We start from the raw sequence: 178,891 nt of genomic DNA on the forward strand, positions 1-178,891 counted from the left end.
GTAATTGTCGGCTTCGGGATAGGTCCAGTTGCGCAGCCGGCCGTCGGCATAGGTTTCGCGCAGTTCGCTGCGCGGGTAGATGGCGTTTTCGGTACGGGTACCGGTCACCGGGGACCAGAATTGCACGCTGCTGCCTTCGGCCTGGAAGTATTTGCCTTTGAAACCACTGAGCAGCTTGGGGGTGTCGATGGTGGCTGGCGGGGTGCCAACAGGGATGCTCAGGTTCCAGGTGGACAGATCAATCATGGGGTGCGCCTTTACTGTACGAAAGAAGGGTCAAAAGGCTTTGGCCCGTGGATTGGCGCGTTCTTTATAAGCGGCTGGTAACTGTTTGTTAACAAGTTTTAGGCGGTTTATTGGCGTCAATAGTCTGTCAAAAAGCCATCTTTCCCGTAGTCCGTGGGCTGTAGGCGCTGACCGTTAGTCGGTTGTGTGGCCTTTTGGCGCAATGATGGCATCGTCGCGCCTTCTGCTTTATTGGATCCAGGGCTAGAGTGACTCCACATTAAGTGTCCGGTTTTGTCGCAAAAATGACCGGAATGAACCCACAAGGAAGAGATGCAGCATGGAATCCGTTCCAACCCCGGCCGACGGCTGTTCAGTGCTCCTGGTGGTCGATGACTACCCGGAAAACCTGATCAGCATGCGCGCGCTCCTGCAGCGCGACGACTGGCAGGTGGTGACGGCGGCTTCCGGCGAGGAAGCCCTGGGGCTGCTGCTCGAACGTGACGTCGACCTGGTGCTGCTGGATGTGCGAATGCCGGGCATGGACGGCTTCGAAGTGGCGCGCTTGATGCGCGGCAGCCAGCGCACCCGCATGACTCCGATCATTTTCTTGAGTGCCAATGAGCAATCGCCCGCCGCCGTGCTGGAAGGCTATGCCAGCGGTGCCATCGACTACCTGTTCAAGCCATTCGACCCGCAGATCCTCAAGCCCAAGGTCCAGGCCTTGCTGGAGCATCAGCGCAACCGACGGGCCTTGCAGCGCTTGAGTCATGACCTGGAACTGGCCCGTGCCTTCAATGCCTCGGTGCTCGACAACGCCGCCGAGGGCATCCTGGTGGTGGGCGAAGACGGGGTGATCAGCTACGCCAACCCGGCTATTTCGCGATTGCTCAATGCCACGGTGGATGAACTGCAAGGCCGGGCGTTCCTCGGCTACCTGCAAAAACCCCATATGCCCGACTGGTTCGGCTGCGAGCTATACGCCGGCTACCTGCGCGGCGAAACCTGGCGCCTGCACGATGCGATCCTGCGTACCGCGCCCGGCCAGCAACTGCCGGTGGCGATGTCCTGTGCGCCCTTGCCCCGCGAGCAGAAGGCCATGGTGGTGACTGTGCAGGACATGTCGCAAGTACGGCACCTGCATCAGCAATTGGAGTCCCAGGCCGTCACCGACCCCCTCACCGGTCTGCTCAACCGGCGGGGTTTTTACCAGACCGTGGAGACGATCCTGCTGCGCAACGAGCGCAGCGAGCTGGCCACGGTGCTGCTGTACATGGACCTGGACGGCTTCAAGCGGGTCAATGATTCCGTGGGGCACGACGCCGGCGACCGGGTGCTGCGCTGGGTCTCGGAGCAGTTGGAGCTGTGCCTGCGCAGTTGCGACATTCTTGGCCGCCTTGGGGGGGATGAGTTTGTCGCGTTGCTGGAACTGCAATACCCGGAGCAGGCCGCCAAGCTCGCCGAACAACTGATCGAGCGAGTGTCGATCTGCCAGCAGGTAGACGGCCTGGAAGTGATGCTGGGGGTCAGTATCGGCATTGCCACTTTCCCCGATTGCGGGCGCGATCTCACTGGCCTGCTGCGCGCCGCCGACATCGCCATGTACGAAGCCAAGCGGGCAGGGCGTCAGCAATATCGCTATTACGATCAGGAAATGAACGGCCGGGCCCGCTCGCGCCTGATGCTAGAAAGCAGTGTGCGCGAGGCCATCGACAACAAGCAGGTGACGTTGGTGTACCAGCCCCAGGTGTCCCTGGTGGACGGGCACTTGCGCGGGGTCGAAGCTTTGTTGCGCTGGCAGCACCCCAGTGTTGGCGATGTGCCGCCCGGGTTGTTCCTGCCCTTGCTGGAAGAGGCGCGGTTGATTAGCCAGCTCAGCAGTTGGATCTACCACCAGGTGGCATTGGCGCGACAGGCCTGGGCCCCAGTCATGCGTGACGACTGGGTGCTCAGCGTGAGCCTGAGCAGCAGCCAGTTCAATATGCCCAACCTGGTGGCTCAACTGCAGCAGGCACTGGAGCGACATGGGCTGCACGGGCGACAACTGGAAGTGGAAATCGCCGAAGAAAGCCTGATGCACAACATTGAAGAGTCCATCAAGCAGCTCAAGCAGCTACGGCGCCTGGGCGTGCGCATAGCCTTGGATGACTTTGGTTCGGGCAACTGCTCCCTGGCGCATCTGCGTGACCTGGAGTTCGACACGCTCAAGCTCGACCCCGGCCTGGTCGCCCGCGTGCTCGGCTCGCCGCGGGAGGCGGCGCTGGCCCGCAGCATTATCGAGCTGTGCGGGCACTTCGGCTTGCTGGTGATCGCCGAAGGTGTGGAAACCCTGGAGCAATGCCACTGGCTGCAGGCCAATGGCTGCCAGTTTATCCAGGGACCGCTGGTGGCCCCGCCCCTGACGGCTGAGGATATTTGCCAGTGGCCGCAGCTTTTCGCGCTACGGGCAGGCCCTTGCTGAATTCGCTACACTGGCGGCCTCACGCCCCTGCCGTTCGAACCCATGACTGCGTTGAAATACCTCCAGGCCTATCCCGCCGCCCTGCAAGAGCAAGTGCGCCAAATGATCGCCAAGGATCAACTGGGCGACTACCTGCAACAGCGCTACCCCGAGCGTCATGGGGTGCAAAGTGACAAGGCGTTGTACAGCTACGCCCTGGCCCTGAAGCAGGAGCACCTGCGCAATGCGCCGGCCATCGACAAAGTGCTGTTCGACAACCGCCTGGACCTGACCCACCGCGCCCTGGGCCTGCACACCACGATCTCGCGGGTGCAGGGCGGCAATCTCAAGGCCAAGAAAGAGATCCGCATCGCCGCGTTGTTCAAGGACGCGGCGCCGCAGTTCCTGAAGATGATCGTTGTCCACGAACTGGCGCACTTCAAGGAATCGGACCACAACAAGGCGTTCTATAAACTTTGCGAATACATGTTGCCCGGCTACCACCAGGTGGAATTCGACCTGCGGGTGTACCTGACCTATCGCGACTTGCAAGGCGCGGCGCGGGATTGAATCGAGAGGAAGCGAGCATGGATGTCAGCAAGACCAAGAGCAGTTTCTACCGCCGCCTGTATGTGGCGTACCTGATCGATAGCCAATTGGCCAGCAGCGTCCCGGCGCTGACCGAGGTGACCGGCATGCCCCGGCGCACGGCGCAGGACACCATCGCCGCGTTGGCGGACCTGGATATCGTCTGTGAGTTCGAGCAGGAAGAGGGCGCCCGCAATCATGCCGGGCACTATCGGATTCGCGACTGGGGGGCGATTGACCGTGGCTGGATCGAGCGCAACCTGGTGCAGGTCAAGCAGGTGTTGGGTTATCCCTGAAATTGGGTTGGCAGGCCTGGCGCTATCGCGGGCAAGCCCGCTCCCACAGGCTGATTGCGTTCAAATGTGGGAGCGGGCTTGCCCGCGATGGCGATCTCAAGCGCGCCGCATCCCAATATGCGGAATTTCATCCTCCAGGTATTCCTCCCCCTCGACCTTGAACCCGTATCTTGCGTAGTACCCCTGCAAATGCGCCTGGGCTGAGAGAAAGATCGGCGTCTGCGGCCAGATATCGTCGATCTGCTTGAGGGTTTCCTCCAGCATCTCGTGCCCCAGGCCGGTACCCCGTGCCGCCTCGGCCACCAGCACGCGGCCGATCACCACGTCGCCGCCGTGCAGCTCCGGGTCGAGCAGGCGCAGGTAGGCCACCAGTTGATTGTCCTGCCAGGCCATCAGGTGGTGGGTATCGCCCTCCAGGTCCTGGTCATCGATATCCTGGTAGACGCATTTCTGCTCGACCACAAACACCGCTGCCCGCAGACGCAAAATGGCGTAGAGCTGTTCCTTGCCCAGATCATTGTGGTGCTTGCAAACCCAATCGACAGTCATCGTTCCATCTCGCATAAAGACCTGCCTGGATAGTAATGCCCTGACCGGCGACTGTCTTGGGCGGTGGTGCAAACACCTGCAAAACCACGTTTTTTGTGAGTGACGTCAATTTGCCATCATTGAGTGCTTTCGCGGCCGGGTTCTTTGTGTAATCTGCGGTACACCGCGAGCGATAAGCTAAAGTCAGAACCTGGAAGGATTCCCGCCAGGCGTCATCGCCCGCAAGGAACTGCCCGCTGTGCAAGGACATTAAGCATGCTGCGATTGTCTCGTGCCGTTGCTTTGATCGTATTGCTGTTGCTGGCCCCCACGGTGGCCGCGGAACGCTTGCGCCTGGTGGCGGATGCGTGGCCGCCGTTTACCGATGCGACCCTGGTCAATGGAGGCCTGGCCACCGATATCGTCAGCACTGCCCTGGCGCGTGCCGGCTATGCCAGTGATTTCGAGCAGGTGCCTTGGGCGCGGGCGCTGATGGGTGTAGGCGACGGGCGTTATGACGTACTGATCAATGCCTGGTACGACGAGGCGCGCACGCAGTTGGGGCAGTTTTCCGCCGAGTACCTGCTCAACCGCGTGCGTTTTATCAAGCGCCGCGACGATTCCATCGAGTTCCAGAACCTGCAGCAACTGCACGACTATCCCGTCGCCGTGGTACGCGGCTACGCCTATTCGGCCGAGTTCGATGCCGATCCCCAACTGCAAAAAGTCCCGGTGCATAACTTCGCCATGGCCGTGCGCATGCTCGCGGCCCGGCGGGTGCGGCTGACGGTCGAGGACGAATATGTCGCGCGCTTTTACCTGGCGCGGGAATCACCCAGGGTGCGCAGTGCGGTGGAGTTTTTGCCTAAGCCCTTGAGTGAGAACAGCCTGCATATTCTGGTCAGCCTGAAAAACCCCAGGCATGAGCAGATTGTTGCCGGGTTTGATCGGGAGATTGCCCGGATGAAAGTTGATGGCAGTTATGCGCGACTGCTCAAACAGCATGGGATGTAGTGGTCTTCAGGGCCTCATCGCAGGCAAGCCAGCTCCCACATGGGAATGCATTTCAAAGGTAGGCGCTGGCTCACCTGCGATGACGGCCTAAGCCGCACTGGTTTCCTTGATCAAATGCGCCGCCAAGGTACGCAGCGGCCCCAACTGCCGACAGATCAACCCCAACTGCGTTTGCACCAGGCGCTGTGCTTCGTCGATCTCATCCGGCATCTGCTCCAGCTCCACCGCCAGCGCTTCCTCGGCATCGCTTTGCACCGCGATCGGCTGCTTGTTCGCCAGCCCCGTGGCGATTTCGTCGATGCTCGTGGCGAGGGTCTTGCCCGCGCCTTCGATCAGGTGCTCGCGCACGTCTGCTGGCAGTTGGGTATCGCGGTGCGCGCCAAGCCCCGAGAGGTAACTGAGCAAGGTGTGGGACAGCACCAGGAAGCGGAAGCCTACGTCGGCTTCCTTACGGAAATGCCCAGGCTCCATCAGCATATTGGCCAGGGTGGTGGACAGCGCGGCGTCGGCGTTGTGTGCATTGCGCCGGGCCAGGCGGTAGGCCAGGTCGTCGCTCTTGCCGGCGGCATATTGCTGCATGATCTGGCGCAGGTAGATGCTGTTGCAGGTCAGGGTGTTGGCCAGCACTTTGTTCAGGCGCCGGCCTTGCCAGTCCGGCAGGAACAGGAACACCGCCAGCCCGGCGATCAGGCTGCCGAGCAGGGTATCGAACAAGCGCGGCAGGAACAGCCCGTAGCCATCGCCCACCTGGTTGAAGCAGAACAGCACCATCAGGGTAATGGCCGCAGTGGCCAGGGTGTAGCGGGTGGTGCGGTTGATAAAGAACACCAGCCCGGCGGCGATGGCGAACATCGATTGCACCAGGGGGCTGGGGAACAGATCGAACAGCGCCCAGGCCACTGTCAGGCCGATGGCTGTGCCGACGATCCGCTGGCCGAGCTTGCGCCGCGTAGCGCCGTAGTTGGGCTGGCAGACAAACAGGGTGGTGAGGATGATCCAGTAGCCCTGGGACGGGTGGATCAAATGCACCATGCCGTAGCCGACACTCAGCGCCAGCGGCAGGCGCAGGGCGTGACGGAACAGCAGCGAAGTCGGGGTCAGTTGGGTACGCAGGCGCGTCCACATTTCCTTGAGGTTGCGCGGCGAACGGTCCAGCAGGCTGCTGTCGCTGGCATCTGCCAGGCTGTCGGGGTTGCTGGCGTCACTGAGCAGGCGGTCGAGGGTCGACAGGTTGGCCGCCAGCGCGCGCAACGAACGCAGCAGCCCGCGCCAGGCCGGGTTGCTCTGGATGCGCAGGTGTTCGAGGGAGGCGTTCAGGTCGCCCAGGGCCTCGGCGAAGCTGTCGTCGTAGACGAATGGCTGGCGCAACTGGATCGACTCGGCGAGGGCCTGGCAGGCCTTGCCTTGCTGGCGCAGCAGGCGCTGGCAGCGGAACAGCACATCGCTGTGGAAGAACGCCTCGGCCAGGGCGTTGTAGGGGTAGTGGGAGGAGCTGGCGCGCTCGTGGATGTCCTGGGCCAGGAAGTACAGCTTGAGGTAGCGGCTGACCTTGGACCCCGGCCGGCCATTGCCGACACGGTGCAGGATGATTTCCTTGGCCGCATTGAGCGCCGCCACCACCCGGCCATTTTGTTGCGCCAGCTCCAGGCGCCGCGCTTCTACGTCCAGCTGGCGAATAGGCTCGAACAACGATGACTTGAGCTTGAGGTAACGCCCCAGCTCGCGAAACAGCCGGGCCAGGCTCTGTTGCACCGGCTGGTTGGAAAACATTGCCTGCCACAGCACCGACAGTGCGCCGTACCAGGCGGCACCGGCCACCAGCAGCAAAGGCTCGTGCCAGAAGTCGGTGACGGCACCGCCGCGCTGGTCCACGCCGATCATGGTGTAGACCGACAGGATCAAGGTGGCCGAGGCTATCGCCCCATAACGCTCGCCCAACGCGCCGAGCATGGTCAGGCAAAAACTCGCCAGGGCGATGGCGATGGCAAAAATCCACGGGTAGGGAAACAGCAACTCCACCGACAGCGCCGCCACGCTGAAACACACCAGCGTTACCGCCAGCGCATTGAGGCGGCCCTGCCAGCTGTCATCGGTCTCGGCCAGGGCGCTGGCGATAATCCCCAGGAACAGCGGGATCAGCAGCGACATTTCATCCTGATACCAGCACAGCGCCATGCTGCCGGTGAGGGCGATAAACACCCGTACGCTGTAACTGAACTTATCCAGTGCCCAAAGGCGCCGCATGGACTGCTTGAACGAGGTCGAGGACATGAAGTCTGGGGTCTTCCGGGACGATGCCGCTAAATTGAGCCAGTAATGACGCCACGGCAAGCGTGGCGATCACATTCATAAGCAAAAAATATCCCACGCACCGCAATCAACTGTAGGAGCTGGCTTGCCGGCGATAGCGGTGGGTCAACCGGCAAATGGGGCACTGATACACCGCTATCGCCGGCAAGCCGGCTCCTACAGTTTGATCGAGTAGATCCTTGGTTCAGGCGTACTGCGCCGCCGCATACCCCGAAGCCCAGGCCCACTGGAAGTTGAAGCCGCCCAGGTGCCCGGTCACGTCCAGCACTTCGCCGATAAAATACAGGCCGGGGCTTTTCAGCGATTCCATGGTCTTGGACGACACTTCCCGCGTATCCACCCCGCCCAGGGTGACTTCGGCGGTGCGGTAGCCTTCGGTGCCGGCCGGGACCAATTGCCAGCAGCCCAGCCGGGTGGCGATGTCCGCGAGTTCGGCGTGGGTGTACTGCTTCATCGGCTTGGACACAAACCACGTCTCGGCCAGCAGGTTGGCCATCTTCTTGGTGAAGATCTCGCCCAGCAGGGTCTTGAGCTCGCTGTTGGGGCGCTCGGCCTGTTGCTGTTGCAGCCAGGCGTGGGCGTCGTGGTCGGGCAGCAGGTTGATCTCAACCGTGTCGCCGGGCTCCCAGTACGAGGAAATCTGCAAAATCGCCGGCCCGCTCAGGCCGCGATGGGTAAACAGAATGTTCTCGCGAAAGCTCTGCTCGTTGCAGCTGACCAGGCAATCGACCGAGGTGCCGGACAGCTCGCCACACAGCTCCTTGAGCTGATCGGTGATGGTAAACGGCACCAGGCCTGCGCGGGTTGGCAGCAGTTCATGACCGAACTGCCTGGCAACCTGATAACCAAAGCCGGTGGCGCCCAGGGTCGGAATCGACAGGCCGCCGGTGGCAATCACTAGGGATTCGCAGCGCAACTCGCCGAGGGTGGTTTGCAGTTGGTAGCCGCTGTCGAGCCTGGCGATCTCCTGGATCGAGGTGTCCAGGTGCAGGCTCACGCCGGTCTGGATGCATTCGTCGAGCAGCATGCCGAGGATGTCGCTGGATTTGTTATCGCAGAACAGCTGACCGAGTTTTTTCTCGTGGTACGGCACGCCATGCTTGGCCACCAAGGCGATGAAATCCCACTGGGTGTAGCGGGCCAGGGCGGATTTGCAGAAGTGCGCATTGTGCGAGAGGAAGTTGGCCGGCTCGGTGTACATGTTGGTGAAGTTACAGCGGCCACCGCCGGACATCAGGATCTTCTTGCCGGCCTTGTTCGCATGGTCGATCAGCATCACCTTGCGCCCACGCCCGGCGGCGGTCAGCGCGCACATCAAGCCTGCGGCGCCAGCGCCAATGATCACAACTTCGGTCGAGCGCACAGCAATGTCCTCACAAAAACCTGATTTGAAATGCAATCAACTGTGGGAGCTGGCTTGCCTGCGATGGCATCAACTCGGTCAATCTGTCAGACCGAGTCGCCTGCATCGCGGGCAAGCCCGGCTCCCACATTGATTCGGTTCCTTCAACAGGAACGCGGTGTGCTTACAGGATCCGTACGCGCAACGAACGGCCCTTGATTTTGCCGTCGTTCAAGCGCTGCAACGCCTGCTTGGCGACGCTGCGCTCCACCGCCACGTAGGCCTGGAAGTCAAAGATCGCGATCTTGCCGACCTGGGCGCCCGGAATCCCGGCTTCACCGGTCAGCGCGCCAAGGATGTCACCTGGGCGGACCTTGTCTTTACGGCCGGCAGCAATGCACAACGTGCTCATCACCGGCAGCAGCGGCGCGCCGCCCTGGGACTTGAGGTTGCTCAGTTGGTCCCAGTTCAGCGGGGCCTTTTGCAGCAGTTCGATGGCCTGGGCGCGGTGCGCCTCGGACGGTGCCACCAGGCTGATGGCGATCCCGGTCTCACCGGCACGACCGGTACGGCCGACGCGGTGGATGTGGATTTCCGAATCGCGGGCCAGTTCGACGTTGATCACCATGTCCAGCGAGTCGATGTCCAGGCCACGGGCCGCCACGTCGGTGGCCACCAGTACCGAAGTACTGCGGTTGGCGAACATCGCCAGCACCTGGTCACGGTCGCGCTGTTCCAGGTCGCCATGCAGGCCGACCGCAGAAATGCCCTTGGCGGTCAGGTGATCCACGGTTTCCTGCACTTGCTGCTTGGTAAAGCAGAAGGCCACGCAAGAGGCCGGACGGAAGTGCGACAGCACCTTGGTCACCGCGTCCATGCGTTCTTCCGGGGAGATTTCGTAGAAACGCTGCTCGATCTGCTCATCGGAGTGGAACGCTTCGGCCTTGACCTGCTGCGGCGCGCGCATGAATTTGGACGCCAGTTGCTTGATGCTCACCGGGTAGGTGGCCGAGAACAACAGGGTCTGGCGACGGGCCGGGGTCTTGCTGATGATGTCTTCGATGGCGTCGTAGAAACCCATGTCGAGCATGCGGTCGGCTTCATCGAGGATCAGCGTGTTCAAGCCGTCCAGCACCAGCGAACCCTTGCGCAGGTGTTGCTGGATACGGCCAGGGGTGCCGACGATGACGTGGGCGCCATGTTCCAGGGAGGCGATCTGCGGGCCGAGGGACACGCCGCCGCACAGGGTCAGCACCTTGATGTTGTCTTCGGCGCGGGCCAGGCGACGGATTTCCTTGGCCACCTGGTCTGCCAGCTCGCGGGTCGGGCACATCACCAGGGCCTGGCAACCGAAGTAGCGCGGGTTGATCGGGTTCAGCAGGCCGATACCAAAGGCAGCGGTCTTGCCGCTGCCGGTCTTGGCCTGGGCGATCAGGTCCAGCCCCTTGAGGATCACCGGCAAGCTTTGCGCCTGGATCTGCGTCATCTCGGCATAACCCAGCGAGTCGAGGTTAGCCAGCATGGCGGCGGAGAGCGGCAAAGTATTAAAAGCGGTGGCGATGGTGGTCACGGGACTGGCTCTGCAAAACAAAATGTCGCGCAGTGTACCAGCCCCGTGGGAATTTCCCTGCAAGTTCTAGACGAGTCGCTGCTTAATGCTCAATGTCGTGCTCGCGGCTGACCACCCGTTTGCCGTCTTTTGGCGACAATTGCAGGAAGATCGCCGCCGCCAGCATCGCCATGATGCCCACGGTGAGGAACGTCAACTGGAATGCCTCAAGTACGGTGTTGACCCCATCGTTACCGGCTTCGGCAGTAAACCCGCCAAGCAGGGCACCGGCACAGGCCACCCCCAGGCTCAGGGCCAGTTGCGCCACCACTGACAGCAGGCTGTTGCCGCTGCTGGCCTGGGCGTCGTCGAGGTCGATCAGGGTCACGGTGTTCATCGCGGTAAATTGCAGGGAGTTGATCGCCCCCAGCACTGCGAGCATTGCCAGCAGCAGCGGGTACGGCGTCTGCTCGCTGACCAGGCCCATGCTCGCCAGCATGATCCCCAGCGCCAGGGTGTTGCCGGTGAGCACGATGCGATAGCCCAGGCGTTCGATCAGCGGCCGGGCGATGGACTTGGCGAGCATGGCCGCCGCCGCCAGGGGCAACATGCTCATCCCCGCCTGGGACGGCGAATAGCCCAGGGCGATCTGCAACAACAGCGGTACGAGAAACGGCAGGGCGCCGCTGCCCAGGCGCGCGAACAGGTTGCCGAGAATGCCCACGGCAAAGGTCCGGGTCTTGAACAGCACCGGCGAGAACAGTGGGTTTTCGATATGCCCGGCGCGCAGCCAGTAGGCCGCCAGGCACGCCATGCCGCCGAACAGCAGCAACATCACGCGCAAATGCGGCAAGTGCAGCTCACCCAGGCCTTCCATGGCAATGGTGATCAGCACCATCGCCGCGCCAAACAGCAAAAAGCCCAGGCTGTCGAAGCGTGTTCGCTCGCTGCCGCGCAGGTCGGGGATGAACTTCCACACGGCGTAGCAGCCGATCATGCCCACCGGCAGGTTGATCAGGAAGATCCAGTGCCAGGTCAGGTATTGCACCATCCAGCCGCCCATGGTCGGGCCGAGCAAGGGGCCGAGCAGGCCGGGGATGGTGATAAAGCCCATGATCCGCACCAGCTCCGAGCGCGGGTAGGCGCGCAGCACCACCAGCCGGCCGACCGGCAGCATCAGCGCACCGCCCAGGCCCTGGATCACCCGCGCGCCCACCAGCATGGTCAGGCTGCTGGACAGGGCGCACAGCAGCGAGCCGATGCTGAACAGCATGATCGCGCCAAAGAAAATCTTCTTGGTACCGAAACGGTCGGCGATCCAGCCCGAGGCCGGGATCAGCAGGGCCACGGTGAGCATGTAGGCGATGATCACGCCCTGCATGCGCAGCGGGTTTTCCGCCAGATCCTCGGCCATGGCGGGCAGTGCCGTGTTGAGAATCGTGCCGTCGAGCGACTGCATGAAGAAGGCAATCGCGACCACCCAGGGCAACCAGCGGGCAGTCTTGGCATCGAGCACGACACGATTGGGCATGGGATCCCTTTTTGTTAGCAGGCTATGTGTTGCCGATTATGCGCTAACCTCCGCCGGTTTTCCCACTGGCGGTTCGTCTATATCTGACAGGGGAACGTCTTTACCCACCAGGAAATCGATCAACGCCCGGTGCACCGCCAGCGCCGCCTCCCGCGACTCCAGGTCGAGCAAATGGCCGGTGTGCTCGGCGCTGGCGAAGCTGCTGCGGCCCACGTACTGCTTGAACAGTTGGGCTTCATTGGCCGGGGTGTATTCGTCCAGGGTGCCGTTGAGAAAATGCACCGGGGTTTCGATCTGGCGCAATTGCGGCAGGTAGTTGCCATCGCCCAGGGCCAGCACCTGATGAATATGAAAGCGCGCCTGGCGGTATTCGGTGGTGGCCATGGTCGACAGGTGCCGATGGTTATTGCGCTTGAGCCGGCTGGAGAGGAATTTGCCGACTGTTTCATTGAGCAGGTGGCCGACGGCGGACTTGTCATCGGCCTCGATCAGCACCCGCACGCGCTCCACGTATTCGAGCATCGCCTGGTTGAGATTGGGCGCCAGGGCCATCACCACCGAGCTTTCGATAGAAGGCGGGTTGCGCGCCAGGGTCAGCAGGGTCGAGATGCCACCCCAGGAGGCCGACACCAGGTGGTTGACCTGGAAACGCTCCACCAGCGCCCGCAGGATCTCGACTTCGTCGTCCTTGGTCACCAGGTCCAGATCGGTGTTGTGGGGGCGCGAATAACCGGAAAACGGCAAGTCGAACATCAACACATTGAAATGCTCGGCCAGGCACTTGCTGGTGCGGGCGAATGAGCGGGTGGTGGACAGCGCGCCGTTGACCAACAGCACGGTCTTGCGTTGCGGATCGTTACCCAGTTGCTCTACGTGAACGTTGTAGTGCTTGAACAACTTATCAATGACAAAACTTCCTTGGTACATGTCAACGCTCCGGCTCGCCCTATCCCGGGCGAGGTCATGCATCGCTTGCGCGCAAGCGGGTTGAAAGGTGGCGGGATGCCACCAACCGTTATAACGAGGTTTTGGAGTGTCGACAACAGCCCGCCAACCAACGGGGTGCGGCAAGGGACGGTTCATCAGAACCCAGGGCATTCCCCTGTAGGAGCCGGCTTGCCGGCGATCAGGCCCGGGAGCCTGACGGCGATCGTCTGGCCGCCATCGCCGCCAAGCCGGGCGTTTACAAGGTCAGGGTCAGACGTTTTACCAGCGCGCCGGGCAGCAGGTTGGACGAGGTATTACGCTCGCCATAGGTGCTGGCCGACAGCAACAACTCGCGCTCGGCAGTCAGCGCTTCCAACTGTGAGCCCAGCAGTTGGTAGACGCTATCGTCAAAACGCATGGTGCTGACCGGCGCCTTGATCTCACCGTCTTGCACCCAGAACGTGGCGAAGCGGGTCATGCCCGTCAGGCGCGCCGCCGGTTGGTCGGAGTAGTTCAGGTACCACAGGTTGCTGATGTACAGGCCGGTGCCCAGTTGCTTGAGGATATCGGCCTGGGCCAGGCTGCCGGCGGCCATCTGCAAGGCGCTGGGGGACTCATCGGCGCTGGCGCCGTTGGTGCTCAAGCCGTATTCGGCGGCGCTGCGCGAGTTGACCAGTTGCCCTTGCGCCTGGCCATTGGCGATCAAGGTCACGTCGCTGCGCGGGTAGCCGTCACGGGAGAACGCCGGGCTCAGGGAGGCCGTGATCTGTTCGCTCATGCCCACCAGCGGGCTCAGTGCCTGGTCGCCGGCATACAGGCGCTGCAACGGGCTGCCCTTGCTGGCGATGGCCTGCGCAGAAAAACCACCCCAGGCGAGCATGCCGATGATTTCTTCCATGGCCGCCGGTGCCAGGTACGCGCGGTATTGACCGGGCGCCAGGGTGTGCAAGGGCCGGCCAAGGAACTCCAGTTGTTCGCGGGCTTGCTGCAAGCGCTGGGCAAAGGCCGCGCTGTCCCAGGCATCGCCGGCGTAGCTGGCCTTGACCGCCTCGCCATTGGCATGGAACAGGCTGAAGTCAAAGTTGAAACTATTGGCCTGATGCCAGCCAAAAGCCCCCGACGAGCTGGCGAACCCACGGCTGATCGGCCCGGCGGCATAAATGCCGACCAGGTCGAAACCTTGGGCGCCCTGGCTGATTTCGCCCAGGACCTGATCGAGGTCCGGCAGCGCCTGAGCCTGCTCGCTGCTGTTTTGCCAGGCCGTGTGATTGAGCAGCAGGTAAGGATCCTTGGGCAGCAAGGGCAAGGTTTCGCGCAGTTGCTGCAGGCCCTCGGCCAGGCGCTGGCGGTCCACCTCGGGGTCTCCGGCCAGGGTGATACCGAGGTCGGCGTGCCGGCCATCGTTGATCAGCTTGAGGTTGACACTGGCCTGCTGTACCTGGCCGGCCTGGCGCACCTTGGCGTGGTTGAAACGCACGAATTCGGACGACTCCGCCGCGTAGTCCAGATGAAACTGTTCCCCTTCGGTGATGGCCCGCTTGAGCCACTCCACCAGGTCCTTGAAAGCCTTCATCAGGCGTCTCCCCCAAACACATCCACATCACTGAAGACACACGCCGGCGACGCATGGCCGACGCGGATCACCTGGTTCGGCTCGCCCTTGCCACAGTTGGGCGTGCCCAGCACCCTGAAGGTACTGGCATCGCCCACGGCGCTGAGCTTGCGCCAGAACTGCGCGGAAATCGCCCGGTAGTTGGGGTTCTTCACCACGCCCTTGAGTTCGCCATTCTCGATCAACTGGCCCCATTCGCAGCCGAACTGGAACTTGTTGCGCGCATCATCGATGGACCAGGAACGGTTGGTCGACATCAGGATGCCGTGCTCGATGCCGCCGATCAGTTGCCCCAGGCTCTGGTCGCCGGCCTCGATATTGAGGTTGGCCATGCGGTCGATGGGCGCGCGGTTCCAACTGCTGGCGCGGCTGTTGGCCACGCCGCCCATGCCCGAGCGGTATTGCGACAGCGCCCCGCCCAGGGGCTTGAGCAGCAGGCCGTTACGGATCAGGAACTGCTTGTTGGCGGGCGTGCCGTCATCGTCATGGGCGTAGCTGGCCAGTTGCTCGGGAATGTCGGGGTCAAAGGTCACGTTCAGCAGGTTGGAGCCGTATTGCAGGTGCCCGAAGTCGCTGGCCTTGACGAAGCTGGTGCCGGCGTAATTGCGCTCGTCGCCGAGAATGCGGTCCAGCTCCAGCGGGTGGCCGATGGACTCGTGGATCTGCAGGATCATCTGGTCGGGCATCAGCAGCAGATCGCGCGGGCCTTGGGGCGTGTTGGGGGCCAGCAGCAGTTGCAGGGCCTCGTCGGCAATTCGGGGTGCAGCACCTATCAGGCCGAAGCGGCTGATCACATCAAAGCCACCTTGCTGGCCAAAGTTGCTGCCACCCAGGGTGCGGGTCTGGCTGTCGTTGCCGTCGTAGGCGGTCACGTTGACGCCGGGGAACACAAAGCGCTGGGCCTGGCGCAACTCGGCGCCGGCGCTGTTGAGGTAAATCTGTTCAACGCGGGTGGTGCCCAGGCTGACCTCCCAGTTCACCAGGCGCTCGTCCTTGGGCACGGCGGCCGATTCGGCGCCGAGCAGTTGGTAGCAGTCGCTCAGGGACGGGAAGGGTTGGTCGAGTTCTGGCGACAGATAGTCGGCGACGTCGCTGGACACCGGCTGGTCGCGCAGGTCGAGCAGGGCGTGGGGCCTGATCCGCCGGGCTTGCTGCTCGGCACGCTCGAGGGCGGCTTGCAGGCCGGTCAGGGAAATATCATTCGTGGCCGCGTAGGCTTCGACCCCGTTGAGGCGCACGGTGAGCATGGCGCCTTCGTCGCGGCTCAGGTGTGGCGGTTCGGCAACGTTCTTGCGCACCGACAGGTACTGGCCAGACTCGCGCACGTAGCGCAGGGAAAAGAACTCGGCGCGGGTGCGCAGGGCGGCGAAATGTTGTTTGAGTTGCGGGTGTTTGTCGAACATGGGGCCTTCCTTGTGGGCGGTGATGGCTTTGAGGGCCCCATCGCGGGCAAGCCAGCTCCCACCTTTTGAATGTGTTCACAAATCAAAATGTGGGAGCTGGCTTGCCTGCGATGCTTTTGCCTTGGCTTTAGACCGGGCAACCCTTGGCGCGCAAAATCGCGTCAAAGCGATCAGGGTCCAGGGTGCCGGCTTCGATGGCGGCCAGTGTGGCTTTCTCGCGGGCCAGCAGGTCATGGCAGCGCACCAGCAATTCCGGCAGTTCGCTGCGCGAGGCGGCGACCACGCCGTCGCCGTCGCCGATCATCAGGTCGCCAGGCGCTACCAGCATGCCGGCGCAGGAGATCGGTACGTTGATCTCGCCGCCGCCGTCAGTGCTCGGGCCACGATGCACGCCGCCGATGGCGTAGGCTGGCAGTTCGCCGGTCTGCCATTCGTCGAGGTCGCGCAGGGCGCCGTTGATCACCACCCCGACAATACCGGCCTTCAGGGCCATGGCGCGCATGATGCCGCCGAACACCGCACGGGTCAGGTCGGCGCTGCCGTCGATCACCAGCACATCGCCCGGGCGGGCCATTTGCATGGCTTTGAGAATCATCAGGTTGTCACCGGGGCGCACTCGCACGGTCAGCGCGCTGCCGAGCATCGGTGCATTGCCGTGGAAGGCCTTCAGGCCCAGGCCACCGACGTTACGGCCCAGGCAGTCGCTGACGGCCGCGGCCGGAATCTTGCTGAATTCCTTCAGCCATTTCGGGTCCAGCGGTTCAACGTTTGGATTGATCAGGAAGCCGGTAGGCCATTTGCTCGAAGAAACGACATCAAACATGAGAAAGCCTCGTGGCCAGGCAGAAGCCGGCGTGTCGGTAGGAAGGTGAAACGTTTGCGCGAGGGACTAGATTAGGCCGGCGCGGGGGGTGGGATCAAGGGCGGGGCAGTGTAGGAAGAGTCTGGGAAGATGTGTGTTGGCTGGGCGGGCCTCATCGGGAGCAAGCCCCCTCCCACATTTTGATGGGTGAATACATTCAAATGTGGGAGCTGGCTTGCCTGCGATAGGAGCGCCGCGGTGTAACGCTTACCGCGCGGTCGGACCCACTTCACGCAACGGCTTGCCACGCACTGGCGCATCGCCGGCCACGTAGTAGTCCGCGGTGCTGCGCGGCAACTGGCGGCCACGCATCTTGTCGGCGATTTTCTCGGCGATCATGATGGTTGGCGCGTTCAGGTTGCCGGTGGTGATGATCGGCATGATCGATGCATCGACCACCCGCAGGCCCTGCATGCCATGCACGCGGCCTTCGCCATCGACCACGGCCATTTCGTCGGTGCCCATCTTGCACGAGCAGGAGGGGTGGAACGCGGTTTCGGCGTGTTCGCGGATGAACTTGTCCAGTTGCTCGTCGGTTTGCACGTCGATGCCCGGGCTGATCTCGCGGCCACGGTACGGGTCCAGTGCCGGCTGCTGCATGATTTCACGGGTCAGGCGGATGCCATCGCGAAACTCTTGCCAGTCCTGCTCGGTGGCCATGTAGTTGAAGAGGATGCTCGGGTAGTCCCGTGGGTTCTTCGACTTCACTTGCACACGGCCACGGCTCGGCGAACGCATGGAGCCCATGTGCGCCTGGAAGCCGTGCTCTTTCACACCGTTGCTGCCGTTGTAGTTAATCGCGACCGGTAGGAAGTGGTACTGGATGTTCGGCCATTCGAATTCTTCACGGGTACGGATAAAACCGCCCGCCTCGAACTGGTTGCTGGCGCCGATGCCGGTGCCGTTGAACAGCCATTCGGCACCAATGGCCGGCTGGTTGTACCAGAGCAGCGACGGGTACAGCGAGACCGGCTGGGTGCAGGCGTATTGCAGATACAGCTCCAGGTGGTCCTGCAGGTTTTCACCGACGCCTGGCAGGTCGTGGACCACCGGGATGTCGAGGCTTTCCAGGAGTTTGGCCGGGCCTACACCGGAGCGTTGCAGCAATTGCGGCGAAGCGATGGCGCCGCTGCACACCAGCACTTCCTTGCGCGCGCGGGCTTCAACACGTTCTTCGGCGGCACCGATCAGGTAACGCACGCCGACCGCACGCTTGCCTTCGAACAACACTTTGTCGGTCAGGGCATGGGTGACGATGGTCAGGGTCGAACGTTTCTTGGCGGTGTCCAGGTAGCCACGGGCGGTACTGGCGCGACGGCCTTTGGGCGTCACGGTACGGTCCATCGGGCCGAAGCCTTCTTGCTGGTAGCCGTTCAAGTCCTCGGTACGCGGGTAACCGGCCTGCACGCCGGCTTCAACCATGGCGTGGAACAGCGGGTTATTCCCGGCTTTAGGCGTGGTCACGCTGACCGGACCTTCGCCACCGTGGTAGTCGTTAGGGCCGATGTCGCGGGTTTCGGCCTTGCGGAAATACGGCAGGCAGTCGAGGTAGCTCCAGTCTTCCAGGCCTGGCAGCTTCGACCAGTTGTCGTAGTCCATGGCGTTGCCACGGATGTAGCACATGCCGTTGATCAGCGACGAGCCACCCAGGCCCTTGCCGCGCCCACATTCCATGCGGCGGCCGTCCATGTGTGGCTCTGGATCGGTTTCATAGGCCCAGTTGTAGCGGCGGCCTTGCAGCGGGAACGCCAGGGCGGCGGGCATCTGGGTACGGAAATCGAAACGGTAGTCCGGGCCGCCGGCTTCCAGCAGCAGGACGGTGACGCCTTCGTCTTCGGTCAGACGGGTCGCCAGGGTGTTACCGGCGGAACCGGCACCCACAATGATGTAGTCGTATTCTTGGGACATAAATGCACCCTCTTTGGAGATGGTCAGGTCAGGCGAGGGCGTTGCCCTCGATCGCCGGCAAGCCGGCTCCTACAGGTCGTGCGCAATTCTTGTAGGAGCCCGCTTGCGGGCGATTGGCGGTAGCCGGGTTAGAACACCGAGGCGTAGTCGCCCAGCTCAACCTGTACCGATTTGATGCGGGTGAAGTTGTTCAGCGAGCTGATGCCGTTCTCACGGCCAACACCCGACTGCTTGTAGCCGCCCACCGGCATCTTGGCGTCGGACTCGCCCCAGGCGTTGATCCAGCAGATACCGGCTTCCAACTGATGAATCACGCGGTGAGCGCGGTTCAGATCGCGGGTCACCAGGCCCGCGGCCAGGCCGAAGTCGGTGTCGTTGGCACGACGGATCACTTCTTCTTCGGTCTCGTAGGTGAGGATGCTCATTACCGGGCCAAAGATTTCTTCACGCACGATGGTCATTTCGTCGGTGCAGTCAGTGAACACGGTCGGTGCCACGAACGCGCCCTTGGCGAAGTCGCCGTCGGTCAGGCGGTCGCCGCCGCACAGCAGGCGTGCGCCTTCTTCCTTACCCTTGGCGATGTAGCCCAGCACGCTTTCCATGTGGGCGAAGCTGACCAGTGGGCCGAAGTTGGTGTTCTCGTCTTCTGGGTTGCCGACGCGGATGCGCGCAACACGCTCCACGATCTTGGCTTCAAAGGCAGCTTGCAGGTGCTTTGGAATAAACACGCGGGTGCCGTTGGTGCAGACCTGGCCGGAGCTGTAGAAGTTGGCCATCATCGCGGTGTCGGCGGCGCGATCCAGGTCGGCGTCGTCGAAGATGATCAGCGGGGATTTGCCGCCCAGTTCCATGGTCACGTCTTTGAGCGAGGAGCTCGAAGCGCTGGCCATGACCTTCTTGCCGGTGTCGGTGCCGCCGGTGAAGGAGATTTTTTCGATGCGTGGGTGCTCGGTCAGCCAGGTGCCGACTTCACGACCGCTGCCGGTCAGGACGTTGAACACGCCATCCGGAACGCCGGCTTCGGTGTAGATCTCGGCCAGTTTCAGGGTGGTCAGCGACGTCACTTCGCTTGGCTTGAAGATCATTGCGTTGCCGGCCGCCAGGGCTGGGGCAGACTTCCACAGGGCGATCTGGATCGGGTAGTTCCACGCGCCGATACCGGCGACCACGCCCAGCGGCTCGCGGCGGGTGTAGACGAACGAAGTGGTACGCAGCGGGATCTGCTCGCCTTCGATGGCGGGCACCAGGCCGGCGTAGTATTCCAGCACGTCGGCACCGGTGACGATGTCGACGTACTTGGTTTCAGAGAAGGATTTACCGGTGTCCAGGGTTTCCAGGGCGGCCAGTTCATCGTTGCGCTCACGCAGGATTTCCACGGCGCGACGCAGGATGCGCGAACGCTCCATGGCGGTCATCGCGGCCCAGATTTTCTGGCCCTTTTCGGCGCTGACCACCGCACGCTCAACGTCTTCGAACGTAGCGCGCTGCACGTTGGCGAGAACTTCACCGTTAGCCGGGTTGATGGCTTCGAAGGTGGCATCGCTGCCAGCGTCGCTGTAGCCGCCGTCAATGTAGAGTTTTTGCAGTTCGAAACGGGCCATAAAGTCCTCGCAAGTGCATAAGTGGTTGGCGTTAACCACTGAAGGGGCATAGCCCGCTCAGCAGCAGTTCAGGGGTTGAGCGTTTATGTGGGCTCTAACTCACCTGCTTGGCCAATTGGAAATCCATGTATTCGTAAGCGATCCGTTGCGCCTGCTCCGTGTCGAAAGCGTCTCCCGACAGGGCGCCGCGCAACCACAAGCCGTCGATCAGGGCCGCCAGGCCTCGGGCTGCGCTGCGTGCATCTTCCAGCGGCAGCACACGGCGGAACTGGCAGCACAGGTTGGAATACAGGCGGTGATCGTTGATCCGCTGCAACCTGTGCAAAGACGGGTGGTGCATGCTGGTGGCCCAGAAGGCCAGCCAGGTTTTCATTGCCGGGCCGTTGACCTGGCTGGCGTCGAAGTTGCCGCCAATAATCACTTGAAGGTGCGCCCGGGGGCTGTCTTCCTTCAATGCCTGCCGGCGTTCGTGGACGTTCTCGATCAGCACATTCATCAGGTACCGCATGGTTGCGGCGATCAGGCCATTCTTGTCCTGAAAGTAGTGACTGATGATGCCGTTCGAGACGCCGGCCAGACGGGCGATCAGCGCAATGCTGGCATCTCCCATCCCAACCTGATCGATGGCCGTCAATGTGGCTTCGATCAACTGCTGGCGGCGTATGGGTTGCATACCGACCTTGGGCATGTAGCACCTCTCCTTAGGCCTGCCGACGGGCGTAAACGTTCGTCGGCTTGAGGGCCAGTCTATTTTGTTTTGATTGAACGTTCAATCAACAAAGAATAAGATCTGCGACAAATGGTCGCTGCCTACAGGTATTTCCTACATGTCGGCAGGCACATCTGACATCCGTAAAAACCCTTGAAACCGCCCATGACCCTGGGTCGCTGGGGTTCGGGGATTTTCGGGATGTCTTTATAACACCCGTCCGTCGACTGCCGAAAAATCGATGGCGCGGGTCACGCGCTGCCTTGTGTCCTCTCTCGCACTGCCCGGAGCCTCTGTGCCATGAGTTCTGCCTCTCTTATAAAGACCCCACCGGAAAAGGTGCGGGTCAACGGTTGGGTGTTCTACACCTCCACCGCGCTGATCCTGTTGTTGACCGCCGTTCTGATCATCGCCCCGCAAGAGGCCGGCAGAATGCTGGGAGTCGCCCAGACCTGGCTCTCGAAGAGCTTTGGCTGGTACTACATGGTGGTTATCGCCGCCTACCTGGTATTTGTGGTGGGCCTGGCGTTTTCGTCCTACGGCAAATTGAAGCTGGGCAGCAAGGCCGATACCCCGGACTTCAGCTACGGCGCCTGGGCCGGCATGTTGTTCTCCTCGGGCATCGGCATCTCGTTGCTGTACTTCGGCGCGTCCGAGCCGTTGGACCACTACTTCAACCCGCCCGAAGGCGCCGCCGCCACCCATATGGCCGCGCGCCAGGCGTTGCAGTTGACCTTCCTGCACTGGGGCCTGCATGGCTGGGCGATCTATGCGCTGGTCGGCCTGGCCGTGGCGTACTTTGCTTACCGCCATAACCAGCCGCTGGCCCTGCGTTCGGCGCTGTACCCGTTGATGGGCGAGCGCTGGGTCAAGGGTGCGGCCGGTCATGCGGTGGATGGCTTCGGCATGTTCGTGACCCTGCTGGGCCTGGTGACGAACCTGGGGATTGGTTCGATGCAAGTGTCGTCCGGGCTGGAAAACCTGTTCGGCATGGAGCACAGCAACACCAACCTGCTGATCGTGATCATCGTGATGAGCACCGTGGCGACCATCGCCGCCGTGTCGGGTGTGGAGAATGGCATTCGCCGCCTGTCCAACCTGAACATCGCGCTGTTCAGCGGCCTGCTGATTTTCGTGCTGCTGTTTGGCCCGACCCTGCACCTGCTCAACGGCTTTGTGCAGAACCTGGGCGACTACATGAACGGCCTGGTGCTCAAAACCTTCGACCTCTACGTGTACGAAGGCGATGGCGAGAAGTCCGAGCGCTGGATGGGCCTGTGGACCCTGTTCTACTGGGCCTGGTGGATTTCCTGGGCACCGTTCGTAGGCATGTTCATCGCGCGTATTTCCCGTGGCCGTACCGTGCGTGAACTGGTGGCTGGCGTATTGCTGATCCCGCTGGGCTTTACCCTGGCGTGGCTGTCGATCTTCGGCAACTCGGCGTTGGACCTGGTGCTCAACCACGGTGCGGTGGAGCTGGGCAAGACCGCGCTGGAGCAGCCATCCATGGCGATCTACCAGTTGCTGGAATACTACCCGGCGTCGAAAGTGGTGATCGGCGTGTCGATCTTTGTCGGCTTTGTGCTGTTCCTGACGCCGGCGGATTCTGGCGCGGTGATGATGGCCAACCTGTCGTGCAAAGGTGGCAATGTGGATGAGGATGCGCCGCACTGGCTGCGGATCTTCTGGTCGGCGGTGATCACCCTGGTGACCATCGGCTTGCTGTTTGCCGGCAACTTTGAAGCCATGCAGACCATGGTGGTACTGGCGGGCCTGCCGTTCTCGGTGGTGCTGATCTTCTTTATGTTCGGTTTGCACAAGGCCATGCGCCAGGATGTGGCCATCGAACAGGAGCAGGCGCAATTGGCCGAACGCGGCCGTCGCGGTTTCAGCGAGCGCCTCACCGCCCAGGACCTGCAACCGAGCCAGGCGGTGGTGCAACGCTTTATGGACAAGAAAGTCACCCCGGCGCTGGAAGAAGCGGCCGTGGCATTGCGCGCCCAAGGGCTGGATGTGCAGACGCTGCTGGGTAAGTCCAAGCGCTGCATTGGCGTGCGGATCGAGATGGAAGGCAACCCGTTTGTCTACGAGGTGAGCCTGGACGGCTACCTGGCGGCGCCCAGTGAGTCGATCGAGGCGGACGAGGAGCGTGCGCGCTACTACCGCGCCGAGGTCTACCTGCACAACGGCGGCCAGGAATACGACCTGATGGGCTTCACCCAGGAGCAGATCACCCGGGATGTGCTCGATCAGTTTGAAAGCCATCGGCAGCTCCTTGGCCGTGTCTATAGCTGAAAAAAGCCGGCGGTGTCGTCACTGACACCGCCTGTTCAAACTTGGCAATGCGCTCAAATGTAGGAGCTGGCTTGCCAGCGATAGCGGTGTTGGATTCACTACCGCTATCGCTGGCAAGCCAGCTCCTACAATGACCCAGTTCCTTCAGTTGGGTCTTTAGCCCAGGTTCTTGCCCAGCAGGGCGTGGTACAGCTCGCTATCCCCCAGAATCCCGACCACCTTGTTGTTGTCGTGCAGCACCAGCTTGTTGCCGGTCTGGTAGCGAATCTGCAACGCATCGCGCATGCCGATATTCGAATCCACCAAGGTCGGCAACCGCCCCAGGCCTTCCACGGCTTGCCCTGGCGCCCAGTTCTGCAGGTTCATTGCCACGCCATTTTGCCGCGCGCCCTGGATGGTGTTGCCTTCGGCCAGGTCCAGCCATGAGTCGCCGCCTGGGTCCAGGCACACCGAGCCGTTGACCCGCTTGCAGTTGTCCAGGGTGCGCATCAGGCTGCGGCCGCACAACACGTTCAGCGGGTTGGTATGGGCGACGAAGGTGCGCACATAGTCATCCGCCGGGTTCAGCACAATCTCTTCCGGCACGCTGTACTGGATGATCTTGCCGTCTTTCATGATCGCGATCCGGCTACCGAGCTTGAGCGCCTCATCCAGGTCGTGGCTGACGAACACGATGGTCTTGCTCAGCTTGCGTTGCAGCTCCAGCAACTCATCCTGCAGGCCTTGGCGGATCAGGGGGTCGAGGGCCGAGAAGGGTTCGTCCATCAGCAGGATATCGGCGTCCATCGCCAGGGCGCGAGCCAGGCCGACGCGCTGTTGCATGCCGCCCGAGAGTTCGTCGGGCTTCTTGTTGCGCCATTGGGTCAGGCCCACCAGCTCAAGTTTTTCGTCCACCAGCTTGCGCCGCTCTTTCTCGGGGCGGCCCTGCATCTCCAGGCCAAAGCTGATGTTTTCGCGCACCGTGAGCCAGGGCATCAGGGCGAACTTCTGGAACACCATGGCGATGCGCTTGGTGCGCATCATTTTCAGCTCTGCCGGGGTGCATGAGGCGATGTCGATCTGGCGCCCTTCATGCTCGACAAACAACTGGCCACGGCTCACGGTGTTAAGGCCGTTGATACAGCGCAACAGGCTGGATTTGCCGGAGCCGGACAGGCCCATCAACACGCAGATCTCGCCTTTCTCGATATCCAGGCTGGCCTTTTCCACGCCGACGATCTGCCCGGTCTTTTTCAGGATTTCGTTGCGGTGCATCCCCTCGTCCAGCAGCTTGAGGGCTTCGCGTGGGTCTTTGGAGAAGATCACGTCGACATTGTCGAATCGGATAATGCTCATGCATCACCCCCTACTTTGGCGTCGGGTTGTTTGCAGATGCGGTCGAGCATGATGGCCAGCAGCACAATCGCCAGGCCGGCTTCAAAGCCCAGGGCAATGTCGGCGGTGTTCAGCGCGTTGACCACGGGTTTGCCGAGGCCGTCGGCGCCCACCAGGGCCGCGATCACCACCATCGACAACGACAGCATGATGCATTGGGTAATGCCGGCAGCAATGCTCGGCATGGCGTGGGGCAGTTCGATGCGCGAGAGCAACTGGCGGCGCGAGCAGCCAAAGGCCTTGCCGGCGTCCATCAACTCTTGCGGCACATCGCGGATGCCCAGGTAGGTCAGGCGGATCGGCGCGGCAATCGCGAACACCACCGTGGAGATCAGGCCAGGCACCACGCCCAGCCCGAAGAGGGTCAGGGTCGGGATGAGGTAGACGAAGGTTGGCACGGTCTGCATCAAATCGAGCACCGGGCGCATCATCGTGTAGAACATCGGCTTGTGCGCGGCAACTATGCCCAGCGGCACGCCGATCACCACGCAGACCAGGGTGGCGAACAGCACCTGCGCCAGGGTCTCCATGGTTTCCTGCCAGTACCCCAGGTTGAGGATCAGCAGGAAGGAGGCGATGACAAATACGGTCAGGCCCCACTTACGTTGAATGTAGTGAGCAAGCAGCGCAATCAGACCGATCAATGCCAGCGGATTGAACCAGGTCAGCGCAAACGTCACGCCGTGGATCATCGTTTCCAGTGTCGATGCGATCGCGTCGAAATAATCGGCGCCGTTCTGCGTCAACCATTCGACGAAGGCAGCGATGTACTGGCCTAGTGGGATTTTCTGTTCAGTCAGCATGGTAGTGAATGTCCACATGCGAAGAGGGAAAACATCCCGGGCCGGCACGCCGGCCCAGGGTCAGCGGTTACTTGTCGAGGTAGGCTTTCACGGCGGCAAGTCCTGGTTTGCCATCAAGGGTGGTGACCCCGGCGAGCCAGGTGTCGAGTACTTGCGGGTTCTTCTTCAGCCAGGCCTTGGCGGCTACGTCGGGTTTCATCTTGTCGTCGAGGACGTTGCCCATCAGGGTGCTTTCCATGTCCAGGGTGAACGACAGGTTTTTCAGCAGTTGGCCAACGTTGCTGCACTCCTGCACGTAGCCCTTGCGGGTGTTGGTGTAGATGGTGGCCTGGCCGTAGTTGGGGCCGAATGAATCGTCACCTCCAGTCAGGTACTTGAGTTTGAAGCGGGTGTTCATCGGGTGCGGTTCCCAGGCGAGGAACACAATGGCCTGGCCGCGCTTGGTGGCACGGTCCACTTGCGAGAGCATCCCCGCTTCGCTGGACTCCACCACCTTGAAGCCTGCGTCCTTCAAGCCGAACTGATTCTTGTCGATCACGCTCTGGATCGTACGGTTGCCGTCGTTGCCCGGTTCGATGCCGTAGATCTTGCCGCCCAGTTCGTCCTTGAATTTGACGATGTCGGCGAAGTCCTTCAGGCCCTTGTCGTACAGCGCTTGCGGCACGGCCAGGGTGTATTTGGCGTTTTCCAGGTTGGCGCGCACGGTTTCCACGGTGCCGGCATCACGATACTGCTTGATGTCGTTTTCCATGGTCGGCATCCAGTTGCCGAGGAAGATATCCATGTTCTTGCCGTCGGCCAGGGACTTGTAGGTCACGGGTACGGAAATCATCGTGGTGCGGGGCTTGTAGCCCAGGCCCTTGAGGACTTCGCTGGTGGTGGCGGTGGTGACGGTGATATCGGTCCAGCCGACATCGGAGAAGTTGACGGTGCTGCACTGCTCAGGATCAGCGGCGAGGGCCGCAAGGGGAAGACTCAGCATGGCGGCCAACAACAACGGGGGGGAACCTTTCATGGGTTTGGACTCCTGGTGTTTTTCCGGCGGTGCTTGACCGCGCTTATAAGTGTTGCAGTTGGGGCGTGCGAGCGATGTGCAGCCTCGGTGCCTTGCAAACGAGTCGAGACTGATCATGTACCAGTGAAAATCTGACGCCTACAGGGTGGGTCGTATCCAGTACAGGGATGGTCGTATCCAGTGTCGGTGACGTCGCTTACAGATTTTTCCATAGGCAAAACTGCACTTTTTCTCGATCTGCGCCGCAAAAAACGGCGATTACGTCCCATTGCACGGGGAAGACGCTGGTGAGCATGGGTATGTCGGTGTGAGACGCCGGACGGCGCAGTGAAAGCTTGATGATGCCGCCATCTGGGCGACTTGAGCGTAGCAGCTCCGCCACCAGGCGTTATTGCGCCTGGCCTGTGCTATCGAGGAGTTTCGCGCAATGGCTATCAGCGTTTTCGACCTGTTCAAGATCGGCATTGGGCCGTCCAGTTCCCACACCGTCGGCCCCATGCGCGCCGCGGCGTTATTCGTCCAGGGCTTGCGGGAACGTGCGCTTGTGGATCAGGTGCGGCGTGTCGAAGTGCAGCTGTATGGCTCGTTATCGGCCACCGGCATCGGCCACGGCAGCGACAACGCGGTGATCATGGGGCTGATGGGCGAGTGGCCAGACGCGATTGATCCATCGCAGATCGGCCTGCGTATCGAGGCCCTGCGTGAGACGCAGACGTTGCTGTTGGACAACCGCTTCCCGGTGCCGTTTGTGTGGTCGCGGGACATGCGCCTGATCGACGAAAACCTGCCATTCCATCCCAACGCCATGACCCTGGTGGTCTACGGCGCCCAGACCGAGTTGCATCGCGATACCTACTATTCGGTGGGCGGCGGCTTTGTGGTGGATGAAGCCCAGGCGCGCAGCGGCGTGGCAGATATGGACCGCACCGAACTGCCCTATGATTTCTCCAGCGCGGTGGAGTTGTTGCAGTTGTGCAAGACCCACAACCTGCGCGTCGCCGAACTGATGCTGGCCAATGAAAAGGTCTGGCGTTCCGAGGAAGAAATTCGCAGCGGCCTGATGAAACTCTGGCGTGCCATGCAGGACTGCGTCGAGCAGGGCCTCAAGCACGAAGGCATCCTGCCCGGCGGCTTGAATGTGCGCCGCCGCGCCGCCAAGTTGCACCGCAGCCTGCAGGAGTTGGGCAAGCCGAATGTGATCGGCTCGACCTTGAGCGCCATGGAGTGGGTCAACCTGTTCGCCCTGGCCGTCAACGAAGAAAACGCCGCCGGTGGGCGCATGGTCACGGCCCCGACCAACGGGGCGGCGGGGATCATTCCGGCGGTGCTGCACTACTTCATGAAGTTCAGCGAGCAAGTCACCGAGGCCAATGTGGTGGACTACTTTCTCGGTGCGGCGGCCATCGGCATTCTGTGCAAGAAGAATGCGTCGATCTCTGGCGCCGAAGTCGGTTGCCAGGGCGAAGTCGGCTCGGCCTGCGCCATGGCGGCGGCGGGGTTGGCAGAGATTCTCGGCGCCTCGCCGGAGCAGGTGTGCAACGCCGCCGAAATCGGCCTGGAGCACAACCTCGGCCTGACCTGCGACCCGGTGGGCGGCCTGGTGCAAGTGCCGTGCATCGAGCGCAATGCGATTGCAGCGGTCAAGGCAATCAATGCCGCGCAGATGGCGTTGCGTGGCGACGGCCAGCACTTTATCTCCCTGGACCGGGTAATCCGCACCATGCGCGATACCGGGGCGGATATGCATGACAAGTACAAGGAGACCTCGCGGGGAGGGTTGGCGGTGAGTGCTGTCGAGTGTTAAGCGAACCCAATGCTCAAAGCAGTGAAGATCCAATGTGGGAGCGGGCTTGCTCGCGAATGCGGTGTATCAGTCAACATCTTAATTGACTGACCCACCGCATTCGCGAGCAAGCCCGCTCCCACAGGGGATCTGCGCTTAACTGACTGGCATTGAGGCTTGCCCGCGATGACGCAGTGTCAAACCCCACTGCTCATAAAGTGAACACTTCACCCCCAACACGCCACCTTTTAGCGCGTCGCAAACAGATAAGTAGCCCCCAAACGATTTCCCTCCCGACCACCCGTCACCTGTGCGTGTGGTGACACACTTTTTCTACGCCCTGAAAGCGCCTTCCCACAAGTGCTACCGATCTGCTCACAGACCGTGAGCGTAGGCTTTTCCCGACTCATATCCTCACGCCGGGCGCGGGCTTATATAGACACCTCAATAGGTCGTTTTCAGGAGTTATTGAATACCTATTCAACTTTAGGCATGGCATTTGCTCTATCAATTCAAAGCCTCTCTCCTGACGGACGAAGAGTGCAATAACAAGAGCCTCGCCTGAGGCCATCACCTGCTTTGTGTGAGGAGATACCGCGATGACGTCGTTCAACTCCGGGGCTCAACCCCAGAACCGTGCGCCTCAATCCATCGGCTTTTTGCTGCTGGACAATTTCACGCTGATTTCCCTGGCGTCCGCAGTGGAGCCACTGCGCATGGCCAACCAATTGTCCGGTCGCGAGCTGTATCGCTGGACCACCTTGAGCGTCGACGGCAACCAGGTATGGGCCAGCGATGGCCTGCAAATCACCCCCGATTGCTCCATGCACAAAGCCCCGGCCCTGGACACCGTGATTGTCTGCGGCGGCGTGGGTATCCAGCGCACCGTGACCCGCGAACATGTGTCGTGGCTGCAAAGCCAGGCGCGCCAGTCCCGCCGCCTCGGCGCGGTGTGCACCGGCAGTTGGGCCCTGGCCTGCGCCGGCTTGCTCGACGGGTTTGATTGCAGCGTGCACTGGGAATGCCTGGCGTCGATGCAGGAAGCTTTCCCACGGGTGTCGATGAGCACGCGCCTGTTCACCCTCGACCGCAATCGCTTCACCAGTTCGGGCGGCACCGCGCCGCTGGACATGATGCTGCACCTGATCAGCCGCGACCACGGCCGTGAACTGTCGGCGGCGATTTCCGAGATGTTTGTGTACGAACGTATCCGCAATGAACAGGATCACCAGCGTGTGCCGCTCAAGCACATGCTCGGCACCAACCAGCCGAAGCTGCAGGAAATCGTCGCGCTGATGGAAGCCAACCTGGAGGAGCCGATCGACCTCGATGAACTGGCCGTCTACGTCGCCGTCTCGCGGCGCCAGCTGGAGCGCCTGTTCCAGAAATACCTGCACTGCTCGCCGTCGCGCTACTACCTCAAGCTGCGCCTGATCCGTGCCCGGCAGTTGCTCAAGCAAACGCCGATGTCGATCATCGAAGTTGCCTCGGTGTGCGGGTTTGTGTCCACGCCGCACTTCTCCAAGTGCTACCGCGAGTATTTCGGCATTCCGCCACGGGATGAACGCGTCGGTTCCAACACCACCCAGCAAGTGGCGATGATGCCGATTCCGCAGGCGTTGGTGTTGTCACCGTTGGCGGGGCCGATGTCGGCGTTGAGCCAGGCGCGCAATGAGTCGACGTTTGCCAGTGTAAGGCTGTAGACCGAGGCGCCTGCATCGCAGGCAAGCCAGCTCCCACATTTGGAATGCATTCCCCTGTGGGAGCGGGCTTGCCCGCGATAGCGGTGTATCAGGCCCCGGAACTCTTCCTGAATGCCACCAAAGCAGGCAACAACTGCTTATCAATCGCCTGGCGCACCGCCGGCAGAATCGTCGCGCTGCCGGTGTACATCTGCTCGACCATGCCCTTGAGTGCCTTGGCCCGCGCTTCACTCAAGCCGCGTACCGCACATTCACAGGCCTGCTCGGCAGTGGCGCCGCTGGACACCTCGAAACCCAGGGAGCGCAGTTGGCTCAGCAGGTCATCCTGATCAATCAAATCCGCGTGCATCATGATGTTCATCCTGGTTAGGGGAGACTTCGATCAGGTTCGATTCTGGTGGGCCGTCAGCGGGTCGGCAAGGCCTGAATGGCGCAATGGCTGGAACGACTATGAACAGGTCGTTTTCGGGCCAGTTGCCAAGGGTGGTTGCGGGCACACTTAGGCTCAAGCAAGCAGATTGAAGGTTTGGTCACCCTCGGCCCGCACGCTCGCACAAAGCACTCTGCCCCGATCCTGTCACGGCTGGATCGGGGCTTTTTTTATTTGACCGGCAGGCCGATGACACGCCCGAGCAGGGCAGGCCGGGGCAGGTCTGCCTGCTCGCTGCTGATTGCCGCCAGGCGCTGTGCCACCGCTGCGCTGAACGGTGCCGAGCGTGGCCCGGCAAGGTCGACATGCAGCAGCATCTGCTCATTGCCCGCCAGCTCCCGCTCTTCGCCCACCAGGTGCAGGCTGTGATACAGATGCAGGCGTTTGTTGTCATGGGCGATCAACTGGGTGCGCACCTCGACCTCGGCCCCGAGCTTCACTTCATGCAGGTAGTTCAGGTGCAGTTCCAGGGTAAACAACGAGTGGCCGCTGGCTTCGCGGTTGTCGCTGTCCAGGCCCAGGGTGTCCATCAACGCATCGGTGGCGTAGCTGAAGATCAGCAGGTAGAACGCATCCCGCAGGTGGCCGTTGTAATCGACCCAGTCGGGGATGATGTGGGTGGTGTAGGTCGTCAGTGCGGGCATGTCGTCAATTCCAGATCTGTACTCGGTCAGCTGTGGGAGCTGGCTTGCCTGCGATGGTAGTGGTCAATCCAACACCGTTATCCCAGGCAAGCCAGCTCCCACAGAAATAAACAGCCGTTATTCGGCGAAGCTCATGCCGTGTTTTTCCTTGGTGGTCTTCACCGCCTCCAGCACCGCCAGCAGGCAATCATCACGATAGCGCTCCAGCGCCGCAATGCTATGGCTGCCCAGCTGCTCGCGGGTGCCATCGACCACATCATCAATCAGTTTGTCCGTCAGTTCCGGTGCCGGCAGGTAGGTCCACGGCAGCTGCAACGCCGGGCCGAATTGCGCCATGAAATGCCGCATCCCGGCATCGCCGCCGGCCAAGGTATAGGTGAGGAACGTGCCCATGAACGACCAGCGCAAACCGGCGCCAAAGCGGATCGCATCGTCGATCTCGCCGGTGGTCGCTACACCGTCGTTGACCAGATGCAACGCCTCGCGCCACAGCGCCTCAAGCAAGCGGTCGGCGATAAAGCCGGGGACTTCCTTGCGCACATGCAGCGGGCGCATGCCCAGGGATTCGTAGACTTTTATCGCCGCCTGGATCGCTTCGGGCGCAGTGTGTTTGCCGCCGACCACTTCCACCAGCGGCAGCAGGTACACCGGGTTGAACGGGTGGCCGACCACGCAGCGCTGCGGGTGTGTGGCGCTTTCATAAAACTCGCTGGGCAAAAGCCCCGAAGTGCTGGAGCCGATCAACGCATTGGGCTTGGCTGCCGCGCTGATCTTGCTGTGCAGCTCCAGCTTCAGCTCCAGGCGTTCGGGGGCGCTTTCCTGGATGAAGTCGGCGTCTTGCACGCATTCTTCGATGGTCGCGACAAACCGCAGACGGTCCTGGGAGGCGCCCGGTGCCAGGCCCTGCTTTTCCAGGGCGGCCCAGGCATTGGCGACACGCTTGCGCAGGGCCGCTTCGGCGCCGGGCGCCGGGTCCCAGGCCACCACATCCAGGCCATGGGCGAGGGCGCGGGATACCCAGCCGCTGCCGATGACACCACTGCCCAGGGCGGCGAAGGTTTTGATTTCGGTGATAAAGCTCATTTCGGTAATTTCCAGTGCTAAAGAGGTTCATTGTGGGAGCTGGCTTGCCTGCGATAGCGGTGGGTCAGTGCCAAATGCATCAACTGATACACCGCTATCGCAGGCAAGCCAGCTCCTACATTTTTGAGCCGGTTGCGGCAGGGGATTAGCTACGTTTGGTCAGGCCCATCTTGGTTCGGCCTTCAGCCGGGGTCAGAACCCGCGCGCCCAGGCGGCTGAGGATTTCCCCGGCACGCTCCACCAGTTGCCCATTGGTCGCCAGCACGCCCTTGTCCAGCCACAAGTTGTCTTCCAACCCAACCCGCACATTGCCGCCCAGCAGCACCGCCTGCGCCGCCATCGGCATCTGCATGCGCCCGATACCAAAGCCGGCCCACACCGCGGCGGCGGGCAGGTTGTCGACCATGGCTTTCATGGTGGTGGTATCGGCCGGCGCACCCCAGGGGATGCCCAGGCACAGTTGGAACAGTGGGTTGTCGAGCAGGCCTTCCTTGATTAGTTGCTTGGCGAACCACAGGTGGCCGGTATCGAAAATCTCCAGCTCGGCCTTCACCCCCAGTTCCTGGATGCGCTTGGCGCCCGCCCGCAGCTGGGCCGGGGTGGACACATAAATAGTGTCGCCATCGCCAAAGTTCAGGGTGCCGCAGTCCAGGGTGCAGATTTCCGGCAGCAGTGCCTCGACGTGGGCCAGGCGGGTCAGCGGGCCGACCAGGTCGGTATTGGGGCCGAACGCCATGGGGTTCTCGCCACCGCCGATTTCCAGGTCGCCGCCCATGCCGGCGGTGAGGTTGACGATGATGTCGATGTCCGCCTCGCGGATGCGCTCCATCACCTCGCGGTACAGCGCCACGTCGCGGCTGAACTTGCCGGTGTGCGGGTCGCGCACATGGCAATGCACCACGGTGGCGCCGGCTTTGGCGGCCTCTACCGCAGCTGCAGCGATTTGCCTGGGGGTGACCGGCACGTGGGGGCTTCTGGCGGTCGTGTCGCCAGCACCGGTGAGTGCGCAGGTGATGATGACGTCGTGGTTCATGGGGCAGGTTCCTTACAGGCGTGGTAGTGCCGTTCGCGGCCGTTGTTGGCCGCGAAACGGTGATTCGGGAGAGGTTATTTGCTGGTCAATTGCAGATGGGCGGCAGCAGGCTTGCCGTCGAACGTGGTCACGCCCTCCAGCCAACGCTGCTGGTCCTGGGGGTGATCCTTGAGCCACTGGCGGGCCGACTCGAACGCATCTTTGTGCTCCAGCAACGGCTGCATCATCCGGCTCTCTTGGGCGGCGGTGAACGTCAGGTTGGTCAGCAACTTGTGCACATTCGGGCATTGCTCGGCATAGGTCGGGGTGGTCACTGTCCAGACCGTGGCCATGCCTTCATTGGGCCCCAGGGCGTCCTCGCTGCCGGACAGGTAGGTCATCTGCACATTGACGTTCATCGGGTGCGGCGCCCAGCCAAAGAACACCACGGCTTCGTTGCGGCGTACGGCGCGGTCCACGGCGGCGAGCATGCCGGCCTCGCTGGACTCCACCAACTGGAATTTGCCCAGGCCGAACTGGTTCTTGGCGATCATCGCCTTGATCTGGGTGTTGGCCCCGGAGCCTGGTTCGATGCCGTAGATCTTGCCGCCCAACTCTTTCTGGAACTTGGCAATGTCGGCGAAGGTTTTCAGGCCCTTGTCTGCCAGATAGGTCGGCACCGCCAGGGTCGCGCGGGCGTCCTTGAGGCTGGGCGCGTCGAGGACTTTGACCTGCCCGGCGTCGACGAACGGGGTGATGGTCTGGGTCATCAGCGGGTTCCAGTAACCGAGGAACAGGTCCAGGCGCTGGTCGCGAATGCCGGAGAAGATGATCTGCTGGGACGCACTGGTTTGCTTGGTGCTGTAGCCGAGGCCGTCGAGCAGCACCTGGGTCATGGCGCTGGTGGCGATCACGTCAGTCCAGTTCACCACGCCCATGCGCACGTTCTTACAGGAAGCGGCATCGGCGGCCCACAGGCTGGTGCTCAAGACGGCGCTGAGTGCGAGCACGCAGCGGCTGATCAGTCGGTTCATGATGGATCCCTCGGCAGGTCGTTATTGTGGGTTCCGGCGTCTTTGTGCACCGTGCCGCCAAGTTACCCAGCTTGCGGCGCGGCAAAACGCACGGCGGCGACCCACTTTTGCACTGCAGCGACCTGTGCCCTTGAATGGGCGCTGGAACTGGCGTATCACAGTGACCACGCTACCCGTCCCACGAGTGCGCACCATGTCCCAGGATTTCTACTTCCTGCTGATGCCGGGTTTCTCGGCCATCGGCTTTATCTCGGCCATCGAACCGCTGCGCGTGGCCAACCGCTTTCGCGGCGAGCTGTATCGCTGGCATGTGCTGAGCGCTGACGGTGGTGCAGTGCTGGCGAGCAACGGCATGTCGGTCAACGCCGACGCCGGGCTTGAGCCTCTGAAAAAAGGTGCGACTCTGTTGGTAGTTGCCGGCTTCGAGCCCCTGGAATTCGCCACGCCGGCCCTGGAGCACTGGCTGCGCCGCCTCGACCATGATGGCGTGACCCTCGGCGCTATCGACACCGGCAGTTTCGTCTTGGCCCAGGCCGGCCTGCTCGACGGCTACCGCCTGACCCTGCATTGGGAGGCCATCGATGCCTTCAAGGAATCCTATCCCGCACTGGCCGTGACCCAGGAACTGTTCGAGATCGACCGCCGGCGTATCACCTGCGCCGGCGGCACCGCGTCCATCGACCTGATGCTCGACCTGATCAGCCAGGCCCACGGCCCGGAGCTGGCGATCCAGGTTTCCGAGCAATTCGTGCTGGGCCGCATCCGCCCGCGCAAAGACCACCAGCGCATGCAGATCGCCACGCGCTACGGCATCAACAACCAGAAGCTGGTGCAGGTGATTGGCGAGATGGAACAACACACCGAACCGCCCCTGAGCACCCTGGCGCTGGCGCAGATGATCAAGGTCACACGGCGCCAGCTGGAGCGCCTGTTCCGCCTGCATCTCAATGACACCCCGAGCAACTTCTACCTCGGCCTGCGCCTGGAAAAAGCCCGGCAGTTACTGCGCCAGAGCGGCATGAGCGTGCTGGAAGTAAGCATTGCCTGTGGGTTCGAGTCGCCGTCGTATTTCACCCGAAGCTACCGGGCGCGGTTTGCCAAGTGCCCGCGGGAGGATCGGCGGCGGGAGGTGGTGTAAGTCTATTGCGCATACGCCGACCCCATGTAGGAGCTGGCTTGCCTGCGATAGCCGTGTATCAGTTGGCAGAATAAGTTGCTGACCCACCGCTATCGCAGGCAAGCCAGCTCCTACATCGGATTTGTGGTGGGGCTTACTTTTTTACCAAGGCCGAGCACGCGGTTTTAAACGCCTCATGCTGATACTTGTTCAGCGTCGCCGGCAACGCAAAGTCGTGCTTCTTGTTCTGCGCATTGATGGTCTGCGGCGACAGCAGTGTCACTTCAACGCAGTCCAGCAACTGCAGCACTCCCTCAATCTTGAACGTGGTCGGGCCGCCGGCGAATTCGCCTTTTTTGCTGCGTTTCTTGATCGCGATACGGGTGATGCCGTTGTCGCGTACAAACGCGGCCACCTGGCTGGCGAAAGCTTTGACGTTGGCCGCCTCGTCATCGTCCTCGAGGGCGATTTTCTTGGTGGCCAGGGCGACGTGGGCCAGATCCAGGGTGGCAACGGCGATGATGGCTTCGCTGCCTTTGATTTCGATGCCGCAGAGAGTCATGGGTGGCCTTGGTTCAGAGGAAAGGATGGGCGCGATTGTCGCTTATTCCTGCCCGATCGACTCCAAAAACTCCGACCGCTCATCACTCATCCGCGCCAGGCAGTCATTTTGCGCAATGGCGTAGGCCTTGGTGCCGGTGACTGCCGGGAAGGTGTCCACCGCGCAGTCGGCATCCCGCAGTTTTTCCCACTTCTGCTGGGCATCCTTCAGACGAGCGGTGATGTCCGCCAACTGCGCCTTGTTGCTGGCGTAGGTGGAACCCATGCGTTCCAGCAGGCCCTGGTAGTTATCCTTGAGCAACTGTTCGGCGGTGGTTTTGTTGTAGGAGGCGCATTCCAGGGTCTGTTTGTCGTTTTCGATGCCATCACACGGGGTGCTGTCGGTGTCTTCGGCTGCGTGGACGCCGGTGGCGAGGAGTGCCAAAGCCAGGAAAATCGGTTTCATTGCGCCTTCTCATATCAGTGGATGGGTCGAATTCTGGCTCAAGCGTAGGCCAAAGAACAGATGCAGGACAGACACCTGCGTGCACCCTTTGTCGTGGATTGACGCTTTCGGCAATTCCCCTGTCGTTTTTGCACCCGGCTCTGTCAGCCCCTGGGCATATGCTGGCCCCAAAGCGCCGGCAGACGATTCGGCGCATGAATCGCCAATAAGGGGACGCCTGATGAGCCCAGCCGAACTGCACGCCGACAGCATCGTTATCGACGGGCTGATCATTGCCAAGTGGAACCGCGACCTGTTCGAGGACATGCGCAAGGGTGGCCTGACCGCCGCCAACTGCACGGTGTCGGTGTGGGAAGGCTTCCAGGCCACCATCAATAACATCGTGGCCAGCCAGACCCTGATCCGCGAGAACAGCGACCTGGTGATCCCGGTGAAGACCACCGCCGACATCCGCCGCGCCAAGGAGCAGGGCAAGACCGGCATCATCTTCGGCTTCCAGAATGCCCATGCCTTTGAGGACCAGCTCGGCTACGTCGAGATCTTCAAGCAGCTCGGCGTCGGTGTGGTGCAGATGTGCTACAACACCCAGAACCTGGTGGGCACCGGCTGCTACGAGCGTGACGGCGGCCTGTCGGGCTTCGGGCGTGAGATCGTTGCTGAGATGAACCGTGTCGGGATCATGTGCGACCTGTCCCACGTCGGCTCCAAGACATCCGAAGAAGTCATCCTCGAATCGAAGAAACCGGTGTGCTACTCCCATTGCCTGCCGTCCGGCCTGAAAGAGCATCCGCGCAACAAGTCCGATGCAGAACTCAAGTTCATTGCCGACCACGGCGGGTTTGTCGGCGTGACCATGTTTGCACCGTTCCTGGCCAAGGGCATCGACTCGACCATCGACGACTACGCCGAAGCCATCGAGTACACCATGAACATCGTCGGCGAAGACGCCATCGGCATCGGCACCGACTTCACCCAGGGCCATGGCCAGGATTTCTTCGAAATGCTGACCCATGACAAGGGCTACGCCCGCCGCCTGACCAGCTTCGGCAAGATCATCAACCCGCTGGGCATCCGCACCGTGGGCGAGTTCCCCAACCTGACCGAGACCCTGCTCAAGCGCGGCCACAGCGAGCGCGTGGTGCGCAAGATCATGGGCGAGAACTGGGTCAACGTTCTCAAGGACGTCTGGGGCGAATAAGCCCTGCATTCTTTCCCGCTGCCATCCGTGCAGCGGGCACCAAACCGAATTTTCTGGAGTTGAGTTTCCATGGCCAAGATCGCCCCGCAATTGCCTATCGAAGTCGACAGCGAAACCGGTGTCTGGACTTCCGACGCCCTGCCGATGCTGTACGTGCCGCGCCATTTCTTCGTCAACAACCACATGGGTATCGAAGAGGTCCTGGGCGCTGACGCCTACGCCGAAATCCTCTACAAGGCCGGCTACAAATCCGCCTGGCACTGGTGTGAAAAAGAGGCCGAATGCCACGGCCTGGAAGGCGTCGCGGTGTTCGAACACTACATGAAGCGCCTGTCGCAGCGCGGCTGGGGCCTGTTCAAGATCCAGGACATCGACCTCGATAAAGGCACCGCCAGCGTCACCCTCGAACACTCGGCCTTCGTCTATGTGTACGGCAAGGTCGGGCGCAAGGTCGACTACATGTTCACCGGCTGGTTTGCCGGTGCCATGGACCAGATTCTGCAAGCGCGCGGCAGCAACATCCGCACCGTCGCCGAACAAGTCTACGGAGGCTCCGAAGAGGGCCACGACGACGGTCTGTTCACCGTCAAGCCGTTGTAAGCCGAGGACCGTGCCATGGCTTTCGAAGCAATGTTTGCGCCGATCCAGATCGGCAAACTGACCATCCGTAACCGCGTGCTCAGTACCGCCCACGCCGAGGTGTATGCCACCGACGGCGGGATGACCACCGAGCGCTACATCAGGTATTACGAAGAGAAAGCCAAGGGCGGCATTGGCCTGGCGATCTGTGGCGGCTCCTCGGTGGTGGCGATCGACAGCCCGCAGGAGTGGTGGAGTTCGGTGAACCTGTCCACCGACCGCATCATCCCGCACTTCCAGAACCTGGCTGACGCGATGCACAAGCATGGCGCCAAGATCATGATCCAGATTACCCACATGGGGCGCCGCTCGCGTTGGGACGGCTTCAACTGGCCGACCCTGATGTCACCCTCGGGCGTGCGTGAGCCGGTGCACCGTGCGACCTGCAAGACCATCGAGCCGGAAGAAATCTGGCGGGTGATCGGCAACTACGCCAGCGCCGCAGGCCGGGCCAAGGCCGGTGGCCTGGATGGCGTGGAACTGTCGGCGGTGCACCAGCACATGATCGACCAGTTCTGGAGCCCACGGGTCAACAAACGCACCGATGAATGGGGCGGCAGCTTTGAGAACCGCATGCGTTTCGGCCTGGAAGTGCTCAAGGCTGTGCGTGCGGAGGTCGGCCCGGACTTTTGCGTGGGTATCCGTTTGTGCGGGGATGAATTCCACCCGGACGGCCTGTCCCACGAGGACATGAAACAGATCGCCAAGTACTACGACGACACCGGCATGCTCGACTTCATCGGCGTGGTCGGCTCGGGTTGCGACACCCACAACACCCTGGCCAACGTGATCCCCAACATGAGTTATCCACCGGAGCCGTTCCTGCACCTGGCGGCCGGGATCAAGGAAGTGGTCAAGTCCCCGGTGCTGCACGCGCAGAACATCAAGGACCCGAACCAGGCCACGCGCATTCTCGAAGGCGGCTATGTGGACATGGTCGGCATGACCCGCGCGCACATGGCCGACCCGCACCTGATCGCCAAGATCAAGATGGGCCAGATCGACCAGATCAAGCAGTGCGTCGGCGCCAACTATTGCATCGACCGCCAGTATCAGGGCCTGGACGTGCTGTGTATCCAGAACGCGGCAACCTCCCGTGAATACATGGGCGTGCCGCACATCATCGAAAAATCCACCGGGCCCAAGCGCAAAGTGGTGGTGGTCGGTGCCGGCCCGGCCGGGATGGAAGCAGCGCGGGTCGCTGCCGAGCGCGGCCACGACGTGACTCTGTTCGAGAAAAAAGACTTTATCGGCGGGCAGATCACCACGGCGTCCAAGGCGCCGCAGCGCGACCAGATCGCCGGTATCACCCGCTGGTTCCAGCTGGAACTGGCACGGCTGAACGTCGACCTGCGCCTGGGCGTGGCGGCGGATGCCGCGACCATCCTCGACCTGCGCCCCGATGTGGTGGTGCTGGCGGTGGGCGGGCATCCGTTCATCGAGCAGAACGAACACTGGGGCGCGGCAGAAGGCCTGGTGGTCAGCAGCTGGGACGTGCTCGACGGCAAGGTGGCGCCGGGCAAGAACGTGCTGGTGTACGACACCATCTGCGAATTCACCGGTATGTCGGTGGCCGACTTTTTGGCCGACAAGGGCTGCCAGGTCGAGATCGTCACCGACGACATCAAGCCTGGCGTGGCCATCGGCGGTACGTCATTCCCGACCTACTACCGCAGCATGTATCCCAAGGAAGTGATCATGACCGGCGACATGATGCTGGAGAAGGTCTACCGCGAGGGCGACAAGCTGATAGCCGTGCTGGAGAACGAATACACCGGCGCCAAGGAAGAACGGGTGGTGGACCAGGTGGTGGTGGAGAACGGCGTGCGTCCGGACGAAGAAATCTACTACGCCCTCAAGCAAGGGGCGCGCAACAAGGGGCAGATGGACGTCGAGGCGCTGTTCGCGATCAAGCCGCAACCGTGCCTGAGCGAGCCGGGGGAAGGGTACTTGCTGTTCCGCATCGGTGACTGTGTGGCCCAGCGCAATACCCACGCTGCGATCTACGACGCCCTGCGCTTGTGCAAGGATTTCTGACCCAACACCGAACCAATGTGGACTCGGTCAAAAATGTGGGAGCTGCTTTATGTAGGAGCCGGGCTTGCCCGCGATGCAGGCAACTCGGTCTCGAGTGAGACCTGGGTGATGCCATCGCAGGCAAGCCAGCTCCCACATTGAGCCGGGTCCCACGCGAGACTTGCGTGGTCTGTGGGAGCTTCACCATGTTGAACACCTTGCTTCCTGTTCTTTTGTTCGCAGCGATAGGCCTGGCCGTCCTCGGTGCTGTGCGCCGGATGAACATGTGGCGCCGGGGCCGTGCTGCCAAGGTCGACCTGCTGGGCGGCCTGCTGGCCATGCCCAAGCGCTATATGGTCGACCTGCACCACGTGGTCGCCCGCGACAAATACATCGTCAACACCCACGTCGCCACGGCCCTGGGCTTTGTGCTGTCGGCATTGCTGGCGATCCTGGTGCACGGCTTCGGCCTGCATAACCGCATCCTCGGCTACGCCTTGCTGCTGGCGTCGGTGCTGATGTTTGTCGGCGCCACCTTCGTCTATCTGCGCCGGCGCGACCCGCCGTCGCGGCTGTCGAAAGGCCCGTGGATGCGCCTGCCGAAAAGCCTGATGGCGTTCTCGGTGAGCTTCTTCCTGTTGACCTTGCCGGTGGCCGGGATCCTGCCCGCCGACTTCGGTGGCTGGCTGTTGGCCGCGCTGCTTGGTGTGGGCGTGCTGTGGGGTGTGTCGGAAATGTTCTTTGGCATGACCTGGGGCGGGCCGATGAAACACGCCTTTGCCGGCGCTCTGCACCTGGCCTGGCACCGCCGCGCCGAACGCTTTGGCGGGGGCCGCTCTACCGGCTTGAAGCCGCTGGACCTGAGCGACAAGAGCGCGCCCCTGGGCGTGGAAAAACCCAAGGATTTCACCTGGAACCAACTGCTGGGCTTCGACGCCTGCGTGCAGTGCGGCAAGTGCGAAGCCGCGTGCCCGGCGTTTGCCGCCGGCCAGCCGCTGAACCCGAAAAAACTGATCCAGGACATGGTGGTCGGCCTGGCCGGCGGCACCGATGCCAAGTTCGCCGGCAGCCCTTACCCGGGCAAGGCCATCGGCGAACACAGCGGCAACCCGCACCAACCGATCGTCAATGGCCTGGTGGATGCCGAGACATTGTGGTCGTGTACCACCTGTCGTGCCTGCGTCGAAGAATGCCCGATGATGATCGAGCACGTAGATGCCATCGTCGATATGCGTCGCCACCTGACCCTGGAAAAAGGCGCGACCCCGAACAAGGGCGCCGAAGTCCTGGAGAACCTGATCGCCACCGACAACCCCGGCGGGTTCGCCCCGGGTGGGCGGATGAACTGGGCGGCGGACTTGAACCTGCCGCTGCTCGGCGATAAAGGCAGCACCGACGTGCTGTTCTGGGTCGGCGACGGCGCCTTCGACATGCGTAACCAGCGCACCCTGCGCGCCTTCGTCAAAGTGCTGAAGGCGGCGAAGGTCGACTTCGCCGTACTGGGCCTTGAGGAGCGTGACAGCGGCGACGTGGCCCGGCGTCTGGGCGATGAGGCAACGTTCCAGCTGCTGGCCGCGCGCAATATCCAGACCCTGGCCAAGTACCGCTTCCAGCGCATCGTCACCTGCGATCCCCATAGCTTCCATGTGCTGAAAAACGAATACGGCGCCTTCGACGGCAACTACCGGGTGCAGCACCACAGCACCTACATGGCCGAGCTGATCGACGCAGGCCTGCTGAACCTGGGCCAGCACAAAGGCAACAGCGTGACCTACCACGACCCGTGCTACCTGGGCCGCTATAACGGTGAGTACGAGGCACCGCGCCAAGTGCTGCGGGCGCTGGGGATCGAGGTCAAGGAGATGCAACGTTCGGGGTTCCGTTCCCGTTGTTGCGGTGGCGGTGGCGGCGCGCCGATCACCGATATTCCCGGTAAGCAGCGCATCCCCGACATGCGCATGGAAGACATCCGCGAGACCGGCGCCGAACTGGTGGCCGTGGGTTGTCCACAGTGCACGGCGATGCTCGAAGGGGTGGTCGAACCCCGCCCACTGATCAAGGACATTGCCGAGTTGGTGGCGGACGCCTTGCTCGAAGAGGCTGTACCGGCCAAGAACACGCGTGTACCAGCGGAGGTCCACTGATGAGCGACATTATCCGCCGCGACCCACGGGCCGAATGGATCGCCCGCAACCGCTTGCACCCGCTGCATGCGGCGATGCAACCGGAACAGCACAGCTGGATGGGGCCTAACGGCATCCTCCGTAAAAACGTGCATGGCATAGGTTTTATCGGGCCCAACGGCATCAAGCGTATCGACCGCAGCGGCGCCCAGCAGGGCGGTGCGACCAAACGTACGGCAGCGGCGCAAGTGCAGTTGCCGTTGCACCAGGTGCCAGCCCCGGCGTTCTACATCAACGTGGTGCCGGACATGGTCGGCGGCCGCCTGAGCAGCCACGACCGCGACTTGCTGGGCCTGGCGCGGCAACTGGCCGGCAGCGACGGCGCGGTGCTGGCGGTGGTGTTTGGCGAGCATAAGGAAAGTGCCTTCGACACGGCCGGCGTGGACCGCCTGCTGGTGCTCGACGGGCACGAATTCGACGGTTATTCACCGGAGCAGCGGGTCCATGGCCTGCGGGCTGTGGATAACCAGTTCAGCCCGCGTCATTGGCTGCTGCCCGACAGCCGCAGTGGCGGTGGCGAACTGGGGCGGCGCTTTGCCGCCAGCCTCAAGGAACGCCCGGCCACCCGGGTGTGGCAGATCAAGGGCTCTGAGTGCATCGGCCGTGCCGGCGCAGGCCGGGAAGACCTGGCGCGCGCGCTGCCACGGCTGATCCTGGCTGCTGTGGAATGCGCCGATCCGGTCAGCGATACGCGTCACGAAGTGTTGCCTGTGGAGTTATCCACAGCCCTGGCGCGCAGCTTGCCGCGTATCGAGGATTTGGGCGCGGTGGCGGTGGATCCCGGGGCGATTCCCATGGCCGAGGCCGAGTTTATTTTCTCCGGTGGCAACGGGGTCAAGGATTGGGACCTGTTCCACCAGACCGCCGCTGCCCTGGGCGCCACCGAAGGGGCGTCGCGGGTGGCGGTGGACGATGGTTTTATGGCCCGTGATCGCCAGGTCGGCGCCAGTGGTATCTGGGTCACCGCGCGGGTGTATGTGGCGGTGGGGATCTCCGGGGCGATCCAGCACCTGCAAGGCATCGGGGCCTGCGACAAGGTGGTGGCGATCAACCTCGATCCGGGTTGCGACATGATCAAGCGCGCCGACCTGTCGGTAATCGGCGACAGCGGTGACATTCTCCGGGCCTTGATTGCAGCGGTCCAGGCCCACCGCAACGGCGCCAAGCGCGATGCGGCTTAAACAAAGGATATGGCCATGACCACCCATGTAATCAGCCTGGTATCCATAGGCGCCCACCCGACCTCCGGCCGTCCGCGCCGCGCCGAACAGGATGCCCGCGCCGTCGAGCTGGGGCTGCAACTGGCTGGGGATAACCTGCAAGTCCTGCATGCCGGCGACATCGCCGAACCGACCCTGCGCGCCTACCTGGGCATGGGGCTGGCGCAGTTGCACGTGCTGGAACAACCGGCTGGCGCCGATGCCTTGCCGGTACTCGGTGACTACCTGCGGGACGCTGGCGCCCAGGTGGTGCTCACCGGCAGCCAGGCCGAAACCGGCGAAGGCTCGGGCATGTTGCCGTTCCTGTTGGCCGAGCAACTGGGCTGGCCGCTGATCGTCGGCCTGGCCCAGGTGGAGTCCATCGACAGCGGCGTGGCCCTTGTGCTGCAAGCGCTGCCTCGCGGGCAGCGGCGGCGCCTGAAGGTGCGCCTGCCCTTTTTGGCCACGGTGGATAACGCCGCGCCCAAGCCTCGGCAAAGCGCCTACGGCCCGGCCCAGCGTGGCGTGCTGCAGGAGCACGACGTGCAGGTGGTGGACGATGAGTTATTCACAGGCGCCGTGCTGCAACCGGCCAAGCCTCGGCCCAAGCGACTCAAGGTGATCAAGGCCAAGAGCGGCGCCGACCGCATGAAAGCCGCCACGGCCAAGGCCAGTGGTGGCGGTGGGCAGGTGCTCAAGGGGGTGAGCCCTGAGGCGGGTGCCGAGGCGATTCTCAAGCTGTTGGTCGAAGAGGGCGTGGTGCGCTGACCCTGTAGGAGCTGGCTTGCCTGCGATGGCGTCACCTGGGTGTAACTGAAAAACCGCGGTGCCTGCATCGCAGGCAAGCCAGCTCCCACAGGGTTTGCGGTGTTACCCACAATCCCTGTTAGCCCAGCTGTGGATAACCTGTTCGCGGCTGTCCACACCCCATGTAAATCAAGCCCTGTAGCCCTCTGTACGAAAAACAACCAACCTAAGCGACGGTTTTTACTGGGCTTTTTCTGTGGATAAGGAAAAAGCCCGGCTCGGAGTTGCCCCCAAAGTCTGTTGGTGCTTCTGTGGATAAGATGTTCGCTACCCGCTACAGGCCATGTTAATAGAGGCTTGCAGTGAATTGGTTGAAATATGATCAATATCGCCATTTCAATCGGTTTACGCGCATAAAGCCTCGATTTTGCTCGGTTGCAGGCGGTTTTCCACAGAATGGCCGAAGTTGCCCCCAAAGTCTGTTGGCGCTTCTGTGGATAAGGTGTTTGCGATCCGCTACAGGCCATATAAAACGTGGCCTGTAAGCTTCTGATTAAAAAATGATCAATGTTCGATCAAACCCGCTGCTTTGAATATGTCACGGATTTTCTTGGTTTTATTTCAAGGAGATAAGGCAGTTGCCCACAATTACTGTGGGTGGCTTTGTGGATAAGTTGTTGGGGGATGGCTGGAGGGCAGGGTAATAGCGGGCTGGAGGCGCGATGATTAATTTCTGACCAGATGAGTAACCAAATGTAGGAGCGGGCTTGCCCGCGATTACGGTGGGTCAGCCAACAAATCTGTGACTGATACACCGCTATCGCGGGCAAGCCCGCTCCCACACAAGCCCCACAGTTTGATCTCTGGTGTGTCCGTTATTCGTGAGCGGCGACACCTTTAAGGTACGGCGCCGGCGCCGCTCCTAGGTTGTTCAACATGCGCTCGCTGTACCAGTCCACAAAGTTCACCACACCAAACTCATAGGTCTTGGAGTACGGCCCCGGCTGGTAAGCGGTGGAGTTGATCCCGCGCTGGTTCTCTTCGGCCAGGCGCCGGTCCTGGTCGTTGGTGGCGTCCCACACCTGGCGCATGCGGTCGACGTCATAGTCCACGCCTTCCACGGCGTCCTTGTGGACAATCCATTTGGTGGTGACCATGGTTTCCTGGGCGCTGATCGGCCACACGGTAAACACGATGATGTGATCACCCATGCAGTGGTTCCACGAGTGGGGCAGGTGCAGGATGCGCATCGAGCCCAGGTCGGGGTTCTTGATCCGGCCCATCAGTTTCTTGCAGCCCTGCTTGCCGTCCAGGGTCATGGACACGGTGCCCTTGAGCAACGGCATGCGCACGATGCGGTTACGCAGGCCGAAGCTGGCGTGGGCGTAAGGGATCTTCTCGGCGTCCCAGGCGGCGGCGGAGGCGGCGACATGGTCCTTGAAGGCCTGGTCGGCCCGTGGGTCGGTGACGTCGTCCCATTCCAGCAGGGTTTTCAGCAGTTCGGGGTGCGAGGCGTTGCAGTGGTAGCACTCGCGGTTGTTTTCCAGCACCAGTTTCCAGTTGGCTTTTTCGAACAAGGTGGTCTGGATCGCCACCTTGGTGTTCTCCATGTCGTAGGGTTCCATGTAGTGGTTCAGCGTCGACAAAAAGTCATCGATGGCCGGCGGGTTCTCGGCCAGGCTGATGAAGATGTAGCCGCCGGCGGTCTTCACGTTCACCGGTTTGAGGCCGTACTGCTTCATGTCGAAGTCAGCGCCCATCTCGGTGCCGGCGAACAGCAGGCGCCCGTCCAGTTCGTAGGTCCACTGGTGGTAATGGCATACCAGCTTGGCGACCTTGCCCTTGTCGCTGGTGCACAAGCGCGAGCCGCGGTGGCGGCAGACGTTGTGGAAGGCATGCACCACGCCCTCGGCGCCACGGATCACGATGATCGGGTTCTTGCCGATCTGCAGGGTCAGGTAGTTGCCCTTGCTGGGGATCTCGCAGGTCATGCCGGCGATCAACCATTCCTTCTGGAAGATCTCCTGCATGTCGATATCGAACAGGCGCTGGTCAGAGTAAAACGGCTGGGGCAGTGAAAAAGTGCGCTCGCGCTCCTGCAGCATTTGCGCGGTGGCCTTGCGTGCGGGTTCCAGCGGATCGCCCAAGCTCAAGGTTGCGGTGACGTCCATCGTGTGTGTCCTCAAGGCCATTCTGTGTGGCCGCGATAAGTGGCTAATCAGGTTTGCAGCAAGGCGTAAAGAAAGCGTCGTTGTTGGCTGCGAGTGTGGGCCCGGCGCTGGCCGCAACCTTGTCCATTAACGACATGGCCCACTCTGTTCCCGACGCGCAACCCCAGTGGTATGGGGGCTGGTCGCGATAAGTATGCGAATGTCGCAGATAGGTAAATGGCAGGTTGCGGCCTTACGCAGAATCGCCAGCATCAAGCCGAACTACGGCCGTGGAGAACAGCATGTCCAACAGCTTCCTGAATCCTGTCACCACCCAGACCTGGGCCAATGGTCGGCACATCGTCCGTTGCGTCAAAGTCATCCAGGAAACCTGGGATGTGCGCACCTTCTGCTTTATGGCCGACCAGCCGATCCTGTTCTTTTTCAAGCCGGGGCAGTTCGTCACCCTGGAGCTGGAAATCGACGGCCAGCCGATCATGCGCTCGTACACCATCTCCAGCTCGCCGTCGGTGCCCTACAGCTTCTCGGTGACCATCAAGCGCGTGCCCGGTGGCAAGGTTTCCAACTGGCTGCACGACACCCTGCACGAAGGCCAGGAACTGGCAGTACACGGGCCGGTCGGGCTGTTCAACGCCATCGACTTCAGCAACCCCAAGGTGCTGTACCTGAGCGGCGGCGTGGGGATCACCCCGGTGATGTCCATGGCGCGCTGGTATTACGACACCAACGCCAATGTCGACATGGTGTTCGTGCACAGCGCCCGGTCACCCAAAGACATCATCTACCACCGCGAGCTGGAGCATATGGCCTCGCGCATCGAAAACTTCAGCCTGCACCTGATCTGCGAGAAGCACGGCCTGGGCGAACCGTGGGCCGGATATCGGGGCTACCTCAACCAGAAAATGCTCGAACTGATGGTGCCGGACTTCCTTGAGCGCGAAGTGTTCTGCTGCGGCCCTACGCCCTATATGAACGCGGTCAAGCGCCTGCTGGAAGCCAATGGCTTTGACATGACCCGCTACCACGAGGAGTCCTTCGGTGCGACCCCGCCAGAGGCGCGTGCCGATGCGGTGGAGCAAGCCGAACAGGCGGCCGATGCGCCAGAAATCGACCTGGCGGACTTGCACCAGGTGGAGTTTATCTCGTCGGGCAAAAGTATCCGTGTGGCCCCTGGGGAAACCGTGCATGCGGCAGCGGCCAAGCTCGGCCTGCTGATCCCCAAGGCCTGCGGCATGGGCATTTGCGGCACGTGCAAGGTGATGAAACTGGGCGGGGAAGTAGAAATGGAGCACAACGGCGGGATTACCGAGGAAGACGAAGCCGAGGGCTACATCCTGTCGTGCTGCAGCGTGCCGAAGGGCGATGTGCGGATCGAGTTCTGATAGATCGTGTGATCGTTCCCACGTGGCGCGTGGGAGCGATCAGGGGGGTAACGGGCGGATCAGTACAACTGCGGCCGACGGTCCTGGTGCACGTGGTTGTGCTCGCTGATGAACTTGTCCCTGGCCTGGGCCAGGGGCAGGTCGGCCACCAGGCGTTGTTCGTTCTGATGTGAGACCGCCCCGGCCAATGGGTAGCCATCGGCATCGACAATGACGGATCCCCCAATCCAGTTGACCCCCCGCTCTTCGCCATGGCGATCGCATGCGGCGATAAACATCCGGTTGACCGCCGCATTGGCCTGGACCCGCACGATTTCTGCCGGTCTTTCACCGGCTGGGCGCGGGCCGTCCGGCCAGTTCACCGGCACACAGAGCAGGTCAGCCCCGGCCAGGGCGGCCAGGCGTACCCACTCCGGCAGTTCCAGGTCGTAGCAGATCATGACAGCGATCCGTCCAGCGGCGGTTTCCACCACCGGTGGCGGTTCAGTTCCGGGGGTGAAGATCAATTTCTCGCGATCCCACAGGTGCGCCTTGCGATACACCGTCAGCCTGCCGCCCGGCTCTATCAGCGCGACGCTGTTGGCCACCTGGCCTGCCGCCAGGCGCTCACAAAAGCCGGCCACGACAATGATGCCCAGTTCGCTCGCGAGGGTTTTCCAGCGGGTGAGTGTCGGGCCGTCCAGCTCCTCGGACACTGCCAGGGCTTCCTCCCGGTCATTGAACGCGTAGCCGCTTTGCATCAGCTCCGGCAACACCAGCACCTGCGCGCCCAGCGCCGCCGCACCGCGAATGGCCTTGGCGCTGAGTGCGCGGTTGTGTTCCACATCGGCGATACGCGGGGCGAGTTGATCACAGACGACACGTAGGGTGTTCATGGCTTACCACCTTCCAACATGGCCTCGCTGGCGGCAATGGCACGGTGTTCGGCATCGCGGTCAAGGTTGCGGCTCATCAGGCAATAGATAAGCGCGGAAACGCCCAGGCCGATCACGAAGGCGATATCGGCCCCGCCCAGCGCCACGGCGGCCGGCCCTTCATAGAAACTCAACGACATGAACGGGATCATCGACACCAGGCCCAGGCAGTACGCGACCAAGCCCGCCTTGCCCCATAGGCCATAGATGCCGGCGGGGTTGAAGATATCGCTGATGGCGTATTGGCCTTTGCGCACCAGGTAGAAGTCGGCGAGGTTGACGGCAGTCCATGGCACCAGGAAGTACAACATCAGCAGCACGAACGTGTTGAAGCTGGCCAGATAGCTATCGGGAATGCTCAAGGCGATCAGGAAAATGATCACTGCCACCAGGCCGATGCCGATGACCCGGCTCTTGAGGCGCGGCTGGATTTTCACGAAACCGTCGATGGCACTGATGCCGGTCAGCATCGCGCCATAGCAATTGACCGCCATGATGCCAATCAGCGCCGGCACCGCGATTAGCACGGTCAAGGTGCCGAAGCCAGGAATCACCTGGTTGCCCACCGTGCGCACGCTGGCGATGGCATCGGGCGAGGGCAGGGCCGAGGCCAGGAACGCGCCCAGAGACATCAGCCACAGCGCCGAGCCGGCAGCCCCCAGGTAGGTCCAGAAAATCACCCGGCGCGACGGGGTTTGATGGGGCAGGTAGCGCGAGTAGTCCGATACATACACGGCGTAGCTGATCTGATAACCGGCAGCGGCGCTGAGCTGGATCAGGAACGCCGACCAGGAGAAATGCGCCTCGGCCACTGCGGCATCGGCCGACAGGCTCATCAGGGCGGCAACGGTCAGCACTGCGAATACGCTGATCATCACGTAGGTCAGCCAGCGTTGCACAGTGTGCAGCAGGTCATGGCCGATCACGGCAATCATCACCGCGAGGATGATCATCAACGCATACCACGGCGCCCGGCTGCCCGGCAGCACCGTGTTGATGGCGTCGGTGGCGAGAATCACGTTGAACACATTGAAGCCGATGTACACAAAGATCACCGCGACAAACGGCACGATAGCGCCGCGCAGGCCGAACTGGGCCCGTGACTGGATCATCTGCGGCAAGCCCATGCGCGGGCCCTGGTTGGCGTGGAAGGCCATGGCAAAGGTGCCCAGGCCCACGCCGATGACAATCGCCAGGATCGCGTAGACCAGGCTCAAGCCCAGTGCGGCGCCGGTGAACCCGGTGACCATGGTGGTGAGGACGAAGTTGCCGGTGAACCAGAAGGGTCCCTGATGCCAGACTTTGCCGTGCCGTTCGTTGCGCGGCACATAGTCAATGGAACGGGTCTCGATTTTTGGGCGAGGGGCGACGCAGGGAACCGTCTTGTCAGATAGGGCGTTCATAGATTCACGGCTTGTTTTTATAGTGAGTGCCGCAGCATCGGGCAACTGATGGCCCGATTAAATCCTGATCTATAAATAATCACTTCAGACTTTCCTTAAGTAATGGCTTTTGCGCGTGGGGGGCGATGGAGCCGTTCTTTCTTATTGCAAAGCGATCTAATTGTGGCGAGGACGGTCTACTAGGCTGGCTCTTAGTCTCGTCGCATTCGCCTTTAGCCTTGTAGTAGAGGGTGGACATTTACCCAACCTGCAAGGACGCCATCATGTCTGCGATTCCCTCCCGCTCCCAAGGTGCTCAGCGGCTTTTGAACAAAAATGTCACGGCGCTGATTCCTGACTTTCCGTTTCATTACGCCCGCTATTTATGGCAGGCCGCGATCCTTAAAAAGCCCCTGGCCCAAGTTGCCGCGCAGCATCTTGGCGAGCAGGTGTTGATCGTCGGTGCCGGCGTGTCCGGGCTGGTGGCAGCCTACGAGGCGATGCGCATGGGCCTGCATCCGATAGTGGTGGAAGCTTCGGGGCGCATTGGCGGGCGGCTCTATTCCCATGTGCTGGGTGATCGCAACGACCCACAAGGCCGGGTGATCTGTGAACTGGGGGCGATGCGCTTCCCCAAGTCCGGCAAGGCGTTGATGCACTACTTTGCCAAGGTCGGGATGAGCGCCAACTCGGCGGATTTCCCTAACCCCGGCTCGCCCGCCGCCCCCAGTACCCTCGTCGATTACGAGAACGAGCAGACCTACTACGAACGCAATGACCTGCCGCAAAAATACAGGCGAATCGAAGATATGTTCTTCGGCGAATTCCTTGAACAAGACCCGATCCGGTTCACCGACATGGAAAACGCGATGCAGGAAACGGCAGTGGACCAAGGTGAAATCAAAGCGATCTGGAATACGATCCTCAGGGCGGGCTGGGATGACCTGAGTTTCTATGCCGCCATGGTCGAGCAAGCCAAGTGGAGCCGCGAAGACATTGACCTGTTTGGCCAGATAGGCTTCGGCACTGGCGGCTGGAACACCGACTATCCGAACTGTTTCCTGGAAGTGTTGCGGGTGCTGTACACCGGCCTGGATACCAACCACACGTTGATGTATGACGGTTCCAGCGAGCTGCCCCTGCGCCTATGGAGCCGCACGCCGGCTTCGTTCGGCGACACCCAGGTCCATTGGCCGGCAGGCACGACGGTGGAGAGTTTGACGCGGCGGGAGATTGCTGACCCCCTCAACCAGGAAGTCCGGCAGATCCACCGCCTGGCCGATGGCACGTTCGATGTGTACCTGCATGACAACAAACAGGGTGGAGACACCCTGCGTAACTTTAAAAGTGTGATTTATACGCCTCACGTGCGGGTGCTCGACAAGTTCCGCTATATGGATGGCAAAGAGCGCTTTACGCCGATGAACAACTTACTGCCCCAGGCTACCTGGGAAGCGGTGATGTATACCCATTACATGCAATCGGCAAAGATCTTCGCCAACACTCGACGGCCGTTTTGGAATGATGTCGAGAACGGTCGCTACAAGATGAGTGTGACCTTGTCGGACCGCCTTACCCGTGGCACCTATCTGCTGGACTATGCCCCAAGCAACGGGGTGAACAAGGGCAGCGGCATGTTTCTCTCATATACCTGGAACGATGACAGCCTGAAGTTCCTTGGCGACCGCAGCGCGCCGTTGCCGTCTCATGTCGATTTGTGTACGACCTTACTCGATACGGTGTATGCCGACACGCAACTAAACCTGGCGGCCGAGTTCGGCATGGTTGACCCTTTTATCGAGATCAACTGGGAAAATGAGCCGTTCTACCTGTGTGCCTTCAAGATGAACCTGCCGGGGCAGTATGAGTATCAAAGACTGCTGTTTTCCCAGTTCATGAGTGGTGTAAAGGAGGGCGCGCCGGACGGTTTCATTCTGTCTGGAGATGATATTTCCTGGACCGGGGGCTGGGCCGAGGGCGGGGTGACGACGGCGTTGAATGCGGTGAACAAGTTGGCGGTCAAGTTTGGCGGTGGGACGATCGAACACAATCCCGGGCCGATTGATCAGTGGGACGCATTACAACCCCTCCAGTTGTAGGCAACAACGTGCCGGCGATGGCGCCCTCAGGGTCGCCATCGCCGGCACGCCGGCTACTTCGGGGGGGAGATCAGGCTCCCATCACCTCACGAATATCCGCCGCCAGTTCTCGTACCCGCTCTTCCTCGGTATCCCACGCACACATGAAGCGCGCGCCGCCCTTGCCGATGAAGGTGTAGAAGCGCCAGCCCTTGGCCGTCAGCGCGGCGATGGCCGGCTCCGAGAGTTGAAGGAACACGCCGTTGGCCTGCACCGGGAACATCAATTCCACGCCGGGAATATCCGCCACCAGGCTGCTGAGCAACTGGGCGCAGTGGTTGGCGTGGCGTGCATGTTTGAGCCAGGCGTCGTTTTCCAGCAGGCCGACCCACGGGGCTGACAAAAAGCGCATTTTCGACGCCAACTGGCCGGCCTGTTTGCAGCGGTAGTCGAAGTCTTCCGCCAGCTTGTGGTTGAAGAACAGGATCGCTTCACCCACCGCCATGCCGTTCTTGGTGCCGCCAAAGCACAGCACATCCACACCGGCTTTCCAGGTCAGGTCGGCAGGTGAGCAGCCGAGGAACGCGCAGGCGTTGGAGAAACGCGCACCGTCCATGTGCAGGTTCAGCCCCAGTTCCTTGCAGGTGACGCTGATGGCGCGGATTTCTTGCGGGGTGTACACGCTGCCCACTTCGGTGGCCTGGGTCAGGGTCACGACGCGTGGCTTGGGATAGTGGATGTCCTGGCGCTTGAGGGCGATCTCGCGGATGGATTCGGGGGTCAGCTTGCCGTTTTCGGTGCGCGCGGTGAGCAGCTTGGAGCCGTTGGAGAAAAACTCCGGTGCGCCACATTCGTCGGTCTCGACATGGGCGGTTTCCGAGCAAATCACGCTATGGTAGCTCTGGCACAAGGAAGACAGGGCCAGGGAGTTGGCCGCTGTTCCGTTGAAGGCGAAGAACACTTCACAGTCGGTTTCGAACAGTTTGCGGAAACCGTCGGCAGCACGATGGGTCCATTCATCATCGCCATAGGCGCGTTGATGGCCCTGGTTGGCGAGCTCCATGGCGGCCCAGGCTTCCGGACAGATCCCGGAATAGTTGTCGCTGGCAAATTGTTGGCTCTTGTCGGTCATGGCCCGTTCCTGTGGTCGATGTTGGTGCGCACTTTAACCAAGAATATCCGGCGGGCGCACGCACTGTTAATGCAAAGTCTCTGGGGAATTATGCACGGTACTGAAACGATTCCTTTGCAGCGCGGGCGCGATGGCGCTCTGGACCTGCTCAAATGGCTGGCGCTATTGAGCATGGTGCTGGACCACCTGCGTTATGTCGGTTTAAGCCTCGATGGCCTGTACGTGCCGGGGCGCCTGGCGTTCCCGTGGTTTTGCCTGGCGATTGCGGCCAATTTGCAGCGGGTCCGGGATGCACCGGTCAGCGGGCAATGGCGTTACCTGGGCTGGTTGCTGCTGTTCAGCGTGATCAGCGAGGTGCCGTATCGGATGTTTATCGACGATGCCGATACATTGAACGTGCTGCCGACCCTGGCGCTGGGGCTGCTGGTTGCCAGGGGATGGCAGCAGAAGACGCATTTTGACCGGGGATTGGCGTTGATCGCGCTGTTGATCGCCGGTACGTTCTCGGCGCAACTGATGTTCGGCTTTTTTGGTGTATTACTGCCGCTGGCGATGTTGCTGGTGTTCAGTCGCCCCTGGTATTTCAGCGTGTTGCCGGGTTTGGTGTGTGTAGCTGCCAATCAATGGCAGGTCTTACTCAATAGCGGCAATCTCGTCGCGATGCTCGGGTTGGCCGCATGCCTGATTGCGCCGCTCGCCGGGCTGGTCTTATTGCGACAGGTCACACATGTCTCACCGCCGGCTATGCGGCGCTGGGCGTATGCACTTTATCCCGCGCATTTCTTACTGCTGCTACTCCTTCGAAAGGTCATCACATAGTCCCTGTGGGAGCGGGCTTGCTCGCGAATGCGGTGGGCCAGCCAATGCATGTGCTGCCTGACACATCGAATTCGCGAGCAAGCCCGCTCCCACATTTGTTCGGTGTTGTTCTGGCCATGTCGTAAACGCACCTTTGCGTGGCGTGCGTAGGCATTTGACCTGCCTGCGCCAGCCCTACCATCGCATCAAAGGGCCCTGCACGGGCCTCAACAATACGAAAGGCTGGGAGAGACGCGATGTTCAGCAAACAAGACCAGATCCAGGGATATGACGACGCACTGCTGGCGGCCATGAATGCCGAGGAGCAGCGCCAGGAAGATCATATCGAGCTGATCGCGTCGGAGAACTACACCAGCAAGCGCGTGATGCAGGCCCAGGGCAGCGGCCTGACCAACAAATACGCCGAAGGCTACCCTGGCAAGCGCTACTACGGCGGCTGCGAGCATGTGGATAAGGTCGAGGCCCTGGCCATCGAGCGCGCCAAGCAACTGTTCGGCGCCGATTACGCCAACGTGCAGCCGCACTCCGGTTCGTCCGCCAACAGTGCGGTGTACCTGGCGCTGATCAATGCCGGTGACACCATCCTCGGCATGAGCCTGGCCCACGGCGGCCACCTGACCCACGGCGCCAAGGTGTCGTCCTCGGGCAAGCTGTACAACGCGGTGCAGTACGGCATCAACACCGACACCGGCCTGATCGACTACGACGAAGTCGAGCGCCTGGCCGTGGAACACAAACCGAAGATGGTCGTCGCCGGCTTCTCTGCCTACTCCAAGACCCTGGATTTCCCACGCTTTCGTCAGATTGCCGACAAGGTCGGCGCGCTGCTGTTCGTCGACATGGCCCACGTCGCCGGCCTGGTGGCGGCTGGCCTGTACCCGAACCCGCTGCCCTACGCCGATGTGGTCACCACCACCACCCACAAAACCCTGCGCGGTCCGCGGGGTGGCCTGATCCTGGCCAAGTCCAACGAAGAGATTGAGAAAAAACTCAACTCCGCGGTGTTCCCCGGCGCACAGGGTGGCCCGCTGATGCACGTGATCGCGGGCAAGGCTGTGTGCTTCAAGGAGGCGATGGAGCCAGGCTTCAAAGCCTATCAACAGCAGGTGATCGACAACGCCCAGGCCATGGCCAGCGTGTTTATCAAGCGTGGCTACGATGTAGTCTCCGGCGGCACCGATAACCACCTGTTCCTGGTCAGCCTGATCCGCCAGGGCCTCACCGGCAAGGACGCAGATGCCGCCCTCGGTCGCGCCCACATCACCGTCAACAAGAACGCGGTGCCCAACGACCCGCAGTCGCCGTTCGTGACCTCGGGCCTGCGCATCGGCACCCCGGCGGTGACCACCCGTGGCTTCAAGGTGGCGCAATGTGTGGAGCTGGCCGGCTGGATCTGCGACATCCTCGACAACCTCGGCGACGCCGACGTCGAGGCCAACGTGGCCAAGCACGTGTCTGCCCTGTGCGCGGATTTCCCGGTTTATCGCTGAGCGCGGTTTTGGAGTAATGCCTATGCAACGCTACTCGGGCTTCGGCCTCTTCAAACACTCCCTCAGCCACCACGAAAACTGGCAGAAGATGTGGCGCACGCCGACCCCGAAAAAGGTCTACGACGTGGTCATCGTCGGCGGCGGCGGGCATGGCCTGGCGACCGCTTACTACCTGGCCAAGGAGCACGGCATCACCAACGTGGCGGTGGTCGAGAAAGGCTGGCTGGGCGGCGGCAACACCGCGCGCAACACCACCATCGTGCGTTCCAACTACCTGTGGGACGAATCGGCGCACCTGTATGAGCACGCGATGAAGCTCTGGGAAGGTCTGTCCCAGGACCTGAACTACAACGTGATGTTCTCCCAGCGTGGTGTCTACAACCTGTGCCACACCCTGCAGGACATTCGCGATTCCGAGCGCCGCGTGAGTGCCAACCGCCTCAACGGCGTGGATGGCGAGCTGCTCAATGCCAAGCAGGTCGCGGACGAGATCCCATACCTCGACTGCTCGAAAAACACCCGCTACCCGGTCCTCGGCGCCACCGTGCAGCGGCGCGGCGGCGTGGCCCGTCACGATGCCGTGGCCTGGGGCTTTGCCCGTGCTGCCGATGCCTTGGGCGTGGACCTGATCCAGCAGACCGAGGTGATCGGCTTTCGTAAGGAAAACGGCGTGTGCATCGGCGTGGAGACCAACAAGGGCTTTATCGGCGCCAAGCGCGTTGGGGTGGTCACCGCAGGTAACTCCGGGCACATGGCTTCGCTGGCCGGGTTCCGCCTGCCGATCGAATCCCACCCGCTGCAAGCGCTGGTGTCGGAGCCGATCAAGCCGATTATCGACAGCGTGATCATGTCCAACGCCGTGCACGGCTACATCAGCCAGTCCGACAAGGGCGACCTGGTGATCGGCGCCGGTATCGACGGCTACAACGGCTACGGCCAGCGCGGCTCGTACCCGGTGATCGAACACACCATCCAGGCCATCGTCGAGATGTTCCCGGTGCTCTCGCGGGTGCGCATGAACCGCCAGTGGGGCGGCATCGTCGACACCACGCCGGACGCGTGCCCGATCATCTCCAAGACCCCGGTGCCGAACATGTTTTTCAACTGCGGCTGGGGCACCGGTGGCTTCAAGGCCACCCCCGGCTCAGGCAACGTATTTGCCGCGAGCCTGGCCAAGGGTGAGATGCACCCGCTGGCGGCACCTTTCTCCATCGACCGTTTCCACAACGGTGCGCTGATCGACGAACACGGCGCTGCGGCCGTCGCCCACTAACAGGAGAAATTCCCTATGTTGCATATCTTCTGTCCTCACTGTGGCGAACTGCGCTCCGAAGAGGAATTCCACGCCTCCGGCCAAGCGCACATCCCGCGCCCGCTGGACCCGAATGCCTGCACCGATCAAGAGTGGGGTGACTACATGTTCTTTCGCGATAACCCGCGCGGCCTGCACCACGAGCTGTGGATCCATGCCGCCGGTTGCCGCCAGTATTTCAACGCCACCCGCGACACCCTGACCTACGAAATTCTTGAAACCTACAAGATTGGCACCCAGCCGCAATTCACCGCCAAGGCTTCTGGAGAGAAGGTATGAGCCAGATCAATCGCCTGTCCAACGGTGGCCGCATCGACCGCAATAAAGTCCTGACGTTTACCTTCAACGGCCAGAGCTACAAAGGTTTTGAAGGCGACACCCTGGCCGCCGCCCTGCTGGCCAACGGCGTGGATATCATCGGCCGCAGCTTCAAGTACTCGCGCCCGCGCGGCATCTTTGCCGCCGGCGCCGAAGAACCGAACGCGGTGCTGCAGATCGGTGCCACCGAAGCCACGCAGATCCCCAACGTGCGCGCCACGCAACAGGCGTTGTACCAGGGCCTGGTGGCCACCAGCACCAACGGCTGGCCGAGCGTGAACAACGACATGATGGGCATCCTCGGCAAGGTCGGCGGCAAGCTGATGCCGCCGGGTTTCTACTACAAAACCTTCATGTACCCGCAATCGTTCTGGATGACCTACGAGAAGTACATCCGCAAGGCCGCCGGGCTTGGCCGCTCGCCGACCGAGAACGATCCGGACACCTACGACTACATGAACCGCCATTGCGACGTGCTGATCGTTGGCGCAGGCCCTGCGGGCCTGGCAGCGGCCCTGGCTGCTGCGCGCAGTGGGGCGCGGGTGATCATCGCCGATGAGCAGGAAGAATTCGGTGGGTCGCTGCTCGACTCGCGCGAAAGCCTCGACGGCAAGCCGGCGGCCGAGTGGGTCGCCAGCGTGATCGCCGAGCTCAAGGCCCTGCCGGATGTGGTGCTGCTGCCTCGCGCTACCGTCAATGGCTATCACGACCATAACTTCCTGACCATCCACGAGCGCCTCACCGATCACCTCGGCGACCGTGCGCCGATTGGCGTGGTACGCCAGCGTATCCACCGTGTGCGCGCCAAGCGTGTGGTGCTGGCGACCGGCGCCTGCGAGCGTCCGCTGGTGTACGGCAATAACGATGTGCCGGGCAATATGCTGGCGGGTGCGGTTTCGACCTACGTGCGCCGTTATGGCGTGGCGCCGGGTAAAAAGCTGCTGCTGTCGACCAACAATGATCACGCCTACCGTGTGGCGCTGGATTGGTTCGACGCTGGCCTCAGCGTGGTCGCGGTGGCCGATGCACGCCACAACCCACGCGGCGCGCTGGTGGAAGAGGCCCGCGCCAAAGGCATTCGCATCCTTACCGGCAGCGCCGTGATCGAAGCCCGTGGCAGCAAGCACGTCACTGGCGCCCGTGTGGCGGCCATCGACGTCAAAGCACATAAGGTCACCAGCCCCGGCGAGTGGCTGGACTGCGACCTGGTGGCCAGCTCCGGCGGCTACAGCCCGGTGGTTCACCTGGCCTCGCACCTGGGCGGCAAGCCAACCTGGCGTGAAGATATCCTCGGTTTTGTACCGGGCCAAGCACCGCAAAAACGCGTGTGCGTGGGCGGTATCAACGGTGTCTACGGCCTGGGTGATTCCCTGGCCGATGGCTTTGAAGGCGGCGTGCGCGCGGCCAGCGAGGCCGGGTTTGCCCCGGTGGAAGGTACGCTGCCCAAGGCCCTGACGCGCCTGGAAGAGCCGACCCTGGCCTTGTTCCAGGTGCCTCACGAAAAAGCCACTGCACGGGCGCCCAAGCAATTTGTCGACCTGCAGAACGACGTCACCGCCGCCGCCATCGAACTGGCGACCCGCGAAGGCTTCGAGTCGGTGGAACACGTCAAGCGCTACACCGCGCTGGGCTTTGGCACCGACCAGGGCAAGCTGGGTAACGTCAACGGCCTGGCGATTGCCGCGCGCTCGCTGAACGTGACCATCCCGCAGATGGGCACCACCATGTTCCGCCCCAACTACACGCCGGTGACCTTCGGCGCCGTGGCGGGCCGGCACTGCGGGCATATCTTCGAGCCGGTGCGCTACACCGCGCTGCAAGCCTGGCACGTAAAAAACGGCGCCGAGTTCGAAGATGTCGGCCAGTGGAAACGCCCATGGTACTTCCCGCGCAACGGTGAAGACCTGCATGCGGCAGTCAAACGCGAATGCCTGGCCGTGCGCGACAGCGTCGGCCTGCTGGACGCCTCGACCCTGGGCAAGATCGACATCCAGGGCCCGGATGCCCGGGAGTTCCTCAACCGCATCTATAGCAACGCCTGGACCAAGCTCGACGTGGGCAAGGCGCGCTACGGCCTGATGTGCAAGGAAGACGGCATGGTCTTCGACGACGGCGTCACCGCCTGCCTTGCCGACAACCACTTCCTGATGACCACCACCACCGGCGGCGCCGCCCGCGTGCTGCAGTGGCTGGAAATCTACCAGCAGACCGAATGGCCGGACCTCAAGGTGTACTTCACTTCGGTCACCGACCACTGGGCGACCATGACCCTGTCCGGGCCCAACAGCCGCAAGCTGTTGAGCGAGGTCACCGATATCGACCTGGACAAGGACGGCTTCCCGTTCATGACCTGGAAAGAAGGCCTGGTGGGCGGTGTGCCGGCGCGGGTGTTCCGGATCTCGTTTACCGGTGAGCTGTCGTACGAAGTCAACGTGCAGGCCGACTACGCCATGGGCGTGCTCGAACAGATCGTCGAGGCCGGCAAACAGTACAACCTGACCCCATATGGCACCGAGACCATGCACGTGCTGCGGGCCGAGAAGGGCTTCATCATCGTCGGCCAGGACACCGACGGCTCGATGACCCCGGACGACCTGAACATGGGCTGGTGCGTGGGCCGTACCAAACCGTTCTCGTGGATCGGCTGGCGTGGGATGAACCGTGAGGATTGCGTGCGTGAAGAGCGCAAGCAACTGGTGGGCTTGAAGCCGATCGATCCGAAGGTGTGGCTGCCGGAAGGCGCGCAACTGGTGTTTGATCCGAAGCAGAGCATCCCGATGAAGATGGTCGGCCACGTCACCTCCAGCTATGCGCACAACTCCCTCGGCTATTCGTTTGCGATGGCGGTGGTCAAGGGCGGCTTGAAGCGATTGGGCGAGCGGGTGTTCTCGCCCCAGGCCGATGGCAGCGTGATCGAGGCCGAGATCGTGTCTTCGGTGTTCTTCGACCCGAAAGGCGATCGCCAAAACATCTGACACCACTCCCTGTAGGAGCCGGCTTGCCGGCGATGGCGTTTCGGAAATCGCCGCCAGGCTTGAGGGCCTCATCGCCGGCAAGCCGGCTCCTACAGGGGTTGTGGTGTTCATTGGAATTCAGATAGGTGCTTTATGACAGCAGCCAATGTGTACCAACAACGCCCCACCTCCGGCGCCAAGGCCGAGTCGTCGCTGCACCATGCCGACCTCGCCAGCCAGGTGGGCAAGGGCCGCAAGAACGCCGGCGTGACCGTGCGTGAAAAGAAACTCCTCGGCCACCTGACCCTGCGAGGCGACGGCCACGATGCGGCCTTCGCCGCCGGCGTGCACAAGGCCCTGGGCATCGAACTGCCCGGCGCCCTGCAGGTCATCGTCAAAGGCGAAACCAGCCTGCAATGGCTCGGCCCGGATGAGTGGTTGCTGATCGTGCCAGGCGGTGAAGAATTTGCCGCCGAGCAAAACCTGCGGGCCGCCCTGGGCGATCTGCACATCCAGGTCGTCAACGTCAGCGGCGGCCAGCAGATCCTCGAACTCAGCGGCCCGAACGTGCGCGATGTGCTGATGAAGTCCACCAGCTACGACGTGCACCCCGACAACTTCCCGGTGGGCAAGGCAGTGGGCACGGTGTTCGCCAAGTCGCAGCTGGTGATCCGCCATACCGCCGAAGACACCTGGGAACTGCTGATTCGTCGCAGCTTCTCGGACTATTGGTGGTTGTGGCTGCAGGATGCCTCGGCCGAATTCGGCCTGAATGTCCAAGCCTGATGATCGTTCCCACGCGCTGCGTGGGAACGCATCCCTGAGGAGTCAACTGTAATGAGCCGCGCACCCGATACATGGATTTTGACCGCCGACTGCCCCAGCGTGCTCGGCACGGTGGACGCGGTCACCCGCTATCTGTTCGAGCAGGGCTGCTACGTCACCGAGCACCACTCGTTCGATGACCGCCTCTCGGGGCGCTTTTTTATCCGCGTGGAGTTCCGTCAGCCCGATGGCTTCGACGAGCAAGGTTTTCGCGATGGCCTGGCCACGCGAGGCGAAGCCTTTGGGATGATCTTCGAGCTGACGGCACCGAACTACCGGCCAAAAGTGGTGATCATGGTGTCCAAGGCCGATCACTGCCTTAACGACCTGCTGTACCGCCAGCGTATCGGCCAACTGTCGATGGATGTGGTCGCGGTGGTGTCCAACCACCCCGATCTCAAGCCGTTGGCCGACTGGCACCAGATTCCCTACTACCATTTCCCCCTCGACCCCAACGACAAGCCGTCCCAGGAGCGTCAGGTGTGGCAAGTGATTGAAGACGCGGGTGCCGAACTGGTGATCCTTGCGCGCTACATGCAAGTGCTGTCGCCGGAGCTGTGCCGCAAGCTCGATGGCAAGGCGATCAATATCCATCACTCATTGCTGCCGGGGTTCAAGGGCGCCAAGCCTTACCACCAGGCGTACAACAAGGGCGTGAAGTTGGTCGGCGCCACTGCGCACTACATCAACAACGACCTGGACGAAGGCCCGATCATCGCCCAGGGCGTGGAGGTGGTGGATCACAGCCACTATCCCGAGGACCTGATTGCCAAGGGGCGGGATATCGAAGGGCTGACATTGGCGCGGGCGGTGGGGTACCACATTGAGCGGCGGGTGTTCTTGAATGCCAATAGAACGGTGGTGCTCTGACTGACGCCATCGCAGGCAAGCCAGCTCCTACAGGGTGATGTGTGAACCCGACCAAATGTGAGAGCCAGCTCCCACAGGATGAAATGTGAACCCGATCAAATGTAGGAGCGGGCTTGCCCGCGATGAGGCCCTTACAAACAACGCAAAAACAGCATCTGTAACCCGAGCACTTAAACGCGCTGCCCACTCGAACGGGCACCGCAGTTCCATAAAAACAACAGCGAGGTGAAAGCATGTCTGGTAATCGTGGTGTCGTGTATCTCGGCAACGGTCAGGTCGAAGTACAGAAAATCGACTATCCCAAAATGCAGGACCCCCGTGGCAGGAAGATCGAGCACGGCGTCATCCTGCGCGTGGTCTCCACTAACATCTGCGGCTCCGACCAGCACATGGTGCGCGGCCGTACCACCGCCCAGACCGGCCTGGTGCTCGGTCACGAAATCACCGGCGAGGTGATCGAGAAGGGCAGCGACGTCGAGAACCTGAAGCTCGGCGACCTGGTGTCTGTGCCCTTCAACGTTGCTTGCGGCCGCTGCCGCTCCTGCAAGGAACAACACACCGGCGTCTGCCTGACCGTCAACCCGGCCCGTGCCGGTGGTGCCTACGGCTATGTCGACATGGGCGACTGGACCGGCGGCCAGGCCGAATACGTACTGGTGCCGTACGCCGACTTCAACCTGCTGAAACTGCCGGATCGCGACAAGGCCATGGAGAAAATCCGTGACCTGACGTGCCTCTCCGACATCCTGCCCACCGGCTATCACGGCGCCGTCACTGCTGGCGTTGGCCCTGGCAGTACCGTGTACATCGCCGGCGCCGGTCCTGTAGGCCTGGCGGCCGCCGCTTCGGCGCGTTTGCTGGGCGCGGCGGTGGTGATCATCGGTGACGTCAACCCGATCCGCCTGGCCCACGCCAAGGCCCAGGGTTTTGAAATCGCCGATTTGTCCAAGGACACGCCGCTGCACGAGCAGATCGCCGCGTTGCTGGGCGAGCCGGAAGTGGACTGTGCGGTGGACTGCGTGGGCTTTGAGGCGCGCGGCCACGGGCATGATGGCGTCAAGCACGAGGCGCCGGCCACGGTGCTCAACTCACTGATGGGGGTGGTGCGCGTCGCAGGCAAGATCGGCATCCCCGGCCTGTACGTCACCGAAGATCCAGGGGCGGTGGATGCCGCCGCGAAAATGGGCAGCCTGAGCATTCGTTTTGGCCTGGGCTGGGCCAAGTCCCATAGCTTCCACACCGGCCAGACCCCGGTGATGAAGTACAACCGCCAGTTGATGCAGGCGATCATGTGGGACCGCATCAACATCGCCGAGATCGTCGGCGTGCAGGTGATCAGCCTGGATGACGCGCCGCGTGGGTACGGCGAGTTCGATGCCGGGGTGCCGAAGAAGTTTGTGATTGATCCGCACAAGCTGTTCAGCGCGGCGTAGGCACTCGTAATACAAAACGGTGACCCGAGGTTAATGCCGACCAACCAAGAGCGAACAGCGGCCTGTCTGCGCCTTCTCTTGACTGATCGGCATTAGATCCAACGGTCATCGTTTTTGCGTTTTGATACCGGGGCGGACTACTCGGGGGCATGTAATTTCAGGAAGGGGTTGGAATAGACTTCTTTACCAGGTTCGCCCGCCTTCACCGCCTCGCCACCATAAATACATGTCAGCTTGCCATTTGCCTGGTTGAAGCCTTCAGCTTTGAGTTTGTATTTGGGATCAAGGTAGTCATCGTCGGTGCCGGCCGTTACGCCCTCCCACTTCTTGCCGTTGCTGCTGGCTTCGTATTTGAAACCATCAGCAAACGTTCCAAGCGCGGGGTCGCTGTAGGGTGACGATTTGATCGCGCTTACGTCGGGACAACTACTAATGTCTGCCGCCAGGGTCTGACCGGTCAGGGCCATGAAGACGAGTGCTCCGATTGCAATTTTGCTGTGCCTGATCAACGTTCCTTTGTTGTGGGAGGCTTCATGTTGCAACGGGAGTTGGAGGGTGCCTACTGTGGGAAATGACAGTTAGATAAAATCAAATACAATTAAAAGTACGTGTCTTATTTCAAACGCCGCGACTGCGACCGAGCAAATGCGCAGGCGCAAAAAAACCTGCAAAGGAGCAGGTTTTTTTTGCGAACTTCACGGCGCGTGCGCTATCACGGGCAAGCCCGTTTCCACAGTGTTTTTTGAGGGGAGGCAGGGCGGTTAGCGAATTGCCAGCGCGCCCTGGTACACCGTCGGGCCGGTAGGCTGCTTGCTCACCGAGCCACCTTTGGTTTCCGAACTGACCATTAACTCCACCGGCTGGCTGATGGTTTCCTGCTGGCGTGGGTTGAGGCCGATGATGCCTTTGCCATCTTCAGGCAACAGGCCCAAAGACACAGGCGTGCCGCCGGCCGGCAGGGCCCACAGTTCGAGGCTGCGGTCCGGCTCAGGCGCGGTGGCGGCGATGGGCTGGACTTCCAGGTAATCCTTGTGCGCCACAATTTGCGCCGCCGGTTGTTGGGTGCTGCTGACCAGGGTCGCGGCGGACTTGACGCTGTCCTGGGTGTAGAGCGCGCCGCCGATACCGGCAACCACCACCACGCAGACGCCGATGAACAGGCGCGGGCGGGTCCAGAATGAGGGCTTGTGCTCGATCACTGGGGGTTGGGACGCAGTCATAAGGCTCTTCCTGACAAGTTTTGTAGTGTGTTGATTGACCCTGTGGCAGGCGATGGGTTCCTAGTGGCAGTTTGATGGTGCCGGGCTTTGGTGCTTTTCTGAACAAATCTGTGACGTGGAACAACCTGTTGGATGCTGAGTCAAACGGCTGCTTTAGCTCCTACATTTACGAGGTTGTCTCGATGAAGATTTCACGCGGTTTTGCCCTGTCCTGCCTCCTGACCGTGGCGGCCAGCCCGGTATTTGCAGCAGGTTTCAGCCTGGGCGATGTGGCCAACGCCGTTTCTGGCGCCCAGGGCACCAACAAGGCCGCCGCCGCTGCGCCGACCTCACAGACCGCTGGCTTGCTGGGCGCACTGACCCAGCAACTGAATGTCACCCCGGAGCAGGCCGTCGGCGGTACCGGTGCGATGCTGGGCCTGGCCAAGAACCAACTGAGCAGCACCGATTATTCGCAGTTGGGCAAAAGCGTACCGGGCCTGGACAAGCTGTCGGGCAACAACGCATTGGGCAGCCTTGGCGCCTTGAGCGGCATGCTTGGCCAGAACGGTGGCAGCAAGACCAGCGGCCTGGACGGCGTGCTGGGTAACGTGAAGAACACCAACGACCTGAACACCGCGTTCAGCGCCTTGGGCATGGACAGCGGCATGATCGGCCAGTTTGCCCCGGTGATCCTGCAATACCTGGGCGGCCAGGGTGCCGACAGCTCACTGCTTGGCAAACTGGCCCAGGCCTGGGGTACCGGTAGCTAAGGTCGCTCGGCGCGCAGTTGGGCAATGCGCGCATCCTTCTCCATCCAGAGCTGGTTGACCCAGTTCTGGACGGTCTGGCGAAACGCCGGATCATTCTCGTAATCCCCCTGCCACAACGCCGGATCCAGCTCGCGGGTGCGGATATCAACAATGACGCGCGGCACCGCGCCGCTGATCAAGTCCCAGAACCCTGGAATCTTCTGCTGTGGATACACCACGGTCACGTCGAGGATCGCATCCAGCTGTTCGCCCATCGCGGCCAGCACAAACGCCACGCCACCGGCCTTGGGCTTGAGCAGGTGAGTGAAAGGTGAGCCCTGCTGGGCACGCTTGGCCTCGGTAAAACGCGTGCCTTCCAGGTAGTTGACCACCGTCACCGGCTGGCGCTTGAACAGCTCGCAGGCCTGTTTGGTGATCTTCAGGTCCTGGCCCGCCAGTTCCGGGTGCTTGGCCAGGAACGCCTTGCTGTAGCGCTTCATGAACGGGTAATCCAGGGCCCACCAGGCCAGGCCCAGGAACGGCACCCAGATCAGCTCCTTTTTCAGGAAGAACTTGAAGAACGGCGTGCGCCGGTTGAGGGTCTGGATCAGCGCCGGGATATCCACCCAGGACTGATGGTTGCTGATCACCAGGTATGAGGTATCGACCCTCAGCCCAGTGTCGCCGCGAATATCCCATTGGGTGGGGATGCACAGGGCAAAGATCAGCTTGTCGATCTCGGCCCAGGTCTCGGCGATCCACATCACGGCCCAGGAGGCGTAATCGCGTGACCGCCCGGGCGCCACCAGCTTGAGCAGGGCGAATACCAGCAGCGGGCCGATCAGGATCAGTGTGTTGAGTAACAGCAGCAGTGTGACGAAACAGCCGGTGAGCAGGCGGCGCATAAGCAACTCTTGCAAGCGATTGGACGGGCCATGATAAGCAGCTTGAGTCTAGAGGCCAAATCGCAAATGGCCTGACGAATGTTTCACTTTGTGTTGCGTATGCTGGGCAACGATCCAACTTTAGGCAGCGTTTGCAGTCTAGTATTCGTCTACTTACTTCAAGGAATCCTCCTACGTGAAATCCCTCCTTGCCCTATTAGCCGTGGTTGCCCTGCCCGTGATGGCCGCCGAGCCGACCCTGTACGGGCGCTACGAATATATCCAGTTGCCGGAAATCGGCGAGACCTTCAAGGCCAAGATGGACACCGGCGCGTTGACCGCCTCTCTGTCGGCCCGCGACATCGAGACCTTCACCCGAGATGGCGAGGACTGGGTGCGGTTCCGTCTCAGCGGCAAGGACGTGAGCAACAAGGTCTACGAACACAAAGTGGCGCGCATCAGCAAGATCAAGAACCGCGCCGACGAAGATGAAGACGGCGAAGAAACCAGCGTGGCCAAGCGCCCGGTGGTGGACCTGGAAATGTGCCTGGGCAACGTCAAGCGCACGGTGGAGGTCAACCTTACCGACCGCAGCAGCTTCAACTACCCGCTGCTGATCGGGGCCAAGGCCCTGCGTGAGTTCGGCGCCGCCGTGAACCCGGCCCGCCGCTATACCGCGGACAAGCCCGACTGCTGATTGACGCCGCATAAGGCATGGGGCACCGTTCACCTTTAGCTCCCAGTGCTCGGACGCCATGCCTCATATCCTGATTGTCGAAGACGAAGCGGCCATCGCCGATACGCTGATTTTTGCCCTGCAAGGCGAAGGCTTTACCACCACCTGGCTGACCCTCGGCCAGGCGGCGCTGGAGCATCAACGCCAAACCCCGGCCGACCTGCTGATCCTCGACATCGGCCTGCCGGACATCAGTGGCTTTGAAACCTGCAAGCAACTGCGCCGCTTCAGTGAAGTACCGGTGATGTTCCTCAGTGCCCGCGACGGTGAAATCGACCGTGTGGTGGGCCTGGAAATCGGCGCGGATGATTATGTGGTCAAGCCCTTCAGCCCGCGGGAAGTGGCGGCGCGGGTCAAGGCGATCTTAAAGCGCGTGGCACCGGTGCCAGCGCCGGCCAGCGGCGGGCCGTTCCAGGTGGACCACGAGCGGGTGCAGATCCACTATCGCGGCCAGTTGCTGGGCCTGACCCGGCATGAGTTCCGCCTGCTCAACTGCCTGCTGGAACAGCCCGGGCGGGTATTCAGCCGCGAGCAACTGCTGGATGCCGTCGGCGTGGCCGCCGATGCCGGCTACGAGCGCAATATCGACAGCCATATCAAAAGCCTGCGCAGCAAGTTGCGTGGCGTGGTCGCCGAGGCCGAGCCGATCCAGACCCATCGGGGCCTGGGCTACAGCTACAGCCCGAGCCACGCCTGATGCGCATGGGGCTGCGGATTTTCCTGGTGTATGCGCTGTTTATCGGCCTCACCGGCTACTTTGTGCTCAACACGGTGATGAAGGAAATCCGCCCCGGCGTGCGTCAGTCCACCGAGGAAACCCTGGTAGATACCGCCAACCTGCTGGCGGAAATCCTGCGTGACGATGTGAAAAACGGCACCCTCGGCCAAAGCCACTGGCCTACCGTGCTCAAGGCCTACGGCGAGCGCCAGCCGGGCGCGACGATCTGGGGGCTGGCGAAGAATCAGGTCAACCACCGCATCTATGTGACCGACGCCCGGGGCGTTGTGCTGCTGGACTCGGCAGGTACAGCCGTGGGCCAGGACTACTCGAAATGGAACGACGTGTACCTAACCCTGCGCGGTGAGTACGGCGCCCGCTCGACCCGCAGCGATGCCGATGACCCGGCGTCGTCGGTGATGCATGTCGGCGCGCCGATCCGCGATAACGGGCAGATCATCGGCGCCGTTACCGTGGCCAAGCCCAACAGTTCGCTACAGCCCTATGTCGACCGCACCGAGCGCCGCCTGCTGTGGTACGGCGCCGGCCTGGTGGCGCTGGGCTTGTTGCTGGGGGCGTTGCTGTCATGGTGGTTGAGTGCTGCGCTACGCCGCCTGACCACCTATGCCCAGGCGGTCAGCGAGGGGCGGCGCGCCGAGTTGCCGCATTATCGCGGCGGTGAACTGGCGCAGTTGTCCACCGCTGTGGAGCACATGCGCACGCAACTGGAGGGCAAGGCCTACGTCGAGCGTTACGTGCACACCCTGACCCACGAACTGAAAAGCCCGTTGGCGGCGATTCGCGGAGCGGCGGAGTTGTTGCAGGGGGAAATGACTGTCGCCCAGCAACAGCGGTTTGTCGGCAATATCGCCAGCGAAAGCGCGCGCTTGCAGCAGTTGATCGAGCGTCTGCTGAACCTGGCCCAGGTCGAGCAACGCCAGGGGCTGGAGCAGCAAGTCCAGGTACCGTTGGCCGCCTTGGTCGATGAAGTCCTCAAGGCGCAATGCGCGCGGATCGAACAGGCCGGGTTGCAGGTCGAGCGCCTGATCGAAGCGGATGTGAAGCTGTATGGCGAGCCGTTTTTACTGCGCCAGGCCTTGGGCAACCTGCTGGAAAACGCCCTGGACTTTACCCCGCCCGGCGGCACTCTGCGCTTTAGTGCCCAGGAGCGGCATCACGATGTGGATGTGTGCCTGTTCAACCAGGCCGCACCGATCCCCGAATACGCGCTGCCACGCCTGAGCGAGCGCTTCTACTCCCTGCCGCGCCCGGCCAGCGGGCGCAAAAGCACCGGCCTGGGCCTGAATTTTGTCGAAGAAGTAGTGAAGCTGCACGGCGGCTCATTGCAGATCGGCAACGTCCCGGGTGGCGTGCAAGTGGTGCTGCATCTCCACACAGTCTCCACATTGCCCTCATAAATCCCCCACAGGCCGCCGCCAGACTCTCCCCATCAAAACAGGGAGAGACCCATGAACCGCAGCCTGCTATTCAAACTGGGCGCCATCGCGCTGCTGATCCTGCTATTGCTGATTCCGTTGCTGATGATCAACGGCATCATCAACGACCGCCAGGAACTGCGCGACGGCGTCTTGATGGACATTGCCCGCAGCTCCAGCTACAGCCAGCAGGTCAGCGGGCCGTTGATGGTGGTGCCGTATCGCAAGACCGTGCGTGAGTGGAAGCTCAACGAAAAACTCAACAAACGCTATGAAGTGCTCAGCGAAGAAGATGGCCGCCTGTACTTCCTGCCGGAGCAGTTCGAACTCGACGGCAAGGTACAAACCGAACTGCGCGCCCGGGGGATCTACCAGGCGCGGCTGTTCCATGCCGACAACCGCATCAGCGGCCGCTTTGTGCTGCCGGCGCAGATGGGCATCAAGGAGGACTTTGCCGATTACACGTTTGGCCAGGCATTTTTGGCGGTCGGTATCAGCGATATCCGCGGCATTGAAAACGCCCTGAAACTGGAGCTGGGCAGCCAGCGCCTGGAGTTTGCCCCGGGCACCCAGGTGAGCTTCCTTGGCGCCGGTGTGCATGTACCGTTGCCCGCCCAGGACAGCAAGAACCCCGCGCCGCTGGACTTCGCGTTCGACCTGCGGCTGCAAGGTACCGAACAACTGCTGGTGCTGCCGGTGGGCAAGACGAGTAAGGTCAAGCTGGCCTCCAACTGGCCCCATCCAAGCTTCGTCGGCAACTTCCTGCCGGTGCAGCGCGAGATCAACGACCAAGGTTTTAGCGCCAGCTGGCAGACCTCGTTTTTCTCCACCAACCTTGAAGAATCACTGGGAGGCTGTGTGGTCGGCAGTCGCTGCGAGGACTTCAACCAGCGCAGCTTCGGCGTGAACTTTATCGACCCGGTGGACCAGTACCTCAAGAGCGATCGCGCGATCAAATATGCGCTGCTGTTTATCGCCCTGACATTCGCCGGCTTCTTCCTGTTCGAAGTGCTCAAGAGCCTGGCGGTACACCCGATCCAGTACGCGTTGGTGGGGGTGGCCCTGGCGTTTTTCTACCTGCTGCTGTTGTCGCTGTCCGAGCATATCGGCTTTGCCCTGGCGTACCTGATTTCGGCCAGTGCCTGTGTGTTGTTGATCGGTTTTTATGTGTGCCATGTGCTGCGCAGCGTGGCCCACGGCCTGGGGTTCTCGGCGGGGTTGGCGGCGCTGTATGGCTTGCTGTACGGGTTGTTGAGCGCCGAGGACTACGCGCTGCTGATGGGCTCGTTGTTACTGTTCGGGCTGCTGGGCACGGTGATGGTCCTGACGCGCAAACTGGACTGGTATGGCGTGGGCAAACGCAAGGTGGCCGAGCCGTTGGCGTTTGACCTGGAGGCGGTGCAATGATCGGCTTACGTGAGGATCAGCGGGAGAGGGGAGAGCTGGTGGCGATGATCAGGGCATTGCTGCCCGACCCTTGGAGCGGGCGTGCCTCCCCCTCGACAATGCGCCTGGAATACCTTCGCGAGCCAGCTCGCCCCTACAAGGGAGGCACCACTCAGGCCGGCGGCTGGGTCGCCAACATCGAAGGCCGCTGACTGACCTCGGCGTACCAGGCGGCCAGTTTGGGATTGCTTGAACGCCAGCGCAGGTCCGGATGGCGAAAGTCCAGGTACGCCAGGGCGCAGGCGACGCTGATGGCGGCGATGTCGAAATGGCTGGCCAGCTCTGCGATGGCGTCCTGTTCCAACTCTGCCAGGGCGCGGCGGATCTTGTTGCGCTGCTCCTGCAGCCAGCTGTCCCAGTGTTTGTCGGCCGGACGCAGGGCGGTTTCATAGCGCACCAACACCGCCGCGTCCATGATCCCATCGGCCGTCGAGGCCAGGGTCAGGCGGCGCCAGCGGGCCGAGCCGTCGCGGGGGATCAGCGGGTTGCCGACGTGCTGGTGGTCGAAGTAGTCGAGGATCACCCGGCTGTCGTGCAACACATTGCCATCGGCCAGGCGCAGGGCCGGGATCTTGCCCAGGGGGTTGCCCTCGTTCAACGCGGTGATCGGGTTGACCGGCGTGACCAGCACGGTCTCCAGAGTAACCCGCTCTTGCTGGCCGGTTTCGTGGAGCAGCACCAAAACTTTGCGGACAAACGGCGAAGCGGGGTTGTGGAACAAGGTCATGCTGGGCGCGAACATGGGCAATCCTCGGAAAGGGTCGGCCATAGACTAGACAGTTGCGAGGTGACTGGCGAGGGGGATCTTGGTTGTTTTTGCGGGCCTCATCGCAGGCAAGCCAGCTCCCACATTGGACGGTGTTCGCACATCAAAGTGGGGGAGCTGGCTTGCCTGCGATGGCGTCCTCACGGCCGCCGCAGCAACCCCCAGACACCGATTGCCGCCGGGATCCCCAGCCCAAGCCAACTGAGGGAATCCCAACCCCCATCCCCCAGCAACGCCGCAAACAACCCGGCAGCACTGAGCAGCCCGATCACCAAGGGCACCCCGAACACCTTCCAGAAATTCGACTGCCGGGGCCTCATGGCCTGGCCGCCTTGCGCCGCACCAACCACAGGTACACACCGCTGCCCAACACGATGATGGTCAGCACATCCAGCACCGCCCAGAGGATTTTCATCGGCATGCCGCCATAGTCGCCAAAGTGCAGGGGCTGGGACATGCCCATGGCGTCCATGTACCACGGCCGCTCGGCCACGGCGGTGACGCTCAGGTCGCTGGCGTCGATCAGCACCGGGGTCAGCAGGTGCGAGGTCAGGTGCGTGCTGCCTTTCATGAATACCGCGTAGTGATGCTCGCTGGAAAACCGCGTGCCAGGGAACGCAATAAAATCTGGGGTCATGCCCGGTGCGACTTGTTCGGCGATGTTCAGCAGGTTGGTGGCCGGCGCACGCAAGGTCAGCGGCGGCGCGTTCTTGTAGGGCTCGATCATCGCGGTGAGGCTGTCGCTGCGCCACGCGGCGATGATCAGGTCGGCGCAGGCGCTGATCACCCCGGTGACGCCCACCACCAGCGCCCAGGTCAGGGTGACGACACCGATCAGGTTATGCAGGTCCAGCCAACGCAGGCGCGTGGACTTGTCCTGGCGCACCGTGGCGAACTTCAAGCGCCGCATGAACGGCAGGTACAACACCGTGCCGGAAACAATCGCCAGCACAAACAGCACCCCCATGAACGCCAGCAGCAATTTGCCCGGCAGCCCGGCGAACATATCCACATGCAGGCGCAGCAGGAACATCGTCAAGCCGCCGTTGGCCGACGGCATCTCCACACTTTCGCCGGTGCGCGCGTCGAGCATAAAGGTGTGGGACGAATTGGGCTCGGTCCCGGCGGTGGCCGCCATGATCGCAATCACACCGTTCTTGTCGTCTTCGTCCCAGGCCAGGTACTGCATGGCTTCGCCAGGGCGATGGGCCTGGGCCTTGGCCACCAGTTGCTCGAGATTGAGCTGCGGGGTATCGGCCGGCATCTGCTTGAGCTCGGGTTCATTGCCCAGCAGGTGATCGATCTCGTGGTGAAAGATCAGCGGCAGCCCGGTCAGCGCCAGCATCAGCAGGAACACGGTGCAGATCAGGCTGGTCCAGGTGTGGATGAAGGACCAGCGGCGGATGGTTGTGCTTTTCATTTCATAGCCTTCAGACACACCAAAGCCGCCCCACGGGGCGGCCTGGTTGTTAACTCAGCCGATTACCACTGGTAAGTGGCACTGGCGACGACGCTGCGTTGATCACCGTAGTAGCAGTAGGACGCATCACAGGTGGAGATGTACTGCTTGTCGAACAGGTTGGTGGCGTTCAGTTTCACCGAGGCACCCTTGAGGCTGTTGTCCAGGCGGCCGAGATCGTAATGCACCGACGCATCGAACACGGTGTAGGCATCGGCCTTGCCCAGCCAGGTGTTGCCCTGGTCGCCATAGGTGTTGCCGGTGTAGCGGGCGCCAGCGCCAATGCCGAAACCGTCGAGCACGCCATCGTGCCAGGTGTAGTCGGTCCACAGGGAGGCTTGCTGGTTGGGTATCAGTTGCAGGCGGTTGCCTTTGTAGATGCCTGTTTGCACTTCGGATTTGGCCAGGGTGTAGGCAGCGATGACCTTGAGGTTCTCGGTCACGTCAGACACCGCTTCCAGTTCCAGGCCCTTGACCTTCACTTCGCCGGCCTGGTCGGTGATCGACTCGCCAGCCGAGCCGAATCGGGTGACCAGCACGTTTTTCTGGGTCAGGTCATACACCGCCGCGCTAAGCAGGGTATTGGAGCCAGGTGGCTGATACTTGACCCCCAGTTCCCACTGCTTGCCTTCGGTAGGTTTGTACGACTTGACCGGGTCGACGCTGGCGTTGCTCGCTGGCTGGAATGATTCGGCGTAGGACAGGTACGGTACAAAACCCGAGTCGAACACATAACTCAGTGCCGCGTTGCCACTGAAGTTCTTGCTGCGGTCGGTGTTGGTCGCGTCGCTCTTGTTGAGGTACGTGGTGCCTTGATGCACCCAGTCTTCACGGCCGCCCAGGGTCAGGCGCCATTGGTCCAGGGCCATCTGGTCTTGCACGTAGAGGCCGGTCTGGACGGTTTTCTGGTCGTAGTCGTAGTACGCATCTTTGCGCGCCGGGCGCTCAATTGGCTGCCCATAAACCGGCTTGTAGATGTTAACTGTGCCGGCGCCGCCGAAAATGGACAGATAGGAGGAGTTAGTGCGCTGATGATCCAGGCCGATCAGCACAGTGTGGTTGATATTGCCGGTAGCGAAGTCAGCCTGGAAATTGTTGTCCACTGCAAACTGCGCGATGTCCTCGTCCACATTGGTCGAGGAGCGGCTGATGTTGCCCTCGGCGTCCACCGGAGCGTAGAAGTAAGAGCCCACGGTCAGTTGCTGGAACGACAGCTCCGACTTGGTATAACGCAGGTTTTGCTTGAACTGCCAGGTATCGTTGAAACGGTGTTCAAAGGCGTAGCCCAAGGCGTAGTAGGTACGGTCGTAGAACTCGTAGTCCGGGTCACCCAGGTTCTTGTGGTGGGAGACGTCGCCCAGCGGCGACTTGATCTTGGTGCCCACGATCGGCAGGAACTGGCTGGTGGTGCCGGTATCGTCGCGAGTGAACTGCGAGAGCAGGGTCAGCTTGGTATCGGTGTCGATGTTCCAGGTCAGGCTGGGCGCAATGTTGTAGCGCTTGTTGTCGATGTGATCGACCTGGGTGCCGGCGTCGCGCACCACGCCACTGAGGCCATAGAGGAACTGGCCGTCATCATCGATCTTGCCGGTGCTGGCGAAGTTGATCTGGCGGTAGTTGTCGCTGCCGTATTGCACCTGGATGGCATTGCTCGATTCCGCGCTGGGGCGCCGGCTGACCATATCCAGCAGACCGCCTGGCGGGGTCTGGCCGTAGACCGACGAAGCCGGGCCACGCAGCAGGGCGAGGCGGTCGAGGTTCCAGGTTTCCGCTTTCGGGTTGGCGTACACGCCACGTGGCAATGGCAGGCCATCGAGGAAATGGGTGGGTTCGAAGCCACGTACGCGCATCCAGTCATAGCGGGTGTCACTGCCGTAGCTGGCGGACACGATGCCAGGCATGTACTTGACCGCGTCATCCAGGTTCTGCACGTTGCGATCCTGCATTTGCTGGCGGGTGGCGACGGAAATCGAGCGAGGTGCTTCTACCAGGGCTGTATCGGTCTTGGTCCCAGCCGCCGTACGCGTAGCCACATAACCCTCCACCGGCCCCCACGCGCTCTCGTAATTCCCCTGCCCGGTGATATTGGTCTGCGGCAACGACACCACACCCTCTGGAATCGCTACCAGGCTGTAGGTGCCCGCGCTGCTTTGCTCCAGCTGCAACCCAGTGCCACGCAAGGCCTCGCGCAGTGCGCCCGGGGCATCGAACTGGCCCTTGACCGGGGCCGAGGTCTTGCCGGCGGCCAGTGCCGGGCTGAGGGTCAGCGCGAGGCCGGCCTGGCTGGCGATCTGGTTCAGGGTGCTGGCCAACGGTGCGGCCGGCAGGTTGTAGGCACGCACGCTGGATGCCTGTTCGGCGGCGATCAGCGCAGTACTGGCCAGCGGGGCGCTGAGGGCGATCGCCACGGCTAGCAGGCTGGGGCGCAACAAGGTGTCTAGTGTGCGGGACATAGGGCGGCTCCGGAATGGAAATATTTCTCAATTGCCTAGGTGCCGGACGAGAATCAAAAAGTGATAGGGCCAAGTGAAAATAAATCTGTGAATGCTCACAACTCTTCGTAATGCATGGCCCTCAAGGCTCAGGATAGCGGGGTTTTTCAGCCGACGGCCCACTGCAGTTTGTTGGCCAGTGCATCGGGGTATGGCGCTGTATCGGCGATTGCCGCGCGGGTGGCCTCGCCATGGCCGAACGCCTCAATCAATAGCTCAACGTGCGCGGCCAGGTAATCGCTCAACGCATCAAGGCGCTCCTCAAGGGCGCGGTAGCGCGCAATGTCCATAAGGCCTTCGCTGATAAACCAGGCGGCGTGTTTATTCAGGTATTCCAGCACATACATCCCGCACAACGCGCTACCCAGTTCCCTGGCCAGGCCCTGGGGCAGCGAGTGGCTCGCCTGCACCGCGCTCTGGATGGCCAGGCGCTGGGCGTAGGCCTCACCCGCGCGGGCAACGATCATCAATTGCGAGTTCCATACCTGCATGTCGTCCTCACCCTCGCCGCTATGCTGGGCGACATGCTCGGCCACTTGCTTGAGCAAGCGATACTCCAGGGTGTGCGCCATGGCCTGCCAGTACGCGGCATCATCCAGTGCACCTTGCGGGTCTGGCCGGGTGGGTTCGTCCAAGGGCTGACCGATCAGGACCTTGGCCGCGTCCAACAGGATCATGCGGTTATTGCCACCGGCATCCTGGTAGATCTTGGCCATGCCTTCGTAGTCGGCGAAGCGATTGAGGTTGAGCGCGCCGGCCACTCCGCAGCGCAATCGGCATTCGGTGGCCAGCGCCTCGGCGGCGGGCGCGCAGAGGGCCTTGGTCAGGGCCAGGGTCTGGCTGATGGCGGCCCATGGGGTCCACGTCACGTCGCCGCTGCCGGTGGTCTGCAGCGATGCCTGGCTGGCCGTGCCTTCGATCCACAGGCGCGCGGAGTCATTGGCAAAGCACTTCATGACGTAGGCCGTGGCCAGGCAGCCGAACAGCGCACGGCGTTGGGTACGAAAAGCCAGCAAGCCGGTGCCGTTGCCGATCCGCGCCTGGGTGGTGCGCCGGTTGGCATGGGTCAGGGCCAGGGTTGCACAGGCCAGCATCACCGAACTCAAGCCGATACCGACCATGGCCCAGACATTTTTGGGCGCAAACAGTGAGCGAATCAGGCGGCGGTCGGTGCTGCCCAATGGGTCGTGGAAGTGATTGGCCGCGTCGATCGAGGCGCCATCGCACAGCCACGCGTCGAACGGTAGGCGCACCCGGTCAAAGCTTGCCAGGCCATAATCGAGCGGCACTGCGCGAATCTCCGCCGGTGACGACATGCAAACCCCTGGGCGCGGGCCCTTGGCGTCACTCAGTGGCAGTACAAACGCGAACACGCCACAGGCCTGGCCCTGCACGGTTACCTGGGCAAACACCACGCCCATCTTGTCCAGGTTATTGATGCCGACGTTGGCGAATTTCAGCGCCGCTTTGTTTGGCGTGTTCAGCACAAACGTGCGGGTTTGGGGGTCGAATACTGCTTCGACACAGGCCCCCATATGGGAGTTGCTGCGACCTATCTCAGTCAGTGCGTACACCCCAAGTCTCGCGCCGGTTTCCAGTTGATGTCGCCACTGCGCGGCGTGCGGGTGATCCTGTTCGAACGCCAGGAGTGTGCCGATGCACAGCCCTTGCTGAATCACGCAGCCCATAAAAAGCGAGGGGTCGTTGATTGCCGCGTGAGAGGCCACGGCCATCAATAACTGCGGTTGTGCAAACCCGTGAATGCCTTCGGGCAGTTGCCGCATCAGGTGCTGCAAACGCTGGTAGGTATGGCGATGGCCGTCGTGAAAGCTCTGGTTGGCGCGGGGGCGCAGTTCAGGGTCGCGGAAGATTTTCGCCATGTGTGCGTGAACCTGGGCATCGACCGGGCCATTGGCCAGGCCGCGCAGGGCCATGATCGCTTCGTGTTCGAGGGGTGTCTTGGTCAACAACAGGCGCAGGGTTTCGATGGGGTGTGCCAGCGGCGCGTAGACCTGTGCATCGGGCAAGCTCTTGTGTATGCACGTGGACAGGCCGTTGTTCACCCCGAGGTCGATAAACACGGTGTGTTCGTCCGTCGGCAGCTGCGCCAAGGTGTGGGGCAGGTTGGTCGGCTGCGTGACACCCCGGGTAAACATGTGGTGCAGGTCATCCTCGGGTTCGTAGCGGCGCCCCAGTACGGTGGAGTAGATCGGTGTATGGAACGGCTGGGGTATCAGGGGCTGCAGGTTTTCGTAGAGCTTGCGGGCAACTTCCAGGTGAGGGGGGTAGTGGGAAGCGTACGCGATGGGGATCGGGCGCAAGGGCGGCGCGTTGCCGTCATGGTGGGCACGCAGGTGCGCAAGGTCTGCCGTCTCGCCGCTGATGATGCATTGCGCCGGTGCGTTGACCGAGCCCAGTACCAGGTTGCGCTCGGGGAAGCGGTCCAGCAGTGCTTGGGTGGCCGGCGCCGAAAGGTTGATCAGCAGCATGCTGCCTCGGCCCTCCTCGTCGCGGTAGGCGGCATTGAGAGCGCACACCGCGCGTGCCCCCTGCGCAATGTCGAGCACGCCGCCACAGACCCTGGCCGCAATTTCGCCGAAACTTTGCGCAACGATCAGGGCAGGGACCACACCTGCCGCCTGGAGCAATTGATTGAGTACCACCGCTGCGCCATATAGCGCCAACTGGGCAACGCCGGAAGGCAGGGGGAGTGCGTGATCATGGGTCAGCAGAACCTGGGTCACTAATCCAGGGTGCGGATCTGGCTCGTATTGGGCCGCCTGGTGTTCGATGATCGCCAGGGTCGCGTCAATTTGCTCCCGCGCTTGGGGAACGCACTGATACAACTCTGCCAAAGCGCCACAGGGGTCGCTGCCTTGGCCAGGAAAGCCAAAGACATAGTTCTGACGGTAAACATTGAGTTGGGTTGACATGGGTCCATCCTCGTTGGCCTAACAGAAACGCTTTAGCCAGCGGGTTGCCGGCAAAGCGAAGGCTTATTGGATGGCAAAAGGTAGTGTTCATAACCTGTGAAAAATGACAGTTTTTTGGACTTTTTCGAAATTGTCTTTATTCAGTTGTTACTAGCAGAGCCGCCTGGCGCGGGCCCGGCGGCCACGTTTACCCACCATGGCGTACGCTGCTGGATCTGCACCGGCAAAGTCGGCAGCAGGGCATTCAAGGCCAGGTCGGTGTCGTGCAGCGGGAAGCTGCCAGTGATGCGCAGGTCGGCGACGTTTTTGTCCACGCCCAGGTAGCCGGTGCGATAGCGCGACAGTTCCTCGACCACATCCGCCAGCCGCGCGTTGTCGACCACCAGCATGCCGCGGGTCCAGGCGTCGGTGCCGGGGCTGACGGCGAGCAACGGGCCAAGGCCGTCATGGCGCATCAGCACCTGCTGGCCTTCCTTGAACACCTGCTCCTGCTGTACCGCCTCGGGCTGCGCCGCGACGGCCGACTGCAACACGCTGAGCCGCGTTCCGTCGTCCTCGCGCTTGACGATAAACCGCGTACCCAGGGCGCGCAGGCTGCCGTCGCGGGTCTGGACGAAAAAGGGGCGCGCGTCGTTATGGCCGGTCTCTACGAGAATCTCGCCGTCCTGCAACACAATCACCCGGCGCTTTTCGTCAAAGCGCACATCAATGGCGCTGTGGGTATTGAGGTTGATCAGCGTGCCATCGGCCAGTTTCAGGGTGCGTTGTTCGCCGGTGGCGGTGCGTTGGTCGGCCAGCCAATAGTCGAGGGGTGCGTAGCGCTGGCCGGCGAACAGGGCCAGGCCGCAGACCAGCACCACACTGGCCAGGCCACTGCCGAGCTTGCGCACCCGGCGGCGGATACTTTCACGCGATTGCAGCAACGCCGCCCGCGCCGGGCCGCTGGCCACACTGAAGCGCTGGTCGAGCATGCCCAGTTGGCGCCAGGCACGGGCATGTTCATCGCTGCTGGCCAGCCACTTATTGAATTCTTCCTGCTCTACGGCGCTGCGATTCCCGGAATCCAGGGACAGTTGCCAGGCTATCGCAGCATCCAGCACTCGTGCCGAAACCGGTTTGGAACTGATCTGAGTCACAGCGGCTCGCCATACAGCGCGATGTAGCACTGGCGAATACCCTGGGCCAGGTACTGGCGCACCCGTGGCACGGAAACCCCCAGGCGCTGGGCGATTTCGGCGTGGCCCAGGCCATCGAGACGGTTATAGAGGAAGGCGGCGCGGGCCTTGCTGGAGAGTTTGCCGAGCAGGCGGTCGATGGCCTTGAGGTCTTCGAGGATCAGGTGCTGTTCTTCTGGGGACGGGTGTTCGCTTTCCGGAAGCAGCATCAGTTCGCTGAGGTAGGCCTGTTCCAGCGCGGCGCGGCGGAAATAGTCGAACAACAGGCCCTTGGCGATGGCCACCAGGAACGCCCGGGGCTCGCGGGGTTCGCGCAGTTCTTCACGGCCCAGCAGGCGCATGAAGGTGTCCTGGCTGAGGTCTTCGGCCCGACTGGGGCAGGCCACGTTGCGCCGCAGCCATGCCAGCAGCCAGCCGCGATGGTCACGGTACAACGTGCCAACAAGCTCACTGTGGGGACTTTGGGCTGACGACAAGGCATCACCAATCGAGATGTTTAAACTAACGAGAATTATTCGCGATTGTGGCAGAGGCAGCGGATGGGTGCAATTGGCGTTGGTCGGGTGATGCTTCCTATAGGGAGGGGGCCTGCTTGCGGCGTTTCCATTGGCTCAGGCGCTGTTGCAGTGCCGCCGGGCTGTCCAGCCCCTGCTGGCGGGCGCGGCTGAACAGAATCAACATCAATTCAGCGGTGGCCAGGGCGTCGGCGCTGGCGTGATGGCGTTCGCCGACTTGCAGGTTGAAATGGCCGACCCAGTCATCCAGGCCCGCTTCGCGAATATGCGCCTGCGGGCACAGCAGCGGCGCCAGGTCCGCCACGTCGAGGAATGGATGAGCCAGGCGGTACCCCAGGCTGTCCTTGAGCGCGCGCCCAAGCATGTGTTGGTCGAACGGGGCATGGAACGCCAGCAGCGGGCTGTCGCCGACAAAATCCATGAAGTCCAGCAACGCCTCGGCCGGATCGCAACCGGCGGCGATCGCACTGGGGCCGAGGCCGTGGATCAGTACGCTGGGGCTGAGTTTGGTTTGAGCCCGTAGCAGGGTGCGTTCGAACTGCTGGGAAAAGTCGATGGCACCGTCTTCAATGACCACCGCGCCAATCGACAGCACCAGGTCACGATTGAGGTTCAGGCCGCTGGTTTCCAGGTCGAGGACGACCCAGCGCTGCTCGCGCAAGCTGTGTTCGCCGAGCGCCTTGGGGGCGGCCAGGTGTTGCAGGCGCGCCTGTTGACCGGCATCCAGGCCCGGCCGCGCAGGGCGCAGCCAACTGAACAGGCTCACAGTTGATACCTCAGGGCCAGGCTGCTTTGCAGGCGCTGGGCCTGGCGCAGGGATTCACGCAGGATGCGCCGGTCCAGATGGTTGAGGCTGTCGGGGTCGACCCGGTTGGAGTACGGCTGGTTCTCGCGGGTCTGCAACTGGTGCTGCTGCATGCGGGTTTGCTGGATAAAGTGGTAGGCCTCTTCATAGGCCGCGCCGTCCAGGCGTTCGATCACCTCGTGCTCCACCAGTTGGCGTAAACGCTCCAGGGTGTTGTTGGCGGCGATCCCGTTAGCCAGGGCCAACAGGCGTGCGCCATCGACGAAGGGCGTCAAACCCTGCACCTTGAGGTCCAGGGTGGCCTTGTCCGAGCCCTTGCGCGTCAGCACGAAGTCACGGAAGCGCCCCACCGGCGGGCGCTGGCGCAAGGCGTTCTCGGCCATCATCCGCTGGAACAGGCGATTGTCCGCGACCTGGTCAAGAATGCCCTGGCGCAGTTGCTCGCAACCCTGTTCATCGCCCCACACCACCCGCAGGTCGAAGTAGATGCTGGATTTGAGCAGGTTCTCAGGCGTCGCCTCGCGGATAAACGCCGCAAAACGCCGGGCCCACTCGGCGCGGGACAGGCACAGTTCGGGGTTGCCGGCCATGATATTGCCCTTGCACAGGGTAAAGCCGCACAGCGCCAGGCTCTGGTTGATCTGCTGCGCCAGCGGCAACAGCAGGCCGCGAATCTCGGCCGCATGGGCCGCGTCACGGGCGTCGAACAGAATGCCGTTGTCCTGGTCGGTGTGCAGCGTCTGTTCGCGGCGGCCTTCGCTGCCGAAACACAGCCAACTGAACGGCACGCCGGGGTCGCCCTTGTCGGCGATGCTCAGCTCGATGACCCGGCACACCGTGTGGTCGTTGAGCAGGGTGATGATATGGGTGATCTGGGTCGAGGACGCGCCATGGGCCAGCATGCGTTCGACCAACTGGCCGATTTCGCCACGGATCGCCACCAGGTTGTCGACCCGGGGCGCGTTGCGGATGGTACGCGCCAGGTGCACCAGGTCGACCCGTTGCAGGGAAAACAGATCGCGCTCGGACACCACGCCACACAGGCGCCGATCCTTGACCAGGCACACGTGGGCGATATGCCGTTCGGTCATGGCAATCGCGGCATCAAATGCGCTGTGATCCGGGCTGAGGAAAAACGGCGCCTGGGTCATGTGCTGTTCGATGGCCTGGCTGAAGTCGCTGGTGCCATCGGCGACCACCTGGCGCAGGTCGCGCAGGGTGAAGATCCCCAGGGGCGCCTTGTGTTCATCGACCACCACGATGCTGCCGACCTGCTGCTCGTGCATCAGCGTGACCGCCTCGCGCAGCGGCGTCAGCGGGCTGCACGTCACCGGGTGGCGCATGGCCAACTCGCCCAGGCGGGTGTTCAACGAGTATTGGGTACCGAGGGTTTCCACGGCCTTTTGCTGCACCTGCTGGTTGACCTGGTCCAACAGGCTGCTGACCCCGCGCAAGGCAAAATCACGGAACGGGCTGGACAGGGCAAACAGCTTGATAAAGGCCGGCTTGTTCAATTGCAGGCAGAAGGTATCTTCGGCGGCCTTGTGCTCGGTGCGGGTCGCCCGCTCCCCCAGCAGCGCGGCCAGGGGGAAGCATTCGCCGGTGGTGATTTCGAAGGTGGTTTGCGCCGAATCCGGCCGCTCGCCCACCACACGCCCTTGCTTGACGATGTAGAAGTGCTCCACGGGGCCTGCCGAAGGCTTGAGAATGCTCTCGCCGGGGCCATAGAAGCGCAATTGGCACTGTTCCACCAGAAACGCCAGGTGGGCGTTTTCCATTTGGTTGAACGGCGGGAAGCGTTGCAGGAATTGCAGGGTGCCGTGAATGTTCTGCAACACCGCAGTTTTCCCTGCCTGGGTGAAAGCATCAGCTTTACTCATAACCATGACCGCAGTTTTTTTGTCGTTATCGTCCCTCATGGTCGACCCCCACGCGGCGGGTGCCCATTGGACGTAAGTCTAGGTAGCTATCCGGCCTTCAATGACTAGGGAAAAACCTTACATGAATATGGTCCAAACCCCGTAGATCTCCCACTAGGAAATCTATCCGACGAAGTGCACATTGTTCGCCCTTCCGGCGATGTCTGACTTCTGTGCTGGGAGATTGAGAGAAACTGCCGAGAAATCTATGCCCGACCAAGATATTTTGAGTGATGCCGAGCGCGAGGCGCTGAGCGCCGTGATGCTGGAGCCTGATCTACCGCCGCAACGGGTGCTGATCGTCGATGACGATAAAGACGCCCGTGAACTGCTGGCGGAAATTCTCGGGCTCGATGGCATTCGCTGCATGACGGCGGACAGTGGCGAGGCGGCATGGCAACTGCTCAATTCCAGTACCTCCATCGGGTTGTTGATCACGGATCTGCGCATGGCGCCCAGCAATGGCCTGGAGTTGATCCGAAAAGTGCGTGGCTCCACCCGCGCGGCGTTGCCGATCATCATCATGTCGGGGGATGCCGAGGCGCCGGATGTTATTGATGCGATGCATTTGAGCGTGGTGGACTTTTTGCTCAAGCCGATTGATAGCGTGAAGTTGGCGAAGATGGTCAAGCGCGAGTTGGGGATGGCTCCGTAGCCGAGGGACCGTTGGTCGGCACTGTCAGATTTCACAGTATCGGGTGTTTGAGGGGGGCCTGTTTAATCGTTGAGAGGGTGCTGGTTTGGGACCGGTGCCCCAACTAATGAAGCGAACAGGAGTTCACCATGAGTAATGCATGTAATGGCACCACAACAGTCGAAGCGAATATCTCGGCGCGTGTAAATGGACACGATAACCTTTTTTATCCGAATCAATTTTCTGGCTCGTCATCTGGGGTGCTGCTGGTCGCGACCAGTGATACTACGCACCTGGGAATTAACTACGGCCAGACCCTGGGGCAGGGGACTCATACGTTGCCGCATACGCAATTTCAAATAGATTATCTGGATCCTGCTGGACGCACATTTACTCACTCGGTTGGAGGCACTATCCAGGTGAAAGTGGTCGGTAATGTGCATTCGGGCACGTTGACCGGCGTTACAGTTGATGGAACGGGTTCTGGGGCTGGCTCGCAGGCCGTAATTTCGGGTACCTACGTCATTATTGTCAGTTAAGTCTTGCTACACGGCCTATAAAAAGCCCCGGCCATATGACCAGGGCTTTTTCATTTCAGTGACCCGTTACAAACCATTCCTGGCCTTGAACTCCCGCCGCCGACGATGCAACACCGGCTCGGTATAACCATTGGGCTGCTGGGTCCCTTCAATCACCAACTCCACCGCGGCCTGGAACGCGATATTGCTGTCGAAGTCCGGAGCCAGCGGGCGGTACAGCGCATCCCCGGCGTTCTGCCGATCCACTACCGGCGCCATGCGCTTGAGGCTTTCCATGACCTGGGCCTGGCTGACCACGCCATGGCGCAACCAGTTGGCGATGTGCTGGCTGGAGATACGCAGGGTGGCGCGGTCTTCCATCAGGCCTACATCGTTGATGTCCGGCACTTTCGAGCAACCCACGCCCTGGTCGATCCAGCGCACCACATAACCGAGGATGCCCTGGGCGTTGTTGTCCAGTTCGTTGCGGATTTCTTCCTCGGACCAGTCGGTATTCTGCGCCAGGGGGATGGTGAGGATATCGTCCACCGAAGCGCGTTCGCGCTTGGCCAGTTCGGCCTGGCGGGCAAAGACGTCGACCTTGTGATAATGCAGCGCGTGCAGCGCAGCGGCGGTCGGCGACGGTACCCACGCAGTGTTGGCGCCCGCCAGCGGGTGCGCGATCTTCTGCTCGAGCATCGCGGCCATCAGGTCGGGCATGGCCCACATGCCTTTACCGATCTGCGCACGGCCTTGCAGGCCGGTGCTCAAGCCGATATCGACGTTCCAGTTTTCGTAGGCGCCGATCCACTTTTCGGCCTTCATCGCGGCCTTGCGCACCATCGCGCCAGCTTCCATGGAGGTGTGGATTTCGTCGCCGGTACGGTCGAGGAAGCCGGTGTTGATAAACACCACGCGCTCGCTGGCCGCTTTGATACAGGCCTTGAGGTTGACCGTGGTGCGGCGCTCCTCGTCCATGATCCCGACTTTCAGGGTGTTGCGCGGCAGGTTCAGCACGTCTTCGATGCGCCCGAACAGCTCGTTGGTGAACGCCGCTTCTTCCGGGCCGTGCATTTTCGGCTTGACGATGTACACCGAGCCGGTGCGGCTGTTCTTGCGGCTGTTGTTGCCATTGAGGCTGTGGATCGCGGCCAGGCTGGTGATCAGGCCGTCGAGGATGCCTTCGGGCACTTCATTGCCCTGGGCATCGAGGATCGCGTCGATGGTCATCAGGTGGCCAACGTTACGCACGAACAACAGCGAGCGACCATGCAAGGTCACCGCGTTGCCATCGACACCGGTGTAGGTGCGGTCGGCGTTCATGGTACGGGTGAAGGTCTTGCCGCCCTTGGCCACTTCTTCGGCCAGGTCGCCCTTCATCAGGCCGAGCCAGTTGCGGTAGATCACCACTTTGTCATCGGCATCGACGGCGGCCACCGAGTCTTCGCAGTCCATGATGGTGGTCAGCGCGGCTTCCATCAGGATGTCTTTGACGCCGGCGGCGTCGGTCTGGCCGACCGGGGTGCTGGCGTCGACCTGGATTTCGAAATGCAGGCCGTTGTGCTTCAACAAAATTGCGATGGGCTGGGCGGCATCGCCCTGGTAGCCGATCAACTGGGCATCGCTGCGCAGGCCGCTGTTGCTGCCGCCCTTGAGGCTGACTATCAGCTTGCCATCGACAATCTTGTAGCCGGTGGAGTCGACATGGCTGCCGGCGGTGAGCGGTGCGGCTTCGTCGAGGAACGCACGGGCGAAGGCGATAACCTTGTCACCGCGCACCTTGTTGTAGCCCTGGCCTTTCTCGGCGCCGTTGGCTTCGCTGATGGCATCGGTGCCATACAGCGCGTCGTACAGCGAGCCCCAGCGGGCGTTGGAGGCGTTGAGGGCGAACCGCGCATTCATCACCGGCACCACCAGCTGGGGGCCGGCCATGCGGGCGATTTCGTCATCGACGTTTTGGGTGGTCGCTTGGAAATCCGCCGCTTCTGGCAGCAGGTAGCCAATATCTTGCAGGAAGGCTTTGTAGGCCACCGCGTCGTGGGCCTGGCCGGCGTGGGTCTGGTGCCAGGCATCGATCCGCGCTTGGAAATCGTCGCGTTTGGCGAGTAGGGCTTTGTTCTTCGGTGCCAGGTCGTGGATGACCTTGTCGGCACCGGCCCAGAACTGGTCGGCGGTCAGGCCGGTACCGGGAATGGCTTCGTTGTTCACGAAGTCGAACAGGACTTTGGCGACCTGCAGGCCACCGACTTGAACGTGTTCAGTCATTGCTTGCCTCACTCTGCGGAGCTAATTCGCTTTTCAGCTTTTCAATTTACCAATGAAGCCTCTGGCCATTTAAACCACAAACCCAAGGCACCAGTACATGCCATCAACGGCGGCTGGGCGGTTCCAATCAACGGCGCAAGGCTTGCTGACGGGGTGTTCGGGGTTCTGACGGCGCCTGGGCAGACATCGACCTAACGTTATGTAGTGCGCGCCGAGGCATACTACATGATGAGTTGCGGTTGTGAAAATTAGACTAAATACGTCGTTTAACGACCCACTTTGGTTGTACGGTCACAGCGGGGCATGGGATGTTCTCAAAAAACCAATAGATTGTTCCAGATAAATATAAAAATGGTACACGATTTGTTTTTCTTCACTGCCATGGGATCAACGCGGAAGCTGGCTTGCCTGCGATGGTTCCCGGCTCCTACATGAGCACATCTGCCTATACTGGCTAATCCATAAAAGAGGGCTGTTGCCATGGACCATCTCGTACTCACCGTGATCGCCGCCGACAAACCCGGCGTAGTCGAACGTGTTGCCCACTGCATTGCCGAGCGCGGTGGCAACTGGCTGGAAAGTCGCATGGCTCATATGGCCGGGCAATTTGCCGGGATCCTGCGGGTCAGCGTGCCGATGGAAAACCGCAGCGAGTTGGTCAGCGCCCTGGAGGACTTGTCTACCCATGGCATCCGTGTGCTGGTGGGCGAGAGCAGCGGCGCGCAGGCATCGGCGAGCAAGCCGATCCTGATGACCCTGGTGGGCAATGACCGGCCGGGGATCGTGCGCGAGATCACCGCACTGTTGAGCAAGCAAGGGGTCAACCTGGAACGCCTGAGCACCGACGTGCGCCCGGCGCCCATGAGCAGCGACCCGTTGTTTCACGCCGAAGCTGCGTTGGCCGTGCCGTCCAGCCTGGCGCTGGACACGCTGCAAGCCGCCCTGGAAACCCTGGCCGATGATTTGATGGTGGAGTTGCAGCTGCGCAGCGAGGAATAACCGTCCACAGGGTTGTTCATGGAAATCTTGCATGGGCCTGTGGATAAGCTGTAGAGACCCGGCGCCAGGCCACGCCGGCCGTGGCTTGTGGCGCCTTGAGCAAAAAACGAGCAATTTCAACGGCTTGTGCACAAACGCCGGGGATCAGGTTGTGGATAACCTTGGGGTGAAACCCTGCAAGCCACACCGGCCGTGGCTTGTAGGGTTTTGTACGTTATTTGATCAGCGTTTGCGCAGGCTGAGCCACGCATCAACGCTGTAGACCGCCAGCCCCGCCCAGATAAACACAAAGGCCACCAGGCTGGCTGGCGTCATGTGTTCGTCGAACAGCAGTACCGCCTGCAGCAGCACCAGGGTCGGTGCCAGGTACTGTAGGAAACCGAGGGTGGTGTAGGGCAAATGCCGCGCCGCAGCGTTGAAACACACCAGTGGGATCAACGTCACCGGGCCTGCAGCCACCAGCCACCAGGCTTCGGAAGTGCTCCAGAACGCTAGGTTGGCACTATGGGCGGTGGGGTTGAGCAGCAGCCACGCCAGGGCGATCGGCACCAGCATCCAGGTTTCCACCACCAGCCCGGGCAGCGCCTTGACCGGCGCCTGCTTGCGGATCAAGCCGTAGAAGCCAAAGGTCAGCGCCAGCACCAGCGAGACCCACGGCAGACTCCCCACCTGCCACACCTGTTGCGCCACACCCACGGCGGCCAGCCCGACGGCCACCCATTGCAGGCGCCGCAGGCGCTCGCCAAGCAGCAGCATGCCCAGCAGCACGTTGACCAGCGGGTTGATGTAGTACCCCAGGCTGGCTTCGAGCATGCGCCCACTGTTGACCGACCACACATAGGTCAGCCAGTTGCCCGCGATCAACGAGCCGCTCAACGCCAGGATCGCCAGGCGCTTGGGGTTGTCCCGTAGTTCGCGCCACCAGCCGGGGTGTTTCCACACCAGCAGCAGCAAACCGCCGAACAGCGCCGACCACAGCACGCGGTGGACGATGATTTCGGCAGCCGGCACGCTGGCGATGGCTTTGAAGTAGAGCGGGAACAGGCCCCAGATGACGTAGGCACTCAGGCCCAGGATGTACCCGCGACGCGGGTTGGCGGCTTGCATGCAGAATCCTTGCTTAGGCAACTAACAATGCGGCGATTGTAAGGATGTTTGTCAGCAAATGTGTGCTGAAAACTCAATCGCCACAAAACTTGCCGGCGATGGCGCCCTCGGGTTGGGGGGCTGTTGAGGATGCCATCGCCAGCAAGCCGGCTCCTACCGGGGTCAGAACAATTTCAGGGGTTCTTCGTTGAGTGCAGACAGTTGCTCGCGCAGCGCCAGCACCTGGTCGCCCCAGTACCGTTCGCTGCCGAACCACGGGAAGCTGTGGGGGAACGCCGGGTCATCCCAGCGCCGCGCCAGCCAGGCGCTGTAGTGCATCAGGCGCAGGGCGCGCAGGGGTTCGATCAGCGCCAGTTCGCGGGGATCGAAATCGTGGAATTCCTGGTAGCCGTCCATCAGTTCCGACAGCTGCCCCAGGCATTCCTGCCGATCGCCGGCCAGCATCATCCACAGATCCTGCACCGCCGGGCCCATGCGGCAGTCGTCGAGGTCGACGATATGGAACATCTCGTCGCGACACATCATGTTGCCGGGGTGGCAGTCGCCATGCATGCGGATGTTCTTGTGTGGCGTGGCGCTGTACACATCCTCAACGCGCTTGAGCAGGTCGCGGGCCACGGATTCGTAGGCGGGCAACAGGCTCTTGGGGATGAAATTGCCTTCGAGCAAGGTGTTCAGGGAGTCATGGCCGAAGTTCTTCACGCCCAGGGCTTCGCGGTGCTCGAAAGGGCGGGTGGCGCCGACAGCATGCAAGCGCCCAAGCAACTGCCCGAGGCGGTACAACTGATCGAGATTGCCTGGCTCCGGCGCCCGGCCACCACGGCGGGGGAACAGGGTGAAACGGAAACCCGCGTGTTCGAACAGGCTTTCGCCGTTGTGGATCATCGGCGCCACGACCGGGACTTCGCACTCGGCCAGTTCGAAGGTGAAGCGGTGTTCTTCGAGGATTGCCTCGTTGGTCCAGCGCTGGGGCCGGTAGAACTTGGCGATCAGCGGCTCGGAGTCTTCGATGCCGACTTGATAGACACGATTCTCGTAGCTGTTGAGCGCCAAGACGCGGGCGTCGCTGAGAAAACCGATGCTTTCGACAGCGTCGAGAACCAGGTCGGGGGTCAATGTTTCAAACGGGTGGGCCATGCGAACTCCTGCGCGCAGCAGGTCGCCGCGTCCGGCCGGGTATGGTAGCGCACCGGGCCGTGGATAGGTGGCGCGTGTGCCATCGTGTGGGAGCGGGCTTGCCCGCGATGGGCCCTGAAGATCAGCTAAACCGGCGTGCCCAACAACACATTGCTCGGCGCAAACTGCACCTGAACCTGCGTGCCTTCACCCGCCCCCAGCGCCTTGAGCTGCTCGGGCGCTGCCAACGCGCACAGCACCAGGCCACTGGGCAAGACAATGCGCACCTCACTGGGCCCATCATCGGCATCAAGGATGGCCTCGACCTGGCCGCCCATGCAGTTAAACCCAGGCACCGGCGCCTGGTCAGCCGCGATCAGCTCCAGCCAGCCAGCCTTGATCAAGGCCACTACTTGCGTACCGGTTTCCAGTTCCAGGCGCAGGGTGCTGTCATGGGTGATCTGGGCATCGAGGGTCAAGCCACCGGCCAACTCCAGGCGTACTCGATCATTGCGGCCGTGGCTGTCGATGGCGACCACCTGGCCATGCAATTGATTACGCGCGCTGGTGCGCAGCATCAGGCGGCCCAGCAGGTTGAGGTCGCTGGCGTCTTCGGCGGCCTCCAACACCTGGGCTTGCAGGGTTTGCAGGCGCTGATACAGGCGCAACACCCGCTCACCTTCTGCCGAAAGTCGCGCACCACCGCCGCCCTTGCCGCCGACGCTGCGCTCGACCAGGGGCTTTTGCGCCAGGTTGTTCAGCTCATCGATGGCATCCCACGCGGCCTTGTAGCTCAAGCCGGCACTTTTTGCGGCGCGGGTGATGGAGCCTTGCTCGGCGATATGTTGCAGCAAGGCGATGCGCTGCGGGCGGCGGACAATATGTTGGCTCAACAGGGACGGTAAAGGCATGGCGAACGGCTGCACACTGGCTTGGAATACCCGGGACGTTGCGGGCACGCGCCGCCAGAGTCAAGTCATGTGCCGGGCTTGGGCGTGCGCGCCAGGCAATACACGTCGACCTGGCGCGCACCGGCCTGCATCAGCAGGCGGGCCAGGCTGTGGGCGGTGGCGCCGGTGGTCAGCACATCGTCCACCAGGGCCAGATGCTGGCCCTGCACCTGTGCGCCGGGGGCCAGGGCAAAGGCCTTGAGTAGGTTGCGCTGGCGCTGTTTGGCGTCCAGCTGTTGCTGGGCAACGGTGTCATGGGGGCGCAACAGCAGGTGTTCATCCAGGGGCAGGTCCAGGTCCCGGCTCAGCCAGCGGGCGAGCATGGCGGCCTGGTTGTAGCCGCGTTGGCGCAGGCGTTTAGCGGCCATCGGCACCGGGAGTAGGCGGTCGGGGCGGGCCAGTTCGGTGTTGTCGAAGCGGTCTTGCAGGCATTGGCGCAACAAGCTCGCCAGCATCTGCCCTAGCGGCCATCTGCCCTGGTGCTTGAAGCGGCTGATCAGGCTGTCCAGCGGAAAGCCATAGGTCCAAGGCGCGACCACTTGCCTGAATGCAGGCTGCGAGCGCTGGCATTGGCCGCAGACCAGCCCGCTGATCGGCAAGGGCAGGGCGCACACCTCGCAGCCGTCCGTCAGCCACGGCAGGTCGATTTCGCAGGTATTGCACAGGGTCGCGGCTGAATGTGTGGCTTCATCGCAGAGTAGGCATGTCTGGTTGCTTTTTAACCAGATGTAAACCTCGTGTTTGTTGTCAGGTTGACAGTGCATGAATCTTCCTTAAATATGCCGAGCATCCGTGTCGTGCCTGTGGGTATTGCCCTACCCACAGCGCTTGCCCAAGCATAAACAAGGAATCGCCCATGAGCGCCAGCCTCACTGCCACCTTGCGTCACGACTGGTCTTTGGCCGAAGTCAAAGCCCTGTTCGTCCAGCCGTTCAATGACCTGTTGTTCCAGGCGCAGACCGTGCACCGCGCGCACTTCGATGCCAACCGCGTGCAGGTGTCCACCTTGCTGTCGATCAAGACCGGCGCCTGCCCGGAAGATTGCAAATATTGTCCGCAGTCGGGCCACTACAACACCGGCCTGGAAAAAGAAAAGCTGATGGAAGTGCAGAAGGTCCTCGAAGAGGCTGCGCGCGCCAAGGCCATCGGTTCGACCCGCTTCTGCATGGGCGCGGCCTGGAAGCACCCGTCGGCCAAAGACATGCCTTACGTGTTGCAGATGGTCAAAGGGGTGAAGGCCATGGGCCTGGAAACCTGCATGACCCTCGGGCGTCTTGACCAGGACCAGACCGAGGCCCTGGCCCAGGCCGGCCTGGACTACTACAACCACAACCTGGATACGTCGCCGGAGTTCTACGGCTCGATCATCACCACCCGCACCTACAGCGAGCGCCTGCAAACCCTGGCGTATGTACGTGATTCGGGGATGAAGATCTGCTCGGGCGGCATCCTCGGCATGGGCGAGTCCCTGGACGACCGCGCCAACCTGCTGATCCAACTGGCCAACCTGCCGGAGCATCCGGAGTCGGTACCCATCAACATGCTGGTCAAGGTGGCCGGTACGCCGTTGGAGAATGCCGAGGATATCGACCCGTTCGACTTTATCCGCATGCTCGCCGTGGCGCGCATCCTGATGCCGCAATCCCATGTGCGCCTGTCTGCTGGCCGCGAAGCGATGAACGAGCAGATGCAGGCCCTGGCGTTTTTTGCCGGTGCCAACTCGATCTTCTATGGCGATAAATTGCTCACCACATCCAACCCGCAGGCGGACAAGGACATGCAACTGTTCTCGCGCCTGGGCATCCTGCCCGAAGCCCGCGAAGAACATGCCGATGAAGTGCACGAGGCGGCGATTGAGCAGGCGTTGGTCGAGCAGAAAAGCAGCGAGCAGTTCTACAACGCTGCCGTCTGAACCCCTTCTCCCTATTGGAATGCAATCCAAATGTGGGAGCTGGCTTGCCCGCGATAGCGACCTATCAGTCACCTGATTGATCGACTGACCCTGCGATATCGCAGGCAAGCCAGCTCCCACAGTGGGTCGGATTCAACCTGATTTATCGAGGCCAGCATGTCTTTCGATCTCGCCGCGCGCCTCGCTGCCCGCCGTACAGACCATCTCTACCGCCAGCGCCCGCTGCTGCAAAGCCCCCAGGGCCCGCAGGTGGTGGTGGACGGCCAGCCGTTATTGGCCTTTTGCAACAACGACTACCTGGGCCTGGCCAATCACCCGCAAGTCATCGAGGCCTGGCAGGCCGGCGCGGCCCGTTGGGGCGTGGGCGGTGGCGCCTCGCACTTGGTGGTTGGCCACAGCACCCCGCACCATGAGTTAGAGGAAGCGCTGGCCGAGTTCACCGGGCGCCCGCGTGCGCTGCTGTTCACCACCGGTTACATGGCCAACCTCGGTGCCGTCACCGCCTTGGTGGGGCAGGGCGATACGGTGCTCGAAGACCGGCTCAACCACGCGTCCCTGCTGGATGCGGGTTTACTGTCCGGTGCGCGCTTCAATCGCTATCTGCACAACGATGCGGTCAGCCTGGCGAAGCGCCTGGAAAAGGCCTGCGGCAATACCCTGGTGGTGACCGACGGCGTGTTCAGCATGGACGGCGACCTGGCGGACCTGCCGGCCCTGGCCCGCGAAACCCGGGCCAAAGGCGCGTGGTTGATGGTGGATGACGCCCATGGCTTCGGACCGCTGGGCGCCACGGGCGGCGGGATCGTCGAGCATTTCGGCCTGAGCCAGGAGGATGTGCCGGTACTGGTCGGCACCCTGGGCAAGGCATTCGGGACCGCCGGGGCGTTTGTGGCTGGCAGTGAGGATCTGGTCGAAAGCCTGATCCAGTTCGCCCGCCCGTACATCTACACCACCAGCCAACCGCCGGCGCTGGCCTGCGCGACCCTGAAAAGCCTGGCGCTGCTGCGCAGCGAGCACTGGCGGCGCGAGCATCTGCGCACGCTGATCCGCCAGTTCCGCCAGGGCGCCGAACAGATCGGCCTGGCGTTGATGGACAGCTTCACGCCGATCCAGCCGATCATGGTTGGCGACAGTGGCCGGGCGATGCGCCTGTCACAGATGCTGCGCGAGCGCGGGATTATGGTCACAGCCATCCGCCCGCCCACGGTTCCAGCCGGCAGCGCGCGCTTGCGCGTGACACTGACGGCGGCCCACAGCGAGGCGCAGGTGCAGCTATTGTTAAACGCATTGGACGAGTGTTTCCGCTTGTCAGGCCGGGAGTCCGACCATGCGTGACCGACTGATATTGCTTCCCGGCTGGGGCCTGGGTGTCTCGCCGCTGGAGCCCTTGGCCGCCGCCTTGCGCGGCCTGGACGAGCGCCTGCGGGTGGATATCGAACCACTGCCGGTGCTGCCGGGCGGCGACCTGAACGAATGGCTCGACGAACTCGACGCCACCTTGCCGGATAACGCCTGGCTGGGCGGCTGGTCGTTGGGCGGGATGCTCGCCTCTGAGTTGGCGGCACGGCGCGGCGAGCGCTGCTGCGGCTTGCTGACCTTGGCCAGCAACCCCTGTTTTGTGGCGCATGAGGGCTGGCCCAATGGGATGGCGGCGCAGGCTTTCGATGGGTTCCTGGCCGGCTGCCATGCCGATTCGCAAGTCACCCTCAAACGCTTCGGCCTGCTGTGCGCCAAGGGTGCGCAAGACCCACGGGGCATGGCGCGCTTGCTGGTCAGCAGCGCGCCGGCTACCCCGTCCAGTGTATTGATGAGCGGCCTTGAGCTGCTCGCGCAACTGGACACCCGCGAGGCCTTGCAGGCTTTTCGTGGCCCACAGTTGCATCTGTTTGCCGGCCTGGACGAGTTGGTGCCCTGTGAGGCGGCCACTGACCTGTTGAAGTTACTGCCAGATGTTGAAGTCGGTCTGATTGAACAGGCCGGCCACGCTTTCCTACTGGATAACCCCCACGGAGTGGCGGGGGCGATCCAGGCTTTTTTGCATGAGTGCGGTGATGACTGATTTGTCCCATCCTCCACTGCCGGGCGCCTTGCCTGACAAGCGCCAGGTCGCGGCGTCGTTTTCCAGGGCGGCGGCCAGTTATGACAGCGTGGCCGCGTTGCAGCGGGACGTGGGCCGCGAGTTGCTCGGGCGTTTGCCGTCGGCGTTGCAGCCCCGGCGCTGGCTCGACCTGGGCTGCGGCACCGGGTTCTTCAGCCGCGCATTGAACCAGGCGTTTGCCCAGGGCCAAGGCCTGGCGCTGGATATCGCCGAAGGTATGCTCCATCACGCACGGCCCTTGGGCGGTGCCGAGCATTTTATCGCCGGGGATGCCGAGCGCTTGCCGCTACAGGACGGCAGCTGCGAGCTGATTTTTTCCAGCCTGGCGGTGCAGTGGTGTGCCGATTTTGCCGCGGTGCTCAGCGAAGCCCGGCGCGTGCTGCAGCCTGGCGGGGTGCTGGCGTTTGCCAGCCTGTGCGTCGGCACCCTGGATGAGCTGCGCGAAAGTTGGCGGGCGGCGGACGGGATGGTGCACGTCAATCACTTCCGCCCGTTCAGTGCTTATCAACAGCTGTGTGCGGCCAGTGGCTTGCGTGTGGTGAGCCTGGAGCAGCGCCCCCATGTACTGCATTACCCGGATGTGCGCAGCCTGACCCACGAATTGAAAGCCTTGGGCGCGCATAATCTGAACCCGGGACGCCCGGGTGGCTTGACGGGCCGCGCGCGGATTGTTGCACTGGTGCAGGCCTATGAGCAGTTCCGCCAGGCTCAGGGCCTGCCGGCAACCTATCAAGTCGTGTACGCCGTATTGGAGAAACCACTATGAGCGCTGCCTATTTCATTACCGGCACCGACACCGATGTCGGCAAGACCACCGTTGCGGCCGGCCTGCTGCACGCCGCGCGGCAAGCGGGCAAGAGCACGGCCGCCGGCAAGCCGGTGGCCTCGGGCTGTGAAGTGACGCCCCGTGGCTTGCGCAACGCCGATGCCCTGGCCTTGCTGGCCGAGTGCTCGTTGCCGCTTACCTATGCCGAGGTCAATCCACTGGCCTTCGAGCCCGCCATCGCGCCGCACCTGGCGGCCCGTGAAGCTGGCGTGGCGTTGACCGTGCAAGCCCTGCTCAAGCCGATGCAGCACATCCTCGAAAAACACGCGGATTTCACCCTGATCGAAGGTGCAGGTGGCTGGCGCGTGCCGCTGGCTGACCAGGACAACCTGTCGGACTTGGCCAAGGCCTTGCAGCTACCGGTGATCCTCGTGGTGGGCGTGCGCCTGGGCTGTATCAATCACGCACTGTTGAGCGCCGAAGTCATCGCCCGGGACGGTCTGCCGTTGGCGGGCTGGGTAGCCAATATCATCGACCCGAAGACCTCCCGTCTGGAAGAAAACCTCGCCACCTTGGCCGAACGCCTGCCGGCGCCGTGCCTGGGCCGGGTGCCGCGCCTCAAGCAGCCCACGGCCGAAGCGGTGGCCGAGTACCTGCAACTGGACTTGCTTGATTAGTTTTTCCTAGCGATAAGGCATTATGCCATTAGTGTTATTGACGGGCCTTTTGCCAGATTGTCTGCTTCAATAAGGGCTCACGATTGATTGCAAGGCAGGTGCACGCCATGGACATCTCTGGAAGTAGCGCGTTTTATTCGGGCCTGAACACTATCCAGGCCGGGCAGAACCGCGTCGACCAGGCCGCCGGCAAAATTGCCAGTGCCGCCACCAGCCAGCCTTCGGATGCGCAGAATGACCGTTTGCAAGCGGTCAATCGCGGCCAGCCGACCGACTCGGCGAGCAATATGGTGGAACTGGCCGAAGGCAAGTTCCAGGTGGAGCTGGGCGCGAAAGTCGCCAAGGCTTCCGACGAAATGCTCGGCACATTGATCGACACCTACGCCTGATCCCCCTGACTCTCCTGTAGCAGCCGGCTGGCCGGCGATCGCGGCCTGCCTGGCACACCGCAATCGCCGGCCAGCCGGCTCCTGCCATTTTTCCCCCTGGAAATCCTGTGCGGCATCACGCTGCAGGCCTCGTCGCGCCTGGCGTTGACCTGCGTCATGACAAACGGCAGCCGCGGGGCGCTTGACAAGGATTGGTCGTAAACGTATGTTTCAAACAACTGTTTGACCGCTACAACAAATCCACGCGGTTGTTCATTCCAGGATTCATCAGCAGAGGTTTATCGCTATGCCTGACTACAAGGCCCCCTTGCGTGATATTCGCTTCGTTCGTGACGAACTGCTCGGCTACGAAGCGCACTATCAGAGTCTGCCGGCTTGCCAGGACGCTACCCCAGACATGGTTGACGCCATTCTCGAAGAAGGCGCCAAGTTTTGTGAGCAAGTGCTGGCCCCGTTGAACCGCGTCGGTGACATCGAAGGGTGCACCTGGAGCGAGTCAGGCGTTAAAACCCCTACTGGTTTCAAAGAAGCCTACAAGCAATTCGTCGAAGGCGGCTGGCCGAGCCTGGCCCACGACGTCGCGCACGGCGGCCAAGGCCTGCCGGAATCCCTGGGCCTGGCCGTCAGCGAGATGGTCGGTGAAGCCAACTGGTCGTGGGGCATGTACCCAGGCCTGTCCCATGGCGCGATGAATACCATTTCCGAGCACGGCACCCCCGAGCAGCAAGATGCCTACCTGACCAAACTGGTGTCGGGCGAGTGGACCGGCACCATGTGCCTGACCGAACCGCACTGCGGCACCGACCTGGGCATGCTGCGCACCAAGGCCGAACCTCAGGCCGACGGTTCCTACAAAGTCTCCGGCACCAAGATCTTCATCTCGGCCGGTGAGCACGACATGGCCGACAACATCGTCCACATCGTACTGGCCCGCCTGCCGGATGCTCCGGCTGGCACCAAAGGTATCTCGCTGTTTATCGTGCCTAAGTTCCTGCCCAACGCCGATGGTTCGGTGGGTGAGCGCAACGCGGTGTCCTGTGGTTCCCTGGAACACAAGATGGGCATCCACGGCAACGCCACCTGCGTGATGAACTTCGACGCGGCCACCGGTTACCTGATCGGCCCGGCGAACAAAGGTCTGAACTGCATGTTCACCTTTATGAACACCGCTCGCCTGGGTACCGCGCTGCAAGGCCTGTCCCACGCCGAGATCGGTTTCCAGGGTGGCCTCAAATATGCCCGTGACCGACTGCAAATGCGCTCCCTGACTGGCCCGAAAGCGCCGGACAAGGCCGCTGACCCGATCATCGTGCACCCTGATGTACGCCGCATGCTGCTGACCATGAAAGCCTTCGCCGAAGGCAACCGTGCGATGGTGTACTTCACCGCCAAGCAAGTGGACATCGTCAAATACGGCACCGACGACGAAGCCAAGAAACAGGCAGATGGCCTGCTGGCGTTCATGACCCCGATCGCCAAGGCGTTCATGACCGAAGTCGGTTTTGAATCCGCCAACCACGGCGTACAGATCTACGGCGGCCACGGCTTCATCGCCGAGTGGGGCATGGAGCAGAACGTTCGCGACAGCCGCATCTCGATGCTGTACGAAGGCACCACCGGCATCCAGGCCCTGGACCTGCTCGGCCGTAAAGTGCTGATGACCCAGGGCGAAGCGCTCAAGGGCTTCACCAAGATCGTGCACAAGTTCTGCCAGGCCAACGAAGGCAACGCAGCGGTCAGCGAGTTCGTCGCACCGCTGGCTGCACTGAACAAGGAATGGGGCGAGTTGACCATGAAGGTCGGCATGGCGGCCATGAAGGACCGTGAAGAAGTCGGTGCCGCCTCCGTGGACTACCTGATGTACTCCGGTTATGCCTGCCTGGCTTACTTCTGGGCCGACATGGCACGCCTGGCTGCCGAAAAACTGGCTGCCGGCACCAGCGAAGAAGGCTTCTACACCGCCAAGCTGCAGACAGCGCGCTTCTACTTCCAGCGCATCCTGCCGCGTACCCGCACCCACGTAGCCACCATGCTGTCGGGCGCCAACAACCTGATGGACATGAAAGAAGAGAACTTCGACCTGGGCTACTAAGCCTAGGCCGGTTCCCTGCCAAGCCGCCGCTCTTTCGGGAGCGGCGGCTTTTTTGTGGGAGGCTGAAAAAACCTGAGCGGCGCGCTCAGGGATTGCTCCTTGCTGCCGTTACAGTGATGGCAATGTGATGCAGGTCACATTGAATGTGCTTAACTGTGAGCAATGAAGGCACTATGCCATCTTTTTTTGTGGGTCGGAGCTTTACCCTTGTCGCGCGCGTCCGCTGTACGTTTCAGTCATTTCCTACCATCGTTGCTGTTATTGCTGGCGGGGTTGTCGGCTGCTTACGTCAAGGACCTCAGCGTTTTCTTCACCTCGCTGTTCAACGTCCTGCCGACCCTGGTGCTGTTGCTGGGCGGTGCCTATTGCGCGGTGTACCGTCGCCAGCGTGAACTGTTCCTGATGGTGACGGTGTACGTCGCCTACTTCCTGCTGGACACCCAGACCGATTTCTATCGTGACCATGGCCGCGTGCGCGAAGACGCCGCCGTGGTGTTCCACCTGGTGTGCCTGCTGTTGCCGCTGCTGTTCAGCATCTATGCCTTGTGGCAGGAGAAAACCCACCTGTTCCGCGACTTTGTCGCACGCTGCGCGGTGCTGCTTGCCGTAGGCAGCGTGGCCCTGGGTCTGGAGCAGAGTTACCCGGGGCCGTTGCTAAACTGGCTGGCGGAGATTCGCTGGCCGGCGCTGCATGGCGCGTGGATGAGCCTGATCCAACTGTCGTACCCGATGTTCCTGCTGGGCTTTGTCGCATTGGCGGCGCAGTACTGGCGCGAGCCTCGGCCGCTGCACGCCGCGCAGTTGGTGGGGTTGCTGGGAATGTTCTGGATGTTGCCGCAGACCTTCATCCTGCCGTTCACCCTGAACATCATGTGCAGCCAGGTGATGTTGATGATTGCTGCGGGTGTGTCCCATGAGGCCTATCAGATGGCCTTTCGTGATGAGCTCACCGGACTGCCGGGACGCCGCGCCCTCAATGAACGCATGCAGCGCCTGGGGCGCAACTATGTGCTGGCGATGAGCGACGTCGACCACTTCAAGCGCTTCAACGACACCCACGGCCACGACGTCGGCGACCAGGTGCTGCGGCTGGTCGCCAGCAAACTGTCGAAAGTCAGCGGCGGTGGCCGGGCCTATCGGTATGGCGGCGAAGAGTTTGCCGTGGTGTTTGCCGGCAAGACCCTGGATGAATGCCTGCCGCACCTGGAAGAAATCCGCGAGATCATTGCCAACTACCACATCAAGTTGCGCAATCAGGACAGTCGCCCCCAGGACGACCACCAAGGTCGCCAGCGCCGTTCGGGCGGCGGCGATTCCAGTGTCTCGGTGACCGTGAGCATCGGCGTCGCCGAGCGCCAGGCCGAGCAGCGCACCCCGGAAGAAGTGCTCAAGTGCGCCGACCAGGCGCTGTACAACGCCAAGGGCGCCGGGCGTAACTGCGTGGTGGCGGCTGGCCAGAACCGCCGTGGCGCGGTGCGCATGCAGGGCGCTGCCGGTTGAGTGATGGTGATGTATTCAGCGCCTGTACAGTGATTGTCCGGGCCTCCTGGCAGCAGTAGGTTTAAACAATCTGCCGCCGGAGACATCACCATGCCTGCCTATAAAGCCCCCCTGCGCGACATGCGCTTTCTGATCGATCACGTGTTTGATTTCCCAGCTCACTACGCTGCCCTGGGGGCCACCGAGGCCAGTCCGGATATGGTCAGCGCGATCCTCGAAGAAGGCGCCAGGTTCTGCGAGAACGTGCTTGCGCCGTTGAACCGTACGGGGGACGAAGAAGGCTGCCATTTCGACAATGGCGTGGTGACCACCCCCAAAGGCTTCAAGGAAGCCTTCGCACAATACGTCGAAGGCGGTTGGCACGGCCTGGCGGCGGACCCGGCCTACGGCGGCCAGGGCCTGCCGTCTTCCCTGGGCTTGGTGCTCAGCGAGATGATCGGCTCCAGCAACACCTCCTGGGGCATGTACCCGGGCCTGACCCACGGCGCCATGTCGGCGATCCATGCCCACGGCACCGCAGAGCAAAAAGATACCTACCTGAGCAAACTCACCGCCGGCCAGTGGACGGGCACCATGTGCCTGACCGAAGCCCATTGCGGCACGGACCTGGGCATCATCAAGACCCGCGCCGTGCCCCAGGCCAATGGCAGCTACGCGGTAACCGGCAGCAAAATCTTCATCTCCGCCGGCGAGCACGACATGAGCGAAAACATCATCCACCTGGTGTTGGCCAAGTTGCCGGATGCTCCTGCTGGCACCAAGGGTATTTCGCTGTTTATCGTGCCCAAGTTCCTCGCCGATTCCGGGGCGCGCAATGGGGTCAGTTGCGGCTCCATCGAACACAAGATGGGGATCAAGGCCTCGGCCACCTGCGTGCTGAATTTCGATGGTGCCGAGGGTTACTTGATTGGCGAGGCCAACAAGGGCCTGAACTGCATGTTCACCATGATGAACCATGCGCGCCTGGGCACGGGCATGCAGGGGCTGTGCCTGGGGGAGGCGAGCTTCCAGGGCGCGATCAAGTACGCCAACGACCGCTTGCAGATGCGCTCCCTGACGGGCGCCAAGGCGCCGGATAAGCCGGCAGATCCGATCATCGTGCACCCCGATGTGCGGCGCATGTTGCTGACCATGAAAGCCTTCAACGAAGGCAACCGCGCCCTGACTTACTTCACCGCGCAACTGCTGGACACCGCGCACCTGGGCGACGACCCGCAGCAACGCCAGGAAGCCGAGGATTTGCTGGCGTTCCTCACGCCGATCTGCAAAGCCTTTATGACCGAAACCGGCCTGGAAGTGACCAACCACGGCATGCAGGTGTTTGGTGGCCACGGTTTTATCCGTGAGTGGGGCATGGAGCAACTGGTGCGCGATTGTCGGATCGCGCCGATCTACGAAGGCACCAACGGTATCCAGGCCCTGGATTTGCTGGGGCGCAAGGTGCTGGGCAGTCAGGGCAAGTTGCTGCGTGGCTTTACCAAAATTGTGCATAAGTTTTGCGCGGCGCATGCCGAGCACCCGCAACTCAAGGCCCAGTTCACGCAGCTCAATGAGCTGAACCAGCAATGGGGCGAATTGACCACCAAGGTCGGCATGGCCGCAATGAAAAACCCCGATGAAGTCGGCGCCGCCGCCCTGGATTACTTGATGTACAGCGGTTACATCATCCACGCCTACCTGTGGTTGCGCATGGCCCTGGTGGCCCAGGCGCAGTTGGATGCGGGCAATGGCGATGGCGATTACGCCCGGGGCAAACTGGCGACCTGCGAGTTTTATTTCAAGCGCCTGTTACCGCGCACCAGTGCCCATCGCGCAGCGGTGGAAGCGGGCAGTGACTGCCTGATGAGCCTGCCTGCCGAACTGTTCGCCTTGTAGGCGCCGGGTTACCGGCTCCTACAGGGAACGTTGTGACTGAAAAATACTTGTTGGTCACAAGCAGACCCTATGTGTCACAAAAGTTGTTCGGTTACACTCTGGGTCTGTGAAACCGATCCTACCGAATCACTTTTAACGTTCTCACGAGGTTTGCCATGGCTGACTACAAAGCGCCGCTGCGCGATATGCGCTTCGTCCTCAACGAAGTATTCGAGGTTGCCAAGCTGTGGGCGCAACTGCCGGCCCTGGCCGAGACCGTGGATGCTGAAACCGTCGAGGCGATCCTTGAGGAAGCCGGCAAAGTCACCGCCAAGACCATCGCCCCCTTGAGCCGCAGCGGCGACGAAGAAGGTTGCCGCTGGGACAACGGCGTGGTCACTACCCCGGCCGGGTTCCCCGAAGCCTACAAGACCTACGCCGAAGGCGGCTGGGTCGGCGTTGGTGGCGATCCAGCCTACGGTGGCATGGGCATGCCCAAGGCCGTATCGGCCCAGGTCGAAGAAATGATCAACTCCTCGGGGTTGGCGTTTGGCCTGTACCCCATGCTGACGTCCGGCGCCTGTGTGTCGATCAATACCCACGCCAGTGACGAACTCAAAGCCACCTACCTGCCGAATATGTACGCAGGGGTGTGGGCCGGTTCCATGTGCCTGACCGAACCGCATGCTGGTACCGATCTTGGGATTATTCGCACCAAGGCTGAGCCTCAGGCGGACGGTTCCTACAAGGTCAGCGGCACCAAGATCTTCATCACCGGTGGCGAACACGACCTCACCGACAACATCATCCACCTGGTGCTGGCCAAGTTGCCGGACGCCCCCGCCGGTCCCAAGGGCATCTCGTTGTTCCTGGTGCCCAAGTTCATGGTCAATGCCGATGGCAGCCTGGGCGCGCGCAACCCAGTGACCTGTGGCTCGATCGAACACAAGATGGGCATCCAGGCCTCTGCGACCTGTGTGATGAACTTCGACGAAGCCGTTGGCTACCTGGTCGGCGAGCCGAACCGTGGCCTGGCGGCGATGTTCACCATGATGAACTACGAGCGCCTGGGCGTCGGCATCCAGGGGCTGGCGACTGGCGAGCGTTCTTACCAGAACGCTGTTGAGTACGCCCGTGACCGTCTGCAAAGCCGTTCGCCGACTGGCCCCAAGGCCAAGGACAAGATCGCCGACCCGATCATCAACCACCCTGACGTGCGTCGCATGTTGCTGACCATGAAGGCGGCAAACGAAGGCGGCCGGGCGTTCTCCACTTATGTGGCGATGCAACTGGACACCGCCAAGTTCAGCGAAGACGCCGCGACCCGCAAGCGCGCGGATGACCTGGTGGCGCTGCTGACCCCGGTTTCCAAGGCGTTCCTCACCGACCTGGGCCTGGAAACCACCGTGCACGGCCAGCAGATTTTCGGCGGCCATGGTTACATTCGCGAGTGGGGCCAGGAGCAATTGGTGCGTGATGTGCGCATCACCCAGATCTACGAAGGCACCAACGGTATCCAGGCGCTGGACTTGATGGGGCGCAAGATCGTTGGCAGCGGCGGGGCGTTCTACACCCTGTTTGCCGATGAGATCCGCCATTTCATCAGCACTGCCAGCAGAGACCTGGCTGAGTTCACCCAGCCCCTGAGCGCTGCGGTGGACGAGCTCGACACCTTGACCGCCTGGGTGCTGGACCGTGCCAAGACCAACCCGAATGAAATCGGCGCGGCCTCGGTGGAGTATCTGCACGCCTTTGGCTACATGGCCTATGCCTACATGTGGGCGCTGATGGCCAAGGCGGCCTTGGGTAAAGAGGCCCAGGAAGACTTCTACGCCAGCAAATTGGGGACGGCGCGCTTCTACTTTGCCCGCCTGCTGCCGCGCATTAACTCCCTGAGCGCCTCGGTCAAAGCCGGCAGTGAATCGCTGTTCTTGCTGGACGAAGCGCAGTTCTAAGCGGGGGAGGGCGTGTAAGCATTCTCTTACGTGACGTGCTGCTAATCGTCCTCTATCGCCAGATTGGATCCACAGCTAATCTACTTCACATGGACGTCGCGCAGGAAGCGCAAAGCAACAACAGGGACACGTAGGATTCTGCCAGGGTGGCGGAGTGAAATGGATGTCAGGGAAACAGTCTGCAAAGCCCCGCTTCGGCGGGGTTTTCTTATTGCCTGCGAAAAAGTTCAGGCCAGCCCGTCTACTGTGGCCGTCGGCCCATGGGGACCGTTCATCACGTCTTCGAGCAAGGTGCGCAGCAACTCAAGCGTCGCCTGTTGCCGTTGCACATCCCGACACACCAGCCCCACCTTCAGCGGCACCCGTGGCTCGCTCAAGGGCTTCCACAACAGCGCTTGGCTGCTATGTTCGTCCTGGGAGCGGCCAGGCAGTACCGTCGCCAGTTTGGTATGGGGCAGGCTGTCGAGAATCCCCACCATGGTGTTCAGCTCCGCTTGGACCTGTGGCCGGCGCCCCAGGTTCGCCAACTGTGCCTGCCAGATCTGCCTGACCTGGAACTCTTCCCCCAACAGCAGCATGGGCAGTTCCGCCGCTTGCTTGAGGGAGACCTTCTTGAATTCACGCAAGGGATGGTCGGATGGGATGACCACTTTCAGTTCATCTTCATACAGCAGCACACCGTGCAAACCGGGCTGGCGTGCCGGCAAGTAACTGATGCCGATGTCCAGCGAGCCGTTGAGCAGGCGGCGTTCGATCTCCAGGCCCGTCAACTCGTAGATCTGCACCACCAGGTGCGGCTGGGCCTTGCGTACCCGTTCCAGCATCTGCGGTACCAGGCTGGTATGCACGGTTTGCAGTACGCCGATGGCCAAGGTACGCAGCGCCTGGCCCTTGAAGTGGCGCAGGGCCTCGACGGCTTGCTGCATGCCATCGAGCAATGGCAGGGCGTGGTTGTACAAGGTGTGGGCAGCCAGGGTCGGCAACAGGCGTTTGCTGCTGCGCTCGAACAGGCTCACGTCGAGGTTCTGCTCCAACTGGCGGATTTGCTGTGACAAGGCCGGCTGGGAGATCGACAGGCGCTCTGCAGCCCGGCCGACATGGCCTTCCTCGTACACCGCGACGAAATAACGCAGTTGCTTGAAATCCATAAGTAATGCTTATCGAAAAAGCTGGAAAATCGAAATGGCTGTACGCCCCCAAGGCGCCTAGTCTAGCGCCTATTCACAGGGCTTACAGGGCCAAGAAGCGAGATGAATACCGTTTACAGCGATGGTGTTTACATAGGCAAGGCAAAAAACGACGTGACGGGCTTGCGCCAATCCAGGGTTGCCAACAACCTGCGGGGTGTGCAGGCATGAACCTGTTCAACCTGCGACGCCCGGCACCGAGCCTGGATGATCTGTTACTGGACGCGAAAACCCCGATGCTGCGTGATGAGCTTTCCAGCCAATCATTGATGCCCACCGTGGCCCGTCCACCACAGGTTTTCGTACGCGGCCAGGGATCCTGGCTATGGGACAGTGAAGACCGTGCCTACCTGGACTTTACCCAAGGCGGTGCTGCCAACAGCCTTGGCCACAGCCCTTCGGTATTGGTGCGCGCGTTGGCCGACCAGGCGCAGGCGCTGATCAACCCTGGCAGCGGCCTGCACAACCGCAGCCAACTGAACCTGGTGGACCGCCTGTGCCACAGCACCGGCAGCGACCAGGCCTACCTGCTCAACAGCGGTGCGGAAGCCTGCGAGGCGGCCATCAAGTTGGCGCGCAAATGGGGCCAACTGCATCGCAGTGGCGCCTATCGCATCATCACTGCCAGCAACGCTTGTCATGGTCGCAGCCTGTCTACACTGGCGGCCTCTGGCGACAATCGTTTCGAGCCGCAACTGCCGGGCTTCTGCCACGTACCGTTCAACGACCTGCCAGCCCTGCATGCCGCAGTCGATGCGCACACTGTGGCGATCATGCTGGAGCCGATCCAGAGCGACGCCGGCGTCATTCCGGCCACCGAGCATTACCTCAAGGGCGTGGAGCGGCTGTGCCGGGAGCTGGGCATCCTGCTGATCCTCGACGAAGTGCAGACCGGCATGGGCCGTTGCGCCACCTTGCTGGCCGAACAACACTACGGCGTGCGCGCCGATATCGTCACCCTGGGCAAAGGCCTGGGCGGCGGAGTGCCATTGGCGGCGTTGCTGGCTCGCGGCAAGGCCTGCTGCTTTGAGCTGGGCGAGCTGGAAGGTACCCATCACGGCAATGCCCTGATGGCCGCTGCCGGCGTCGCCGTGCTCGATAGCGTGCTGGGTCACGGCTTCCTCGAACACGTGCGTGATACCGGCCAATACCTGGGCGAAGGCCTGGCGCGCCTTGCCCACCGCTATGGCCAGGGCGAACTGCGGGGCCAGGGCCTTTTGTTGGGCCTGGGCTTGTCAGATGATTCGGCAGATGCGGTGGTAAAGGCGGCACTGTATGAAGGTCTTATCCTCAATGCCCCCCAACCCGACTGCCTGCGCTTTACCCCGGCGCTGACGGTGAGCAAGAGCAATATTGACGAAATGCTGCTGCGTCTGGCCCGCGCTTTTTCCCGTGTGCATACCACCCAACTGCAGTGCCGCAAGGGCATTGCTGTTTAACCTTTATTCCTGAACCGTCTCGCGTTATACGCGGCGCCTCCAGCCTGATTTTTTTGGTTGGGGGCGTTTTTTTGTGTGTAATTTTTGGATTGAAAAGGAGGCTTGAGCCTCATCGAAATAAATGGCTTTTAGCGGGCACCGGCAGGGAGTGCCGGTAGGGCGCAAGGATTTTTGTATGCGCTCTTTCTAATCTATACCACTGGGTGGTATGTTTGTGAGGAATGGATGCCTATGAAACTCAGGCTGTTCAAAAGCCGGCATTTTGCTGAGGTTGCCCGCAAAGCCTGGATCGGTGATATGGAATTGGGCGAGGCATTTGGCCAAATGCTCAGGGGGCAGGCGGATAATTTGGGCGGCGGAGTTTGGAAGAAACGCCTCAATCACAACCGTCATCGTTCGATCGTCCTGGCGAAGGGCAGGCATTACTGGGTTTATCAGTTTCTGTTCGCCAAACAAGACCAGAGCAATATCAGCCTCAAGGAATTGGCTGGGTTTAGGGCATTGGCAAAGGCCTATGAGGGCTTAAACGAAATACAGATCCAGCAGTTACTGGATCTCAGGGAGTTTGTGGAGATACATCATGAGCAAAAAATATGAAAGTGAAGCACTGGAGTCCATCCACCAATCGGCCAGCGCGCTGCATTCGATCGGCGCCATCAGCAAGACCACCCTTCGTGAGTTTGATGAGATGTGCATTGCGCCTGTGCCGGCGCAGATACCTGCCGACCAGATCAAGCAACTGCGCGAGCGCAGTCATGTCAGCCAACCGGTGTTCGCCCGTTACCTGAACACCAGTGCGTCGACAATCAAGCAATGGGAATCCGGCGAGAAGCAGCCCAGCGGCATGGCGCTCAAGTTGCTGAGCATCGTGCAAAAGCACGGGTTGGAGATCCTCGCCTGAGGAGGATGGCCCGGTGCCAGATTCCACTGAACCCTCACGCGCGGCCAGGGTCGATTAGCTGTACGGCTCACACGAGCCGATTTTTCGGAGCTGAACCCATGGATATCATTCGTATCATCATCGCCATCCTGTTGCCGCCATTGGGTGTGTTCCTGCAAGTGGGCTTCGCCGGCGCGTTCTGGCTGAATATCCTGCTGACCTTGTGCGGTTACTTCCCGGGCATCATTCACGCGGTATACATCATCGCCAAGCGCTGAAACCTTCAGCCTTTTGCGATCAGCCGGGAGTTTCGCTCATTGCGAAAAGCCAGTTGCTCGATAGTCTGCGTGGCGTGCTCGGCTTCGAGTCGGGCATTGAGGATGATCCCGTGATCGGCGGATTTGCTGCATACCGGGTCGGCGTTGCTGGCGTCGCCAGTCAGCATGAAGGCCTGGCAGCGGCAGCCGCCGAAGTCCTTTTCCTTCTCGTCGCACGAGCGGCACGGCTCGGGCATCCAGTCGTAGCCGCGAAAGCGGTTGAAACCAAATGAGTCGTACCAGATGTGCTGCATGCTGTGGTCGCGCACATTGGGAAACTGCACCGGCATCTGTCGGGCGCCGTGACAAGGTAGGGCGGTGCCGTCTGGTGTGACTGTCAGAAAGATACTCCCCCAGCCATTCATACAGGCCTTCGGGCGTTCCTCGTAGTAGTCCGGCGTGACAAAGATCAGCTTGCAGGGGTGACCTTCGGCTTGCAGCTTGGCGCGGTATTCGTTGGTGATGCGTTCGGCGCGGGTCAGTTGTGCCTGGGTCGGTAGCAAGCCGACGCGGTTAAGCTGGGCCCAGCCATAGAACTGGCAGGTGGCGAGCTCGACAAAGTCCGCCTCAAGGGCAATACACAGTTCGATGATGCGGTCGATCTTGTCGATATTGTGTCGATGAGTGACGAAGTTCAGCACCATCGGATAGCCATGGGCTTTGACCGCCCGGGCCATTTCCAGCTTCTGTGCGAAGGCCTTTTTGGAGCCGGCCAGCAGGTTGTTCACCTGCTCGTCGCTGGCCTGGAAACTGATCTGGATATGGTCCAGGCCAGCCTTTTTGAAGTCGCTGATCTTCTGCTCGGTCAGGCCGATGCCGGAGGTGATCAGGTTGGTATAGAACCCCAGCTTGCGGGCTTCGCCGATCAGTTCGGCAAGATCCTGGCGCACCAGCGGCTCACCGCCGGAAAACCCCAGCTGTGCCGCACCCATCTCCCGGGCCTCGCGAAACACCTTGATCCACTGTTCGGTGCTCAACTCCTTGCCTTGTTCGGCGAAGTCCAGCGGGTTGGAGCAATACGGGCACTGCAGCGGGCAGCGATAGGTCAGCTCGGCGAGCAACCATAGCGGCAGGCCAATCTCGGGCTTTTCAGGCAAGTTCGATCCAGTGCTCTGCACGTGCGACCTCCATGAATTGCTCGATGTCTTCACCGAGTTCGGGCACGCCGGGGAATTGCTGCTCCAGCTCGCCAATGATCGCTGCCACGCTGCGCTCACCGTCGATCAAGCCACCAATCAACGCAGCACTGTCGTTGAGCTTGATCATGCCTTCGGGGTACAGCAACACATGGCCTTTCTGCGCCGGCTCGTACTGGTAGCGATAGCCCTGGCGCCACGTCGGCTTTTTGCTGCGGTCAAAACTCATAGGGTGATCCCTTTATGCCAGACCCGCTGCGCGGTCACGCTGTGATAAGGCGGGCGGTTCAGTTCGTAGGCCATGCTCATGGCATCGAGCATGCTCCAAAGGATGTCCAGTTTGAACTGGAGAATCTCCAGCATCCGCTCCTGGCCGGCGCGGGTGGTGTAGTGCGCAAGCGTGATCGCCAGCCCATGCTCGACATCACGTCGGGCCTGGCCCAGGCGGGTGCGGAAATACTCGTAGCCGGCAGGGTCGATCCATGGGTAATGCTGGGGCCAGCTGTCGAGGCGCGACTGGTGGATCTGCGGGGCGAACAGCTCGGTCAGCGAGCTGCTGGCGGCTTCCTGCCAACTGGCCCGGCGGGCGAAATTGACGTAGGCATCGACGGCAAACCGCACGCCGGGCAGCACCAGTTCCTGGGAGCGCAGTTGATCCGGGTCCAGGCCCACGGCCTGGCCCAGGCGCAGCCAGGCTTCGATACCGCCGTCTTCGCCGGGGGCGCCATCATGGTCGAGCAGGCGCTGGATCCATTCGCGGCGGATTTCCCGGTCCGGGCAGTTGGCCAGGATCGCGGCGTCTTTCAGCGGAATGTTCACCTGGTAGTAGAACCGGTTGGCGACCCAGCCCTGGATCTGCTCGCGGGTGGCCCGGCCTTCATACATCGCCACATGGTAGGGGTGATGGATATGGTAGAAGGCGCCCTTGGCCCGCAAGGCCTGTTCAAAGTCGGCGGGGTTCAGCGGTGTATCGGTCATTGGGGCTCTCCTACAGTTCAATGCTCATGCCGTCGTAGGCTACTTCTACATTGCGCCGCGCCAACTCGGCTCGCTCGGCAGAGTCTTCGTCGAGGATCGGGTTGGTGTTGTTGATGTGGATAAGCACCTTGCGCTGCTTGGGCAGTTGCTCCAGTACCTCCAGCATGCCGCCGGGGCCGTTTTGTGCCAGGTGGCCCATTTCGCGGCCGGTACGGGTGCCGACACCACGGCGCTGCATTTCATCGTCATCCCACATCGTGCCATCCACCAACAGGCAGTCGCTGCCGGCCATGATCTCCAAGAGCGGCGCGTCTACCTTGCCCAGGCCGGGGGCGTAGAACAGTTTGCCGCCGGTGCGCAGGTCTTCGACGATCAGGCCGATATTGTCACCGGGGTGCGGGTCGAACCGATGGGGCGAGTAGGGCGGCGCGGCACTGCGCAGAGGCAGCGGGGTGAAGCGCAGGTTGGGGCAGGCGGGAATAGTGAAGCTGGCATCCAGCTCGATGCGCTGCCAATCGAGGCCGCCATTCCAGTGAGTCAACATGGTGAACAGCGGGAATCCGGTGCTCAGGTCTTCGTGGACCATGTCGGTGCACCACACCTGGTGCGGGCAGCCTTCGCGCAAGCTGAGCAGGCCGGTGGTGTGGTCGATCTGGCTGTCCATCAAGATGATTGCGCTGATCCCGGTATCGCGCAGTGCTCGGCCCGGTTGCATCGGCGCAAAACCTTGCAGTTGCGCGCGGATATCCGGCGAGGCGTTGCATAACACCCAGTTCACGCCATCGTCGGACAGGGCGATGGACGATTGGGTTCGTGCCTGGGCCCGCAGGCTGCCGTCGCGAAAGCCGGCGCAGTTCACACAGTTGCAGTTCCACTGCGGGAAACCGCCACCGGCCGCCGAACCTAGAATCTGGACAAACATCGCCGCTCCTTCACACAAGACCAAAATAAAAACGCCCCGGCGAGCCGAGGCGTTGCATTGCAATACAAAAGCACTCAGCGGCTGGCGAAGTACATGGTGACTTCAAAACCGATACGCAGATCAGTGTAAGCAGGTTTGGACCAGGTCATATTCATACTCCTACGAAGGGATGGGACGTTTACTACCAAGTAATACATATAGTCCACCTCCAAGCGGAGATGTTCAGATGCGTGGCGGAATATTACTCATTTCTCGTCAAGCTAGCGCTGTCTTGGTGGAAAAAGCCTGTTGCAGCATCGGCAACGATCAGAATCATATCTGCCAGTCATCGCTCACCGCCGCACCATTGGCCAGGCAGTGCCAGCCGCCGGCGGCTTGCTCGAGTCGCTGCGCCGCATCCACCAGGTTCTGCCGGTTGCGCGCCTGGATCATCTGTTGCAGTTGCTCAAGATAGTCCGCGCCACGCCCCGCCAAATGCGCCTGCCAGAGCAACTCCGCGGCTTGGGCGGTGGGCAGTGTTTGTGGCGAGAACTGCTGGGCCAGGGTGGTGTTGCCCAAGTCGTTACTCCCACCGATCAACGCTGGCAGTTGCTTGAGAAAGACCTGGATGTGCTCGAACAGGCCCGCAAGCGCGACACTGGGTGACTGCACGCCAAACAGCAGGCCGGTTTGCCCATTGAACTGTCGGATGCCACTGAATACCGCGTAGCCCACTTGCAACTCGACACGTAGGCGTTGGTAAAACGGGGTTTGCGCCAGGTGAGCGAGCAACCGCCAGTCGGCCTCGTCGGCGAGGGACTGGCTGGGTGTCGGGCAAAACAGCAGCAAGGCGGCTTCGTCGCCATCGGTTGCGACGGTGTGCCAGCGATGCGGGCCGTTGATGGGCTGGGCTTTGTGCTCACTGTCGGCACAGTGCCCGGGGAGGCGTGCCGCCGCATTGTTGATGGCCATTTCGCATGCAGCCGGCAGGCCCATGCCCAGGCCTTGCCAGCGGGCGGTGGCCCAACGGTCAGGTGGCGCGGTGACGTCAGCGATGTCGGCAAAGCAGGCCGGCAATGCCTTGAGCAGCTCGCGAATGGCCATCTGCGGCGCCGGCCTGGCGAGTGCGTCCTGCCAAAGGTCGGCGTCAGGCTGGGTCAGGTCGCGTGCCAGTTGCTCGACGATAGCGGGCATGGGTTCATGCAGCCCGCTCATTTTCAGCAGCCAGTCATTGCCTACGGCTTCCCAGGACACTTGCACCCCGGCCTGACGGGCGTTGGTTTGCAGTGTTTGCAGGCTGTTGCCCAAGCCATGGGCGGGCGAATCCAGTTGCCAGCGCAGGTAGAGGGCGCCTTCGTCGCTATCGGCCGGCAATGCTTGGCTGAACGACAGGCCTGGCAGCTCGCGCCGGCCACGGGAGCGATCCTGGGCGAAGGTGCGCAAGCCCCGATGGGCGCTGGTCTGCCCGCGAATCAGCCCGGGGCGGTGTTCCTGGGGTGACCGTTGCAGGAATGGGTTGCCTGGCGGGAGCTGCCAGGCCTGTTGCGCGGGCGACGGTTGCAGTGCAATCAGCATGGCCTTGAGGGCTTGGCAGTGCGGCTCGGACAACTGAGCTTGAAGGTTCTCACTGTCCTGACGGGCCAGGCCCAAGGCGCCACTGATTTGCTGTTGGCGGTCGATCAGCCGGGCATATTCTTCGCGCAGCGCAGCCCAGTCGCTGTGGGCGAAAAAGCTCAACCAGTCGTTCAATAGTGCTTCGATTGCCGGGACTTGTTGTGAACCCTTGGGCCCCAGGGTGAACTCGATATCCAGCAGCGCCTGCCCGGCGAACTGGTACGGCACCCTGGCGTGCAGCGCGCTTACCCAGCCACGGGTTTTCAACTCGGCCAGCAAACCACCAGGTGCCTGCGCATTCAGCCAGGTGCAGAGGAAGTCCAAGGCTTCGCGGGGCGCGTTGCAGGCGATGAGGTGGTGCAGATGCTGTTTATCCAGGTATTGATAGCGCTGTTTATCGCTGTCCATCAACGCCGGCGGTGCCTGCTGCGGGCGCAGCGGGCCAGCGCGCAGGCGATCGCCAAAGTGCTGGGCCAAGGCTTGCAGCTCCTCAAGCGATTGCGGTCCGGCAAGGCTCAGGGTCATTTGTCCTGTGTGATAGAAGTCTTGATAAAACCCCAGCAAACCTTGTTGGAAGTCCTCGTGTGGCACCGGCAGGCTGTCGCGATTGCCCGCATGGAAACCCCGCAGTGGATGCGCGGCAGCGAGGCCTTCGAAGATCGCCACTTGATGCTGTGCCTCGGCATCCTGGGCCCAGGCGACAAACTCTGCCTGTAACACCTCACGCTCGCGCAACTGATCGTCCATCGCCAGGCCGGGGTGAGCGAGCATATCCACCAGACGCTGCAGCGCGCCGCCAAACACTGGGGTGGGCACTTCGAAGAAGAAGTCGGTGGTGCGTTCGCGGGTGCTGGCGTTGACCTGCCCACCGTGGCGCTGCACGTAGGCCATCAAACCGTCAGGCGTAGGAAAAGCCTCGGTGCCGAGAAACAGCAGGTGCTCCAGAAAGTGCGCCAGCCCCGGCCAGGCCAACGGCACATCATGGCTGCCGGCCGCTACCCGCAGGGCCGCGGCACAGCGCTTGAGACGTGGGGCGTGACGCAGGGAAACGCGCAGGCCATTGGCCAGGGTCAGTTGCAGGTGATGAGGGTGGGCCGGCACAGGCATGAGCACTTCCAGAACGTAGGAAGTGCCTATGCTAGCGCAAAGCGCAGTGGTCAGTGCTTGTGCAGCGCGGCATAAAGCTCGGGGCGCCGGTCTGCGAGGTAGTGATTGGCCGCTTGTGCGTCACGTATCAACTGATGGTCGAGGGTGGCGACGATCAACGCTTCATCCAGGCCGGCCTGGGCGACACGCTGGCCATTCGGCGCGGCGATGCTGCTTTGCCCGCAATACTGGATCTGGTCTTCATGCCCACAGTAGTTGGCGTAGGCCACATAGCACTGGTTTTCAAAGGCCCGTGCCCGCACGGTGACGTCCGCGACGAAGTCGAAGGGCACCATGTTGGCCGTCGGTACCAGGATCAACTCGGCACCGGCCAGGGCCAGGCGCCGGGTGTTTTCCGGGAATTCCAGGTCGTAACAGATGAGGAATCCCAGCTTCCAGCCGTTCAACTCGACGATAGGGAACTCGTCGCCGCCGGCGCTGAACATCGAGTGATCGAGATCGCCGAACAGGTGCGTCTTGCGGTAGTTGCACCGGCGCTGGCCAGTGGCGTCGATCAGTTGCACGGAGTTGTAGATCTGCCCGTCCTCGGCCCGCTCCGGGTAGCCATAAAGAATCGCCAGGCCCGCATTGCGCGCCAGTTCGGCAATGGTTTGCGCTGCCGGTCCATCCTGCGTCTCGGCCAGCGCGCCCACCGCTTCAGCACCAATGTTGTAGCCGGTGAGGAACATTTCCGGCAGCACCAACAGGTCTGCATCGCCCGCTTCATGGGCAACGTGGTGCAGGCGCTTGAGATTGCCGGCTACATCCAGTGGCAATGGCGGGCATTGGTACAGGGCGACACGCATGGCTTGACTCCTTATTCGGCCAGGGCGATGGGGCCGATCTCATCGAACACATCCCCAGGCCCCGGGTTTTGCGGGTGGGTACTGCCACCGAAGTGGGTCATGATGCCCCAAACCGCGTTCAACGAGGTTTGCACTGCGCCTTCGACCCAGGCTGGGGTCCAGGATACGTCGTCGCCGGCGATGAAAATCCCGCGCTGCTCGGCCGGCATATCCTTTTGCATGAAGTGCGCGTACATGCGCTGGTTATAGCGATAGTGGCCCGGCAACGCGCCCTTGAAAGCACCGAGGAAATGCGGGTCGGCCTCCCAGGAAACGGTGATCGGGTCGCCAATGATGCGCGCCTTGATATCGACTTTCGGGTAGATCTTTTTCAGCGCATCGAGGGCCAGCTTGACCCGTTTATCAATGGGCTGCGGCAGCATTTTCAGGGCGTCGCTCATCCACGAGTAAGACAGGCAAATGACCCCCGGCTTGTCGTCGCCGTTGTCGAACAGGTAGGTGCCGCGGGTCAAGCGGTCGGTGAGGGTCATGCTCATCAGGTCGCGGCCGGTTTCCGGGTCTTTGTCCTTCCAGAAAGGCCGGTCGACCATGACGAAGGTTTTCGACGACTGCATATAGCGCGTGCGGTCCAGGGCCATCCACATTTTTTGCGAGAACAGGCTTTCGTCGCATTCGATCTGGGTGGTCAGCAGCCAGCTCTGGCAGGTGGTCAGCACGGCGGCGTATTCCCGGGTGTCGCCATAATTGTCGGTCACCGCGAAGCGACCGTCGGCGGCATGGGCAATGCGCTTGACCCCGGCCCGCGGCGCGCCGTGGTGCAGGGAACTGAGGCTGGTGCCGGCTGGCCAGTGGGCGCAACGCTCTGGCACATGGCGCCAGATCCCCATGGGCACCTGCGCCACGCCACCGACCACCAGGTGCTGGTGATCGTCGCAGTTGGTCATCACCACGCGGAATATTTCCAGCATCGAGTTGGGGAAGTCCGAGTCCCAGCCACCGGTGCCAAAACCGACCTGGCCGAACACTTCGCGGTGATGGAACGACAGCTTGGCGAACGCCTTGGAAGTGGCGACGAAATCGTAGAACGTGCGGTCGTCCCACAGCGGCACCAGGGTATTCCACAGCGCTTTGAGGCGTGGCACATCGCGGTCGCGGATGGCCTGCTGGATATCGCTGAACTGCGAACCGGCTTCCAATGCATCGGCCCAGGCGTCAGCCACTTCCTGGAACAGCGCAGGAAGGTCGGCGAGTTTCTGTGCGTAATGGGTCTGGCCTTCCAGGTCGATCACGGTGCTGCCGGAGGCCGGTGTCAACGGGTTGGGGAAGGGCTTGGTCTCCAGGCCCAGCTTATCCACATAGTGGTAGAACGCCGTCGAGGACACCGGGAAACGCATGCCACCCAGTTCGGCGATGATGCCTTCGGCCCCTTCAAACGCCTGGGACCGCAGGCGCCCACCCATTTTCGAGGCCTCGTACACCACCGGCTTGAGGCCCAGCTTCATCAGCTCGTAGGCGGCCACCAGCCCGGCGATACCCGCACCGACAATCGCCACTTCGGCGCCATGGTGGGCGGCAGGAATACTGCCCAAGCCAGCCGGGTGTTCGATCCAGTCATCGAAGGCGAACGGGAAGTCCGGGCCAAAGATGGTGATGGGTTTTTTACCGTCTGCAGGGTGGCGATTGTTCTTGTTAGTGGCGTTCATGGCTGACCTTGCTGGCAACTGCACGGGGCACGACCCGTGGAGTATAGGAAAAGATGGCAGCCATTCTAGGGAGCGTAGCGCTCGTTAATAAGACGCAAAGTGTCGTCGTTTTGGATTGTTTTTAGTCGAAGTGACGAAAATGGCGGTCAGATTGGCTGCCCGCGATCCAATTTGTTGCTGAGGATGATCGAGGTGGTGGTCTTTTCTACCCCATCGACACTGCCGATCTGGTCCAGCAGTTGATCAAGTTGCTCCGGCGAATCGGTGCGCAGCCAGGCCACATAATCAAACTCGCCACTGACCGCACACAACTGCTGGACCTGGGCCATGGCGCTGAGCCGACGCAGCACTTCCTTGCCTGAACGCGGTTGCACCGTGATCCCCACATACGCCTGCAACCCTCCATCCACCACACGCTGGCCAAGGCGCACGCCATAGCCGGTAATCACCTGGGTCTTTTCCAGGCGCGCCAGGCGCGAGGTCACGGTGGTACGGGCAATTCCCAATTGCCGGGCGAGCATCGCCACGCTTTCGCGGGCGTTGAGCTGCAAGGCGGCGATTAGTTGGCGGTCGATTTCATCGAGGAGGGGCGGGCGGGGGATGGACAAGTGCGGCTCCGATGCGGGTGGCGGTTGGGGCATGTTACAGGCTCGTATTTCACGGGGGGAGCATTCGTTAACGCGTTGGCCGACTGGATCAAAAAAGATCTTCGAGTCCTGCGCGTGCGCTACACCGGAAATTATTCAGCGGCGAGTGCACCAGGAATATTCAAAGTCGTAATTCCTGAGGGTTATGGAAAATATTCAAAATAGTTATTGCGCCCTGTTAGTTTTCACAGTTGTTGGGGCGGTAGGTGCATTTTAGACTCAAGTTTAAAAGTCTAATTGATGGAGTCCGTCATGAGTACTAAAGCATTGGTTGAGGTTTTTATTGATGGTCATAGGACTACACTGCTGGAGCCGAAGAATAGGGCAAACAATAATATTTTGAAGCCAGGTGTGATTGGTATTGTTCGCAATGTTGCTGACGGTCCGAATGGTGCGTTTATTGTGTGGAATGTTGATAGTCAGCCAGAAAGGTATCGAATAATTAATCCAGATGGAGTTGCCATCGACTGGGAATCGTTTTCAAAAAAACGACCTGGTGAAAATAAAATGTACATTAAGGATCTTTCTGAAGAAGAGAGATATCGCCATCAACCGTCAGAAAGCTATAGCTTAAGGTTTGCGTTTATTATTGATTTTCCTGGCGAAGTTGCCAGAGGGGCTTATATAGTTGATGACGTTATTTATAAGACTCGCTCCGACTTCGCAAAGTGGAGGGACGAATATGTTGGTGTGTCCCAGTAGTCAGGCCTCTCCATGGCTTGGCGGTTTGTATGCCCTGCGCGCTGAATGTAGGCCCTGAGAGTTAGCGGCCAGCCTCTTGGATTTCCAGCCTCCAGAAACAAAAAAAGCCGCGCAGTGCGCGGCTTTCAATTTGGTGGGCCCAGTAGGACTCGAACCTACGACCAAGGGATTATGAGTCCCCTGCTCTAACCAACTGAGCTATAGGCCCTCAGTAGGTCGCGGATTATAACGATGGTTTCTCCACTGTGCTATCCGAAAAATCCGAATGGGTCATGTGAAGGAAGGTCGCGGCGAAGATGTCGGGAGGCAGAGGCAGGCTGACGATGTAGCCTTGCATTTGTTCGCAGCCTTCGTCGGCGAGGAAGGCTTGCTGGGCGGGGGTTTCCACGCCTTCGGCGATGATGGTGAATTGCATGCTGTGGCCCAGGGCGATGATGGCGCGCACGATGGCGGCGTCGTGGGGATCGTCCGGTAGGCCGCGGACGAAGGACTGGTCGATTTTCAGGAAGTCCAGGGGCAGGCGCTTGAGGTAGCTCAAGGATGAATAGCCCGTGCCGAAGTCGTCGATGGCCAGTTGTACGCCCAGGTGCTTGAGTTTATGCAGTACTTCCAGGGCTTCTTCGGCCTGGCTCATGATGAAGTTTTCGGTGATCTCCAGTTGCAGGCAATCCGGTTCCAGGCGGTTGTCGCGCAGCAGTTGCTCGATGCGCCCTAACAGGTTGGGGTGGCGCAGTTGGGCCCCGGCGAGGTTGACGGAGAGGGGGCCGAAGTCGTCGTAGCACTTGCGCCACTGATGCAGTTGCCGGCAAGCCTGCTCCAGGACCCAGTCGCCGATTTGCAGGATCATGCCGTTCTCTTCGGCCAGGGCGATGAAGTGTTCGGGAGGTACGTCGCCAAAGGTGGGATGGCGCCAGCGGATCAGGGCTTCGGCGCCGATCAGTTGTTGGGTGTCCAGGCTCAGCTTTGGTTGGTAGTACAGAAACAGCTCATCGCGCTCTATGGCCCGGCGCAGTTCGTGTTCGAGGGCGACGCGCTCATTGGCCTGGGCGGTGAGGTCCTGGGTGTAGCGTTCAACCCGATTGCGGCCCTTGGCCTTGGAGCGGTACATAGCGGCATCGGCGTTTTTTACCAAGGTGGCGACGTCGATCCCATCCTGCGGATAGAAACTGGTGCCGATGCTGGCGCTGATAAAGAACTCGTGCTCGCCCGCCTGGAAGGGCAGGGTGAAGCAGGCCAGCAGTTTATTGGCCAGGTGCTGGGCGTCGCTGGCTTGTTGCAGGCCGGGCAGCAGGATAATGAATTCGTCACCGCCCAGGCGCGCTACGGTGTCGATATCGCGCAGTTGTTCCTTGAGGCGCACCGCGATGTCCTTGAGCAGCAGGTCGCCAATCGGGTGGCCGAGGCTGTCGTTGATGTGTTTGAAGCGGTCGAGGTCGAGAAACAGCACCGCGCCCTGGCTGCCGGTTTCCTGTTGGTTGTTGAGGGCGGTTTGCAGGCGATTTTCAAACAGCGTGCGGTTGGGCAGGCCGGTGAGCGGGTCGTGGTGCGCCTGGTAGTCGAGCCGCGCCTGGGCGTGCTTGAGGCTGGAGATGTCGGCAAATACTGCCACGAAGTGGGTGATTGACTGCTCGAGGTTGCGCACGGCGTTGATCGTCAGCCAGCTGGGATACAGCTCGCCGTTCTTGCGCCGGTTGGAGATTTCGCCTTGCCAGTGGCCGTTGGCCGTCAGTTGATGCCACATGGCGGCGTAGAACGCGCTGTCGTGCAGGCCGGAAGCGAGCAGGCGCGGGGTATGACCGAGGGCTTCGGCTTCGCTGTAGCCGGTGATTTCGCTGAAGGCGCGGTTGACCGCGCTGATGTTCTGCCGGGTATCGGTGATCAACACGCCTTCGGCAGTGCTTTCGAAAACTGTCGCGGCCTGTTGCAGTTTTTCCTGCATCAACTGACGTTCGGTAATGTCGCGGGCGATGGTCAGCATGCAGTCGTCATCCCCAATGGGCAGCGGGCGACTGGATACCTCGCACAGGCGAATCTGGCCATCATTGCGCCGGATATGGCAGACGAAGTCGCGCACCAGGCCGTCGCGTTGTAGCAGATCGAGCATGTGCTTGCGCTCGTTCAAGTCCACCCAGATGCCCAGGTCCAGGGTCGATTGGTCCAGGGACATCGCACTGTTGAAGCCGGTGATGCGGCTAAAGCCTTCATTGACCTCCAGCAGCAGGCCGTCGTGCTGGCGCGTCAGCAGTAAGCCGTCGGGCGAGGCGTGAAAGGCCTTGGCGAACTTTTCTTCGGAAGTCTGCAGCAGTTGCTGGGTTTCCTTCAGTTGGGTGATGTCCCGCACTACCACCACCAACGCTTCGGTCGCATCGAGCTGGAAGGGTTCGGCAGAGATCAGCCCGGTGAACGCCTGGCCATTGCTGCGCAGGAACGGCATCTCCAGGTTGCGGATGCTGGTGGTCTGCACCCGCTTGAGCAGGTTGGGGCCTACACCCTGGATGCCCCAGATGTTCAGCTCGGTGGCGGTTTTACCGACCACGTCTGCGGCGCTCAGGCCAATCTGGTCCTCGAATGCCTTGTTGACCTCCAGCAGGCAGCCATCGGACAGGCGGGCGATCACCAGTATGTCCGGACATTGCTGGAACACCGAGGCGAACTTCTCCTGCGAAAGCTGCAGCGCTTCCTCGGTGCGCTTGGCCTCGCTGATATCGATCATCAGGCCGCGCATGACCGGCTCATGCCCATGCTTGATCAGGCTGACAATGTCCCTGACCCACAAGCAACGGCCATCGGCGGTGATCACCCGGTAGTCAATGCTGTGGTCGCGGTTGGCGCGGGTTTCCCGCTGGCAGAAGCTGTCGGCACGGGTCAGGTCGGCAGGGTGGATGATGTTGCGCCAGAAGCCGGGGATCAGCCAGTGCGCCCGTGGATAGCCCAGCAACTCCTCGGCATGGGGCGACACGTAGCTGTAGGTGAAATCGCTGATGTCTGCTTCCCACGCGATGGCTGACAGGCTTTCCACCAATCCCCGGTAATGGTACTCGCTGCTGCGCAGCTCCTGTTCCAGGGCCACCCTGCGGGAAATTTCCGAGCTGAGCCGGCGATTGATCCGAATCACGATGGCCAGCACGGTACTCAACAGCAGCACGGCAGGTAGGCCGTAGAGCAGCAGATCGGTCCAGAAGGCTCGGTGATCAATGACATTTCCGACCCAGTGTTCCTGGATTTCGTTGATTTCGCTGGGGCTGAGGTCGGCGAGCACCTTGTCGAGGATGCCGATCAACATTTTGTTCTCGCGGGGTACGCCCATTGCCAGTTGGTAGCGATAAGGCGTTTCGCCACTAACGTACAAACCGTCGAGCTTAAGCTGGCGCAGGCTCCACACACTGGAGGCCAGGTCGCCGACGACGGCGTCCACCTCATCGGTGGCCAGGGCCTGCAAGGTCGAGCTGACGTTGGGCATCGCCACCAGGTTCAGGTCGGGGTGGTGGGTGCGCAGCAATTCGTGGGGGGCATAGTTCTCCACCACGGCGATCTTCAGTCCATACAGGTCCTTGAGGGAACGGGGCTGGGCGCCGCCTTCGTGGGCAAGAATGACGATGGGGAAGTCGAGGTAAGGCCTGGAAAATGCCAGGAAACCCTGGCGCTCCGGGGTGGACATGATGCCCGGTAACAGGTCGAGCTGATTGTTCTTGGCCTGCTCCAGCAGGGCGTTCCAGTTGGCAGGCTCGATCAACCTGACCTTGATGCCCAGGCGTTCCTGGATCAGTCGTACATAGTCAGCGGCCAGGCCCTGATAGCGGCCTTCTTCGTCGCGATATTCAAATGGCGGCCACGATGCGTCAACGCCCAGGCGCAACTCCGGGTGGTCCGCCAACCAGCCATGCTCTTCATCAGTGAGAGTCAACGCGCCAGCCGTTGCGGTCCAGGTCAGCAGCGACAGCAGTAGCACGGTCGGCAGTCTGGGCATAACGGTCTCGTTATGGCACGGGGAATATTTCGAGTGTAGACGGGCATTGCGGGGGGAGGTAAAGCGGGGAGGATTTAATCTGCACAAAGCAAAACCCCCAGGCCTGGGCCTGGGGGTTTTGTGATCACTCGTCGAGGAAGGAGCGCAAATGCTCGCTTCTCGTCGGGTGGCGCAACTTGCGCAGCGCCTTGGCTTCGATCTGACGGATCCGCTCGCGGGTCACGTCAAACTGCTTACCGACTTCCTCAAGGGTGTGGTCGGTATTCATGTCGATGCCGAAACGCATGCGCAGTACCTTGGCTTCACGAGCAGTGAGGCCGGACAGTACGTCGCGCGTCGCTTCTTTAAGGCTCTCAACGGTGGCGACATCGATTGGCGACTGCATGGTCGAGTCTTCGATGAAGTCACCCAGATGGGAGTCTTCGTCATCACCAATCGGGGTTTCCATGGAGATCGGCTCTTTAGCGATCTTCAATACCTTGCGGATTTTATCCTCAGGCATTTCCATGCGTTCGCCCAGCTCTTCCGGGGTCGGTTCGCGACCCATTTCCTGCAACATCTGCCGGGAAATACGGTTGAGCTTGTTGATGGTCTCGATCATGTGCACCGGAATACGGATGGTGCGGGCCTGGTCGGCGATCGAGCGAGTGATCGCCTGACGGATCCACCAGGTGGCATAAGTCGAGAACTTGTAGCCGCGACGGTATTCGAACTTGTCCACAGCCTTCATCAAGCCGATGTTGCCTTCCTGGATCAGGTCGAGGAACTGCAAGCCACGGTTGGTGTACTTCTTGGCGATGGAGATCACCAGACGCAAGTTCGCTTCAACCATCTCTTTCTTCGCGCGACGGGCCTTGGCCTCGCCGATCGACATGCGACGGTTGATGTCCTTGATCTCGGCAATCGTCAGACCGGTTTCGGTCTGCAATGCAGTCAGCTTCTGCTGGCAACGAACGATGTCGGCCTGGAAGCGACCAATGGCTTCAGCGTATTTGCTTTTGCCCTTGGCCAGTGCGTCGGTCCAGCTTTCGTCAACTTCATTGCCCGGGAACTGGCGCAGGAAGTCGGCACGCGGCATGCGCGCATCACGGACACAGAGCTGCATGATCGCCCGCTCTTGTGCACGCAGACGCTCAAGGGCGCTACGAACCCGCTCAACCAGGCCTTCGAATTGCTTCGGCACCAGTTTGATCGGCATGAACAGCTCAGCCAGGGCCAGCAGTTCGGCGGTAGCCTGCTTGCTGCCACGACCGTGCTTCTTCAGGGCCTTGCGCGCCAGTTCCATCTGGTCGGAGACCGCGCCAAAGCGCTGGGCTGCGATGATCGGATCCGGGCCGCTTTCGACTTCTTCTTCGTCGTCGGTGCTGGCTTCAGCCTCGTCGTCGTCGGTTTCGTCGTCCGCTTTCACGGCTTTCGGGTCGACAGGCGGCGGTATTTCGGCAGCAGGCGGCGTAATGCCATCGTCCGGGTCGATATAACCGCTCAGGACGTCGGACAGGCGGCCACCTTCGGTGGTAACGCGGGTGTACTCGGAGAGAATGTGGTCAACCGTGCCGGGGAAGTGCGCAATTGCGCCCATCACTTCGCGGATGCCCTCTTCGATACGCTTGGCGATTTCGATTTCGCCTTCGCGTGTCAGCAGCTCAACCGTACCCATTTCACGCATATACATGCGCACAGGGTCGGTGGTGCGACCGATATCGGTCTCCACTGCAGCCAGCGCGGCAGCAGCTTCTTCAGCGGCGGCCTCGTCGGTATCGGCGTCCGCCAGCATAAGAGAATCCTTATCTGGCGCAGCTTCGAATACGTTGATCCCCATGTCGTTAATCATGCGGATGATGTCTTCCACCTGTTCCGGATCTGAAATATCCTCCGGCAGGTGGTCGTTGACCTCCGCGTAAGTCAGGTAACCCTGCTCACGACCAAGGACGATCAACTCTTTGATACGAGACTGCTGTTGCGCTTTTCCGGACATAACACCCTATCCACTGAAGGTCTTGGCGGGCAAAAAACAAGCCGAGGATTATACCCGAGCTATGACCTCACACGCCAGCTGAGGTCGGGTTTGATGCGGAAACATTCTGTTTTAAGAGGTCGCGCATCTGCTTTGCTATCTGAATTTGCTCTTCAGCCGACAATCCTGGCTGCCTTGCTTTCTTGATAAGTTCGTCGAGGGTCTGCGTGTGCTGACCCGCGGATAACCTAGTAATGGTGTCTAAAAACTGTTGTTCAAGGTTATCGCCGTCAATTAACCACTCCTTTTCTGCGAGTGCTTTCAAAAGACGTCCTTGCTCTGTGCCATGCCAGCGGGCCATCAGCTGGATTGAGTTTAGCTTAGGATTTTTTTGTACGGCCTCGATCAGGGCAATCAGCACCTGAGCGTAGGTGTTGCTCTCGTTGGCAAAATGTTCGGCGCTTTCCACTCGACCCGCCAATTGCGGGTGGTGGATCAGGGTGCGCAGGGCAATCAGCGTCGGCGCTTCTACGGCCACCGGTGTCCGCGGGGCGTAAGCCTCGTCGCGGTCGCCATGCTTGCCGTTTTTGCTCCAGGGTTTCTTGTCCCATTTCTTGCCGCCGGCGCCGGGTTTCTTCGGCGTCCAGTCCTGTTGAGGCACAAAGGCCTCTTGAGGCTGGTGAAAGTCAGCGTAGTCCGGCATGGCGTCGTAGTCGAAGCCCGGGTCGTAGGCTGGTGGCGCCTCCTGGGGCGCGCTGTGCACCAGCTGGCTGACCGCCTCGCCGCTCAGGCCGGTGATCTCCAGCAGGCGCTGGCGCATCAGGGCCTTGAGGTTGGCGCCGGGGACCTTGTCGATCAGCGGTGCCGCGAGGGTAGCCATATGGGCCTTGCCTTCGAGGGAGCGCGGGTCGGCTTCTTCGGTCAATTGCTGGAAAAAATAATCGGCCAGCGGTTGTGCGTGCTGGTGGATGCGCGCGCGAAACGCATCGGTACCTTCGGAGCGCACCAGGGTATCCGGGTCTTCGCCTTCGGGCAGGAACAGAAAGCGCGCGCGGCGCCCATCCTGCAGGCTCGAGAGGGTGGCTTCGAGGGCGCGCCAGGCCGCATTGCGTCCGGCCTGGTCGCCGTCGAAACAGAACAGCACGCTGGGCACTACGCGAAACAGGCGCTTCATGTGCTCTTCGCTGGTGGCGGTGCCGAGGGTTGCCACGGCATTGCGCAGGCCTTGCTGGGCCAGGGCGATAACGTCCATGTAGCCTTCAACCACGATGATTTCATCGAGGTTGCGGTTGTTCTTGCGCGCTTCAAACAGGCCGTAGAGTTCCTGGCCCTTGTGAAACACCGGGGTTTCCGGGGAGTTGAGGTATTTGGGCTTGTCGTCACCCAGTACCCGTCCGCCGAAGGCGATGATGCGGCCACGGCTGTCGCGGATCGGGAACATCACTCGATCGCGAAAGCGATCATAGCGCTTGCCGGTCTCGGCGTTTTCCACCAGCAGGCCGGCGTCGATCATGGCCTTTTGCTGCAGGGTGTCGCTGCTCAGGTGCTTGTACAGGTTGTCCCAGCCTGGCGGGGCGAAGCCCAGGCCGAAGTCGCGGGCGATTTCCCCGGTCAGGCCGCGGCCCTTGAGGTAGTTCACGGCGGCTTTGCGCTGTGGGTGGCTTTTCAGGGCCTGGCGGTAGAACTCGGCGGCGGCGGTGAGCAGTGGGTACAGCGGCGAGTCGGTAGGCTGGCGCGGTTTGTGCGGCCGGCCACTTTCTTCGCGGGGGATTTCCATGCCAGCGGCTTTAGCTAGTTCCTCGACGGCCTGGGGGAAGTCCAGGTTGTCGTGGTCCATGATAAAGCCCAGGGCATTGCCGCCGGCGCCGCAGCCGAAGCAGTAGTAGAACTGCTTGTCGGGGCTGACGCTGAACGATGGGGTCTTTTCTTTATGGAACGGGCAGCAGGCGGTGTAGTTCTTGCCAGCCTTTTTCATTTGCACGCGCGAGCTGACAACATCGACGATGTCGGTGCGGTTCAGAAGGTCGTCAATAAAGCTCTGGGGAATTAGCCCGGCCATGGCGTTCTCGTCATCACTGCGTGTAAATGAGGGCCCGTGACGCACTCAAGACGCGCATGGCGGCGGCTTGATCATCGATTGTCTGCTTGGGCTGCCAGGAAGTGTATCTGTCGAACGTTCACTGACGTTAGTTCCAATCAGTCTTCGACGTGTTTGAAAGCGTTGCCCTGGAGTCCGGTCACGGCCAATGGCGGCCTCGGAAGCTCATCGTGGGGCACAGTCGACCTATTGATCGCCTGCTTGGAAAATGGGTGTGCTCGTCAGTAGCCTTGATAGGCTCGTCAGAAGAGACGTGCACCGCTGGCAAAAGAGCCAGTCCTGACGTGTGAAGCTTTGTCTCGGTCGCATGTGCGGCGTCGACGGTGAAGCATCAAGCGATATCCGCAAATGCCAGCAGCCCGGCTGAGGGCCGGGCTTGGCAGAAGCTTGCTACGAACGTCTGTGTATTAGTACAGACGAACGGCGCGGCGCTGTTCGCGCTGAACTTTCTTGGCGTGACGCTTAACAGCGGCTGCTGCTTTACGCTTACGCTCAGAAGTTGGCTTCTCATAAAATTCGCGGCTACGAACTTCAGCCAGAACACCGGCTTTTTCGCAGGAGCGCTTGAAACGACGCAGAGCTACGTCGAAGGGTTCGTTCTCTTTTACTTTGACGGCTGGCATCCAGAGCTACCTTCTTTCATTACCGGGAATCAACGTTCTCGTCGCAAAAAATTCGCGGCTGAGGTCGTCGGTTTTTAAGGGTTGCGGATGTTAACCCCTCATTGCCCGGAATGCAAAGCCTCTGATCGAAAACCGCTAGTCGGGAGGGGACGTGGCGACTATTATGCGCGCCTTCGAATTCAGCCTCTACAAGGCGCAAACCCATGTTAGTACTGGGCTTAGAAACCTCCTGCGACGAGACCGGCGTCGCGCTTTACGACAGTGAACGCGGGCTTTTGGCCGATGCGCTGTTCAGTCAGATCGATCTGCATCGGGCCTATGGCGGGGTGGTGCCGGAGCTCGCTAGCCGTGATCACGTCAAACGCATGCTGCCATTGATTCGACAGGTGCTGGACGAGGCCGACTGCGTCGCCACCGAGATCGATGCCATCGCTTATACCGCCGGCCCTGGATTGGTCGGGGCCCTGCTGGTTGGGGCTTCCTGCGCCCAGGCGCTGGCGTTTGCCTGGGGTATTCCAGCCCTTGGCGTGCACCATATGGAAGGCCATTTACTGGCGCCGATGCTGGAAGAAAACCCTCCTGGGTTCCCGTTCGTCGCTTTGTTGGTTTCCGGTGGCCATACGCAGCTGGTTCAGGTCGATGCAATCGGCCAGTACACGCTTTTGGGGGAGACCCTGGACGATGCCGCCGGTGAAGCTTTCGACAAGACCGCCAAGATGATGGGCCTCAATTATCCCGGTGGTCCGGAAATCGCGCGCCTGGCGGAAAAAGGCGTGGCGGGGCGCTATACCTTCCCGCGTCCGATGTGTGATCGCCCAGGCCTGATGTTCAGTTTCAGTGGCTTGAAAACCTTCGCCTTGAACACCTGGCAGCAAAGCGTCAGCGCCGGGGACGACAGCGAGCAAGCCCGTTGCGACATCTCTCTGGCGTTCCAGCAGGCGGTGGTGGAGACTTTGACCATCAAGTGCAAGCGTGCCCTGAAGCAGGCCGGCATGAAGCGCCTGGTCATCGCTGGAGGCGTCAGCGCGAACAAGGCATTGCGTTTGTCACTGGAAAAAATGCTCGGCGACCTCAAGGGCGATGTGTTTTACGCGCGCCCTGAGTTCTGCACCGATAACGGCGCGATGATCGCCTTCGCCGGTTGCCAGCGCTTGCAGGCGGGCCAGCATGAGAGCCTGGCCATCAGCGTGCAGGCGCGTTGGCCGATGGAGCAACTGCCGCCGTTGTGATCGACGAACATGAGTCGGGTTCACCGGGCGTATTTAAAAATGCCGTTCGCGCCCGGCAAACAGGTCGCGTAAATTGCCGCGATGGCGCCATACAATCAGCAGGGTGAGTACGCTCATCGGCAGCAGGGCAGCCGGCTCCTGCCAGGCCAGCAATGGCAGGGTCAGGGGGGTGGCGATCAATGCGGCGAGGGAGCTGGTGCGGGTCAGGTAGAACGTCAGCAGCCAGGCGGCAATGGCCAGCAGCGCCGCTGGAGGGTAGATCCCCAGTAGCATGCCGGCGGCCGTCGCGACGCCCTTGCCACCGCGAAAGCGAAAGTACAGCGGGAACAGATGGCCGAGCACGGCACACACGCCGATCCAGGCTTGTTGTTGCAGGGAGAGGCCGGCGAGGTCGGCGATCAGCACGGGCAACAGGCCTTTGCATATGTCGCCGAACAACGTCAGTACGGCGAGCTTTTTGCCGGCCAGGCGCAACATATTGGTGGCGCCGGCATTGCCCGAGCCACTCATTCGCGGGTCGGGATTTCCCGTCAGGCGGCTGAGCAAGATGGCAAAGGACAGCGAGCCGAGCAGGTAGGCGAGGGTCGCCAGTAACCAAGACATGCTAACTATTCCGGGCGAGGACGCCTTGATTCTAACGGGGCATTGCGCCCTTGTCGTGCTGTGGAGAAGAGTGCTTGGACAGAGTGTTTATCGAAGGCCTGGAAGTCGACACCGTGATCGGGGCCTACGACTGGGAGCGAGGTATCCGTCAATGCCTGCGCCTGGACCTGAGTTTCGCCTGGGACAATCGCCCGGCCGCAGCCGGTGATGACCTGACCCTGGCCCTCGACTACGCCAGTGTTTCCACGCGCATCCAGGCCTTTGCCGCGCAGGCGCAATTCCAACTGGTGGAAACGTTTGCCGAGCGCCTGGCGCAGGTCTTGATGGAAGAATTCCAGATCCCCTGGCTGCACCTCAAGTTGACCAAGCCCGGTGCCGTCCCGGCCGCCAAGGGCGTGGGCGTGGAGATCGAGCGCGGATGTCGCTAACTCAGGTTTACCTTGGTCTTGGCAGCAATATCGAGCGCGAGGCCCGTTTGCAGGCGGGTCTTGACGCGTTGGATGGCTTTTTGACCGATATGCGCTGTTCTGCCGTATTCGAAAGTCAGCCGGTGGGGATCAAGAGCGGGCCGTTCTTCAACCTGGTGGTATCGGCGTACACCGATTTGCCGTTGATGGAACTGGATCGCCGGCTGAAGTCCATCGAGGCCGACAATGGCCGCTATGCGCCGGATCGCAAGGGTTTGCCCCTGGATATTGATGTGCTGCTGTATGGCGACCTGAGCGGTAATTTTGATGGGTTGGTGTTGCCGCGGGCAGAAATCCTGAAAAACGCCTTTGTGTTGTGGCCGCTGTCGTTGATGGCACCCGAACGCGTGCATCCTGAAGTCGGCAAGACATTTGCCGCGCTGTGGCGGGATGCACAAATCGACCAGGTACTGGCACCGGTTGCCTTCGAATGGCGTGGCAGACCACTCACCCCAGACCTGTAGAAACCGGCTCGCCAGCGCCTACAGTGAGTGTTGGTCCTTGTAGGCTTTCAGGGCCTTGAGCCGTTCACGCTTGAGCGCCTCGCCCAGCTCCGGGCCCTTGAAACCTTTCTCCAGTAGCGGCGCCACTGCCACGGCCCGCGCCACCTGCGCGGCGCGACGTAAATAATCCGCCTGTGGATAACTTCGCTGCTCAAGGCCCTTGCGACCTCGTGCATCCATTTCGCAGGCGACGACAAATTCTTCAAAGCGCTGTGGCCGACGGAATACGTCAAAGCTCTGCAGCAACTCCAGCAGGGTCGAGGCCTTCAGCTCCAGTGCCCGATGACCATGGGTGTGATACTCGCCGACCAGTAGCGCCAATTCCTGGCAATCCTTGGGCACTTTGAAGCGCTCATTGACGGCTTTGATCAGCTTCAGGCCCCGCTGCTCGTGGGCAATATGCCGGGGCAACTTATCCACAGGTGTCAGGCCCTTGCCCAGGTCATGCAGCAGGCAGGCCCAGCGCACGGTCAAGGGTTGGGCGTGGAGGGCCGTCTGTTGCAGCACGCTCAGGGTGTGGATGCCGGTATCTATCTCGGGGTGATGAGCTTCGGGTTGGGGCACACCGAACAGGGCATCCACTTCCGGTAGCAGGGTTTTCAGGGCATGGCAGTCGCGCAGCACCTGGATAAACACCTGTGGCTGATCTTCCATCAGGGCCCGGGAAATTTCCTTCCAGCTGCGTTCCGGCGTCAGGGCTTCCAGTTCGCCGGAGTCGCTGAGCTGACGCATCAATTCCAGGGTTTCGGGGGCGATAGTGAAACCGAGACCGGCATAACGTGCGGCAAACCGCGCGACCCGCAGTACGCGCAGGGGATCTTCGGCGAAGGCCGGGGAAACGTGACGCAGTACCCTTGCTTGCAGGTCGCGCTGGCCGTTGTACGGATCGGTCAGGTTGCCGTCGTCGTCTTCGGCGATCGCGTTGATAGTCAGATCGCGGCGGATTAGGTCTTGTTCGAGGGTGACTTCGGGGCTGGCATGAAACACAAAGCCGCCATAACCCCGACCGCTTTTGCGTTCGGTGCGGGCGAGGGCGTACTCATCGTTGTTTTTTGGGTCCAGGAACACCGGAAAGTCAGAGCCCACTGGGCGATAGCCCAGGGCGAGCATTTCTTCAGTGGTGGCGCCTACTACGACCCGATCGATATCGGTAACGGGGATGCCGAGCAAGCGATCACGTACCGCTCCACCGACTTTGTAGATTTGCATGAAAAAGCCTCCATTAGCCCTACAGGATAACGCCTGCGGCCGGCCAATGGAGGCATTGCTGCGTCAAAGGTGAACCACGGCCAGGTCCAGGCGGCCGTAATCGTTGTCGTTATGTTCGTTGTGCGGCGGCACGTGATGGGTCTTCATGACCTGATCGCCTTGCAGGGTCTCCAGGTGGATATCGAAGCCCCATAGCCGGTGCAGATGCTTGAGCACTTCGTCCGTGGATTCTCCCAGGGGTTTGCGGTCGTGTTGCTGGTGGCGCAGGGTCAGGGAGCGATCACCGCGCATATCGATGCTGTAGATCTGCACGTTGGGCTCGCGGTTGCCCAGGTTGTATTGGGCCGCTAGGGTCTCGCGGATGGTGCGGTAGCCGGCTTCATCGTGGATGGCAGGTACCAGCAGGTCGTCCTTGAGGTCGTCGTCCAGAATGCTGAACAGCTTGAGGTCACGAATCACCTGGGGTGACAGGTACTGCAGGATGAAGCTCTCGTCCTTGAAGCTGCTCATGGCGAACTTGATGGTCGATAGCCAGTCACTGCCGGCGATCTCCGGGAACCAGCGGCGATCTTCCTCAGTGGGGTGTTCGCACATGCGCCGGATATCCCGGTACATGGCGAAGCCCAGGGCATAGGGGTTGATGCCGCTGTAGTAGGGGCTGTCGAAGCCTGGCTGGAAGACCACGCTGGTATGTGAGGTGAGGAACTCCATCATGAAACCGTCGGTTACCAGGCCTTCGTCGTAAAGGTCGTTCATCAGGGTGTAGTGCCAGAACGTTGCCCAGCCTTCGTTCATCACCTGGGTCTGGCGCTGTGGATAAAAGTACTGGGCGATCTTGCGCACGATCCGCACGATCTCCCGTTGCCATGGCTCCAGCAGCGGGGCGTGTTTTTCCAGGAAGTACAGGATGTTTTCCTGGGGCTCGACGGGGAAGCGCGCATTGTCCTTGTCGCTATTCTTGTCGGCGCGTTTGGGGATGGTGCGCCACAGGTCGTTGATCTGCTTTTGCAGATGCTCTTCCCGGTCCTTCTGCCGTAACCGTTCCTCCTCGGCGGAAATCGGATAGGGGCGCTTGTAGCGGTCTACCCCGTAGTTCATCAAGGCATGGCAGGAGTCGAGCAGGTCTTCCACCGCATCGATCCCGTGGCGCTCCTCGCACTGCATGATGTACTGCTTGGCGAACACCAGGTAATCGATGATCGAACTGGCGTCGGTCCAGGTGCGGAACAGATAGTTGCCCTTGAAAAAGCTGTTGTGGCCATAGCACGCGTGGGCCACCACCAGGGCCTGCATACAGATGGTGTTTTCTTCCATCAGGTAGGCAATGCACGGGTCGGAGTTGATCACGATTTCATAGGCCAGCCCCATCTGGCCACGGGTGTAGGACTTCTCCGTGCTGAGGAAGTGCTTGCCGTAGGACCAATGGTGGTAGCCCAGGGGCATGCCCACCGAGGCATACGCATCCATCATTTGCTCGGCGGTGATCACTTCGATCTGGTTGGGATAGGTATCCAGGGCATATCCGGCCGCAATACGGCTGATTTCCCGGTCATAGGCCTGGATCAGTTCGAAAGTCCATTCGGACCCCGTGGAAATGGGTTGGCGCTTATGCTCTTTGGCGGTCATGTCACTAACCTGCGCTGGAAGAGTTCACGGAAGACCGGATAGATATCGCCGGCCGAGACCAGTTGTTGCTGGGCGAAGGTGTCGGCGAAGGCTTCACCGATGCGCTCGTATTCAAACCACAGGGCCTGGTGCTCGCGGGGGGTAATCTCCACATAAGTGTAGTACTGCACGAACGGCATGATCTGGTTGATCAGGATGTCGCGGCAGATGGGCGAGTCGTCGTTCCAGTTGTCGCCATCGGAAGCCTGGGCCGCGTAGATGTTCCATTCGTTGGCCGGATAACGCTCGGCCATGATTTCCTGCATCAGTTTCAGCGCGCTGGACACGATGGTGCCGCCGGTCTCCCTCGAATAGAAAAACTCTTCTTCGTCGACCTCGCGGGCACTGGTGTGATGGCGGATAAACACCACGTCGATCTTGTCGTAGTTACGCTTGAGAAACAGGTACAGCAGGATAAAGAAGCGCTTGGCGATGTCCTTGGTCGCCTGGGTCATGGAGCCGGAAACGTCCATCAGGCAGAACATCACTGCCTTGGAGCTGGGGTTGGGTTGCTTGACCAGCAGGTTGTATTTCAAGTCGAAGGTGTCGAGAAACGGTACGCGGTGAATGCGCGCACTGAGTTTCTCGATTTCTGCTTCGATTTCCTGGATATCGCCGAAATTGTCTGGCTCTTCGCGCTTCAATCGCGCCAGTTCTTCCTTGGCCTCCTTGAGTTTGGCGCGGCTGCTGCCAGATAGGGCGATACGCCGGGCATGGGCAGAACGCAGGGTACGGATGATATTGATGCGCGAGGGGTTGCCCTCGTTGCTGATGCCGGCGCGTACGGTCTTGAAGGTGTCGGTGCCGGTCAGGTTGCGTTTGACCAGGTTGGGCAGCTCCAGGTCCTCGAACATGAATTCGAGGAACTCCTCCTGGGTAATCTGGAACACGAACTCATCCATGCCTTCGCCGGAGTTGCCGGCCTTGCCTGGGCCTTTGCCGCCGCCACCGCCTTGAGGACGCTGGATGTGTTCGCCGGAGGTGAATTCCTTGTTTCCCGGATGAACCACGGTCTGTTTACCGCCGCGGCCGTGATGTAGCACCGGCTCATCGATATCCCGTCCGGGAATGCTGATCTGCTCGCCGTGCTCCATATCGGTAATGGAGCGGCGACTCACCGCCTCTTCGACGGCCTTTTTGATGTGGTCACGGTAACGCCGCAGGAAACGCTGGCGGTTTACCGTGCTCTTGTTCTTGCCATTGAGGCGTCGGTCGATCACATAGCTCATAGGGAGCCCTCCGGGCAGCTTCACGTTACAAGCTTCAAGCCGCGAGCTGGAAGCTTAGAGACAAGCGGTCAGCTGCCAGGCCAGAGGCCCGGCAGCGCACGCCTGTCGCTGCCTTACTGCGATTTGCGAACCCGCAGGTACCACTCGGAGAGCAGCCGTACCTGTTTGTCGGTGTAGCCGCGCTCGACCATTCGTGTGACGAAGTCGTTGTGTTTTTGCTGATCCTCCTTGCTGGCCTTGGCGTTGAAGCTGATGACCGGCAGCAGATCCTCGGTGTTGGAGAACATTTTCTTCTCGATGACCACCCGCAGCTTCTCGTAGCTGAGCCAGGTAGGGTTCTTGCCATTGTTGTTGGCCCGGGCGCGCAACACGAAGTTGACGATTTCGTTGCGGAAATCCTTCGGATTGCTGATGCCGGCCGGTTTCTCGATCTTCTCCAGTTCTTCGTTGAGGGCTACGCGATTGAGGATCTCGCCGGTTTCCGGGTCGCGGTATTCCTGGTCCTGGATCCAGAAGTCTGCGTACAGCACATAGCGGTCGAAGATGTTCTGGCCGTATTCGCTGTAGGACTCCAGGTAGGCGGTCTGGATTTCCTTGCCGATGAACTCGATATAGCGCGGCGCCAGGTACTCCTTGAGGAAACGCAGGTAGCGCTCGCGGGTTTCAGCCTGGAACTGCTCTTGTTCGATCTGTTGCTCCAGGACATAGAGCAGGTGCACCGGGTTGGCGGCGATCTCGTGGGGGTCGAAGTTGAAGACCTTGGACAGGATCTTGAAGGCGAAGCGCGTCGACAGCCCGTTCATGCCCTCATCGACGCCTGCCGTGTCGCGGTATTCCTGGATCGATTTGGCCTTGGGATCGGTGTCCTTGAGGTTTTCCCCGTCGTAGACGCGCATTTTCGAATAGATATTCGAGTTTTCCGGCTCCTTGAGGCGCGACAGCACGGTGAACTGGGCGAGCATCTTCAGGGTGTCGGGTGCGCAATGGGCCTTGGCCAGGGAGCTGTTGAACAGCAGCTTGTCGTAGATCTTGATTTCATCGCTGACCCGCAGGCAGTACGGCACCTTGACGATATAGATCCGGTCGATGAAGGCTTCGTTGTTCTTGTTGTTGCGGAAGGTGTGCCATTCCGATTCGTTGGAGTGGGCCAGCAGGATGCCGGTAAACGGAATCGCGCCCAGGCCTTCTGTACTGTTGTAGTTGCCTTCCTGGGTCGCGGTAAGCAGTGGGTGCAGCACCTTGATCGGCGCCTTGAACATCTCCACGAACTCCATCAGGCCCTGGTTGGCCCGGCACAGTGCGCCCGAGTAGCTATAGGCGTCCGCGTCGTTCTGCGGGAACTCCTCCAGCTTGCGAATATCGACCTTGCCCACCAGCGCCGAAATATCCTGGTTGTTCTCATCCCCCGGTTCGGTCTTGGCGACGCCGATCTGGTTGAGAATAGATGGATAGAGCTTCACCACCCGGAACTGGCTGATATCACCGCCGAACTCGGCCAGGCGCTTGGTGGCCCAGGGCGACATGATGGTGTTGAGATAGCGCCGTGGAATGCCGAAGTCTTCTTCGAGGATCGCGCCATCTTCCGTGGCGTTGAACAGGCCCAGGGGCGACTCGAATACCGGGGAACCCTTGATCGCGTAGAAAGGCACCTTTTCGATCAGTTGCTTGAGTTTTTCGGCCAGGGAGGATTTACCGCCGCCCACAGGGCCGAGCAGGTAGAGGATCTGTTTCTTCTCTTCCAGGCCCTGGGCGGCATGGCGGAAGTAGGAGACGATCTGGTCGATGCATTCTTCCATGCCATGGAAGTCTTCAAAGGCCGGGTAGCGGCGGATGACCTTGTTGGAGAATATTCGCGATAGTCGCGAATTATTGGAGGTGTCTACCAGCTCCGGCTCACCAATCGCCAGTAGCAGGCGCTCGGCGGCAGACGCGTAGGTACTGCGGTCCTTTTTGCACAGCTCGAGATACTCTTGCAGCGTGAGCTCTTCCTGCTGTGTGGACTCGAAGCGTTGTTGGAAGTGGCTAAAAATACTCATGACGTCGTCACCTCGCTCGATACGTGGAGCCGACGCCGGATCAATCAGTCGATGCTGGCAGCCAGTGGCGCTTGCCGTGGCCATTTCCCCCCAGAACACCCTGAAACGCTACCGATGACCCGCACGCCGGTGTACCGGCTCTCCCCTGTTTTGGATGGCCTGCGCTTAATGATAGTTGGGAATCCGGGAGGTCAAGGCGAGATGCCTAATTAGTTTGGGCGCACCGTTCGTCAGAAACGGCGCGAGCCCAAGCGTCACGCGGGGTAGCGGGGTTTAAAAAAATTATTGCGAATCGCCTGTGGCAATTTCCGCAGGATACGTCGTACGCCACAGCTCAAAGCCGCCGTCCAGGCTGTAGACATCGGAGAAGCCCTGGCTGACCAAGTAGGCCGCCGCGCTCTGGCTGGAGTTGCCGTGATAGCAGGCCACGATCACGGGTGCGTCGAGGTCGGCGGCGCGGATGAAGTCGGCGATATTGTGATTGTCCAGATGCCGTGCGCCCTTGATGTGGTTCAGGGCGTAGGTCTGGGGATCCCGGATATCCACCACTACGGCGCCTTGCTCGCGCAGGGCCTGGGCTTGTTCGGGAGGGATACGTTTGAATTCGCTCATGGCGGGCTCCTTGGGCGTGCGGCAAGCGGCGTCTAGCGCTTGGCGGCAGCGGGCAGTGTTACGGGAAGGGGAGATTCACACTGGCAGCTCAGGCGCTCGCCGGTGTCGATGTTCATCAGGGTCATGGCCCCGCCCCACACGCAACCGGTGTCGAGGGCGAATACGCCGGGTTCGTCGCAGTGACCTTCGAGGGCGGCCCAGTGCCCGAAGATGATCTTCGTGTCGCGGGTCTTGCGCTCCTTGTGGGCGAACCAGGGTTTGTAGCCGGGCAAGGCGGTGTCGGCGCCTTCCTTGCTCTTGAGGTCGAGTTTGCCTTCGGCGGTGCAGAAGCGCATGCGCGTGAAGTAGTTGGTAATGACCCGCAGGCGGGCGACGCCGGTCAGATCGTTATCCCACTTCACTGGCTCATTGCCGTACATGCCGTCCAGATAAGTGGCGAACAGGGTGTCATCGGCCAGGACGGTTTCGACCTCGGCGGCACACTTGAGGGCCTTTTTCAGGGTCCACTGCGGCGCAATGCCAGCATGTACCAAGGCGGTATTGCGCCCCTCGTCGTAGTGCAAGAGCGGTTGTCGGCGCAGCCAGTCGAGCAATTCGGCGCGATCCGGGGCTTCGAGGATTTCCCGCAGGGTGTCGCCTTTTTTCAGACGCTCGATGTTATTGCCGGCCGCCAGCAGATGCAGGTCGTGGTTGCCCAGCACGCAGACCAGGGAGTCGCGCAGGCCATAAAGAAAGCGCAGGGTCTCCAGGGATTGCGGGCCGCGGTTGACCAGGTCACCCACCAGCCACAGGCGATCCTTGGCCGGGTCGAAGGCTACGCGATCAAGCAGGCATTTGAGCGGCTCCAGGCAGCCTTGCAGGTCGCCGACAGCATAGGTTGCCATCAGTGCAGGGCTCCGGGCACCGCCAGGCGGAAGGGAGCAATGATGGCGTCGAAGTGTTTGCCGTCTTCGGCAAGCATCTGGTAGCTGCCTTGCATCGTGCCGACCTTGGAGGTCATCACGGTGCCGCTGCTGTAGGTATGGCTGGCGCCGCTGTCGATCAGGGGCTGTTGGCCGATGACGCCGGCACCGCGCACTTCCTCGACATGGCCGTCACCGTCGGTGATCACCCAGTGACGCGACAGCAGCTTGGCGGGCACTTGGCCGTTGTTCTTCACCGTGACGGTGTACGCAAAGGCAAAGCGGTTCTGTTCGGGTTGGGATTGTTCCGCCAGGAAGCGGGTGACGACGCTGACGTCGATCTGATAGCGAGGATCGGACATGCAAGAGGCCTTAAGAGCAAAAGCGGAGGACAGCAGATGCGGATCAGTCTAGGCCATGAGGTGGGCACTAGGCCAGACATGCTGTATGACCTGATGTCCACCCTTGTAGGAACCGGCTTGCCGGCGATGGGTCAGTCGGCAGCGGGTGCAGGCTGAATCGCTAGCTGGTCCGCCAGGCGTACAAACGCGGCGAGGTCCAACTGCTCCGGGCGCAGGCTGCCGTCGACACCGGCGGCTTCGATCTCGGCGTTGCTCAGCAATGCCTTGAGTGTATTGCGCAGGGTCTTGCGACGCTGGTTGAAGGCTTCGCGTACCACTCGTTCCAGCAGGCGATGATCCTTGGCCGGGTGCGGAAGAACCGCGTGTGGCACCAGGCGCACAATGGCCGAGTCGACTTTTGGCGGCGGGTTGAACGCGCCCGGACCCACATTGAACAGGTGCTCGACCCGGCAGTGGTACTGGACCATGATCGACAGGCGACCCCAATCGCCGCCGCCAGGGCCGGCCGCCAGGCGCTCGACCACTTCCTTCTGCAACATGAAATGCATGTCGCGGATGATCCCTGCGTTGTTCAGCAGGTGAAAGATCAGCGGCGTGGAGATGTTGTAAGGCAGGTTGCCAACCACACGCAGGCTGTTGGGCGCGGCATTGAGGCTGGTGAAGTCGAACTTCAGCGCATCGCCCTGGTGCAGGTTGAAGTTGGGCATGCCGGCGAATTGCTGGTTGAGGATAGGGATCAGGTCCTTGTCCAACTCAACCACATCCAGTTGGCCACCGCTATTGAGCAGGCCCTGGGTCAGCGCGCCCTGGCCCGGGCCGATTTCCAGCAGGCGGTCTTCGGGCTTGGCATGGATGGAGCGCAGGATGCGGTCGATAACGCCGGCATCGTGCAGGAAGTTTTGCCCGAAGCGCTTGCGCGCCCGGTGTTGGTAATGCTCGGTCATATACGGGTCTCGGCCATCTGATAGGCGGTTTCCAGGGCCACGTGCAGGCTGCCGGTATCGATCTTGCCGCTGCCCGCCAGGTCCAGGGCGGTGCCATGGTCGACGGAGGTGCGGATGATCGGCAGGCCCAGGGTCACGTTGACTGCGGCGCCGAAACCTTTGTATTTCAGCACGGGCAGCCCCTGGTCATGGTACATCGCCAGCACTGCATCGCAGTGCTCCAGATATTTGGGGGTAAACAGAGTGTCGGCGGGCAATGGGCCACGCAGGTCCATGCCTTCTTGGCGCAGACGCTCTAGTGTGGGTTCGATGATGTCGATTTCTTCATGGCCCAGGTGGCCGCCTTCACCCGCGTGGGGGTTGAGGCCGCACACGAGGATTCGCGGCTGGGCGATGCCGAATTTCTGTTGCAGGTCAGCGTGCAGGATGCGCGTGACGCGTTCCAGGCGCTCTGGCGTGATGGCATCGGCAATCTGGCGCAAGGGCAGGTGAGTGGTCACCAGTGCCACGCGCAGGCCACGGGTTGCCAGCATCATCACCACCTGTTCGGTGTGGGTCAGCTCGGCAAGGAACTCGGTATGGCCGGAAAAGGCGATACCGGCTTCGTTGATCACGCCTTTATGCACCGGCGCCGTGATCATCCCGGCGAAGTCACCGTCGATGCAGCCTTGTCCGGCGCGGGTCAGGGTTTGCAGGACGAAGGCGGCGTTGGCTTTGTCCAACTGCCCGGCGACCACCTTGGCCTGCAGCGGGGTGTCCCACACGTACAGGCTGCCCGCGGGTGCCGGTTGGTCGGGCCAGTTGCCCGGCGAAACGGGCAGCAAGTCGACAGCCACGCCCAGTTGCGTGGCCCGCTCAAGGAGCAGGTCACGGCTGGTAACGGCAATCAGGGGATGAGGCTGGGCTTGCGCGGCGAGCAGCAGGCACAGGTCTGGACCTATGCCGGCCGGCTCGCCGGGTGTCAACGCGAAACGCTGGGGTTTCACTGGGCTGCCTGGTCGGTGCCTGTTGTGTCGGCGCCAGGTAGCTTGTTTTCCACGTAGGCTTCGTCACGGATCTGACGCAGCCAGGTTTGCAGCTCTTCGTCGTATTTGCGGTTACGCAGTACGGTCAGTGCTTGCTGCTCACGGGCCTGGGTGGTGTTGTCGGTGGCGCGGCGGCCAAGGACTTCCAGGACGTGCCAGCCATACTGGGTCTTGAACGGCTTGGACAGCACGCCTTGCGGCGTATCGTTCATGACTTGCTGGAACTCGGGCACCAGGGCTCGTGGGTCGATCCAGTTCAGGTCGCCGCCGTTGAGGGCAGAACCCGGGTCTTCCGAGAAGCTTTTGGCCAGGGTGGCGAAGTCTTCACCGCCTTCGATGCGCTCATAGATCTTTTGCGCCAGCTCCTTGGTTTGAGCCTCGGTGCGGATTTCACTTGGCTTGACCAGGATGTGACGGACATGCACTTCGTCCTTCAACGAAGCCTCACCGCCGCGACGCTCCAGCAACTTCAGAATGATGAAGCCGCCAGGGGTGCGCGCAGGTTGGGTGATGCCACCCACTTCCATGGCGCTCAACTCGCGGTCAAACGGTGGTGGCAGTTGAGCGGCTTTACGCCAGCCCATATCACCGCCTTCGAGGGCGTTGTCGCTGCCGGACTGGGCAATGGCCATCTGCGCAAAGTCAGCACCGGCCTTGAGACGGTCATAGATCGCCTGGGTCTTGGCCGCTGCGGCGTTGAGCTGCTCGGCGTTGGCGCTGTCTGGCGTCGGGATCAGGATATTGGCCAGGTGCAGTTCTTCGGAGAGCTGCATCTTGCCCAGGTCCGAGGCCAGGAAGTTCTTCACTTCCTGCTCCGATACCTGCACGCGTTCGGCCACACGGCGCTGGCGCACACGGCTGATGATCATTTCGCGGCGGATCTGGTCACGGGCGTCCTCATAGGACAAACCGTCATGGGCCAGGGCCGCGCGGAACTGATCAATGCTCATGTTGTTGCGTTGAGCGATGGTGCCGACGGCCTGGTTCAGCTCTTCGTCGGTGATACGGATGCCGGAACGGTCGCCAATCTGCAATTGCAGGTTTTCGACGATCAGGCGTTCCAGCACCTGCTGGTCCAGGACGCTGGTCGGTGGCACGCCACCGCCACGCTTGGCGATGGTTTGCTGAACTTCCTTGACCCGTTGGTCGAGTTGGCTCTGCATGATCACGTCGTTATCGACGATGGCCACGACCTTGTCCAACGGTTGCACTGCAGCGTGTGCCGCTGCAGTACCCAAGAACAGCGCGCCCAGCATCAGCGGGCGCAGACAATCAGAAAGCTTGATCTTCACGTTCACGATAACCTTGGATGCCTTTGTCGAGGAAGCTCTCTACCTTGGCGCCAGTCAGGCCGCCGAGTCCTTTGAGGACGATTTGGAGGAAGAGCCCGTGGTCGCCTTTTTCGTTCTGCGGGGCGATCTGGGTGTATTCGTCGTTGGAAACCCAATAACGGTTGATCACGCGCAGTTTCCAGCAGCAGTTGTCGTACTCGAAACCACCAAAGGCTTCCAGGGTACGGTTGCGTGCGTAGTCATACTGCCAGCGGGTGATCAGGTTCCACTGCGGAACGATCGGCCACATCATCGAGAAGTCGTGTTGCTGGATTTTGTAGTAATCCTTCTCGAAACCTGGCTGCCCTTCGGTGCCGTAATCGCCGCCAAACTGCCATTTGCCGGTCAGCTGGTTGTAGACGACCTGGTCGTTGCGATAGCGGTAGCCAACGTTGATAACCTTGTTCGGGTTGTCTTCTGGCTGATAGTGGAACATCGCGCTGCCGGAACGAGGAGTGTGGTTTTCAGTGTCCCAGTTGTAGTCGGCAGTAGCGCGCCAGTCGCGGTTGAAGCGGAACTCGTAGTCCAGGGCAATTGGCGAGACGTCCGACTGCGAGTCGGCACGGTCGGCGGCTACGATGCCAGGCAGTTGAACCTCGCGGTCCTTGAAGTATAGCGCCTGGCCGATGGCCACACGCTGACGCTCAAAGCCGTTTTCTTCGATCCAGCGGCTGGTCACGCCCAGGGACAGTTTGTTTTCGTCGCCGATCCGGTCAGTGCCCGAGAAACGGTTGTCGCGGAACAGCGAGTTGTAGTTGAACGTGGTTTCGCTGCTATCGAATACCGGGATATCGGACTGGTCTTTCTCTGGAACATAGAGATAGAACAGGCGCGGTTCCAGGGTTTGGGTGTAATCCTTGCCGAACCACTGGGTGCTGCGGTCGAAAAATAGCCCGCTATCGACACTGGCGATTGGAATGGAGCGATCTTGCGAGCTCTTGAATTTCTGGCCCGCGTCAATCATTTGCTGTTTGCCGGCGCCGTCGAGATCAAGATCGTATTTGGTGTAGGCGTACTTGAGCTTTGGCGTGATGAAACCGTAACTCGAGGTCATCGGCAACGATACGCTTGGTGCTGCGTTCAAGCGCGTGCCGTTTGCACGGGTCAGGCCTCTCACGTAGGTGTCCAGACGGGGTTCGCCGTTGGGGAGCGGGCCTCCATCTTTATTGAAGATATTGCCAGTCCTCAAATCCCGATCAAACCGGACAGCCTCGGCGTCATAAGCAAAGTACAGCCCACCAGGACGGTAAGGCAGTGCACCATTGATGGTTAACTGCGGCAACCGGTTGTACGGAGTGATCTGGGAGATCGTCGCCAGCTCGTAGGCTTGCAAATTCAACTGAGCGGTATAGGTATCGCCGCGATAGCTGGCAGCACCTTGCTGGTTGACGAACTCACGAGACTCAACGCCAATCTGATTGGACTTCAGATCCTGGAAGTAGAACGGATCGCTGATCTTGGTGTAGTCGATCTGAGTCAACAGCCGCGAATCCAACCCACCCTTATGCTGCCAATTGAGCATATAGCGGGTTTTGTTGTAGTCGCTCTGTTTCTTCCGCTCGTCGCTGTCATCGTTCAGGTACGCGCCGCCGAACTGACCTTCGCTGGACTTGGTGAGGTAGCGGAATTCGCCTTCCATCAACATGCCGCGCTTGGTCATGTATTGCGGGTACAGCGTGGCATCGTAGTTCGGCGCCAGGTTGAAGTAGTACGGTGTCACCAGCGTAAAGCCACTTTCCCCACCCGAGCTGAAGCTCGGCGGCAGGAAGCCGGACTGACGACGATCGTCAATCGGGAAGTAGATGTACGGGGTGTACAGGATCGGGATGTTCTTGACCCGCAACGTCGCGTTGGTCGCCGTACCGAAGCCGGTGGCCGGGTTCAACGTGATGTTGTTGCCGCGCAGTTGCCAGGCGTTGCTGTCCGGCTCGCAGGTGGTGTAGGTACCATCCTTGAGGCGGATGATCGCGTTTTCGGCACGTTTGGCGTACAGCGCGTTACCGCGGATGCGCGATTTGTGCATCACGTATTCGGCGTTGTCGATCTGGGCCGCACCCGTGTCCAACTGGACCTGGGCGTGGTCGCCGACGATCAGCGCGCCATTGTCGCGCAGACGCACCTTGCCGTTCAGCTCGCCACGGTTCTCGGCCTGGTACAGGCTGGCCTCGTCGGCCTCGACCTGCATGCTGCCCTGGCGCATGACCACGTCACCGGCCAGGGTTGCGACTTGGGTTTCCTGCTCGTAACGAGAGGCCTTGGCACCGATGAAGGTCGGCGCGTCGCTCTTGTCCGTCTTGTCGTTCATGCCAGGACGGATCGGCTCGATGTACGCACCGGCGCAATAAGGACCGGTTTCGGCCAGTTGCGCGGCGGTGAGTTTCTCGCGAGGGACCCAGTCCAGGTGGCTGTAGTCGGCGCTACGCGAGCGCAGGCCACGGCCCTTGGATTCGGTGACCAGCTTGGTCTGCGGCACGGCTTCGGCACCGCCAGCTTCGCCTTGCGGCGTGCCGTTGGCCGAGCTGACGGCACTGCCGTCATGCACCGGACGCGGTGGCAAAGGGGCTGCGCTGGCTTTTGGCGCGCAATCCCAGGCACCCGAAGCAGAGACTGAGCAGTCATACTGTTCCGCGGCGACCACGAATGAGGTGGCGAAAGGTTGCATGGCCAGCAGACTGCCGGTTACCAGCAACGGAAATTTTCTACGAAACGCGGGGGATTTCAATGCCATCTTATTAGTCCGGGCTTCCTGCGTGCCATCTGCCCGCGGTGTGGGCCGCACGCCTCTCGATGGTCTGAAAGTTGGGTAGGAACAGACCATTTCTGGTCTGCTCCCCCCTAAAAACCGTACGTGCGCCTTTCAGCGCATACGGCTCAAGTCTTTACGAAGCCCCCCCTTGGGGGAGCCGGTTTGTACACTGTTAGTCCACGAGCGTGAAGCTGCTGGTGGCAAATGGGATGCAATAGTACCCGGTTGTCCAGCGAGTCACCACCGCCTTGTGAGCGATAAATGATGTGGTGGTCGTGCCACCCAGTCTCCCTAGATATTGGGCTTTTGCATAGTACGCACAGTCCTTTTTGGGATTGAAATAGATGAAGAATTTGTTTGCGGTACTTCAATTTCCCGAGCATCCGGGACATCCGCAATGCCTCTCCCATTTCTTCCATAGAGGGATCAAACGGATTGAAATCCCCGCTGATCTTCCTGTGCCTCTCAATCGGCGTGGCCTCTAGGGCGTATAACCGAATTGCCTCTTTGCCTCCTGACTCCGTTATGACCGTGGTGGCAAACACCCAGCTTCGATTTTCGTAGGTTTGGAAATACTTCTCCCTTACCCAATCGAGACTTTTGTTTGGGTGCCGCCTTTTCGCCCAACGCCAAAGCGCTTGGAATATTTGGTGGTCCATGCGGCTGTACGCCTTCTTGGCGACCACAGGCTGGTGATACAGCGCCCAGCCTCGCAGTATCGGATTAAGCAGGCGGATCAACTCCTCCTGTTTCACCGCTTTGTTAGTGCTGATGACCTCTTTTACCTTCCTATAGAACGCTTTCACGTTCTTTTTGGCAGGTTTGATCAGGAGTTTTCCGCCGTATTTGCGGAAATTCCAACCAAGGAAGTCGAAGCCTTCATCTATGTGGACGACGTGGGTTTTCTCAAGCGACAGCTGCAATCCTCGCACCGCGAGAAACTGCTCAACCCAAGGTTTGATCTCATTTTCGAGCATCTCTTTCGAGCTACCGGTAATCACAAAATCATCCGCATATCGCACCACGTTAATTTTCAGCTTCTTCGCCTTCGTCACGCCCAGATGTTGCTTGAGCTGTGATTCCAGTCCATCCAGCACCAAATTAGCCAAGGTGGGCGAGATAATCCCGCCCTGTGGTGTACCGGCATTCGTTGCCTGTAGCTGGCCTTTGTGAATCACTCCAGCTTTCAACCATTTTCGGAGGATTTCTTTGTCCGTTGGGACATTTTCGATCAGCCAGTCATGGTTGATGTGATCAAAGCAGCCTTTGATGTCCGCTTCCAATACCCATTGGGCCGAAGCCTTCTTGGATAGACAAACGAACAACTGTCCCATCGCATCCGCCGTGGAGCGTTCGATCCGAAAGCCGTAGCTGTTTGGATCGCCGGTGGTCTCAGCGATAGGTGCCAGGGCTAGCAGGTATAGCGCCTGCATAGCTCTGTCAGTCATGGTTGGAATGCCCAGAGGGCGTTCTTTTCCATTCGATTTCGGGATAAACACACGCCGTAGTGGCCGTGGCTTATACCCGTGGCGCTTCAACCCATTTGCCGCTTTCCATTTGGCATCGGGTGTATCCCAGAGCACGCGGTCGACTCCCGCCGTGCGCTTGCCCTGGTTTTCAGTGACTCGCCGTATGGCCAAGTATCTGGCCGAACGAGAGCGGGTTAACATCCGTTGCAGGGCTTTCACCCGGCGCCAGTTGCCTTCCCGACAAGCCTTCGCAATCCGTATCTGCATCGCCCGTACGTTCTGCTGCACACGACACCAATCGATGTCATGCCAATGCTGCGGAACGCCGGAAGGCGCAGACCCGGCCAGTTGGCTAGGTACTAACATGCTGCCTTCCTCTCAAGTTTCCCGAGCAGAAGACGTACGCATCCCCTGACGGGAATGGACGCTCCCGTCAGGAGTGGATGAATAAGAAGCCCATTACTGCCGGACTTCGAAGATGATTGAGACAGGTTTACTCAGCGTTCATGCGATAAAAGACCACGCAGAAGTCTGCCCGGTTTCCCGTGGGGTAATGTTCCAACCCCTATCCGCGCCATTACAGCTCGGCGTTCGCTTTTTCTGCGATCCCATACCCGCACAGCCAACAGATCCCCTTGCGGTTCACCTGCCCGAAGGCGGCCATACGGGCTTACCACGTTCCCTACCTGTCACACGATTGGTTTAGGGTCTGCCTTTTCACCGGAGGCCTTGTAGCGACGTATTCCCACATCCCACAGGAATAACTGGCCCCATACCTTTTGGTCCATGCCTGACAGCAGTTTTGGCATGTTTATCATTACGGCGTTTATCAGCAGTTCACTTACGTTACCCATGCCAACCAGCCTAGCGTCTCGACCCGGTACTGCTCCGAGCGTCTGTACTTTGCCTCACGGCAAAAGCACACCCTGATGGGGACTACATTGTCGGAAAAGCTTCACACCCCACCGTTACCAGTGACGCATGTTTTCCTAGGCTATCGTTGGTCGCACAACGAGTCCGCTGCTATCTCAAAATAAGATAGTTGGACAATGACAGACAGAGTTTTCGCTCGTGTCTCCGGTTTGATGTGAGCGGAGGACTGCAAGGCAGCACGCTCAAAGAGTATTTCCTCCTGTTTTAAGGCAGGAGGAATCCCTGCGGGGATTCATCCCGCAAGGGTAGGCCTAGGGCCTGAGTGGATTCGCTATCTGATGTAGAAGACGGCGCAAATAATGACGACCGTAAAGGCCGATATCATTCCCGCAAATTTCCAAGTCAGTCGATACAAGACGTCATCGAGAGCTTTGGAGATATCTGTCTGACTTGCCGATACATCAGCTTTAAGGGCTAGACGTTTCCGCATAGAGACCTCATCAGTAGTGAAGTAGGCACTCCCAGTCCGAAATTCGGACCATAGCCGCGCTTCTGAGTGCTAAGCGGCTTTGGGGTTCGCTATTGTCGCCGCAGCGACAACGAGTCCTTCTAAGCAGTGGGACCCCTGGGCTGTTTTGTTTCCCGGATTGGCTACCGGGCTATCGGTTTTCTTAGGGAAAACCATTGACGGTGACGTCTCACCGCCAACCTGGAGACACGCTACGCGTGTCGCACAAGATGCGTGATAATAAAGCATGACCCGCTTGACGGCTAGCGCCGTCGGAGACCCTTGTAATGCCCGACCAAGATCTACGTTTGCAACACCTGAAAGTGTGGCTCGATCAGCAGTTACCCGAGCTTTTCCTTGCCCAGGGATGGGGCCCCGTACCCCCGGCTACATTGACTGCGGCCAGCAGCGACGCGAGTTTCAGACGGTACTTCCGTTGGGAGGGCGCAGGTCGCACATTTGTCGTGATGGACGCTCCGCCCCCCCAGGAAAACTGCAAACCTTTCGTCGATATCGCGCGAATGTTGGCTAAATCAGGAATAAATGTTCCACAAATTTTTGCTGAGGATCTGTCCCAAGGCTTTCTTTTGCTCAATGACCTGGGCAAAAACACCTACCTGGATGTGATTGACGGGGAAAATGCCGACCAATTGTTTGCCGAGGCCATCGACGCGCTGCTGGCGTTCCAGCAATTGCCGATGGACGCCGGCTTGCCCAGCTACGACGTGCCGTTGTTGCGCCGGGAGCTGGAGTTGTTCCCCGAGTGGTACGTGCGCCGGCACCTGGGCATCGAGTTCGATGCGCAGCAGTCGGCCCTATGGCAGCGGGTCAGCCAGTTGTTGATCGACAGCGCCCTGGCCCAGCCCAAGGTCCTGGTGCACCGCGACTACATGCCGCGCAACCTGATGATCAGCGAACCGAACCCTGGCGTGCTGGACTTCCAGGACGCGGTCTACGGCCCCGTGACCTACGACATCACCTGCCTGTTCAAGGACGCCTTCCTCAGTTGGCCCCAGGCACGGGTGCGCGAATGGCAGCGCGGCTATTGGCAGCGTGCTGGCCAATTGGGCATTCCGGTACAGGCGGATTTTGAAGACTTCCTGCGTGCCAGCGACTTGATGGGGGTGCAGCGGCACCTCAAGGTCATCGGTATCTTCGCGCGTATCTGCCACCGTGATGGCAAGCCGCGCTACCTGGCGGACGTGCCGCGCTTCTTTGCCTATATAGAAGCGGTGCTGGCCGATCGGCCGGAACTGGCCGACCTTGGCGAGTTGCTGTCGAGCCTGCGCCAACCGGCCGAGGCCCACGTATGAAGGCCATGATCCTGGCGGCCGGCAAGGGCGAGCGGATGCGTCCGCTTACCTTGCACACTCCCAAACCACTGGTCCAGGCCGGTGGCAAGCGCCTGATTGAGTACCACCTGGAGGCGCTGGCGAAAGCGGGGTTCACCGAGATCGTCATCAACCATGCCTGGCTGGGCCAGCAAATCGAGCATTACCTGGGGGACGGCGCGCAGTACGGCGTGCGCATCCAGTATTCGCCCGAAGGCGAGCCGCTGGAGACCGGTGGCGGGATTTTCCAGGCCTTGCCCCTGCTGGGAGACGAGCCGTTCCTGGTGGTCAATGGCGATATCTGGACCGACTACGACTTTGCCCGCCTCAAGCAGCCCTTGAGCGGCCTGGCGCACCTGGTGATGGTCGACAACCCGGCCCATCACCCCAGTGGTGGCGATTTCTATATCAAGGACGGTTTGCTTCATGATGCAGCGCCCGATGCCGATAACCTGACCTTCAGTGGCATTTCGCTGCTGCATCCCAAGCTGTTTGCGGGTTGCAGCGCCGGTGCCTTCAAGTTGGCGCCCTTGTTGCGCGCAGCGATGGCTCAAGGCTTGGTCTCGGGGGAACACATGGATGGACGCTGGATTGACGTCGGTACGCTGGAGCGCCTGGCGCAGGTAGAAAACCTGCTGACCGTGGGCCAGTAAGATGCTGTGGCCAGGGACTTTGATCGGCGCCGGGGCGGGGTTTGCCATCGCCAGTATTCCGGGGGCCATGCTGGGTGCGCTATTGGGCCAGGCGCTGGATCGACGTCTGCAATTGCGCAGTTGGGCGCAACTGCGCGAGCGCCTGGGCGGCCGTCCGGCGCTGCGTAACGACGAACTGCTGTTTGTGTTGCTGGGCCGTTTGGCCAAGAGCAACGGGCGGGTGGTCGACGGGCATATCCAGCAAGCGCGGGTGGAGATGCGCGCGCTGGATATGACCGAGCCGGCCCAGCGCCGGGCGATTGCGGCGTTCAATCGGGGCAAGTCGGGGACCGATCGGGTGCGCAGTTACCTGCGCGTGCTCAAGTCCCAGCCCCATGCCGCAGAAGGCGTGCTGCGTGCCTGCTGGCGCATGGTCTGGGCCGACGGCAAGGCCAGCCTCGCCGAGCGCGACCTGATCGACCTCTGGGGCAAGTGGCTGGGGTGGACGCCGCAACAGATCCAGGCCCTGGCCCACGACTACGAGCCGGAGCGCAAACCCCTGGCCACTCGTGGTGGCACCTACCAGGAAGCCCTGCGGATTCTGGGGGTGACGGCCACGACAGAGCCGGCTGTGATCAAGCGTGCCTACCGACGACTGCTCAGTCGCCATCATCCGGACAAGATCGCCGGCAGCGGCGCCAGCCCCGCGCAGGTACGCGAGGCTACGGAGCGTACGCGCGAGCTGCATAGCGCCTACACGGTGATCCGTGAGCAGCGGGATTTCCGCTGACCTTACAGGAGCAGGCTTGGCGGCGAGGGGAGGTGGGTCAAGTCCCGCTGCCTTGCGGGCTCAACCAGCCGCGAATACGCCGGTACAACTGTTCCTGGGCCGCTGAACTATTGCCGGGGATAGTCTTCAACGACACCTGCTTATAGTTGTCATTTTTCAGTCGCTTGCTCGCCTGGCTGCGTTCCAGCGCCATTTTGCTGGCCTGGGCATTGTCCTGGTAGAAGACATCGGCCGTTGCCAGCTTCAAGGTCGGCGCCAGCTGTTGCAGGTTCGGTTGGCGGCCTATCGGCGTTTGCGCCGCGACCATAATGAATTTCTGCACCTGCGCGGGTTGTTTTTCGCTCAGGTAGCGCGCTGCCCACCAGGCCCCGGTGCCGTGGCCCAGCAGCACTACGCTGCGGGCGTTCTGGGTCTGGGCATAGGCGACGGCGGCATCGATGCGGGCGAAGATCCGGGTCGCGTCGGTCTTGTCCTGCTCATCCGCGCCGGGGACCACGGCCGGGTCGGTGCCTTCGGCTTCGGCGCTGGCGGCCTGTTCGATCGGCTTGGGCGCGGCGGTGCTGGCATCCTTGCTGCTGGTGTCGACGGCCGAGTCGGGGGCCTGGATGATTCGGGGCGCCAGGGTGTCCAGGCTCTGGTCCGGCAATGACAGGCTCAGGCTGCCCCACTCGGCATCTGGCAGCTTCTGGCGCAAAGGCCCGACGGCTTGCGGCCAGTCAGCGGTTTCCCCGGCGCCGGGGACGATAATCACCACGCCTTGCGGCTCGGCGCTGTTGGCCGGCTTCCACAGGGCCAGGAATGACTCGTCGCCAGCCTGCAATTGCTGCTGCTCCTGGGGCGGCAGTTGTCGCTCCAGGGCGCTGGCTTCCTCCTGGCTGCGCTCGAGCAGAGGCTGGCGTTGCGGTGGCTTTTCGGCGGCAGCCGGCGCGGTGTCAGCCGCCTGCACGCAAAAGGTGCTGGTAAACAGGAGCGACAGGCACAATGCTGGCAGTGTCGAACGGTGAAGCAGGGGCATAGTGCAATTCCGGCCAGAAGTGATCCCGGCAGCCTAATGGGTTGGATGTGAGATGTGAATGATGATTTTTCGCTGTCTGCTGGTTATCGGCTATCTGTGCTTTCCCTTGATGGCAAGTGCTGCGCCCGCGTCCGTGGTGGCGCCGGCGGTGCTCACCCCCCAGCAGCGCGAGTGGCTGGCGCAGCACCCGCAACTGCGGGTCGGCGTGGTGTTGCAGGCGCCTTACGCGCAATACGACCGACGCCTGCAGCGGTTGTCCGGGGCCAATGTCGAGCTGATGCAGGCATTGGCCAAGGCGTTGAACATCGAGCTGAGCTGGCGCAACTTCCCCACGCAAGAACAGTTGGAGGACGCCTTGCGCGAGGACGCGGTCGACCTCGCGCCGGGCCTGCTGCAAACCCCGGCTGGCCTGCGCCTGTGGTTGTTTTCTGACCCGTATATGCGCGTGCCCCAGCACATCGTCGGCATTCGTGACGGCAGCGGCGCGGTGGACCTGGAAAAACTCGACGAACACTCAAGGGTCGCCGTGCGTATGCCCAGCGCCGTGGCTGATTACCTGCGCAGCAATTACCCCAACCTGAACCTGCAAGGCGTGCCCCTGGAGCGCCAGGCCCTGCAATTGTTGGTCAGCCAGCAGGCGCGCTATGCCGTGATCGATGAGGCGCAGTTGAGCCGGCTGTCGGTCGAGCCAGAGTTCGCCAGCCTGGCGGTGGTGGGTGATATTGGCTTGCCGCAATTGCTGCGGGTGGCCACCCGGCGTGACTGGCCGGCCTTGGCGGACATTGTCGAGAGCGGCCTGCGGGCCATTCCCGCCCGTGAGCTGGAGCAATTGCACGCCCGTTGGCTGCAAGCCAAATACCCACGGCTGTCGGAATCACCGGGGTTCTGGCAAAACCTCAGCCTGTTGCTGGGCCTGTTGTTGCTCGCGTGCCTGGCGGTTGCTGTGTGGCAGCGTCGGCAAAAACATGCCCTGGAGCACCAGTTGCTGGCCGCGCGCGAGGAAAGCGCTGCCCGTGCCGCAGGCGCCGAAGCGTTGCGCCTGACCCAGTTTTCCATCGATCAAAGCACCGTCGGCATCCTCTGGGTCAACTGGGACAGCCATGTGCGCTACGCCAACGTCGCCGCCGAAGCGATGCTCGGCTACGGCCCGGGCGCGTTGATCGAACGCCCGTTGATCGAGTTCGAACCCAATTTGAGCATGGACCGCTGGCTGAACCTGTGGAAACGCGCCCGGGCCAGTGAAGACGGGCCGCAGAGTTTTGCCACCCAGTGCCTGCGCGCGGATGGCAGCCTGTTGCCCACGGATGTGTCCCTGAGTTTTCTGCGCTTTGCCGGTGGCGAATACCTGGTGGTGTACCTCAACGACGTTACCGAGCGCCGCCGGGCCTTGGCCGCGTTGCAGGAAAGTGAGGCGCGCCTGCAAGGCATCGCCGCCAATGTGCCGGGGTTGGTGTTTCGCCTGGAGCGCCTGCCGTTGAGCGCTGCCATCGATTTTGCCTACATCAGCGAAGGCAGCGAGCGCCTGGTGGGTTATTCGCCGTCCGTGCTCAGCCACCGCGATGTGGGGCTACGCAGCCTGGTACACCCGGATGATCGCGCCAGTTATCACCAGACCCAGGACCAGGCCATCGACACCGAGAGCAACTGGTCGTGGCAGGGCCGCATCCTCACTCGGCAAGGCGAGCAGCGCTGGGCCGAGATCAAGGCCGTCACGCGGCGCCTGGAGGATGGCGCGGTGGTCTGGGACGGGATCGTCTGGGACATCAGCGACAGCAAGCGCATCGAATTGGAACTGGACGCTTCGCGGGCGCAGCTGCGCGAGCTGTCGGCCCACCTGGAGACCGTGCGCGAGGAGGAGAAAGCGCGGATCGCCCGCGAAGTCCACGATGAGCTGGGGCAAATGCTCACGGTGCTGAAGCTGGAAACGTCCATGTGCGAGTTGGCCTACGCGCAATTGGACCCCGGCCTGCACGAGCGCCTGAACAGTATGAAGCGTTTGATCGCACAGCTGTTTCAACTGGTCCGTGATGTGGCCACCGCGCTGCGCCCGCCGATTCTCGACGCCGGGATCGCCTCGGCCATCGAATGGCAGGCGCGGCGGTTCGAGGCGCGCACGCAGATCCCTTGCCTGGTGCAAGTGCCGGATAATCTGCCGGCATTGAGCGACGCCAAGGCCATCGGCCTGTTCCGCATCCTGCAAGAGGCGCTGACCAATGTCATGCGCCATGCCCAGGCGCATACTGTGGAGCTGACCCTGGTGGTGGAGGGCGCCAATCTGCGCCTGACCATCAGCGATGATGGCGCAGGGTTCGTCCCCGCGCCGGGACGCCCGGTATCGTTTGGCCTGGTGGGTATGCGCGAGCGGGTGCTGATCATGGGCGGGCGGTTGACCCTCGACAGCGAGTTGGGGGAGGGCACCACCCTGAGCGTTACAGTGCCGTTGGATTCGCCATAGATCCCTTGTGGTCTTGCTCCCACATTTTGAATGTCGGCGTTTAATCGCTATAGAGAGAGGAAATTGCCGTGATCCGCGTATTGGTAGCCGAAGACCACACCATCGTCCGTGAAGGCATCAAGCAGTTGATCGGCCTGGCCAAGGACCTGCTGGTGGTGGGCGAGGCGGGGAACGGCGAGCAGTTACTGGAAGCCTTGCGCCATACACCTTGCGAGGTGGTGCTGTTGGACATTTCCATGCCCGGGGTCAACGGCCTGGAGGCGATTGCGCGGATCCGTGCGCTGAACAATCCACCGGCCATCCTGGTGTTGTCGATGCATGACGAGGCGCAAATGGCCGCCCGGGCGTTGAAGGTCGGCGCGGCAGGGTACGCCACCAAGGACAGCGATCCGGCGCTATTGCTGACGGCGATCCGCAAGGTGGCCGCGGGCGGGCGCTATATCGACCCGGACCTGGCGGACCGCATGGTGTTCGAAGTCGGCCTCACCGACACCCGGCCGTTGCATTCGCTGTTGTCCGAGCGCGAGTTCTCGGTGTTCGAGCGTTTGGCCCAGGGTGCCAACGTCAACGATATCGCCCAGCAACTGGCCCTGAGCAGCAAGACCATCAGCACCCACAAGGCGCGGTTGATGCAAAAACTCAACATTACCTCCCTGGCAGAATTGGTGAAGTACGCGATGGAGCACAAACTCCTGTAGGCGCCCGGCTTGCCGGTGGTGGCTATCTTGAGGGCGCCATCGCCGGCAAGCCGGGCTCCTACAGGGAGGCGTATCTATTTGCGACACCCCGGCAGCACCCCGCAGCCCATGCCTGCGGCTTGTCGCGTCCTCCTGGCCGCCCAACTGTCCCATGCCCGCCATCCGTGTAGGGCAATCCCTACCCTGAACCTTCCACCCTGCTGATGCCAATCTCTCCTGCGCCCCGATTTCCGGGGGCTTGCTCCTGGACTACGCTAGCTCCACAGCAGTCCAAAACACAAAGGTGCGGGTATGAGCGAGGTGGATTCAAATGATGTGCTGGTCAGCTTTCGTGGTGTGCAAAAGAGCTACGACGGCGAGAACCTGATCGTCAAAGACCTCAACCTGGACATTCGCAAAGGCGAGTTCCTCACCTTGCTGGGGCCGTCCGGCTCGGGCAAGACCACCAGCCTGATGATGCTGGCGGGCTTTGAAACGCCGACCGCCGGGGAAATCCTCCTGGCCGGGCGCTCCATCAACAACGTGCCGCCGCACAAGCGTGACATTGGCATGGTGTTCCAGAACTACGCGCTGTTCCCGCACATGACCGTGGCCGAGAACCTGGCGTTCCCCCTGACCGTACGCGGCTTGAGCAAGACCGATGTCAGCGAGCGGGTCAAGCGCGTGCTGAGCATGGTCCAGCTCGACGCCTTCGCCCAGCGCTACCCGGCGCAGCTCTCCGGCGGCCAGCAACAACGGGTGGCCTTGGCTCGCGCACTGGTGTTCGAGCCGCAGTTGGTGCTGATGGACGAACCCCTCGGTGCCCTCGATAAACAGCTGCGTGAACACATGCAGATGGAGATCAAGCACCTGCACCAGCGCCTCGGCGTGACGGTGGTCTACGTGACCCACGACCAGGGTGAAGCCCTGACCATGTCCGACCGGGTGGCGGTGTTCCACCAGGGCGAGATCCAGCAGATCGCACCGCCGCGCACCTTGTATGAAGAGCCGAAAAACACCTTCGTCGCCAACTTCATCGGCGAGAACAACCGCCTTAACGGCCGCCTGCACAGCCACACCGGCGAGCGCTGCGTGGTCGAGCTGGCGCGGGGCGAGAAGGTCGAGGCGCTGGCGGTGAATGTCGGGCAGATCGGTGGCCCGGTGACGCTGTCGGTGCGCCCGGAGCGGGTCAGCCTCAACGGTTCCAGCGAAAGCTGCAGCAATCGCTTCTCGGGTCGGGTGGCCGAATTTATCTACCTGGGCGACCACGTACGTGTGCGCCTGGAAGTCTGCGGCAAGGCTGATTTCTTTGTGAAACAACCGATCGCCGAGCTGGACCCGGCGCTGACGGTCGGCGATGTGGTTCCGATTGGCTGGCAAGTCGAGCACGTTCGCGCACTCGACCCACTTCTAGAGGCGAACTGATCGCCCCCTTGGCTTCATCCAACCCTGCACGTGGAGAGAACAATAAATGTTGAGATCCCTGAAATTGACCGCCCTGGCCATTGGCCTGGCGGGTGCTTCACAGGTCATGGCAGGTCCTGACCTGACGGTGGTGTCGTTTGGCGGCGCGAACAAGGCGGCCCAGGTCAAGGCCTTCTATGCCCCGTGGGAAAGCGCGGGCCACGGCAAGATCATCGCCGGCGAGTACAACGGCGAGATGGCCAAGGTCAAAGCCATGGTCGACACCAAGAGCGTGTCCTGGGACCTGGTGGAAGTCGAATCGCCGGAGCTGTCCCGTGGCTGTGACGAAGACATGTTCGAGCCGCTGGACCCTGCACTGTTTGGCAACACGCAAGATTACGTGAAAGGCGCGATCCAGCCCTGCGGCGTGGGTTTCTTCGTGTGGTCCACCGTGCTGGCCTACAACGCCGACAAGCTCAAGGCGCCACCAGGCGGCTGGGTGGATTTCTGGGACACCCAGAAATTCCCCGGCAAGCGTGGACTGCGCAAAGGCGCCAAATACACCCTGGAATTTGCCCTGATGGCTGACGGTGTAGCGCCCAAGGATGTCTACAAAGTGCTGGCCAGCAAAGATGGCCAAGACCGTGCCTTCAAGAAACTCGATGAGCTCAAGCCGTCGATCCAATGGTGGGAAGCCGGCGCCCAGCCGCCGCAGTACCTGGCCTCGGGTGATGTGGTGATGAGTTCGGCCTACAACGGCCGGATCGCTGCCGTGCAGAAAGAGAGCAACCTGAAAGTGGTGTGGAACGGCGGCGTCTACGATTTTGATGCCTGGGCGATCCCCAAGGGCCTGGGCAAGGAACGCGCCGAGGCGGCGAAGAAATTCATCGCCTTCTCCGTCGCACCGCAACAGCAGAAAACCTATTCGGAAAACATCGCCTACGGCCCAGCCAATACCCAGGCCGTACCGTTGCTGGCCAAGGACATCCTCAAGGATATGCCGACCACCCCGGAAAACATCGCCAACCAGGTGCAGATCGATGTGAGCTTCTGGGCGGATAACGGCGAGCAGTTGGAGCAGCGCTTCAACTCCTGGGCTGCCAAGTAATAAGCCCCACCGCTAAACCCCTGTAGGAGCTGGCTTGCCTGCGATGGCATCACCTCGGTAGACGTGACACACCGAGGCGCTGCCATCGCGGGCAAGCCCGGCTCCCACAAGGGGCCTTTAACACGGGTCTCAACTGTAGATTTTCCGGAGTTTGCCATGGCCATCGCCGTTCCCTCGAACGAGGTCACCACCCCCAGCTTGAAACAGCGCCTGGCCCGTGCCGAGCGGCTTAACCGCTGGAAGGCCCAGGCCTTGATCGCGCCGCTGGTGGTGTTTTTGCTGCTGGTGTTCCTGGTGCCCATCGTTGCGTTGCTCTACAAAAGCGTCGGTAACCCGGAAGTGGTCGCCGGCTTGCCGCGTACCGTGGTGGCGGTGACCGCCTGGGATGGTCGCGGCTTGCCCGACGAGCCGGTGTATCAGGCTATCAGCGAGGACCTGGGCGAAGCCCGTAAAAACCAGACCTTGGGCGACCTGTCCAAGCGCCTGAACATGGAACTGGCGGGCTATCGCAGCCTGTTGACCAAAACTGCGCGGGCGCTGCCGTTTAGCGAAGTGCCGGCCTCTTATAAAGAAGCGCTGGAGAACCTCGACGAACGCTGGGGCGACCCCGCGTACTGGCAGGCAATCCGCCGCAACACCAGCAGCCTTACGCCTTATTACCTGCTGGCGGCCGTCGATCATCGGATCGACGACCTCGGTGAAGTCGCGCCGGCCACCCCGGACCAGGCGATCTACCTCGATATCTTCGCCCGCACCTTCTGGATGGGCCTGGTGATTACCGTGTGTTGCCTGCTGCTGGCCTATCCGCTGGCGTACTTGCTGGCCAACCTGCCGGCGCGGCAAAGCAACCTGTTGATGATCCTGGTGCTGCTGCCCTTCTGGACCTCGGTACTGGTGCGTGTCGCCGCGTGGATTGTGTTGCTGCAGTCCGGCGGCTTGATCAACGGTGCGCTGATGAGCCTGGGCATTATCGATAAGCCCCTGGAGCTGGTGTTCAACCGGCTTGGGGTCTACATCTCCATGGTGCATATCCTGTTGCCGTTCATGATTTTGCCGATCTACAGCGTGATGAAGGGTATTTCGCCGACCTATATGCGTGCGGCGATTTCGCTGGGCTGTCACCCCTTTGCCAGTTTCTGGCGGGTGTACTTCCCACAGACCTACGCGGGCGTCGGTGCCGGCTGCCTGTTGGTGTTTATCCTGGCGATTGGCTATTACATCACCCCGGCCCTGCTGGGCAGCCCTAACGACCAGATGGTCAGCTACTTCGTGGCGTTCTACACCAACACCAGCATCAACTGGGGCATGGCCACTGCGCTGGGCGGCTTGCTGCTGCTGGCGACCGTGGTGCTGTACCTGATCTACAACTGGCTGGTGGGCGCCAGCCGCCTGCGCCTGAGCTGAGGAGCGCCTGACATGTCCAGCAGTCCTTATATGTCACCCATAGAGCGGGTGTGGTTCTACAGCTTGCGGATCCTCTGCGGCCTGATCCTGTTGTTCCTGATCCTGCCGGTGCTGGTGATCATCCCGCTGTCATTCAACTCGGGGAGTTTCCTGGTGTACCCGCTGCAGGGATTTTCGCTGCACTGGTACCAGGACTTCTTCGCCTCGGCGGAATGGATGCGTGCCCTGAAAAACAGCATCATCGTTGCCCCGGCGGCCACGGTGCTGGCGATGGTGTTCGGTACATTGGCGGCCATCGGCCTGACCCGTGGGCATTTTCCCGGCAAGGCGCTGGTGATGGCCCTGGTGATTTCGCCGATGGTGGTGCCGGTGGTGATTATCGGCGTGGCGAGTTACCTGTTCTTCGCTCCGCTGGGGCTGGGCAACAGCTTCTTTTCACTGATCGTGGTGCATGCGGTGCTGGGCGTGCCCTTTGTGATTATCACCGTGTCGGCAACGTTGCAGGGCTTCAACCATAACCTGGTGCGGGCAGCGGCCAGCCTGGGGGCATCGCCGCTGACCGCGTTTCGCCGGGTGACGCTGCCGCTGATTGCGCCGGGGGTGATTTCCGGGGCGCTGTTTGCCTTTGCCACCTCGTTCGATGAGGTGGTGGTAACGCTGTTCCTCGCCGGGCCCGAGCAGGCCACCTTGCCTCGGCAGATGTTCAGCGGCATCCGCGAAAACCTCAGCCCGACCATTGCCGCTGCAGCGACTCTGCTGATTGCCTTCTCGGTGGTGCTGTTGCTGACCCTGGAATGGCTGCGTGGGCGCAGCGAAAAACTGCGTACGGCACAGGTCTGACTGCTGAAACCCTATCATCTGTGGGAGCTGGCTTGCCTGCGATGGCCTCGACTCGGTACGAGGCCATCGCAGGCAAGCCAGCTCCTACATTGACCGGGTTCGCTTTGAATGATCTGGCCATTCAGCCGCTGAATGGCAGACAACCCACATTCCCCAGCTATTCTTGTGCCAGCCCCCAACTTTATAAGAGGCCGCGCACATGAGTATCTCCTCATTCAAGATCGCCCATAAATTGCTCACCGGCCCAGGTGCCATCGAGCAATTGGCCGCCGAGCTGACCCGGCTGGATGTCGATAACCCGCTGATCGTCACCGATGCCGCACTGGTCAAGTCCGGCACGGTGCAATTGGCGTTGGCGCAGTTGGGGGATCGCCCCTTTGAGATTTTCGACCGGGTACTGCCCGACCCGGAGATCGCCATCGTCGAAGACTGCATGCAGGTGTACCGCGAAGGCGGGCATGACGGCCTGATCGGTGTGGGCGGCGGCAGTGCCATCGATATTGCCAAGAGCGTCGCCGCCTATGCCGGGTATCACGGCGCTCTGGCGGATTTGTTCGGGGTGGACCAGGTGCCGCGCAAGGGCCCGCCGCTGATCGCCATTCCCACTACGGCCGGCACCGGGTCGGAGGTGACCAATGTGGCGATTCTCTCGGACAAGGCCGCGCAATTGAAAAAAGGCATCGTCAGCGACTACCTACTGCCGGACGTTGCGCTGATCAGCCCGCAAATGACCCTGACCTGCCCGCGCAGTGTCACGGCGGCCAGTGGTGTGGATGCCCTGGTGCATGCCATCGAGTCGTATCTGTCGCTGAACGCTTCGCCGATCACCGATGCCCTGGCTATCGGGGCGATCAAGTTGATCGCCAAGGCCTTGCCCAAGGCCTACGCCAACCCTTCCAACCTGCAGGCGCGTGACGATATGGCCACCGCCAGCCTGATGGCCGGCATGGCCTTCGGCAATGCCGGGGTGGGCGCGGTGCATGCGTTGGCCTACCCGTTGGGCGGGCGTTTCAATATTGCCCACGGGGTGAGCAACGCATTGCTGCTGCCTTACGTGATGCACTGGAACAAACTGGCCTGTGTCGAGCGCATGCAGGATATCGCCCAGGCCATGGGGGTGAACGTCACGGGCTTGAGCGTAAACGATGCGGCGGACCAGGCCGTGGCGGCCATGACGCGACTGTGTGCCGCAGTGGAGATCCCTTCCGGCCTGCGCAGCTTTGGCGTGCCCGAGGATGCGATCCCGGCCATGGCGGTAGAGGCGGCGGGAATCGAGCGCCTGATGCGCAACAACCCACGCAAGCTGAGCGCGGCGGATATCGAGAAAATCTACCGCGCCGCCTACTAACCATTGAGTCAGGTCACGGTGCGCGCAGCAAAGCATGAGGTATACAATGCGCGCCATCGTGATTTAGCTCAGAAAAGGTGCGTCATGCAGCCCTTCGTTATTGCTCCATCGATCCTCTCCGCCGACTTCGCCCGCCTGGGTGAAGAAGTGGACAACGTGTTGGCCGCCGGTGCCGACTTCGTACACTTCGATGTCATGGACAACCACTATGTGCCGAACCTGACCATCGGCCCGATGGTATGCGCGGCGCTGCGCAAGTACGGCGTGACCGCGCCCATCGATGTGCACCTGATGGTCAGCCCGGTGGACCGCATCATCGGCGACTTCATCGAAGCCGGTGCGACCTACATCACCTTCCACCCGGAAGCCACGCTGCACATCGACCGTTCCCTGCAACTGATCCGCGAAGGCGGCTGCAAGGCCGGGCTGGTGTTCAACCCGGCGACCCCGCTGGACACGCTCAAGTACGTGATGGACAAGGTCGACATGGTCTTGCTGATGAGCGTCAACCCAGGGTTTGGCGGGCAGAAGTTCATCCCCGGCACCCTCGACAAACTGCGTGAAGCCCGTGCGCTGATCGATGCCTCTGGCCGCGATATCCGCCTGGAGATCGACGGTGGGGTCAACGTCAGCAACATCCGTGACATCGCGGCGGCTGGCGCCGATACCTTCGTCGCCGGCTCGGCGATCTTCAACACTCCTGACTACCAGGAAGTGATCGCCAAAATGCGTGCAGAACTGGCGCTGGCGCGTCCATGAGCGGTTTTGAGCAGCTGTTCCCCGGTCAATTGCCGCGGCTGGTGATGTTCGATCTGGACGGCACCCTGGTCGACTCGGTGCCGGACCTGGCGGCTGCGGTGGATCACATGTTGCTCAAGCTGGGGCGCAAACCGGTCGGTATCGAGTCGGTGCGCGACTGGGTCGGCAACGGCGTGCAGGTGCTGGTGCGCCGTGCCTTGGCCAACCATATCGACGCCGAGGACGTCGATGACGTGGAAGCCGAGCACGCGCTGGAACTGTTCAATGCGGCCTACGAAGACGGCCACGAACTGACCGTGGTTTACCCCGGCGTGCGCGACACCCTCAAGTGGCTGCACAAGCAGGGCGTGGAAATGGCCCTGATCACCAACAAGCCGGAGCGCTTTGTCGCGCCGTTGCTGGACCAGATGAAGATCGGGCGGTATTTCCGCTGGATCATCGGCGGCGATACCCTGCCGCAGAAAAAGCCCGACCCGGCGGCGCTGTTCTTTGTGATGAAAATGGCCAATATACCGGCTTCCCAGTCGCTGTTTGTCGGCGACTCGCGCAGTGATGTGCTGGCGGCGAAAGCGGCGGGGGTCAAGTGCGTGGCCTTGAGCTACGGCTACAACCATGGCCGGCCGATCGCCGAAGAGTCGCCGGCGCTGGTCATTGATGACCTGCGACTGCTAATCCCCGGTTGCTTGGGAGCGGGCGCTGAGATAACGTTGCCCGACGCTGTCCCATCCCCTTCTGGAAATCCCATCGTGGTGGTCACTCGCAAACTCTGGATGAAAGTCATCAAGGCCCTGGCCCGCTGGCGTTGGCGCGCCTGACTGATCCTGGCCGCGCTGCGGCACGTTTGCATACCTGACTGTTAGACCCTCACGCCACGAGGCACCTCATGATCCGCGAAGAATTCCTGCGTTTGGCCGCTGCCGGCTACAACCGCATCCCCATGGCCCGGGAAACCCTGGCTGACTTCGATACACCGCTGTCGATCTACCTGAAACTGGCCGATGAGCCCAATTCCTATCTGTTGGAATCGGTACAGGGCGGCGAGAAGTGGGGCCGGTACTCGATCATCGGCCTGCCGTGCCGCACGGTCCTGCGGGTGCATGACCATCACGTCAGCATCACCCATGACGGCATCGAGATCGAAAGCCACGATGTGCAAGACCCGCTGGCCTTCGTCGAAGCCTTCAAGGCGCGCTACAACGTGCCGACCATCCCTGGCCTGCCGCGTTTCAATGGCGGCCTGGTGGGGTATTTCGGCTACGACTGCGTGCGCTATGTAGAGCAGCGCCTGGGCAAATGCCCGAACCCCGATCCGTTGGGCGTGCCGGACATCTTGCTGATGGTTTCCGACGCGGTGGTAGTGTTCGACAACCTGGCCGGCAAGATGCACGCGATCGTCCTCGCCGACCCGGCCCAGGCCGACGCGTTCGAGCAAGGCCAGGCCAGCCTCGAAGCCCTGCTGGACAAGCTGCGCCAGCCGATCACCCCGCGTCGCGGCCTGGACCTCAGCCGTCCACCGGCGGCCGATCCGGTGTTCCGTTCCAGCTTTACCCAGGATGACTACGAGCGCGCGGTCGATACCATCAAGGAGTACATCCTCGCCGGTGACTGCATGCAAGTGGTGCCGTCGCAGCGTATGTCCATCGACTTCAAGGCGGCGCCCATCGACTTGTACCGGGCCCTGCGTTGCTTCAACCCGACGCCGTATATGTACTTCTTCAACTTTGGTGACTTCCACGTGGTGGGCAGTTCGCCGGAAGTACTGGTGCGCGTCGAAGACAACCTGATCACCGTGCGCCCGATTGCCGGTACGCGCCCTCGTGGCGCGACCGAAGAGGCCGACCTGGCGCTCGAAGAGGACCTGCTGTCGGACGACAAGGAAATCGCCGAGCACTTGATGCTCATCGATCTTGGGCGTAACGACACCGGGCGCGTTTCGGAAATCGGCTCGGTGAAGCTCACCGAAAAAATGGTGATCGAGCGTTACTCCAACGTGATGCACATTGTGTCCAACGTCACCGGCGAGCTGAAGGCCGGCCTGACGGCCATGGACGCGCTGCGCGCAATTCTGCCAGCGGGCACCTTGTCTGGCGCACCGAAAATTCGCGCGATGGAAATCATCGACGAACTGGAGCCGGTCAAGCGTGGTGTCTACGGCGGCGCCGTGGGTTATTTCGCGTGGAATGGCAACATGGACACCGCCATTGCGATCCGCACGGCGGTGATCAAGGACGGTGAACTGCACGTCCAGGCGGGCGGCGGGATCGTGGCCGACTCGGTGCCGGCCCTTGAGTGGGAAGAAACCCTGAACAAGCGCCGAGCGATGTTCCGTGCGGTGGCGTTGGCCGAGCAGACGCCGCAAGACTGACGGTCGATCCCGATCTAAATGTGGGATTGGGCTTGTGTGGGAGCGGCGGTGCGACGATTCGACTTGCCGCTCCCACATTAGCTTTATGTTGTTCTTACGACCGGTTTAGAAATCCAGGCTCACCCCGACACTGACCCCTTGCTGGGTCAGGCTGTCATCCTTCCTCACGTTGTACGCCGCGCGCAGTGCCAACTCCTGGGTGAGCTTGTGGCTGACCCCGAGGCTCAGGCGATCGGAGTTGCTGCGGGGGGTGTAGCCGTCCAGCTTGAAATCGATCCCCTGCACGCTGTTGAGCGAAATATTCACCTTTTGGGTGTCATTCTCGAACTCATGCTCGTGAGCCACTTCGCCAAAAACCTGGGTTTGCGGAGTGACGCGGTAGCTACCCTGCAGGCCAACGCCCAGGCGCCTGGAGTCGCGTTGCTGATCATCAAAGGTCAGCGCGGTGGAGCGGTTGCCTTTTTCCCCGTAGCCATCGACTTCGACTCGCGCATAGTCGGCGCTGATGAACGGCGACAGGTGCCAATCGCTGCCGACGCCGGCAATGTCGTAGCCCACGCGACCACTCAAGGCCCAGAGCCAGCCGTCGGTGTCGCCTTTTTCCGAGCTTTCACTGACGCCCAGGGCGAACTTGCGCTTGAGGCTATCGAAGTCCAGCCTGCCGCCGGTCAACGCGGCATCAGCCCACCAGTGGTTGTGCTGATACTGGGCGAATGCGCTGCCCATGTAGCTGTTGAGCTTGTAGTCCGAGTCGCTGGCGCCGGCTTCGAGCGTCTGGCGATACAGCCCGGCTGCCACGCCTACGCGCCAACTGTCGTCGAGGCGATAGCTGGTGCCGACATTCAGGTTGTAGCCACTGCCGTCGCCACTGGCGGAGCTGCCTTGACCGTCGAAGTCCAGGCGCTGGCCACCACCGGCGACAATTGCGCGCCATTGGCCCACGGCCTGCCAGTTGCCGTTGTCCGCCTGCCATTGGTTGCGCAATTCATCCTGGTGGGCGCGCAGGGTGCCGTGGGCCATTTCCGGTAACAGCGTCAGCTCCCAGGGGGCGGCGAGCAGCGAATAGGCATAGTCGGCGATCAAGCGTTGCCCGGCGACGGTGGGGTGGACCGAGTCGTTGTAGATCAGTTTGGTCGGGTCCGGGTTGGTGCCGCCGATGCCATAGGTCGGGTTGGCGGTGCAGCTGTTGCCACTGAAGCAGGTGCCGGTAAGGTTCTGCCCGGTCGCCAGGCCAAATCGGCCAGGGTCGGCGAAGGATTCCTGCAACAGCAGTGGAATATTCAACGGGATGATCTGGGCATCGATCTGCGACAGGCGCTGTACCAATGCCTGGTTGAAAATATTACTCAGGGCGGACGTCGCAGCTTGCTGCGGCGTGCCGTTGATGGCGGGTGTCAGGCCCAGGTCGGGCAGCATCCACACCATGATGTAGCGCGCGCCGGCTTGTTGCAGGGCCTGGGCACTGTCGGCCAGGCGCCCGCCTGCGGCAACGGCTTGGCCTGGACTGAGGACGCGCTGTTGCAGGAAGTCATTGCCGCCACCAGACAGAAAATACAGGGCGTTGGGGTCGGCGCGTCCGCCGTTTGCCGGCAGATACCCCTGGCGGCTGCGCAACACCGTGCCGGCGCCCGCATTGCCCGGAGGGATCGCCGTGTTGGATAGCGAGGTGATGGAATCCAGGATGTTGTCGGTACGGTAGCCGCCGACCGCCCAGTTGTTGCCATCAGGCAAGCCTTGGGCCGCGCGAACCGGCGAGGTGGAGGCATTCAGGTCGTTCGCTGCCACGCCCAGTTTGGAGCCCAGCAGGGTCGATGAAACCAGGCCGTAGTCGCCCTGGAATGTGGGACCGGTACGGTTGGTAAAACGCAGGGTGGCACCGGACAGACCATCGGGAAACTGGCCCGCGTCCGCCAGGCTATCGCCGAAAACGACCATGGTTGAATAAGGTGAAGGGGCTGCAAACGCCTGCGCGCAGGCCAGTGCCAGGAGGCAGCCGGCAAGGGGCGCAACAAAAGATGGTCTGAGCATACGCAATTCCATGTGATTGTTTTTGTATCGGAAGTGAAACACTAGCAATGTAGTGGGAGTTGCCTGTGAGGAAAATCGTTTTTTTCCTACAAACCCTTTGTCATGCCCCCCGTATTTGCTGCTCCATATTGCACCGCTGGCGAGGCTACGTTACTGTGCGGGAACGTATGAATGAGACCCTCCCCGTGTTGATCATCAGCAAACTCTTGATGCGAGTAGTCAAGGCACACGCCCGTTGGCGTTGGCGCGCCTGAATTTTCTCTGCCGGCCCGGCCGGACCTGTACCGATTTGCCTTCTTCACCCTTTGTTCGACGCCCCTTGCCGGCTGACCCCGGCAACCGGAAAGTGCGTCTGGCAGCGGGTCACTCTCTTGGAAGGCGGTCATTCGAAATCAGTGAATTCAAGAGGTTTGAACCCACATGTTGCTGATGATTGATAACTACGACTCCTTTACCTACAACGTTGTGCAATACCTGGGCGAGCTCGGTGCCGAGGTCAAGGTGGTGCGCAACGATGAAATGACCGTGGCACAGATTGCTGCCCTGAACCCTGAGCGCATTGTGGTTTCCCCTGGCCCGTGCACGCCGACCGAGGCGGGTATCTCCCTGGAAGCCATCCAGTTTTTCGCCGGCAAGCTGCCGATCCTCGGGGTTTGCCTGGGCCACCAGTCCATCGGCCAGGCGTTCGGCGGCGACGTAGTGCGCGCCCGCCAGGTGATGCACGGCAAGACCAGCCCGGTGTTCCATAATGATCAGGGCGTGTTCCAGGGCCTGAACCTGCCGGTGACGGTGACCCGTTACCACTCGTTGGTGGTCAAGCGCGAAACCTTGCCCGAGTGCCTGGAGCTGACGGCCTGGACCCAGTTGGAAGACGGCTCGGTCGACGAGATCATGGGCCTGCGGCACAAGACACTGAATGTCGAAGGGGTGCAATTTCACCCTGAATCGATTCTGACCGAGCAGGGCTACGAGCTGTTCGCCAACTTTCTCAAGCAGAGCGGCGGCACGCGCTAAGGACTTTCCATGGATATCAAGACTGCCCTGAGCCGTATCGTCGGCCATCTGGACCTGAGCACCGCTGAAATGAGCGATGTGATGCGCGAAATCATGACCGGTCAATGCACCGATGCGCAGATTGGCGCCTTTATGATGGCCATGCGTATGAAGAGCGAGAGCATCGACGAAATCGTCGGCGCCGTCTCGGTGATGCGCGAGTTGGCGGACAAGGTCGAACTCAAGACCCTCGACGGCGTGGTCGATGTGGTCGGCACCGGCGGCGACGGTGCGAATATTTTCAACGTCTCGACGGCCTCCTCCTTCGTGGTGGCGGCTGCCGGTTGCACCGTGGCCAAGCACGGCAACCGTGCTGTATCCGGCAAGAGCGGCAGTGCCGACCTGCTGGAGGCAGCAGGTATCTACCTGAACCTGACCCCGGTGCAGGTGGCGCGCTGCATCGACAACGTTGGCATCGGCTTTATGTTTGCCCAGTCCCACCATGGTGCGATGAAACACGCCGCCGGACCGCGCAAGGACCTTGGCCTGCGTACCCTGTTCAACATGCTTGGCCCGCTTACGAATCCGGCCGGTGTGAAACATCAGGTGGTGGGCGTGTTCAGCCAGGCACTGTGCCGGCCATTGGCCGAAGTCCTGCAGCGCCTGGGTAGCAAGCATGTGCTGGTGGTGCACTCCAAGGATGGCCTGGACGAATTCAGTCTCGCGGCGCCGACCTTTGTGGCGGAACTGAAGAACGATCAGGTCACTGAATATTGGGTCGAGCCAGAGGATCTGGGCATGAAGAGCCAGAGCCTGCACGGCCTGGCGGTGGAAAGCCCGGCCGCTTCCCTGGAATTGATTCACGATGCCCTGGGGCGTCGCAAGACTGAAAACGGTCAGAAAGCGGCAGAGATGATTGTTCTGAATGCTGGCGCGGCACTTTACGCAGCCGATCACGCCTATAGTCTTACAGAAGGTGTCGCCTTGGCCCACGATGCGCTGCATACGGGTCTGGCTCGCGAAAAGCTCGAAGAGCTGGGAGCATTCACGGCCGTATTCAAAATGGAGAATGAAGGATGAGCGTGCCAACAGTCCTGGAAAACATCCTCGCCCGTAAAGCTGAAGAAGTCGCCGAGCGCCGCGCCCGCGTGAGCCTGGCCGAGCTGGAAGGCCTGGCGAAAAGCGCCGATGCACCGCGCGGCTTCGCCAATGCCCTGATCACCCAGGCCAAGCTCAAGCAGCCAGCGGTGATCGCCGAGATCAAAAAGGCCTCGCCGAGCAAAGGTGTGATCCGCGAGCACTTCGTGCCAGCAGAGATTGCTGCCAGCTATGAGAAGGGCGGGGCGACCTGCCTTTCGGTGTTGACCGATATCGACTACTTCCAGGGCTCCGACGCTTACCTGCAACAAGCCCGCGCCGCGTGCAAGTTGCCGGTGATCCGCAAGGACTTCATGATCGACCCGTACCAGATCGTCGAGGCCCGGGCGTTGGGCGCCGATTGCGTGCTGTTGATTGTTTCGGCGCTGGACGACGTGCAGATGGCCGAACTGGCGGCAGTTGCCAAGGGCGTGGGCCTGGATGTATTGGTCGAGGTCCACGACGGTGACGAACTGGAACGCGCGCTGAAAACCCTCGACACACGCTTGGTGGGGGTCAACAACCGCAACTTGCACACCTTTGAGGTCAGCCTCGAAACCACGCTGGACTTGCTGCCGCGCATTCCCCGCGACCGCCTGGTGATTACCGAGAGCGGTATCGTCAATCGTGCGGATGTGGAGCTGATGGAAATCAGCGACGTCTACTCGTTCCTGGTTGGCGAGACTTTTATGCGTGCGGAGAATCCTGGGGCTGAGTTGCAGCGCCTGTTTTTCCCGGAGCGTGGTCTGCCGGTCAGCGGCTCGACGCTGGATTGATTCAAAACGCGGTCGCGGTAGGAGCTGGCTTGTGTGGGAGCTGGCTTGCCTGCGATAGCAGACTTTCAGTCAATGCATTGGTGACTGATACGTTGCTATCGCGAGCAAGCCAGCTCCCACATTTGTTTTTGTGTTTATTCAGAGAGGTAGATGCCCGATGATCCAGCCCGTAGCGATGACCGTTGAAGCAGGCCTTGCCGCCGAGCAAGACTTGCTGGCCGCCGTCTGCGCGGGTGAGCAATCATTCGGCCTGCTGTTCTGGCAACCCAGTGACCAGGCACTGGTAATGCCTCGGCGCCTGAGCCGCCTGCCCGCATTTGACGCGGCCAGCCAGGTATCGGCGGCCCACGGCTGGCCGGTGTTGCTGCGCGAAACCGGGGGCGAGCCGGTGCCGCAGTCAGCGGCGACGGTGAACATTGCACTGGTCTACGCGCCGCCACGTAGTGAGGGCGACCAGGGTCGGATTGAAACCGGATATTTGCGCCTGTGCCAACCCATCTGCGATTTGCTGACCGAGTTGGGCGGCGATGCCTCCGTGGGCGAAATCGACGGTGCCTTTTGCGATGGTCGCTATAACGTCAATCTCGACGGACGCAAGATGGTCGGCACTGCCCAGCGTTGGCGCCAGAGTGGTGGGCGCCCGGTGGGCCTGGTGCATGGCGCACTGTTGCTGGATAACCATCGTGAGGAACTGATTGCTGCGGTCAATCGCTTCAATCAGGCGTGTGGCCTGGAGCAACGGGTGCGCGCTGACAGCCATATCGCCCTGCATGAAGCTTTTGCGGCGCCGGATGCCATCAGCCGCCTCGACGGTTTATACCGGCAGATGCTGGCGCAGGTCTTTGCGCACTAGCGAGTGCCGAACACCACCATCGTCTTGCCTTTGACGTGAACCAGGTTGCGTTCCTCCAGATCCTTGAGCACTCGACCGACCATCTCCCGCGAACAACCGACGATGCGCCCGATTTCCTGGCGCGTAACCTTGATCTGCATGCCGTCGGGATGAGTCATGGCGTCTGGCTGCTTGCACAGCTCCAGCAGGCAGCGGGCGACACGCCCGGTGACATCGAAGAACGCCAGGTCGCCGACTTTGCGCGTGGTGTTGCGCAAGCGCTGGGCAATCTGGCCGCTCAGGGCGTAGAGGATGTCTGGATCCTGTTCGGCCAGCTCGCGAAATTTTGCATAGCTGATTTCCGCGACCTCACACTCGATCTTGGCCCTCACCCAGGCGCTACGCTCCTGTTCTTTTCCGGCTTGCTCAAACAGGCCCAGCTCGCCGAAAAAGTCCCCGGTATTGAGGTAGGCGATGATCATCTCGCGGCCGTCTTCATCCTCGATCAGGATCGTGACCGAACCTTTGATAATGAAGAACAGGGTTTCCGAGCGCTCCCCGGCGCAGATGATGTTCTGCTTGGCCGGATAGCGTCGACGCTGACAGTGGGTCAGTAACTTATCGAGGTTCTTGATCTTGGGTATGGGGGTAATAGCAACCATGGTTGTATCCCGAAAAGACTGCACGGTGTGGTTGGACTTATATTTTTATCGAGCGAGGTCCATCCAATGGATGGCAATGCGCCATTGATTTGGCGCCAGCTTAACAGACACATTCTGACTCGATCAGGGAATTTATCTATCACGGCCTACTGTTGATCGTATTGCGGGTGGGCACTGCGCTCGCGAGGGCCTGTGATAAGCTGGCGCCCCTTTTTTAGCAGTGGAGTCTGGGCGATGAAGGCACGCATCCAATGGGCGGGCGAAGCCATGTTCCTCGGTGAATCGGGCAGCGGCCATGTGGTGGTCATGGATGGCCCGCCGGAAGCCGGTGGTCGCAACCTGGGTGTACGGCCCATGGAAATGCTCCTGCTCGGCGTGGGCGGCTGCAGCAACTTCGATGTGGTCAGCATCCTGAAGAAGTCGCGCCAGGCGGTGGAAAGCTGCGAAGCCTTTCTAGAAGCCGAACGCGCGACTGAAGACCCGAAGGTGTTCACCAAGATCCATATGCATTTTGTGGTCAAGGGCCGCGCGCTGAAAGAAGCGCAGGTCAAGCGGGCCGTCGAGCTGTCGGCGCAGAAGTACTGCTCGGCCTCGATCATGCTCGGCGCGGCCGGCGTGGCCATTACTCATGATTACGAGATCGTTGAGTTGGGTTGATCACAGGATCAACCGGCAAAAAAGAAAGGGCGCTTTGAAAGCGCCCTTTTTTGCAGCTCAGATCCGGTAGGTGCTTTTGGTCATGACCTTGGCCAGCAGGCTCATGCCAAACCTAACCGGTGCCGGGAAGCGGAAACCGCCGGCATCCAGTGCGCTTTCTGCGTGATGTTCTTCGTCGATACGCATCTGCTCAAGAATCGCCCGGGACTTTTCGTCCTCGGCCGGCAGTTGTTCCAGATGCTCATCCAGGTGCTTGCACACCTGGTGCTCGGTCGCTGCGACAAAACCCAGGCTGACCTTGTCGCTGATCAGGCCGGCAGCGGCGCCGATACCAAACGACAAACCATAAAACAGTGGGTTCAGCACGCTGGGGTGGCTGCCCAATTGGCGGATACGTTGTTCACACCAGGCCAGGTGGTCGATTTCTTCCTCGGCCGCATGCTCCATGGCTGCGCGTACTTGCGGCAGCTTGGCGGTCAAGGCCTGACCCTGGTACAGCGCCTGGGCACAGACTTCACCGGTATGGTTGATACGCATCAGGCCTGCGACGTGGCGGGTATCCGTCTCGCTCATTTGCGCTTCGGGTTGCACGATGGCAGGTGACGGGCGATACGGCTGGCCGCTGAAGGGCAGCAGCGTGCGCATGGCCGTGTCGGCTTGCAGCAACAGTCGGTCAATCGGCGAGTAGTGACGTTGGGTAGTCATGCTGACCTCCGGGAAAAATCTCGGCGGCCAGTTTACCGCAAGAGAGGGGCGTGCGTTTGCGCTGGGTCATGCTTCTTATAGGGGCCGGCTTGCCGGCGATGAGGCTCTTGAGACCGCCATCGCCGGCAAGCCGACCCCTACAATTGGGGTTTCAGCCCGGTGGCCAGTTCATCTGGCGTTGACCCAGTACATGCATATGAATGTGATAGACGGTCTGGCCGCCATCTTCATTGCAGTTCATTACCACGCGAAAGCCTTTTTCGCAGCCTTGCTCCACGGCCAGGCGCTGGGCGGTGAACAGGATGTGTCCTGCCAGGCCTTTGTCTTCTTCCGTCAGGTCGTTGAGGGTGCGGATCGGCTTCTTTGGAATCACCAGGAAATGCACGGGGGCCATTGGCGCAATATCGTGGAAGGCCAGGACCTGGTCATCCTCGTAGATAATCCTCGCGGGTATTTCTCTGTTGATGATCTTGGTGAACAGAGTATCCACAGCTGTTTCTCCATTATGAAAGTGCAGGGTGAGTGTACCCAGCAGGTCAACGCGGGCAATAGGCCTTGTTGATGGCGCCGGCAATCTTGCGGGTCAGCCAGCGTGGGCTCAAGCGCGGGCTGAACGCCAGCCAGCGATTACGGCGACCGGGAACAATGATCGCCTTGTTCTTTGCCAGGGCACGTACGGTGTGCAGTGCCACTTCTTCCGGGCTTATCAGCTGCTGACGGTCCAGCTTGGCGGTGTCCATCTGTGCGGTGCCGAAGAAGGCGGTGCGTGTCGGGCCGGGGCAGAGCACTGAAACCTTGATGCCGCAGCTCTTCAGCTCTTCGCGCAGGCCTTCGGAGAAATGCAGCACATAGGCCTTGCTGGCGTAGTAGGTGCTCATCCATGGCCCCGGCTGGAAGGCTGCGACCGAGGCGACGTTGAGAATCTGCCCACCGCCGTGCAGGGCCATGGAGTTACCCAGCGCGTGGCACAGGCGGGTCAGGGCAAGGATGTTGACTTCGATCAGGTCCTGCTCGGTCATCCAGTCCTGGGCGAGGAATGGGCCACTGGTGCCGATACCGGCGCAGTTGACCAGCAAGTCGATCTGCCGCTCACCTTCTTCCAGCTCCAGCAGGAACCCAGACAGGCGCAATGGCTCGCCCAGGTCACAGGCGCGGAACAACACTTCGACGCCAAAGCGTTGGGTCAGCTCAATGGCAATACTTTCCAACTGATCACGCTGGCGGGCCACCAGAATCAAGCTGCGGCCGCGACGGGCCAGTGCTTCAGCCAAGGCCAGGCCGATGCCGCTGGAGGCACCGGTGATCAGAGCGTAACGGGTCATGCGTTTCTCCATCGCAACGCCACCGAGCCGGCGACAGATGCGTCACAGGCGTGGGGCGTTTTTTCATTCTTGCGCAGAGTCTACAGGTTCGGCCGCATCGTCAGCACTTTGCACATCTTCTTCACCCACGATGACGCTCTGATCAGCGTCTTCATCGGTGGTCATGGAGCTGTTTTCATAGCCACCGTCCACGCTGCTTTCGAGCTGGTCCAGGTAACCGCTCATGGCCAGCATCACCGTAGCGGCGAATATCAATGGGAGCAGCGCCAGCCACAGGGTGGCCAGGACCTTCACCGCGGTCGAGTTGCGTGGCGGTGGCGCACCATACTGGTTGGCACCCGCATTGCCAGGCAGCACGATCAGCAGGATCGGGAAAATGCTGCCCACGATCGGTACAAGGTTCAGGAACCATAACCAGCCGGACCAGCCCAGGTCATGCAGGCGCTGCACGGTGATCTGGACACTGATCCACACAGATGCCACGAGCACGACGAAACCGAGCAGTGAGCCAATGATGATCGCCGCAGTGGGAGATACCGCGGCAATACCCAGGCCCACGGTAAACAGGGCACCCACGACGGTGAACAAGGCCAGGCTCAGCACCAGGGTCCAGGCGAGGAAGCGCAAGCGCCCGATACGCCCGTTGACGGTAAACACCTTGAGGGTGGAAAACTCTGGAAGGTTTTCCCCTACAACTGCGCGCGGCGGTGCGTATGGTGAGGCGGCTGGACGTGAAAAATCGGCGGTCGCGGAGTCGGTCTCATGGGTTTCAGCCAGGCTGAAGGCCACGGGTTGTTCGGCTTCGATGCGCGCATCGACGCCGGCGTTTTTCAGGGCTGCCAGATAGGTGTCGGCATCGGCGTGAGACAGGTCGCGCTTCAAGGCCACCGGGCGCCCGGTGAAGAGTTTTTCAATCGCTTCGACGTCGCTTTTGAATAATTCGGCCAGGTTCAGCTTGGCGGTGGTGCTTTCGACACCCGGGAGCAGGGCTCCATCAAACACAATCTTGAAACGGTTGTCGCTCATGCGGGCATCCTTGTCACTTTTCAGGGGTAATGCAGGCCTGCTTCAATGGGCAGGCCTGGCGGGTGAGTCAGCGCGGCCAGCGCAATTGTGCCGCTTGCTCGCGTGCCTTGCGGTATTCGGCATCGAGGCGGGCAACCAGTTCATCGACGCTGGGCAAATCGTCAATCTCTCCGACGCCTTGGCCGGCGGACCATACAGTCTTCCAGGCCTTTGCCTCGTCGCTGAGTGGCTTGAGCTTGGAGCCAAAGTTCACTTCGCCCTTGCCTTGCAGGGCGGCAAGGTCGAAACCGGCGTTTTCCAGGCTTTGGCGCATAAAGCTTGCGGGCACGCCCGACACCGCCGGAGTGTGCACGATATCGGCTGCGCGCGATGTGAGCAGCATCTCTTTATAGGCATCGGGGGCGTGGCTTTCAGTGGTGCCGATAAAGCGCGTGCCGAAATACGCGAGGTCTGCCCCGAGCAATTGTGCGGCGAGGATCTCGTGCCCATGGTTCAGGCAGCCGGCCAGCAGGAGGGTCTTGTCGAAGAACTGGCGGATCTCGGCGATCAGCGAGAACGGGCTCCAGGTGCCGGCATGGCCGCCAGCCCCCGCCGCCACGGCGATCAGTCCGTCGACGCCGGCTTCTGCGGCTTTTTCGGCGTGGCGCCGGGTAGTGACGTCGTGGAACACCAGGCCGCCATAGCTGTGTACGGCGTCTACCAATTCCTTGACCGCACCCAGGCTGGTGATAACGATCGGCACCTTGTGCTCGACGCAGATCGCCAGGTCAGCCTCAAGGCGCGGGTTGCTGTTGTGCACGATCAGGTTGACCGCGTAGGGCGCGGGGTTTTCCAGCAGTGCCAGGCCCGCCTCGATTTCTTCCAGCCAGGCCTTGAACCCGCTGCTTTCGCGCTGGTTGAGTGCCGGGAAACTCCCGACCACGCCATTGCGGCAGCACGCCAGGACCAGTTGCGGATTGGAAATCAGGAACATCGGCGCAGCCACCACGGGCAGGCGCAGGCGTTGTTCTAGCAAAGCGGGCAGCGACATTGGAAGTACCCCAGGTTAAGTGCGGCTGATTAGAGTTAGAACGGCTTTACGACGACCAAAATTACAATAGCCAGCAATATCAGAACTGGCACTTCATTGAACCAGCGATAAAAGACATGGCTGCGGGTGTTTTCGCCACGGGCAAAACGTTTTACCTGGGCGCCACACATATGGTGGTAGCCGATCAGGATCACCACCAAGGTCAGCTTGGCGTGCATCCAGCCACCCTGGCTGAAGACACTCGGGTTAAGGCTGATCAACCAGATACCGAATACCAGCGTGGCGATCATCGCCGGCAGCATGATGCCCTTGTACAGCTTGCGCTCCATGATGCAGAAGCGCTCCTGGCTGACGGCATCCTGGCTTTGTGCGTGGTAGACGAACAGGCGCGGAAGGTAAAACAGCCCGGCAAACCAGCAGACAATGCTGACGATATGAAAGGCTTTGAGCCATAGATAAAGCATTTTTAGTTATTCCCAGGTTCACGGTAACTGGAGATAGTAGAGGTTAGAGTGCGCGCACGTCACGTTGACGGTTGTCGCAGAACGATACGGCCCCTATTATCGACGGCTTTCCAGTGGGTTCGTTGAGGGCAGGTTTATGGTCAAGGTCGGTATCGTCGGCGGCACGGGTTACACCGGTGTCGAATTGCTGCGTCTGTTGGCTCAGCATCCGCAAGCTGAGGTGGTGGTCATCACCTCCCGATCCGAGGCCGGCCTGGCCGTTGCCGATATGTATCCCAACCTGCGCGGTCATTACGACGGCCTGGCGTTCAGCGTTCCGGATATCAAGACCCTGGGCGCCTGCGATGTGGTGTTTTTCGCGACCCCCCACGGTGTTGCCCATGCGTTGGCCGGCGAGCTGCTGGCCGCCGGGACCAAGGTCATTGACCTCTCGGCGGACTTCCGTTTGCAGGATGCCGATGAGTGGGCCAAGTGGTACGGCCAGCCCCATGGTGCTCCAGAGCTGCTTGAAGAGGCGGTGTATGGTTTGCCAGAGGTTAATCGTGAGCAGATCAAGCAGGCGCGTCTGATCGCCGTGCCGGGTTGCTATCCGACGGCTACGCAGCTGGGTTTCCTACCGCTGCTGGAAGCTGGCCTGGCGGATGCCTCGCGCCTGATTGCCGACTGCAAGTCGGGGGTCAGCGGTGCCGGTCGTGGTGCGGCCGTAGGCTCCTTGTACTCCGAGACCTCGGAAAGTATGAAGGCGTATGCCGTGAAAGGGCATCGTCACCTGCCGGAAATTCGCCAGGGCTTGCGCCTTGCGGCTGGCAGTGACGTCGGCCTGACGTTCGTGCCGCACTTGACCCCGATGATCCGTGGGATTCACTCGACACTGTATGCAACGGTCGTGGATCGCTCGGTGGATCTGCAGGCATTGTTTGAAAAGCGTTATGCCAATGAGCCGTTCGTCGATGTAATGCCTGCCGGTAGCCACCCGGAAACCCGCAGCGTGCGCGGTGCCAACGTGTGCCGGATTGCCGTGCATCGGCCGCAGGATGGCGACCTGGTAGTGGTGTTGTCGGTAATCGATAACTTGGTCAAGGGCGCGTCGGGCCAGGCTGTACAGAACTTGAACATCTTGTTCGGCCTGGATGAGAAGCTTGGCTTGTCCCACGCCGGCATGCTGCCTTAAGGCTTTGGCTGCTGTGCAAAAGGCCCGTTGATCGGGCCTTTCGTGTTTTTAAGGGGCGCCGGGCAGATTGATATACCGTAACAATAGTTGACCGCTTTTCTAGGAGAAGCGGATAATGGCCGCCATCACGCATATGGCGGCGCTACGCCGGGAGATTATCAGCATGAGCGTTGAATCCTTCACCCCCACGGCTTTGCAATTCACCCACGGTGCTGCGCACAAGGTGAAGAGCCTGGTCGATGAAGAGGGTAATGATCGCTTGAAGCTGCGCGTATTCGTTACGGGCGGCGGTTGTTCAGGGTTTCAGTACGGCTTTACCTTCGATGAAGATGTGGCCGATGACGACACCATCGTCGAGCGCGAGGGCGTAAGCCTGGTCGTGGATCCGATGAGCTTCCAGTACTTGGCAGGCGCCGAGGTGGATTACCAGGAAGGTTTGGAAGGCTCGCGCTTTGTGATCAAGAACCCGAATGCCACCACGACGTGTGGTTGCGGTTCGTCGTTCTCGATCTGATCGATAGCGGATAGGCAAAACGCCGCTTGGCTCTTATGGAGCCAAGCGGCGTTTTGCTATGTGCGTGTCAGGCGGGGTAGATCGCGCCAAGTACGCGAAGGCCGCGTGCACCCGTCACGCTTGGGCGGTTGGCGGCGATGCCTTCAAGGCAGCAATGGGCCAGCCAGGCGAAGGCCATGGCTTCCACCCAGTCAGGGTCTACGCCGTGGGTGGCGGTGCTGCTCACGCGGGTGGCCGGTAGCATGGCGGCGAGGCGCTTCATCAGCGTCGTGTTGTGGGCGCCGCCGCCACATACCAGCAGGGTCTCGGTGTGCGGCTGTGCGGTTTTCAACGACTCGACGATAGTCTGCGCCGTCAGCTCCAGCAGCGTGGCCTGGACATCCTGTGCATTGAATGATGGCAGTCGACCGAGGTGGTGCTCCAGCCAAGACAGGTTGAAGACTTCGCGCCCAGTGCTTTTCGGGCCCTGGGTCAGGAAGAAAGGATCGCTGAGCAACGCGGTGAGCAGCTGTGGCTCGATCTTTCCTGTCGCAGCCCACTGGCCGTCGCGGTCAAAGGTGTCGCCCCGTTGCTGGTGAATCCAGGCGTCGAGCAGGACGTTGCCCGGGCCGCAGTCAAAGCCAGCTACTGGTTTGCCGGTCTCGATCAGGCTCAGATTGCTGAAACCGCCGACATTCAGCACTGCCCGGTTGCCGTTGGTCTGGCCGAACAGCGCTTCGTGAAAGGCAGGCACCAGTGGCGCACCCTGGCCACCGGCGGCCACATCGCGACTACGGAAGTCGCTGACGACGGTTATTCCAGTCAGCTCGGTCAGTAAAGCGGGGTTGCCAATCTGCACGGTAAAGCCGCGGGCAGGTTCGTGGCGAATAGTCTGCCCATGACTGCCAATCGCCCGGATGTCGGCGGGCGTGAGTTGCTGTTGCTCAAGCAGGGCATGAATGCCCTGGGCGGCGAGGGTGACCCAGTTTTGCTGGGCAATCGCCGAGCGTGCAATCTCGTCCGGGCCGCTGGCACAAAGGCCCAGCAGCTCCGCACGCAGGGATTCAGGCATGGGGATGTAATGCGTGGCGATCAGCTTGACCGCCGTGTTTTGCTCGATCAGTGCAATATCCAGGCCGTCGAGGCTGGTCCCGGACATCACACCTATATAGAGCGCCATCGCTTAACGCTTCGCCGAAGCCAGCATGGTGGCGCGTTCCTGGTCCATGCGTGCCATCAGCGGCTGGCTTTGCTGAAGAAAGCGGGCGCGCTCGGCCTTGGCGATGGGGTCGGCCATCGGCAGCTTTTGGCCTAGCGGGTCGACGTGCACGCCGTTGACCTGGAACTCATAGTGCAGGTGCGGTCCGGTGGACAGGCCGGTGGTGCCGATATAGCCGATCACCTGGCCTTGCTTGACGTTGCCGCCGGTCTTCACGCCTTTGGCAAAGCCTTGCATATGCCCGTACAGCGTACGGTAGCTGTTGCCGTGCTGGATGATAACGGTATTGCCGTAGCCGCCCCGGCGCCCGGCCAGTAGCACCTTGCCGTCACCGGCAGCCTTGATTGGCGTGCCGCGGGGTGCTGCATAGTCCACACCTTTGTGGGCGCGGATTTTGTTCAGAATTGGATGCTTGCGGCCCATGGAAAAACGCGAGCTAATACGGGCGAAGTCAACCGGAGTACGGATGAAGGCCTTGCGCATGCTATTGCCGTCGGCGGTGTAGTAGCTGCTATTGCCTTGTTTGTTGGTGTAGCGCACGGCGGTGTAGGTCTTGCCGCGGTTGGTAAAGCGCGCCGACAGGATATTGCCGGTGCCGACAACCTTGCCATTGGCCACCTTTTGCTCGTAGATCACGTCGAACTCGTCACCCTGGCGAATATCCTGAGCAAAATCGATGTCGTAGCCAAACACGCTGGCCATGTCCATGGTCATGCTGTGGGACAGGCCTGCGCGCGCCGCCGACTGGGACAGCGAGCTGTTGATCACGCCATGAATATAGGCAGAGCGCATTACCGGCTTGGTGGTCACGCGATTGAAGGCAAAGCCCTTGGCGCCCTTGGTCAGGGTGATGCTTTCAAGGTCATTGAGATTGCTGTGCAGGGTGGTCAGTTGACCGTCTGGGCTGAGCTCGAACTCAAGCTTCTGGCCGCGCTTGAGCTGGGTGAATTGCTTGGCTTGCTTGTCGCTGGCCAGCACATCGTTAACGGTCGCGGCTGGAAGGCCGACTTTCTCGAACAGTGTCGACAGTGTGTCGCCTTTGGCCACGATCACTTCACGGTGTTCGGGACCTTTTGCTACCTGGGGTACAGGGGCTGCCTGGGCGGTTGCCTTGGTGTCATCCGTGCTGTCTTCAATCTGTGCAAAGGGTGACTCGACGCTCGCGGTTGTGGCTTGTTGGGCGTCAGAAGCGTCTTGGTCTTGTGTCAGTTGTTCAACCGGACTCTCCAAGTCAAGACTCAGGGTCGTTCGTTTGGCTTCTACGTCACTGGAAGGGAATACCAGGAGTGCCAGGCTGAGAAGGGCGGCGATACCACTTGCGGCGAGCAGGTGGGTCTTCGGGTAAAGCGGCGGCGCTTTAGACGGTTCAGTGGTCATAGGTAATTTTGACTTTGAAAAGATGAAATGGAAAAGATGAATGACATGATGAAGATGAAATAACTGTATAAAATATAACCAAATCATCTGTGGTGCAAGCTTGCGAATGCCGGGCTCGCCGAATGGTGTCCGTTTGCAGGGCAAAACTTGTAATTAGTCCCTGATCTTGTATGGTTGGTTCCCTTTGAATCTGAGCTTTGCGGGTCTGTTATGAAGTCGGTTGAAGAGCAGCTAGCGCTGATCAAACGTGGTGCGGAAGAACTGTTGGTCGAGGCCGAGCTGATCGAAAAGCTCAAGCGTGGCCAACCCCTTCGTATTAAGGCTGGCTTTGATCCGACGGCACCGGATCTGCACCTGGGTCATACCGTGCTTATTAATAAGCTGCGTCAGTTCCAGGAACTGGGGCATCAGGTGATCTTCCTTATAGGTGATTTCACCGGGATGATCGGCGATCCGAGCGGCAAGAGTGCTACGCGCCCGCCGCTGACCCGTGAACAGGTCCTCGATAATGCCGAGACCTACAAGGCTCAGGTCTTCAAGATTCTTGATCCGGCCAAGACCGAAGTGGCGTTCAATTCCACTTGGATGGATAAGATGGGGCCGGCGGACTTCATTCGTCTGACGTCCCAGTACACCGTTGCGCGGATGCTCGAGCGCGATGACTTCGATAAGCGCTACTCCACCAATCAGCCCATCGCGATTCACGAGTTCCTGTACCCGTTGGTTCAAGGGTATGACTCGGTGGCGCTGCGTGCGGATGTCGAGCTGGGCGGTACCGATCAGAAGTTCAACCTGTTGATGGGGCGTGAGCTGCAGCGCGCGTATGGTCAGGAGGCTCAATGCATTCTGACCATGCCATTGCTGGAAGGGTTGGATGGCGTGAAGAAGATGTCCAAGTCGTTGGGCAACTATGTCGGCATCCAGGAAGCGCCGGGTGTGATGTACGGCAAGCTGGTTTCTATCCCTGATGCTTTGATGTGGCGGTACTTCGAGTTGTTGAGCTTCCGCTCGATGGATGAGATCAACGCATTGCGTGCCGATGTGGAGGCGGGTGCGAACCCGCGGGACGTCAAGATCAAGCTGGCGGAAGAAATTGTTGCGCGCTTCCACGGCGAGGAGGCTGCGGCCAGTGCTCATCGTGCTGCGGGCAATCGTATGAAGGATGGCGAGCTGCCGGATGATCTGCCTGAGATTGAATTGACTGCTGGCGAGGCGATGCCTATCGCGGCTGTCCTTAATAAGGCGGGATTGGTGAAGAACTCGGCGGTTGCACGCGACCTTCTCGGTTCCGGTGGTGTGCGTATAGATGGTGAGGTTGTTGATCGCACCTTTATATACGAGCTGGGTGCGACCCACGTTTGCCAGGCCGGCAAGAAGGCATTTGCGCGGATTACGCTTAAATCCGAATAAACCTGAAAGTAACGGTTGACGGCGATTTATATCTGTCTATAATTCGCCCCACTTCCGGCGCAGTCGAAACGGAAAACTCCTTGGTAAACAATGAGTTATGTAGTTTTCGGCAGCAGGTTGCTTCAGTTCATCGAAGCCAAAAGGAAGTTGAAAAAGAGGTGTTGACAGCAGCGTGTAACGCTGTAGAATTCGCCTCCCGCTGACGAGAGATCGAAAGCGCAAGTGGTTGAAGTTGTTGAGGAAAATCTCGAAGCTTCTGAAAATAATCACTTGACAGCAAATGAGGCTGCTGTAGAATGCGCGCCTCGGTTGAGACGAAAGATCTTAACCAACCGCTCTTTAACAACTGAATCAAGCAATTCGTGTGGGTGCTTGTG

Annotated in this window: 153 protein-coding genes and 1 tRNA gene (1 of these 154 only partly in view); 71 read left to right on the top strand and 83 right to left on the bottom strand. The window is 61.2% G+C overall.

Going from position 1 to position 178,891, the window contains the following annotated elements; all coding sequences use genetic code 11:
- On the bottom strand, nt 1-246 hold the 5' portion of the coding sequence (locus tag AC19YY_RS08410; protein ID WP_169953640.1) for a polysaccharide lyase family 7 protein. 420 nt of this gene lie to the left of the window's left edge; only the first 246 of its 666 coding nucleotides appear in the window; it begins with the start codon at nt 244-246; the stop codon falls past the left edge of the window.
- A 319-nt stretch (nt 247-565) separates the two neighbouring features.
- Between AC19YY_RS08410 and AC19YY_RS08415 the strand changes: the two genes are divergently transcribed.
- Genes AC19YY_RS08415 through AC19YY_RS08425 form a run of 3 tightly spaced genes read left to right on the top strand, consistent with a single transcriptional unit; the run spans nt 566 to nt 3,549 of the window.
- Nucleotides 566-2,686 carry a putative bifunctional diguanylate cyclase/phosphodiesterase gene (locus AC19YY_RS08415; RefSeq protein ID WP_169953642.1) on the top strand — a complete coding sequence of 707 codons (2,121 nt, stop codon included), beginning with the start codon at nt 566-568 and terminating at the stop codon, nt 2,684-2,686.
- Between the two features lie 42 nt (nt 2,687-2,728).
- The gene (locus AC19YY_RS08420) at nt 2,729-3,235 is read left to right on the top strand and encodes a M48 metallopeptidase family protein (protein ID WP_169953644.1); all 507 of its coding nucleotides are present in this window, start codon (nt 2,729-2,731) and stop codon (nt 3,233-3,235) included.
- Between the two features lie 17 nt (nt 3,236-3,252).
- Nucleotides 3,253-3,549 (top strand): winged helix-turn-helix domain-containing protein, encoded by a 297-nt coding sequence (locus AC19YY_RS08425; protein ID WP_169953646.1) that lies wholly within the window; start codon nt 3,253-3,255, stop codon nt 3,547-3,549.
- A gap of 96 nt (nt 3,550-3,645) precedes the next feature.
- On the opposite strand, the gene AC19YY_RS08430 is transcribed toward AC19YY_RS08425, so the two are convergent.
- A complete protein-coding gene (locus AC19YY_RS08430) occupies nt 3,646-4,098 on the bottom strand; it encodes a GNAT family N-acetyltransferase (RefSeq protein ID WP_169953647.1) in 453 nt (150 codons plus the stop codon).
- A 255-nt stretch (nt 4,099-4,353) separates the two neighbouring features.
- Between AC19YY_RS08430 and AC19YY_RS08435 the strand changes: the two genes are divergently transcribed.
- Entirely contained in the window at nt 4,354-5,091 is a 738-nt protein-coding gene (locus AC19YY_RS08435; protein ID WP_169953649.1) for a substrate-binding periplasmic protein, read from the top strand.
- 87 nt (nt 5,092-5,178) lie between these two features.
- Here the strand turns inward: AC19YY_RS08435 and yccS are convergent, their stop codons facing one another.
- The 11 genes from yccS to betI all read right to left on the bottom strand — a co-directional run bounded on the left by yccS (nt 5,179) and on the right by betI (nt 20,824).
- Nucleotides 5,179-7,362 carry a YccS family putative transporter gene (gene yccS / locus AC19YY_RS08440; protein ID WP_169953651.1) on the bottom strand — a complete coding sequence of 728 codons (2,184 nt, stop codon included), beginning with the start codon at nt 7,360-7,362 and terminating at the stop codon, nt 5,179-5,181.
- A gap of 223 nt (nt 7,363-7,585) precedes the next feature.
- Nucleotides 7,586-8,764: an aminoacetone oxidase family FAD-binding enzyme gene (locus AC19YY_RS08445; RefSeq protein ID WP_169953653.1), complete on the bottom strand. Its 1,179-nt coding sequence runs from the start codon at nt 8,762-8,764 to the stop codon at nt 7,586-7,588.
- A 163-nt stretch (nt 8,765-8,927) separates the two neighbouring features.
- Entirely contained in the window at nt 8,928-10,265 is a 1,338-nt protein-coding gene (gene dbpA, locus AC19YY_RS08450; RefSeq protein ID WP_232545553.1) for an ATP-dependent RNA helicase DbpA, read from the bottom strand.
- A gap of 130 nt (nt 10,266-10,395) precedes the next feature.
- Nucleotides 10,396-11,823: a multidrug transporter subunit MdtD gene (gene mdtD, locus AC19YY_RS08455; protein ID WP_169953655.1), complete on the bottom strand. Its 1,428-nt coding sequence runs from the start codon at nt 11,821-11,823 to the stop codon at nt 10,396-10,398.
- Nucleotides 11,824-11,859: 36 nt separating this feature from the next.
- Nucleotides 11,860-12,750 carry an alpha/beta fold hydrolase gene (locus AC19YY_RS08460; protein WP_169953657.1) on the bottom strand — a complete coding sequence of 297 codons (891 nt, stop codon included), beginning with the start codon at nt 12,748-12,750 and terminating at the stop codon, nt 11,860-11,862.
- Nucleotides 12,751-13,006: 256 nt separating this feature from the next.
- Nucleotides 13,007-14,323, bottom strand: a complete 1,317-nt coding sequence (locus tag AC19YY_RS08465; RefSeq protein ID WP_169953659.1) for a TldD/PmbA family protein — start codon at nt 14,321-14,323, stop codon at nt 13,007-13,009.
- Complete coding sequence (locus AC19YY_RS08470) at nt 14,323-15,765, bottom strand: TldD/PmbA family protein (protein ID WP_500604053.1); 1,443 nt, start codon at nt 15,763-15,765, stop codon at nt 14,323-14,325. The genes AC19YY_RS08465 and AC19YY_RS08470 overlap by 1 nt, the downstream gene beginning before the upstream one ends.
- A 127-nt stretch (nt 15,766-15,892) precedes the next feature.
- Entirely contained in the window at nt 15,893-16,588 is a 696-nt protein-coding gene (locus tag AC19YY_RS08475; protein WP_029297314.1) for an RraA family protein, read from the bottom strand.
- Between the two features lie 246 nt (nt 16,589-16,834).
- Nucleotides 16,835-18,535, bottom strand: a complete 1,701-nt coding sequence (betA, locus tag AC19YY_RS08480; RefSeq protein WP_170042181.1) for a choline dehydrogenase — start codon at nt 18,533-18,535, stop codon at nt 16,835-16,837.
- Nucleotides 18,536-18,663: 128 nt separating this feature from the next.
- Nucleotides 18,664-20,136 (bottom strand): betaine-aldehyde dehydrogenase, encoded by a 1,473-nt coding sequence (gene betB, locus AC19YY_RS08485; RefSeq protein WP_170057605.1) that lies wholly within the window; start codon nt 20,134-20,136, stop codon nt 18,664-18,666.
- Between the two features lie 94 nt (nt 20,137-20,230).
- Entirely contained in the window at nt 20,231-20,824 is a 594-nt protein-coding gene (gene betI / locus AC19YY_RS08490) for a transcriptional regulator BetI (protein WP_032858683.1), read from the bottom strand.
- A gap of 378 nt (nt 20,825-21,202) precedes the next feature.
- Between betI and AC19YY_RS08495 the strand changes: the two genes are divergently transcribed.
- Complete coding sequence (locus tag AC19YY_RS08495) at nt 21,203-23,140, top strand: BCCT family transporter (protein WP_500604088.1); 1,938 nt, start codon at nt 21,203-21,205, stop codon at nt 23,138-23,140.
- A gap of 156 nt (nt 23,141-23,296) precedes the next feature.
- Here AC19YY_RS08495 and choV read toward each other — a convergent pair whose 3' ends face one another.
- The 3 genes from choV to AC19YY_RS08510 all read right to left on the bottom strand — a co-directional run bounded on the left by choV (nt 23,297) and on the right by AC19YY_RS08510 (nt 26,332).
- Entirely contained in the window at nt 23,297-24,475 is a 1,179-nt protein-coding gene (choV, locus tag AC19YY_RS08500; protein WP_029300678.1) for a choline ABC transporter ATP-binding protein, read from the bottom strand.
- Nucleotides 24,472-25,317, bottom strand: coding sequence for a choline ABC transporter permease subunit (gene choW / locus AC19YY_RS08505; protein ID WP_032858679.1), 846 nt, complete (start codon nt 25,315-25,317; stop codon nt 24,472-24,474). Before choW ends, choV begins: the two co-directional genes overlap by 4 nt.
- A 67-nt stretch (nt 25,318-25,384) precedes the next feature.
- Nucleotides 25,385-26,332 carry a choline ABC transporter substrate-binding protein gene (locus tag AC19YY_RS08510; RefSeq protein ID WP_169953669.1) on the bottom strand — a complete coding sequence of 316 codons (948 nt, stop codon included), beginning with the start codon at nt 26,330-26,332 and terminating at the stop codon, nt 25,385-25,387.
- A 427-nt stretch (nt 26,333-26,759) separates the two neighbouring features.
- Here AC19YY_RS08510 and AC19YY_RS08515 point away from each other — a divergent pair, with 427 nt between their 5' ends.
- Both AC19YY_RS08515 and gbdR read left to right on the top strand, forming a co-directional pair.
- Nucleotides 26,760-28,136, top strand: coding sequence for an L-serine ammonia-lyase (locus AC19YY_RS08515; protein ID WP_500604054.1), 1,377 nt, complete (start codon nt 26,760-26,762; stop codon nt 28,134-28,136).
- A gap of 578 nt (nt 28,137-28,714) precedes the next feature.
- Entirely contained in the window at nt 28,715-29,818 is a 1,104-nt protein-coding gene (gene gbdR / locus AC19YY_RS08520; RefSeq protein WP_029300670.1) for a choline metabolism transcriptional regulator GbdR, read from the top strand.
- 88 nt (nt 29,819-29,906) lie between these two features.
- Here the strand turns inward: gbdR and AC19YY_RS08525 are convergent, their stop codons facing one another.
- From AC19YY_RS08525 to AC19YY_RS08545, 5 genes are all read right to left on the bottom strand, one after another.
- Nucleotides 29,907-30,170 (bottom strand): hypothetical protein, encoded by a 264-nt coding sequence (locus tag AC19YY_RS08525; protein WP_170042183.1) that lies wholly within the window; start codon nt 30,168-30,170, stop codon nt 29,907-29,909.
- Nucleotides 30,171-30,418: 248 nt separating this feature from the next.
- Nucleotides 30,419-30,892 carry a thioesterase family protein gene (locus AC19YY_RS08530; RefSeq protein ID WP_169953675.1) on the bottom strand — a complete coding sequence of 158 codons (474 nt, stop codon included), beginning with the start codon at nt 30,890-30,892 and terminating at the stop codon, nt 30,419-30,421.
- A gap of 117 nt (nt 30,893-31,009) precedes the next feature.
- Nucleotides 31,010-31,975: an L-carnitine dehydrogenase gene (locus tag AC19YY_RS08535; protein ID WP_169953677.1), complete on the bottom strand. Its 966-nt coding sequence runs from the start codon at nt 31,973-31,975 to the stop codon at nt 31,010-31,012.
- Between the two features lie 145 nt (nt 31,976-32,120).
- Entirely contained in the window at nt 32,121-33,008 is an 888-nt protein-coding gene (gene cdhC / locus AC19YY_RS08540) for a 3-dehydrocarnitine:acetyl-CoA trimethylamine transferase CdhC (protein ID WP_170042186.1), read from the bottom strand.
- 74 nt (nt 33,009-33,082) lie between these two features.
- The gene (locus AC19YY_RS08545) at nt 33,083-34,021 is read right to left on the bottom strand and encodes a choline ABC transporter substrate-binding protein (protein WP_172313598.1); all 939 of its coding nucleotides are present in this window, start codon (nt 34,019-34,021) and stop codon (nt 33,083-33,085) included.
- A gap of 193 nt (nt 34,022-34,214) precedes the next feature.
- On the opposite strand from AC19YY_RS08545, the gene AC19YY_RS08550 reads away from it, so the two are divergent.
- Nucleotides 34,215-35,159: a GlxA family transcriptional regulator gene (locus tag AC19YY_RS08550; protein WP_169953683.1), complete on the top strand. Its 945-nt coding sequence runs from the start codon at nt 34,215-34,217 to the stop codon at nt 35,157-35,159.
- 133 nt (nt 35,160-35,292) lie between these two features.
- Here AC19YY_RS08550 and AC19YY_RS08555 read toward each other — a convergent pair whose 3' ends face one another.
- The gene (locus AC19YY_RS08555; protein WP_500604055.1) at nt 35,293-35,700 is read right to left on the bottom strand and encodes a DUF3010 family protein; all 408 of its coding nucleotides are present in this window, start codon (nt 35,698-35,700) and stop codon (nt 35,293-35,295) included.
- Between the two features lie 42 nt (nt 35,701-35,742).
- The gene (locus AC19YY_RS08560) at nt 35,743-36,144 is read right to left on the bottom strand and encodes a lysozyme inhibitor LprI family protein (protein WP_169953687.1); all 402 of its coding nucleotides are present in this window, start codon (nt 36,142-36,144) and stop codon (nt 35,743-35,745) included.
- A gap of 220 nt (nt 36,145-36,364) precedes the next feature.
- Here AC19YY_RS08560 and AC19YY_RS08565 point away from each other — a divergent pair, with 220 nt between their 5' ends.
- From AC19YY_RS08565 to etfB, 6 genes are all read left to right on the top strand, one after another.
- Nucleotides 36,365-37,342, top strand: coding sequence for a dipeptidase (locus AC19YY_RS08565; protein WP_169953689.1), 978 nt, complete (start codon nt 36,365-36,367; stop codon nt 37,340-37,342).
- 69 nt (nt 37,343-37,411) lie between these two features.
- The gene (locus AC19YY_RS08570) at nt 37,412-37,942 is read left to right on the top strand and encodes a DUF5943 domain-containing protein (protein ID WP_169953691.1); all 531 of its coding nucleotides are present in this window, start codon (nt 37,412-37,414) and stop codon (nt 37,940-37,942) included.
- A gap of 15 nt (nt 37,943-37,957) precedes the next feature.
- Nucleotides 37,958-40,018, top strand: coding sequence for a dimethylglycine demethylation protein DgcA (gene dgcA, locus AC19YY_RS08575; protein ID WP_170057615.1), 2,061 nt, complete (start codon nt 37,958-37,960; stop codon nt 40,016-40,018).
- A gap of 185 nt (nt 40,019-40,203) precedes the next feature.
- Nucleotides 40,204-42,141, top strand: a complete 1,938-nt coding sequence (gene dgcB, locus AC19YY_RS08580) for a dimethylglycine demethylation protein DgcB (protein WP_500604056.1) — start codon at nt 40,204-40,206, stop codon at nt 42,139-42,141.
- On the top strand, nt 42,141-43,361 hold the full coding sequence (gene etfA / locus AC19YY_RS08585; RefSeq protein WP_500604057.1) for an electron transfer flavoprotein subunit alpha: 1,221 nt from the start codon (nt 42,141-42,143) through the stop codon (nt 43,359-43,361). The genes dgcB and etfA overlap by 1 nt, the downstream gene beginning before the upstream one ends.
- A gap of 15 nt (nt 43,362-43,376) precedes the next feature.
- A complete protein-coding gene (gene etfB / locus AC19YY_RS08590) occupies nt 43,377-44,147 on the top strand; it encodes an electron transfer flavoprotein subunit beta (RefSeq protein ID WP_169953699.1) in 771 nt (256 codons plus the stop codon).
- Nucleotides 44,148-45,001: 854 nt separating this feature from the next.
- Here the strand turns inward: etfB and gbca are convergent.
- Nucleotides 45,002-46,297 (bottom strand): glycine betaine monooxygenase oxygenase subunit, encoded by a 1,296-nt coding sequence (gene gbca / locus AC19YY_RS08595; protein ID WP_169953701.1) that lies wholly within the window; start codon nt 46,295-46,297, stop codon nt 45,002-45,004.
- Between the two features lie 281 nt (nt 46,298-46,578).
- Between gbca and gbcB the strand changes: the two genes are divergently transcribed.
- Complete coding sequence (gene gbcB / locus AC19YY_RS08600) at nt 46,579-47,679, top strand: glycine betaine monooxygenase reductase subunit (RefSeq protein WP_500604058.1); 1,101 nt, start codon at nt 46,579-46,581, stop codon at nt 47,677-47,679.
- Between the two features lie 59 nt (nt 47,680-47,738).
- Here the strand turns inward: gbcB and AC19YY_RS08605 are convergent, their stop codons facing one another.
- Nucleotides 47,739-48,554, bottom strand: a complete 816-nt coding sequence (locus tag AC19YY_RS08605) for a nitrilase-related carbon-nitrogen hydrolase (protein ID WP_432754716.1) — start codon at nt 48,552-48,554, stop codon at nt 47,739-47,741.
- A complete protein-coding gene (locus AC19YY_RS08610; RefSeq protein WP_169953708.1) occupies nt 48,551-49,996 on the bottom strand; it encodes a purine-cytosine permease family protein in 1,446 nt (481 codons plus the stop codon). The genes AC19YY_RS08605 and AC19YY_RS08610 overlap by 4 nt, the downstream gene beginning before the upstream one ends.
- Nucleotides 49,997-50,259: 263 nt before the next feature.
- Between AC19YY_RS08610 and AC19YY_RS08615 the strand changes: the two genes are divergently transcribed.
- Nucleotides 50,260-52,074, top strand: a complete 1,815-nt coding sequence (locus AC19YY_RS08615; RefSeq protein ID WP_169953710.1) for a flavin monoamine oxidase family protein — start codon at nt 50,260-50,262, stop codon at nt 52,072-52,074.
- A gap of 70 nt (nt 52,075-52,144) precedes the next feature.
- Here the strand turns inward: AC19YY_RS08615 and AC19YY_RS08620 are convergent, their stop codons facing one another.
- Entirely contained in the window at nt 52,145-53,185 is a 1,041-nt protein-coding gene (locus AC19YY_RS08620; protein ID WP_169953713.1) for a threonine aldolase family protein, read from the bottom strand.
- A gap of 90 nt (nt 53,186-53,275) precedes the next feature.
- On the opposite strand from AC19YY_RS08620, the gene AC19YY_RS08625 reads away from it, so the two are divergent.
- The 8 genes from AC19YY_RS08625 to fdhA all read left to right on the top strand — a co-directional run bounded on the left by AC19YY_RS08625 (nt 53,276) and on the right by fdhA (nt 63,206).
- Nucleotides 53,276-54,004 carry a TraX family protein gene (locus tag AC19YY_RS08625; RefSeq protein ID WP_500604089.1) on the top strand — a complete coding sequence of 243 codons (729 nt, stop codon included), beginning with the start codon at nt 53,276-53,278 and terminating at the stop codon, nt 54,002-54,004.
- A gap of 236 nt (nt 54,005-54,240) precedes the next feature.
- Nucleotides 54,241-55,494, top strand: coding sequence for a serine hydroxymethyltransferase (locus AC19YY_RS08630; protein ID WP_029296971.1), 1,254 nt, complete (start codon nt 54,241-54,243; stop codon nt 55,492-55,494).
- Between the two features lie 22 nt (nt 55,495-55,516).
- Nucleotides 55,517-56,767 carry a sarcosine oxidase subunit beta gene (locus tag AC19YY_RS08635; protein ID WP_010207084.1) on the top strand — a complete coding sequence of 417 codons (1,251 nt, stop codon included), beginning with the start codon at nt 55,517-55,519 and terminating at the stop codon, nt 56,765-56,767.
- Between the two features lie 15 nt (nt 56,768-56,782).
- Nucleotides 56,783-57,085: a sarcosine oxidase subunit delta gene (locus AC19YY_RS08640; RefSeq protein WP_169953715.1), complete on the top strand. Its 303-nt coding sequence runs from the start codon at nt 56,783-56,785 to the stop codon at nt 57,083-57,085.
- Nucleotides 57,082-60,099: a sarcosine oxidase subunit alpha gene (locus tag AC19YY_RS08645; RefSeq protein WP_500604059.1), complete on the top strand. Its 3,018-nt coding sequence runs from the start codon at nt 57,082-57,084 to the stop codon at nt 60,097-60,099. The genes AC19YY_RS08640 and AC19YY_RS08645 overlap by 4 nt, the downstream gene beginning before the upstream one ends.
- 132 nt (nt 60,100-60,231) lie before the next feature.
- A complete protein-coding gene (locus AC19YY_RS08650; RefSeq protein WP_169953719.1) occupies nt 60,232-60,864 on the top strand; it encodes a sarcosine oxidase subunit gamma in 633 nt (210 codons plus the stop codon).
- Between the two features lie 51 nt (nt 60,865-60,915).
- Complete coding sequence (gene purU / locus AC19YY_RS08655; RefSeq protein WP_169953721.1) at nt 60,916-61,773, top strand: formyltetrahydrofolate deformylase; 858 nt, start codon at nt 60,916-60,918, stop codon at nt 61,771-61,773.
- Between the two features lie 233 nt (nt 61,774-62,006).
- A complete protein-coding gene (gene fdhA / locus AC19YY_RS08660) occupies nt 62,007-63,206 on the top strand; it encodes a formaldehyde dehydrogenase, glutathione-independent (protein WP_038443950.1) in 1,200 nt (399 codons plus the stop codon).
- 137 nt (nt 63,207-63,343) lie between these two features.
- Here fdhA and AC19YY_RS08665 read toward each other — a convergent pair whose 3' ends face one another.
- Together AC19YY_RS08665 and AC19YY_RS08670 are read right to left on the bottom strand one after the other, a co-directional pair.
- Nucleotides 63,344-63,673: a hypothetical protein gene (locus AC19YY_RS08665; protein WP_500604060.1), complete on the bottom strand. Its 330-nt coding sequence runs from the start codon at nt 63,671-63,673 to the stop codon at nt 63,344-63,346.
- A 294-nt stretch (nt 63,674-63,967) separates the two neighbouring features.
- Nucleotides 63,968-64,426 carry an anti-sigma factor domain-containing protein gene (locus tag AC19YY_RS08670; RefSeq protein WP_169953723.1) on the bottom strand — a complete coding sequence of 153 codons (459 nt, stop codon included), beginning with the start codon at nt 64,424-64,426 and terminating at the stop codon, nt 63,968-63,970.
- A 182-nt stretch (nt 64,427-64,608) separates the two neighbouring features.
- Here AC19YY_RS08670 and AC19YY_RS08675 point away from each other — a divergent pair, with 182 nt between their 5' ends.
- A complete protein-coding gene (locus tag AC19YY_RS08675) occupies nt 64,609-65,178 on the top strand; it encodes a DUF2780 domain-containing protein (protein ID WP_170042198.1) in 570 nt (189 codons plus the stop codon).
- On the opposite strand, the gene yihG is transcribed toward AC19YY_RS08675, so the two are convergent.
- Nucleotides 65,175-66,062 (bottom strand): 1-acylglycerol-3-phosphate O-acyltransferase, YihG family, encoded by an 888-nt coding sequence (yihG, locus tag AC19YY_RS08680; RefSeq protein ID WP_169953727.1) that lies wholly within the window; start codon nt 66,060-66,062, stop codon nt 65,175-65,177. The genes AC19YY_RS08675 and yihG overlap by 4 nt on opposite strands.
- A 175-nt stretch (nt 66,063-66,237) precedes the next feature.
- Between yihG and rloA2 the strand changes: the two genes are divergently transcribed.
- Genes rloA2 through creD form a run of 4 tightly spaced genes read left to right on the top strand, consistent with a single transcriptional unit; the run spans nt 66,238 to nt 70,338 of the window.
- Nucleotides 66,238-66,738, top strand: a complete 501-nt coding sequence (rloA2, locus tag AC19YY_RS08685) for a retropepsin-like aspartic peptidase RloA2 (RefSeq protein WP_029296952.1) — start codon at nt 66,238-66,240, stop codon at nt 66,736-66,738.
- Nucleotides 66,739-66,796: 58 nt separating this feature from the next.
- Nucleotides 66,797-67,474 (top strand): two-component system response regulator CreB, encoded by a 678-nt coding sequence (gene creB, locus AC19YY_RS08690; protein WP_500604061.1) that lies wholly within the window; start codon nt 66,797-66,799, stop codon nt 67,472-67,474.
- Nucleotides 67,474-68,913: a two-component system sensor histidine kinase CreC gene (gene creC, locus AC19YY_RS08695; RefSeq protein ID WP_500604062.1), complete on the top strand. Its 1,440-nt coding sequence runs from the start codon at nt 67,474-67,476 to the stop codon at nt 68,911-68,913. Before creB ends, creC begins: the two co-directional genes overlap by 1 nt.
- 51 nt (nt 68,914-68,964) lie before the next feature.
- Nucleotides 68,965-70,338: a cell envelope integrity protein CreD gene (gene creD, locus AC19YY_RS08700; protein WP_169953733.1), complete on the top strand. Its 1,374-nt coding sequence runs from the start codon at nt 68,965-68,967 to the stop codon at nt 70,336-70,338.
- A 151-nt stretch (nt 70,339-70,489) separates the two neighbouring features.
- On the opposite strand, the gene AC19YY_RS08705 is transcribed toward creD, so the two are convergent.
- The 9 genes from AC19YY_RS08705 to AC19YY_RS08745 all read right to left on the bottom strand — a co-directional run bounded on the left by AC19YY_RS08705 (nt 70,490) and on the right by AC19YY_RS08745 (nt 82,402).
- Nucleotides 70,490-71,119, bottom strand: coding sequence for a glutathione S-transferase family protein (locus AC19YY_RS08705; protein ID WP_169953735.1), 630 nt, complete (start codon nt 71,117-71,119; stop codon nt 70,490-70,492).
- Nucleotides 71,120-71,283: 164 nt separating this feature from the next.
- On the bottom strand, nt 71,284-71,463 hold the full coding sequence (locus AC19YY_RS08710; protein ID WP_169953736.1) for a hypothetical protein: 180 nt from the start codon (nt 71,461-71,463) through the stop codon (nt 71,284-71,286).
- The gene (locus AC19YY_RS08715) at nt 71,460-72,563 is read right to left on the bottom strand and encodes a PepSY-associated TM helix domain-containing protein (protein ID WP_500604063.1); all 1,104 of its coding nucleotides are present in this window, start codon (nt 72,561-72,563) and stop codon (nt 71,460-71,462) included. The genes AC19YY_RS08710 and AC19YY_RS08715 overlap by 4 nt, the downstream gene beginning before the upstream one ends.
- 62 nt (nt 72,564-72,625) lie before the next feature.
- On the bottom strand, nt 72,626-75,055 hold the full coding sequence (locus AC19YY_RS08720) for a TonB-dependent siderophore receptor (RefSeq protein WP_172313580.1): 2,430 nt from the start codon (nt 75,053-75,055) through the stop codon (nt 72,626-72,628).
- A 146-nt stretch (nt 75,056-75,201) separates the two neighbouring features.
- Nucleotides 75,202-78,027, bottom strand: a complete 2,826-nt coding sequence (locus AC19YY_RS08725; RefSeq protein ID WP_500604064.1) for an acyltransferase domain-containing protein — start codon at nt 78,025-78,027, stop codon at nt 75,202-75,204.
- Nucleotides 78,028-78,167: 140 nt separating this feature from the next.
- On the bottom strand, nt 78,168-79,163 hold the full coding sequence (locus AC19YY_RS08730) for a FecR domain-containing protein (RefSeq protein WP_170057629.1): 996 nt from the start codon (nt 79,161-79,163) through the stop codon (nt 78,168-78,170).
- The gene (locus AC19YY_RS08735; protein ID WP_169953742.1) at nt 79,160-79,678 is read right to left on the bottom strand and encodes an RNA polymerase sigma factor; all 519 of its coding nucleotides are present in this window, start codon (nt 79,676-79,678) and stop codon (nt 79,160-79,162) included. The genes AC19YY_RS08730 and AC19YY_RS08735 overlap by 4 nt, the downstream gene beginning before the upstream one ends.
- Nucleotides 79,679-79,775: 97 nt before the next feature.
- Complete coding sequence (locus tag AC19YY_RS08740) at nt 79,776-80,483, bottom strand: exonuclease domain-containing protein (RefSeq protein WP_172313574.1); 708 nt, start codon at nt 80,481-80,483, stop codon at nt 79,776-79,778.
- On the bottom strand, nt 80,480-82,402 hold the full coding sequence (locus tag AC19YY_RS08745) for a putative nucleotidyltransferase substrate binding domain-containing protein (protein ID WP_169953746.1): 1,923 nt from the start codon (nt 82,400-82,402) through the stop codon (nt 80,480-80,482). The genes AC19YY_RS08740 and AC19YY_RS08745 overlap by 4 nt, the downstream gene beginning before the upstream one ends.
- Nucleotides 82,403-82,649: 247 nt before the next feature.
- On the opposite strand from AC19YY_RS08745, the gene AC19YY_RS08750 reads away from it, so the two are divergent.
- Both AC19YY_RS08750 and AC19YY_RS08755 read left to right on the top strand, forming a co-directional pair.
- The gene (locus AC19YY_RS08750; RefSeq protein ID WP_169953748.1) at nt 82,650-83,096 is read left to right on the top strand and encodes a response regulator; all 447 of its coding nucleotides are present in this window, start codon (nt 82,650-82,652) and stop codon (nt 83,094-83,096) included.
- A gap of 128 nt (nt 83,097-83,224) precedes the next feature.
- On the top strand, nt 83,225-83,614 hold the full coding sequence (locus AC19YY_RS08755) for a hypothetical protein (RefSeq protein ID WP_169953750.1): 390 nt from the start codon (nt 83,225-83,227) through the stop codon (nt 83,612-83,614).
- A gap of 66 nt (nt 83,615-83,680) precedes the next feature.
- Here AC19YY_RS08755 and AC19YY_RS08760 read toward each other — a convergent pair whose 3' ends face one another.
- The gene (locus AC19YY_RS08760) at nt 83,681-85,858 is read right to left on the bottom strand and encodes a malate synthase G (protein ID WP_500604065.1); all 2,178 of its coding nucleotides are present in this window, start codon (nt 85,856-85,858) and stop codon (nt 83,681-83,683) included.
- A gap of 480 nt (nt 85,859-86,338) precedes the next feature.
- Here AC19YY_RS08760 and AC19YY_RS08765 point away from each other — a divergent pair, with 480 nt between their 5' ends.
- A complete protein-coding gene (locus AC19YY_RS08765; RefSeq protein ID WP_057440288.1) occupies nt 86,339-86,857 on the top strand; it encodes a glycine cleavage system transcriptional repressor in 519 nt (172 codons plus the stop codon).
- A 222-nt stretch (nt 86,858-87,079) separates the two neighbouring features.
- Here the strand turns inward: AC19YY_RS08765 and rarD are convergent, their stop codons facing one another.
- The 4 genes from rarD to AC19YY_RS08785 form a co-directional block, all read right to left on the bottom strand.
- Complete coding sequence (rarD, locus tag AC19YY_RS08770) at nt 87,080-87,964, bottom strand: EamA family transporter RarD (RefSeq protein ID WP_128593318.1); 885 nt, start codon at nt 87,962-87,964, stop codon at nt 87,080-87,082.
- 162 nt (nt 87,965-88,126) lie between these two features.
- Nucleotides 88,127-89,101 carry a serine/threonine protein kinase gene (locus AC19YY_RS08775; protein WP_032858595.1) on the bottom strand — a complete coding sequence of 325 codons (975 nt, stop codon included), beginning with the start codon at nt 89,099-89,101 and terminating at the stop codon, nt 88,127-88,129.
- Nucleotides 89,102-89,226: 125 nt separating this feature from the next.
- Entirely contained in the window at nt 89,227-89,991 is a 765-nt protein-coding gene (locus AC19YY_RS08780; protein WP_170042275.1) for a TOBE domain-containing protein, read from the bottom strand.
- Between the two features lie 65 nt (nt 89,992-90,056).
- Nucleotides 90,057-90,794 carry a ComFC family protein gene (locus AC19YY_RS08785; RefSeq protein WP_500604066.1) on the bottom strand — a complete coding sequence of 246 codons (738 nt, stop codon included), beginning with the start codon at nt 90,792-90,794 and terminating at the stop codon, nt 90,057-90,059.
- 92 nt (nt 90,795-90,886) lie between these two features.
- Here AC19YY_RS08785 and bioB point away from each other — a divergent pair, with 92 nt between their 5' ends.
- From bioB to AC19YY_RS08835, 10 genes are all read left to right on the top strand, one after another.
- Nucleotides 90,887-91,942 (top strand): biotin synthase BioB, encoded by a 1,056-nt coding sequence (gene bioB / locus AC19YY_RS08790; protein WP_500604067.1) that lies wholly within the window; start codon nt 90,887-90,889, stop codon nt 91,940-91,942.
- A gap of 156 nt (nt 91,943-92,098) precedes the next feature.
- The gene (bioF, locus tag AC19YY_RS08795) at nt 92,099-93,277 is read left to right on the top strand and encodes an 8-amino-7-oxononanoate synthase (protein WP_500604068.1); all 1,179 of its coding nucleotides are present in this window, start codon (nt 92,099-92,101) and stop codon (nt 93,275-93,277) included.
- Nucleotides 93,270-94,001: an alpha/beta fold hydrolase gene (locus AC19YY_RS08800; RefSeq protein WP_500604069.1), complete on the top strand. Its 732-nt coding sequence runs from the start codon at nt 93,270-93,272 to the stop codon at nt 93,999-94,001. The genes bioF and AC19YY_RS08800 overlap by 8 nt, the downstream gene beginning before the upstream one ends.
- A complete protein-coding gene (bioC, locus tag AC19YY_RS08805; protein WP_500604070.1) occupies nt 93,994-94,806 on the top strand; it encodes a malonyl-ACP O-methyltransferase BioC in 813 nt (270 codons plus the stop codon). The genes AC19YY_RS08800 and bioC overlap by 8 nt, the downstream gene beginning before the upstream one ends.
- Nucleotides 94,803-95,483, top strand: coding sequence for a dethiobiotin synthase (gene bioD / locus AC19YY_RS08810; RefSeq protein ID WP_500604071.1), 681 nt, complete (start codon nt 94,803-94,805; stop codon nt 95,481-95,483). The genes bioC and bioD overlap by 4 nt, the downstream gene beginning before the upstream one ends.
- Nucleotides 95,484-95,590: 107 nt before the next feature.
- Nucleotides 95,591-95,872: a pyrroloquinoline quinone biosynthesis protein PqqE gene (locus tag AC19YY_RS08815; RefSeq protein WP_169953764.1), complete on the top strand. Its 282-nt coding sequence runs from the start codon at nt 95,591-95,593 to the stop codon at nt 95,870-95,872.
- 286 nt (nt 95,873-96,158) lie between these two features.
- Nucleotides 96,159-97,964, top strand: a complete 1,806-nt coding sequence (locus AC19YY_RS08820) for a phenylacyl-CoA dehydrogenase (RefSeq protein ID WP_029296902.1) — start codon at nt 96,159-96,161, stop codon at nt 97,962-97,964.
- Nucleotides 97,965-98,171: 207 nt separating this feature from the next.
- Complete coding sequence (locus AC19YY_RS08825; protein ID WP_169953765.1) at nt 98,172-99,464, top strand: GGDEF domain-containing protein; 1,293 nt, start codon at nt 98,172-98,174, stop codon at nt 99,462-99,464.
- Nucleotides 99,465-99,554: 90 nt separating this feature from the next.
- The gene (locus tag AC19YY_RS08830) at nt 99,555-101,339 is read left to right on the top strand and encodes an acyl-CoA dehydrogenase C-terminal domain-containing protein (protein WP_500604072.1); all 1,785 of its coding nucleotides are present in this window, start codon (nt 99,555-99,557) and stop codon (nt 101,337-101,339) included.
- A 155-nt stretch (nt 101,340-101,494) separates the two neighbouring features.
- The gene (locus AC19YY_RS08835) at nt 101,495-103,273 is read left to right on the top strand and encodes an acyl-CoA dehydrogenase C-terminal domain-containing protein (RefSeq protein WP_500604073.1); all 1,779 of its coding nucleotides are present in this window, start codon (nt 101,495-101,497) and stop codon (nt 103,271-103,273) included.
- Nucleotides 103,274-103,500: 227 nt separating this feature from the next.
- Here the strand turns inward: AC19YY_RS08835 and AC19YY_RS08840 are convergent, their stop codons facing one another.
- Nucleotides 103,501-104,421 (bottom strand): LysR family transcriptional regulator, encoded by a 921-nt coding sequence (locus tag AC19YY_RS08840; protein ID WP_169953768.1) that lies wholly within the window; start codon nt 104,419-104,421, stop codon nt 103,501-103,503.
- Nucleotides 104,422-104,627: 206 nt separating this feature from the next.
- Here AC19YY_RS08840 and AC19YY_RS08845 point away from each other — a divergent pair, with 206 nt between their 5' ends.
- From AC19YY_RS08845 to AC19YY_RS08860, 4 genes are all read left to right on the top strand, one after another.
- Nucleotides 104,628-105,899 carry an aspartate aminotransferase family protein gene (locus AC19YY_RS08845; protein ID WP_169953769.1) on the top strand — a complete coding sequence of 424 codons (1,272 nt, stop codon included), beginning with the start codon at nt 104,628-104,630 and terminating at the stop codon, nt 105,897-105,899.
- A 231-nt stretch (nt 105,900-106,130) separates the two neighbouring features.
- Entirely contained in the window at nt 106,131-106,496 is a 366-nt protein-coding gene (locus AC19YY_RS08850; RefSeq protein WP_500604074.1) for a type II toxin-antitoxin system RelE/ParE family toxin, read from the top strand.
- Nucleotides 106,480-106,800: a helix-turn-helix domain-containing protein gene (locus AC19YY_RS08855; RefSeq protein ID WP_170042213.1), complete on the top strand. Its 321-nt coding sequence runs from the start codon at nt 106,480-106,482 to the stop codon at nt 106,798-106,800. Before AC19YY_RS08850 ends, AC19YY_RS08855 begins: the two co-directional genes overlap by 17 nt.
- Nucleotides 106,801-106,898: 98 nt before the next feature.
- Nucleotides 106,899-107,057, top strand: coding sequence for a YqaE/Pmp3 family membrane protein (locus AC19YY_RS08860; RefSeq protein WP_010207008.1), 159 nt, complete (start codon nt 106,899-106,901; stop codon nt 107,055-107,057).
- A gap of 5 nt (nt 107,058-107,062) precedes the next feature.
- On the opposite strand, the gene pqqE is transcribed toward AC19YY_RS08860, so the two are convergent.
- The 9 genes from pqqE to AC19YY_RS08905 form a co-directional block, all read right to left on the bottom strand.
- Nucleotides 107,063-108,193, bottom strand: a complete 1,131-nt coding sequence (gene pqqE, locus AC19YY_RS08865; protein WP_178121186.1) for a pyrroloquinoline quinone biosynthesis protein PqqE — start codon at nt 108,191-108,193, stop codon at nt 107,063-107,065.
- Nucleotides 108,186-108,461, bottom strand: a complete 276-nt coding sequence (pqqD, locus tag AC19YY_RS08870) for a pyrroloquinoline quinone biosynthesis peptide chaperone PqqD (RefSeq protein ID WP_032858571.1) — start codon at nt 108,459-108,461, stop codon at nt 108,186-108,188. Before pqqD ends, pqqE begins: the two co-directional genes overlap by 8 nt.
- Nucleotides 108,458-109,210: a pyrroloquinoline-quinone synthase PqqC gene (pqqC, locus tag AC19YY_RS08875; RefSeq protein WP_169953778.1), complete on the bottom strand. Its 753-nt coding sequence runs from the start codon at nt 109,208-109,210 to the stop codon at nt 108,458-108,460. Before pqqC ends, pqqD begins: the two co-directional genes overlap by 4 nt.
- A 10-nt stretch (nt 109,211-109,220) precedes the next feature.
- On the bottom strand, nt 109,221-110,132 hold the full coding sequence (pqqB, locus tag AC19YY_RS08880) for a pyrroloquinoline quinone biosynthesis protein PqqB (RefSeq protein WP_169953780.1): 912 nt from the start codon (nt 110,130-110,132) through the stop codon (nt 109,221-109,223).
- Between the two features lie 74 nt (nt 110,133-110,206).
- A complete protein-coding gene (pqqA, locus tag AC19YY_RS08885) occupies nt 110,207-110,281 on the bottom strand; it encodes a pyrroloquinoline quinone precursor peptide PqqA (RefSeq protein WP_003194766.1) in 75 nt (24 codons plus the stop codon).
- Between the two features lie 163 nt (nt 110,282-110,444).
- Nucleotides 110,445-112,832, bottom strand: a complete 2,388-nt coding sequence (gene pqqF / locus AC19YY_RS08890; protein ID WP_500604075.1) for a pyrroloquinoline quinone biosynthesis protein PqqF — start codon at nt 112,830-112,832, stop codon at nt 110,445-110,447.
- Nucleotides 112,833-112,882: 50 nt separating this feature from the next.
- Nucleotides 112,883-113,677, bottom strand: coding sequence for a carbon-nitrogen hydrolase family protein (locus tag AC19YY_RS08895; RefSeq protein WP_172313560.1), 795 nt, complete (start codon nt 113,675-113,677; stop codon nt 112,883-112,885).
- Between the two features lie 11 nt (nt 113,678-113,688).
- Nucleotides 113,689-115,380, bottom strand: a complete 1,692-nt coding sequence (locus tag AC19YY_RS08900) for a flavin monoamine oxidase family protein (RefSeq protein ID WP_169953786.1) — start codon at nt 115,378-115,380, stop codon at nt 113,689-113,691.
- A 146-nt stretch (nt 115,381-115,526) separates the two neighbouring features.
- Entirely contained in the window at nt 115,527-116,021 is a 495-nt protein-coding gene (locus AC19YY_RS08905; RefSeq protein ID WP_169901683.1) for an Lrp/AsnC family transcriptional regulator, read from the bottom strand.
- 258 nt (nt 116,022-116,279) lie between these two features.
- Here AC19YY_RS08905 and AC19YY_RS08910 point away from each other — a divergent pair, with 258 nt between their 5' ends.
- Nucleotides 116,280-116,729 carry a hypothetical protein gene (locus AC19YY_RS08910; RefSeq protein ID WP_169953788.1) on the top strand — a complete coding sequence of 150 codons (450 nt, stop codon included), beginning with the start codon at nt 116,280-116,282 and terminating at the stop codon, nt 116,727-116,729.
- Between the two features lie 131 nt (nt 116,730-116,860).
- Here AC19YY_RS08910 and AC19YY_RS08915 read toward each other — a convergent pair.
- The 5 genes from AC19YY_RS08915 to rpsU all read right to left on the bottom strand — a co-directional run bounded on the left by AC19YY_RS08915 (nt 116,861) and on the right by rpsU (nt 125,371).
- Nucleotides 116,861-116,937: transfer RNA gene (locus AC19YY_RS08915), tRNA-Ile, on the bottom strand.
- Between the two features lie 15 nt (nt 116,938-116,952).
- Complete coding sequence (locus AC19YY_RS08920; RefSeq protein WP_500604076.1) at nt 116,953-120,696, bottom strand: EAL domain-containing protein; 3,744 nt, start codon at nt 120,694-120,696, stop codon at nt 116,953-116,955.
- 124 nt (nt 120,697-120,820) lie between these two features.
- A complete protein-coding gene (gene rpoD / locus AC19YY_RS08925) occupies nt 120,821-122,671 on the bottom strand; it encodes an RNA polymerase sigma factor RpoD (protein WP_169953793.1) in 1,851 nt (616 codons plus the stop codon).
- A gap of 67 nt (nt 122,672-122,738) precedes the next feature.
- Complete coding sequence (gene dnaG, locus AC19YY_RS08930) at nt 122,739-124,709, bottom strand: DNA primase (protein ID WP_169953796.1); 1,971 nt, start codon at nt 124,707-124,709, stop codon at nt 122,739-122,741.
- A 446-nt stretch (nt 124,710-125,155) separates the two neighbouring features.
- Nucleotides 125,156-125,371 (bottom strand): 30S ribosomal protein S21, encoded by a 216-nt coding sequence (rpsU, locus tag AC19YY_RS08935; RefSeq protein ID WP_002551877.1) that lies wholly within the window; start codon nt 125,369-125,371, stop codon nt 125,156-125,158.
- 203 nt (nt 125,372-125,574) lie between these two features.
- Between rpsU and tsaD the strand changes: the two genes are divergently transcribed.
- Nucleotides 125,575-126,600, top strand: coding sequence for a tRNA (adenosine(37)-N6)-threonylcarbamoyltransferase complex transferase subunit TsaD (gene tsaD, locus AC19YY_RS08940; protein WP_169953798.1), 1,026 nt, complete (start codon nt 125,575-125,577; stop codon nt 126,598-126,600).
- Nucleotides 126,601-126,633: 33 nt separating this feature from the next.
- Here the strand turns inward: tsaD and plsY are convergent, their stop codons facing one another.
- Entirely contained in the window at nt 126,634-127,203 is a 570-nt protein-coding gene (gene plsY, locus AC19YY_RS08945; RefSeq protein ID WP_500604077.1) for a glycerol-3-phosphate 1-O-acyltransferase PlsY, read from the bottom strand.
- Between the two features lie 74 nt (nt 127,204-127,277).
- Here plsY and folB point away from each other — a divergent pair, with 74 nt between their 5' ends.
- Both folB and folK read left to right on the top strand, forming a co-directional pair.
- Nucleotides 127,278-127,631 carry a dihydroneopterin aldolase gene (gene folB / locus AC19YY_RS08950; protein WP_029296829.1) on the top strand — a complete coding sequence of 118 codons (354 nt, stop codon included), beginning with the start codon at nt 127,278-127,280 and terminating at the stop codon, nt 127,629-127,631.
- Entirely contained in the window at nt 127,622-128,134 is a 513-nt protein-coding gene (folK, locus tag AC19YY_RS08955) for a 2-amino-4-hydroxy-6-hydroxymethyldihydropteridine diphosphokinase (RefSeq protein ID WP_170042252.1), read from the top strand. Before folB ends, folK begins: the two co-directional genes overlap by 10 nt.
- A gap of 18 nt (nt 128,135-128,152) precedes the next feature.
- On the opposite strand, the gene AC19YY_RS08960 is transcribed toward folK, so the two are convergent.
- From AC19YY_RS08960 to ltrA, 12 genes are all read right to left on the bottom strand, one after another.
- The gene (locus tag AC19YY_RS08960; RefSeq protein WP_170057646.1) at nt 128,153-129,382 is read right to left on the bottom strand and encodes a multifunctional CCA addition/repair protein; all 1,230 of its coding nucleotides are present in this window, start codon (nt 129,380-129,382) and stop codon (nt 128,153-128,155) included.
- A gap of 63 nt (nt 129,383-129,445) precedes the next feature.
- Nucleotides 129,446-131,008: a SpoVR family protein gene (locus AC19YY_RS08965; protein WP_500604078.1), complete on the bottom strand. Its 1,563-nt coding sequence runs from the start codon at nt 131,006-131,008 to the stop codon at nt 129,446-129,448.
- A complete protein-coding gene (locus AC19YY_RS08970; protein ID WP_169953806.1) occupies nt 131,005-132,276 on the bottom strand; it encodes a YeaH/YhbH family protein in 1,272 nt (423 codons plus the stop codon). Before AC19YY_RS08970 ends, AC19YY_RS08965 begins: the two co-directional genes overlap by 4 nt.
- A 113-nt stretch (nt 132,277-132,389) precedes the next feature.
- On the bottom strand, nt 132,390-134,312 hold the full coding sequence (locus AC19YY_RS08975) for a PrkA family serine protein kinase (protein WP_017739508.1): 1,923 nt from the start codon (nt 134,310-134,312) through the stop codon (nt 132,390-132,392).
- Nucleotides 134,313-134,594: 282 nt separating this feature from the next.
- Nucleotides 134,595-134,924 carry a thiosulfate sulfurtransferase GlpE gene (glpE, locus tag AC19YY_RS08980; protein WP_169953808.1) on the bottom strand — a complete coding sequence of 110 codons (330 nt, stop codon included), beginning with the start codon at nt 134,922-134,924 and terminating at the stop codon, nt 134,595-134,597.
- 32 nt (nt 134,925-134,956) lie between these two features.
- Entirely contained in the window at nt 134,957-135,808 is an 852-nt protein-coding gene (locus AC19YY_RS08985; protein WP_169953811.1) for a symmetrical bis(5'-nucleosyl)-tetraphosphatase, read from the bottom strand.
- Nucleotides 135,808-136,188: a Co2+/Mg2+ efflux facilitator ApaG/CorD gene (gene apaG, locus AC19YY_RS08990; RefSeq protein ID WP_076962233.1), complete on the bottom strand. Its 381-nt coding sequence runs from the start codon at nt 136,186-136,188 to the stop codon at nt 135,808-135,810. The genes AC19YY_RS08985 and apaG overlap by 1 nt, the downstream gene beginning before the upstream one ends.
- A 131-nt stretch (nt 136,189-136,319) precedes the next feature.
- Nucleotides 136,320-137,132, bottom strand: a complete 813-nt coding sequence (gene rsmA / locus AC19YY_RS08995; protein WP_169953812.1) for a 16S rRNA (adenine(1518)-N(6)/adenine(1519)-N(6))-dimethyltransferase RsmA — start codon at nt 137,130-137,132, stop codon at nt 136,320-136,322.
- Nucleotides 137,129-138,118: a 4-hydroxythreonine-4-phosphate dehydrogenase PdxA gene (pdxA, locus tag AC19YY_RS09000; protein ID WP_169953813.1), complete on the bottom strand. Its 990-nt coding sequence runs from the start codon at nt 138,116-138,118 to the stop codon at nt 137,129-137,131. Before pdxA ends, rsmA begins: the two co-directional genes overlap by 4 nt.
- Nucleotides 138,115-139,449, bottom strand: coding sequence for a peptidylprolyl isomerase (locus tag AC19YY_RS09005; protein ID WP_169953814.1), 1,335 nt, complete (start codon nt 139,447-139,449; stop codon nt 138,115-138,117). The genes pdxA and AC19YY_RS09005 overlap by 4 nt, the downstream gene beginning before the upstream one ends.
- Complete coding sequence (locus tag AC19YY_RS09010; RefSeq protein WP_170057649.1) at nt 139,430-142,216, bottom strand: LPS-assembly protein LptD; 2,787 nt, start codon at nt 142,214-142,216, stop codon at nt 139,430-139,432. Before AC19YY_RS09010 ends, AC19YY_RS09005 begins: the two co-directional genes overlap by 20 nt.
- Nucleotides 142,217-142,359: 143 nt before the next feature.
- Nucleotides 142,360-144,069 (bottom strand): group II intron reverse transcriptase/maturase, encoded by a 1,710-nt coding sequence (gene ltrA, locus AC19YY_RS09015; protein ID WP_033938807.1) that lies wholly within the window; start codon nt 144,067-144,069, stop codon nt 142,360-142,362.
- A 1,302-nt stretch (nt 144,070-145,371) separates the two neighbouring features.
- Between ltrA and AC19YY_RS09020 the strand changes: the two genes are divergently transcribed.
- Genes AC19YY_RS09020 through AC19YY_RS09030 form a run of 3 tightly spaced genes read left to right on the top strand, consistent with a single transcriptional unit; the run spans nt 145,372 to nt 147,837 of the window.
- On the top strand, nt 145,372-146,397 hold the full coding sequence (locus AC19YY_RS09020) for an aminoglycoside phosphotransferase family protein (protein WP_170057650.1): 1,026 nt from the start codon (nt 145,372-145,374) through the stop codon (nt 146,395-146,397).
- Complete coding sequence (gene murU, locus AC19YY_RS09025; RefSeq protein WP_169953817.1) at nt 146,394-147,068, top strand: N-acetylmuramate alpha-1-phosphate uridylyltransferase MurU; 675 nt, start codon at nt 146,394-146,396, stop codon at nt 147,066-147,068. The genes AC19YY_RS09020 and murU overlap by 4 nt, the downstream gene beginning before the upstream one ends.
- Nucleotide 147,069: 1 nt before the next feature.
- Entirely contained in the window at nt 147,070-147,837 is a 768-nt protein-coding gene (locus AC19YY_RS09030) for a DnaJ domain-containing protein (protein ID WP_169953818.1), read from the top strand.
- A 37-nt stretch (nt 147,838-147,874) separates the two neighbouring features.
- Here AC19YY_RS09030 and AC19YY_RS09035 read toward each other — a convergent pair whose 3' ends face one another.
- Nucleotides 147,875-148,852, bottom strand: a complete 978-nt coding sequence (locus AC19YY_RS09035) for an alpha/beta hydrolase family protein (protein ID WP_492633808.1) — start codon at nt 148,850-148,852, stop codon at nt 147,875-147,877.
- A 61-nt stretch (nt 148,853-148,913) separates the two neighbouring features.
- Between AC19YY_RS09035 and AC19YY_RS09040 the strand changes: the two genes are divergently transcribed.
- The 10 genes from AC19YY_RS09040 to trpE all read left to right on the top strand — a co-directional run bounded on the left by AC19YY_RS09040 (nt 148,914) and on the right by trpE (nt 161,212).
- Nucleotides 148,914-151,307: a PAS domain-containing sensor histidine kinase gene (locus AC19YY_RS09040; protein ID WP_500604090.1), complete on the top strand. Its 2,394-nt coding sequence runs from the start codon at nt 148,914-148,916 to the stop codon at nt 151,305-151,307.
- Between the two features lie 68 nt (nt 151,308-151,375).
- Nucleotides 151,376-152,005 (top strand): response regulator, encoded by a 630-nt coding sequence (locus AC19YY_RS09045; protein WP_169953820.1) that lies wholly within the window; start codon nt 151,376-151,378, stop codon nt 152,003-152,005.
- Nucleotides 152,006-152,296: 291 nt separating this feature from the next.
- On the top strand, nt 152,297-153,409 hold the full coding sequence (locus AC19YY_RS09050) for an ABC transporter ATP-binding protein (protein WP_029296791.1): 1,113 nt from the start codon (nt 152,297-152,299) through the stop codon (nt 153,407-153,409).
- A gap of 46 nt (nt 153,410-153,455) precedes the next feature.
- Nucleotides 153,456-154,496 carry an ABC transporter substrate-binding protein gene (locus tag AC19YY_RS09055; RefSeq protein ID WP_500604079.1) on the top strand — a complete coding sequence of 347 codons (1,041 nt, stop codon included), beginning with the start codon at nt 153,456-153,458 and terminating at the stop codon, nt 154,494-154,496.
- A 156-nt stretch (nt 154,497-154,652) separates the two neighbouring features.
- Nucleotides 154,653-155,900 (top strand): ABC transporter permease, encoded by a 1,248-nt coding sequence (locus AC19YY_RS09060; protein WP_169953822.1) that lies wholly within the window; start codon nt 154,653-154,655, stop codon nt 155,898-155,900.
- 12 nt (nt 155,901-155,912) lie between these two features.
- Nucleotides 155,913-156,740 carry an ABC transporter permease gene (locus tag AC19YY_RS09065; protein WP_029296783.1) on the top strand — a complete coding sequence of 276 codons (828 nt, stop codon included), beginning with the start codon at nt 155,913-155,915 and terminating at the stop codon, nt 156,738-156,740.
- 199 nt (nt 156,741-156,939) lie between these two features.
- Nucleotides 156,940-158,088 carry an iron-containing alcohol dehydrogenase gene (locus AC19YY_RS09070; RefSeq protein ID WP_169953823.1) on the top strand — a complete coding sequence of 383 codons (1,149 nt, stop codon included), beginning with the start codon at nt 156,940-156,942 and terminating at the stop codon, nt 158,086-158,088.
- 84 nt (nt 158,089-158,172) lie between these two features.
- Nucleotides 158,173-158,847, top strand: a complete 675-nt coding sequence (rpe, locus tag AC19YY_RS09075) for a ribulose-phosphate 3-epimerase (RefSeq protein ID WP_169953824.1) — start codon at nt 158,173-158,175, stop codon at nt 158,845-158,847.
- Complete coding sequence (locus tag AC19YY_RS09080; protein WP_170057653.1) at nt 158,844-159,662, top strand: phosphoglycolate phosphatase; 819 nt, start codon at nt 158,844-158,846, stop codon at nt 159,660-159,662. Before rpe ends, AC19YY_RS09080 begins: the two co-directional genes overlap by 4 nt.
- Before the next feature lie 68 nt (nt 159,663-159,730).
- Nucleotides 159,731-161,212, top strand: a complete 1,482-nt coding sequence (trpE, locus tag AC19YY_RS09085) for an anthranilate synthase component I (RefSeq protein ID WP_169953826.1) — start codon at nt 159,731-159,733, stop codon at nt 161,210-161,212.
- Nucleotides 161,213-161,317: 105 nt separating this feature from the next.
- On the opposite strand, the gene estP is transcribed toward trpE, so the two are convergent.
- Nucleotides 161,318-163,240, bottom strand: a complete 1,923-nt coding sequence (gene estP / locus AC19YY_RS09090) for an esterase EstP (protein ID WP_170042262.1) — start codon at nt 163,238-163,240, stop codon at nt 161,318-161,320.
- A gap of 420 nt (nt 163,241-163,660) precedes the next feature.
- Between estP and AC19YY_RS09095 the strand changes: the two genes are divergently transcribed.
- The 4 genes from AC19YY_RS09095 (at nt 163,661) to AC19YY_RS09110 (ending at nt 166,999) form a co-directional block, all read left to right on the top strand.
- Nucleotides 163,661-164,254 (top strand): aminodeoxychorismate/anthranilate synthase component II, encoded by a 594-nt coding sequence (locus tag AC19YY_RS09095; protein ID WP_038443772.1) that lies wholly within the window; start codon nt 163,661-163,663, stop codon nt 164,252-164,254.
- A 9-nt stretch (nt 164,255-164,263) separates the two neighbouring features.
- Nucleotides 164,264-165,313, top strand: coding sequence for an anthranilate phosphoribosyltransferase (trpD, locus tag AC19YY_RS09100; protein WP_500604080.1), 1,050 nt, complete (start codon nt 164,264-164,266; stop codon nt 165,311-165,313).
- Nucleotides 165,310-166,146, top strand: a complete 837-nt coding sequence (gene trpC / locus AC19YY_RS09105; RefSeq protein ID WP_169953828.1) for an indole-3-glycerol phosphate synthase TrpC — start codon at nt 165,310-165,312, stop codon at nt 166,144-166,146. The genes trpD and trpC overlap by 4 nt, the downstream gene beginning before the upstream one ends.
- Nucleotides 166,147-166,303: 157 nt before the next feature.
- Nucleotides 166,304-166,999, top strand: a complete 696-nt coding sequence (locus tag AC19YY_RS09110; RefSeq protein ID WP_170042263.1) for a lipoate--protein ligase family protein — start codon at nt 166,304-166,306, stop codon at nt 166,997-166,999.
- Here the strand turns inward: AC19YY_RS09110 and crp are convergent.
- Nucleotides 166,996-167,640 carry a cAMP-activated global transcriptional regulator CRP gene (gene crp / locus AC19YY_RS09115; RefSeq protein WP_169953830.1) on the bottom strand — a complete coding sequence of 215 codons (645 nt, stop codon included), beginning with the start codon at nt 167,638-167,640 and terminating at the stop codon, nt 166,996-166,998. The two genes, AC19YY_RS09110 and crp, sit on opposite strands and share 4 nt — an antisense overlap.
- A gap of 234 nt (nt 167,641-167,874) precedes the next feature.
- Here crp and AC19YY_RS09120 point away from each other — a divergent pair, with 234 nt between their 5' ends.
- Nucleotides 167,875-168,297: an OsmC family protein gene (locus tag AC19YY_RS09120; RefSeq protein WP_169953831.1), complete on the top strand. Its 423-nt coding sequence runs from the start codon at nt 167,875-167,877 to the stop codon at nt 168,295-168,297.
- A 57-nt stretch (nt 168,298-168,354) separates the two neighbouring features.
- Here AC19YY_RS09120 and coq7 read toward each other — a convergent pair whose 3' ends face one another.
- The 6 genes from coq7 to hemJ all read right to left on the bottom strand — a co-directional run bounded on the left by coq7 (nt 168,355) and on the right by hemJ (nt 172,844).
- Nucleotides 168,355-169,002 (bottom strand): 2-polyprenyl-3-methyl-6-methoxy-1,4-benzoquinone monooxygenase, encoded by a 648-nt coding sequence (gene coq7 / locus AC19YY_RS09125; protein ID WP_169953832.1) that lies wholly within the window; start codon nt 169,000-169,002, stop codon nt 168,355-168,357.
- 151 nt (nt 169,003-169,153) lie between these two features.
- The gene (locus tag AC19YY_RS09130) at nt 169,154-169,492 is read right to left on the bottom strand and encodes a histidine triad nucleotide-binding protein (RefSeq protein ID WP_032858506.1); all 339 of its coding nucleotides are present in this window, start codon (nt 169,490-169,492) and stop codon (nt 169,154-169,156) included.
- Nucleotides 169,493-169,538: 46 nt separating this feature from the next.
- A complete protein-coding gene (locus tag AC19YY_RS09135; RefSeq protein WP_169953833.1) occupies nt 169,539-170,324 on the bottom strand; it encodes an SDR family NAD(P)-dependent oxidoreductase in 786 nt (261 codons plus the stop codon).
- Nucleotides 170,325-170,387: 63 nt separating this feature from the next.
- Complete coding sequence (locus AC19YY_RS09140; protein ID WP_170057658.1) at nt 170,388-171,350, bottom strand: DUF805 domain-containing protein; 963 nt, start codon at nt 171,348-171,350, stop codon at nt 170,388-170,390.
- Between the two features lie 67 nt (nt 171,351-171,417).
- Entirely contained in the window at nt 171,418-172,380 is a 963-nt protein-coding gene (locus AC19YY_RS09145; protein WP_169953835.1) for an NAD(P)H-dependent flavin oxidoreductase, read from the bottom strand.
- Nucleotides 172,381-172,415: 35 nt separating this feature from the next.
- The gene (gene hemJ / locus AC19YY_RS09150) at nt 172,416-172,844 is read right to left on the bottom strand and encodes a protoporphyrinogen oxidase HemJ (RefSeq protein WP_169953836.1); all 429 of its coding nucleotides are present in this window, start codon (nt 172,842-172,844) and stop codon (nt 172,416-172,418) included.
- A gap of 136 nt (nt 172,845-172,980) precedes the next feature.
- Between hemJ and argC the strand changes: the two genes are divergently transcribed.
- Nucleotides 172,981-174,015, top strand: coding sequence for an N-acetyl-gamma-glutamyl-phosphate reductase (gene argC, locus AC19YY_RS09155; RefSeq protein ID WP_170057659.1), 1,035 nt, complete (start codon nt 172,981-172,983; stop codon nt 174,013-174,015).
- A 163-nt stretch (nt 174,016-174,178) separates the two neighbouring features.
- Entirely contained in the window at nt 174,179-174,529 is a 351-nt protein-coding gene (gene erpA / locus AC19YY_RS09160; protein WP_003176443.1) for an iron-sulfur cluster insertion protein ErpA, read from the top strand.
- Between the two features lie 67 nt (nt 174,530-174,596).
- Here the strand turns inward: erpA and AC19YY_RS09165 are convergent, their stop codons facing one another.
- Together AC19YY_RS09165 and AC19YY_RS09170 are read right to left on the bottom strand one after the other, a co-directional pair.
- Nucleotides 174,597-175,688 carry an anhydro-N-acetylmuramic acid kinase gene (locus AC19YY_RS09165; RefSeq protein WP_500604081.1) on the bottom strand — a complete coding sequence of 364 codons (1,092 nt, stop codon included), beginning with the start codon at nt 175,686-175,688 and terminating at the stop codon, nt 174,597-174,599.
- A 3-nt stretch (nt 175,689-175,691) separates the two neighbouring features.
- A complete protein-coding gene (locus AC19YY_RS09170) occupies nt 175,692-177,104 on the bottom strand; it encodes a peptidoglycan DD-metalloendopeptidase family protein (protein ID WP_170057661.1) in 1,413 nt (470 codons plus the stop codon).
- Between the two features lie 210 nt (nt 177,105-177,314).
- On the opposite strand from AC19YY_RS09170, the gene tyrS reads away from it, so the two are divergent.
- The gene (tyrS, locus tag AC19YY_RS09175) at nt 177,315-178,514 is read left to right on the top strand and encodes a tyrosine--tRNA ligase (RefSeq protein WP_500604082.1); all 1,200 of its coding nucleotides are present in this window, start codon (nt 177,315-177,317) and stop codon (nt 178,512-178,514) included.
- The last annotated feature ends 377 nt before the right edge of the window (nt 178,515-178,891 follow it).

The organism is Pseudomonas sp. MF09156 (genome assembly GCF_059862305.1).

Excerpts from the sequence above, each read along its gene's own strand:
- AC19YY_RS08640 (WP_169953715.1), top strand. The coding sequence starts at position 56,783 with ATGTTGCATATCTTCTGTCCTCACTGTGGCGAACTGCGCTCCGAAGAG.
- AC19YY_RS08855 (WP_170042213.1), top strand. The coding sequence starts at position 106,480 with ATGAGCAAAAAATATGAAAGTGAAGCACTGGAGTCCATCCACCAATCG.
- yccS (WP_169953651.1), bottom strand. The coding sequence starts at position 7,362 with ATGTCCTCGACCTCGTTCAAGCAGTCCATGCGGCGCCTTTGGGCACTG.
- AC19YY_RS08460 (WP_169953657.1), bottom strand. The coding sequence starts at position 12,750 with ATGTACCAAGGAAGTTTTGTCATTGATAAGTTGTTCAAGCACTACAAC.
- AC19YY_RS08510 (WP_169953669.1), bottom strand. The coding sequence starts at position 26,332 with ATGAAAGGTTCCCCCCCGTTGTTGTTGGCCGCCATGCTGAGTCTTCCC.
- AC19YY_RS09080 (WP_170057653.1), top strand. The coding sequence starts at position 158,844 with ATGAGCGGTTTTGAGCAGCTGTTCCCCGGTCAATTGCCGCGGCTGGTG.
- AC19YY_RS08610 (WP_169953708.1), bottom strand. The coding sequence starts at position 49,996 with ATGAACGCCCTATCTGACAAGACGGTTCCCTGCGTCGCCCCTCGCCCA.
- gbdR (WP_029300670.1), top strand. The coding sequence starts at position 28,715 with ATGACGTCGTTCAACTCCGGGGCTCAACCCCAGAACCGTGCGCCTCAA.
- AC19YY_RS08605 (WP_432754716.1), bottom strand. The coding sequence starts at position 48,554 with ATGAACACCCTACGTGTCGTCTGTGATCAACTCGCCCCGCGTATCGCC.
- AC19YY_RS08755 (WP_169953750.1), top strand. The coding sequence starts at position 83,225 with ATGAGTAATGCATGTAATGGCACCACAACAGTCGAAGCGAATATCTCG.
- pqqF (WP_500604075.1), bottom strand. The coding sequence starts at position 112,832 with ATGCCTGTGCCGGCCCACCCTCATCACCTGCAACTGACCCTGGCCAAT.
- AC19YY_RS08895 (WP_172313560.1), bottom strand. The coding sequence starts at position 113,677 with ATGCGTGTCGCCCTGTACCAATGCCCGCCATTGCCACTGGATGTAGCC.
- rpe (WP_169953824.1), top strand. The coding sequence starts at position 158,173 with ATGCAGCCCTTCGTTATTGCTCCATCGATCCTCTCCGCCGACTTCGCC.
- trpE (WP_169953826.1), top strand. The coding sequence starts at position 159,731 with ATGATCCGCGAAGAATTCCTGCGTTTGGCCGCTGCCGGCTACAACCGC.
- AC19YY_RS08850 (WP_500604074.1), top strand. The coding sequence starts at position 106,131 with ATGAAACTCAGGCTGTTCAAAAGCCGGCATTTTGCTGAGGTTGCCCGC.
- AC19YY_RS09035 (WP_492633808.1), bottom strand. The coding sequence starts at position 148,852 with ATGCCCCTGCTTCACCGTTCGACACTGCCAGCATTGTGCCTGTCGCTC.
- AC19YY_RS08985 (WP_169953811.1), bottom strand. The coding sequence starts at position 135,808 with ATGGCAACCTATGCTGTCGGCGACCTGCAAGGCTGCCTGGAGCCGCTC.
- bioC (WP_500604070.1), top strand. The coding sequence starts at position 93,994 with ATGACTGATTTGTCCCATCCTCCACTGCCGGGCGCCTTGCCTGACAAG.
- pqqC (WP_169953778.1), bottom strand. The coding sequence starts at position 109,210 with ATGACCGATACACCGCTGAACCCCGCCGACTTTGAACAGGCCTTGCGG.
- AC19YY_RS08670 (WP_169953723.1), bottom strand. The coding sequence starts at position 64,426 with ATGACTGCGTCCCAACCCCCAGTGATCGAGCACAAGCCCTCATTCTGG.
- crp (WP_169953830.1), bottom strand. The coding sequence starts at position 167,640 with ATGGTTGCTATTACCCCCATACCCAAGATCAAGAACCTCGATAAGTTA.
- AC19YY_RS08475 (WP_029297314.1), bottom strand. The coding sequence starts at position 16,588 with ATGTTTGATGTCGTTTCTTCGAGCAAATGGCCTACCGGCTTCCTGATC.
- etfA (WP_500604057.1), top strand. The coding sequence starts at position 42,141 with ATGAGCGACATTATCCGCCGCGACCCACGGGCCGAATGGATCGCCCGC.
- AC19YY_RS08565 (WP_169953689.1), top strand. The coding sequence starts at position 36,365 with ATGAGCCCAGCCGAACTGCACGCCGACAGCATCGTTATCGACGGGCTG.
- erpA (WP_003176443.1), top strand. The coding sequence starts at position 174,179 with ATGAGCGTTGAATCCTTCACCCCCACGGCTTTGCAATTCACCCACGGT.
- bioF (WP_500604068.1), top strand. The coding sequence starts at position 92,099 with ATGTCTTTCGATCTCGCCGCGCGCCTCGCTGCCCGCCGTACAGACCAT.
- pqqD (WP_032858571.1), bottom strand. The coding sequence starts at position 108,461 with ATGAGTTTTGACCGCAGCAAAAAGCCGACGTGGCGCCAGGGCTATCGC.
- AC19YY_RS08710 (WP_169953736.1), bottom strand. The coding sequence starts at position 71,463 with ATGAGGCCCCGGCAGTCGAATTTCTGGAAGGTGTTCGGGGTGCCCTTG.
- AC19YY_RS08620 (WP_169953713.1), bottom strand. The coding sequence starts at position 53,185 with ATGACCGACAAGAGCCAACAATTTGCCAGCGACAACTATTCCGGGATC.
- AC19YY_RS08970 (WP_169953806.1), bottom strand. The coding sequence starts at position 132,276 with ATGAGCTATGTGATCGACCGACGCCTCAATGGCAAGAACAAGAGCACG.
- betA (WP_170042181.1), bottom strand. The coding sequence starts at position 18,535 with ATGTCCCAAGAATACGACTACATCATTGTGGGTGCCGGTTCCGCCGGT.
- AC19YY_RS08780 (WP_170042275.1), bottom strand. The coding sequence starts at position 89,991 with ATGCCTTTACCGTCCCTGTTGAGCCAACATATTGTCCGCCGCCCGCAG.
- hemJ (WP_169953836.1), bottom strand. The coding sequence starts at position 172,844 with ATGCTTTATCTATGGCTCAAAGCCTTTCATATCGTCAGCATTGTCTGC.
- AC19YY_RS08750 (WP_169953748.1), top strand. The coding sequence starts at position 82,650 with ATGCCCGACCAAGATATTTTGAGTGATGCCGAGCGCGAGGCGCTGAGC.
- AC19YY_RS08840 (WP_169953768.1), bottom strand. The coding sequence starts at position 104,421 with ATGGATTTCAAGCAACTGCGTTATTTCGTCGCGGTGTACGAGGAAGGC.
- AC19YY_RS09070 (WP_169953823.1), top strand. The coding sequence starts at position 156,940 with ATGAGTATCTCCTCATTCAAGATCGCCCATAAATTGCTCACCGGCCCA.
- ltrA (WP_033938807.1), bottom strand. The coding sequence starts at position 144,069 with ATGTTAGTACCTAGCCAACTGGCCGGGTCTGCGCCTTCCGGCGTTCCG.
- murU (WP_169953817.1), top strand. The coding sequence starts at position 146,394 with ATGAAGGCCATGATCCTGGCGGCCGGCAAGGGCGAGCGGATGCGTCCG.
- dgcB (WP_500604056.1), top strand. The coding sequence starts at position 40,204 with ATGTTGAACACCTTGCTTCCTGTTCTTTTGTTCGCAGCGATAGGCCTG.
- gbcB (WP_500604058.1), top strand. The coding sequence starts at position 46,579 with ATGTCCAACAGCTTCCTGAATCCTGTCACCACCCAGACCTGGGCCAAT.
- AC19YY_RS09145 (WP_169953835.1), bottom strand. The coding sequence starts at position 172,380 with ATGTCGCTGCCCGCTTTGCTAGAACAACGCCTGCGCCTGCCCGTGGTG.
- AC19YY_RS09170 (WP_170057661.1), bottom strand. The coding sequence starts at position 177,104 with ATGACCACTGAACCGTCTAAAGCGCCGCCGCTTTACCCGAAGACCCAC.
- AC19YY_RS08765 (WP_057440288.1), top strand. The coding sequence starts at position 86,339 with ATGGACCATCTCGTACTCACCGTGATCGCCGCCGACAAACCCGGCGTA.
- AC19YY_RS08635 (WP_010207084.1), top strand. The coding sequence starts at position 55,517 with ATGCAACGCTACTCGGGCTTCGGCCTCTTCAAACACTCCCTCAGCCAC.
- AC19YY_RS08625 (WP_500604089.1), top strand. The coding sequence starts at position 53,276 with ATGCACGGTACTGAAACGATTCCTTTGCAGCGCGGGCGCGATGGCGCT.
- AC19YY_RS08920 (WP_500604076.1), bottom strand. The coding sequence starts at position 120,696 with ATGCCCAGACTGCCGACCGTGCTACTGCTGTCGCTGCTGACCTGGACC.
- bioD (WP_500604071.1), top strand. The coding sequence starts at position 94,803 with ATGAGCGCTGCCTATTTCATTACCGGCACCGACACCGATGTCGGCAAG.
- trpC (WP_169953828.1), top strand. The coding sequence starts at position 165,310 with ATGAGCGTGCCAACAGTCCTGGAAAACATCCTCGCCCGTAAAGCTGAA.
- purU (WP_169953721.1), top strand. The coding sequence starts at position 60,916 with ATGAGCCGCGCACCCGATACATGGATTTTGACCGCCGACTGCCCCAGC.
- AC19YY_RS08905 (WP_169901683.1), bottom strand. The coding sequence starts at position 116,021 with ATGCCCCAACCGCCACCCGCATCGGAGCCGCACTTGTCCATCCCCCGC.
- glpE (WP_169953808.1), bottom strand. The coding sequence starts at position 134,924 with ATGAGCGAATTCAAACGTATCCCTCCCGAACAAGCCCAGGCCCTGCGC.
- AC19YY_RS08555 (WP_500604055.1), bottom strand. The coding sequence starts at position 35,700 with ATGACTCTCTGCGGCATCGAAATCAAAGGCAGCGAAGCCATCATCGCC.
- rarD (WP_128593318.1), bottom strand. The coding sequence starts at position 87,964 with ATGCAAGCCGCCAACCCGCGTCGCGGGTACATCCTGGGCCTGAGTGCC.
- dnaG (WP_169953796.1), bottom strand. The coding sequence starts at position 124,709 with ATGGCCGGGCTAATTCCCCAGAGCTTTATTGACGACCTTCTGAACCGC.
- AC19YY_RS08550 (WP_169953683.1), top strand. The coding sequence starts at position 34,215 with ATGTCCCAGGATTTCTACTTCCTGCTGATGCCGGGTTTCTCGGCCATC.
- AC19YY_RS08515 (WP_500604054.1), top strand. The coding sequence starts at position 26,760 with ATGGCTATCAGCGTTTTCGACCTGTTCAAGATCGGCATTGGGCCGTCC.
- AC19YY_RS08545 (WP_172313598.1), bottom strand. The coding sequence starts at position 34,021 with ATGAACCGACTGATCAGCCGCTGCGTGCTCGCACTCAGCGCCGTCTTG.
- AC19YY_RS08720 (WP_172313580.1), bottom strand. The coding sequence starts at position 75,055 with ATGTCCCGCACACTAGACACCTTGTTGCGCCCCAGCCTGCTAGCCGTG.
- rpoD (WP_169953793.1), bottom strand. The coding sequence starts at position 122,671 with ATGTCCGGAAAAGCGCAACAGCAGTCTCGTATCAAAGAGTTGATCGTC.
- creB (WP_500604061.1), top strand. The coding sequence starts at position 66,797 with ATGCCTCATATCCTGATTGTCGAAGACGAAGCGGCCATCGCCGATACG.
- AC19YY_RS08425 (WP_169953646.1), top strand. The coding sequence starts at position 3,253 with ATGGATGTCAGCAAGACCAAGAGCAGTTTCTACCGCCGCCTGTATGTG.
- AC19YY_RS08800 (WP_500604069.1), top strand. The coding sequence starts at position 93,270 with ATGCGTGACCGACTGATATTGCTTCCCGGCTGGGGCCTGGGTGTCTCG.
- estP (WP_170042262.1), bottom strand. The coding sequence starts at position 163,240 with ATGCTCAGACCATCTTTTGTTGCGCCCCTTGCCGGCTGCCTCCTGGCA.
- AC19YY_RS09110 (WP_170042263.1), top strand. The coding sequence starts at position 166,304 with ATGATCCAGCCCGTAGCGATGACCGTTGAAGCAGGCCTTGCCGCCGAG.
- AC19YY_RS08630 (WP_029296971.1), top strand. The coding sequence starts at position 54,241 with ATGTTCAGCAAACAAGACCAGATCCAGGGATATGACGACGCACTGCTG.
- AC19YY_RS08815 (WP_169953764.1), top strand. The coding sequence starts at position 95,591 with ATGGACATCTCTGGAAGTAGCGCGTTTTATTCGGGCCTGAACACTATC.
- AC19YY_RS08760 (WP_500604065.1), bottom strand. The coding sequence starts at position 85,858 with ATGACTGAACACGTTCAAGTCGGTGGCCTGCAGGTCGCCAAAGTCCTG.
- AC19YY_RS09095 (WP_038443772.1), top strand. The coding sequence starts at position 163,661 with ATGTTGCTGATGATTGATAACTACGACTCCTTTACCTACAACGTTGTG.
- AC19YY_RS09165 (WP_500604081.1), bottom strand. The coding sequence starts at position 175,688 with ATGGCGCTCTATATAGGTGTGATGTCCGGGACCAGCCTCGACGGCCTG.
- AC19YY_RS08675 (WP_170042198.1), top strand. The coding sequence starts at position 64,609 with ATGAAGATTTCACGCGGTTTTGCCCTGTCCTGCCTCCTGACCGTGGCG.
- AC19YY_RS08705 (WP_169953735.1), bottom strand. The coding sequence starts at position 71,119 with ATGTTCGCGCCCAGCATGACCTTGTTCCACAACCCCGCTTCGCCGTTT.
- fdhA (WP_038443950.1), top strand. The coding sequence starts at position 62,007 with ATGTCTGGTAATCGTGGTGTCGTGTATCTCGGCAACGGTCAGGTCGAA.
- AC19YY_RS08785 (WP_500604066.1), bottom strand. The coding sequence starts at position 90,794 with ATGCACTGTCAACCTGACAACAAACACGAGGTTTACATCTGGTTAAAA.
- AC19YY_RS09065 (WP_029296783.1), top strand. The coding sequence starts at position 155,913 with ATGTCCAGCAGTCCTTATATGTCACCCATAGAGCGGGTGTGGTTCTAC.
- rsmA (WP_169953812.1), bottom strand. The coding sequence starts at position 137,132 with ATGACCGAGCATTACCAACACCGGGCGCGCAAGCGCTTCGGGCAAAAC.
- AC19YY_RS08430 (WP_169953647.1), bottom strand. The coding sequence starts at position 4,098 with ATGACTGTCGATTGGGTTTGCAAGCACCACAATGATCTGGGCAAGGAA.
- AC19YY_RS09055 (WP_500604079.1), top strand. The coding sequence starts at position 153,456 with ATGTTGAGATCCCTGAAATTGACCGCCCTGGCCATTGGCCTGGCGGGT.
- AC19YY_RS08820 (WP_029296902.1), top strand. The coding sequence starts at position 96,159 with ATGCCTGACTACAAGGCCCCCTTGCGTGATATTCGCTTCGTTCGTGAC.
- bioB (WP_500604067.1), top strand. The coding sequence starts at position 90,887 with ATGAGCGCCAGCCTCACTGCCACCTTGCGTCACGACTGGTCTTTGGCC.
- AC19YY_RS09050 (WP_029296791.1), top strand. The coding sequence starts at position 152,297 with ATGAGCGAGGTGGATTCAAATGATGTGCTGGTCAGCTTTCGTGGTGTG.
- AC19YY_RS09060 (WP_169953822.1), top strand. The coding sequence starts at position 154,653 with ATGGCCATCGCCGTTCCCTCGAACGAGGTCACCACCCCCAGCTTGAAA.
- AC19YY_RS08860 (WP_010207008.1), top strand. The coding sequence starts at position 106,899 with ATGGATATCATTCGTATCATCATCGCCATCCTGTTGCCGCCATTGGGT.
- tsaD (WP_169953798.1), top strand. The coding sequence starts at position 125,575 with ATGTTAGTACTGGGCTTAGAAACCTCCTGCGACGAGACCGGCGTCGCG.
- AC19YY_RS09030 (WP_169953818.1), top strand. The coding sequence starts at position 147,070 with ATGCTGTGGCCAGGGACTTTGATCGGCGCCGGGGCGGGGTTTGCCATC.
- AC19YY_RS08775 (WP_032858595.1), bottom strand. The coding sequence starts at position 89,101 with ATGGCCCACCCGTTTGAAACATTGACCCCCGACCTGGTTCTCGACGCT.
- AC19YY_RS09020 (WP_170057650.1), top strand. The coding sequence starts at position 145,372 with ATGCCCGACCAAGATCTACGTTTGCAACACCTGAAAGTGTGGCTCGAT.
- AC19YY_RS08645 (WP_500604059.1), top strand. The coding sequence starts at position 57,082 with ATGAGCCAGATCAATCGCCTGTCCAACGGTGGCCGCATCGACCGCAAT.
- AC19YY_RS08725 (WP_500604064.1), bottom strand. The coding sequence starts at position 78,027 with ATGTCAACCCAACTCAATGTTTACCGTCAGAACTATGTCTTTGGCTTT.
- AC19YY_RS08530 (WP_169953675.1), bottom strand. The coding sequence starts at position 30,892 with ATGCCCGCACTGACGACCTACACCACCCACATCATCCCCGACTGGGTC.
- tyrS (WP_500604082.1), top strand. The coding sequence starts at position 177,315 with ATGAAGTCGGTTGAAGAGCAGCTAGCGCTGATCAAACGTGGTGCGGAA.
- AC19YY_RS08435 (WP_169953649.1), top strand. The coding sequence starts at position 4,354 with ATGCTGCGATTGTCTCGTGCCGTTGCTTTGATCGTATTGCTGTTGCTG.
- AC19YY_RS08745 (WP_169953746.1), bottom strand. The coding sequence starts at position 82,402 with ATGAGTAAAGCTGATGCTTTCACCCAGGCAGGGAAAACTGCGGTGTTG.
- plsY (WP_500604077.1), bottom strand. The coding sequence starts at position 127,203 with ATGTCTTGGTTACTGGCGACCCTCGCCTACCTGCTCGGCTCGCTGTCC.
- choW (WP_032858679.1), bottom strand. The coding sequence starts at position 25,317 with ATGCTGACTGAACAGAAAATCCCACTAGGCCAGTACATCGCTGCCTTC.
- AC19YY_RS08420 (WP_169953644.1), top strand. The coding sequence starts at position 2,729 with ATGACTGCGTTGAAATACCTCCAGGCCTATCCCGCCGCCCTGCAAGAG.
- AC19YY_RS08535 (WP_169953677.1), bottom strand. The coding sequence starts at position 31,975 with ATGAGCTTTATCACCGAAATCAAAACCTTCGCCGCCCTGGGCAGTGGT.
- AC19YY_RS08830 (WP_500604072.1), top strand. The coding sequence starts at position 99,555 with ATGCCTGCCTATAAAGCCCCCCTGCGCGACATGCGCTTTCTGATCGAT.
- pqqB (WP_169953780.1), bottom strand. The coding sequence starts at position 110,132 with ATGTTTGTCCAGATTCTAGGTTCGGCGGCCGGTGGCGGTTTCCCGCAG.
- AC19YY_RS08910 (WP_169953788.1), top strand. The coding sequence starts at position 116,280 with ATGAGTACTAAAGCATTGGTTGAGGTTTTTATTGATGGTCATAGGACT.
- AC19YY_RS09040 (WP_500604090.1), top strand. The coding sequence starts at position 148,914 with ATGATTTTTCGCTGTCTGCTGGTTATCGGCTATCTGTGCTTTCCCTTG.
- AC19YY_RS08525 (WP_170042183.1), bottom strand. The coding sequence starts at position 30,170 with ATGATGCACGCGGATTTGATTGATCAGGATGACCTGCTGAGCCAACTG.
- choV (WP_029300678.1), bottom strand. The coding sequence starts at position 24,475 with ATGAGCATTATCCGATTCGACAATGTCGACGTGATCTTCTCCAAAGAC.
- gbca (WP_169953701.1), bottom strand. The coding sequence starts at position 46,297 with ATGGACGTCACCGCAACCTTGAGCTTGGGCGATCCGCTGGAACCCGCA.
- AC19YY_RS08570 (WP_169953691.1), top strand. The coding sequence starts at position 37,412 with ATGGCCAAGATCGCCCCGCAATTGCCTATCGAAGTCGACAGCGAAACC.
- AC19YY_RS08665 (WP_500604060.1), bottom strand. The coding sequence starts at position 63,673 with ATGGCCCTGACCGGTCAGACCCTGGCGGCAGACATTAGTAGTTGTCCC.
- AC19YY_RS08615 (WP_169953710.1), top strand. The coding sequence starts at position 50,260 with ATGTCTGCGATTCCCTCCCGCTCCCAAGGTGCTCAGCGGCTTTTGAAC.
- creD (WP_169953733.1), top strand. The coding sequence starts at position 68,965 with ATGAACCGCAGCCTGCTATTCAAACTGGGCGCCATCGCGCTGCTGATC.
- yihG (WP_169953727.1), bottom strand. The coding sequence starts at position 66,062 with ATGCGCCGCCTGCTCACCGGCTGTTTCGTCACACTGCTGCTGTTACTC.
- AC19YY_RS08965 (WP_500604078.1), bottom strand. The coding sequence starts at position 131,008 with ATGACCGCCAAAGAGCATAAGCGCCAACCCATTTCCACGGGGTCCGAA.
- folK (WP_170042252.1), top strand. The coding sequence starts at position 127,622 with ATGTCGCTAACTCAGGTTTACCTTGGTCTTGGCAGCAATATCGAGCGC.
- AC19YY_RS08470 (WP_500604053.1), bottom strand. The coding sequence starts at position 15,765 with ATGTTCGACAAACACCCGCAACTCAAACAACATTTCGCCGCCCTGCGC.
- AC19YY_RS08465 (WP_169953659.1), bottom strand. The coding sequence starts at position 14,323 with ATGAAGGCTTTCAAGGACCTGGTGGAGTGGCTCAAGCGGGCCATCACC.
- apaG (WP_076962233.1), bottom strand. The coding sequence starts at position 136,188 with ATGTCCGATCCTCGCTATCAGATCGACGTCAGCGTCGTCACCCGCTTC.
- AC19YY_RS08845 (WP_169953769.1), top strand. The coding sequence starts at position 104,628 with ATGAACCTGTTCAACCTGCGACGCCCGGCACCGAGCCTGGATGATCTG.
- AC19YY_RS09140 (WP_170057658.1), bottom strand. The coding sequence starts at position 171,350 with ATGAGCGACAACCGTTTCAAGATTGTGTTTGATGGAGCCCTGCTCCCG.
- rpsU (WP_002551877.1), bottom strand. The coding sequence starts at position 125,371 with ATGCCAGCCGTCAAAGTAAAAGAGAACGAACCCTTCGACGTAGCTCTG.
- creC (WP_500604062.1), top strand. The coding sequence starts at position 67,474 with ATGCGCATGGGGCTGCGGATTTTCCTGGTGTATGCGCTGTTTATCGGC.
- AC19YY_RS08715 (WP_500604063.1), bottom strand. The coding sequence starts at position 72,563 with ATGAAAAGCACAACCATCCGCCGCTGGTCCTTCATCCACACCTGGACC.
- cdhC (WP_170042186.1), bottom strand. The coding sequence starts at position 33,008 with ATGAACCACGACGTCATCATCACCTGCGCACTCACCGGTGCTGGCGAC.
- dgcA (WP_170057615.1), top strand. The coding sequence starts at position 37,958 with ATGGCTTTCGAAGCAATGTTTGCGCCGATCCAGATCGGCAAACTGACC.
- etfB (WP_169953699.1), top strand. The coding sequence starts at position 43,377 with ATGACCACCCATGTAATCAGCCTGGTATCCATAGGCGCCCACCCGACC.
- AC19YY_RS08960 (WP_170057646.1), bottom strand. The coding sequence starts at position 129,382 with ATGCAAATCTACAAAGTCGGTGGAGCGGTACGTGATCGCTTGCTCGGC.
- trpD (WP_500604080.1), top strand. The coding sequence starts at position 164,264 with ATGGATATCAAGACTGCCCTGAGCCGTATCGTCGGCCATCTGGACCTG.
- AC19YY_RS09120 (WP_169953831.1), top strand. The coding sequence starts at position 167,875 with ATGAAGGCACGCATCCAATGGGCGGGCGAAGCCATGTTCCTCGGTGAA.
- AC19YY_RS09010 (WP_170057649.1), bottom strand. The coding sequence starts at position 142,216 with ATGGCATTGAAATCCCCCGCGTTTCGTAGAAAATTTCCGTTGCTGGTA.
- betB (WP_170057605.1), bottom strand. The coding sequence starts at position 20,136 with ATGGCCCGTTTCGAACTGCAAAAACTCTACATTGACGGCGGCTACAGC.
- coq7 (WP_169953832.1), bottom strand. The coding sequence starts at position 169,002 with ATGACTACCCAACGTCACTACTCGCCGATTGACCGACTGTTGCTGCAA.
- AC19YY_RS08650 (WP_169953719.1), top strand. The coding sequence starts at position 60,232 with ATGACAGCAGCCAATGTGTACCAACAACGCCCCACCTCCGGCGCCAAG.
- dbpA (WP_232545553.1), bottom strand. The coding sequence starts at position 10,265 with ATGCTGGCTAACCTCGACTCGCTGGGTTATGCCGAGATGACGCAGATC.
- betI (WP_032858683.1), bottom strand. The coding sequence starts at position 20,824 with ATGCCCAAGGTCGGTATGCAACCCATACGCCGCCAGCAGTTGATCGAA.
- AC19YY_RS09135 (WP_169953833.1), bottom strand. The coding sequence starts at position 170,324 with ATGACCCGTTACGCTCTGATCACCGGTGCCTCCAGCGGCATCGGCCTG.
- AC19YY_RS08975 (WP_017739508.1), bottom strand. The coding sequence starts at position 134,312 with ATGAGTATTTTTAGCCACTTCCAACAACGCTTCGAGTCCACACAGCAG.
- AC19YY_RS08900 (WP_169953786.1), bottom strand. The coding sequence starts at position 115,380 with ATGAACGCCACTAACAAGAACAATCGCCACCCTGCAGACGGTAAAAAA.
- mdtD (WP_169953655.1), bottom strand. The coding sequence starts at position 11,823 with ATGCCCAATCGTGTCGTGCTCGATGCCAAGACTGCCCGCTGGTTGCCC.
- argC (WP_170057659.1), top strand. The coding sequence starts at position 172,981 with ATGGTCAAGGTCGGTATCGTCGGCGGCACGGGTTACACCGGTGTCGAA.
- AC19YY_RS08560 (WP_169953687.1), bottom strand. The coding sequence starts at position 36,144 with ATGAAACCGATTTTCCTGGCTTTGGCACTCCTCGCCACCGGCGTCCAC.
- AC19YY_RS08835 (WP_500604073.1), top strand. The coding sequence starts at position 101,495 with ATGGCTGACTACAAAGCGCCGCTGCGCGATATGCGCTTCGTCCTCAAC.
- AC19YY_RS08415 (WP_169953642.1), top strand. The coding sequence starts at position 566 with ATGGAATCCGTTCCAACCCCGGCCGACGGCTGTTCAGTGCTCCTGGTG.